The following is a 230,686-nucleotide window of genomic DNA, read 5'->3' as shown; positions in this document are numbered from 1 at the left end:
GTTTAACGATAATCAGCCAATCCTGCATCTCTCTCAGGAAGAGTTTGATGACATGCGCGTTTTTCGCCAAACCGTCGAGTTTAAATGTCTGGAGTTGGCCGTTCAGAATGCCAACGAGGAAGACGTAAAAACCCTCGAAAATGCACTGAATCGCATGTTAATCAGCAAAGATGACTACAAAAGATATTCGGTGGCAGACTACGATTTCCATCTTGCGATTGTGAAGGCGTCACACAACAAGGTATTCATTCACGTAATGGAATCTCTTAAAGGGATCTATATCCATTATCTTGAGGAATTAAACCGCGTACTGGGCATCACCCTCGAAAGTGTGGAAGCCCACATCAAAGTGTTTATGGCGGTGAAAAACCGCGATGCCACCCTGGCAGTTGAAACGCTAAATGGCGCCATGACCCATAACGTACATGCCATTGAGGATGTTCGTCACAAGTAATGATTTAACCAGCCCGCAAGGGCTTTTTAATTGATAGAACATGTAGGACATCATACAACAAAGTGGCTTGAAAAGAGCGAGGAGCACTATGAGTAACCTGAAGATAACTGACGTCAAGACTATCCTGACTGCACCTGGCGGTATCGATTTGGTCGTGGTGAAAATTGAAACCAACGAGCCGGGTTTATACGGGTTGGGATGTGCGACTTTTACCCAGCGAATTTATGCCGTCGCTTCGGCCATCGAGCATTACATGAAGCCGTTTCTTATCGGCAAGGACCCTGCCCGCATTGAAGATATCTGGCAATCCGCGGCAGTGAGCGGCTACTGGCGTAACGGGCCGGTGATGAATAACGCCCTGTCGGGCGTCGACATCGCATTGTGGGATCTCAAGGGCAAGGTGGCCAATTTACCCGTTTACGAACTTTTGGGTGGCCGGTGTCGTGACGGCATTCCGCTTTACCGCCATTGCGACGGGGCCGATGAATTCGAAGTAGAAGACAATATTCGCGCGCGTATGGAAGAAGGCTATCAATATGTGCGCTGCCAGATGGGGATGTACGGCGGAGCCGGAACAGATGATTTACGTCTGATTGCCGGTAAGCTTGCCAAGGCACGCAATATTCAGCCGAAGATCTCGCCCCGCAATCCTACGCAGGGCATTTACTTCGACCCCGATGCCTACGCGCGTGCGGTTCCGCAACTGTTTGATCATTTGCGTAATAAACTCGGCTTTGGTGTTGAATTCATTCATGACGTCCATGAGCGCATTACTCCCATTGCCGCGATTCAGATGGCGAAATCCCTCGAGCCTTATCAGCTGTTCTTCCTTGAAGATCCGGTCGCGCCAGAAAATATCGACTGGTTGAACAAAATGCGCAGTCAAAGCAGCACCCCTATTGCCATGGGGGAATTATTCACGCAAATCAATGAATGGAAGCCGCTCATTCAAAATCATCTCATTGATTATATTCGTTGCCATGTCAGCACAATTGGTGGAATTACACCTGCGAAGAAACTGGCGACGTTCGCCGAACTCTACGGCGTGCGCACCGCCTGGCATGGTCCGGGGGATATTTCACCGGTTGGCGTTGCAGCGAATCTGCACATTGATATGAGCATCACCAATCTGGGCATTCAAGAATATACCCCGGTCAATGAGGCGCTGCAGGAGGTGTTCCCCGGTTGTCCGGAAATTGATCGGGGTTATGCGTATCTCAGCGATCGTCCGGGGCTGGGCGTGGATATCAATCTCAAAGAAGCCGCAAAATATCCCGTATCCGGCGGCATTCCAGAATGGACTCGCGCGCGACTGCCAGACGGCACGGCGGCAAGGCCGTAACATTGCCCCGCTCAGGCTGCATCACAGTCCGGCTAAAGGGAAGACGCCTCCCGTCGCCCGCCGCAAGGCGGGTTGTAGTCGTGCAACATTAAGCTGCACCAAAATATTATGCGCTGTTCGGCCCTTCCCTGCAGGCGGACTCCGCATGGCGATTGCTACCTTGACTCGCCCGAAGAGTACGCCACTCTCATCGCCCTGCGGTCAGGCTTTTCGGGTTGAAAGAAGAATACTGGTTTCCGTATTGTATATCCCCTCAATGCGTCGAATGCGCCCCAGTATCTGATCGAAAGCCTCCAGATTATCTGCGCGCAATTCCACCATTAAATCCCATTTTCCGTTGGTGGTATGCAACGTGTGCACCGCCGGTTCGCCTCTTAACTGCTGAATGATCGTTGACGCCCTGGCCCCTTCCACCGCGACACTCATCCAGGCTCTGATGCGGTTCTTCTCTATGCCCGGTTTTATCTTGATGGTATACCCGGTAATGATCCCTTCCGCCTCCATTATCTCGATGCGTTTCTGCGCCGTAGTGCGAGAGATGCGCACTATTTTGGCAATATCTGTAACCGACATGCGGGAATTGTCTCTCAACAAGGCCAGGATCTGGCGATCTGTATCATTCATTTAATCAATTTGCTTATGTAAAGATTCGATATGCTAATTATCTATTCTTTTTGAACATTTTAGCAACTATCTCAAGTCATTTCGTTTTTCCATACTGTCTATCTTTATGACAATAGTGAGAAAAAACGATGACACGCTTTATTGACCTCGCGGATATGAGCCGACTGGTGAACTTGACCGGCATTGCCCCCTTCATCAAGCAGCTTGTTGATTATATTGAACATGATTTCAAACGCTGGTCAGCGTTCGACAAAACGCCACGGGTTGCCAGCCATTCCGCCGTGGGCGTTATTGAATTGATGCCTACCGCCGATGCCGAACTGTACGGATTCAAATACGTTAACGGGCATCCGCAAAATGCATTGAACAATCAGCTTACTGTCATGGCCTTTGGCGCACTGGCCGAGGTGAAAACCGGTTTCCCCCTGCTACTCTGTGAGTTCACGTTGGCGACCGCCCTACGCACAGCCGCGACGTCGGTGATGGCGGCGAAATATCTCGCCAATCAGGATGCCAAAAGCATGGCGGTTATTGGCAACGGTGCGCAAAGTGAGTTCCAGATTATCGGTTTTAACGAGGTTCTGGGCCTCACCGACTTCTATCTCTATGACATTGATCCCCAGGCTACCGAAAAATTGATGGGTAATCTGAATGCCTATCCAGGTATTACCCTGCATTTTTGTCGTTCTGTCGATGAGGCGGTAGCAAACGCCGACATCATTACCACTCTTACTGCCGATAAAGCCAACGCGACCATTATCACTGCGCAACAGGTTAAACCGGGCGTGCACGTCAACGCCGTAGGCGGCGATTGTCCGGGTAAAACCGAGCTGGATGCCGAATTATTGACGCTGGCTGACGTCTTCGTGGAGTTTCCGGAGCAGACTCGCATTGAAGGTGAAATTCAGCAGATGCCGCAAGACTTTGCGGTGACGGAGCTGTGGGAAGTTATCTGTGGTCATGAAATCGGCCGCCGCTCTCGCGACAGTATTACCGTGTTCGACTCCGTGGGTTTCGCCATCGAGGACTTCTCGGCACTGCGCTTGATGCATGATCTCGCGCAGCAACATCACATTGGCAAATCAATCGATCTCGTCCCGCAACCCGAAAATCCTCGTGATCTCTACCGCTTGCTGTGCAGGCAGGAGTAATTACGCATGCAAACCACCAATACTGTCCTCATGGTTCGCCCCGCAGCGTTTATGAGTAATCCTGAAACACGGGCGAGCAACGCGTTTCAGAAAAGTGCGGGAAACCTCCAGGATGTGCAAACCCGGGCGCAGGTTGCTTTCGACAGCTATGTTCAGGCGTTGAGAAATGTGGATATCGAGGTCCATGTTATTGATGACGCTGCCGAACACGGCACGCCTGATTCGCTCTTTCCGAATAACTGGATTGCGATGCTGGAAGACGGAACGCTGTATACGTTTCCGATGGAGGCACCGAATCGCCGTCGCGAAAGACGCGAAGATATTATTCTTCAGCTTGCCACCGACTTTGTCGTGAACAAGCGCATCGATTTATCCGCGCATGAACTTGAAGGGCGCTATCTCGAAGGAACAGGGTCACTCATTCTCGACCATGACAACCGTATTGCCTATTCCTGCCGATCATCGCGCAGTTCCACTCTGGTGGGACAGGAGTTCGAGCGGCTTTCAGGGTACCGTATTGTCTGGTTTGACGCGCATGACCAACATCGGCAACCGATTTATCACACCAACGTCATGCTCAGTGTGGGCAGTCGCTTTGCCATTGTCTGTCTGGATGCCCTGCCTTCGCTGCATGAGCGTCGGCAACTGATTGATGCGTTGCAAAGCACGGGGAAAACCCTTATTGCGGTCACCTTTGAACAGATGGCCTCTTTCACCTGCAACGTTCTTGAACTCAAAGATAAGTCTGGAAAACCCGTGTATGCCATGTCGACACGCGCATGGGAAGCTTTCACTACCGCACAACAATGCCAGATTTCGAGTTACGCCAGACTGGCTTTGGGGCCGCTGGATATCATCGAAGATCTCGGCGGAGGTGGCGCACGTTGCATGCTGTGTGAAGTGTTTCTCGAAAAGCGCATGGCCTATAGCTGATTATCCGTTGCTTTACGTCGCCCGACATCGCGTCGGGCTGAACATCTCACGTCACGGCTTCCCCTTATAAGCACATGAACTCGTTAATACCGGAGTGGTTTATGCACAATAACAATATTTCGGCAAGACATTGCCGGGCACCATCCGATACCCGAAAATTGAAACAACAACTCGACAACCGCCATATACAACTTATCGCCATTGGTGGCGCCATTGGTACCGGACTGTTTATGGGGTCGGGTAAAACCATTAGTCTTTCCGGCGTCTCCATTATATTCACCTACTCGATTATCGGTTTTTTCCTGTTTTTTGTTATGAGAGCCTTGGGCGAATTGCTGTTATCCAATCCTCGCTACCATACCTTTGCCGATTTCACCGGTGAATATTTAGGTCCCTGGGCGGGGTTTGTGATTGGCTGGACCTACTGGTTAAGCTGGGTGGTCGCCTGCGTGGGAGATGTCGTCGTGATCGGCGGCTATATGCAGTTCTGGTATCCCGACCTTCCCTTGTGGATCCCCGCCTTTGGCGCACTGATATTGCTGCTCTTTCTCAATATTCTGTCAGTCAAACTCTTTGGCGAGATGGAATTCTGGTTTGCTATCATCAAAGTGGTGGCCATCGTGGCACTTATTGCGGTTGGCTGCTGGATGGCGTTTACAGGTTATACCTCGCCCGATGGTGTGAAGGCCTCGTTTAGTCATCTGACGGAGCGGGACACGTTATTTCCTCATGGTTTTGGCGGATTTTTGGGCGGCTTTCAAATTGCCCTTTTCTCTTTTGTCGGAATAGAACTTATCGGCGTCACCGCCGCCGAAACCAAGGATCCTGAAAAGACCTTACCCAAGGCAATTAATTCGATTCCGGTACGCATCCTGCTTTTTTATGTGCTTTCGATGGCCTGTATTATCGCAGTCTCTTCATGGCATCATATTTCCGCTGATACCAGCCCCTTTGTTTCACTGTTTTCCAAGGCTGGCCTTCCTGCCGCCGCCGCGGTGATTAATTTCGTTGTGTTGACGTCGGCGCTTTCCTCCGCCAACAGCGGCGTCTTTTCAACCAGCCGGATGCTGTTCGGGCTTGCCAGAGACAATGCAGCACCTAAAGCGTTGAGTAAGCTCTCCGCATCCAACATTCCCCTAAGAGGATTATTACTTTCCGGCTTTTGCATGCTGTGTGGAGCGACAATTTTATTTGTCATGCCCGGCGTCATGGCGGCTTTCACTTTACTCTCGACGATGTCGGCCATTCTGCTTATCTGCATCTGGAGTATGATTATTGTTTCCTGGCTGGTGTATCGGAAAACTCGCCCGGATCTGCATCGACGCTCCAAGTTTAAAATGCCCTGTGGTAAAAGCCTGTCTTACGCCTGCCTGATATTCTTTGCCTGTATGCTGGTCGTGCTCTCGCTGCGACCCGATACCCGAATGGGGCTATTTATTTCGCCTCTGTGGTTTATCTGGTTGGCGATCGCCTATAAAAATAAGAAGGAGAAAACGCGTGTGCCCGTGGCCAGCAAATCATTTGATTGAAGCATCAGGTTCAAGGGTGGGAGGATTCACCCTAAAGAAAATCCTGCCGCCAGATTCGTACGGAGGCAGGAAATTTCAAGGCATCAAACACGTTTATTCGTGCGGAGGCAGGATCTCGAGACCATATTTAGGGGCCGTCTCGATCATCTTTTTAATCTGGTCTTCATCCATTGGCGGTGGATTGTCCTCCGAGAAGGTGCCTGCTGGCTGACTGACTTCAATGAAGTAATCATCAAGCCCTGCGGGCACGGCCATGATGAGCATGCGCGCCGGCGTTTCGCCGATATTTTTAAAATAGTGCAGTGATCCTCGGGGTAAGGTCACCCAGGTCCCGACACCGCCTACGCTGCGCACACCATCGGCAAAGAACCCAGTTCACCTTCCAGCACGAAGAAGGATTCTTCCTCGCGGGTGTGCCGGTGCGGAGGCGGGCCCTTCTGCGCAGGAATGATAGCTTCCATGACGGTATAAGCCCCGCCGGTCTCGCGACCGCTGGCCTTGATGGTGTAAATGTCGCCGGCGACACCGGTCAGCTGACCTTCTCCGGGTTTTAATATACGTGCGCTCATATTGGTTGACTCCCTCTCTGCCGTTGATGACCTGGGTGCGGCTTAATGGAAAAACTCGAGTAAGGCCGCCGTTAACTGCTCGGGTTGTTCTTCGGTCAGCCAGTGACCACTGCGTTTAATGACCACGCTTTGCACATCGTTAGCCAGCGGACGCATGATATGACCCATCTGAACGTTCATGCAGAACTCTCCGCCGACGGCGAGAACCGGCATAGACAATTTGGTCAGCGCATTTTGCCTGTTATTGACCGCATCAATATCGAATGCCCGATAATGTTCAAAGCTTGCACGAAGCGCGCCTGGTGCGCTCAATCGTTCGGCATACTCGTTGAGGTCGGCATCGGACAGCGCATAGGTATCGTAGGCAAGATGGCGAATAAAATGGGTAATGAACATTTTTTCGCGACCGGCTATCAGCGCTTCGGCAAGATTCGGTGCACGGAAGAAACCAAAATGCCAGAATTGTGGAAATGCGGCGCTGTCATGCAGTGCCTCAAGTCCCAACCCCGGCAGGCCCGCCTCCAGCACCGCCAGTTTCCGTACTTCATCCGGATGCGCACTGGCGTATTCGTAGGCGACCATCATACCGATGTCATGCCCGACCAGATTGATTTCATGGAAACCCAGATGGTGCACCAACTGGTGAATATCTTGCGCTACGGTGCGTTTATCATATCCACTGCCGGGTTTGTCGGAATCGCCAAAGCCCCGCATATCAGGAGCAATCACCGTAAACTGGCGGGCCAGCGCCGGGATCATGGAATGCCATTCACGCCAGGTTTGCGGCCAGCCGTGCAAAAGCACCAGAGGCTCGCCGGAACCGGCCATAACATAATGAAGACGTACGCCGTTCACCACAGCAGTATGGTGGGTTATGTCAATGTCTGATTGAGGTAAGGATTTTTCGTTGCTCATCGTTTTCGCTCTAATAAGATTAAGGGTCTTTGGACGGCGAAAAGGGTCTGAAAGTGGCCGCTTCACACGTCCTTCATTCATCTTAGATAAAGCCACAGCGGGATTATAGAGGGCTAATTGGAGAACACTGTTCCACCAATGGAGCAATATCCGCTCTATTTTGACGCATCATGACGTTTTGAAATCCCCGCGCCATGATTCGGCAATCATACTGTCGGGTTCGGGTGATAGTTAACGTGAGACAGGGCGCAAATAAATACCGTGCTGCTTAGTGACTTTTACGAAAAGGGTTAGGGTATGAATTAGTAATCTTAATTATACGCCATGAATTCATCTTATTAGGGTGTAAAACGGAATTGTAAATTCCACTCATGGCATAATATTGCCTGTTATTTTTCTCTTTGATTATTAATATTAAATAAGTCTGTACGAAATATTCGCCTGTTTGGCGGACCATTAGTCCCGATTTAAATACCAGCGTGCTTCGTCAACGCGCTACGCTTTATCAGTAAGATTTATTTTAAATAATATTATCAGCCAGACAGGAGTTACCATGTTTACTCTTTTGCGCGCCGATCCGGATGCCACCTTCGAAAAAGGCCCTTTCCATATTCGTCATGTGCGCCCTGGACATTCCTTGCCCGATAAAAACGATACCGCCTTTGGTCCGCTTGCCGGAATAGACCATGCAAATTTAGGGCTTGATACGCTTGTAAAAATGCACGAGCACAAAAATGACGAGATCCTGAGTTATATGTGGCGGGGTTCAATGGTACATGAAGATACCGGTGGCGAGAGGATCACGCTTTCTCCTCAAAGACTCATGATGATGAACGCCGGGCAAAGTTTTTGGCATGAGGAGTCGACGCCGAAAGAAGCCGCTGAAATGTTGCAGATTTTTATTCGTCCGCGCGCGGCAGATTTGGAAGGTCGGGTGCAATTTATGGAACGTCCTGACGGAGGACCGGAAAATATCTGGACCCTGCTGGCCGCGCCCGAAGGCGAAAATGCCCCGCTGCATATCCGCCAGCAGGTCTGCCTGTATGACATAAAACTGGAAGCCGACCAGGAGACCGTGATCCCCGAAAGAGCCGGGTTTTCGCCTTTCCTCTATGTGGTCGACGGCGAGATTGAGGTTGCCGGGCAGAGGTTGCATAAGGGCGATGGCCTCGGGGCAGAAGGCACAACGCTTGCGCCCATCACGGCGCAGACCACCACAACGCTGGTCTGCTTTCTGGTCGACCTTGAGGCCGACGCCGTGCTGGTGGGTTCCATCAGCGGTAAATAGTCAGTCTGACAGGTTCTGTGCGGTAGCCTGTCAACTCCCCTGTAATTTACTGCGGATAAATTCAATGAAGACCTGCACCTTGGCGGGCAACAGTCGCGTCTCCGTCAGGGCATAAATCGTTACACCATCGGCTTCGAACGGCGACAGAATCCGCACCAGTTCATTGCGTTTCACATCTTCTGCGACAATAGGTTCGGGAAGTATGGCGATGCCCATGCCTATCGCGGCAAGACGCCGCATCATGCCGATACTGTTCATCTGAAAACGTCCCGAAGCATTGATGCTGAACTTCTCTTTTTCGGAATGCAGATGCCATAGGGTGGTTTTTTCAGGCCGCATCACCAGGCATTCATGTGCCGAAAGTTCATCGGGATGCCCCGGTGTACCCTTGCTGGCAAGATAGTCCGGCGAGGCATAGAGATAACGCGGAAGCGATCCGAGTTTACGGGCTATGAGTCCCGAGTCGGGCAGCGTGCCCATTCGAATGGCCAAATCGAAGGGTTCGGACACCAGATCCACATTCCTTGGCGTCAGGTCGAAGTCAAAAGCGATGCCCGGGTAATGCTCGGCAAATTCGCGAATAAACGGCGCAAGCACTACGATGGCAAAATCGGCGGGCAAAGAAATTCGCAGCATTCCTTGAGGCTGCGCCAGCATCGACCCCAGCTGCTCATGCGCCAACCGCGCCTCGTCAACGATTCTTCGGCACCGCTCATAGTAAATCTGCCCCGCTTCGGTCAACTCGATTTTACGTGTCGTTCGATGCAGCAGTCTGAGACCGATGGTCTTTTCCAGCTCCCCGATTTTGCGCGACAAGGTGGAATTTGGCATACCCAACGCTTCGGCCGCGCCGCGAAAGGTTTTCGCTTTAACGACTTCCACAAAGTAAGACATATGGTTGAGAAGTTCCATCGCTATTGTTCCATGTGTGGAATGTTCAATTCTAATTTTAGCTATTTATTCCAGAATTCGGAAGCCTATACTTTAGTTATTCGCACCGAGTTCAACAAATCCTTGCGATGGTTGTTACATAAACCCCTTTGAATATTAACGATCAGTTATAGGAAAAATATCATGAGCTTTGAAAAATTTACCGCCGACAACGCCGCCATCCTGCTTATCGACCATCAGGTTGGCACCATGGGTTGGGCCAAATCTATGCCGTTTGAAGAACTCAAACGCAATGCCCTGATGATTGCCAAATCTGCCGCCATTTTGAATATGCCGGTGGTGCTAACCTCGAGCATGGAAGAGTATGCGCAGGGTCCTCTGCTCGACGAGCTGAAATCCATTTTGCCAAAGCAGTTCGATGCCCGCATTAAACGTATGGGTATCGTCAACGCCATGGACGACGAGCATTTTGCCGCGGCAGTTAAAGCCACCGGCAGAAAGAAACTGATCATCGCCGGGGTGACCAATGACGTATGTACGGTTTATCCCGCCCTTACGCTGGCAAGCGAAGGCTTTGATGTTCAGGTCGTTGCCGATGCCGGGGCTTCGCCAACCAAAATGGCTGACGATATTGCGCTGCGCCGCATGGAAAAAACGGCATTACCCTCACCTCGACCAACCAGCTGATTGCCGAACTGGCAGGAAGCTGGGCGACTCCCGAAGGGGGTCAGCTGGTTCAGGTGGTGATGGAAGCATTCCAGTAACAGCCCGTTTGACATGAAAAATCAGGTTCATTGACCGGGCCCCTTTCCGGTCAATGCCCTATCCTGGCCCATAACAGAAGACAGGCGTAGAAATGGACGCCTGCCTTGCAAGGATTGATGACAACTATGTTTAAAATTTTCCGTAGTCATAAACGTCGACACGGTTCTGGCGGCTTCGGGATTGAAATCCTGTGGCCGGGTACCGTACAGAAGTCGGACGACAGTGGTATCGGCGCGATTGGCCGCATTGACCATGCCAACGTGCTGCCGGGGACCGTTATCTCCATGCATCCGCATAAGGATGACGAGATTTTGACCTACATGCGCAAAGGTAAAATGCTGCATCTCGACACTGTCGGCAATGAAGAAGAGATAACCAATACCCGCCTGATGTTGATGAATGCGGGTCACACGTTCCAGCACGAGGAGCGGATTCTCGGGGGCAGCGACGACACCATGCAGTGTCTGCAAATCTTTGTTCGCCCTTCGCAGGCCGATTTGAAACCGCAGGTGCAGTTCCATGATTTTGGGCAACCCTACAGCGAAAATGCCTGGCGACTGATAGCCGGCCCCGACAACGCGCCGCTACTTTTCCGCGCGCAGGCATGGTTGCAGGATACCCGACTGGAGAGCGGCAGCGAGATAAGCCTCCCTCCCGTGCCTGTCAGCGGCGTCGCCCGTATTCTGTATGTTTTCGAGGGAAGCGCGCGTATCGGCGATATGCACCTTGAAACCGGCGAAAGTGTCATCATTCGTGATGACGAAGCCCACACTGTGACAGCCGATGCACAAACAGATTTGGTGCTGTTCACGACCGACCCGAACGCCAGCGTATTTCGTGGCGGCATGTTCAGCGGCAATATTCTCTCTCGCTAACGCAACGCGCAGCACGGCAAATGATTAGGCTAACCCACTCGGGGTTGGCCTTTTTATTATTTCCCCTTTCTTTTCCCCAGAAATTATTCCCCCGCCCAACCACAATTTATAGCCCCTCGCCACGTGCAGGACCGATTTATGCACGCTTGTTAAAGAGAAAGATTGAAAGGGAGTAAAAATACCGAAAGCCTACTAGATAGTCACAATTATGGCGTACAGATTGCATGACACTCGGGATGTCTTCGCTGATGCTACAGGATTGTGCAATGTCCGATATATTTCCGCCTTTGACCCCTAAAATCCGCCCGGAACAGCCGTGGTTTGTGCTGAGTGCGGCAAAGTATTATTCAGCCATGCCGTCGGCAGACCCGGCGATTTCGCACTTCTATAATTTTGAAGTGGCTGCATCGGTTAAACATACTTTTGCCATACCGGATGGCTGCGTGGATATTGTCTTTGATTGTGATGCACAAGTTCCGACAGCCAGAGTGTGCGGCACCACGCTTAAAGCGCGGGAGGTTGAGTTTATCAGTGGGCATCGCTATTTTGGCGTGCGATTTTCTCCGGGCGTTATCCCGGATTTTATCGATCTCGATGCCGAAGAGTTAACCGATCGGGAATTCAGTTTTCTGGACGCCATTCCCAACGCGCGGCTGGCTCAGGAACAGATTTCGGGTACGGCCTTATTAAGTGAAAAAATTAGCCTATTTAATCAGTATTTTACCTATAAGCTCATTCGCAAACCGACGACGGTAACTTCAATCAGCATTCAAAACATCATCGAAAAAAAGGCAATATCCGCATCGATCAACTTGAAAGCCTCACCGGCTATACCTGCCGAACTATTCAGCGACAGTTTCGGCAGGATACAGGCCTGTCTCCCAAGGCATTCAGCCGTATCATTCGCTGTCAGTCTGCGCTTAATGCGATTCATGAGGGCAAGGAGATGGCCATGATTGATTTAGCCTTCGATTTGGGTTTCAGCGATCAATCTCATTTTCTCAGAGAATTTAAACAGCTGGTCAGCACCACGCCTCAGCATTACCAAAGAACTCTTACTCAAAACGTCTATCACGAACGGATTATCTACCGTTAGTGGGTACGCGCGTAATCGTAGAATGGGCAGCGAAGGAGCCTCCGTCTTTCAAGCACCCGGTTTGAATGACAAAGGCCCCTTTCATTATGTATCAGCGTGTTAAAAGCGCTCGAAGCGGTAAGGCGCGGGATCGATAATAGGTCGAAAGCCGGAGACGATATCTGCGGCTAATTGACCGCCAGCGGGTGACGTGCCAAATCCGTGTCCCGAAAAGCCCGTCGCTATCGTGAGGCCCGGAATCTTTGCAACAGGGCCAATGACCGGGTTCGAATCTGGCGTCACATCAATAGTCCCCGCCCACGCCTCCGCGATTTCTGCCTGTTCAAAAACGGGCCACGCGGCTCTCAGGTTATTCATGGCTTCCTGATTGAGACCATGATTCACGTCAGGATCCAGCGTGCGCACCCGTTCAAAGGGAGAAGGTCCGGTCTTGCTCCAGCGGCGCGGCAGGGCCAAATCCTTGACAAAGGCTTTGCCGAGCGAAATACGCAAGAAATCTCGTTGCGTGCGAAGCTGGGGCAGATAACGCCTGCCGAGCAATAAATGGTCTACCGTCAGGCAGGCGTCCAATGCTCCGCGCTGGGTAATGATAAAACCGCCATCAATATGTTTTCTGAATGAAAAATCAGGCGCGCCCACCGCAATGTCGGTCGGGCCATCCATGGGTGTTGTGCGCAGCACCGAGCAGACAAGCGGCAGTGTCGGCAGCGACACCCCCTGATTTCCCAGGAGTCTTCGTGACCATTGCCCGCCCGCCAGCAGCACCTGCTCACAGCGAATTTCACCCTTCTCGGTAACGACACCGCTGATTTTTCCTCCGGCCTGAGACAAAGCCCGCACGGCACAATTTTCAAGAATGACGACACCCTTCGCGACGGCGGCATTCGCGATGGCGCTTGCCGCGAGCGAAGGTTCGGCACGTCCGTCGGAGGCGGTATAAATTCCCCCGAGCCAGTTGGCCTTTCCGCCCGGCACACTACGTGCAATCTGTGCGGGCGTCAGCATGCAGGAGTCCAGCTTCAGAGAGGAGACTGACTTGAGCCAGTTTTCATGCATCGCCATTTGCCCCGCGTTACGGGCAAGAAACAGGATACCTGCCTGACGATATCCTACGTCCCTGCCCACCCGCGCCGCCATCGCGGCCCATAACCCGTCGGCGGCCTGTGCCAGAGGAATGTCCTCGGCGTGGCGGCTGGTTTTGCGCACCCAGCCGAGATTACGTGAAGATTGCTCGCCAGCAATGCGCCCTTTCTCCAGCACGACGACGGGTATATTGCGCTCCGCCAACGTCAGGGCAGCCGTGAGTCCGACTATTCCTCCGCCCACCACCACGACCGTCGTTGCAGACGGCAACTGGGTCGAGGTAAATACAGGCGCGATTTTTGTAACCATAGTAATAACTTCCCGAAAGGAGATAAAAACGGCCGCCGCCAGCGGGTCACGTGTTCGCTAGGCTGACAGGCTGATTTCCTGAACGTCCGCCTTCGAGGCCCCTCGATAGGCCGTGACCTCGAGTTCGACTTTGTAAATTGTTGAACCCAGCGGAGGACAGGTCACGGTACTGGCCGGATTGATCCCGCGAAACTTCTCGCCAATCAACGCCATGACGGTAGGAACATCATCGGGTTCCTGAATAAATACCCGCGAGCAGACAACATCGGCGAGACAACAGTCGACGGCCTTCAACGCCGTTTCGATATTCTCGAAAACCTGCAAAGTCTGCGCCGACACTTCTGGGGCAATTTCTTTGGTGACAGGATGGCGTCCTGCGGTGTTCGAGACATAAACCCAGTTGTCCACGGCGACAATGCGCGAGTAACTGGCCTTTTCTTCGAAAATCGAACCCGTTTTTACTTTGATAATGGCAGTCATGTTGGTTTTCCTTGATAAAATAAAGGGTCAGCTTAGAACCGGGGTTTCCCATAGGTTCAGTTTTACGCCGATGTTGTTTTTAAGCGCGTTGCGGTAGACGACAGTGCCCCACGCCACGTCTTCTACGGGCATGCCTCCGACCGACATGATAATTATCTCTTCATCATTGATGCGTCCCGGCGCCTCTCCCGCAATAATCTTGCCGATATCTTCAATCTGTTCGGATTGAAGACGCCCCTCGGCCAGCATGTCCATAAAGCGCACGCCGATAACCGGAATGGTGTGATGCGCAGGCTTTGGCACTTCCTCGAACCAGGCATGATAAAGACCGGTATTGTCGAGAACCTTGCGCACGTCCGACTGCTCCATGCCGCTATCGATATTGCAGAGCGCAGGCATGGCGAGAAACGTGCCGGGCCTGACCCATTCACGTTTTACGAGGGGATAGGTTGTCGGGTCGCCCACTTCTCCCGAGCTGCAATAGGTCACGATGTCGGAATCGCGCACCACGTCTTCAAGGGTATCGACAACCTTGATGGTGGTGACTTGCGGATAGGTTTGCGTGAGCCAGGTAATAAAACTGTCGAGACTTTTCTGGCTGCGGCCTTTGATTTTGAGAGTGTCAATCTGCGGACACACAGCGAGGAAAGCGGCAACGGCCGTTTTCCCCATCACGCCCGGTCCGAGCAAACCGATCACTTTTGAGTCCTTGCGCGCCAGATGACGCGCCCCTACCCCCGGAACCGCGCCGGTGCGATAGGCAGACAATAAGTTGGCCGACATATGCGCCAGCGGCGCACCGGTGTCGGCATCGTTGAGAGTAAACATCAAAATCGAACGCGGCAGACCTTTTTGGCGATTGGCAATATTGGAGCCGTACCATTTCACTCCGGCGGTACAGAAATTGCCGCCCAGATAAGCTGGCATCGCCATCAGACGGCGATCGGCGGTCGGTTTGGGCATGGTTGGAAACGGCGAGTTTTCCGGAAAAGTGACCATGGCACCGTGCGAATCATTATTGGACCCCGCCATGCGGTAATCGCCCCGGTAAAGCAGGCCGAACATCTCTTCCATGGTATCGACACAGGCGGCCATATCGGTGACGCCAGCCCGGATCATGTCCTGCTCCGAAAGGTAGATAAAATCGATTCTGGTATTGTCGGACATAGCTTTACCCTCTGTTCAGTCGGTTAATACAAGCACCACAAGATAATCAGCACCGCCGCGAAGCGCGTGTCGGCAAATGGCGTGATGAAATAGTAATAACGCGGCAGAGATCCGCTGTATTGAAGATTTGCGACAGCAAGGGGCAGGAATGAAAGGGAAATGTCAGGGGAGGATATGCGTCAGACAGTGTGCCGGTCGCGAGCACTAAAACGGTGCGCGTGCTGCACCCGGACGTTGTCCGATTTTTTCTATCCCTCGTGTGGACACTGATAAATGATGAGGTGGATGAACTACCTCCAACGGTCGTCTTTTCACCCCTTCGATTTCACTGTCTATAAGGCGCTGGCGATGAGCAACTCTACCGGTTTGAGAAAAAACACTTTGGGCCTGTTTTCACTGATTTTCTTTGTTGTGGCGGCGGCTTCTCCCTTAACCGGCGTCGTCGGAGGATTACCGATTGCGATATTCTCCGGCAACGGCGGCGGTATCCCCGTCATTTACCTGCTGGCCTGCGTCATCCTGATTATTTTTTCCGTCGGCTTTATCACCATGAGCCGGTATGTCAGCAGCGCGGGCGCTTTCTATGCCTATATTTCAAAAGGTTTAGGAGAGAATTGGGGCGCATCGGCGTCGGTCATGGCGCTAATGGCCTATTTCTCGGTGCAAATGGCCGTCGTGGCCATGCTCGGATTCTTTACCCAGCTATTTTTTGAACAACATTTCGCCACCTCGATTCCGTGGTGGGCATTTAGCATGTTGTTTGCCGTCATTGCCTGGATATTGGGCATTAAGCGTGTCGAAGTGGGCGGAAAATTGCTGGGCGTGTTGATGTTGGGCGAAGTTGGCATCGTCGTGTTGATGGATGTCATGATTTTGTTAAAGAAAACCGGCCCAGTGACCTTCAGCTCCTTTGAGCCCTCTGTGTTTATGCAGGGAAATCTGGGCATCGCCTTTATTTTTGCCATCGCCTCCTTTGTAGGGTTTGAATCGACAGCCATCTATGCCGAAGAGTGTCGCGACCCGCACAAGACCGTTCCGCGCGCGACTCTTTGCGCATTGCTGCTCATCACCGCATTTTTCTGCTTTACCAGCTGGTCGCTTGTTCAGGCGTTTGGATTAGACAGAATTGTCGAGATGGCTCGCAAAGATCCCGGTAATTTTGTGTTCGCCATTACACGCCAATACGTGGGCCAATGGGCCGTTGAAACCATGTCGGTCTTGCTGATAACCAGCCTGTTTGCGGCAACGCTTGCCTTTCACAATAATATTTCACGCTATATTTTCAGCATCAGTCGAGATGGTTTAATCTGGAAAGAGCTATGCAAAACACATCCAACCAACGGTACGCCGCATAATGCCAGTCACTTGCACAGCGTTATTTTACTGCTGCTGCTGGCGGCGATGGGCAGCATCAATATCGACCCGATGGTACACATCTTTGCCTTTGGCACCGCCATTGCCACAATTTGCATTCTCGTGTTGCAGATAGGCGTTTCAGCGGCGGTGGTCATGTTCTTCCGACGCACGGGAAAACAAGGCAACACGGCCTGGCGCGTATTTTGGGCACCGCTGATTTCACTGGTCTTTATGGTGATTACACTGGTTATGGTGATAAACAATCTCCAGCTGATAAGCGGCAGCGATTCGAAACTGGTGCAATTTGTTCCGTGGTTGATTGCCGGTTGTGGAATCGGCGGCTATCTGCTGTCCATAAAATCCAGAAAACCGATAAAATCGCCCTCGGCGCTCTAATATTCCCGCTCACATCCTCGCCTTCTCGCCGAGAGACAAAAGCCTCTGAAACTTAGAGGCTTTGTTCATCGCGGGTTGGCGTTAGGCAAGGCTTGGATAATCGGTGTAGCCCGCTTCATTTCCGCCGAAGTAGGTCGTGTGATCGGCCGGATTCATCGGCGACTGGGTTTGCAGACGGGTGATAAAGTCCGGGTTTGCCAGCACCATTTGACCATAGGACTCCAACTCGGTCATGCCCGAGGCAATATCGCTGCCGATATCCTCGCGCGCCCGACCCGGACGGTTGACTATCAACGACTGTGACCAAAGACGGCGAATATCTTTAAGGAGCGACTCGTTACCCAGGTGCATGACGTGCACATAGGCCAGTCCGAGCTTATTCAATTCGGCGACCAGATAACGGTAAAGTTCCGGCCCCTGCTCGCCTTCGTCAATTCCCCACATTGCGGTACCCGGAGAAAGGCGAATCCCCGTTTTTTCAGCACCCACGGCTTCGGCAACGGCGGTGGCAACCTCAATGGCGAAACGCGCCCTATTTTCCACCGAGCCGCCATATTCATCGGTTCGGGTGTTTGAGCTTGGCGCGAGGAACTGCTGAATCAGATAGGCGTTGGCCCCGTGAATCTCCACGCCATCAGCACCGGCTTCAATCGCACAGCGGGCGGCCAGACGGAAATCGTTGACCGTCTGGCGGATATCTTCGGCCGTCATCTCGCGTGGGACGGGAATGTCCTGCATGCCGTGGGGTGTAAACATTTGCGTGCCCGGCGCAATCGCCGAAGGAGCCACGCCCTGACGATGGTGCGGCGTATTCTCGGGATGTGACATACGGCCGGCATGCATGAGCTGAATGAAGATCCGCCCGCCCTGACGGTGCACGGCATCGGTGACCTTTTTCCACCCGGCAATGTGTGCCTCGGTATAAATACCCGGCGTCATCAAATATCCCTGACCGTCCGCCGACGGCTGCGTACCCTCTGCAATGATAAGGCCCATGCTGGCGCGTTGAGCATAATAATCCCCCATCAAACTGCCCGGCGTGCCATCAAAGTTGGCGCGACTGCGTGTCATGGGCGCCATGACAAGGTGATTGGAAAGGATGTAGGGACCAAGTTTGACGGGGGTAAAAAGGCGACTCATTTCATTATCCTAACGTTGATGTGCAGAATAGGCCCTGCCGGATTGACAGTGAAATCAGCAGGACCTGGAAGCATGATGTGACGTATACCAGTCAATGGGTACTTGGGCCCATCATCAACGAATTCCCTCGTGGGATAAATGACTCATAATGGAAATCATTATTCCATTCATGGAGCAATTAACTGCTTTATCTCCCTTCAAACCCTTTTTTTGGTCAAAATGAAACAGGACGAAAGGTCGACGGCGTTATCTCCGTCAATCCAGCAATATTCTGTTTTACGCCTGCGCGATGTCTTGTTTTGTGGAACCGGTGAAGAGATGAAATGCGGTTTCGAAATCAGGGATTTAGCCCGTAACCTCGATAAATTTGGGGATTTTCGCACCCCGTCACGCAGAGGGTGCGACACATCATGAAGATGACTCATGTTCCAATGAAATTAAATCACTTTTACTCCCTCCGTGACTCTGGCATAAAAGAGACACGAAATTATTAGCTTAGTCACCTTGAAGACGACTGAATACAAAGCCTGAAAATAAATCAGGGAACCCCTGAAAAAAGCAATAAGTCCATTCAGGTCTTTATATCAGAAATTAGGATGCCGGAACGCCATGAAAAACGAATTTACCTTTAACATTAAAAGCATTCGCTTCGACGAGAATTATAATCCGTCGGAAAGTACGCGTATCACCACCAACTTTGCCAATTTGGCGAGAGGAGAGAAGCGTCAGGAAAACTTGCGCAATGCCTTGATGATGATCGACAATCGTTTCAATTCGCTGGCGCGTGAAGATAATCCTAACGGCGATCGTTATTCTGTGGAGCTGGACATCGTCTCCGTCGAAATGAATATTTCTGCGCAAGGCAATACCGACAGTTTCCCGGTGATTGAAATACTGAAAACCAATATTGTCGATAACAAAACCCACCAGCGTTTTGAAGGCATTGTCGGCAATAACTTCTCCTCCTACGTGCGTGATTATGATTTCAGCGTGTTGCTGTCAGAGCACAATAAAAATCAAACCACATTCAGCACGCCGGAAAATTTTGGCGAGTTACACGGTAACATCTTCAAATATTTCATCAATTCAGAGGCTTATAAAAGCAACTTTAAAAAGCCGCCGGTAATTTGCTTAAGCGTTTCCAGTAAAAACACTTACCATCGCACGGATTATCAGCATCCGGTGCTGGGCGTCGAATATCAGCAGAATGAACCTTCCCTGACCGATCACTATTTCGGCAAAATGGGATTACAGGCGCGTTACTTTATGCCTGCCAATAGCGTTGCGCCCCTGGCCTTTTATTTCCCCGGGGATTTAACGGCCGATTACACCGACCTCGAACTTATCGGCACCATTAGCACCATGGAGACTTTCCAGCGGATTTACCGCCCGGAAATCTACAATGCGAATTCTGCGGCTGGGCATTGCTATCAACCGAACTTGAATAACCAGGATCATACATTAACTGAAATTGTTTATGATCGAGAAGAACGTAGCCAGTTGGCTGTCGAGCAGGGAAAGTTTACTGAACAACACTTCATTAAACCTTATCAGGCTATTCTTGAAGAGTGGTCTGCCAATTACGTTCTTTGATTAACCAAAAAATAAAAGGTCATTTGTCATGAAAATTTTGTTACCTACTTCTACGGCGGGCAGTTTGCCTAAACCTTCATGGCTTGCGCAGCCTGAAACTCTGTGGTCACCGTGGAAACTGCAAGGCGATGAACTGATTGCCGGTAAACAGGATGCCCTGCGTCTGTGTCTGGAAGACCAACGTCAGGCCGGTATCGATATCGTCAGTGACGGCGAGCAGACCCGTCAACATTTTGTCACGACGTTCATTGAACACCTTGATGGCGTTGACTTCGAAAAACGTGAAACCGTCCGAATTCGTAATCGCTATGATGCGAGCGTACCGACCGTTGTCGGCGCAGTGTCACGCCAGAAACCCGTGTTCGTCGAAGATGCCAAATTCCTGCGTCAGCAAACCACAAAGCCGATTAAATGGGCATTGCCGGGTCCGATGACGATGATCGATACCCTCTATGATGCCCACTACAAGAGCCGCGAAAAACTCGCCTGGGAATTCGCCAAGATCCTGAACCAGGAAGCCAAAGAACTGGAAGCGGCAGGCGTGGACATTATTCAGTTTGACGAGCCGGCATTTAACGTTTTCTTCGATGAAGTCAATGACTGGGGTATTGCCGCGCTGGAAAGAGCGGTTGAAGGGCTTAAGTGTGAAACCGCGGTTCACATTTGCTACGGTTATGGCATCAAGGCCAACACAGACTGGAAAAAGACGCTGGGTAACGAATGGCGTCAATATGAAGAGATTTTCCCTAAGCTGCAAACCTCGAGCATCGATATCGTTTCGCTGGAATGTCAGAACTCGCACGTTCCGATGGATCTGATTGAGCTTATTCGCGGTAAAAAAGTCATGGTCGGTGCCATCGATGTGGCTACCAATGCTATCGAGACTCCTGAAGAGGTTGCGAATACGCTTCGCAAAGCCCTGCAGTTCGTCGATGCCGACAAGCTCTATCCGTCGACCAACTGTGGTATGACGCCGCTTGCTCGTCAGGTCGCAAACGGCAAGCTAAAAGCATTGAGCGCCGGTGCTGAAATCGTGCGTAAAGAGTTGCTCGGAAAATAACGCCGTCAGGTCGTTGATAATTTTCCGTTAACGTGGTCCGGGTCCGGCGTTTTCTTTTTCGCCCATGAGGTTTACCCTTTTGCCGGACCGCGTTACCACATCTCTCGCCCTAAATGCCTTAACATCAATAATACTTCTCTATGCGCGAAATCGAGTTATTCCCTTTCACGCCATAATATCATAGCACCCTATCTATAATTCCCACGTTAAACCTCACCCCCTCTACATTTAAAATTTTCTGCCACTCTTTCAACCTAGACTTTAATTGCCGCAACACCTCGCAAGAATAATCCTCCAAACTTACAGGCAACCTCAGAATTATCGAGAGGTGTAATGAAGTAGCACGGAGTTTACACAGTGTAGAATGCGCGGAAAGCCGCAATCTGGGTTTATTGATGATTTCGAGCCACGGGATTACGATAAAGATTCCAATAACTGCAATACTTAATAGGTATCTGTAAGACGAGTGTATCATTTCCCTCCTGATAGTAAGAATATTTAGCCCGTTTCATTACGGGCATTTTTTAATTAATGAGCATAACGCCCCCTTCTCGTTAATTCATTTGCATGGGTTTTATTTTCCCGATGCAGAAAGAGTATGCACCTCACCCAGCCAACAGATTATGCCATTCCTGTCAGATTTATTATTCATCGGGCTTTTATTCCCTAAAAGCCACTTATATCAACGTGGAGAAAGTTATGTTTCATCATTCATCGAAACTTCAATTCCCAGTGCGTGTCGATAAACCTGATCCGGAATTTGCCATGCTGCTGCAACAGGCCATCGGGGGCGTGGAAGGCGAGATTCGCGTCGCCATGCAGTATTTCTTTCAGGCAATGGGCGCGCGCGGCGATGTGCGCATCCGCGATTTGCTGATATCGACAGCAACGGAAGAGCTCAGCCATATCGAAATGCTGGGCCATGCCGTCGCGCTGAACCTCGAAGGTGCCCCCTTTCCTATCAGGAAGCTTCGGCCAAAGATCCGGTCGTCAATGCCATTCTGGGCGGCATGAATCCGCTGCATGTCTTGTCATCGGGACTGTCGGCCATGCCGGTCAATGCCAATGGCGTGCCTTTCGATATGAGCCATATTTATGCTTCCGGAAATATTGCCGCCGATATGCTGTCCAATATTGCCGCCGAAGCGACCGGGCGCGTGCTGGCAACCCGTCTTTATAATATGACGCAGGACAGCGGCATGAAGGAGTTTCTGTCATTCCTGATTGCGCGTGACACCATGCACCAGCAACAATGGATGGCGGTCATCGAGGAGTTGGGCGGACTCAAGGCCACCCTGCCTATTCCCAACAGTTTCCCGCGGGAAAACGAGGCACTGGAGCACGCATATTATTGCCTCAATACCTCGCTCGACAAACCGCTCCCCAAAGGACGCTGGAGCGAAGGTCAGGCGTATGACGGCGTGGGCCAGTTTACGGCCTTTGAACAGCCCGATATTCTGGGGCAGGAGCCTGATTTGGGAAATGCCCGCTCGGGTTCCGGTGCGCAAATCGAGCAAATTCAGGTGCCGCCTTCCGTTTGATAATAGTGTCGATGGGTCAGGCCGAGGCTTTAGCTCGACCCGCCCATCTTTCAAGCCCGTGACCGACGCGCACACTTCTTCGCCGGTAACGCATTCTTTACCGGGTTGATTGCTGCAATTTCATCTCGAGACGGGCAATCAATTCGCCCAGTTCGCGCATATCGTCGCCATCCAGCAGCGGGCCAGGCTGTCGCACCGCGGCGCTACGGATAATCCCGCGTCGACGCAGTGTCTCTTTTCGCAGAGCCAATCCGATACCAAACTGGAATTCATGGCGCAGCAGCGGCAGATAGATATCGAACAGATTTTCCGCCTCTTCCGGCTTGCCTGCCTCGAACAGCGCACAAACCTGTACCAGCATTTCAGGATAGGCAAAACCGGTCATCGCGCCATCCGCGCCACGGCGCATCTCCTGCGGGAGAAAGAGTCCGCCATTGCCCACCAGAATACTTATCCGGCGTAAATCCCGCGCCACACTCTGCTTTCTGACCTGAGTCAGCTTGCGCAACCCCGGCAAGTCTTCGTGTTTCAACATCACCAACTGCGGCAGGGCTTCGATTAGGCGCAGTATGACCGCCACCGAGGTATGGACGCCGGTAGATTGCGGGAAATCCTGTAGACAGAGAGGCACGTCCGCGCCCAGTTTCTCCGCCACCGACAGGTAATACTGGCTTATCTGGTCATCGGTCTTGAGATTGGCGACGGGTGCCAGCATGACACCGGCGGCACCCAGTTCCATGGCGGTATGGCTTAGCCGCTGAACGTGTTGATGCGACGCATGACTCACGCCGACCACCACAGGCACGCGTCCGTTGACCCGAGCCAGCACGCGGCGCATAAACTGCAGCGATTCGTCCTCGGTCAATTTCGGCGCTTCGCCCATCATGCCCAGAATAGTCATGCCGCTCACGCCCTGCTCCAGATAAAAATCGGTCAGGCTGTCGGCGCTTTCCAAATCCAGAGCACCGTCGTCGGTAAAAGGCGTGGCGGAAATGATGTAGACGCCATGCGCCTGCTCATCGAGTTTAGGGGTCATCTCTGTCTTCCTGAGTAAATGAATAAATGTCTGCGGTGCGAAAAACTGCCTCAGCGCAGGTTGTTAAAAGGTCATGGCGTCGGCTGGCTGGAATCCCCATTCGACGATGTTGCCGGGCGTGCGTTCAAACGGCGAAATATCGGGCGGAGCATAGGCAATCAGGGTCTGCCCCTGCGAGGCGATAAAGAGTTTCCAGTGCATGCCGCAAAAAGTCGCCACCTGAACTTCTCCGCGATGACGCTGCGCGGCCTGCTGACTGGAATGGCCGACCAGCAAATGCTCGGGGCGAATGCCCAGCATGCCGCCGTTCTCCTGCGCAATAAAATTGCACTCGCCCAGAAATCCCGCCACAAAAGGACTGCCCGGACGACGGTAGAGTGTTTCAGGTGCGCCCGACTCCACAATGCGGCCGTTTTCCATAATGACGATGGTGTCGGAAAGGTTCATGGCTTCCTCCTGGTCGTGAGTGACGAATACCACCGTCAGGCCCAACTCCTGATGCAGCTGCTTGATTTGCAATTGAATCGTCTGGCGCAGATTTTTGTCGAGCGCACCCAGCGGTTCATCCATCAGCAGGATATCCGGATTAAACACCAGCGCGCGCGCCAGTGCGGTACGCTGCTGCTGACCGCCGGACAACTCTCCCGGCATACGCGTGCGATACGCTTCCAGGCTCACCAGCGCCAACGCCTCCGTCACTTTCCGTTCGATATCCTGCTTCGCCATACGGCGCATCCGCAGGGGAAAGGCCACGTTTTCAAAGACCGACAAATGCGGAAACAGCGCGTAGTTCTGGAACACCATCCCGATATTGCGCTCGGCAATCGGCATTCGACTGACATTTTTTCCTGCGATATGCACACTGCCTCTATCCGGCATTTCAAAACCCGCGATAATCTTCAGCAGTGTCGTTTTGCCGGACCCCGATGCACCCAGCAAGGTGCAAAACTCGCCACGTTTTACCGCCAGGTTGACCTCCGGCAAGGCAATCACTTCGCCGTAAGTCTTGCGAATTCCCGTTAGGGTGACGTCTTTACCTTGTTGTTGTTGCATTTTTTCTCCTTGGCGACCTGGCAGACTGTGGGCAAGCAAGATAAGCGCGGTGGCGGCAATCAATACGCAGGAGGCGGAAATCACCGTCGGGTCGAAATCGAACGACAACCCCTCGTACATCAGTTTTGGCAGCGTGCGATTGCGCAGCGTAGTCAGGAACAGCGCCATGACCACATCGTCGAACGAGGTGATAAAGGCAAAGACCGCGCCCCCGACAAGGCCCGGCAACAGCGCAGGCAGCATGATCCGCCTGAACATCTGGGGCCAGCTCGCGCCAAGACTCAGCGCGGCCAGTTCAAGGCTGGGGTCAAACGCCTGTAGCGCGGCACGGAGGGTAATGTAGACATAGGGCGTGGCCAGCACCGTGTGACCAATGATGAGCGCGACCGAGTTATTGATAAGGCCGAGCGGCCCGCAGAGATAATAAAGTGCCACGGCGGTGATGATGGCCGGTACCGACATCGGGATGATATACAGCGTTTCGAGCCAGCTTCTGCGGCCCGGCCGCATTTTATAGACGCCTAGTGCGGCGGTGGCGCCCAATAGCATTGAAACCAGAGTCACCATCGCGCCAATCTTGAGGCTCTGCCACAGCGCCGCCAACCATTTGGGATCCCCAAGGAAATTGCGGTACCAGCGAATGCCGTACTCCGCAGGCGGAAAGGTGGGGAAACTCCCTGTGCCGAAACTCATCGGGATGACGATGACAATCGGCAGCAGCAGGAAGACGGCGCACAGAACACCGGCGAGTGCGCTGATACGGCCTCCACCGGTGCGACGGGCAGTCACTATCTGATTCCCCTTTCCGGATGGCCCGCTCATCAGCTTGTCCAGCCCGAACAGCCGATTGAACAGCCACAGCGCAAAGAGCGTGGTAACAAGCAGGACGCCAGCCAGCGCGGCCGCGATGCCCCAGTTCAACTCATCGCTGATGTTATGCGAGATGAGTTCGGCAATCATGCGCTGCGCCGGTCCTCCCATCAGCGATGGCGTAATGTAATACCCCACCGCATTCATGAAGACGATAATGGCCCCCGCCACCACGCCCGGACGGGTCAGCGGTAAAATCACCCGGATGAAAATGCCGATGGAATCCGCGCCCAGACTCTGCGCCGCTTGAATCAGGGATTTATCCATCGAGCGAAACGAGGAGTACAGCGGCAATACCACAAATGGCATCAATACGTGGGTCATGCCAATCAAGACGCCGGTAAAGTTATAGAGAAAGGCGACCGGTTGATCGATAAGGCGCGTGGTGACCAGTAACGTGTTGAGGGGACCATTTTGCTGCAATAGCGCAATCCAGGCGGAGGTGCGCACCAGTGCGCTGGACCAGAACGGCAGCAGCACGGCGAAAAACAGCAGTTTCGACAGCGCGGGTTTTACCGAGGCCATCAAATACGCCAGCGGATAACTCATGACGATGCAACTGACTGTCACCACGGCTGCGATCACAAACGTGTTTTGCAGCACAATTCGATAGATAGGCACGTCGAGCAGCCGCCGATAATTGTCCACCGAGAGCACGCCATGACTGTAGAAACCCTGTTTGAGCAGGCCAATGATAGGCCAGATAAAAAACAGCGCCAGAAACAGCAGAAGCGGCAGTGCCAGCAAGGTCAGGCGGGAAAAACGGCGCACTTTCTTTTCCCGTTCGACCGCGTCCAGTCCGGGTAGCGATGATGTTGTCACGTTGTCTCTCCGGTTTTGACATCACAGGATGTTCAGGCAGGCGGTGCGCAAACTTTCTGTCGCACCGCCTCATGCACTAACTGATAAACAGCTGACGTGGATACTGGGTGAGCCGCTCATAACCGTCTTCGGTAATCGCGATGGTTTCCGACATACCAAAACCGCGCGCCAGCACATAGGTATGGAACGTCATACCCGGTGCAAAGTGCCAGTCACACCCCGGTGCCGCTTCCAGCGGTTCGCCGCCGCTGGGGGCCAGCAGCAGGCCGACCGAATAAAAGGTTTTGTTGGTATAGGTGTCGCGCAAACCTGCCGTCATCACCCCGTCCCGATAGAGCGCATCCGGCAAGCTTGCCGCCACGCCCGGCCGAACTTCTGCCATTGCGGCATCCTGAATGGCAATCAGGCGCTCAACGATGCGGTAGTCCTCATCGCTGGCCTGTCCCACCCGAATCGGGCGCATAAAACGGGCGTGATAATGGCGAACGTTGGGCGTGGTTTCAATCTGCACAATATCGCCATGCGCGAGCACCCGGTCACTGTATCCGCCATGCAGATGGTAGGCACGCTCGCCCGATGACATCACGCCCGGCCCCGGTAAATCACTGCCGGCACGGATCATCGCGCTACAGATTTCCGCCGCCATTTCGCGCTCGCTCACCCCGACCTTGGCCGAGGCGATGGCCGCCGTCATCCCGGCCTCTGCCGCCTTGCCCGCACGGCGCTGATACGCTATCTCCGCCGCGGATTTAATAAAACGCATTTGGGTCAGCATCTGGCTTTCATCGAGCATCAGGGCATCGGGCAAGCCCGCCTTGATGCCGTTAAAGCGCGCCACCGACAGCGGCCAGGCCGCCATTTCAATCGCCAGTCGCGGCGACGCGCCAAGCCGTGAACGAATCGCCTGTACGGCAACGGCGGTTTTATCGTCACTGTCGCTCCACAGCACTCGATCGGCATAGAGACAGGTACTGTCGAGATAATAAGCCTCGACGTCGCGGCAAATTACCGTAGGCTCGCCGCTCGCCGGAATAAGGGCAAATTGAAACGACGAGTAGGCGCGGGTGAAGAATCCGGTAATCCAGGTCACGCTTTCCGGCATAAACGCCAGCATCGCGTCATAGCCCTTCTCCACCAGCTGTTGTTGAACCCGAGCCAGACGCTGGTCATATTCGGCTTTTTCAAACCAGTATTGAGTTTCCACCATGTGTCATCTCCTCGTTCGGTGTTATTGCTGCATGGCAGTGTTGTAGGCTTCGCCCGCCGAAAGGGAGTGCGCCGCCCACCAGTCGATATTCATGAACAGGGCATTGGAGAGGCGCTCCGGCGTCGAAGGCAGCCTGTTCTGCAACGATTTGTCGATAAGCGGAATGGATTTCGGCGTCACCGGGCCGTAGGCAACATATTGACTAAAGCGGGCCTGCACTTCGGGACGAACGATATAGTTGAGGAATTTCACTGCCTGCGCCTTATGCGGCGCGTCTTTCACTATCATGAAATACCCGACCTGCGCCACGGACTGATCCCAGGACATGGCAATCGGCAGACCGCCGTCGATACCGGCCTGAAAGCGCCCATTCCAGCCCAGCGCCATCACGACTTCCCCGCTGCCCAGCGCCTGAACCGGTTGCGCGCCGGCCGACCACCACATGGCGACATAAGGCTTGATCCGGCGGATTTTATTCAAGGCGCGTTCCATGCCCGCCGGGGTATTCAGGGTTTTGTAGACATCCGCAGCGGCGACGCCATCGGCCATCAAAGCGGCTTCCAGCACGGTATCCGGCTTGTTTGGCAGCGTGCGCTTGCCGGGGAATTTCTTCACGTCCCAGAAATCGGCAAAGGTTTTCGGGCCGCCGTTGGGGAATGCCTTGGTGGAATAGCCAATCACGGTCGAGAAGATTTCTGACGGCACGCCATAGTCGTTGCGCGCTTCGGGTAACACATTGCTTTCATCGACCATCTGTGGCGTGATTTTTTCGAACAGACCGCTTTTCGCCCCCTGCATCAGACTCGCGCCACCGGCGGTCACCACGTCCCACTCGACACTTTTGGTATCAACCATCGCCTTGATGCGGGCGATAACCGGATTGGTATCTTCGATAATCTTGATGCCGGTTTCCTGGGTGAAAGGTTTCATCCAGGCTTCGCGGATCCCGTCCTGATAGGCGCCTCCCCAGCTGGCAAACGTCATTTCATCCGCAGCGGCCGCGCCAAGCGGCAACGCCGCCGAGACAAGCACCGCTGCACCGGCAAGCAGGCCGAACAGTTTTACAGGCAATCTGGTCATCATTTTTTCCCTGGTTAAATGGATAAAAATCGTTTGCCGCGCAAAAGGCCTTTGCGCAGGACGATAAGCCGTTAGCTGGACTTATGCGCACTCGACAGGCCGCCTCCCCAAAACACCGGGATGTTGAGTAGCCGTGTCGAGATGCGGGTATCAGGAATGTCGTTTATTCAAAAATGCAGTGATTCGGAAAAGGTCATCAACCCGAAACCAGCCGCGCAAAGCGGGTCAGCAGGGTCTTGGCCGCCGCGGCTTCGTCGGCAGTGGCAATAAGCTCGGCAATATCGCCGCCGTCTTGCTCCATAGTGGCCCGATTTTGCTCGAACCAGTGCGGGGCCTGTTCAAGGGTAATTTCCGGATGGCCCTGAATACCCCAGATGGGTCGATCCTTGTAACGCCAGATCTGGTTGGGGCATAGATCGCTTGAGGCCAGAATAGTCATGTCGGGATGGCTCGCCCGCACCTCGTCGTTGTGCCAGACAAACATATACACCTGCGGCGCGATGCCGGAAGCGATAGGATCGTTGGCCGCGGCGGGCGTGGCCTGCAGCCATTTGTTGCCAATCTCGCATGACGCGCGGCGAAAGACCTGATCTCGACCGCAGAGGGCGGAAGCCAGTATCTGACTGCCAAAACAGACGCCGAGCATCGGAATCCCCTGCGCGGCGGCGTCGACGATAAGGCGATGTTCCCGTTCGATAAACGGAATGTCTTCGTATGCGCCGTGTGGGCTGCCGGAAAGAAAGATTCCGTCATAACCCTTTAAGTCGGCGGGAAATTCGTTCTGATAGGCCCAGAAATGCGCCACGTCCAGACCCCAAGATTCAAAACGCTCGTCCAATCGCGCAATTGTCTGCTGCGATCGGCCATTGTGTAGATAAAGCAGTCGCTTGCGACCCATTTCACCTCCTGACACGCGTTAAGGAACCGCCATTGGCGGCAGAATTTATCGTAAGTCGCGACCCGTCACCGATTGAAAAATGGCATTGCGGGCATTTTCAATGTGCTGCGCCATCGCTTTTGCCGCCCTGTCACCGTCGCCCGCCTCAATGGCATCGATAATCGTAAGGTGCTCAATGCGTCCGGGTTCAAAGCGCGAGGGCACGGTTTCTTTACCAAACATGCGGGTGCGGGTGCGTAACTCACCTAAAAGGCGCAGCAGCAATTTGTTGCCACTGGTTTCGGCGATGCTGAAATGCAGAAAATCGTCAACTTCCCAGTGGTGGCTTGGCGTGGTCTGCTCCGGGCTGCTCATTTTCTCCAGTTGTTGACGAATATCGGCCAGTTTTGTCGCCGACATTCTTCCGGCCGCCAGACGGGCCGCATCGGCTTCCAGCAAGATGCGCACCGACATGATTTCCAGAATTTCTTCAAGCTCCACGCCATTGACCAGCAACGTACGCCCCGAGCGTCGCAGGTAGTGACTGCCCTCCAGTCGTCCAAGCGCTTCGCGAATCGGCGTGCGCGACAACCCGAGCTGTTCCGCCAACCGGCGTTCGCTAACCACTTCGCCATTGGCGAGCGCACCGGACTGAATCATATGCAGCACGGCCTCGTAGGCATTTTTTGTCGACGAAGGTCCGTCAGCCAGCGTCATTTCCGTTGCTTTCATTTTCGCCACCTTGCTTATTTTTTACTCGGCGATCATTTTGTATTCTATTTGTATACCACTTGTCTATTTTAAATTTACGGTCAATCTGCTGCGAACGTCTGCAATCACGTCGCGATGAAGAATGAAATAAGAAAATCTTATTGCGAAGGGGGATTATATCAACACGCGGTTTTAACGAAGCTTTGCTGAACAAGCCCGTAGGTACGGCGCGTTGAGGAAAAAATCAGCAACCTGATGGCGGCGGTAAGCCAGAAGAGGAGCGGGGAATATCGAGGAAAATGGCGTAAACAAGAGATAGGTAATTCATATCGCAAAAGGATGAAAGCCATGGCCCACCCTCTTTTTGTGAATGAGGATGGGCCTTGTGCCACTTAAGCAGAGGGAAAACTAGCTGTCATCGTCAAGCTTGACCACCATCCAGGGCAGCAGGCTTTGCGTTAAAGGCCCGATAAAGAAGGCGAACAGCACGGTACCTATGCCGAAAACTTCTACACCGCCCAACAGCAGGCCCAACATCAGCACGGTGACTTCAATCCCGGTTCGCACCAGCCGCAGCGAAAGCCCCGTCACCCGAATCAGCCCCGTCATCAGGCCGTCGCGCGGGCCGCGCCCCAGTTGCGCGCCGATGTACATAGCAGAACCTAGCCCGCAGAGAAAGACGCCTCCGACGGTAAACGCCAACCGTTCGAGGAAAACGTTCGGTGTATCAAGATGTTGCAAGGTCATGGCCGCCACGGTGCCAATCATGAAGGCATTGGCAAGCGTGCCAAGACCGGGTTTCTCGCGTAACGGGATCCACAGAATAAGCACAATAAAAGACAGACCCACGACCACCCAGCCAAAACTTATCGGCAGATGCCGGGTCAATCCGATGTGCAGGGCATCCCAGGGCGCGAGACCCAGATTACCCCGGATCATCATCGCCATCGAGATGCCATACAGGGTAAGGCCCGCCATCAGCTGAATCAGCCGCCTAAGGAGCTTTCCGGCAATCAATTGTTCTATCGGCCCTAACTGGGCAAGTTGTGTCGTTGTTTTCATGTGACGATAGTACGTATAATTGGCCTACCTAAAAATAGCCAATTACAAAAAAGTGGACTGCATGAGCGACAGTATTTCTGCACGCAGAGTGCGTGAACTCGTGGGCACCTTGTCAGGAAAACCCGTTTACGCCAGCCTTGCCCATGCCCTTACCCTACTCATCGGCGATGGACAAATTCCCGTTGGCGTCCGTTTACCCAGTGAGCGGGAACTGATGCAGGCGCTTGATTTATCGCGAACGACGGTCAGTCGCGCCTATGCTTCACTGCGAGATCTGGGGTACGCCTATGCCCATACTGGTTCGGGAACCTTTACCTCGCTGCCGGGCGGTCGCGAGCGCGTGCGTGACCGCGTGCTGATGCCAAAAGGTGCCGCAGCGAATTCGATTGACCTCAACTGCGCCGCCGACTCGGCCGCATCGGATGTGATGATGGCCTACACGGCCGCCCTATCCGACCTGCCGGCCTATCTCGGCGGGCATGGCTATTTCCCTTCCGGCCTCCCTGTATTGCAGGAGGCGATTGCAAAAACCTATCAGGCTCGCGGACTTGCTACCGATCCGCAGCAAATCATCGTCACGCCGGGGGCATTGACCGCCTTTAGCGTCGTGGTTCGCGCACTTCTCTCTCGTCGTGGAACCGCACTGATTGAGTCGCCGACCTATCCCAATGCCGCCGAGATGCTGAGAGCATCAGGGATAACACTGCATGAAGCGGGCGTCGACAGCCACGGCTGGGATATCGAGGGCATCATGAAGTCCGTGAAGCAGCTTCGTCCCGACCTGGTGTATCTCATTCCGGATTTCCACAACCCTACGGGCGCGGTCATGAGCGCGGCGCAGCGCGAAAAGCTCGGGCGTGCTCTGCATTCACAGAAAACTCTCACCGTGGTGGATGAAACGCACCAGTCTCTGGCCCTCGACGGCCAGCCGATGCCTGACCCTTTTGCCGCGTCGAATCCCGACTGCATCACGCTCGGCAGCATGAGCAAGGCCTTTTGGGGAGGATTGCGAGTGGGCTGGATCCGCGCCCCGCATGCGCTGGTGGAGCGTCTGACCCATTCCAGAATGTCGCTCGACCTCGGCGTGCCGGTGGCCGAACAACTGGCCGCCACCTACCTGTTGAACAAAGGGCCTGTTTCCGCCAGCCATATCGAACGTCTGCGCGTGCAACGCGATGCGCTGATAGCCCTGGTGACGACTCATCTACCGGATTGGCAGTTCATCCGCCCGACCGGTGGATTGGCACTCTGGTGCCAACTGCCTCATCGCGGTGCCACCGCGCTCGCCGCCACACTGGAGGAGAGTCATGTGATTATCTCCCCCGGCCCCGTGTTTTCTCCGAGTGGCGGACTGGATACCTATGTGCGTCTCCCCTGGACTCGGCCGGTGGCAGAACTGGAGCAGGCCGTCATGCGGATTGCGGCAGCCTGGAATACAGGCTTGCACACGGTTTCTCTTGCATCCCCTGCCCGTCGGCGCGGACGTCATCCCGCCATTTAGGCGTGATGCATCGATAATCGGCCCTTCAAGGGGGCAGTACGGATGTGCTCGCTTTTCATAGCCCTTTGACAAGCGCGAGATGATTGTCCTTGAGCAGTTGCAGTAAATCGAGAAGATTGGCATCGGTATTGCCTTTCATCCAGGCCACGCTAAGCGGAAGCCCGGCGACGTTTTCCGGCACCTGAAGCGCGATATATTTCACGCCCGGAAAGCTTTGCCCCTTTAGATAGGCGGGAACAATCGCCAACCCCAGCCCCGCCGAAACCAGATTGACAATCGTGTGCTTTTCATCTGCATATTGCGATATTTTTGGCTGTAACCCTTCTGTTCTAAAGAGGGTCATGGTGAGGTCATGACTATGAGGGCGTAATCTTCTTTCGGGCAGAATCATCGCTTCTTCGGCAAAATCGTGTACAGAGACGCTATTTCTTTCGGCGAGACGATGATGGCAAGGCACGGCCAGCGCGCAATTTTCATGGGTAATCAAACTAAACTCGATAGCGGAATCATATTTTTCCGGCGGCCTGACAAATATGGCATCCAGCCAACCCGATTTAAGACGCGGAATAAGATTAATACTTTTATCTTCCTGTAAATGAATATCCACCTCGGGATGAGACTGGCGATAAATATTAAGAAGTTTGGGTAATAATCCGGAGGCTGCGCTGTCCATTGCACCAATGCGCAGCGGATGTTTTATTTTCTGACCCACCTTTTTGAATTTACTCGACAGCTGATCCGCCAGCGCCACTATTTTGACGGCGTCCTCCAAAAACAGCACGCCCTCCTGCGTCAGCGAGACATTGCGTGTGGAGCGGTTCAGCAGTCGCAAGCCGAATTCTTCCTCCAACAGCCTGATAAACCGGCCAAAAGACGCAGGCATCATCTCCATTTTTTGCGCGGCGTGACCAAAGTGCAACTCTTGCGCCACTGCGATAAAACACCTCAGCTGGTTTAACTCCATACGCCCTCGATTGTATCACTAATTTATATAAATCAGCCCTGATGATAACGCGGCTTTTCTCGGCATACTGAGACTGTGATTACAAAAAAATAACATACCCTACACCCCGAAGAGGATTACCTCCCATGACTAATCACCTGGAAAAAGGGTGATGCGTAAAGTCACATTACGTATCGTGCCCTTTATCATGCTCCTGTATTTCATCGCCTTTATCGATCGGGTCAATATCGGTTTCGCCGCATTGACCATGAATAAAGATCTCGGTTTTTCACCCACGGTATTTGGCCTCGGTGCCGGAATATTCTTTGTCGGCTATTTTCTTTTCGAAGTGCCCTCCAATCTGATTCTGCATAAAGTCGGGGCCAGAATATGGATTGCCCGCGTCATGATTACCTGGGGACTTGTCTCTGCGGGCATGGCTTTCGTACAGGGAACCACCAGCTTCTATGTACTGAGATTCCTGCTCGGCGTCGCCGAGGCGGGCTTCTTTCCGGGCATCATTCTCTATCTCAGCTACTGGTTCCCCGCCACTCGTCGTGCGCAGGTGACGGCGCTGTTTATGGCCGCCGCGCCGCTCTCGACCGTGCTCGGCTCTCCCTTGTCCGGCGCGCTGCTCGAGATGCACGGCATGCTCGGCTATGCAGGCTGGCAGTGGATGTTCCTTATCGAAGCCATTCCGGCGCTTATTCTCGGCGTTGTCGTCCTGTTCTATCTGACCGATCGTCCCGAGAAGGCCCGCTGGCTTGACGATGAAGAACCGGGAGTGGCTGCAAGACAGGATGCAGGCCGAGCAGACTGCCAAGTCCGGCAACGCACATCAGAGCGCCTGGCGTGGATTGGCAGACAAGCGCGTGCTGGCGCTGGCGCTGGTCTACTTCGGCACGTCAGCGGGACTCTACACGCTCGGCATCTGGTCACCGCAAATCATTCACACCCTCGGCGTCTCGTCTCTTGAAATCGGCTTCCTGAATGCAGTTCCGGCCGTCTTTGGCGTCATTGCCATGGTGCTGTGGGCGCGACATTCCGACCGCACGCATGAGCGAAGCTGGCACGTCATCGGCGCCTGCATTCTCGCCGCCGTCGGCCTGTTCTTTGCAGGTAACGCCAGCTCGATGCTGACAGTAATTCTTGCCCTGACGCTGGTCAATATCGGCATCAGCGCCTCGAAACCGCCGCTTTGGAGCATGCCGACGCTGTTCCTGAGCGGTCCGGCCGCGGCCGCCGGTATCGCCGCCATCAACTCTATCGGCAACCTCGGCGGCTTTGTCGGCCCGATGGTGATAGGCATTATCAAGGAGTACACCGGCTCCTTTACCTACGGACTCTATTTTGTCGGCGGGCTGCTGCTCATTTCGGCCCTCGTCGTCCTGTTACTCGCGGCAGGAACCAAAACGCCTCAGGACATCACGCTTCCTCACCCTAAATCACACTAACTATCTGGAGATAGAACATGACTCATTATTCGATTGCAGCCATTCCCGCCGACGGTATCGGTCCTGAAGTGATCTCGGCCGGCATCGAGGTGCTGCGCGCGCTGGAAAAACACAATCCTCAACTGAAATTGACCATCAACACCTTTGACTGGGGATCAGACTATTACAAGGCAAACGGCGTGATGATGCCGGAAGACGGCCTCGCGCAGCTGAAAAAATTCGATGCCATATTTTTCGGCGCGGTAGGCGCGCCCGATGTTCCCGACCACATCACCCTATGGGGCCTGCGTCTGCCGATTTGTCAGGGCTTTGACCAGTATGCCAACGTCCGGCCGACCAAAATCCTGCCGGGGATTACGCCGCCGCTGCGCAACTGCGGGCCGGGAGATCTGGATTGGGTGATCGTGCGTGAAAATTCCGAGGGCGAATATTCGGGCAACGGCGGCCGTGCGCATAAAGGTCTGCCGGAGGAAGTCGGTACCGAAGTGGCTATTTTCACCCGCGTCGGCGTCACGCGCATCATGCGCTATGCCTTCAAGCTTGCGCAGTCGCGTCCGCGCAAGTTCCTGACCGTAGTCACCAAGTCCAACGCCCAGCGTCATGGAATGGTGATGTGGGACGAAATCGCGGCCGAAGTGGCGCTGGAATTCCCGGACGTGAAATGGGACAAGATGCTGGTCGATGCCATGACGCACCGCATGACGCTGCATCCGCAAACGCTGGACACCATTGTCGCAACCAACCTGCATGCCGACATTCTCTCGGATCTGGCCGGCGCGCTGGCGGGGAGTCTGGGCGTGGCACCGACCGCCAACATCGACCCCGAGCGCCGTTTCCCGTCGATGTTTGAACCTATCCACGGTTCGGCTTTCGACATTACGGGCAAAGGCATCGCCAACCCGATTGCCACGTTCTGGACCGCCGCACAGATGCTTGAGCATTTGGGTGAGAAAGAGGCGGCGGATACCCTGATGCAGGGCATCGAACATGCCTGCTCACAGGGTGTGCTCACGCCGGATGTGGGCGGCAAGGCCACTACGGCCGATGTCACGCGCGCAGTGGTCGCCTTTATCGAAGCCCACTCGCCGGTTACCGAGACGGTATAATCATGAACGATAAAGACGCTGCAAAAATATTGCAGGATATCTTTCGCGCCGCCGTCGACAGCGCCCTCCCCGGGCCTGTCGTCCCGCCCGCTCTGCCGGAAAAACCACGGGGTCGCTGTGTGGTCATTGGCGCAGGCAAGGCGTCGGCGGCGATGGCGGCGGCGGTAGACGCGGCCTGGCCGGATGTTGCGTTATCGGGCGTGGTTGTCACACGTTATGGCCACGCGGTGCCTGCCGGACGTATCGAGATTCTTGAAGCGGCGCATCCCGTCGCCGACGCCATGAGCGAAACGGCGGCGACAAGAATCGCCGAAGCGGTACGGAATCTCGGACCCGACGACCTGGTGCTGGCGCTGATGTCGGGCGGAGGATCGGCGCTCATGGCGCTGCCCGTCGCCGGTCTGACGCTGGCCGATAAACAGCAGATTACTCAATCCCTGCTGCTTAGCGGCGCGAACATTCGCGAGATGAATCTGGTGCGTCGCCATCTTTCGGCCATCAAGGGAGGAAAACTGGCGTCTCTTGCCCATCCTGCTCGCGTCGTGTCACTGATTATCAGCGATGTGCCGGGCGATAACCCTTCCGACGTCGCCTCCGGCCCGACGGTCGCCGACAGCAGCACGCCCGCTCAGGCCCTGGCGATTCTGGCACGCTACGCTATTCCCGTGTCGCCGGGGGTCCGAAAAGCGCTGATGGAACAGCAGGAAGACCCTCTTCTGCGCGCGGTACATGCCGACACACGGCTTATCGCCACACCGTCTCTCGCGCTCGACGCCGCCGCCGAGGCGGCAAGAAAACACGGTATCACGCCGCTGATTCTGGGCGATGCGCTCGAGGGTGAAAGCCGTGAACTGGGCATCGTGATGGCGGGCATCGCCAAATCGGTTCAACAGTACGGACACCCCGTGAAAAAACCGGCGGTGCTGTTATCCGGCGGGGAAACCACGGTGACGGTCACAGGCAGCGCCGGTAAAGGCGGCAGAAACACCGAGTTTCTGCTGAGTCTGGCCTGCGCGCTGGATTCGCAGCAGGCTATCTGGGCTATTGCGGGTGACAGCGACGGCATTGACGGCACGGAAGACGCCGCAGGTGCCATTATCTTTCCCGATACGCTCTCTCGCGGCAGACTGGCGGGCCTTACGGCGAGTGATTATCTACGCCAGCACGACAGTTACAGTTTTTTCCATGCGACAGGCGATTTGCTGATGACCGGGCCTACCTTGACCAATGTGAATGATATTCGCGCCATATTAATCCTTTAATACAGTAATAACGGGTATCGCGCCGTAAACGTGCTGGGCGGTTATTACGCGATACCCGATTTAATGCCCTTGCCTCTCAACCTCCTTATCTTCCCCCCAATCCGCCAGCAAAATTCCTCTCTCTTAATTTATGAATCCCGCTCATGACAGTAATCAGGGAAATAAACCGGCACTCTGTCAAAGAGAGATTATCCTTATAAAAGGAGTGCCTTTAAAATAATTACGCCCACGGACTGGCTTCTTTTACCGCCCTCACTCAACACCCGCATCAATAAGCGTCGATAAAATAATTCCGACCTTTGGAGGCCATTAATGAGCAACCCAGACTCGAAACCCGATAAGCAGACAAAAATTGAACAGCAAAATCAGCAAAATAGCCAGAGTGGACATTTTACTTTGAGCCGGCGGGACCTTATCAAGACTGGTGCGGTGTCGGCCGCCGCGCTAACCGCCCCTACGGCCTTCGCCGTCTCCGAACCCGAGCCTGCCCCCACACCCCCACCCGATATTTCTCGCCTAACCCTGCGGGTCAACGGTCAGTCCCGGCAGCTTGAAATGGATACCCGCACCTCCCTGCTGGATGCCCTGCGAGAACACCTTCATCTTACCGGAACCAAAAAAGGCTGCGATCACGGCCAATGCGGTGCCTGTACGGTGATTGTCGATGGCCGCCGAATCAATTCGTGTCTCACGCTCGCGGTTATGCATCAGGATGCCGAGATAACCACCATCGAGGGTCTTGGCACACCCGAAGCCCTGCATCCGATGCAGGCCGCCTTTATCAGGCACGATGGTTTTCAGTGCGGGTATTGCACCTCTGGACAAATTTGCTCGTCGGTTGCCGTCCTGCAGGAGATAAAACAGGGCATTCCCAGCCACGTGAGCAGCAATCTCCTTGCGCCGACGCCCATTTCCGCCGAAGAGCTGCGCGAGCGAATGAGCGGCAACATCTGCCGCTGCGGTGCCTATTCCAACATTCTTGCCGCCATTACCGACGTCGCCGGGAGTCAGACATGAAATCCTTTACCTACGAACGCGCAGGCACCCCCGCAGAAGCCGCGGCCAGTGCGGCGCGTCATCCGGGTGCCAAATTTATTGCGGGCGGCACCAACTTGCTGGATCTGATGAAGCTCGAAATCGAAACGCCCGCGCATCTGATTGATCTCAACGGCCTGAATCTCGACAGCATTCAGCCGACGCCGGAAGGCGGTCTGCGCATTGGCGCGCTGGTGCGTAATACCGACCTGGCCGCCGACATGCGGGTGCGTAAAGAGTATGCGGTGTTGTCGCGAGCGCTGCTGGCGGGCGCATCCGGTCAGTTACGCAATCGCGCCACTACCGCCGGAAATCTACTGCAACGCACGCGTTGTCCCTATTTTTACGACACCAATCAGCCCTGCAACAAACGCCTGCCCGGCAGTGGCTGCGCCGCTATCGGCGGATTTAGCCGTCAGCATGCGGTGGTCGGCGTGAGTGAGGCCTGCATTGCCACCCACCCGAGTGATATGGCGGTCGCCATGCGCCTGCTTGATGCCGAGATAGAAACCGTGCGCCCCGACGGCACCGTGCGCACGTTGCCCATCGCCTCCTTTTACAAGGCACCCGGCAAGACACCGCACCTTGAAAATGCACTGACCCAGGGCGAACTCATTACTGCCGTCACGCTGCCACAACCGCTTGGCGGCGTTCAGCTGTATCGTAAAGTGCGTGATCGGGCCTCGTATGCCTTCGCTCTGGTTTCCGTGGCGGCCATCGTACAACCCGATGGCTCGGGCCGCGTGGCGCTGGGCGGTGTGGCGCATAAACCGTGGCGGATTGACGCCGCCGACGCGGCCGTCTCGCGCGGTTCAAAACCGGTGGCCGATGCGCTGTTTGCCGACACCAAAACCACCCACGAGAATGAATACAAACTGATTCTGGCACAGCGAACCGCTTGCCAGCACGCTGACGGAAGCGAGGGCCGCATCCCATGAAATTTGATACTCCCGCAGGTGACAACCCTATCGACCAGCAGAAGCTCGTCGGCAAACCCTTAAGTCGTATCGATGGCCCGCTGAAAACCACCGGCACCGCGCATTATGCCTATGAGTGGCACGATCAGGTGGAAAACGTCGCCTATGGCTACGCCGTGGGCGCGGGTGTCGGTAAAGGACGCATCGAATCGATGGATATCAGGGCGGCCCGCAGCGCGCCCGGCGTGCTGGCGGTGGTCACTGCCGAGACGGCCGGGCGGCTTGGCAAGGGCGAGATGAACATCGCCAAACTGTTTGGCGGTCCGCTCATCCAGCATTACCATCAGGCCGTCGCACTGGTGGTCGCCGAAACCTTCGAGCAGGCACGTGCTGCCGCCAATCTGGTCGATGTGCGCTATCGTCGCGATCAGGGTGCGTTTGATCTGGCGAAACTCAAGACCCAGATCAACAAGCCGCAAAAGACAAGCCCGACGAGACGCTCGGAAACTTTGCCGAGGCCTTCGCCGCAGCGCCCGTACAACTGGACGCCCTTTACACCACGCCGGATCAATCGCACGCCGCGATGGAACCTCACGCAACCCTCGCCGCCTGGGAAGGAGACAAACTTACCGTCTGGACCTCCAACCAGATGATTGACTGGTGCCGTACCGAACTGGCGACCACGCTGAATATGGATAAAAAAACGTGCGTGTGCTCTCGCCCTATCTCGGCGGCGGTTTTGGCGGCAAGTTGTTCCTGCGCAGCGATACGTTGCTGGCCGCACTGGGCGCTCGCGCGGCGGGCAGACCGGTCAAGCTGGCGCTGACGCGCCCGATGATTGCCAATAACACCACGCACAGACCGGCCACCGTACAGCACATTCGTATCGGTACGGACCGCGACGGCAAGATTCTGGCGATCGCCCATGAAAGCTGGTCGGGCAACCTGCCCGACGGCAAACCCGAAGATGCGGTGCAACAGACCAATTTGCTTTACGCAGGGGCCAATCGACTCACGGGTCTTCGACTGGGAGTGCTCGACCTGCCGGAAGGCAACGCCATGCGCGCGCCGGGCGAAGCGCCGGGCCTGATGGCGCTGGAAATCGCGATGGACGAAATGGCCGAAAAGGTCGGCCTCGACCCTGTCGAGTTCCGTATTCGCAACGATACCCAGGTTGATCCCGTGCATCCCGACCGGCCATTCTCAAAACGGCAGTTGATTGAATGCCTGCGCACAGGTGCCGAACGCTTTGGCTGGGACAAGCGCCACGCCAAACCCGGCGGTCAGCGCGACGGTCAGTGGCTTGTCGGAATGGGCGTCGCCGCAGGATTTCGCAACAACATGGTCATGAAATCAGGCGCGCGTGTGCATCTCGACGCGCAGGGCATAGTCACGGTTGAAACCGATATGACCGACATCGGCACCGGCAGTTACACCATCATCGCGCAAACTGCGGCGGAGATGATGGGATTGCCCATCGACCGTGTCGTGGTCAAGCTGGGCGATTCCGACTTCCCGGTTTCGGCAGGCTCGGGCGGCCAATGGGGTGCCAACAGTTCCACCGCAGGCGTTTACGCGGCCTGCATCAAACTGCGCGAAGCCGTGGCACAAAAGCTGGGCTTTGAGAGCGCCGAAGCCGTGTTCAGCGAGGGCAAGATTACGTCAGGGAGTAAAAGCGCCCCGCTGACCGATGCCAGCCGTGAGGGGACTCTTACTGCCGAAGACACAATGGAATATGGTGATCTGGCGAAAAAATATCAGCAATCCACCTTTGCGGCGCATTTCGTTGAAGTGGGGGTCGATATTGCGACGGGCGAGACGCGAATCCGGCGCATGCTGGCCGTATGTGCGGCGGGTCGGATTCTTAATCCCAAAACGGCGCGCAGCCAGGTCATCGGAGCGATGACGATGGGCATTGGCGCGGCATTGACGGAAGAATTGTCTGTCGACAAGCGGCTCGGATTCTTCGTCAATCACGACCTGGCCGGTTATGAGGTGCCGGTTCACGCCGATATTCCGCAGCAGGAGGTCATTTTCCTCGACGAAACCGATGCTGTCTCTTCGCCCATGAAGGCCAAGGGAGTCGGTGAGTTGGGGTTATGCGGCGTGAGCGCGGCCATTTCCAACGCCGTCTACAACGCCACGGGGGTGCGCGTGCGCGACTATCCGGTTACGCTCGACAAACTGCTCCGCCATCTGCCTGAACTGATTTAAGTCCCGGAATCAAAGCCCGCAAGGCACCTTTTCGGTGTTCCCTGCGGGCTTTTTGGGGCATCCATATTGCGTGACGCTGCCCAGAGCACGTCGCGTCGAAAGAACAGGCCGCAAAGTGCATTACGCCAGAGTGTCCGCCTCTACCATGCCCGTCTCAACGTCGAAGACGCGAGTTTCCCCGGTTCGAGGTTGATAAGCGTACCCGCCTGCTGCGCCGCAAGAAATCCTTCGGGGCGACAGGTCGCGGGCAACACAAAGGCGGCGACCTGCTGGTCGGCGTTGTGCAGCAGCCAGCGGGTCGCCGAGCCAAACTGGGCTGTTTTGAACGCGGTACTAAAGCCGTAACCCTGCGGCGACGTTACGCCAAACGTCACTGTCTCGCCGTACTGCGGCAGATTGTCGGCAAAGAATACGATTTCGGGGTCGCACATCTCGGGCCGGTCAAGGCCGTCGAAACCAGCCGGTGATACCTGAAGCTCACGGGTGTAGTCGAGCCATTTCGGTGTCGGGCTGACGTGGGCCGGAATCGAGGTTCTGAGCTTGAAGGCGTCGTCGGGAATACTCTGACTGAACACGCCCCGATCGACCCAGGCATAATTCATATGGCACATGTACTGCAACGGCATGCTTTTGCCGGCCAGATTTTTCACCGCCATTGCAATACGCATTCTAGGACGCGCCGCCAGCAGCGTGACCGAGGGCGAAGCGAGATAGTGATGGCCGAACCCCTTGATGTATTCCACCTCGCCCTTGAGCGCGATTTCGTGGTCATCAAGCTCCAGCCACGCGCTGTCCATTCGCTGACAGGCCATCTCGCCATGCAGCGGATGGGTGTCTTCCGGGGCCGGACAGCCATTGGCGAGCAGACCGGAATGAAAGGCAAAACAGCCGTAAGTGTCAATGATGTCCTTGCCCGGCAGCGGTTGTGTAAAGCCGCTGCTCATCGTGAGCGAGCGCCCGTCGAAGGTGGCATCCCAGATCATCTGCCCGTAAAAAGGCAAAACAATGATAGCGCCGCGACTGTTTTGCAGCTTCACCGCGTCTATCCCTGACGCGTAGCGAAACAACTCCACACTGAAGCGGTCGTTACTCAACAAGACCTGCGGCGTTTCGTGAAACATCGCCGGGGTCAGCGGCAATCGGGTTTTCATCGTGTCTCTCCTGCGAGTTGGCCTGCGGGTGCCGAATGCTTCTTATGGCGCAGTTCGCCCCAGAAGTAGAAACCGACCCAGGCAAAGCATAACAACGAAACGCCGAACGCCAGTTGCATTGAACCTACACGGTCGGAAACCAGTCCCTGAAGCGCCGGAATAAAGGCCGCGCCGACAATGGCCATGACGATAAACGCGCCCGCCACCTCGGTATATTTGTTGTCTACGGTCGACAGTGTGCCGGCATAAATCGTCGCCCAGCAAGGTCCAAACAGCACGCTGACGAACACTGCGGCGTAGACCGCCGTAAAGTTGGGCACCAGCATCACATAAAGCAGCGTGACCACGCCCACGAGCGAATAGGCAATCAGCACCTTTTCGGCGCGAAAGCGTGTCATCAGGAAGTTGGCGACGAACTTGCCGATAAAGAAGCCGATAAAGCTGTAAATCATAAAGTTGGAGGCGTGACGTTCATTGACCGCGCCCAGATTCAAGGCCAGACGAATGGTGAAGGACCAGACCGCCACCTGCATGCCGACATAAATAAACTGGGTGATAATGCCGCGCTTGAAATGACGGTTTTTCGCCAGATAGCCAAAGGTTTCGCCGAGGCTCGGCAGTTTCTTCTCTGCGCTTACAGGCTTGCAACGCGGATAACGGGTCAGAAGGAACAGTACCATCACGACGACCAGCACCATCACCAGATATTTATAAGGTTCGAGCGTGTGCTCGAGCATGGCAAGACGGAACTGATGCAACTGTTCGGGATTAAGCCCGGCCATCTGGCTGTGAAGGCTGTCGCCGTCCTGAAACACCAGATACTTTCCGAGCACGATGCCCATCAGCGCGCCGACGGGATAAAACGTCTGGCTGATGTTCAGGCGCAGTGTGGCGTAATCGCGGTGACCAATCATCGAGCTGTAGGTATTGGCCGCCGTTTCAAGAAAGCTTAAACCAATCGCAATGGCAAAAATGGCCGCCAGAAACATGGTGTAGGTCGCCATGTGCGAGGCAGGATAAAACATCACGCAACCTGCAATATACAGCGCCAGTCCAAGCAGAATGGCAATCTTGTAGCTGCTGCTGCGAATAACCAGCGAGGCCGGAATGGCAATCAGGAAGTAGCCGCCGTAAAAGGCGCTTTGCACCAGCGCGCTGGCAAAGTCACTCAATTCGAAAACGCTTTTGAATTGCGTAATCAAGATATCGTTTAAACTGGCGGCGCAACCCCAAAGCGGGAACAGACACGACAACAGGATAAACTGCAACAGCGGGGTCTTGTTTAAATAGCCGTCAGGCTGCTGGATGATGTTCGGCTGCATGATGAATCCTCAATTACGCGGTGAGAAAACGATGGAAGGTGTCGGCATCGGGATAGGAACGTTGCGTGCCTTTTTGCGTCACACTACAGGCGGCGTAAGCCGAAGCGGCTTGCATCGCTCTGGCTATGTCGCCCTGTTCAATCAGGGAATGGGCAAAGCAGCCGATGAAGGCATCACCGGCACCGCTGGTATCCACGGCCTGCACGGGCGTCGGCTTGACGCGGTAAACCTCGTCGCCCTGCATCCAGAGAGATCCGCGACTGCCCAGGGTAATCACGAGATTTTTCAAACCGTGGCCGAGCAGCACACGCCCGGCGCGCAAGACATCGTCTTCCGTAGCGACCGGCAGACCCGTCAGAATTTCGAGTTCGGTTTCATTGGGCATGAAGAAGTCACACTGGCAGGCATAGGCGATATCCAGCCCCGCGACCGCAGGCGCAGGATTAAGGATGACCTTGATCCCGTGTTTACGGGCAAAGTCGATGGCGTAATAGACGGTCGGCAGAGGAATCTCGAGTTGCAGCACGATGAGTCGACAGGCTTTCAACGACTCGGCGGCAGCATCGATATCGGCCGGGGCCAACATCGCATTCGCTCCCTTGATAATCAGAATGCGGTTTTGTGACTGATCATCGACGAAGATGGGTGCCACGCCGCTCGAGGTGCCGGGCGCGACGGTGACATGCTGGGTGTCGACGCCGTATTGACGAAGATTGTCGACGGTATTTTCGGCAAACAGGTCTTCGCCCACCTTGCTCACCATCATGACTTTTGCGCCAAGCTTCGCGGCGGCCACTGCCTGATTGGCTCCCTTCCCTCCACAACCCAGCGCGAACTCGGGCGCTTCAAGCGTTTCGCCCGCTTTCGGCATCACGTTGGTATAGGTTATTAAATCGACCATGTTTGAACCGATGACGGCAATATCCATCACTTTCCCCTGTAAAAAAGCCTTGTTAGAAATGTTGTTAAAATAACAATACCAAGCAAGCAATGTTAATTACGTGACATTCATCTCACTCTCAACATTCCGTTTGCTGCGCTTTAACGGGCGATTCAGCTAATCGTGATAAATGTTACTATTTTAACAATTTGGGGGTTTTGAGGGAGAGGGAATGAAGATCTACAACAAGATTGCGTCAGGCAGGTTTCAAAGAACTCCCATGAAGCATGGGAGTTTCTATCAAGAAGAGAGAGTAAAGCGAGCGGAACGCGATGTAGCGCAGCATCGCGCGCCTTAACAAGTGACCGGCCGCGAATAACCTCCGACCGGGCACAGTTTATTGTTCGATATTTTCTGGCTGTTCGGCCTTTTCGGCCAGCGCAATGCCCGCCGCGCCGGCCGACATTCTGGCAGCCTGAATCAGTCGGCGCTGCGACATGCCCAGATGCGCCGCCGAGGATAAACCGCGTAGCGTAATCATGATGAAATCGGCAAGGCTTTCCGCCGCCTCGGGATACACCGATTTCAGCCACGCGAGGATCATTTTATTGCCGGGTTGTGCCATATCACAGGCAATTTGCCGCGCCACGCTGTCATCCGCCCGCATCCCTTCCATCACCATGCAGCCACGCTGCTGCGCGTGACGACCATATTGACGAGCCGCAGCCACCAGCAAACTTTCTATCGACTCCGCCACCGACTTGTCGGGCGACAGAATCTTGTCCAGCGGCAACCTGTTTTCCAGCGAATACCGCTGCAAGGTACGTTCAAACAGTTTCGCCTTGCTCTCATAGGCGGCGTAAAAGCTCGGCGGTTTGATGTCCAGCGCCTGCGTCAAATCGGCAATGCTTACAGCGTCATAACCGCGTTGATGGAACAGCGATTGGGCAATCGCGACACCCGCCTCGCGGTCAAACGGCGGACGGCGAAGACGGCTCTTGTCACTCATACATTTTCTCCTTTGCAATCCTCATATAGTAGTCGCTAAAAAGAATGGCATCAATTGATAAATTTAACCTGTTGATAAACCGTTTCTTTTAAAATAACCACCTTCACTCCCTTGCTTACAGCGGCTTATTCATGTAGTGATCACTATATAAATTCATTCACTGTCTCAAGGAAATATCGTTATGACTCTCTCATTTGACAACAAAATCGCCCTCGTCACCGGCGGCTCTTCAGGTATCGGGCTTGGCATTGCCCAGACGCTTTCCGCACTTGGCGCAAAAGTCATCATTACCGGTCGAAATCCGCAAAAGCTTGAAACGGCATTGGCGTCGCTCGGCGCAGAGGCCAAGGCCTACCCGCTCGATGTCGCCAACCTTGAAGAGCTCGACACGCTGTTCGCGCATATTCAGGCCGATTTTGGCCGCCTTGACGTGCTGATTGCCAACGCGGGCGTCGGCGATATTCAACCTCTGGGACAGATTACTGTCGAAAAGTACGACCGCCAATTTACCACCAATGTCCGTGGCATTACGTTCACCGTGCAGAAAGCCCTGCCGCTGATGAAGGCAGGAAGCAGCATCGTGATTACCGGCTCGACCGCCTCGATAAATCCGGGAGCGGGAATGAGCGTTTATGGCGCGACCAAAGCCGCGCTGCGCGCGATGGTTCGCAGCTGGATTGTCGATATCAAGGGTTCCGGCATTCGCATCAACATTCTTAGTCCGGGGCCGGTAGATACAACGTCACTGCGCGAATTTCTGCCAGGCAATGTCGATGAGGTGATTCAGGCGTTAAGCGATCGAAGCCCTATCGGCCGAATTGGCAGCACTGCTGAAATTGCCAACGCCGTAGCGTTTCTGGCCAGTGACGCCGCCGCCTATATCAACGGAACAGAAATCTTTGCCGATGGCGGCGCTTCGCAGATTTAACCACGTCGTAATATAAGAGGCCGCTCATCAATTTCTGACGGCGTGCCTTTCAAAACGGGCAAAGGGTTCCATACTTGATCCTGTGAATAAAAATAACTCACTTGAGGATCTTGCATGAATTTGTCTTTGGAAAACCAGGTTGCTTTAGTCACCGGGGCCAGTTCGGGCCTCGGTTATGCCTGTGCCGACGCGCTGGCCGCGGCCGGTGCCTGCGTCGTTATCAATTACAACAGTCACGCCGAACCGGCCGAAGCGCTGGCCGAAAAATTCGCGCCCGAGGCGGCAAGGCCGTTGCCGTCGGGGCTGATGTGTCCAAAGAGGAAGACGTCGAGCGGCTGATTGCCACCGCTGTCGACAGCTTTGGTGCGCTGGATATTCTGGTCGCCAACTCCGGCATGCAGAAGGATGCGCCGATTGGCGAGATGACGCTGGCGGACTGGAACAAGGTGCTGGAAGTCAATCTCACCGGGCAGTTTCTCTGCGCGCGTGGCGCGTTGAAGCAGTTTCGTCAGCAGCAATCGCGGTCGGTGAGCCGGGCTAGCGGTAAAATCATCCACATGAGCTCGGTGCATCAGGTGATTCCCTGGGCCGGGCATGTGAACTATGCCGCTTCCAAAGGCGGCGTGGATTTATTGATGCGCAGCATCGCCCAGGAGGTGGGTGAAGAAAGGATTCGCGTCAACGCCGTGGCACCCGGTGCCATCGCCACGGCTATCAATGCCAAAAGCCGTGACGACGACGCGGGCAAAAAGATGCTGGAACTGATTCCCTATGGCCGCATCGGCGAACCGGAAGACGTCGCCAACGCGGTGGTTTGGCTGGCGAGCGACCTGTCCGACTACATTCACGGCACTACGCTGTTTATTGACGGCGGCATGAGCCTGTACGCGAGCTTCCGCGACAACGGCTAACGCCTCATTGACGGCATTGGCGACGTCGTAATGTTCGCCAGTGCCGGTTAACGAAACGCATTTATTTCACTGTCCAGCGCCTCTTGCTTCCCCTCTTTCACAGACCTTGCCGCCATCTGTTCGCCGAGATGAACAGCATCGTGACCCACGCCCTCAAAACGGCCCGATCCCCAGGTCCAGAGCCACGGCAAGCCGAGAAAATACAGGCCCTCGACGCAAGAAACGCCACGGCGATGCATGGGATATCCGCGCGCATTAAAGGCGGGGAGGTTTATCCAGCTGAAATCGGTGTGAAAGCCCACAGCCCAGATAATGACGGCAATGTTGTCGAGAGAGAGCCGGTTGTCGGTGATAGGCGGCCGCCAGACAGGCACATAACGGGATTCTTCGGGCGCGTCGATACCCTGTTCCGCTATCCAGACATCGATACTGTCCTTGATTTTTTCGGCGGTCGCATCGGCGGCGTTTAAATACTTTTCAAGCTCGCCATCCAGTTGCAGATAGCCGTCGCCGGTGGTTTGCGGCTGATAGCTCTGTAAACGACCATGCAGCTGCATTCCTTCAAGGGCAAAGGCGCGCAGGTCGATATCTCTGCCACCGTCGCGACCGGTGACGTAGTGGTTGGTCTTCTGACGGGCTTCTTCCCCAAGCGGATGGTTATCGACATTAAGCTGGTAATGTCCCATGTCGTCGAGCCAGGCCACCACGTCACGCCCGCGATAAAAGCGGGCCACGCGCGGCGCGTTGCCGACGCAGAGATGCACTTTGCGCCCGGACAGATGCAAATCTTCGGCAATTTGCGCCCCGGACTGCGCCGAACCGACCACCAGCACGTCGCCCTCGGGCAGACTCCCGGCGTTGCGGTATTGCGCGGAGTGCAGTTGATGAATGCGCGGCGGCAACTGGGCCGACAAAGGCGGAAAACGCTCGCGGTGATAATTTCCGACTGCGACCACCACCTGTTCGGCGGTAAATTCGCCCTGACGCGTGCTCACGCAAAATCGCCCCGCCTGATCAGCGCGGCAGTAATCGACGCCCGTCACCTCGACGCCCTCACGCAGAGGCGGCGAGAAATGCGCGGCGTAGCGTTCGAGGTAGTCGACTATTTCCTCCTTGACCATAAAGCCTTCGGGATCTTTTCCGGCGAAACTTTCACTGTCCGTATAACCAAATCCCGGCAAACGACATTGCCAGTTGGGCGTGACCAGACAAAAGCTGTCCCAGCGCTGTTCACGCCATGCCCAGCCCAGTCGATGACGTTCGAGGATCAAATGTTCGACGCCCTGCTGCTTGAGGACGTAGCTCATCGACAGTCCCGCCTGCCCGCCGCCGATAATCAGGGTGTGAACATGCTGCGGTTTTGCCTCGCCTGCAAGATGTGAATGCGTGTTCATAATGGCAGCCCCGCGCCGACCGGCTCAATCGCCGCTACACTGACCTGCGCCTGTTCGTCGTGTTGAAAATGCCGCGCCCTGTTCTGGATTCGCGCCAGCTGGTCGTTGGCGCTGGAGCAGGCAAAACCGTATTTTTGTTCGACGCGCAGGCTGGCTTCGTTCAGCGCCGCAGTGCAGCGGCGGACAAACTCCGCCAGACGGTAGGTTTCTCCGGCGGCGAGATGCTGGCTGATGACCGTCGAGGGAGAATAGCAGACCTCGGACTCACCGTCGGGCCAGCACACGTGAAAATGCATTGCGGGCATGATATGCCTCCTGAGATTAAAGATGATTACTCCGATCGGGCCGCCCGAAGCCGGTCAGGGCCGAATGGGCAAGATCCCAGAAACAGTATTGCCGATGGTCGGCCGTGACATTGAGCCGCCGCGTGTCGGTTACCTCGCCGATGCGCGCGGCGGCGATGCCGCAGGAGTGAAAGCGCGCCAGCAGCGCGTCAACGTTTTCGAATTCCGTGGTCAGCAGATAGCCAAAACTCGGAAAAGCGCACAGCCAGTCCTGCCAGCGTTCATTTTCGGGCTTTGGAATCGCCGTCAATGCTATGTCGGCCCCTACCTGCGAGCTTTCCAGCAGCATGGTCAGCGTGCCGAGCAATCCTGCCTGACTGATGTCTTTCGCCGCGACCGCCAGCCCGCTTTCGGCTATTTCGGGCAACAGCGCGATAAAACGCCGTAACTGTGCCGGGTCGGCGGCGGTCGCCGCATTCCAGTTGAGATGAGGCGCGCGCCATGCCCCGCGAAGATCGATGGCGGCGACAATCGCCTGACCGGGTTTGGCGGCGAAGCCACTCAGCAACGCTTTCGCCTGACCCAGGATAGACACCGCAAGCTGCGTCTGCTGGCTGCGCAGATTGGTGTGTCCGCCCACGATGGGCACGCCGAAGGCGCTGGAGGCGGCGGCCATACCGGCCAGAATCTGCGCCGCCTTGTCTTCTCCGGCGCTCCACAGGGCATTGACCACGGCCAGCGGGCGTCCGCCCATCGCCGCAATATCGCTGACGTTAACCATCACGCCGCACCAGCCTGCAAACCACGGGTCTTCTTCCACAAAGCGGTTGATAAACCCTTCGATTGCCAGCAGGTGGTAGCTGTCACCGTTGGGCAATACGGCGCAGTCGTCGCCGTTGGGATAAAAATCATGGGCACAGGCTTTGCCGAGCTGTGACGGAATCAGCTGAATATCACGCTTTTGCGCAATGCCGCTGTATTCGCGCACGGTGTCGAAAAGTTCGCGCCAGTCGATGCCGGTTTCACACGCAAGCATGGGCCACCTCCGGCGGGCGCGACGACGGCACGCCATGATAGTCAAGCGCATCCAGCCAGGCAGGAGCCAGTTCGCCCACCGAACGGAGTAGTCGCCCCCTTACCACGAATCCGCTCTGGGGATCGAAACACGGCGGATAATGTTCCAGCTCGGCACGCATAAAGACGTGCGCCCGGTTCCGCAGGATTTCCCGTTCCAGCGTGTGCCAATGCAGACGTTGAAACAGGCCCTCGTTCTGCTGCTGCACATGCGCATAAAAACGCTGACAACCCAGAGCGCAGGCGCTGGACACGGCGAGGCGTATCAATGTCGCGCCAAGCTGGCCCTGACGACGAAACGCAGGGTCGACCGCCAGACGCGAGCCGCACCATTCGCCGGGCTGATCCTGATGGATGCGCACCGTGCCCACCACCTGCTCATGCCAGCCGCCGTAACTGCCGACGACCACCAAAAGCTGTGCGTGGTCGTCAATGGCATCCAGATCGTCGCCCGTAAACAACGCCTGCTCCTGACAAAACACCCTTTGTCGCAGCGCGTAGGCCTGTTCGCGCTCCCACGGCAGCGTGACCCATTTCACCGTGTAATCGGAATATTGGGGTTGGCTCGTCATCGCAATTCTCCCTTATTCGCTTTCATAGGTGGCGAGTGAAGAGCAGGCGCCGCAGCGGCCGCAGCCTGCCTTGATATCACGGGAATGCAGCGTGTTGTCGCGCAGCATGTTGGCGAGCGGGCGCAGAATCCCCTCCATGAAATTGGCGTCCGGCGCGGGGTGATCTTCAAGCGGAGTGCCGCGAATCGGCACAAAGGGCACCACAAACGGATAGACGCCGAGAGTGACCAGTCGCTGACACACGTCGAGAATCGCCTGCTGGGTATCGCCCAGACCGGCAAGTATGTAGGTACTGACCTGCCCTTTGCCAAACACTTTGACCGCCTCGGCAAACGCTTCCATATAGTGCTCGACGGTAACCTGCGCCTTGCCCGGCATAATGTGTTCGCGCACGCTTTCCGTGACCACTTCGAGATGCATGCCGAGCGCGTCGATACCGGCGTCTTTCATACGCTGATACCACACCGGATCGGCGGGCGGCTCGCACTGCCCCTGAATCGGAATATCCACCGCCGCCTTGATGGCCAGCGCGCTCTCACACAGCACCCTGGCCCCGCGATCGCTGCCCGACGGCGTGCCGGTGGTCATGACCATATGTTTTACGCCGTCCAGTTCGACCGCGGCCTTCGCCACCTCCGCCAACTGCGCAGGCGTCTTGTGCGCCACGGTACGCCCTGCGGCCAGCGACTGACCTATCGAGCAGAACTTGCACGCCTTGCGGCGGTTTTCATAACGAATGCAAGTTTGCAGCACCGTGGTAGCGAGGACATCCGTGCTGTGCAGCGTGGCGATATAAGAGTACGGCACCCCGTCGGCCGTGTGGCGCTCGTAGAATCGCGGCTTGCTGGCGAAGGTGATATCTCGCAGCGGAATACTGTCGCGCATCAGCCGCGCAATGCCCTCCGGCGTATGCTGCACGCTAAAAGGCGAGAACTGCGCCGAATTGCTGTAAACCGGCACCATGACTGTACTGCCGTCGATAATCATGGCCTGATGATCCGAGGGTCCCGCGCCGCCTTTTCTCGACACATGGTCCGTCTGCGGGTTGAGTACGCGAATGCCCTGCGTCTGTAACTCAGTAATCAGACGCTGTTTGGATAGAGTCTGGGTAGTCATGTTCACCCCCTGCTGCGTGTTGATTGAACATCGGGTCGACCGCCTGATTGCCGGTGTTCCGGCTGTAATGCGCAGGCTGATTGTTGATGAGTAAACTAAGCAGTTCCGGACGCGCATAATGTCCGACGGAATCCATCATGCGTTTGCGTTTGGTGATGAGGTTCATGTCCATGTCGGCAATCAGAATGCCCTCGCCTTCCGTCAGCGGCGGCACCAGATGGCGACCTTCCGGCGACACGATGGCGGTGTTGCAACCGCCCCGTAGCCCCTTTTGCAATGCAGGGTCGGCGGTGAGCCGTTCAATCTGCGCCTCGGTGAGCCAGCCGGTGGCATTGATGACAAAGCAGCCCGACTCCAGCGCGTGATGGCGAATCGTGACGTCCATCTGCTCGGCAAAAATAGGGCCGACCAGCGAGCCGGGAAACTGGCTGCAATGGATTTCTTCGTGCTGCGTCATCAGGGCATAACGCGCCAGCGGGTTGTAATGCTCCCAGCAGGCCAGTGCGCCGACGCGGCCCACGCGTGTGTCGACCACCTGCAATCCGCTGGCGTCGCCTTGGCCCCAGATCATCCGCTCATGATAGGTCGGCGTGATTTTTCGCCGTTTCAGCGCCAGCTTGCCGCTGGCATCAAATACCAGCTGTGTGTTGTAGAGCGTGCCGTGATCGCGTTCATTGACGCCCAGCACCACCACGATTTCCCGAAGCCTCGCGCGTTCGGAAACGGCATAGGTGACGGGGCCTGGCACCTGAACGGCCTGCTCATAAAGTTTCAAATGGGCTGCGCCCGCCGTCATCGCGGGGGTGATAAATGAAAAGTACGGGTAGTAAGGCACAAAGGTTTCCGGAAAGACGACAATCTCGGCTCCCCTGCCCGCCGCTTCGTCGATGGCGTCCAAAACCCTGGCGAGCGTCTTGCCGGCCTCGTCAAGGTCTGGCGCGATCTGTACTGCCGCAGCACGTACCGTGCGTTGTTGAGTCATCTCGCGCCCTCCCTTACATGGTCCAGGTATCGATGATCACCGCACCTTCACGGGTGTGGATAAGCTTGAGGTCCAGCACGTCGAGCGGATTGATGGCGCGAATGCCCTCAATCAGCGACGGTTCGCCGTGCCCGTAAAGGGCCTGCAGGGCAAAGCGACAGGCATAGACCTTGCCGCCTTCGGCCATAAATTTCGCCAGTTGTTTGTTGTAATTTTGATGTCCCGGAAAGGCTTCGTCGCCGAGTGTCGGGAAGCCGCGCTGAACGCCGAGCGTGACGCCGGGTCCGTAGAGCAGAATCGAGGTTTCAAAGCCTTTGCGCTGCAATCGTGTGGCCTGCAACATATTGACGAACCCTATCGAACCCTCAAAGGCCACGGTATGAAAAGTGACGAGCGCTTTCTGTCCAGGTTCCGCTTTAACGTCTTCAAACACTTTTTCTTCGTAATCGACCAGAAAATCCCCGGTTTTATGAGTCGGCATAGTGACTTTAGGCATGGTTGGCTCCCGTTATCTATTAAGGTCTCAATCGGTCAATCGGCTTGCCCACTGGCTTCCCATGCACCCTGCAAGGTGCATGGGAAGCGGGCTCATGATAGAAATTGCAAAGCCTGTGCCAGTTAAAAAAATGCCCATGCAATCATTGATAAATCAACTGCTGCTTTTCTGAGCAAAATAATTTTTTTCGCCTTAAATAAGGGATAAAGCCGCAGCGGGAAAAGGGCTATTTGCCGTGAACCGCACCAAACTGATGCTTTTATGCACTAAAAATGCACACATAGAAAATCAATATGCAATCATTGATGCAATCAACTTCCTCCGTGATTGCAATTTCGGGATCTCTCGCGGTATAGTCGTTTTTTCATACAATTTGCGGGGAGCGGTGACGTCCGCTAACGGCTTATGGTGCAACGTATTTATGAACGCTGGTTACAGAGCCTTCGCAAACATCCTCAGCGACCGGCTTATTTGATGATTGCAGACTTGATTGGCGACGGGATCCAGTCAGGCGAATTTCAGGCGCGGGATAGATTGCCGCCGCTACGGGATTTAGCTGTAGCGTTGCAACTCAACTACACCACCGTTACACGAGGCTACGCCGAAGCCAAAAAACGCGGCTTGATTGATTCTCGTCCGGGAATGGGCAGTTTTATCCGGGGAAAAGTGCCTGCCATTCCGTTAAGCGGAGGCAGTAGCTACGAGATGACCATGAACTCGCCCATCGAGCCTGAGGGCGCTCAAATCGGGGAGATGATCCGTCTTGGCGCGCTTAATCTGTTTAGTCGACAAGACTTGTTTCCCCTGCTGCGGTATCAGGATTTTGGCGGAATTGCGGCCGACAAAGAGGCAGCCATGCTGTGGCTTGGCAAAAGACTGCCGCCGTTAATGGCCGAAGAAGTGCTGGTTTGTCCGGGGATTCACAGTGCACTGGTAGGATTGCTGACTTTGCTGGGGCGTAAAGGCGGCAGTATCTGTGTCGGCAATCTGGTGTATCCGGGATTAAAGGCGATCGCCGCACAACTCGCTGTGCCGCTGCATGCACTGGATTGCGACAACGATGGTCCTACCCCGCGCGCGTTCGAAAACCAGTGTCAGGGCGGACACGTCAGCGCACTGTACCTGAATCCGACGATTCATAATCCCACCACGCTGACCATGCCGCTGCGGCGGCGCGAATCGCTGGCAGATATCGCGCTGCGTTACAGTATTCCCATTATTGAGGATGATGCCTATGCCGCGCTGCCTCAGCCCGGTTCCCCGCACGCCACCCTCCCGACTTTTGCCGAATTGGTGCCGGAACTCACCTGGTATCTGACCGGACTGTCGAAATGTTTTGGCGCAGGGATGCGAATTGCCTATGTCAAGGGGCCGGGCAAGCGTTCGACCCAACTGCTCGCGGGTGCGCTGCGGGCGCTGACCGTCATGTCCAGCCCGATAACCAACGCATTGGCGACGCAATGGATAACCGAGGGCACGGCGGATAGCGTACTTTTGGCGATTCGCGGCGAGGCGCAGGCGCGTCAGCAGTTGGCCCGGCTACATTTGCAGAAATTCAATTACCGCGCCGATGCCGACGGTTTTCACCTATGGCTGTTCCTGCCGAAACAGCACGGCTGGAACCCGTCCGATGTGGCGGTGAAACTGCGCGAACAAGGCGTGAGCGCCGTATCAAGCGCCGCGTTCAGCACCGATAATAATCCGCCCGATGCGCTGAGAATCTGTCTCGGAGGGGCCAATACCCGACGGCTTTGCGAAGAAAATCTGAAAGTGATTGCAGATATGCTGGAATATCCGGGGCATTTTGCGAGCGTGGCGCTGTAACGATGCGCGAGTGCGCGTGAACGAAGAGCCCGTTCCCCGAGCATGACACTGGGGGAACGGGTTAAAAAATTACGCCTGCTCGAGCACCCCAGCGAGACGCTCAGCCAGCAGTTTTCCGCGCCAGCCACTGACAAGTTCCGGTTCCTGCTCTTTGATTTTGAGCTTCCAGTGCCAGTTCAACAGCTGGTTTATCTGGCGGCGCGACGCCAGCAGTTCCACGCTCAGTCCCGTCTCTTCACTGACCGTTTGAATCAGTGCCTTAATCTCTTTGAAGATTTTCTTGTAACCCGGTTGATCGATAAGATTCGGGATAGGTGCCGGCAAATCGGCCTCGTCAACCGCTTCGCCTTCAACCACCAGCGCCAGCAAGGTACGGCCGTGATAACGAATCTCGGGACCGCTCAGACCCAGCGCTTCCAGTTCGCCCAGTGAATGCGGCTGATAACGGGCAACCTGCCACAGATTCTCTTCGCGCACCACGAAGTTGACGGCCAGATCCCGCTGGCGCGCCTGGATAAGACGCCATGACGCCAGTTTCTGCAAAATGGCAAGCTGGCGGGGACGTAACTGCCAGGCATTGCCGATTTCGAGATAGGCGGATTCGGGTTGCAATACCTCCTGACGGCGGCGGCACAGCGCCAGACACTCGTCGAGCGCGGCGTCTATCCAGCCGGCTTCGCGTGTTTCCTGTTCAAGCTGGCGTGCCAGCGGCAGCAGATACAGCACGTCGGCGGCGGCATAGTCGCACTGTTTTTGCGTTAACGGGCGGGCCATCCAGTCGGTGCGCGACTCGCTTTTGTCCAGCTCTATCTGCGTCGTCTCGGCAACGAGACGGGCAAAGCCGCAGGACAGTGGACGGCCGCTGAAGGCCGCGAGAATCTGGCTGTCGATAAAGGGCGCAGGCAACACGCCAAAGGCATTGAGAAACACTTCGAGGTCTTCACTGCCGGCATGTAGAAACTTGACCACGTTTTTATCGGTCAGTAATTCGATAAACGGCTGCCAGGCAGTAATCGGCAAGGGATCAATCAGCGTGAGGGTTTCACCATCAAAGAGCTGGATCAAGCCCAACTGCGGATAGTAAGTGCGGGTTCTGACAAATTCGGTGTCCAGCGCAATCTGGCTAAACTGTTGCGCCTGCTGACAAACCTTTGCCAGTTCTTCATTGCTAACGATCAACTGATAATTCAAAGCTTTTTCTCTTTTCGCTGTTAAAAACCGGTTCGGCCTGCATCCTGCCGCCGGGCGTTGGAAAGGTTATTACTGATTCGCGTTACTTGCATTATAACGCGAAAACGCCGGACTTAATCCGGCGTTGAGTGAAGGCGGCCTTCGGTTGATGCAAATTGCAGCGTTATGGCATCATGCAGCGTTTCTGTCTTGCGGGTGAAGGGCTCTTTTTCACCTCGTCTCGTAGTTCTCGTCGAAGAATTTTTCCGACATTCGATTTCGGTAATTCATCCCGAAACTCGATAACTTTCGGAACCTTGTAGGCCGTAAGATTGTGACGGCAGTGGTCCAGCAACTCTTCGGCGGTCAGGCTGGGATCTCGTCTGACTACACAGACCTTGACCTTCTCGCCCGTCGACTGGCTCGGCACACCGATGGCCGCTACCTCAAGCACTTTAGGATGCTGCGACACAACTTCTTCGATTTCGTTGGGATAAACATTGAATCCGGAAACCAGAATCATATCTTTTTTGCGATCGACTATGCGCAAAAATCCCTGCTCGTCCACTGTAGCGATATCTCCGGTCGAGAGCCAGCCCTCTTTTAAGACTTCGTCCGTTGCCTCCGCCCGTTGCCAGTAACCCAGCATCACCTGCGGTCCCTTGACCAGCAATTCTCCGGCTTCGCCGGGAGCGACATCCTGACCCGCTTCGTCAACCAGGCGGACATCCGTTGACGGCACCGGTAATCCGATGCTGCCGCTGTAGCGCTTGAGATCATAAGGATTGCCGGTTACCAGCGGCGCGCATTCGGTCAGCCCATAGCCTTCAAGCAAATGCAGCCCCGTTAATTCCTGCCAGCGTTCGGCAACGCATTTCTGAACCGCCGCCCCGCCACCGACCGACAGACGAAGATTGGAGAAGTCGAGTTTCTTGAATTCGTCATTATTGAGCAGCGCATTGAACAGCGTATTTACGCCGCTGATGGCGGTGAAAGGATAACGCGCCATCTCTTTTACCATGCCGGGGATGTCGCGGGGATTGGTGATAAGCAGACTGCGCCCCCCAATTCCATAAAGAACATGCAGTTAATGGTCAATGCGAAGATGTGATAAAGCGGCAAGGCGGTGACGACCGTTTCGTGTCCCGGTTTAAGCAGCGGGCCATAGGCGGCTTTGCATTGTTCGAGATTGGCCTGCATGTTGCGGTGAGTCAGCATCGCGCCCTTCGCCAGTCCGGTGGTCCCGCCGGTATATTGCAAAAAGGCGATGTCGTCATTAATAACTTCGGGCTTGAGATAATTCAGCCGCAGACCTTTGGCGATCACCTTCGAGAAAGCGAGGGCATGAGGCAGATGGTAGCTCGGCACCAGTTTCTTGACGTATTTGACAGCAAAGTTGACAACCGCACCTTTAATCGGTGACAGCTCATCGCCCATCTGCGTGACAATGACATGGCGAATCTGGGTATTGGCAACAATTTTCTCCAATGTTCCGGCAAAATTGGACACGATGACGATCGCGCTTGAACCACTGTCTTTAAGCTGATGCTCGAGTTCACGGGGGTGTAAAGCGGATTGACATTGACGACAATCATGCCTGCCCGCAAAACGCCGAACAGCGCGATAGGATATTGCAACAGGTTGGGCATCATGAGGGCGACACGATCGCCTTTCTGCAATTTCAGCTCGTTTTGCAGGTACGCGGCAAAGGCACGACTCCGTTCGTCGAGTTTGCGGTAGGTCATGACCTCGCCCATGTTGATGAAGGCAGGACTGTCGGCATATTTCAACGCGGCATTCTCGAACATCTCAATCAATGAGCTGTAACGGTCGGGATCGATGTTCTCAGGAACATCCGCAGGGTAACGTTTTAGCCAGACTTTTTCCAAGGGATAGCTCCTGATATCTATTTCAATGCGCTCTATGGCACATTTCTACCATGCAATTAACAATATTTTAACTCATCTTACCAGCCGAGTTTCAAACAATGTTTAGGTTGAGAGGCGCGTCACTAATTTGTGGCGCGTTGAAGGCGACTTCGGTTAAACAGATAACCTTAACTTTTCTACGCAATTCCATGGCTTCGAAAGGGGTAAAAAATGCTGCAGCATGGATAATATTCCGAAGTATAGCGTTTTGGTTTATTCAATGCCAACGGCGGCAAATAGGGTGAACGAGAATGAAAAAAATGACATCATTTAGCGAGTTGAACAAGTTGCGACCTTAATACCTGCACGCCAAAACGTAAAATAACGATTTTAATATAATCACTCAGGTAAATCACAAGGAAGAAGTTACTCATTACAGGTTACCTCTATCGGTAATAGACTCTATTAATAGCAGAGCAATTTATTTCAATATATTTAACAAAGCTTTTTTTCACAGCTTAATCAATTAAAACCTGATACTGTCTTTGCGGGTGCTCGGATCTTTCTATTCCGAGCTTTTATAACTTATATAATTGACAGCGTAAGGAGTGATGCAAGGTTTAAAAAGAGAAAAGCCCCGAATCGTTTAATAAAACAATCCGAGGCGCTCTTTCATGCACAGAAACATAAAAGTAGCGCCTCACATGCTTAAATGCAAGCTAAAAGGGGCTAAAATGCCACATAAATTGATATTCGCTGTTGTAACCATTATCTGTTTAACTCTATTAATGTTCACTTTACTTACCCGCCCCTCGCTCTGCGAGGTTCAGTATAAAAGTGGTGTTACGGAGGTGGCGGCTTATCTAGCCTGTAATGTTGTGAGGTAAACCTTGCTGCGGGCGGTGCATGTTGCTGCCCGCAGCAGTTTGGCATGAAGAGAGAGCACCCATTTTTTCACCTTTGCCAGCCTTCGGGCTGGCTTTTTTTCAAACTTCTGGATTCATTCAAACAATAAATATAACGAGTTATTTTATTCGTACTGCACAGGACATTTCCTGGTGAAAAATAAAAAGGCGGCAAAATGCCGCCAATTAGGGAATCAACTAATACCTTTTGCTGAATGTGTCTCTAAAAGTGTGTTACTAAAGGAATACGTTATCGGTTATGGTGACTTACCCATTGAAGTCGGGTAGTTAATGACTCACCAACCCATAAGGTGCCGAAGCACCGCTTTGTATATAATCGACCCACGACTGAAGGTTCTCAATCATTATTCTTGCCGTATTAATATCCAGCGTCACGATAATATCTTTCGCCGAGGGAAGTGTTTCTCCCTCATCCAGTCGATATTCAAAATGAAGACCAAAAAAGTAGTCCGTTGAGTTTTGCGTATCTTCCGGAGAAATGCTGACCGTACTCCAGGAAACGGGGAGCATCATATCTTTATAAGGGTGTTTATTCATTTCACGTTCCTGTGATTGAGGATATTAACCTGCACGATTTTCCAAAAGTTTGCAGGTCCATTCACAGTATTACAGAAAATTGCCACGAAACGTGATGTGGCCGCCAGTAGTTAATTAAACCTTGATGAAGGTCAAAGATAACTGATGAAATGATAGGCGGGAGTATGCTCCCGCCTAAGAAATTATTTGAAGAACGAATGATTGGGCTTATGGGTCTTTTTTAAGCGCCAATGCGTAGCGAATCATCCTGTGATGGACTATTCGGCGACGACGGTTTCGACCCGCGCCGGACCGGTGTCATACCATCCGCCCCAGGACGGACCAAAGCCTCGGCCCCAACGGGGATCATAAGGACCGCCGTATCCCCAGCCCCACATTCCTACCGGCTGCGGCGGCATGACCACCTCTTTGACTTCACGCCAGCGCTTCATGCTGTTGATGTTCACCGTGACAAAACGATAATCCGAGTGACCTATTGCGCCGTTTTCAGAGCCGGTAATAGGCCCGACCACGGTAACCAGCTGATTTTTGAAATCGACCGGATCGAGGAAACCGTTGTAATAGGCGGCAAGGCGGCCTATCGACGGTGAGCCCAGCAGAGGTCGCGCGGCCGAATCCAGCGGCATCGCCGCGATTTCGAGTCGGGTACGGTTTTTATCATTGATAACGGCCACCACCCGGCCGCCAAAACGCGCCTCTTGATTGACATAAAGCTGCGGCGCACTCTGTACGGCAGCCAGATTCATTTGAGGCGTGGTGGTGGTGCCACGAATGCCTTCCGGCACGGTAGCACAACCTGACAACACTAAAACACTCAGACCAACGGCTAAGGCAACAAACTTCTTACTTGTGAAGATTTCACGCATGGTTACAACCCCTGGGAACATTAACTCTTCGACAGCGAATTCATGCACAAGTTGCCGATGCTTATCGGCCGGGAAGCTTTTTCCAGGTCACTTCATTACGCAAATAGGTCGGTTCGGCCTGATCGGCGCTGACCCTGATGCCGCGCTCCCACGCATCGAGCGCGAGAGGTAACATATCTTCCGCCTGTGGCAGCAATATTGTACCGTCGACAAGTTCAACGGAAGCTGAACCCACGAGCTGCGGATAGGTTTGCCACCCCGTGCCGACCGTGGCCCAGCGCCCGCCAAGCGCAGATTCCTGCAAGGCGAGCTGCTCAGGTTTAATGACGATTTCTGTGGTTTCACCGTGCCAGACGCCGTGAGATTCACGCGTGTACTCGCCCCAGTAAACCTCGCCCATACGCGCATCGATGGCCGCCAGCACGCGCTCTGCGCCCGTTTTGCGGTAGGCACCCTGCGCCATGGTTTGAAGCGTGGAGATAGGCAACACCGGCAACTCGGCCCCAAACGCCAGCCCCTGTGCGATGCTGATGCCGATGCGCACGCCCGTAAAGCTGCCGGGACCGCGTCCAAAGGCCAGCGCGTCGAGCTGGTTCAGCGTTAATCCGGCTTCTGCCAGAATCTGCTGCACCATCGGCAGAATACGTTGAGTGTGTTCGCGGGCGCAAAGCTCGAAATGAGCCAGCGTTTCGCCGTTTTCAGCCGACGTGGCCGAGTTGTACAATGCAACGGAACAGGCTTCGGTCGCCGTATCAATTGCTAGAATTCGCGTGGACATGCCAAACCTCAGGCGGGATAAAAATCAATAATGATAAGGCGCATCATAACATATCAGCGCGGGTGCAAAAACTTGATTGCCTCGTCGAGAGAGCGGGTGCGCGGTGTGGGCGGCAGGCTGTTTAAAAAGACTTCGCCATAAGGCCGCATGACCAGCCGATTGTCACAGATAACCATCACGCCGCGATCGTCGGTGTCGCGGATTAGTCGCCCCACGCCCTGCTTCAGCGTGATGACGGCGTCCGGCAGTTGAACTTCGTTAAACGGGTCGCCGCCGCGTAGACGGCAATCTTCAATACGCGCCTTGAGCAGCGGGTCGTCGGGCGAGGTAAACGGCAGTTTGTCGATGATGACCAGCGACAGGGTTTCGCCGCGCACGTCGACGCCTTCCCAGAAACTGCTGGTGGCGACCAGGAGCGCATTTCCGGCTTCGACAAACTGGGCCAGCAGCTGCCCTTTGCTGGTTTCGCCCTGCACCAACACGGGCAGTGTCATGCTCGCGCGAAACTCTTCTGCCAGTTCACGCATCATCTGGTGCGACGTGCACAGGAAGAAGCAGCGTCCCTGGTTGGCTTCAATGACCGGGCGCAACATTCGCGCCAGGTGGCGTGAACCGCCGCGCTCGTTGGGCGATGGCAGATAGCGTGGTACACACAGCAATGCCTGATTGGCGTAATCGAACGGACTGGCGAGCAGCAGCGTTTCGGCACCGTCCAGCCCGAGACGAGCGGTGAAATGCGCCAGCTTTTCGTTCACTGACAGCGTCGCCGAGGTAAAGACCCAGGCGCCCGGCTTGTCGTTCATCAATTCACGAAACTTGTCGGTGACCGACAGCGGCGTCAAGGCCAGCACGAAGTGACGCGAATTGCATTCATACCAGTAACTGAAACCCGGCACGCTGACGTCTTTGAGCCTTTTTAACCGGTTGCGGTAAAGCGTGGCGCGCTCGAAAGCGGCGTCGAGCAGAGCCGATCGGCCCAACGACAGCTTCATGACGTCGTAGCAGAGTTCCAGTGCGTCATCGAGCAGGACCAGCGCACGCTGAATGGAATTATCGGCCAGCACGTCGCGCAGATTGCCGCGAAAACCCGGCTCGCCCAGCGCCAGACGAAAGTCCATCGCGCTTTGACCCAACCGGTCGGCGCTTTTTTGCAGCTGCGCCGAATCGCGCACTTCGGTGCGATAGGCAATGGTGATGTCTTTAGACAGATCAAGGAGTTGGCGACTGGTTAACTGTTGCCCGAAATACTGGCTGGCGATATCCGGTATCTGGTGCGCTTCGTCGAAGATCATCACATCGGCGGTCGGAATCAGCTCGCCAAAGCCGCCTTCCTTGACCACCATATCCGCCATAAACAGATGATGGTTCACCACGATGACGTCGGCATCCATCGCCTTGCGACGGGCCTTGACCACGAAACACTCTTTGTACATCGGACAATCGCTGCCAAGACAGTTGTCATTGGTGCTGGTGACCAGCGGCCAGACATGGCTGTCTTCCGCCACCACGTTGCAGGTGCTGATATCGCCTTCTTCCGTCTTGGCGGACCAGCTGCGCAAATGCGCCAGGTCGCTGAGTGACTGGCTGGCCAGTTCGCCGCCGGTCATCGACTGCTGGTCGAGTCGTTCAAGGCAGAGGTAGTTGGAGCGCCCTTTCAACAGCGCCAGTTTGCCCTTGAATTTCAACGCACTGGCCACTTTAGGCAAATCGCGTGAATAGAGCTGATCCTGAAGGGCCTTGGAACCGGTCGAGATAATGACTTTTTTGCCGGAACGTAGAGCCGGAGCCAGATAGGCATAGGTTTTACCGGTACCGGTACCCGCTTCGACGACCAGACCCTGCTTGTTTTGTATCGCCAGAGCAACGGCATTCGCCATCAGACGCTGTGGTTCACGGGGTTTAAACCCCTCAATTTTTTGCGCTAATGCGCCGTCTGTTGCGAAATCGTCTATCACACTAAACCTGCGGTTGGAAATTCAGCGCTGATTATGCCCATCCTTGCCCTTGAGTACCACCATCATCTGTAGGTCCACTGTCCACCAATGATGTGCTACCCTGACCCCACTTCTTAAAACAACGACACTCAGGAGCAATCTTTATGTCTATTCAACGCATTAGACCTGAACACCGCATGTCAGACATCGTGGTTCATAATGAAACCGTGTACTACACCAGCGTCCCCGAAAATCTGGACGCCAACGCCCGCGAGCAAACCGCCGAAACGCTGGCAATCATTGATGCCGCGCTGCTCGAAGTCGGCTCCCATAAAAGCAAAATCCTCGATGCGACCATTTTTCTGGTCGACGGCAACGATTTTGCCGCAATGAACGAAGCCTGGGATGCCTGGGTGTCGCCGGGCAATGCACCTGTGCGCTGCACCGTGCAGGCCAATCTGATGAACCCGAAGTACAAGGTTGAAATCAAGGTCGTCGCTGCGCTGTAAGTTCTTTTCGCAGGGCATAAAAAAAGCCTCCACATTATCATGGGAGGCTTTTTATTTATGACGTCTACCGGCTTAATCAGCCTTTGACGCCCGCTACCGCTTCACGTGCAAGCTGCGTGATACGTGCATAGTCACCGCTTTCCAGCGCATCCGCCGGAACCAGCCACGACCCGCCGATACACAGCACGCTTTTCAGCGCCAGATAATCACGATAGTTGCCCGGCGTTATTCCGCCGGTCGGGCAGAAGCGCACTTGAGGAAACGGACCGGCAATCGCCTGCAACGCCTTGACGCCGCCATTGGCTTCCGCCGGGAAGAACTTGAACTCACGCAGACCCGCATCAAGACCCAGCATCAGTTCCGAGACGGTGCTGATACCAGGAATCAGGGGAATAGACCCTTCATTGGCCGCCTTTAACAGAGGCTCCGTCAGGCCGGGGCTGATGGCAAACTGCGCGCCCGCCGCCGTGACTTCGGCCAACTGCTGCGGATTCAGCACGGTTCCGGCACCAATAATGGCCTCGGGCACGTCGCGGGCAATCGCCTTGATGGCCTCAAGCGCGCAGTCGGTGCGCAGCGTGACTTCAAGAACACGAACGCCTCCGGCTACCAGCGCTTTCGCCATCGGCACCGCGTGCTCCAGCTTGTTGATAACAATGACCGGAACGACCGGACCCGAGGTCAGGATCTGTTCTGCGCTTGTTTTCCAGTTCTTCATCTTTGTCTCCATTTATGCCCGTTACGCGGTCCAGTAAACCTCTACGGGGGTCTGTTGCTGATTCAATACTGCCCTTACGGGCATATCATTTTGATCGGTGCCTTTTTCCGCACGCTCGTAAACTTCGCGTTTGGCTTCACCGGCCAACAGTAAATAGATCCGCCGACTGTCAAGGATAACCGGCAGCGTCAGCGTCATACGCTCGAGGGGCGCGGTAATGGGCGTGATGGCCACGCAGCGCCGCGTTGACTGCAAGTCCATCGCCTGCGGAAGATTGGCGCTGCCGGGAAACAGTGAGGCGATATGTCCGTCATCGCCCATTCCCAGCAAGGTCACATCGGCCGGCAAGAATAACGCGGCCAATGCCTCTTCGGTCTGCGCCTCGCCTTCTGCCGCCGTCGTGGCCGCATTCTTCAGCGCAATAAAGGTGGCCTTGGCCACCTCACCCTGCAAAAGACTGTTGCGCACCATCTTCTCGTTGCTGGAACCATGGTCGCGCGTTACCCAGCGCTCATCGGCAAGCGTGATAGTAACGCGACTCCAGTCCAGCTCCTGTCGAGACAGGTGTCTGAACAGCTCGAGCGGCGTTCTGCCGCCCGAAACAATCAATGTGGCCTGACCTCGTTCCGCAATGCCCTGGCGCAATGCGTCAGCCATTTTTCCGGAAAGGTTTTGGTTGAGCGCCGCCGCACCGGAAAACTCGACGAAATTGGCCATGTATTTGCCCCTTAGTCCTGACGTGCCTGAATACAACGGTGGATTAGCCGAACTCGTTCCATGAACGGCCATCACGGGTAATCATCGCCACCGAGGCAACAGGTCCCCACGTACCCGCCTGATAAGGCTTGGGCGCTTCGTTTTCTGCAGACCAGGCATTCATGATGCCATCCACCCATTTCCAGGCTTCTTCCACTTCGTCACGACGAACAAACAGCGCCTGAATGCCACGCATGGTTTCCAGAAGCAGACGCTCGTAGGCATCGGCAATGTGCTGCTCGTTGAAGGTTTCGGAGAAGCTCAGGTCAAGCTTGGTCGTTTGCAGGCGGTGCTTGTGCTCGAGTCCGGGAACCTTGTTCAATACTTCGATTTCGATACCTTCATCCGGCTGCAGACGAATAGTCAGCTTGTTTTGCGGCAACTGCTGATAAGAGTCGCTGAACAGGTTCAGGGCCGGCGTCTTGAAGTAGACCACCACTTCCGAACACTTGGTTGGCAAACGCTTGCCGGTACGCAGGTAGAACGGAACGCCTGCCCACTGCCAGTTATCGATATCGACACGAATGGACACGAAGCTTTCAGTGTTGCTGTTCTTGTTCGCGCCCTCTTCTTCGAGGTAACCCGGCACTTTCTTGCCCTGCACGAAGCCTGAGGTGTACTGACCGCGTACGGTGGTTTCACGCACGTTGGACTGGTCGATACGACGCAGTGACTTCAACACCTTCACCTTTTCGTTACGGATGCTGTCGGTGCTGAGATCGGCAGGCGGTGACATGGCGATCATGGTCAGAATCTGCAACAAGTGGTTCTGAATCATGTCGCGCATCTGGCCTGCCTGGTCGAAGTAACCCCAGCGACCTTCGATACCCACTTCTTCGGCAACGGTAATCTGCACGTGGTCGATAGTGCGGTTGTCCCAGTTGGAGACAAACAGGTTATTGGCAAAACGCAGCGCCAGCAGGTTAAGAACGGTCTCTTTACCCAGATAGTGGTCGATGCGGTAAACCTGACTTTCGTTAAAGTATTCAGCAACGCCGTCATTGATCTCCTGCGAGGATTTCAGGTCGGTGCCGAGCGGTTTTTCCATGACGACGCGAGCCGGTTCTTTATTCAGACCCGCCTCACCCAGACCTTTACAGATAGCGGCGAAGGTGCTCGGCGGCATGGCGAAATAGTTGATGGTTGTGCGTGTTTCGGTGTCGAGCATTTTGCCCAGACGATCGAAATGCTTGAGGTCATTGACATCAAGGTTACAGAATTCCAGACGACCGCTCAGCTTTTCCCACAGGGTCGGGTCCAGCTTTTCTTTCATAAAGGTGGTCAGCGCTTCTTTCACGATTTCGGTGTAAGCCGCCTTGTCCCACTCGGCACGGCCTACGCCGATGATTTTGGTGTCGTCGTGAATGTGTCCAGCCTTTTCCAGCTGATACAGGGAAGGCAACAGCTTACGGCGTGCAAGGTCGCCTTTAGCACCGAAAATTACCAGGTCGCACGCCTGGGCTGGTTGGTTTACCGCCATGTTCTTCTCCTTAGAGCAGGATATACCCTTTTTAAACCGTGATGCCGTGCCTGCGCAGAGAGCGTCACAATGTGTTGGGTAGATTGTAATTTTATTTCAACAGATTCCGAGTTTCAGCAACAATGTACTCTGATCGGGCAGAGGCAGTAAACCAAGATCTAAAGCATTAATAAATGATTAAAAAACCACAAAATTTGTCATGGTAGTCAAATCGGCTAACCTGTAATCAGCAGCTGATGTAATTTTATGACAAATTTGAGCATTAATTACCATATTGAAACTTAGACCTGAGTCAAACTCCTGGAAAAAAAGCTTGGATTTCACAAGATTGTCTCTGCCACCGCCTTCAGCGTCGTAGTATATTTTCATCAAACTGACATGATTTCTCCTTTTCGTTGAAATCGATGAAACCTATTGAGTGGTCGCCCATGAATACGCTGGAAAAAATCCTCAGCTTTTTGGACATCCTCAGCAAGTCTGAAAGAAAGGTTGCTGAAGTTATCCTTGCCGAACCCCAAACTGCCATTCACTCCAGTATCGCGACACTGGCGAAAATGGCCGATGTGAGTGAACCGACCGTTAACCGCTTTTGCCGACGTCTCGAAACGCGCGGGTTTCCGGACTTCAAACTGCAACTCGCACAGAGTCTGGCCAACGGCACACCTTACGTAAACCGCAACGTCGAAGAGTCGGACAGCGTGGAGGCCTACAGCACCAAAATCTTTGAATCCACCATGGCAAGCCTCGAGCAGGTGAAAAACACGCTGGATATCACCGCCGTCAACCGCGCGGTGGACTTGCTGACGCAGGCAAAGAAGATCTCTTTCTTTGGACTTGGCGCGTCTGCCGCCGTCGCCCACGACGCCATGAACAAGTTTTTTCGCTTCAACATCCCGGTTATCTATTTTGATGATATCGTAATGCAGCGAATGAGCTGTATGAATTCGGGCGAAGGTGACGTCGTTGTGCTGATTTCTCACACCGGCCGCACGAAAAACCTGGTCGAGCTTGCCCTGCTTGCACGGGAAAACGATGCCACGGTCATCGCCATCACCTCCCGCGATACGCCGCTGGCGCGCGAAGCCACGTTGTCGTTGCTGCTCGACGTGCCCGAAGATACCGACGTTTATATGCCGATGATTTCAAGATTGGCGCAGCTCACGCTGATAGACGTGCTGGCAACCGGCTTCACGTTGCGACGCGGTGCCAAGTTCAGGGACAACCTCAAACGGGTTAAAGAGTCGCTTCGTGATTCGCGCTTTGATAAAGGTGTATCAGCTCCGCCAAGATTTGAGTAATGCCATCCTGTAAACGGATGTTTTCTATTTCCTTATTTGTTACAATGTTGTTAACATTTCAGCCACACCCTGCTTCACAAGTCAACGGAGAAAGGCATGTCCAGACGGCTCAGAAGAACCAAGATAGTCACCACCCTCGGCCCCGCTACGGACCGCGATAATAATCTCGAAAAAGTTATTGCCGCCGGTGCTAACGTCGTCCGTCTTAATTTCTCCCACGGCACTGCCGAAGACCACCAGCTTCGTGCCGACAAAGTACGTGAAATCGCCGCAAAACTTGGCCGACACGTGGCTATCCTCGGCGATCTGCAAGGACCCAAGATTCGTGTTTCGACCTTCAAGGAGGGCAAAGTCTTCCTTAATATCGGCGATAAGTTCCTGCTTGACGCCAATATGGGCAAAGGCGAAGGCGACAAGGAAAAGGTCGGGATCGATTACAAGGGACTGCCGGCCGATGTGGTGCCTGGCGATATCCTGCTGCTCGACGATGGTCGCGTACAGTTGAAAGTACTTGAGGTCGTGGGTGTCAAAGTTTTTACCGAAGTCACGGTGGGCGGCCCGCTCTCCAACAATAAAGGCATCAACAAGCTGGGAGGAGGCCTGTCAGCGGAAGCGCTGACCGAGAAAGACAAGGCCGATATCATTACCGCCGCGAAAATTGGCGTCGATTTCCTGGCGGTTTCCTTCCCACGCACCGGCGAAGACCTGAATTATGCGCGCCGTCTGGCCCGCGATGCCGGTTGCCACGCCAAGATCGTTTCCAAGGTTGAACGTGCCGAAGCCGTTGCCAGCGACGCGGCCATGGATGACATTATTCTCGCCTCTGACGTGGTGATGGTTGCCCGTGGCGATCTAGGCGTCGAAATTGGTGATCCCGAACTGGTCGGCATCCAGAAAAAGCTTATCCGCCGCGCACGCACCCTGAACCGCGCGGTGATTACGGCAACGCAGATGATGGAATCGATGATTACCAATCCCATGCCGACCCGCGCCGAAGTAATGGACGTGGCGAACGCCGTGCTGGACGGTACGGATGCCGTGATGCTGTCTGCCGAAACCGCAGCGGGTCAGTATCCTGCAGAAACCGTGGCCGCAATGGCGCGCGTGTGTATCGGGGCAGAGAAAATCCCGAGCATCAACGTCTCCAAGCACCGTCTGGATGTCGAGTTCGACAACATCGAAGAGACGATTGCCATGTCTTCGATGTACGCCGCCAACCACCTCAAGGGCGTCAGCGCGATTATCTCGCTGACCGAATCCGGCCGCACGCCGCTGATTATGTCCCGTATCAGTTCCGGTCTGCCTATCTTTGCCATGTCTCGCCATGAGCACACCTTGAATCTCACCGCGCTTTACCGTGGCGTGACGCCGGTATTCTTCGACAGCAACAACGATGGCGTTGCCGCCGCCGTCGATGCCGTCAACCTGCTGCGTGACAAGGGTTATCTGCTGTCGGGCGACCTGGTTATCGTGACGCAGGGCGACGTGATGAGCACCACCGGCACCACCAATACAACCCGTGTGCTCACCGTCGAGTAACGCCCTTTTGCTCTGACGCGCACAAAAAACCGGCTTCGGCCGGTTCTTTATTCTCGCATTTATGACGAAATGTTCGCAAAACCTGTCAACGAGGATAGAGCTCGTCACGGGTATAGGGTTCTTTCTCGCCCGGCTTGCGGGTTTTGAGCAGTTTGAGTATCCACGTATACTGTTCAGGATTCGGCCCGACCAGCACTTCGACCTCTTCATTCATACGGCGTGCAATGGTTACGTCGTCGGCGGTCGCCAAATCATACATCGGCGGACGCACGAAAATATCCAGCCGATGCTCGCTGCCATTATAGGACGGGAACAGCGGCACGATATCGGCACGACATACTTTCATCAAACGCCCCAAAGCGGGCAGCGTGGCCTTATAGGTGGCGAAGAAATCCACGAATTCGCTGTGCTCCGCGCCGTGATCCTGATCAGGCAGGTAGTAACCCCAATAGCCCTGACGTACCGAGCTGATAAACGGCTTGATACCGTCGTTACGTGCGTGCATACGGCCACCGAAACGGCGGCGAACGGCGTTCCACAGGTAGTCGGTCAGCGGATTCTTCTGGTTGTGGAACATGGCGGCCATCTGACGGCCTTCCGCCGCCAGCAGCATGGCCGGAATATCGACCGCCCAGCCGTGCGGCACCAGAAAGATGATGTTTCTTCCCTGCGCCTGCAGGTCATCGATAATCTGGCGGTCGTGCCATTTCACGCGACTCAGCAGTTTTTGGGGATTGCCGCGACAGGCCAGTTCGGCCATCATCACCATCGACTGAGGTGCGGCGGCAAACATATCGTCAATGATCTCTTCCCGTCGCGCTTCCGGGAGTTCGGGCATGCAGTAGAACAGATTAATCTGCGCACGACGTCTGGCTCCCTTGGCAAATTTGCCCGCCAGTCGACCCAGGCCGCCGAGTATCGGGTCACGTACCGATGCAGGTACATAGGCCATCGCCGCCATGACGCCAACGCCCAGCCATACGCCCCAGTAGCGAGGATGGTAGAAGGCTTTCTGAAATTGCGGAATAAACTCGACGTTCGATTTTTTATCTGATGACATGCGTTAACTCATAACTTTTTTAGAGTAATTATAAAACCAATGTTTCAATGATAAGTGCAGTGAATTATTTTGCAATCAATGTTCTTCACAACCAAAGTTTTCGCCCGCAATGAAGCAGGCGATAACAATCAGTCACATAGCAACGCTACACGGCAAAACTAGATTTTCAGCTGCGGCATGACCTCACGAACGGTAGCCAGATAATCTTTAAGATCCTTGCCGCTCAGCCCTTCGGAGCGCGGCAGTTTGGCGGTCAGCGGATTTACGGCAATATTGTTTATCCACACTTCAAAGTGCAGATGCGGACCCGTGGAACGCCCGGTGTTGCCCGACATCGCGATGCGATCTCCGCGCTTGATCTTCTGGCCCGGTTTGACCAGCGCCTTGCGCAGGTGCATGTAGCGCGTCATGTACTGACGGCCGTGGCGCACGGCGACATAGTTGCCCGCCGCCCCGCCGTTTTTCACTACGACCACTTCACCATCACCCACGGCCAGCACCGGCGTATTCACCGGCACGGCAAAGTCTACGCCACGGTGTGGCGCAATGCGGCCCGTGACGGGATTAAGACGACGTGGATTGAAGTTGGAGGAGACGCGATACTGCTTGAGGGTCGGGAAACGCAGGAAACCGCGCGCCAGTCCGCTACCGGAGCGGTCATAGAATTTGCCGTCTTCGGCACGGATGGCGTAATAGTCTTTACCGCCGCTGCGCATGTGTACGCCGCTGAGCTCGCTCTGCTGACTCTTGCCGTCGAGCATTTCGCGCGACATGACCACAGAGAACTGGTCGCCTTTACGCAGCTTCTTGAAGTCCATCTGCCACTGTAATGCCTTGACGACGGCACTGATTTCGGCGCTGGACAGGCCTGCATCGCGGGCGCTGCTGACAAAACTGCCGTCGAGCGTGCCCTTGAGAATTTGATCCTGCCATTCGCCTTTGAGCGTTTCGGTGGAGGCTTTGAAACCGCTGCCGCTGCGGTCGTAGGTGACCGTTTCGCGCCGCGATTTTTCCCAGGTGACGCGCTGGAGTTCGCCGTCATCATTGACGGTCCAGGAGAGCTGCTGGCCAATCTTGAGATTGCGCAGGTCGCTGTTTTGCGCGGCGAGCGCGGAGATGTCCGACATATCGATGCCGTACTGATTCAAGATGCTGCTCAAGGTATCGCCGGTCGACACCACATATTCGTGCACGCCCTTTTCGTTCTCGGTTTTATCATCGAGTTCGTCCTGGGGTAAATCCGCGGCGGGCGGGGTGTCTTCGTCTATGGGTTCACTGGCTTCCGGCAGCAGGGATCGCACCTGCTGGGCATCGAGAATAATCTGTTTGGCGATGGGTTTTGGCTGATAGCCGTCTTGATCCGTTTGATAGACAAAGGGTTTCCAGACGGCTACGGCGAGTGTAACAACAGTGAGGGACCCCAGCATGACGCGATGAGGTCGAGGAAGGTTGTTAAACGCCAGAGCAATGGATCGAGCGAGTAGCTGCACGTGTTACGGTCCTTATGGCTTACTTCAGGCAGCTCACGTACTGCGAGATCAGATGTGACAGGAAGTTCACATAGCTGTCCCTGGTCAGTGCGATGCCACTCCCGAGAGGATCCAATGTGCCCATACGCACTGTTGTTCCCTGGGCAACGGCATTGATTACGGCCGGCCTGAACTGTGGCTCGGCAAAAACGCATTCCGCTTTCTGCAAAACCAGCTGTGTTCGAATTTGATGTAGTCGCTGTGCTCCAGGTTGGATTTCGGGATTGACGGTGAAGTGGCCTAATGGCGACAACCCGTAATGTTTCTCAAAATAGCCGTAGGCGTCATGAAAAACGAAATATCCCTTCCCCTGAACAGGTTGCAGCATCTTACCAAGCTTTGTGTCAGTTTTTGTCAATTCTTCCTCAAACTGACGCAAGTTGGCGTCTAATTGGTCTTTCTTTTGCGGCATAAGTTCCAATAATTTTCCGTGAATCGCGATTGCGGCCAATTTTGCAATCTCGGGCGATAACCACAGGTGCATATTGTACTGACCGTGATGATGTTTGTCGGCGCTTTCATGGGCAGGCTCGTCATCGTCGTCACCCGTCTGCAGCAAGGGCTGCACGCCAGGCAGCGACGAGAGGTCAACCACGCGATTTGGCGGCAGTTGCGCTACGGATTTGGTCATGAAGGTTTCCATATCCGGCCCCACCCAAATCAGCAGATCGGCGCTGCGCATACGCTGTAAATCGGAGGGACGCAGCGCATAATCATGCGGCGACGCGCCATCGGGCAACAGCACGTCGGTTGGCGTGACGTTATCGGCAATGGCGGCAGCGATGAAACCCAAAGGGCGCACCGAGGCCAGCACCGCCGCCTGCGCGCTGGACATCAGGCTGGCGGTAAGGAGTGTCGCCGCAGTCAAACCGCGCAGCAACGTCGTTTTGTTCACATTCATAAAAGGCTTACGCATTTTTTTCATTCTCAAGCCTGTGCTCAGACTACCGATAAAGGATTTGACCAAAACAAAGTTTTTAGACCGCTTTCATGGTTATTTTGGCAAAAACGCAATATTATAACATCCGATTTGTTCTGCAAGACGTAACTGACATGTCCACTCTCGCTACACTGAAAAATATTTCTGTCACCTACGGCGATCGCCGCGTGCTTTCCGATGTCTCGCTTTCGTTGCAGACCGGTAAAATTCTTACACTACTGGGGCCGAACGGTGCCGGAAAATCCACGCTCGTGCGGGTCGTGCTCGGACTGGTTGCGCCCGGCAGCGGGTCACGGTCGACTATTCCCGGCCTCAAAATTGGTTATGTGCCCCAGAAACTGCATCTCGATACCACGCTGCCGCTGACTGTAGCACGCTTTATGCGTCTCAAACCCGGTGTGAAAAATGATGACATTCTGCCCGCCTTGAAACGTGTACAGGCAGCGCACCTGATAGACCAACCGATGCAGAAACTTTCCGGCGGGGAAAACCAGCGTGTGCTGCTGGCGCGCGCCTTGCTTAACGCGCCGCAGTTGCTGGTGCTTGATGAACCCACTCAGGGCGTTGACGTCAACGGTCAGGTCGCGCTTTACGATCTGATTGACAAACTGCGCTGCGAACTCGGCTGCGCGGTGATGATGGTTTCCCACGATTTACATCTGGTGATGGCGAAAACCGACGAGGTGCTGTGTCTCAATCAGCACATCTGCTGCTCCGGCTCACCGGAAGTGGTTTCGACGCACCCGGAATTCATTGCCATGTTTGGCAATCGCGGGGCGGAACAGCTGGCGATTTATCGTCACCACCATAACCACCGTCATGATTTACAGGGAAGAATCGTTTTGCGTAATACCGGAGGTCGTGACGCATGATTGAATTGTTGTTGCCCGGCTGGCTGGCGGGCATTTTACTGGCGGGTGCAGCGGGTCCGCTGGGGTCATTCGTGGTCTGGCGGCGCATGTCCTATTTCGGCGACACCCTCGCCCACGCGTCGCTGCTTGGCGTGGCTTTTGGCCTGCTGCTTAACGTCAATCCGTTTTATGCCGTCATCGCCGTGACACTCATTCTGGCGCTGCTGCTGGTGGTTCTTGAACGCAAGCCGCATCTTGCCGTCGATACATTGCTCGGCATTATGGCGCACAGTGCGCTGTCGCTCGGTCTGGTGGTCGTCAGTTTGATGTCGGGGGTGCGGGTCGACCTTATGGCCTACCTGTTTGGCGATCTGCTGTCGGTGACGCTTGGCGATATCTGGATGATTGGCACCGGGGTTGCGCTTGTTATCGGCGTGCTGTGCTGGCAATGGCGCAATTTGCTGTCGATGACCATCAGCCCGGAACTGGCGCACGTCGATGGCGTCAACCTGCAGCGGTTCGCGCGTTATCCTGATGTTAGTGACGGCACTGACCATTGGTATGGCGATGAAATTCGTTGGCGCACTGATAATTACTTCACTGCTGATTATCCCTGCCGCCACCGCCCGTCGGTTCGCCAAAACGCCGGAACAGATGGCCTCGATTGCCGTCTTGCTCGGCATGATAGCCGTGACCGGCGGCCTTGCGCTCTCGGCTCTTTACGACACCCCCGCAGGCCCGTCGGTAGTGCTCTGCGCGGCCACGCTGTTTGTATTCAGCCTCTTTAAAAAGCAAATTGCCTAGTTCGGGTCTTCAATGGCCCCTTTGCTGTAAAGACCGGGCTTGACGGTTTTAGATAGACGCCTCTAAAAACCCGCGGCCCGGTCTCGCCCGATTCGACCCTACTCGGTTTTATCCAGCCCAAAGTGCCGATAAGCATGGTTTGTCGCCATTCTTCCACGCGGCGTGCGCTGAATGAATCCCTGCTGAATCAGGAAGGGTTCAATCACGTCTTCAATGGTTTCGCGCTCTTCGCCGATGGCCGCCGCCAGATTATCGAGCCCGACCGGCCCACCGGTGAATTTCTCGATAATTGCCAGCAACAGCTTGCGGTCCATGTAGTCAAAACCTTCGGCATCGACATCGAGCATGTCCAGCGCGCCATTGGCGACCTCGCCGCTAATGGTGCCGTCCCCTTTGACTTCGGCGAAGTCACGCACGCGGCGCAACAGGCGGTTGGCGATACGCGGCGTGCCACGCGAGCGGCGGGCGATTTGATGCGCGCCCTCTTCCGACAGCTCAAGCCCGAGGCAGGACGCGCTGCGGCCGACAATGTGCTGCAGGTCGGCAACCTGATAGAACTCGAGACGCTGCACAATACCAAAACGGTCGCGCAAGGGAGAGGTGAGTGACCCTGCGCGGGTCGTGGCACCGACCAGCGTAAAAGGCGGCAGGTCGAGCTTGATGGAGCGTGCAGCCGGACCTTCGCCGATCATGATATCCAGCTGATAGTCTTCCATCGCCGGATACAGCACTTCTTCGACCACCGGCGAGAGACGGTGAATTTCATCGATAAACAGTACGTCGTGCGGTTCGAGATTGGTCAGCATTGCCGCCAGATCCCCTGCCTTTTCAAGCACCGGACCCGACGTAGTACGCAGATTCACGCCCATTTCGTTGGCAACGATGTTCGCGAGCGTGGTTTTACCCAGACCGGGAGGGCCAAAAATCAGCAGGTGATCCAGCGCGTCGCCGCGCTGCTTTGCCGCCTGAATGAAGATCTCCATCTGCGAGCGCACGTGAGGCTGACCGACATATTCGGACAGCAATTTCGGGCGGATCGCTCTGTCGATTACTTCTTCTTCGCTTATTACGCCAGCAGAAATAAGACGGTCAGCTTCTATCATCTGTTACCTCACAGAGCCGCGCGAAGCGCTTCTCTAATCAATGTTTCGCACTCTGCGCCCGGTTTGGCAACCTTGCTTATCATGCGGCTCGCCTCTGGCGGTTTGTATCCAAGCGAGATAAGCGCCGCCACGGCCTCGCCCTCTGCATCGGACTCTTTGGCTTTGGACGCCGACGCCGGCAGCGAAATATCGGTAGGATTGTTGAATAGATCGCCGTTAAGCCCTTTGAAGCGGTCCTTCATCTCGACCACCAGACGTTCTGCCGTTTTCTTGCCGACACCCGGCAGTTTGACAAGCGTGGTGACTTCTTCTTTCTCGACGGCGGAAACAAACTGCTGCGCGGACATGCCTGACAAGATAGCCAGCGCCAGCTTGGGCCCGACGCCGTTGACCTTGATAAGCTCGCGGAACAGCGCCCGCTCCTGCTTGTCATTGAAACCGTACAGCAACTGCGCGTCTTCGCGAACAATAAACTGTGTAAACACCACGGCTTCCTGACCCAGTTCCGGCAGTTCGTAGAAACAGGTCATCGGCATATGCACTTCATAACCTACACCGTTGGTTTCCAGCAGCACCAGCGGGGGCTGTTTTTCGAGAATAACGCCTCTGAGACGACCTATCACATTTACCTTCCTTTGCGGATTAACCCCGCGAGGCATGCCGGCGAGGTCTCTGAAATTTTATCGTTTATATCATAAAAAAGAGCTGGATAGATATCCAGCCTTAATTAACGCATCCGCCCACGTGCCAACTGGAGCTTGTCCGTGCTCAGGCGGATGGCATTCTGGCTCACATGACAGTGGGTAATGGCTATTGCCAAGGCGTCGGCGGCGTCGGCCTGCGGGTTGGCGGGCAGTTTCAAAAGAGAGCGCACCATGTGCTGCACCTGGCTTTTTCTGCCGCACCAGTACCGACCACCGTCTGCTTTACCTGTCGCGCCGCGTACTCGAACACCGGTAAGTCCTGATTGACCGCCGCCACAATCGCTGCGCCGCGAGCCTGTCCGAGCTTTAATGCCGAGTCGGGGTTCTTGGCCATAAACACCGATTCTATGGCGAAGAAATCAGGATGAAACTGGGTAATAATTTCGCTTACACCCGCGTAAATAAGCTTGAGTCGCCCCGGCATGTCATCCACTACCGTGCGAATACAGCCACTGCCGAGATAGGTAAGCTGTCGACCCTGCTGACGGATAATGCCATAGCCGGTGATGCGTGAACCGGGGTCGATCCCCAGAATAATAGCCATAGCGTAATTGCACCTTTTCTTTGTCGGGCCGTCTTTGTCAGACTGAAGCGTTGCGGGTAATGCCGGCAAGTTTGTCCTGATTTGAACCAAAAGACAAACCGGACTGAGGGAGTCCGTAAAGCCAGCCGAAGAACGCGAGCCTGTCGCGCCTCCGGCTGAGAGGAGAATTACAGCGTTTCTGCAATCTCGTCGGAGATTTCACCGTTGTGGTAAACCTCCTGCACATCGTCACAATCTTCCAGCATGTCGATAAGACGCAGCAGTTTCGGCGCAGTCTCGGCATCCATATCGGCCTTGGTCGACGGGATCATGGTCACTTCGGCCTGATCGGCCTTGAAGCCGGCGGCTTCCAGCGCATCTTTCACATCGCCCAGGCTTTCCCATGCGGTGTAAACGTCGATTGCGCCGTCATCGAAGGTCTGCACGTCGTCGGCACCCGCTTCCAGCGCCGCTTCCATGATAACGTCTTCATCCTGACCCGGGGCAAAGGAGATAACGCCGGTTTTGGTGAACAGGTAAGCCACGGAACCGTCAGTGCCGAGATTGCCACCGGTCTTGGTGAAGGCATGACGCACTTCGGCAACGGTACGATTGCGGTTGTCGCTCAGGCATTCGACCATCACGGCCGTGCCGCCCGGACCGTAACCTTCATAGATGATGGTTTCCATGTTGGTATCATCATCCCCACCCACGCCACGTGCAATCGCACGGTTCAGGGTGTCACGGGTCATGTTGTTGCTCAGTGCCTTGTCGATAGCTGCGCGCAGGCGCGGGTTGGCACCCGGATCGCCACCGCCCAGTTTCGCCGCCGTGACCAGCTCGCGAATAATCTTGGTGAAAATTTTACCGCGTTTAGAGTCTTGTGCTGCTTTGCGGTGTTTGGTGTTGGCCCACTTACTGTGACCTGCCATAAAAGATCTCCATAAGCCTTACTCAGGCTGAACTCATATTTAGATAATCAACGGTCTGACCTTGAGCTGCAAAGGCTCCGATGCCGACCTAATAAAGAACAAACTCTTCTATTGCCTGCTGATTGCTCGGTGACTTGGTGAACGCGGCAGCGGCCGGTTTGTCCAGCCAGCGATACGCCAGATGTTCAGTCAGGATAATCTCTCGCTCCTCCGGCAGCGCCAGGCAGAACCAGTGCTCTTTGTTCCACGAGACGCCGGGGGCATAGCGATAGCGCAGGTGCGCAAACAGTTCAAACTCGACGCAGCGTAGGCAGTCCTGCAAATGCAGGTGTTCGCCGGCAATATCGATACCGACTTCTTCCATGACTTCACGCTGCGCGGTTTGCGCGGGTGACTCACCGTCTTCCAGACTGCCGGTAACAGACTGCCAGAAGTCGGTGTCGTCACGTCGCTGGAGCATCAGCACCCTGCCGCTGTTTCTGGCATAGATGACAACCAGTACCGACTCGGGACGCTTATAGCTCATTACTCGTTCTCTGAATTGATATCTGACGCCGCTTTTCTGGCCGTCACGCTGATACCCAACTCGACAAGCGAAGCCGGATTGGCGAAGCTTGGGGCTTCGGTCATCAGGCAGGCGGCGGCGGTCGTTTTCGGGAACGCGATAACGTCACGGATGTTATCGGTGCCGGTCAACAGCATCACCAGACGGTCAAGGCCGAACGCCAGACCCGCATGCGGTGGTGCGCCAAATTTTAGAGCGTCGAGCAGGAAGCCGAACTTCTCGCGCTGCTCGTGTTCGGTAATGCCCAGAATGCTGAACACGGCCTGCTGCATCTCACCGCGGTGGATACGCACGGAACCGCCGCCCACTTCATAACCGTTGATAACCATGTCATAGGCATTGGCGATAGCGGAAGTCGGGTTGGCCGCCAGTTCCTGCGCGGTCATTTCTTTCGGCGCGGTGAACGGGTGGTGCATGGCGGACAGGCCGCCTTCGTCGGTGTCTTCGAACATCGGGAAGTCGACAACCCACAGCGGAGCCCAGGCTTTCTCGTCGGTGATTTTCAGATCGCGACCCAGTTTCAGACGCAGTGCGCCCATTGCATCGGTGACAATTTTGGCACTTGCTGCGCCGAAGAAGATCATGTCGCCGTCCTGCGCCTGCGTGCGCTCAATCAGCGCGCTCAGCAGTTCGCCATCAAGGAACTTCGCAACCGGACTCTGAATGCCTTCCAGACCCTTGGCCACTTCGTTGACCTTGATGTAAGCCAGACCCTTGGCGCCGTAAATCTCGATAAACTTGGCGTATTCGTCGATCTGCTTGCGGCTCAGTTGAGCGGCACCCGGCACGCGCAGGGCAGCCACGCGGCCTTTCGGGTCATTGGCAGGGTCGGCGAACACTTTGAAGTCGATGCTTTTGAACAGATCGGCAACGTCGACAAGCTCAATCGGGTTACGCAAGTCTGGCTTGTCGGAACCAAAACGGCGCATCGCGTCGGCAAAGGTCATGATAGGGAAGTCGCCCAGATCCACGCCTTTGATATCAAGCCAGAGATCACGCGCCAGCTTCTCCATGATTTCACGCACTTGTTCGGCGGTCATGAATGAGGTTTCGACGTCAATCTGGGTGAATTCAGGCTGACGGTCGGCGCGCAGGTCTTCGTCGCGGAAACATTTTACAATCTGATAGTAGCGGTCAAAACCGGACATCATCAGCAGCTGCTTGAACAGCTGCGGCGACTGTGGCAGTGCATAGAACTTGCCTTTATGCACACGGCTCGGCACGAGATAGTCACGCGCGCCTTCCGGTGTGGCCTTGGTCAGCATTGGCGTTTCGATGTCAAGGAAGTCGTGGCTGTCCATGAAACGACGCACGAAGCTTGTAATGCGCGCGCGGGTTTTCAGGCGGTTGGCCATGTCAGGGCGACGCAGGTCCAGATAGCGGTATTTAAGACGCGCTTCTTCGGTATTGACCTGATTGGAGTCCAGCGGCAGCGGTTCGGAACGGTTGATGATGTTCAGCGAGCTGGCGAACACTTCCACTTCACCGGTCGCCATGTCTTTATTAAACTGGCTTTCAGGACGTGCACGGACGGTACCGGTCAACTGCACGCAAAACTCATTACGCAGTTCTGATGCCAATTCGTACGCAGCGCTTTGATCCGGATCGAAAAATACCTGCACGATGCCTTCACGGTCACGCAGATCGATGAAAATCAAACCACCCAGATCGCGACGGCGGTTAATCCAACCGCACAAAGTCACTTCCTGGCCAACGTTGGACGAATTCAGCTTGCCACAATATTCAGTACGCATAACGGTATCCCTTTGATCTCACTGCCTGTGAGTATCGGATTAATATGGGTCGAAAAAAGGCGGTCATTATAAAGGAATTTCGCGCACAGGATAAGTGCGAACATACCATTGATACGCCTGAAATTCGTCTGACGCCCTTCTCACACATAATTTAACAAATTTCTCGACTCCGGAGCCGACGGCTTGACATAAACTGCGTCGACACTCTTAGTGACCTAAGTAATTGCCATCGAAAGGACGCAGCGCAAGTACGAGGTTAAATTCTCATCCATTTGATAGGTCTATTACCATGTCTCTGAACAATACATCACTGAAAATTGATCCTGCAACGACTGCGCTGGTGCTTATCGATCTGCAAAAGGGCATCCTGCCGTTTGCCGGCGGCCCGCATACCGCGCAGCAGGTACTGGATAAAGCCTCCGAACTGAAATCCCGCTTCAACGCGCTGGGTGCGCCGGTGTTTATGGTCCGCGTGGGCTGGTCCGAAACCTTCGACGAAGCGCTGAAACAGCCGACCGATATCTCCATGGGTGGAGCCAGCCTGCCTGAAGACTGGTGGGAATTCCCTGCGCAACTTAACGTTACCGATAAAGATTTGCTGGTAATCAAACGTCAGTGGGGCGCGTTTTACGGCACCGACCTCGAGCTGCAACTGCGTCGTCGCGGCATCAAGACCATTGTGCTGGCCGGGATCTCGACCAACATCGGCGTCGAATCTACCGCTCGCAACGCCTGGGAACTGGGCTTTGAACTGGTGGTGGCCGAAGATGCATGCAGCGCGCACAACGCCGAACATCATGGTTCAAGCATCAACGTTATTTTCCCGCGCATTGGCCGTGTGCGTTCGACAGAAGAGGTGCTGGCAGCGATTGCCTAAACGACGTCGCCCTGCCTCGCATTCACGCCGCCTTCGGGCGGCGTTTTCGTTTAAAAAGACTATACTTTTTAAAGAGCTATTAAGTATTTTTTGATAAAAATCGAAAAGACAGGAAACGGCGTCATGTATATCGGACTTCCCCAGTGGCATCACAGCGCATGGAACAGCATTGGCTTGCAGGATCTCGCTGATTACGCACGCTATTTTAACTGCGTTGAAGGCAATACCACGTTTTACGCCCTGCCTAAACCCGAAATCGTGCAGCGCTGGCGCGACATGACGCACGACGACTTTCGTTTCTGCTTTAAATTTCCTTCGGCTATCAGCCACAAGGCCGCCCTGCTTGATTGCCAGCGAGAGGTCGACGCCTTTTACCAGTGCCTCGCGCCGTTGGAAAATCGGCTGGGTCAGCTGTGGCTTCAGCTCCCCGCCGCCTTTTCGCCAGAGGATTTGGACCGGCTGTGGCAGTTTCTGGATGGCCTGCCCAAAGGTTTCGATTATGGCGTGGAAGTCAGGCATCCACTGTTCTTCGACAAAGGCGAGGAAGAGCGCGCGCTGAATCGGGGATTGCACGAGCGCGGCATCAATCGCACGCTGCTGGACAGCCGTCCGGTGCATCATGCCACCAGCAAGACCGCTGCCGTGCTGGATGCCCAGCGCAAAAAGCCGCAGGTTCCGGTGCACGCCATTGTCACCGCCGACAGGCCGATGGTGCGATTCATTGGCGGAGATGATTTGGCCGCCAATCAAAAATGGTTTGCTCAATGGATAGGCAAGCTTGTCGACTGGCAAAAACAGGGCCACGCGCCCTATCTGTTTATCCATTCGCCAGACTGTAGCGATGCGCCGCAGCAGGCACAGGCCCTGTGGCATACGCTGCGTACCCGCATGCCCGACCTGCCGCCCGAGCCTGACTGGCCGCAGCAAAACAGCCTTTTTTAAGGTCTGAATACCCTGCCCCTGCCCGCGGGGCATTTTTTGGGCCACCCTAAAGGGAATCTGCTAAACTCCGCCCCCATAATGGCAAATCCGCTGTATTTTGCTCCCCTATTTACTATTTTTGGTCTGATTCAGCACTATGACTAACCAGGATAAACTGTTTTCCGCCCCGATAGACAAACTCGGCGACTGGACGTTTGATGAACGCGTCGCCGAAGTTTTTCCCGATATGATCCAGCGCTCGATACCGGGCTATTCCAACATCATTTCGATGATTGGCATGCTGGCAGAGCGCTTCGTCAAACAAGACACTCAGGTCTATGATCTTGGCTGTTCGCTCGGCGCCGCAACGCTCTCCATGCGCCGCAACATCAAGGTGTCCGGTTGTGAAATCATCGCCGTAGACAACTCGCCTGCCATGGTCGAGCGCTGTCGTCGACATATCGACGCCTTCCGCGCCGATACTCCGGTGACCGTTATCGAGGCCGATATTCTGGATGTCGAGCTGAAAAACGCTTCTATGGTCGTGCTGAACTTTACGCTGCAATTCCTGCAACCCGCCGACCGCCAGCGTTTGCTGAATCAGGTTTATCAGGGAATGCGTCCGGGTGCGGCGCTGGTGTTGTCCGAGAAATTCAGTTTCAACGATCCCGACGTGGGTGAACTGCTGTTCAGCATGCATCATGATTTCAAACGCGCCAACGGTTACAGCGAACTGGAAATCAGCCAGAAACGCAGCATGCTCGAAAATGTCATGCTGACCGATTCGGTGGAAACTCATAAGGCACGGCTGCATCAGGCCGGTTTCGAACATGCGGAAGTCTGGTTCCAGTGCTTCAACTTTGGTTCATTGATTGCCCTCAAAGCGGGAGACGCGGCGTGATTGAATTTGGTGATTTTTATCGTGCGATTGCCAAAGGGCCGCTGAGTCCGTGGTTGAATACTCTGCCTTCACAATTGACCGCGTGGCAGAAAGAGTCGCTGCACGGCAAGTTCAAGATGTGGTTCAACGCCGTTGACCGTCTACCGCTGCTGCAACCCGAAAAGCTGGATCTGCTGCACGGCGTGACCGCCAACATGCTGTCGCCGCTGCCAAAAGGTCAGCGTGAAGGCATGGAAAATCTGCTGCGTAATCTGATGCCGTGGCGTAAAGGGCCTTTCTCGCTTTACGACATCGAGATTGAAACGGAGTGGCGTTCGGACTGGAAATGGGACCGCGTGCTGCCGCATATTGCCTCCCTCGCAGGCCGCACTATTCTTGATGTCGGCTGCGGCAGCGGTTATCACATGTGGCGCATGATTGGCGCAGGCGCGCATTTTGCCGTGGGTATCGACCCGATGCAGCTGTTCCTGTGTCAGTTTGAAGCCGTGCGCAAACTGCTTGGCGGCGATCAGCGTGCACATCTTCTGCCGCTGGGTATCGAGCAGCTTCCCGAGTTGAACGCATTCGATACCGTATTTTCCATGGGCGTGCTCTATCATCGCCGTTCGCCGCTAGATCATTTGCTGCAGCTGAAAAACCAGCTGGTCAGCGGCGGTGAACTGGTGCTGGAGACGATTGTTATCGAAGGCGACAGCCAGCAGGTTCTGGTCCCGGGCGATCGTTATGCGCAGATGAACAACATCTACTTTATCCCGTCGGCCGAGGCGCTCAGGGGATGGTTGATCAAATGCGGCTTCGTCAATGTGCGTATTGCCGATGTGAGTCTGACCACCACCGATGAACAGCACCGCACCTCGTGGATGACCAGCGAATCGCTGGCAGAATTCCTTGACCCGCAGGACAGCAGCAAAACCGTTGAAGGGTATCCTGCGCCACGCCGCGCATTGCTTATTGCCAACAAGCCTTGATTGCCAATAATCGCTGACCTTTATTCGCTCCCTATTAATAACCTGGGGAGCGAGTTATTACGAGTGTGCGTCTGTTTTCTCGAACTATTAACCCGTGGCGCGAGAGGTTATTCCATACAAATTAACGGTTACATTTTCTTCATTGCCTGAAAATGAACAAACGATTAAGGTACGCGCGGTTTAAAATTTGATCTGCAAACAAACGTGTTTTTTTATTTATAGCGCTCCAAAATTTTAAAACGAATCGGTTATTCGAAACGTCTTTTCAATTAATGCGCATAAAGACAAAAGCACGTTTTTTTGCATCATATTCGTTACAACAAATCGTATAAATCTTAATAATAACCATCGTAATAATCTGATTTTCAGGACGCTGACAAAGAATGGCGCAAAATCGGCTAATATGTCCACACCAGAGAAAGATGATTGACGTCGTGCAGTTCAGTAATGAAGCATTAAGCGTTAACTCTAACAATAAAAACCCATTCATTAGACCAGGGTGAATAATGAAAAAGCTTAACTTGGTGATTTTGTCACTAATTTTTATATCCGGCGGAATATTCGCACAAACCACACCGGTTGATAACGCCTGTAAAGGTAACGGTGAAAACAATTCTTCGAATGTCATTACCTGTTATCGGCAAGAGCTGGCCGCCCAGCCTCTTAAATACTGGTTTATGAGCAACCAGGTTTATGGTGACGTCGAGGTCAACCGCTATCAGATGATCTCGCAATCCTGGTCTCCTGCCGGACTGGTTTCTCCGTCCCAGTGGCTCGAGAATGTGGATATCGCCATCCCTAAAAACCCTAAGTCGACGCGGGCGTTAATCGCCGTTGATATCAGTGACCAGATCCTGCTGGAAGTAGCACGCGCAACGCAGACTATCGTTATTTCACTGCACACTATTCCAACCCGTGATCTGGTTTACCAGAATGACGGTAAACCGCGTGAAGAAGATGACAGTATTGCTCGTACCTGGCGCTTATATATGGATGAACCGGTACAGCGTCAGCAATTACCTTTGCATGTTCCAATGGCGGCTACAATATCGCAAACCATCCGTCTTTCTAAGAAAGAGCTTAGAAAGTATGACATCAATAAATTTATTGTTACAGGTGCATCCAAACGCGGATGGGCGTCGTGGTTATCGGGTATTTCAGATCCCTCGGTCGAAGCCATTGTGCCTTTCGTCATTGACGTATTGGACACCAAACAGGTGATGCAAAATATATATCGCTCCTACGGCGGTAATTGGCCTGTTGCCTTTACCCCTTATTATGATCAGGGTATTGATAAAACGGTGAAGTCGGCCGATTTCGATCAGCTGATGAAAATCGAAGACCCGCTGCAATATATGAATACGCCGCTGCAATCCAGACTGGAAATTCCAAAATATATTGTTAATGCCAGCGGCGATGATTTCTTTGTGCCGGATAATACCCGTTACTACTTTGACAAATTACCGGGCGTTAAATCGCTGCGTATCGCGCCAAATACCGGCCATATCGGGATTATCGACTTTACCCAGCAGTCGCTTATCTCCTTTATCAACCGTATTCAGGCCAACAAGCCACTACCTCAGGTTCAGGTTGCGCCTTATCCTCAGCTTGATAACGGCAATCTGGACGTGAAGTTCTCGGAGAAACCGGCCAAGGTTGTACGCTGGACGGCAACCAATCCGGCGGCACGCGATTTCCGCTTTGCCTGCGGCGTTAAATATATTCCGACAGAGGTGACGGTTTCATCTGCCAACAGCGTGGCCGTTCCGCTGGATTATCATGGACCGGGTTGGCAGGCCACCTTTGTTGAAGCAACCTTCAACGACGGCTACGTCGCGACCTCACAGGTGTATATCACGCCGGATGCCAAATATCCGACCACTGCTCCGCCTGCGCCCGAGGGCAATCCGGCGTGCAGCACCCTGCCGGGTCGGGGTTTATAGGATCTGTCTGATAAGCCGTGTGTTTTCGTGCAAGGGCGAGCAAAGCTGTTTTTCTCTGCTAGTCTTAAGAAACTATCAACAAGGAGAGCGCATATGTTTAACCAAGCACAAGACAAAGTGAAAGAAGTTGCGGGTACTGCACAAGAAGCTTTTGGTGATGCCACTAATTCACCAGAGCATTCTGCCAAAGGCGCTGCAAAAAAATATGCATCTCAAGCAAGCTATGCCGCTAAAGATGCTGTTGCCACCGTGGGCGATCAGGTTAAAGAAAATCCGTATGCAGGCGTTGCCGTAGCCGGTGCCGTAGGTATCCTGATTGGTTATTTGATTGGCAGAAAGTAAAGCCCGATTGAATTAACGATCGGCAGCCCCTCGTCGACGCTCATTCTCAGCGAATGACCTTCACGACTTGAAGTACGAGCCATCGGCGAAAGCCGGTGGCTTTTTTTATGGCTGTCTCAGGGCAAAACGTCTAACCCTGTCCTATCCCCATGAAATCAAGGAGAACTTTATGAAAGCCATTACCCTGCGTGCACCCGGTGGTCTGGACAATCTGCACCTGGTCGACCTTGCCGATCCGGGTCAGCCCGGCCAAGGCGAAATACGGGTCGCGATACACGCCACCTCACTGAATTTTCATGACTTACTCGTGGCCGACGGCTCGATTCCGACCGCCGATCAACGGATTATGATGGCCGACGGCGCGGGCGTTGTCGAAGCCGTGGGTGAAGGCGTAACCGAATTCAATGTCGGCGACGCCGTTGTCTCGACGTTCTTCCCACACTGGGCGGATGGACTGCCCTTCGACAGCGTCGGTGACTTCAAAAAGACGCCAGGCGACGGCGCACACGGGCTTGCCGCACAATACGTCGTGCGTCCGGCCTCACACTTCACGCTGGCCCCCGAAGGCTGGAGTCATGCCGAAGCCGCAACCATTACCACTTCCGGACTGACCGCATGGCGCGCGCTGGTCGGCAATGCCCATCTCAAGGCCGGTGATACCGTTCTGACTCTGGGTACGGGCGGGGTGTCCATCACGGCGCTTCAGATTGCCAAGAGCATGGGCGCGAAAGTGATTATCACCTCGTCATCCGATGAAAAGCTGGCACAGGCGAAAGCGCTGGGAGCCGATCACGGCATTAATTACCGCACGCAGCCCGATTGGGGCGACGCCGTCTTGCAACTGACCGGCGGCAAGGGCGTGGATGTAGTTATCGAACTCGGCGGAACGGGCACGCTGGCGCAGTCCATCAAGGCGGTACGCATTGGCGGCCATATCGCGCTGATTGGCGTCCTGACCGGCAGCGAAGGGGTTGTCCCTACCGCTGCGCTGATGGCCAAACAGGCGCGGATACAGGGCCTGATTGTCGGTAGCCGCAGGCAGCAGCAGGATTTTGTACGCGCGTTGAATCAGACCGGTATACGTCCCGTTATCAGTGACACTTACTCGGCGCTCGGCGAACTGCCCGAGGCTTTCCGCCGCCAGCAAAGCGGCGCGCATTTCGGCAAGATTACCGTAACCTGGTAACCCGTGAAAAAAGGCGGCCCGCCCTGTCCCGTCGCCGTCAAGGTGGCGGGAACAAAGCGGGAACTTAGGGTGAATTGTCTACTTATTGTTCAATAAGTCTTAAGCGCCGCGCAGCCCCCACTGGCGACAAGACCACCCAACTTATCCCCTAAGTTGTCCACAGATAACTTGGATAAGCCTCGGCGTTTTTTGCCACTTCTCGCGTCCTGTCGCTAAGCCGATGAAAGCGGACACATCCCGATGAAACGTACATTTCATCCGCGTGCCAGCCTATCTGGGGCGGGATGCCTCGATACTGCACGTTGATTCGCCGTCTCCTTGTCTCGATTCATTAGCCAAATTTGTCGAACCCTGCGCGCCTGCCCTTGCCTGTGGATATCGTGCAGCGTTCTGCGGCCATAAAAAAACCGGCCTCGAAGAGAAGCCGGTTTTATCGTCAACGTTCAGGAAGAACTATTGCGTAACGAGAATCAGCGGTTTTCCGTCGGCCAACGCCTGCAAACTGAGGGTCGCCTCCACCTCATAGCTTTTTCCGTCGAGCAGATTGCGATAACGGCGATGGGCGAGATTGTCCGGCAATGGCACTTGCGTCTGCCCCCACTCTGCCGTATTCGCCTGCGCGGAATCCTCGACAAACGCCAGTCGCGGCAGGATAACCAGCAGGGCATGGTCGTTTTCCGTTCTGGCAAAGGCGATGACGTGGTTTTCGCGCTGCCCTTTGGCCGTTAGCGGCAGATAGTTTCCGTATCGAAACAGCGTCGGCTTCTCCAGACGTAAATGCAGCACCCTGGCAATCACATTCTGTTTCAGCACGCCGGATACGGCATGTTGCGGCAGGAAGAATACGGCGGGGGCGGTTTCCTCCAGCGTCTGTTCAAGTTCGGTGAAATCCGGTTCCCGGCGGTTATCCGGGTCCACCAGACTGAAGTTCAACCCTTCGCTACCCTGATAGATATCGGGTACGCCCGGCGCCGTCAGCTTGATAACCGTCTGGGTCAGACTGTTCACCAGACCCGCGTGAATAAAGGGCTGTAACGATGCCGTGAAATCTTCGAGGAATGTCTGATTCTCGGGTGACAGCAGATGACGGGTATAGTCGAACATCGCATCTTCGAAGGTGTCGTTGGTATCGGCCCAGTCGGTGCGCAGTTTTGCCTCGCGCAGCGCCTTTTCCACAAACGCCAGAAAGCGCGTTTCCAGTTCCTTTAGCCCCTGCGTGTCCTGCGGCTGCAAGGTGGTCGGCCAGACACCGGCCAGCGCCTGATAGATCATCCATTCTCCGGCGGGCTTTGGCGCAGGACCATCATCGAGCATCGTGACCTGATCGTGGTTCATTTCACGCCAGCGTGCAATGCACTGCGCCCACTTCTGCGGGGCTTCGGTCAGGGTGTAGAGTCTGGCGCGGGCGTCTTCGCCACGTTTGGTGTCGTGGGTCGAGGTGGTCGACAGCGCATCTGGCTGATGTTCCAGCCGTGTCTGCATCTCTTCATGGAACCGCGCCAGCGAGAACGCACGCGGCAGCGGTTCTGCCCCGACTTCATTCAAGGCAAGCTCCATGTTCTGCCGGAAAAACAGCGTATCTTCGACCGATTTTGCCATCAGCGGGCCTGTTAACTGCTGGAAACGCGTGCGGAAAGTGGCAACGTCGGCGGCAGAGGCATTGTCACAGACGTCCCCTATCATAATGGCGAGAATAAAATTCAGCGCCTTGAGATCGGGCGCGTGCTCGCTGTCTTTAACGGCCGTCGCGACCTCATGCAGCAGCGCTTCGCTCTCGGAGGGCAGCGCCTCATGCGTGCCATAGGTTCGATAAACAGGGAACGCCACCAGCAGTTCGCGCAGCGCCGCGCGGACGGCGGCTTCCTCGAGCATCTTGTGGTCCTTTGCCGCGATATCCATGGCTATCGACAGCAAGCGTGTAAACTCCCCTTCAAAGTTACGATTAACCATCAACAGCTTCGCGGCGCGCAGTTCGGCTTCCATATCGACCCGTTTGCCGACCACCTCATGATACGCCTTTCGCAACGTGCCAAGCTGACTGCCGTCGACCAGCGCATCCGACAGCGCTGCAATGAACTCATACCCGGTCGTGCCTGAAATCGGCCAGTCGCCCGGTAGCTGTTCGCCCTCGCCCAGAATTTTTTCGACCGTGATATAGCAATCTTCACCCGCCTCCCGGCGCAGCTGCTCGAGATACCCTTTGGGATCGGCAAGCCCGTCGACGTGATCGACACGCAGTCCGTCGACCGCGCCAGCATGCACGAGTTCGAGGATCAGTCGATGGGTATCCTCGAACACGGTTTTGTCTTCGACTCTGACACCCGCCAATCCCGTGATTTCAAAGAATCGCCGATAGGACAGGTCGCGCGGCGCCTCTCGCCACGACATCAAGCGCCACGGCTGGCGCTGATGCAACTCGGCGATATCGGCTTTATCATGGGCGTTCAACACCTCGTCTTCGCGCCCCTGCCAACTTTCGGCGACCAGCGGGTAGTAGTTTTCAAAATAGGCGAAAGCAGGTTTACCGGTCTCTGGATGTGCCTCGACCGCAATCTCTCCGGCTTCCAGTGCCGCTTCGAAGGTGTCGCCGAGGACGGCAAGGTGAGTGGACGCGACCAGTCGATGTCGAAATGCCGCGCATAGGCGCTGTTTTCGCCCTTTTCAATCACGTCGCGCCACCAGCGGTTTTCAAGCGAAGCGGCCATGTGATTCGGCACGATATCCAGAATCAGTCCCAGCCCTGCGCTTTTCAGCGCCTTGACCATGCGGTCGAAGCCTTCCCGCCCACCCAGCGAAGGCTCGATTTCGTTGGCATCCGTCACGTCATAACCATGTGTGGATTCGGCGGTCGCCGTAAAAATCGGCGAGGCATAGAGGTGACTGATCCCCAGCCTTTTTAAATAGGGCACCAGACTGGCGGCGCGATCGAATGTCATGCCGTTGCGAAACTGAATGCGGTACGTTGCGGTTGGAATATTCATTTTGCATCTCTCGGAGCAAGGCGGACGATAACGGAATTTTGCGGCAACGCCTGAGTCGCGTTTGGGGACGCGAAAATTACCTCACCCGGCAGATCGGGAAGGGCCTGCGGTTCATCGTTGATATTGAGCGCCATCGACAGCGTACCCTGCGGGAAGGTCCAACTGACCGCAAAGAAGCCTTCGGCGGTGTCCACGATATGGCCGCTGTTGCAGCCCGCGTCTGCCAACAGGGGCACGATGTGTTGATGACGCAGCGCCAGCAGCGTTTTGGTCAGCGCCAGCCAGCGCTTACCGGCTTCGCTTTCTGGCTTGTTCCAGTCGAGTTTTGACATCGTGAAGGTGGTTTCGGCGTTGGGATCCGGCACGCTTTCGCCGTCATATCCCGAGTGGCCCTCGAACTCTTTGGCGCGGCCGTCGCGCACCGCCTTGGCAAGTGAGCCGTGGAAATCGGTGAAAAACAGGAATGGATGGGTTTCGCCATACTCTTCGCCCATAAACAGCAGCGGAATATGTGGCGAAAGCAGCAGCGTGGCGAGCAGCGCCTGTGTGCGTTCCACACCGGCCAGCGAGACAAGCCTTTCCCCGTGAGCACGATTCCCGACCTGGTCATGGTTCTGAATAAAGTCCACAAAGGCCACCGGCGGCTGGCCGCGACTCCCTACACCGCGTTTCTCGCCCGACTGGGGCGACACTTCGCCCTGATAGGCAAAACCCTCGGCCAGCACGCGGGCAATCAGCTTTTCGGGCTGTCTGGCAAAATCCTGATAATAGGCATGCGTTTCGCCCGTGGCGAACACGTGTATGGCGTTATGGAAATCATCGTTCCATTCCCCGGTAAACAGCGGTGTCGAGCCGTCCTCTTCGCGTGGATGCAGGAAGATGACATTACGGCTGTCTTCGGTGGTCAAATGCAGCGGTCTGGAGGTTATTTCGGCACGAATTCGCTCCGCAATTTCAATAAGCGCATGCTTTTCGGAAACATCTTCAATCTGGTCGATGGCATCAAACCTCAATCCATCAAGGTTGAACTCCTTGAGCCAGTAAAGGGGCGCTTCAATGATGTAGCGCCGCGCCGCATCGACATCATAGGCAATGCCCGCCCCCAGGGCGTTAACCGCGCCTCGTGGAAGAAATCCGGCGACAGCAGCGGCAGGTAGTTACCCTCGGGACCAAAGTGGTTGAGCACGATGTCGAGCACCACGGAAAGCCCCAGCCCGTGTGCCGCATCGATAAAGGCCTTGAAATCATCCGGCGTGCCATAGGCGGAATGCGGCGCGTAAAGCAGCACCCCGTCATAGCCCCAGCCACGTTGACCGCCGAACTGGGAAACCGGCAGCACTTCCAGCATGGTAACGCCAAGGTCGGCCAGATAAGGCAGCTTCTCAATCGCGGAACGGAATGTGCCTTCGGGCGTAAAAGTGCCGAAATGCATTTCATACACCACCGTTTCTCGCCACGGACGTCCTCGCCACTGCGGATGCTGCCACTGATAGCTTTGCGGGTCGCAGACTCGAGAAGGCCCGTCGACACCAGCGGTCTGGGCGCGCGAGGCCGGATCCGGCACTACCGTGCCATCGGCCAGCACATAGTTGTACTCTGCGCCGGGCAACACCTGCGGCACACGCAGTTCGAACCAGCCGTCGCCGCTGGCCTGCATTGCCCGGTCTTCGCCGCCAATCCGCAGCGCGACCGTTTCCTGCCCTGTCGCCCACATACGAAAGCGCACCGCGCCATCGTCAAGATATTCCGCACCCCAGCTTTTCAGAAATGATCTGGATTCCATTCAATTGCCTCGATTTGGTCAAAGTAAGCAAAAGACGACATCACGCGGTACTGGTTCCAGCCGCAGGCAGTCTATGAAAATCAAGCATAGTTCATGATTTTGAGGTTAAAGTAGAAGTCGCACGGTTGCGGGTGGAAAAGGGGTATTCTGAAAAGCGGCGTCTGTCGAAGAATTTCACGACAATAGGCAAGTATCCATTAAAAATTTGACCGACAATAACGGATTGGCATCTGGCACCGAAAAGTTAATGATAATTATTTTCAAGCGGGCCTACTGACGTTACTATGTCGCAACATATTGAAATATGAGAACAACTAGAGATGTCATTGGATTTCAGTTTTACGACGAGAACCCAGATGAATCGCATAGTGTATTTAGTTGACGATGACATTGCCGTCACCGGCGCACTCGGCAACCTGCTCGCTTCGGTAGGTTATAGCGTCATGCCCTTTTCTTCTTCCGAGGCCTTTCTTGCCCACGCCTTCGCCCCCGTGCCAAGCTGTCTGATTCTGGACATCAATATGCCCGATGCCGACGGATTCGACGTGGTTCAGACGCTCAATGCCCGTGGTCATTCTATTCCCACCATTTTTCTCACCGGTTTTGGCACGATTCCCGCCACGGTAAAAGCGATGAAAACCGGTGCGCACGAGTTTTTCACCAAACCCGTCGATCCCGATTGCATCTTGCAGGCCGTCGATGAAGCCCTGAAAATCTCCGAGCAAAACCAGCACGTCTTTCTTGAAAAAATGGAGATGACGGCCCGCTATCAAACGTTGACGCCACGGGAAAGCGAGGTCATGAATCTGGCGATCGGCGGCCTTTTGAATAAACAGATCGCCGCAGAGTTGGGGATTAGCGAAATCACCGCCAAAGTGCATAAACGGCGTGTGATGGAGAAAATGCATGCCCGTTCGCTTTCCGATTTGGTCAGAAACGGCAGAAAGGCTGAACATCGTCTGCGGTCGTCAGCGCTAGTTAAAGGTGGCAGAGAGGTCGGCACGCCTGCCCTCTCTGCAACGTTGCCGCTTACGGACCTAACGGCTCGGTCGGCAAGATAAACCAGAATCGACAGCCTCTTTCAGGCCGGTTTTCGGCACTGAGTTCACCCAGATGCTTCTTGATAATCCCCTGACTAATCGCAAGCCCCATGCCCATGCCGTCTTTTTTGGTGGTATAGAAGGAGTCGAAAATATGCTTTTCGACCTCGGGCGTCAGACCTGTGCCGGTATCCAGCACCTCGAAACGGATGCTTTCCGGCGTAGGATTAAACGAACACAGCGTCAGTTTGCGAATGCCGCTTTCCGACGCCGACATGGCATCGATAGCGTTGATAACCAGATTCAGCAGCACCTGCTGAAGCTGAACGCGGTCACAGAACACCTCCGCGTTGTCCGCCCTAAGAACCAGTTCCAGAGAAATGCTTCGTCTTTCCAGCTCGATGCGCGACAACATTAAAATATCCCGCGCGATGAAATGCAGATTGGCCGGGGCAAAGACGGAATCATGATTACGCGTCAGGCTTTGCAAGCCACGAATAATTTCCCCCGCGCGTTTACCCTCGCTGATGATTTCATTGAGGCTGTGGCTGGCATTTTCCAGATGCATCGGCTCCCGCTTCAACCATCTCAGGCTTGCCCCGGCATTGGCGACAATTGACATCAGCGGCTGGTTAATCTCGTGGGCAATCGATGCCGTGAGTTGCCCCACCGTGGTTGCCCGCGACACGCGCGCGAGATCCGCCTGGGCAATGCGCGCAGCATCTTCGGCCTGACGTTGCAGCGTAATGTCGGAAATGGTGCCGAAATACTCTTTCAGTTCAGGCCAGTTGCTGGCCGGATCGCCGATACCTTTGATATAGCGGCACGCGCCGGCCTGCGTGATAACGCGGAAATCGGCCTGCATACTGACGCCCTTGTGCACGCTTTCGTAAATCAGCTCGTGAATGCAGTGATAATCGTCGGGATGCACGCGGTTGAGGAAATCGGCCATCGACAGGCTTTTCTGGTCTTCCGGCAGCCCCAGAATACGGCCATATTCGTCCGAAACATACATCATGTCGTGCTCGATTTCCCAGCGCCAGGTGCCGGTATGACTGATTTTTTCCCCCAACATCAGCGAGGTCTGGCTGGATCGCAGCTGTTTCTCGATGCGTCGGCGATGAATGTTCTCCTCGAGCAACTCGGCATACAGCCGCGCGGTTTCAAGCGAAACGGCCGCCTGCGCGCTCAAGGTCTTGACAATATGGGAGTGTTCAACGGTAAACACATCGGGCATCAGCCGATTTTCGAGATACAGCACCCCCACCATATTGGCCTGCTTGAACATCGGCACACACATTACGGCCGCGCCGGACGCCACCAGATAGGCGTCCTGACTGAAGGGGCTGAACTCCTCCGGCTTGCCCGTACGAATTTCCTGCCCCGTGCGGATAACGGCTGACAACACGGAAAGCGGCAAATCGGTGGCGGCAGGTTTCTCCCGCACAATCCTGACGTTGATGCCATCTGCCGTCGCTTCGGCGCGGGCCTCGATTTCCGGAATATTGCCATCGAGCACGCGAATCAGCATGCAGCGCTGAGCGCCGGAACGTTCCAGCAGCATGCGCATCAGGATATGGATCAAACGGTCGAGATTGATCTCTTCCGTCAATGCACGCACGGCGGTGACAACACTTTCCAGATCCCGAATCGCCTCGCCCTGCATAAAGGAGACGGTTTTGAAGGCATTGCCGGGCGCAGGCGCGACGAGCTGGGGGTTATCGTGCTCCAGTTGACGCACTTTTGCCCCCGCGCCGAGACTGTCCCAGCCGCCAATCGCGCCCCGGTAATAGGCATCGGAGGCAACATGCATGGTAAATGCTTCGGCGCACTGCCCCGCCAGTTCGTGCGCCAGCGCGTTGATGTGAATAAAATTGGCGGCGCGGGACAGACTGATGGCGGATTCATATAGCGTCAATGCGCCCGCGATATTGCCGTCGAGTCGCGCCATCTCGGCACGAATCAGCGCCGCCTTGTCGGCGAACAGCGTCGGATTAAGCGTGGCCCAGAAAGCGATTTTCTCCAGTCGCCACTGCGCTTCATGTCGTGCGTGGGCCGTGCAGTTCTCGTGGCTCAACGGCACCGTATAGGCAAGTGCGCTGTAAAAATAGAGATCCAGCAGATAAATGTATCCGGGGACCGTGTCGACCAGACTATCGCCCAACGCAAAGCAGCGCAGCGCGTCTCGATATTCCCGGGCATAAAAATGCGCCATGCCCTGATAGAGAAAGGACCAGAACTGTACCATCGCTTTCGGGCCGGATTTAATGCCAGGCTCGATACACACCAGATGTACCGGGAAAAGATTGACGGCGGTAAAAGGTTGCCCGGAAGTGTCGCGCAGATGCATCACAAACTGTTTCTGCATCAACAACACGTTTTCGACATCGGGATAATAAGATTTTCGAGTGAACGCCAATCCGCGCTCGATGGCGGTCAGCACGACATCCAGATGATCGCCCCGGGTCAGGTAATTCATTACCTGATGGCGCAGGGCGAGGCAGGCAAAGGATCGATCGCCGTGTGCGGCCGCGACGTTGAAGCTCTCCTTGACGCACTCGGTAACAAAAGTCAGCGGCTGGGTCCAGATAGCCACCTGATCCAGCGGCAGCAAGGTGCGCGCCTTGAAGCGGGTAAAGTCGTGCTGCTCGGCAAGTCTGGTCGCCAGCACGCCGCACTTGAAGCCGAGATGATACTCCTGATAGCGGTCGATAATCAGGACGCTAAACCACGCCAGCCCAAACGCCGACGCCCCCGTGACGCCATAATCGAGCGTCATCTCGAGAATCTTGCACACCAGCAGCAGGTGCAGTTGCGGGCAGTCATACGACGAGGCAAAAATGGTGCTGGCCATCAAATTCAGCACCGACTCTTTATCGCTGTCCTGTATCAGCGGCAGCGCCGTAAACAGCGCCTGCGGGTCGTCGCCAAGCCGGGCTTTCAAGGCAAAATAGGCCGCATTGCACTCTGCGGCATCCGGCTCGCGATTGAATTGCAGCCCGAAAACCGCAAGCCAACCCAGCGCCGTTTCCAATGCCAGATAGTTATCGGACTGGCGCATGTGAATCTCGGCCGACAGACAGGCCGCGACCGATTTTTCGGCTAATGTCGCGGGCACAGCCAGCAGCTGGGTACAAAGCCGCTGCGCATCGGTGAGATTACCCTGTAAAAACTCACATTCCGCCTGCTCAAGCCCCAGCGTAAAGGCGTTGCGGTGACTGTCGTCCGTTAAGAGCGCACGCGCGGTGTCCAGATAGCGCAAGGCCGACACATAATCCCCCGCGCGTTTTGCCCGCTGCGCCGCCAGTAGACTGAGCCGATAATATTCTTCACTCTGCGCTCGCGTTAACGCCTCACGGGCAATCATCGCGATGTGATAAACGGCGCGAAACAGCCCCACGTTGCTGTCGTTTTGCTGGGTGGCAAGAGACAGTAAGTGCGCCGCCTGCTGATGAATATGCTGCTTGTGCCTGTAACCAACCAGCGAGAAGGCGGCATCGTGTACACGGTCGTGGGTAAAGACATACTCGTCGAGTGACACTGTCACGAATTGGGCAATCACGGCGGGATCAATCTGGCGCTGGATCTCTGCGGGATCGATGCCCAGAATCTTGCTTAGCAGCGACAGACTGCCGCTGCCGCCGAGACAGGCCAGGCTGCCGACCAGTTGTCGCGTCGCGTCCGGCATTCTTTCGAGTTGCCTTATCATCAGGCTCGCGACGTTGTCCGTATATTGCCGTGCGCTCAACGCAGTACGATCGTAACGCCATTTCGGGGGATTTTGCGTGTGGAAAATCAGGCCGTCATCAACGGCATGACGGAAAAATTCCTGGATAAACAGCGGATTGCCGCGCGTTTTCTCATGAATTAACTGAGCCAGCTCGACTGCGCCGCGGGTTCGGGTGTGCAGCAGATGACGCAGCCAGCGGGCAATGGCCTTGACCGACAGCGCCACCGGTGTGATTTCCGAGCCGTGTGCCGCCGAATTTCTGATGCGGTTTAACGAGCCGTTCATCAGAGGACACGGCATCGACTCGGCATCACGATGCGCGAGGATGAGCAGAAATGGCAGATTTTCATTGCGCAGGACCAGATTTTCCAGCAGATGCAGGCTGGCATAATCGGCCCAGTGAACGTCATCGATGATCATCACCAGCGGCCGGCCGGGTGTTGCGAAAGCTTTGACAAGCCCGCAGGCCATTTGGTTGAAGCGTTCCTGAGCATCCAGCGCATTGACCGCTGATACACCTGGAGACTCAATACCCAACAGCTGTTTCAGTTCGGGAACCAAGTCGACGGCGAGTGCGGCATAATCGCCGAGGCAGTTCATCAGGTGCGCCCGCCATTGGCTGACATCGGCCGTTGACAGCCCCAGCAAATAAAGAATAACGGTGCGAAACGCCGACGTAAGCACCGAATAAGGCACCACCGGCGTATGCTGTTCTGCCTTGCCGACCGCCAGCAGAATCTGACGATGCCGAAACTCTTTCAGCGCCGTGGCAATCAGGGAAGATTTTCCGGTGCCGGGCGCGCCGCTAATCATCACCAGATTCTGCGTTCCGCTGCGGCGCACATCATCCAGCGCATCGACCAGCGCCCTGCCCTGCGGATGGCGGGTGAACAGGGTTTCGCTGCGATAACGACGCGTAAACCTTTCCTGAAGTCCGGGCGTAAACGCGGCAATCTGGTTATCTTCTGTCAACGTCGCCTGACAGCGGCGAAGATCGGCCATCAGACCTTCGATGGTCTGATAACCGTCGAGCGGAGATTTTGCCAGCAGACGAAGCAGAATCCGTGACAGCATCTTCGGCACGTCGCCCCTCACCTCTTCCGGCGGACGCGGCGCGGTTGCAATATGATGATGGATCCATTCCGCCTGCCCGGCTTTTGTCGAGCCGAACGGCAATTTGCCCGTCAGCATTTCATACAGCACCATGCCAAGACTGTAGAGATCACTCAGGCTGTTGACCGGATGCGGCGTGCGACCGGTGTGTTCGGGCGAGATATAGGCCAGCGAGGTGCCTGCGGTGGGCAAGGTATTTCTCGAGGTAGATTCCCCCGCCAGCGAGGATACGCCAAAGCCGCCCAGCCGAAATGTGCCATCGTCGTTGATAAAAAAATGGGCGGGGGTGATATCGCCATGCACAATGCCCTGCCGATGCGCCTGACCCAGCGGAAAACACAGTTGGAGGGCGTTGCGAAGATAATCGGCGATAAGAACCGGCGGTGTGGCTATCAGGCTATGCAGCGTGCGGAAGGTAAAGGCGGGATAAATCAGGGTGTAATGACCGTGGTAGCGCGTGTTGCCGGAGGGTTTTATCGCCCAGAGCTCGGCGAGCCTGGAAGACAGTGCATATTCGTTTTTCAGTAACTGGGTGCTTTGAAAGGTCACTTCGCCGCTGGCGGCGCTGGCGATGATAAAGGTTTCGCCGTTCGGACGACGACCCAGCCACCAGGCAATACACCCTTCCTGCGCCAGCGGCGTGAAAGTCGCGTCCTCAGGCAAGGGCGACGCGTCGTCGCCACTTTCTACCGGTGTCACAGAAATTATGCTCATCCTTGCACCCCTCCGTTGAACAACTCGCTGCGTATTAGTGTCAGCAGCGTATCAACATCGATGGGTTTGCGCAAAAAGGTAATGGCGCCAAGGGCGATCGCCTGCTGCTGAACCGCCTCCTCCTGCTCGGCCGAGATAAAGATGACCGGCGGCAGAGCGCACTTTCTTTTCAGCGAGGCAAAGAGTTCGAATCCGCTCATGCCCGTGAGCCGGACATCGATAATCAGCATGTCGGCATCCGTCAGCGCGTTTTCATCGTCAAGCACATCCTCGCCGCATTCATAGTCGGCCGTGGTGTAACCGTCGGAGTGCAGTAAATTGCTCAGGCCACTGCGGACCGAGCGTTCATCGTCAACAATGACAATACGCGGTGACAGCCTCATGCTGAAATCCTCTGTAATTCCCCCATGCCGACACGAGGATTCCCTAAGGGGCTTTTTCTTGACCGGGGGCGGCGTGCCGCTGATTTTGGGCACACATTCGTGGCGGAACCAGGCCATCGTCACCGGTTGACGTTTGATTATTCGTTTCAACAGCGGGATTATCTGTTCCCCGACCAGCATGCCGAACAGTCCCAGCAGGGCAATAATCGGCGGTGCAGGAGAATTGATCGCCATGCAGCCATAAATCACGCCCGCCAGAATGCCGACGACGAGCGAGATAACATAAGATTTCAACATGATTAGCCTGCCTCGCCGCGACGTAACGGCAATGAAACGGGTTGCGCGGCGACAGAAAGCGGTGCGGCTGCCTGTATCGAGACAGAGACGGTACCTGTTTTCCCGACAACCTGCGCCATCAACTGACCGCCAATAATCATGCCCAGCAATCCTACCAGCGCTACGGCAGGCGGTGCCGGGGATCGCACATTCAACAGCGCATAGAACAGGCCGATAACCACGCCTGCCCCCAGCGAGATAACCCATGGACTCATGAAAAGGCTCCTTTCAGCGTCGATGCCGGTCGGCACAGCGCGTCGACCGGCAACGTGAAATTAGCGGGCCGGAACCGGCGCCAGTGTGCGGTGCTCGCTCTTCTGACGGGAAGGCGCCTTGTGAACCATGGTATAGGCGTAGTCGACACCCATGCCGTAGGCACCGGAGTGATCCTTGACGATGTTCATCACGGCATCATAGGTCTCCTTGTGCGCCCAGTCGCGCTGCCATTCCAGCATCACCTGCTGCCAGGTCACCGGAATCACGCCCGCCTGAATCATGCGCTGCATGGCGAAGTCATGGGCCTCCTTGCTGGTACCGCCGGACGCATCGGCCACCATGTAGATCTCGTAATCGCCTTCCAGCATCGCGCACAGCGCAAAGCTGTTGTTGCACACTTCCGTCCACAGGCCGGAAACCACCACTTTCTTCCTGCCGTTTTTCGCCAGTGCATCGCGCACTTTCTGGTCATCCCACGAGTTCATCGAGGAGCGTTCGAGAATGTCCTGCCCCGGAAACACGTCGAGCAGTTCAGGATAGGTGTGGCCCGAAAAGCTTTCAGTTTCAACGGTTGTCAGGATAGTTGGAATGGCAAATACCTTGGCCGCTTTCGCCAGGGCAACCACGTTGTTCTTCAGGACCTGACGGTCGATTGACTGTACGCCGAAGGCCATCTGCGGCTGCTGGTCGATAAAGATAATCTGGCAGTTCTGAGGCGTCAGGACTTCAAGTTTTGAATTGGACATGAATTTACCCATTGAGGTTGATGAAACTGAATTTCCGTCTCTTCGGACACGGAGAAAATGACAGCAACCGGTCGCCACACCTCGTCAAGACCCGCAATACGTTTACCTGATCGAAAAGCGCTTCGGGATAGAACCGGCGGCCACTGTCGGAAGTCAGTGTAGGAGGCCTGCCCCCGGCGAACTATTATCTCTGCGTATAACTATACGTTCGTATAGGTATCCTTTCGTATAACTAGACGCCACGCGTTTTCGCTCACCATAATCCGGCTATTCATTCGCTGCCTGTCCTTCGGCAGCACACTTCTCGTCTCGCGGCACAGGCCGCGGCAATCAATCAGATAGCCAGTTCAGGAGAGTCTATGGTTTCGCTTGGAAAAGCATCGCTGATTTTAACCAACGGCAAATTTCACACGGTCGACAGGGCCAATCCGCTGGCCGACGCTGTGGCGATTCAGGATGGCAAGTTTCTTGCCGTTGGCACTCTGGCCGAGGTAATGGAATATCATGATGACGCGACAAAGGTCATCGACCTCAAGGGCCACACCGCCGTGCCGGGCCTTAACGATTCCCATCTGCATCTGATTCGCGGCGGACTGAATTACAACCTTGAACTGCGCTGGGAAGGCGTGCCTTCCGTGGCGGATGCTCTGAGAATGCTGAAAGCGCAGGCCCTGCGCACGCCGTCGCCCCAGTGGGTTCGCGTGGTGGGTGGCTGGACCGAGTTCCAGTTTGCCGAACGCCGAATGCCCACGCTTGATGAAATCAACGAGGCGGCCCCCGATACGCCGGTGTTTGTGCTGCATCTTTACGACCGCGCCCTGCTCAATCGCGCCGCTCTCAAGGTCGTCGGCTATACCAAAGACACGCCGAACCCGCCGGGCGGCGAAATTCAGCGCGACGGCAACGGCAATCCGACCGGCATGCTGATTGCCCGTCCAAATGCCATGATCCTCTACGCTACACTCGCCAAAGGCCCGACCTTGCCGCTGGAACAGCAGGTCAATTCGACCCGCCAGTTTATGCGCGAACTCAACCGTCTCGGCCTGACCAGCGCTATCGATGCGGGAGGCGGTTTCCAGAACTATCCCGAAGATTATCAAGTCATTGCCCAGCTTCACGAAAACAAGCAAATGACGCTGCGCATCGCCTATAACCTCTTTACCCAGCGCCCCGGCCACGAGCTGGAAGATTTCGAAAAGTGGACCGACATGCTGTCGCCGGGTCAGGGCAGCGACTATTTTCGCCACAATGGCGCGGGCGAAATGCTGGTGTTTTCGGCGGCAGACTTCGAAGACTTCCTCGAACCTCGCCCTGATCTTGCGCCGGGCATGGAAGACGAGCTCGAGCGCGTGGTGCGCCATCTGGTCGAGCACCGCTGGCCGTTTCGTCTGCACGCCACCTATGATGAATCGATTGGCCGCATGCTGGACGTGTTCGAAAAGGTCAACCGCGACATTCCCTTCAACGGCCTGCACTGGTTCTTCGACCATGCCGAAACCGTTACGCAGAAAAACATCGATCGCATCAAAGAGCTGGGCGGCGGCATTGCCGTACAGCACCGCATGGCGTTTCAGGGCGAATATTTTGCCGAGCGCTACGGCATCGAGGCAACCCGCCATACGCCGCCGGTGACCCGTATGCTGGAAACCGGCGTGCCGGTGGGGCTGGGCACGGACGCCACCCGCGTCGCCAGCTACAACCCGTGGACCGCGCTGTACTGGCTGGTGTCGGGCCGCACCGTCGGCGGCATGCAGATGTATGACGTCAATTCGCGTCTCGACCGCGATACGGCACTGATGCTGTGGACGCAAGGCAGCGCCTGGTTCTCCAGCGAACAGGGCAAGAAAGGCCAGATAATCGTCGGCCAGCTCGCTGATTTGGCGGTGCTGAGCAAAGACTATTTCTCTGTGCCGGAAGAAGAGATCAAAGGGATTGAATCGGTGCTGACCGTGGTCGACGGCAACGTGGTCTATGCCGCAGGCGCGCTCGGCAGCGAAGCGCTCCCCGCCATCCCTGTTCTGCCGGACTGGTCGCCGGTGGTCAAGGTGCCGGGTCACTATCGCAGCGCCCCGCCGTCGTCGGCAAGCCGTGTCGGCATGATGCCCATGGCGCATCAGTGCAGCGGTCCTTGTGGCGTGCATACCCACAACCATGACGTTGCCCGCGGAGCCAACCTGCCGGTTTCCGAGGAAAACGCATTCTGGGGCGCGCTCGGCTGTAGCTGCTTCGCCTTTTAATGTTGATAAAGAGACGCAGCAATGACCCAAGTCAATGATATTCAGCAGGTCACGCCCGACGTGCCCGCAGAGGTGCCGGTAACCGGTACCTCGCCCTGGCAACCCTTGCGGCAGCCGGTTTTTCGCATGATCTGGATTGCCACGGTCGTGTCCAACATCGGGTCGTGGATGAACGATGTCGGCGTGAACTGGACCATGCTGACGTTAAGCGCGGACCCGCTGTCGGTTGCGCTGGTTCAGGCCGCCAGCAGCCTGCCGATGTTCCTGTTTGCGCTGCCGTCCGGCGTTATGGCAGACATCGTCGACCGCCGTAAATACCTGCTGTTTTCGCAGCTGTGGGTGTTTGTTGCGGCCACGGGGCTGACGGTGCTGTCGTTTACCGGGCATGTTACGCCGCTGGTGCTGCTGGTCGCCGCCTTCCTGTTGAGTACCGGGGCGGCGATGAGTTCCCCGCCGTTTCAGGCCATCGTGCCTGATCTAGTGAAAAAACAGGAGCTGGGCCCCGCGATTGCATTGAACTCGCTTGGCATCAACATCAGCCGCGCCATTGGCCCTGCACTGGGCGGGCTTATCCTGTCGTTTGCCGGGCCGTGGGTCGTGTTTATGCTCAATGCGCTGTCCGTGGTGGGTGTGGCCTGGGTGCTGTATCGCTGGAAAGCCGAACCTAGTGTGCAACGTCTGCCGCCGGAGCACTTCTTCTCGGCGGTTCGCGCCGGGCTTCGCTATGTGCATGCTGCGCCGGTACTGCGCAATGTGCTGGCGCGCACGGTGGCTTTCTTTCTGTTTGGCAGCGCAGGCTGGGCCTTGTTGCCGCTGGTGGCACGCCGCGAGCTGGGACTCGGCCCCGGCGGCTACGGCATCCTGCTTGCCTTTATCGGCGTCGGGGCCATCTTCGGGGCCGTTCTGCTGCCCCGCCTGCGCAAGCGTTTCAACGCCGACAGCCTGATGGTGCTTGCCAGCCTGATGTTCGCCCTGACCATGCTGGCACTGGCGTTTGTCAGAAATGTCTGGCTGCTCAATGCCTTTGAATTTTTTACCGGTTTCTCGTGGATTGCGGCGCTCTCCACCCTGAATCTCGGCGCACAGCGCAGCGCCGCCAAATGGGTGAAAGCGCGGGCGCTGGCGGTTTATCTCACCGTGTTCTTTGGTGCGATGACGGTGGGCAGCGCGGTTTGGGGTCAGTTGGCCTCGCACTTCAGCATTCCGATTTCACTGTGTATCGCGACGGTCGGTATGGTGCTTGGCAGCACCACCGTGTTGCGCTGGCGTCTGGATAAAGACCCGGACCTCAATCTCGACAGCGCCACCGAAGTCGGGAACAGCACGATGCCGACTATTCATCACGACCGCGGTCCGGTCATGGTGAGCTACGAATATCGTATTAAGGATGAAGATGCGCGCCGCTTTACTGTCTGCATGCAGGATATGCGGCGTGTCAGACGTCGCGGAGGCGCGATCAACTGGTCCGTGTATGAAGATATCCTGCAGCCGGGCATCTTTGTCGAAACCTTTGTGGTCGGTTCATGGATGGAACATCTGCGGCAGAAAGAGCGCTACACCATTAACGATCGCAAGATTCAAAGCCGGGTTTATGCATTTCATCAGGGAGAAAACCTTCCTGAAGTGCGGTATCTGGTCGCGCCGGTCTAACCGGTACGCCCGTTACCTTTTGTACTTTCATTCACTATAGGGCCACATCCAATGAGCACAATAACCACGACCGACGGAACTAAAATCTATTTTAAAGATTGGGGCACAGGCAAACCAGTGCTGTTCAGCCACGGCTGGCCGCTGGATGCCGATATGTGGGACAGCCAGATGAATTATCTGGCCGAGCGCGGCTATCGGGTTATCGCCTTCGACCGCCGCGGCTTCGGCCGCTCGGATCAACCCTGGACCGGCAATGACTACAACACCTTTGCCTCCGATATTGACGCGTTGATAAACCATCTGGATCTTCAGGACGTCACTCTGGTGGGCTTTTCAATGGGCGGCGGGGATGTGGCGCGCTATATCGGCCATTACGGCACGGCTCGCGTAGCCAATCTGGTGCTGCTGGGGGCCGTTACCCCTATCTTTGGTCAGGCCGATGATTATCCGCAGGGCGTGGATCTCTCCGTGTTCGCAGGTATTCGAGACGGGCTGTTAAAAGACCGCGCGCAGTTTATCAGCGATTTCGCGACGCCGTTCTATGGCCTCAATGCCGGTCAAACCGTGTCGGAGGGCGTGTTGACGCAGACGCTGAATATCGCCCTGCTGGCTTCGCTGAAAAGCACCGTCGACTGTGTTACCGCGTTTTCCGAAACCGATTTCCGCGACGACATGGCCAAAATCGATGTGCCGACGCTGGTCATTCACGGCAGCAACGACCAGGTTGTGCCGTTCGAAACCACCGGCAAAGTGGCGGCCGAGATGATTCGCGGTGCCGAATTGAAGGTGTACGACAATGCGCCGCACGGCTTTGCCGCAACACATCAGGACCAGCTTAATCAGGATCTGCTGGCCTTTTTGCAGGCGCATTAAGGAATGAAGACAAGTCGTTGAGATGAAGTATTGAACCCGCCTTCACTGCCCGGATATCGCCGGGCAGTGAAGATGATTTATCTTTGCGACAAGTCTTTGCGGTTGTCGAGCGTCTGGCGATGCTCATCCAGGAAAGGCTTCTCGGCAGGGTCTATCCTGTCCATTCCCGCCGTAAAGCGGTGCCAGTAAGGATACTGCGGCGCCTGCCGCGTCACCTGTTCGATTCTCTGCCGCTGCTCGTCACTCAATGTCAGGCTCATCGCCTCGAGATTTTCGCGAAGATGCGCTTCGGTGCGGTTGCCCACAATCAGCGAGGTCACGCCGGGCCGTGTCGCCAGCCATGCCAGACACACCTGTGCGACCGAGGCATCGAGCTGCGCCCCAACCTCCGCGAGCACCTCAATCACATCAAAGGCGCGGTCCATGTCATGCACATAGGGTTCGGGCCAGCCGCTGCCCTGACGATGCGAGGCTGGCGTCTTGTTGCCTCTGCGTACGACACCGGTAAGCAGCCCCTCCCCCAGCGGTCCCCACACCAGCGTACCGATGTCTTGATCCAGCGCCATCGGCAACAATTCATACTCCGCCTCCCGCGATTCCGGCGTGTAGTAGATTTGCTGACTCACCGGCTTTTGCAGCCGATTCACCTCGGCGCTGCCAAGCGTTTTCATCATCTGCCAGGCCGTATAGTTTGAAGTGCCGAAGTAGCGGATTTTGCCGCTCTTGGTCAGGTCCTCAAGCGCACGCAGTGTCTCTTCGACCGGTCGTCACGCCGTCCCAGTTATGGATCTGATAAAGATCGATATGATCGGTTTTCAGGCGGCGCAGACTGGCTTCGCAGGCCTTGATCAGATGATGGCGGCTCGCCCCGCTGTCATTGGGATCGTCACTTAGCGGACTGCGCGCCTTGGATGTCAGAATGATTTGGTTGCGCTTTTCGCCGAGCGCTTCGCCAAGCACCTCTTCCGCCCCGCCGCTTGAGTACAGGTCGGCGGTATCGACGGTATTGACGCCGTAATCCAGCGCGATATCGATAAATCGCCGCGCTTCGGCCGCGTTGACGTTACCGGTTTTTTCAAACCCTGCCTTGCCCGCAAAAGGGACCGTTCCCAATGCAAATTGTGAAACGAGTAGCCCTGAATGACCCAATTTTTTGTACTGCATTTCCTACCTCCTTCTCGGATTGATGGGGATGTCGGTGCCGCAGTGAAAGTAATTTCTTTTACGACCACTTTTATTTTTAAAAACAGCAAGACCCTAAAAGGGTAGAAGCCGATGTGGCGATGCGCAATCTTGACACCGCCTTCAGGTTCGGGAAAAAAGAGAAATCACCCGCAGGAAAAAGGAAAAAAACTGGCCGATTTCCCGGCCAGAGGTCGCTATTTAACCACAGGATTTTTTTGCAGTGACAGGGCCTTCATGAAGGTGTCGTCAAGCTTGAGATGCTGTCTCACAAGCTCTGGCGGCGTGCTGGCCAACCATTGATTCAACGAAATATCGGCATAGTAATCGCTCTTGAACAGCTCAAGAAACCGCAGCGGACCTTTTCCGGTATTTTCGATGTAATGGCCCATCGCAAAAGGCACATATCCCACATCGCCTGCGCGATAATCGAACGTTCTCGCCTGACCGGACGAGGCAAAGACCCCCATACGCCCTTCGCCTTCCAGATAATATTGCCATTCGTCATTGTTGGGATGCCAGTGCAGTTCACGCAGTCCGCCTGGCTCGATTTCGACAAGCGCGGCGGCAATGGTTTTGGAAATAGGGAAAGTAGAGGAGTCCGTTATCCTTACCGTGCCGCCCGGTGCCTTGATAGGCTCCTGCGCAAGCATGCGGTGGGTAAACTGCAATCTGGATTTTTTGGCGTTTTGAGTCGCGTCCGAGGCCAGACTGCCGGGAACCGTACCGGCAAAGATGTATTCGTCACTTGGTGACGGCAGGTTGGTGAAGGTCGAAACGGGCACCTTGAAGTTCTTGGCAAGGATCTCGGGGGGAATATGCTTGAACCAGTCGGACAGTAAAAAGGTGCTGTCTTCGTCGAAACTTCCATCGTCAAACGCCAGCAGGAATTCACAGCCGTCCGGTCCGATTCCCTGAATCGAATGCGGCATGCCCGGCGGGAAATACCACAGATCGCCAACCCCGATGTCGTCGACAAACCATCCACCTTCGGTATCGAACGCGGTGACCCGCGCGTTTCCGTAGGTCATGTAGGCCCATTCGCCCTCTTTGTGCCAGTGCAGTTCGCGGATCCCGCCTGCGTTGAGGCGCATATCCACGCCCGCGATGGTGGTGGAAATCCCCAGTTCGCGCTGAGTAACCTGACGGGTCCAGCCGCCGCTTCCTTTACGCACGTGCGAATCGCTGAAGGAGAAGCGCAGATTCGGGACGGTGCCGCTGTCGGTGGACGGCGGGTCGACGATGTCAGGATTCTCGGCTTCGCGGATAGGGTCATGAGGGCCGGGATCGCGACCGCCGCCAGGTGGATTGCTGCCTGCCGGATACACCTTGATATTGTTGTCGTGGGCGTGAACCTGTCCGGCGACCAGTGCGACCGTTCCGCCCGCGGCGAACGCCATAAAATGTCTTCTCGACATCTTTTCCATTTTAACCTCTCCTTAATAATTGGATGACATGCTTGGTGAGTGCAGCACAAGGTTATAGCGGGATTTGCAATTAGGCGTGTAACAAAATAGCAACATCGACAAAGGAGGGTTTACGGCCTAAGCGGTTGAGCCGTTTAAAAACGTAAGAACTTAATACGGCTTGTTTAAATTCCATTTATGTTGCGAACAAAGGTTACCGTTTTTAACGCACACAAAGCTTACAATGCCGTTTCCTGTTTAAACTTTGTTAAATTAGTAGAACCCGTGTCATTGACATATTCACTTACGGATTGCCGATAAATTTAACGTTAATTGACCGATTCCTGTCACCGAGGCATGCCATTTTCTCTTTGCACTGTGTTTGTCATGTTGGCCACAACCCGCACGAGATTGGCTTGAAGGTATTTCTAATAATTATCCTATTTCATTCGCCCTCTGCGTTAAATTATCATCTTGTTTATTATTTGTTGAGGTTGGAATGAATAAATAATTATTTTCCGCCCCTTGAATAAAGAGAGGAAGTCGACCGGTAATGTGTTCTAAATATCTCTATTGTCACTGTTTAATAAAATAGCGATGCGTCGAGAGGTCGATTATTTTCGTTAACCCGATGCTTTACGGGTGGTTTAAAATTATTATGAATGATACGTTGGAAGGCGATAAACGCCCCAATTAACAGAGCGAGTTAATGATAACCATGAATGATAATGAATTGTTGTTACTTGCAGGGATTGCGGTAAAAAATAAAGGCAAGGTTGCGCCCGGCGACAACTGGGACCCTCTCAACAATGAGACTGAGGCCACGCGGCTCAAGGAGTTGCTGGATATCTCGCTACGTATTCGTGAAGAGGAACTGATAGCCCCGCGCTACGCCAGCGCCTGTTATATTGACAATGACGGGTTCTCTCACTGGTTCCACGAACCTAATCCTAGAACCGAAGGCGAAATTGACGCGCTGGTGCGCCGCGTTATTGTCAAGGCCGCCGCCGATATCGGTAAAAATGTCGCGCCGTGATTTTCTTCACTTATTAATATCGAAACGTCAATGACGGAATCTTCTCTATTTATTGAGCAGGATTATTACATTTAAAAAGAACGGCTTGATACTCTTGTAAGCCGTTCTTTTTCTGTCTGTTGTGTTAAAGAAGATTAATACCAAAGCGGCGTAACAACAGCGCGTATCCCCAGAATATAACAAGGGTCATGAGGCAGGATGCCAATAACGCCATCCAGAATCCCCACCGTTGATACATTAACGGGAAACACAGAAACATGGGCAATGTCGGTACAACATACCAGAATGTGTACCAGGCGTGACTGGCGATTTTTTGCTGCGTCTGCCCTTCTATTTTCATCCAGATCAAGACCAGCACAGTGACCAGAGGCAACGCCGCCAGCAGGCCGCCGAGGCGATCGCTGCGTTTTGCGACTTCAGATACCAAGACAATGATCCCCGCCGTCACCGCATATTTTACAATGAGCCACATCATGTTCCTGAATCCTCGCCAGCCTTAAAAAGCCCGACGGTCGTCAGGCAGGTTATCGTCTCGTTAATCGAGCCGTGCATTCATCAACGTCCGACAGGTGTCGGCGGTGCTGAATACCGACTGTTTCTCGTTGGCGGAAAGTCGGTTCCAGGTGTCGAACACCTTGCTTCCGAGTGCGGCATTGTAGTTTATCTTTTGCAGCGCATAGTCCGAGTTGCCGCCATCGATCACCGTCTGCATATCCTTTTCGAACCGACTGCTGTCGTCATGATGAATCGCGCAGAACACCGAGACGTAATAGGCCTTGTCTTCTTTCGAGTAATGGGGAGTAAGCCACCAGCCAAGCAGCGCGGCGCAAACGGCCAGCGGAATAATAAAACGCGGTTTAAGGTATGACATTTTTTACCCGTTAAAGAATGAAAATTGACCGCAGACCGGCTGCGGAGCCGCAAGAATAAGGCAAGCCGACGACCGGCACAAGTTAAGCGGGGTTGACGTTACAGAAAGGTTTAGGCATCGCGTCTGCCTGATTTCTATTGCAGCGCCTGAGGCGCATGGTCCGCTACCCAGTTTACAAAGCTTTGATGTTTCGCCGTAATGTGACGATCCTGATTCCATAACAGGTGTACAGGTCGTGGCGGCGGTAACGCGTCGTTCAGCACCGTCACGAGTTTTCCATCGGCGATATCTTCCGCCAGCAGCAAATGCGGTTGCAGCACCAACCCTGCGCCTGCAAGCGCCGCCTGCCGCAGTGCCTGCCCATCGTTGCAGAGGAAAGTGGCATTCTCGGGCCAAATAAGATGGTCGCCACTACGCCAGGCATTGCGCTTGTTCCAGTGGCTGTAACGCAGGCAGCGATGTTCGGCGAGCTGGGCAAGCGACGTGGGCACCCCGAATTGTTCAAGGTAGGCCGGTGACGCCGCAATCACCATGCGATATTCGCCAATGCGTCTGGCGACCCACGGCGTATCCGCCGCCAACTCGCCTACGCGAAAGGCAAAGTCATACCCCTCCGCGATGACATCCACGAAGCGATCGCTGAGTTCAAGTTCAATCAACACGTCGGGAAAGGCCTGCTGAAACGCCGTGCACAGCTCGGCAATAATGCAGCTGCCAAGCGTGGTGGAAGACGAGATACGCAGACTCCCGGCCGGAAAACGGCGCAGACTCTCTATTCGCTGCTCGGCCCCGCGCAGTGCGCCGAGCACCTGCAAACTCTCCTGATACCAGGCGCTGCCCGCTTCGGTCAGCGTTTGCCGACGCGTATTGCGCTGCAGCAGCCGCGCCTGCAACCGGGTTTCCATCTGGGCGACCACCTTGCCGACACTCACCGAAGAGATGTCCAGTCGCTTGGCCGCTTCGCTGAAACTGCCTGCCTCGACCACCGCAACAAACACTTCCATTCCGCGCAGTGTATTCATGATTACTCACTTTTAGTTTCGAATGATTAAATTTTTCACTCATTTTTCCCGTGATTGCAATCTGTCAGGATGAAATTCGACTTTATGAGGAGCAAAAAGATGAAGATTATGATTCTGGGTGCCAGCGGCATCATTGGGCGCGCGGTCGCCGACAATCTGCACACCGATCACCAGATTATCCGTGTCGGCAGAACGCACGGCGAGGTGCAGGCCGATTTGACGGACGAGGCCAGCGTCAAGGCGCTGTTTGCCCAAACCGGCAAGGTAGACGCGATTGTCGCCGCCACGGGCAGTGTACATTTTGGCCCGCTGGACGAGATGACCCCACAACAGTTCGACGTCGGTCTGCAAAATAAGCTGATGGGTCAGGTACGGCTTGTGCTGCTAGGCAAGGAGTATCTTAATCCGGGCGGCTCTTTTACCCTGACCAGCGGCATATTAACGCATCATCCCGTTCGCACCGGCGTCAATGCCACGGCGGTGAACGCAGCGCTTGAAGGTTTTGTGCTTGCCGCCGCCAATGAGCTTGGGGGATTGCGGATAAACGCCGTGAGCCCGACGGTGGTGACCGAAGCGCTCGGAAAATACGCACCGTTCTTTCCGGGATTTGAAAGCGCCTCGGCAAGCCGCGTCGCGTTGGCCTATCGCCGCAGCATTGAAGGCATCGACAACGGCAAAATTTACCGGGTGTGGTGATTGGCCGGGCCCTTCCGGGGCTGTCAGATTTTGAAGACGGAAACGTAGACGCTGTCCATAGGGTAGTGACGCGGCATCCAAAGCATAGACAGCAGAATCAGCCGCGCCGGAAGATAAAGATAGCAGGCTTTAATAATCCACTGAATCTGCCTGCATCGTCATGCACACCGTGGCGCGTTGCTCTGCACCTATCGACAGGGTAAACGCGCCCACCAGCAAGCCCGCCGCGCCGTCACCGGCCAGCAGCATGAAAGGCATACCCGGCAGACTTATCGCCCCTGCCCGTAAAACACCCGCAGCCGGTTGAAATACTGCACCAGACAAGGCACGGCCAAGGAGGCTATAAGCGGCACAAAGGTTGCGCACGACAGAGAGGCTCCGGACATCGACGGTAGCTTCACCAGAGGTATTTGATGCCCAGCATGGCGTCGGTATTGCTGTACCCTGCGTCACCGATTTGCTGCCCCACATTGCCCCAGGCGGTAAGATTTTGACTCAGTTGGCCTTCAACGCCGGTTCTGACTTCCCCGATATTGCGTGCACCGTCCTGACTCAAGGCCAACCCATTGAGCCGGGTACTGAACGCTCGGGAATTGTGCAGCCAGTTCACCTCGACAAAGGGTTGGAAGTCGCGATTTTTGCCGTCATCCCCCTTGCTGTGTCCTTTCATGAAAAGGCGAGTACCAAGACGGGTCTGCACATTGGCGTTATTGTCGCGGGTTACCTGCGTGCCGTTGCTTTCCGTGTGGTCATCCGCTTTGACGCCCATCCACACTATCTGCGCCTGCGGCTGGACATACACCGTTTCAAGGCTTTGCTGACGGGTAAAGAATTGGCCGATTTTCCAGGTGTAGCCGCTTTCCAGCGAGGCGCTGACGCCGCGTGAATGATACTGTTCTTCGGGTAAACCTTCTCCGCTGACCGTATTTTTAAACCCGCTATATTGGGCCCAGCTATCGACATAAACGCCGGTCTTCTGCGCGTTGTTGGCAAACCAGGTGCCATAAATGCCCACACTGTAGCCGTTGACCTGACCTTTCGACGTCGTCCCTGTGTTCTGCGAACGCGTATGGCTCTGGTTATTGCCGTAGCCTGCCATCAGCCCGAGATGGCCCCTGTCCTGCCCGTCGCCGCTCCACTGCGCGACGTCGCCGCCCAGCATGACAACATATTGATTACTTTGGGTGTTGAGCGAACCCACCGTCGAGCGCCCGTTATGATGCGTGCCCACCTGCCGAAGCCACAGGCTTGTGACCTGTTTCTCGCCGGTCAGCGCATCGGTGTACTGCGTTTCGCCCAGCCTATCGTGCAGGCGAGTGTTGAACATCGTGTTCGCCGCCGCCAGATTCTCGAGATAACTTCCGGCTTCGGGGCGCAGCATAATGTCGCTATCGCCGCCGGCAAGCGCTGGCGACGCCGGATTCTCCGGTACAGGTAACAGGGGATCGAGAGGGGGCAAGGAGGGATCGGCGGGCGGCGAGAGAGGATCCTCGGGTGTCGGTGGCAGATTTGGGCTGTCCGGCGGGGTTGGAGGAATCTGCCCCGGCGGCGTGCTGGCGCTGTTGGTGAGATACCAGTTGGCCTGATTGCTGCCCGCTCCGCGCGTGAGCCGATAGTCATAGGCACCCGCGACGATTCGCCCCTCCTGCAGGAATTGCCCGTTGGAGTTGCCGCCGACTTCGATAAGTTCGATGCCGTTTAGGGTTCTCGCCCCGCTGCCGCCTGCATTGAGCACGCTCACGTAACTGGTACCGCCGGTATCGCCCAATATCGACAGCCGATCGGTCGCCGAATTATCGTCGCCCAGCGCCGTATTGAATAAAATCCTGCCGTTATTGCCCTGATAATTGCCGTTGACCGTCAGAGCATTGCCCGGGCGAAGCGCACTGCCCGTTTGCCCAAGCTGAACCACCCCGCTATTGACCAGATTTCCGCCGACAGTCAGGGCATCGTTATTTGCCGAGACAACGAGGGGCGACACCGCCCGCAGAGTAGCAAGGGCGGTAACCGGAAAGAGAGCGTCGGCCGCAGACGCGGGTTCACTGCCAACACGCAGCAGACTGCGGTTATTCACATCCCCTGCCACCGCGCCGTTGGCGGCCAGAAAACCCTGATCGATATTGACCTCGGAGGTGGCGAGCGTCAGAGGTTGACGGCGATTCCCCAAGACGAGTCCACCCTGATTAATTTGGGTTTTACCGATATAGGCCGCGCTCGCTGCGGTCAGTGTGACTACGCCGATGCCCTGCTTGGCGAGATTGCCCGACCCCGTGACGGTGTTATTTAACGTCCAGTCGGTGTCGGTCGCGAGATTCAGACTGCCTTTGTCGTAGACGGTCGCGCTGCCAAGCTGGCCTGCTTCCGCCGCCGTGAGCAGGCTGGTTTCATCGATACTAAAACTGCCGCCGAACGCGCGGTTATCGGCCGCCAATACCATCTGGCTGTCATTGAGTGCCACGTCGCCATTATTGCCAAGCCGGTTGATTAACTGACCTCGTGCACCGTTGAACGCGAGTCGCCCCGCATTATCGATATCTCCACGTCCCAGTCCTGCGGCATTGTCGAGATTGACCGTGGCACCGTTCTGTATGTGTGTGGTGGCCATCAACGCGCTGTTGTCGCCATTAATGTCTAAAATGCCATTGTTCAATGTCAGCATGCCTTCGCCAAGCAGTCGCCCCGCTATTCGTCCGCCCTGATTGATAACCAGACTGCCGCCGTTGAGATCCACCTGTGAGCTTTCCGCAGTGGCGATGCGCCCAACGCCTTGCGAGTAACCGTTCATGTCCAGCGTGGTCGCGGCCGCCATTTGCAGCAGCGCCGTATTGCCGAGCACACGGTCGTTGTTCATCAACAATCGTCCCGTGCGCAGGTAAGTGGTGCCCGTATAGTCGTTATCGCGATTTGAAAGAGAAACCGTGCCGTTAGCGGCATTCTCGATTGCCACAACGCCACTGCCGGTCACCTTTGCCCCAAGGTCGGCGGCATTGCCCGTAGCGCCTTCGCTGTTCAGCACCAGAGCGGTGTCACCCGTACCCTCGAGATTCACCTGCTTCAAGGCATAGGCGATATACAATCCGTCCTGCGCTACTCCCGTAGATAACCGCCAGTCCCATATCCCCTGCGCCACGCTTGCGCCGTCTTGCAAAATGCCGACGGTAAGGGCGTCAGTAACCAGGCTGCCGTCGGCCCGGGTCAGAACCAGGCCCGAGGCATTGCCGGTCACCGTGCCGTTCGATGCCGCCAGTTTAACCTGCGTAGAACCGTCGTCCTGCGCCAGTAACGGAACATTGTCGGCATTGACCGACGGCGTATTAAGCATGCCATCGACGCCGACCCTTACCGTTCCGCTGCCGCCAAGATTGAGCTCGCGCCTTGTTTGCAGGGTATTGGCCGCCATGCGGTCACCGGGAGCGAGCCGACCAAAATCGAGAGTGCCGCCGTCAAAAGCCAGTCCGCCAATCGTCTGAGTTCCGCTGCCGACAGTGGTAATACTTCCGGCCGCCGCTTTCAGCGTCGCCTGACTCATCGCCAGCGTATTCACGCCGCTCAGATCAAAGCGGCTGTTACGCAGTTCAACGGTGCCCGCGAAATTATCTGCGGCGTTGTTGTCATCAAAGCGAAAGGCATTGCCTCCGGTGTCGGCGACAACCGTGCCGCTGCCGCCTAGATGGCTTCGCAACGTGGTGTCACTGCGGCCAACAATGGCCAATGTACTGCCGGTATCGAGGGTATACCCCGTATTGAAGCCGTCATTACCGGCGTCGCCCAACGGCAGAAGTTTGTTGTCCAGCGTCAATAGCGAGCCGTCAACGAGGTCGATGTGCTCAATGCCGCGCAGAACGTGGGCCTCGCTGTAAACATATTGACTTTTAGTCATGACTAACCTGTCATCGCCCGTTCCACCGTCGATCAATGGCGATGTGGCGGCGGTGGCGGCATCGAGTCGGGTAAATTCAATGCGGTCATTGTCCGCCTCCATCAGCACGTTGCCGAAAATGCTGCCGCCTTCCCAATGAAAGAGATCGTTTCCAGTGCTCATCCTGATTTCGCCGCGAAGCGTTCCGCCTGTCATCGTGACGCTATCCGTGCCGCCGCTGACACTGATACTGCCGCCAATCACGCTGGTGCCGCTGACGATGATGAGATCATTACCCAATCCGGTGACCAGATTGCCGGCAATTTCGCCGCCGGACATCCTGAAGATATTATTGTCCAGCCGCATATTGACGCGGCCAATCCTGCCGCCGGTCATGGTGGCCACATCGCCGTCTTCAAAGGCGTTGACGATATTGCCGCCACTCAGCGTGAAGGTATCGCGATTGTCGCCTTGAAACAGCGATCCTAGCGTGCCGCCTGTCATCACAAAATCGTCGATGCCGTTTCCTTGCAACAGCGACTCGGTTATTGTTCCGCCGCTTATCAGGGTCTTGTCTGCGCCATTGCCCTGATCTACGTTGCCGGTGAGCGTTCCACCGGTCATATTCAGTGTGTCATTGCCATTTCCAAATACCACCGCATTGCCGCCCGCCACGCCACGAACCGTACCGCTGTTGATGAGTGTGTTATTGCCGTTGCCATTAAACTGAACGCCCGCGCCTGATGTGCCCACGATAGCGCCGCGATTATCGACCACGCTGCTGCCTTCGCGCAGCAATATGCCCGTGGTGCCCGTCAACTGACCGCCATTGATGAGGGTGCTCCCTGCGCCGAGCGAAACGGCTGCGGCATTGCCCACATTCAGCACGCTACCCGCCGCATTGTTTAGCGATACGCCCGAACTTCCGGTTGCGCCGACAACGGGCGTCGTGCCCGGATTGGGCGCAGCCGTATCACATATTACGGATTGACCGGTCGTGGGTTGCGAGATATTACAGGCGGCAGACGTCTCATTGGCCGACGAAAGTGCAAGATAGAGGCAGGTCGAAATAAACGAAGCCTTGAAAGGTGATTTCATTTTCAGCTCATCTTATTTATCGACGGCACCCGGTGACAGGCCATTGACCCGAGAAAAAATAACTGTAGGTAAAATTGTCGCATATAACTCAGACCAGCACCGCAAATCTGTTAATTTCATCGCACAATTAAACATAAGAAAAACTTTAGTTTTTTTGCACTTCACTGCGCGGTAAATAACAAATGTTGTCTGTGAGGCATATGGACGTTAATTAATAAGAGTAAAACTACAGTAATGCGCAAAACGTTATAGCGGTATTATCAGGCGGAAGTCTTCCGCTTTAATCTGACAAAACGCAAATACGCCAAAATTTCTTTCAGACGCTTATCGAGATTATCAAGATGCACGATGACATTAACGCTCATCGCTTATTCATTGAGATAGTCAGTCTGGCTACTCTTTTTATCAGGCAAGGAGAGATTTTTATCTGCCACCGTTAAATCTCTCTTGCACATTCAGGGTGATGCTGCATAAGAGGACTTCTACCCTCGTGCTCCACTTTTTTAGTGGATTACCCTCATCAAAACCGGTTGCCGATTTTCTCGGCCTTCGACATAAACACCACTTTATTTAGTAGCCACTACAATAAATGGCATTTTACAAACTTTCATCTCTTTGATTAAAAACAAATAACCATAATACCTAAAAATACCTCCTTGCATTCACCCTCGCTACTATGTAGTAATCACTACATAAAGATATTGGCCTTGTGCCTGTTCTTCCCGTCATGGACGGGATTTATCCACTCCAGTGAGGTGTTACCCAATGACGACGGAAAATCGTTACGACCCTATTCAGCAATACATCGATGAATCTAGAATTCAGCGCCTGCTTTCTCTCTATGCCCACAATCTGGACGACGGAAAGTTCACCGAAAATGCCCTGCTTTTCGAACACGCTGATTTTATCGTGATCAATGACTTCGCCCACGGCAGTCAGGAAGTTAAACAATTCTTCGAGAACGGCGTGCAGCGTCATGAAGACGGCACGCCCCGAACCTGGCATAGCGTCTCCAACGTGTTGATTGAGCTTTCTGCCACCGGTGAGACGGCCCGTTCAGTCTGCTATTTTACCGTTCATCAGGCTCTGGACGCCTTTCCGTTACAGCCGATTTGCGCAGGGCGATATGAAGACAGCTTTGAAAAATATCAAGGAGAGTGGCGATTTACCTCGCGTAAGGTAGTGCCGCGTTTGATGGGCGATGTCCATCTGCACGTAGGCCAGCCTCTCGACAGCCACTAATTTTAGGAGAGGATATGGAACGCACCAAAACGGCGCTCGTCACGGGCGCAAACAAAGGTATCGGCCTTGCCATTGTCCGGGGATTGGCGAAAACCGGCATGTCGGTCTGGCTGGGCGCTCGCGACAGGTCACGCGGCGAAGAGGCGGTTGCCAGTCTGCGCGATGAGGGACTGGACGTCAGGCTGCTGGAAATCGACGTGGCGGATGACGCGAGTGTCGCGCGCGCGGCCAAGGCGCTGGCCGGTGAAATCGATGCCCTCGATGTGCTCGTCAACAATGCAGGGATTATTCTGGACTCTACCTCCCCGCCCAGTCAGATTAAGCTGTCGGTCATGAAAACCGTGTTCGAGGTCAATGTGTTCGGGCCGGTAAGAGTGACGCAAGCCCTGTTACCCTTGATGAAGGCGGCCGAGGGCGCACGCGTGGTCATGATGGGCAGCGGCGTGGGATCGCTGACGTTGATTACGGACCCGACCTCACTTTATTCAACGGTAAATCTGCTGGATTACACTTCATCGAAGGTGGCTTTGAATGCGATTGCCGTCTCCTTTGCCAAAGAGTTGGCGACTTTCGGCATCAAGGTCAATGTTGTCGAACCGGGGCATGTACGCACCGACCTCAACGGCAACAGCGGGTTGCTGACACCTGACCAGGGCGCGGAAACGGCAATCAAGATGGCATTACTCAGCGCAGACGGCCCCACGGGCGGATTTTTTGGCAGCCACGGCCGACAACCCTGGTAAAGCGGGGCGACCTTGACTCTCGAAGGGAGATTCCCGCTTGACCGGAAACCTCCCTTTCCGCAGATAAAGGGCTAGGATTACGGCACGTCAATAACGGCGGCAATATTAGCGCCCATAGGATTTTGCCGTATTTTCCTGTGATTTACGTGGAAACTCCGTAACGGAATCATGGTTCCTTCTGACATAGACACTTTGGGTCGGTATCGCGAGATAGATGTCGTTTTCTTCCAGTTCTTCCATCAGGCGGATATTAATCTCCTGCTGCATATCCATATATTTATTGTAATCGGCGCTGGCAACAATATAGACCACTTCAAAGGTTAATCTGAAGTCGTCAAATGACAGAAAATGACCGCGGTCGAAATTGGCATCTTCGATATCTTCAACGATATCTTTAAGAATACCGCCGACCAGCCGCAATTTTTCAGGTGGCGTGGAATAAGCCAGACCAAACTGAAATACGATTCTGCGTGTTTGCATACGTTTATAGTTATGAATGGTCTGCTGGAGCAATATGGCATTCGCACAGACGATTTGCTCACCGCTGAGGCTGCGAATACGCGTGGTTTTTAAACCAATATGTTCGATAGTACCGGAAATGTCTTTGAATACGACAAAATCACCAATCACAAAGGGTTTGTCGAAGCCGATGGCAAGCGAGGCCAAAACATCGCTGAGAACCGCTTGCACGGCCAGAGCGATAGCAATACCGCCGACACCTAGACTGGCAACCAGTGCCGTGATATTGACGCCCATATTGCCCAGAATCGACAGCAGCATCAGGGTCCAGACCAGAATTCTGGCCATGACGCCGAGTATCACCAACGTAACTGTATTTCGCATCGCGCCCGGATTACCGGACATTTTCTGCGACCAGGTATGAATGGCACTGTCAATCCACAGCGCTATCTGGATGGTCAACACTAAAAACCACGCGTGCGACAACGTATTTTGCCATTTGTCGGGTAAATCGATAAACCGGAGACTAATCAGCAGAGATATAAAAAAGATCAGCAACCTTTTGGTGTTCTTGAGCATATTTACCCCGATAAGGTAAAATGCGCTGTGTTGAGTGGTGCTCAAGCTCTTGACGCGTCGTCCCAAAAACGCGATGCATTGCGAAATCAACCAGTATAATAATGCCGTAGCCACAAACACTACGGTTATGTTTAACCAGAAGGTCGTGGAGGTGACGACACGAAATACATCCAGATTTTTAATAATATCCACGTAACCCATCCTAAAATCCATGACGAAAGTCAATTTATAAAAAACATCAACATTAACCATGGCATAGGAAAGCGGGTTTATCAAACTCGGGGAAGGTAAAGGCTAATTTCAACAGGCGCGATTAATAGGAAAACTCCGTAAAATAAAGATAAAGCTTTTCATTCCTATTTTTTATTATTCTTCGAGACGAGTAAAACCAGAAATTAAGCGCCGACACTCTTTTTGATGAAGAAAATTTTTATCGGCTTGAGGCGATTTCATTGAATGATGCCCGATAACGCGGCGCGGATGTTTTTTTATCGCAATTAAATTTTTAAATTCCTTATTGCGGTTGAATTGGCGAGTTTATTTAGTGCCTCACTCCACAAATTCGCATTTTTTATAAATTATATTTCCCTCTTAACGTGTAAGCTTTTGGTAAAGCCCTGATCGTTAGCTAGGTTATCACTTACAATCATTAATATTTATGATGTTTTTTAGATTCGCACAGCTAAAGTTGGAAATAAATAAAATGTTGATATCTATAACTTATACGGCTTCGCAGAATGGCGTGCTCAGGCACAAGAATACGGTTCCCTGGGAAAATACCGAGGAGTTGCGCTGTGACGATTTTATAAAAGCTTCCCGCACGCGGCTTTTGGTGCTGGGACGTTTTAGCTTTGAAGCATTGAAAATCAATCTGGATTGTGACTTTCTCGTGCTGAGTACCACCCAAACCGGAATCGGTGTGGGGGGCGTGCGCTATGTGGCGACGCTGGCGCAGGCCATCGAAATTGGCAGAGCGGGAGGTTATAAGGAAATGATCATCAGCGGGGGACGGCCGTTGATTGCCGAGGCGATGCTCATTGCAGATATTATCTATAAAAGTACCATTCTGGTTGAACCCCAGGGAACCGTGTATGCGCCGGCCATTCCTGTACATTTCCATCTCGTCTGGGGAAAAAACATCAAGGGAAACCCCTCACACTCATACCAGACGTACACCCTTGCCGAGCATCGAAAGTTAAAATTCGATCTCGTAGGATTGTTATTACCCTGATCCCGCCTCGCCTGTTTTTTTCTGCTTCTCATCCCACAGAAAAAAGGAGAGTGCGGGATGCACTCTCCTGCCGAGTTACTCTTTCAGGTGCTTCGGCACGGGCGGCGTACCGTGCGTGTGGAAAGTCTCAATGGTTTTCAATCCCCATGCCTGCCCCTTCTTGCGCTCCGTTTCTGTCCAGACCACCGTTTCCCAGTCGGGTGCCAGAATCAGCCGCGCACCGGAGTTTGCCAACTCGACACGGTTGCCCGCGGGTTCCCAGACATAGAGGAAGAAGGTTCCCTGAATCGCATGTTTATGCGGGCCGGTTTCAATATGCACGCCGTTTTCCAGAAAAATGTCGGCGGCGCGAAGAATGTCTTCACGGGAGTCTGTCGCATAGGTCACGTGATGCAACCGCCCCATGCCGCCACCGTGTTCTTCGGTGCAGGCCAAATCATAGGTTTTATTGTTAATGGTAAACCAGCAGCCCCCGATACGGCCGTTATCGAGCTGAATCATCTCCGTTACGCGCGAGCCTAGACAGGTTTCCATAAACTTTTTGAATTCACTGACGTCAGAGGCCAGCAGGTTAAGATGATCCAGACGGCGAGGCGACGCCCCACGGCCATGATACCGCTGGGCAAGATTCTTGAGCGAAGGACGTTCACCGTCTGCGGCCTGATAACGCACCGTGTCGTAATAAATCTCGAAGATATGACCAAACGGATCGGCAAAGCGGAAGGCTCGACCGTGTCCCTTTTCGTCATCGACCCACCCGATAACCTCGTAGTCGCTGGCTTCAATTACCGCGACACGGCGCATGAGTGCAGCCTCGGACGACGCGCGATAGGCAATATGTCCTACGCCGGTGGTGTGATGACGGGTCAGTTTCAGGGTATGAAATTCATAATCGTCCCAGGCGCGTAACCACGCGTGGTTCTCATCCTGAGCGGAGACAGTAAGGCCATACACGTTCACGAAGAAATCGAGACTCTCATCGAATTTGTCAGTGTAAATCTCTACATGGGCCAGATGGGCAATATCAAAACAAGGTTCTGGACGTTGATGGGTCATGAGGGTCTTCCTATTCGTGTAGCCATACAAAAATGTCGAGTGTTCTGAAAGCAGGTTAACCGCCCAGGCTATGCAGGTCAGCTGGTTTAAACTTATAAGGGCATGAGTTTCATTTATATTGTGATTGAAGTAGCAAATTCATGATGACTCTCAAACTTATTGAAATCAGCCCGTTCCACGCCTATCCATTTCCGGGCTGATTATGCTTTTTCAAAAATGACCCGACCACACCGAACCCGGAATGGCGACACGCCCGTCAAACAGCAGCCGTGCCGTGCGGATCAAACCACTTTTGCTCACGTTGCCCTGCTCGTCACGGGTCAGCATGACGCCAAACTCACCGGTCGGATGCTCAACCGCCAACCGCTGCTCGCGGTTTTCGCCTACCTCGGCAAGCCCTTCGGTGACAGACCCCGGTACCAGACAGGCCGTGGCAACGCTAACGGCCCCCAGCACGCCTATCGACGCGTGACAGCGATGCGGAATGAAGGTGCGCGTCGTGAGGGTTCCGCCCTGAGTCGGCGCGGCAACCAGCGTCATTTTCGGTACGGTGCGCTGCGCCACATCGCCGAGATTCATCAAGGGCCCGGCCTGCAGGCGAATAGACTCCAGCCGCGCTTTCAACTCAGTGTCGTTATCAAGCTGCTCTCGCGTTTCCAGACCGGTACGTTGCAAATCGGCAGCGCGTACAAGCACCACGGGCATGCCGTTATCGATGCAGGTCACGTCAATGCCGTCGAAAGAATCAAGGGCGCGGCCTGTCGGCAAGAGAGCACCGCAGCTGGACCCGGCGATGTCCTCAAAGTTGAGGATCTGCTCGGCGGCGCAGCCTGGCACGCCATCAATCTGCGTGTCGCCTTCATATTCCACCGCCCCGTCGGGGGTGGCAATCTGCGCTTCGGCGATTTGTCCGGTGTTCACCATAAAGATGCGCACCCGAGTCACCGGGCCCTGTACCGCCACCAGCCCTTTTTCTATCGCGAACGGCCCGACCGCGGCCAGAATATTGCCGCAGTTCTGCCCATAGTCGACGCTTGGCCTGTCGACATTCACCTGTGCAAACAGATAGTCCACATCGGCATCGTCACGCGTCGAGGGTGAGATAATCGCGACTTTACTGGTCAGGGGATCGGCACCGCCGACCCCGTCAATCTGCCGCGCATCGGGCGACCCCATAACCGCCAGCAGAACACGGTCGCGCGTGGCGGTATCGGCGGGCAAATCCGCGGCCAGAAAGCAGGCCGCTTTCGAGGTGCCGCCGCGCATCAGCACACACGGCAGAAGTGTCTGTTTCATTGCGTTTTCAGCTCTTCAAGAGAATCCACATAGCGCAGCCCCTTTTCGGCAAGCTGGCCGCGCATCTGGTAAATATCCAGTCCGAGTTCACCGGAGGCCAGACGGCGTCGCTTGCCCTCTTCGGCCTCCTCGCGCTTCTGCGCGGCCGCCGCCACGTCTGCTGCGCGTTCACGCGGCACGATAACCACGCCATCATCGTCGGCAATCACGATATCGCCGGGATTGACCAGTTGCCCGGCACAGGTGACCGGCACATTGACCGAACCCAGCGTTTCCTTTACCGTTCCCTGCGCATAAACGGCGCGGGACCAGACCGGGAAGTTCATTTCGCGCAGCGTCTGGCTGTCGCGGATCCCGATGTCGCCGACCAGAGCCACCACGCCGCGCGCCTGCAACGAGGTCGCGAGAAGATCGCCGAAGAAGCCATCATGGCAGTCGGAGGTGGGCGCAACCAGCAACACATCTCCCGGCTGGCACTGCTCGACTGCAACATGAAACATCCAGTTATCACCGGGCGACACCAGCACCGTTACGGCACTGCCCGCGACAGCGCGATTCTGCTGAATGGGGCGAATACGCGCATCCAGCAATCCGCTGCGCCCCTGCGCCTCGTGAGTCGTTGCCACGCCATAGCGGGCGAACTGTGCGAGCAGACGGGCATCCGCGCGTTCGATATTTCTCACGACAACGCCCTTGCGATTGACCAGACTCATGATAAATCCTCCGTCACGCGCGGGAACAGGCTCTGATAACCTTCGCCGTGGCTAATCACATTCGGTGACGTGATGCCCACATTGCGTTTCGCCTGCACGCCTCGTTGTTGCGCCACGCGGGTGTAGTATTCCCACAGATGCTCCTGACCGGCCATGCATTGAATCGCCGCGTATTTTTTATCCCATACGGAGGTGATATCCAGCAGGACGTCGGGTTTCCAGTTGCACTGCTCCGGTTGATGAGGCTCGAAACAGTAAACCGGCGGCGCGCCAATGATAGGTTCACCCGGACGATAACCTTCGGCCTGCGCGATGATGCGCGCTTCCTGAGTCAGATTCGCGGCCAGCGGGTGGTCATAGTTGTAGGGATCCTGAATTGAATGCGTCAGCACAAAGTGCGGCTGAATCTTGCGAAAGACATCGGCAAGGCGGAACAGCGTCTCTTTGTCGGCGCGCAGGGGATAATCCCCCAGATCAAAGAATTCGATACTGGCACCCAGAATTTCCGCCGCGGCTTCGGCTTCTTTCTGACGATGCTGCTTGACCAGCGCTTCCGTCATATTGCCCTTTCGCCACAGCTTGGCCGATTCGCCACGCTCGCCAAAGGAGAGGCACACTACGTGCACGTCATATCCCCGCGAGGCATGAAGGGCAATGGCACCACCCGCACGCCAGACAAAATCAGCGGAATGGGCACTGACTACAAGGGCACTCTTTTTTACTGTCGTTTCCATCGTATTTACCTGCATTTGCTGTTTTTTCATCCTGCCATGCACGCGGTGACGCGGATAATGCCTTTCATTGCCTGAGCTATGATTTTTGTTTATGTTGTGATGATTGCCTCATAACGCGAGATACCCGCATGAAAAATACAGAAGAAGATACCTCCTTGAAAATCATGCAAATAAGAGCATTTTGCATGATTGCCGAGCGCGGAACGGTATCGGAAGCAGCGGAAAATTTATTTCGCACCCAGTCTGCGGTAACGCGATCAATCCGTGATCTCGAACACACTTTGGCGACGCCGCTGTTTGAGAGACATGCCAGCGGCATGATGCTGACCGAGATGGGTAAAGGCGTGTTACCGCGTGCAAGACGCGCCATCGACGAGCTTCACGTGATCCCGTCACTACTGCACAAAATCAAGCTGCGCGACACGGGCCGTGAAGAGGCCGAACCTATCTGGCTGTTCAACCTCCGACGCTTGCAGATTTTTCTGGCGCTATTTCGGCTTCATCACACGCAAAGCGTGGCGAATTTGCTGGGGATTAGCCAACCCGCCGTCAGCGCGGCGCTGAAAGTGCTGGAAAGAGGCGCCGGGATGATGCTGTTTCAACGCACGCCCAAAGGCATGATGCCGACCCCCGCCGGACGTGAAATTGCGCCGTTTATCAGCCGCGCATTGAATGAAATCCGCCATATCCCCGAAGATCTGGCGGCTCAAAAGGCGTGCTGACCGGAACGGTCCACGTGGGCGCATTGCCGCTGTGCCGCAGCAGTTTGCTGCCGCGTGCGATTACTCATCTGGTCTCGCGCTACCCCGGCATCAAGGTGGTTACCAACGAAAGCGCCTTCAGTGCGCTGGTGACGGAAATGCGGGCGGGCGATATCGATTTCATTCTCGGCGCACTGCGTCAGAACGATGCGGTGCTGGATATTCACAATCAGGTCTTGTTCGATGAAGAACTCATCTTGCTGGTACGTCCCGAGCATCCGCTAGCCGGACGCCCGCTCGCACCCGATGATTTGGCGCTAGCGCAATGGATCCTGCCGCGTGAGAACTCGCCCGCGCGCCACCTTTTGGGCAGTGCCTTTCAGGCGCTGGGGATGAATGAACCGCAGCCCGTGGTGGAAAGCGGGGATTTGGCAATAGTACGCGGGCTTTTGCTGCAATCGGACATGGTGGCGGCGGTGTCGTCTCATCAACTCGATTATGAACTGCGTGCCGGAATTCTGATTCCACTCAGGCTCAATTTGCCGAATACTCGTCGCGAAATAGGATTGACGTTTCGTCAGGGCGCGCTGCACTCTCCGGCGGCGAAAGCTTTACTGCAAAGTATCAGTGAAATACTCAAACCTTTACCCTAAACAAAATTCATAGGACGCTTTAAGGTGACGAGCCTTGAAGCGCCGCCCGCATGGACTTTTGCCGGATTTATTGCCCACATCGACAATGTTAAATGCATCACAATATAAACGCTACTCATACCCCTAAAAGCCTTTTTTGACAGACACTGTCCTCTCTCCCGCTTAACGTGATGATGAATTGATAACTTTCTCTCACCACAACGAGAGCCGCCGCCGGCGGTATAATAGAGAGCGTACCCGATGACAGCAAACAACCTGGTCAATGTGAAGGCATGGATTGATGCACGCCCCGTCTCGCCGTTTCAGTGGCGTGTTCTGGTGCTGTGCCTGATTATTATTATGTGTGATGGCTACGACGCCGCCGTCATGGGCTTTATTGCCCCGGCCCTGATTGAGCATTGGGGCATCAGCCGCTCGGCGATGGGGCCGATTCTGGGTGCCGCCATGTTTGGTGTTGCGCTGGGAGCGCTCATCGCCGGACCGATGTCCGACCGTTATGGCCGCAAGCGGGTGATTCTGCTATCAGTGCTGATGTTCGCCGTATTCAGCCTTGCCTGTGCCTTTGCCGCCACGCCGATGCAGATGGCCATGCTGCGTTTCATTGCCGGACTGGGATTGGGCGCGGTCATGCCAAACTGCGTAACCCTGTTGTCGGAATATATGCCCGAGCGCCGCAAAGGGGTCATGATCACCTTGATGTTCAGCGGCTTTAATATCGGCTCGGGTCTGGGCGGATTTATCGCCGCCGGATTGCTGGCCCACTACAACTGGTCTTCCGCGCTGATTTTCGGTGGCGCATTGCCGTTGATTCTGCTGCCGTTTATCGCCTGGCTTTTGCCCGAATCAGCGTTGAATCTGGTTGTTCGCAAGGCACCGCGCGCCCAAATCGCCGCGCTGCTCAACCGCATGGGTGGACATTTCACCGCCGAACATGCCTTTATTCTCAACTCCCCCGGCATTAAACGTAACAGCACCATTGCCGAACTGTTTCGCCACGGGTTTGCGCGCGGCACGATAATCCTCTGGCTGACCTACTTCATGGGCCTGTTCGTGATTTATCTGCTTAACGGCTGGCTTCCGACCATTATGCGTTCCGGCGGTATCTCGCTCGAGCAGGCCGCGATTATTGCGGGTTTGTTCCAGCTTGGGGGTCCGGTGGGCGGCATTATCGTCGGGGCGCTCATGGATAAACTTCGCGCCAAATGGGTTATCGGCATCGTGTATTTGATTGGTTGTGGCTGTCTGATTGCGCAAGGTCTGTTTGGCCTCGACGGTATGGCGCTCGGCATTATCATTTTTATTACGGGCATGTGCATCAATGGCGCGCAAAACGGTTTGCAGGTTTACTCCCCCGCCTATTATCCGACCGAGATTCGCGCGACCGGCGTCAGCTGGATGCACGGTATCGGCCGAATTGGCGCTATCCTCAGTTCATCGCTGGGCGGTCTGTTGATGGGCGCTTTCCCTAGTCAGTCGGCTATCTTCTTTATTCTGGCACTGCCTGCGCTTCTGGCAGCCATTAGCATCGTATTGCATCGTAACGTCAAGCTGGACATGAAAATCAAGGGCGCGGGACTCGGCGACATTCCGGCGCTGTCTCGCACTCTAAACAATCGTTGAAGTTTAAAACAATGGGGTGATGATTGAAGCCGCACGTACCGGCCACAACATGGGTCATTTTCATGTTGTGGCCGGTAAAACCTGTGGCCGGACGGGGCCAGTCTGATTAAGAAAGAGTACCGAGCTTTTTACAGGCAACGTTTCACGCATTAACCGATAGAGAGAGGCGCGCTGGATGCCTCCCGTTTCCGCTTTACCGCGTACATCGCACTGCGCAATTTCTGCTTCTTTGTTTCTCTCCTTTCCGCCGTCTCTCATTGATGAACTTAACTTAAACTGCCGTCTCACATTGTGGGTCCACTATACTGATTATTGCCGTTGTTTTTACCTACGAGGCTGCACGCGGTTAATAACCGCCGCCAACCTTACCCATGATCCTCAGGAGTACAACATGCAAAAAAGTAAAATAATAAAAGGGCTGCTCGTTGTATCGGCAGTGGCCGCGATGTTCGGCACAGTCAATGTGCAGGCCCAGATGCCGACGAATGGCGCCGCCAGCCAGACCGGTTCGAGCAGCAAGCTAAGCGCCGGTGACGAAAAGGCCTTGAAGGATATGGCGCAGGCGAATATCAATGAAATCGCTGCGGGCAAGCTCGCGTTGAGCAAGGCCCAAAACAGTGAAGTCAAAGCCTTCGCGCAGCAGATGGTCGACGATCATGGCGATGCCTTGAGCAAAGTCCAGGCGGTTGCTCAGCAAAAAGGTGTCGCACTGCCGACTGAACCGGATGCCAAGCACAAGGCCATGGCCGCCATGCTTGAAAAGCAGAGCGGCAGCGCATTTGACAAGATGTATATGGAAAATGCCGGCACCAAGGACCACAAGATGGTGCTGTCGACGTTGAAGAGTGACACCAGTAAAATTAAGGATCCGGATGTGAAGGCTCTGGCCAACGCGCATACGCCAGTCGTCGAGAAGCATCTGAAATCTGCCGAGCAGATATCAATGCAGGCAGGTAAGTAAGTAGGCCGTTTAACGAGAACAGATTGCTGCGATTTTTATGCCCTTTCGTTTAAAGGGACCGCTCCTGGCACAAAAGCGCCCGTAAAATCATCACCCGCCGCTTTCGGCGAGGAGCGGAAGTCGTGCCGTTTAATCATTCAGAGATATATTCGCGCAGTGTTAACGGCGAAAAGCCGGGCCTTCTCCAAGCACGTTGTAGATTTCGGCCACCACCTGCCGCGTGGCGTCTTCGATACTGCCTTCATTTCGGCACAAAACCCAGCCGTGGTTTGCACTTTCTCGCTCGAACGCCTCGGTGCAAGCTACATGCTCTTCCAGCCTGTGAATAACCGTACTGCCAAGCCCCCGCAGCACGGGCCGCCGCCCTTGCCCATGAAATTTCCGGCGCAGTTACCACCCCGACATGCAGGTCCGGCATTCGCACGTTTCGTTCGATATTCAGCTGTAAAATCTCTGCAAACGGCACCTTGCGGCGAAACGCGGCGTCGGACGGGTACCAGCGATCCATCAGGATAATGCTGTCCGGCGGCTGTTGGGTCAGCACCTGGCGGGAAATCCAGGCACGGCTCTCTGCGAGGCGCTCGCAAACCTCCCACTCCAGATCCCGCGCCGGATTTCTGGCAAGCCTGTTGACCAGAGCCATTGTCTCTGCCCGATAGGGATCGCTCTTTTTCTCGCACAGTCGGATAACCTTCCTGTTGTCAGCCCTGAGGACTTTTGTCATGGCCTCCAACAGCGTGGTTTTACCGGCCCCCTTTGGCCCATCCAGAGTAACAAACAGGGGATGACTCATTGTTGACATGACATAGGGCATGCGGGTTTTATAAAGCTTAAATCTGTCAACAGCATCTCACTTCTCAGGTATTCACCGCTGACCCGCTCTTCGCTGATTGAAGCGGCAGGGCGCGTCATACATCGAGGGGTTGATAAACAGGCAATGTTTGTCATAGACGGGCATAAAATACCGGCATTCCCCCCTTTTGTGGGTCTTGCTCAACGGTGATGTCCGGTGGGTGTAGTGTAAGGGAACCGCCTGAAACGGCAAACTCCCTTTTAACGTTTTTATGAAGACAGGTAACCTTCCAAGCCTCTTTTTCGGGGTCCAGACCTGAAACCTAACGCCCGAATCAGGCTTTTTATCGCGGTTTACACGTCAAGTTTTCGTCTGGTCAGCCACTCGACCATGGCGGGATCTCGATGCGAGAAGAAGGCGCTGGTCGCGGTGTCAAGCGCGGCAATCTGCTGAATATCTCTAGAATCGAGTTCAAAATCCAGGACGTTGATGTTCTCTTCCATACGTTCTTTGCGCACTGATTTGGCAAGCGATACGATACCGCGTTGGAATAGCCACCGCAGAACAACCTGCCCAACACTTTTACCGTATTTCTGACCGATAGCCGTTAAAACCGGATGCTGGAAAAGACCATTGCGACCTTCTGCAAAAGGCGCCCAGGCTTCAGGCTGAATGCCCCGGCTTTGCAGCCACGGAACGGCATGCAGTTGCTGATTGAAAGGATTGACTTCAATCTGGTTTACCGCAGGGGCAATTTTATTGAAGGCCATAAGGTCGGCCAGCCTGTCAGGATGAAAGTTGCTTACGCCAATGGCGCGAATTTTGCCGGCCTGTTGCAGTTCTTCCATTGCCCGCCATGCGCCATGAACATCCCCATACGGCTGGTGAATCAGGTACAGGTCAACATAGTCAAGCTGCAAACGGTTCAACGAACGTTCAAACTGCGCTTTCGCACCTTCGTAATGGGTATCCTGCAACCAAAGTTTGGTGGTGACAAAGAGTTCATCACGGGCAATACCGGTCTGTTTCAGCGCATTTCCGACCTGGGTTTCGTTCTGATAGGAGGCCGCCGTATCAATCAGGCGATACCCCGTATCGATGGCATCAATCACAGCCCTTTCGCACTCGGCGGCGTCGGACATTTGAAATACCCCAAAGCCCAGCAGGGGCATTTCAATACCGTTGTTAAGCTTTACAGTTTGCATGACTTATCCTTTATCTGTTGTGTCATAAAAGGATAACGCAAAGTAATTTATACGATTAGGGGGGACAATCCGCTAGGGTTAATTAGCGGGATTCATTAATGCCTGCCGAATCCCGCCTCACCCTCACTGCATTACTGTAAATTATTTTCTTTCAGGAATTGGCTGACCAAATCCGCAATCTGGACGTTATTCAAATCAGAAAACGCGAAGTGTGTATTACCAGTGATCCCTCTCTCTGGCAGATGTATAACGGTCACCTTGCCGCCATATTTGTTGACGACTTTGCCCCACTCGCGCGCCATGGCCAATCGCACTCGCCAACTGTCCTGTGCGGGCATGGCGACAGGTTTATCCGGTATGTTGTCACCGTAGAGAATCAGAATCGGGATTTTGGTGAGCGCCATAAACTGTTTCATCGGCACAGATTCCCCCTTCAGCGTGTCGAACGCGCTCGGCATGGGAGCGGGTAATTGCTGGTCAGGAAAGACAAAGCCACTCCCCGGCTCGAAGGCGACGATGGCTTTGACCTTGTTGTTTTTCATCGCCGTGTACCAGCCGGGTCCGCCGCCCTGAGAGTGGGTAAAGAGGATAGCCGGACCCGATTTATCAACCACAGCGGACATGGCATCCGAAATCACCTCAACATCGAAAGGGCCTGTGTTCGGGGTCATCTGACGGAAATACTGATTTAATGCTTCTTTATCATGAGAGAACTGGACACCGCTGAAATAGTCCGGCCAGACGCCAATCCGAAACTGGTTAAACCACATCTGCTCATCGGGTTTCGGCATTACCGTACCTTCAACCGTCGAGCGCCCTGCACTGCCTCGACGAGGTTGATCCACCAGATAAGTGGAAAATCCGCGACGCAGGAAAAGGTTCTGGAATCCTTCTCGACCGTCCGGTGTGCTTTCCCAGGTACGCGAAAACTGGCCTGCACCATGCAGCATGATAATGGGGTATTTATGGGGGTTTTCCGGAATTTGGTAAAACACTGACGCATGATCGCCATGGTACGTTTGACCGGCGGAATCCAGCGGCTTTTTCGCGTCGAACTTCCCTGACGCTGTAATGACAGTGCCTCCAGCGGAAAAGCTTCCCTGATCCTGAATGACCAGGGGCTCGGCAGAAACGGAAGGAGCGACCAGGCCGCCTGCGACCATAATGACGGCCAGCTTTTTAAGCATTGTCTTCAAGTTTACGTCCTCTGTTGTGTTTGCAGTCCAGTCAACGGTGAGTTGTCACCTAACAAGCAGACCTTGATTGCCCGATTTTGCAAGGCATGAAAAGTAGGCTCACCCGCGTACTGTCTCTAACCAGTCGGTGACTGTTTCTGTGGTTCTCCGCTCCTGATCGCATTCAATGACCAGCGGTTTTTCAAGGCGCGCATTTGGGGCAAGCCTGGCAAGGATATCGTCGCTGTCACCTTTGCCGTAACCGCCGTGGGTAATAAAGGGAATGAGCAACTTCCCTGCAAAGTTGTGCGTTTTCAGAAATGCCTGCACTACAGGTGGCACGCTGGTTCCCCAGACCGGAAACCCTAGATATACCGTCTCATAACGTGCGATATCTGCGAGGCTGTTTTTCAGTTTCGGCGTTGTCCCCTGCTCGCGCTGCTTTTTCGCCAAGTCAACCGTCTGAAAATAGTCTTCGGGATAAGGTGTGGCCGGTTCGATTTCATATAAATCTGTTTTCAGGCTGCGATGAATGACGCCCGCAATCACTCGTGTATTTCCGCTGCGGGAAAAGTACGCCACAAGAATACGGCTGTTAGGCTGTGCGTTTGCGATACCGGTCGCCGCTGACCCCAGAGAAACTGTCGCCAACGTGAGTCCGGCAAGGGCTGTAATCAACATTCTGCGGGAAGGATAATGTTCCATAAAAAGTCCTCTAGCGAGCCGCCAACGCCTGTTGTAGCGCGTGCTCCATTCGCATCGCGGCCTCAATTTCCGCCTGTGCACGCAAAACCTCCGCCAGCTGGCGCAACTGCGCTGCCGTAAGACCGACTCGCATACTGGCGCGGGTATGTGATAACAGTTGCGCTTCAACACCCGGAGTGGCCGCCAATGCGCCGAGCGTGGCCAGCTCGCGGCTTTGCCAGTCGAGATTATCACGGGCAAAAATGTCCCCGAAAAGATGGGTTTGCAGGAATTGATTTATGACCGGCGCAAAATCAAAGAGAGGCCCCTGAACCGGTACACCCGAGATTTTGGTCTGATTTTCGATACCCACGCGACGAAGTTCGTCGCCAATAGGCACCGGCGATACGGGTTCATTACCCTCGACGTCTTTTATGCCCCGCTGTTTACGTGCTTCGACCACCTTCATCAGCTCGTTAAGCGCATTTAGGCTGCGAGGAAAACCCGTATAGGCATAGAGTTGAACGAGGATTTCTTTAACTTCATTGATGGTGAGTCCGGCGTCCAACCCCTGATTCAGCGCAGTATTCAGTTTATTCATTTGACTGCCCGCCATAAACGCCGCAATCAATGGAATAGCCTGCTGACCCGCAGACAACGACTCTGAAACACCTTGTTGTTGATTCATTCCGATAGCCCCTTTCGTCAATTTTGCCGCACTTCCCTCAAGATCCCCATTCGAAGTCAGCGGCGTCTTTGCCACGAAAGCCTTGTTGGTCGGGTGAGCCTCTGACGCAAAGATTGCGGTCTGACTTCCTGCGGGGGCGTTATTCACGACAGATGAGTGTTCCTCGGCCCAGGAAGTTAACGTAACAAGTGGCAGTAACAACCCGAGACAACGTAAATGTCGAATCATGCATAACGTCCTTATCTGGGGAGCGGACAAACAGGTTGAACCGCTTTAACGTTAAGCGGTAGGAGCATACTAGCGGATTTGATTTTTCAGATAATGGCAAGCAGGAGGATAGGCGCTATGAGTGGTATTCATTAATAGCGTGAATGGCGATAGGCGTGAAAGTCTACGTTGCGACCTGCCCTTCCCAATAAATCAGGCAGGGCACGGTTAATAACTTCTGCTGTTGCGCGAAGCGGACGTTTTATTCTTTAGCCTGTTTTCAAGTGAGGCGCGGGCGTCACGTGGCAGTGTTCAACGGCAATGCCGTGCATTCCACTCGTCACGGGTGATTTCCCATAATTCTGCATCCAGAACACCACTGACATACTCTTTGGGTTCCGTTCGAATAAGCCGCATGCCGCTACGGGTAGAAATACGTTGTGATCGGCTGTTCAGGGCTGCTTTGGGCGTACGCAGAACCGTCTTATTTAATGTATTGAACCAGTAATTCGTCGCAGCGATACTGGCTTCACGCATATAACCCTGTCTCTGATATTCGGGTGCCAGCCAGAAGCCGCGATTATTATCTTCAACGTCGTACAGGCAGATTAAGCCCATGAGTGAGTCAGGTGTTTCACGGTTTCTGATAGTCCAGAACCAGGCAATGCCTTTTGCCATATCAGGCAGTGCAATCTGGTTAACGTAATTCTCGGCGCCATTATCCGGATAAGGCCAGGAAACGGATGCAACCATATAACGAACGATTTCCCAGCGTGGGTAGAGTTGCTGAATTTGCACAGCATCTTCGGCAACTAGGGGTTTTAGTAATAGGCGCTCAGTCGAAAGAATGGGTATTTGCATTTGTCATTGTCCTTTATGATGAATATTCCCTGATTTTTATCTTTAATTTGGGCTGCTTTGGGAATTCTGGTAGCCCTTAATGATGCACTAATCCGCCATCTGCTGCGTACTGGCTTCCGGTCACGAAGGAAACCAGAAGCGGGCCGACCCTCAATGGGTGGCCCTTAGTGGCATGCTGAATAGCTTAATGACCGTGAACGGTCAGTCCTACGAGTCGGAGAACAACAGGACGGACAATCAGTATACAAAAGAAAGCCGCTGGCATGGCGATTTGGTAAGCATTCATCACATTTGTCATGTAATGTGGTCCCATTCCAAATTCGGCTAAAGTGATGACCAGACTCATCAGGAACGCCATGATGGTCGCCATATAAAGAGCGAATATATAGGGTGCCATGCGCGTGGGAAGCCGGGTTCGTGCGGTGTTTTTTGTAGTAGCATCAGTCATCGGAATATCCTTTTTATCAAAGATAGAAAAACTGCGGCTAACTTAACAAGCTTACAAGATGGGTTGTAGAGCGGTTATGCTTTAATCATTATTAAGCAAAAGTGACGAATTAAGGGTTAAGGAGAATATGGACGTTTTAGGGCTGATTAGCACGTTTATCCGCGTGGTGGAGAACGGCAGTATTGCAGCGGCGGCACGCGCTAAAGGTATGAGTCCGGCAGCCGTCAGCCAAAGCCTTTCCCGTCTTGAAGCGCATCTGGGCGTGCGACTGCTATCGCGCACTACCCGCAGCATGACCTTAACTGAAAATGGAAAACGGTATTTCGAGAAAGTCCGTCACATTCCAAATGATATCGATCTTGCCTCGCAGGCTGCAGCGAATGAAACCAAACCGCAGGGACCCCTTTGTATCGCTACGACAGCCGCATTTGGTCGGTACGTTCTGGCTCCACTGATGCCCGCTTTCAAAGCGTCTTTCCCCGATATAGAAATTGAACTGATCAGTACCGATCGCAACGTCGATCACCGTCTGGAAGGCGTCGATGTCAGTATCCGTATCGAGGCACAACTCAACTATCAACTGATCGCCAAAAAAATCATCTCGTTACCCTTCATATTCTGCGCATCTCCCGCTTACCTGGACCGCGCTGGTACCCCTCAGACACTAGAAGAACTGAGCCAGCATGCCTGCCTGGTTTTCCGCTATCCCACAGACCGACGATTCCTGCCCTGGACTTTTATGGTCGACGGACAAGCGGTCAATGCGAAACTCAACCCTAGCTTCATCAGCGATGATATTGATATTATTGCAAAAATAGCCGTAAGCGGGGGCGGAATTGCCCGTCTGGCAAGCTTTGTCGCCCAGCCATTGATAGATAGTGGTCTGTTAAGGCCTTTATACGGGTCAGGCCACGGTGGTGAGAGCAGCATCGAGTCTTTGCCGATGAATATTTATGCCTGTGTCTCTGAACGTTCGGCACTTAATTCAAAGGTCAGAGCATTTATTGAATTTTTAGAAGGTGCGATTTGAGCAAAAATCGAGCATTTTGGCTTAACGTATAAAAGATTCGTGATTCAAAATCATGCTCATAAGTTTCTACCCGAAAGTAAATCATCTTTGGCACCAGGACTTGCCTTGGACAGGTCCTGGTGCCAGGAGAATGTTTTTTATATCAACCACTACGCCGAAAAATCAGGCGCCCTCCACCAGCACAAAAGTTCCTGTCGCAGCATTTGAACGTATTGCTTTGGCTGCCTGATATTGAGGACTCTCATAAAAACGCCTGGCTTCGGCATAAGAATCAAATTCGAAAATGACGTGCCGTTCATGAGACTCCCCCTCAAGGTTTTCATACTCTCCTGACCAGGCAATGATTTTAGGGTTGAACGCCTGCATTGCCTTGCCGGCTTCTTGCGCATATTCGGCGAAGGCGACAGCATCTGATACGGTAACGTGTGCGATTAAATAGCCTTTTTTCATTTCTTTATCTCTTTTATTTAAAGGGGATTATTCCACCACGATGCCTTTTAGCTGGTACATAGGCAGGCGGCGGGAAATGGGTTGTTAAAATGTTCCAGTCTCGTTTGTTTTCTAAAGGCCAAAAAATGCTTGGGGGCGAACCCAATTTTACGCGCAATCATCCATTCTGGAGAAAAAAGACGGGGCTTTAACCGCCTTGGTTCTATCCGTTCGACACGCCAACATCGTGGCCTACCTTTTGTCGCGTCTGATTTTAAAAGCTCGACATGTTTGCTCCACTGCCATCACCGGATGACTCGCGTGAATCTGGACCCTATTCCTTGAGCCTCGGGACACTGTGATGACGCGGCATGAAGACAGTCTATTGAGTATCAAATGAGATATAAATAAGGTAAAAATTAACGCACTGTTATCCAGGTGATGAACAATGAAAAATCTTGAGGCATTAAATATTTTTGCACGCGTGGCTGAAATGAAGAGTTTTACCCTGGCGGCTGAAAGCCTCGGTATTCAGAAAGGACGCGCCTCTATGGTCGTGCGCGAGCTCGAGAAGGATGTAGGCGCGACGCTCTTGCACAGAACGACGCGGACCGTGCAGCTAACTGAAGATGGCCGTGTTTTTTATACGCGCGCACGCGACCTGCTGGCCGAAGCAGAGGAGCTTCAGTCAATGTTTTCTCCCGGCGACAGGTCACTTCGAGGGCGTTTACGTGTCGACATGCCCGCTATTTTGGCACAAAGCGTCGTGATTCCTGCACTGCCGCAACTGCTGGATGCTTACCCGGAATTCGAACTTGAGCTTTCAAGCACTGACCGCCGTGTTGACCTGGTTCTGGAAGGATTTGATTGCGTAGTTCGGCTCGGTCCGCTTGTCGATGAGACACTGATTGCCCGACCGCTTGGGCAATTACGGATGATCAATGCGGCAAGTCCCCTCTATCTCGCGCGCTTTGGGGTACCACAGACGATTGATGACCTTCTTGTTCAGGGACACAAGATGGTTCATTACATGCGAAATTTTGGTGCGAAACCTGACGGATGGGAATATCCATCAGGTGAAGATTATAAATCTCTGATGCTACCGGGCACGATGAGCGTCAATAGCGTACCCGCCTACCATGAAGCGGGACTGGCAGGTTTGGGGTTAATTCAGGGAGGTTACTCCGCACTCGTCCCATATATTAATCAAGGAACCTTGGTTGAGGTGCTTCCTAATCTAAGGCCCAAGCCGCTCGAGGCATTTTTCGTTGTCGCGCATCGGCGCAATCTTTCGCAACGCGTGAGAGCATTTATGAGCTGGACTGAAGAGGTGTTGAAACCTTACTTTGATTAACGTCTGGAATTCGTAGGGGGTTAACGCCGTTTTAGTGCATGTTGGCGGTCAAAAAGCAAAGCGGAGATAAGATTGGAGTAAAGATTGTCTCATGCTGTAAATATTGAGATTTGCATGACGTCGATTTCGAAAACTCCCCTTGCCCTGCTTTCCAATGTTAATGTTATCGTTTTAATCCTTAAAGAGGTGAAGCGAATGATTGTAAGAACTTGGCACGGCTGTGTACCGCTTAAATACGCAGAAGGTTTTGCGCAGCATCTTGAAAAGACAGGCGTGGAACATTCTACCTCCATACAAGGCAATAACGGTGCATTTGTGCGCAGGCAAACCCAGGGCGAGTGGGAACATTTCTTTCTGGCAACGTACTGGCAAGATCTGGCGTCGATAAAAGCATTTGCCGGAGAAAGCTATCAGGTTGCGGTGACGTACCCTGACGACGAAGAATTTGAGTTACTCTCCGATCCTTACGTTTTTCATCATGTGGTCGAAGCCGTTTCGCCTCTATAGCGTAATCTATAGGCCAACGTGTGGATCACCCAGATTGACAATATCTTTTTATGGGTGTGAAGCAAACGGGCAAGCGGGAATGAACCCTAAAGAACCTAAGTGCGCTTTTATTAGTCATGGAGTTGGCACGGACGAATAAACACTCCCCCGACACGTGTGAAATATCGCTTAATTCCAATGGGGTTAATCAAGCGTACGGCTGTACATTAACCAAACGCTGCCATGATTAAAGGTAGAGGTCTTATCTCCTTTCAATTAACAGGATTTTCTATGAGTGATTCTGCATGTACAACGATCGGACTGCTTCTTTTCCCTGCCCTTACCCAGCTTGATCTGACAGGCCCGTATGAAGTTTTCGCACGAGCGCCAAACACTAAGGTTTATCTCATCTGGAAAAGCCTGGACCTGGTCATTTCTGATAGGGGTATGGCCATACAGCCAACGACTACGTTCGAAGCCTGTCCCGAGCTGGATATAATTTGTGTCCCGGGCGGGCCAGGTCAGATAAATCTAATGGAAGATGAAGAGGTTCTTTCATTTATCAGAACACAAAGTCAACAGGCAAAATTGGTCACCTCGGTATGCACCGGATCGCTTGTTCTAGGTGCAGCGGGTCTTCTGAATGGATATAGAGCCACCACGCACTGGGCTTCTCTGGAGCAACTCGCGTTGCTGGGTGCAGAGCCCGTCAACGAGCGTGTAGTACGTGACCGCAACCGTATCACCGGCGCAGGTGTCACTTCCGGTATAGATTTTGCTCTCACCGTTGTCTCAGAGATGTACGGATGTGATATTGCCCAAAATATCCAATTGCATATGGAATATGACCCCGCCCCACCCTTTCATTGTGGTTCTCCCCGCACAGCCTCCAAGGAACAACTAAAAGAAGCACAGGAACAAGTTGCGCCATTTATTGAAAAGAGACGGCAAGCTACTTTAAAAGCAGCCGCAAAACTTAAGATATAAAGGCATTACACAAGAGAGAAAGTGCCCGCTTCTCATTTACCCTCTGCAACTGGCATGAAGCGGCCTCTATTAACACAGAGGGTTAAGCGAGGCGCTGACCCATCCCTATGAGATGACGCATCAGGACTCCATTCACTGTGGCCAGTTTTAATTAACCACTTCAAACAAAGCATGGCTACACCAATTTCTCGAGTATCTGCTGTGCGTTAATATAATCGTAAGACGTGACTTCTATTTTGTTATTACTGAGATCGTTAAAGTAAACGGACATTGATACTTGATGGTCACTGACGGTAAAAGGAATTTCGTTGTTCCTGAGGATGGGTATTAGCTCGATGAAAGATGCGGACTCCACTCCAAAAGCCATGGTATGACCGGGATGCTGGGATTCTCTAAGAAAAAGGGAAAGTGAGACGCCGTTATTACTTATGACCAGCGGTCCACCCTGTTCAAACCAAAAATACAGTGACGTGTCGCGTGAGAAACCAAGAACCTTTGTATACCAGTTTTCAGCCCGCTCAATATCTTCAACATAGACATGAATATGATCAATCTTAGCTATTTTCATAACGCCACCTCCGGTTTCCCCTACTCGAAATACTCGCTAAAGCTTTTGATAAACACCCACTAAAGCACATGATAACAAGAAAGCAACCATGATTTCTTATGGCCCATATTGGGTAGTTGACGTGGGCTTCTACCACAAAGCGGACTTGCGAGCAGTAATAGTCCGCCCTAGGCGAATAGCAGATATGATATCTGCAAGTATTATTTATAATTCAGTGTTGGGGCGGGTAAATCCCATTCCTACTTTTATTCTTTCAACATTGGCTTTAGACGTCAATTTTTCTATCAATGTAAAGGCAACATCCATAGCTGTTGCAGGGCTTTGAGAAGTTATAATATTTCCATCGACTACAATAGAGCGTTGAACAACGTTGACACCCATCTCTGATAATTGCTTTTGGCGGTCACTGCTTAGATGATAAGTCGTACCAGTCCGTTCTTGAAGAACTCCGCTCTTTGCTATTGGCAAAGCGCCAACACAAACAGAAGCGATAATCTTGTTTTGGGCATTAAATTTTCGAATTAGGCAAAGAAGCCGCTCATCAAATGCATCTTCATAAAAACCTGCTCTGCTCATCCCCCTGGAATTGCAACGGCGTCAAAACTATTTTCGTCAATTTCATTCAGTTGATATTCGGGTTCAATAGTAAAGTTCCAGGCACATTTTACTTTTTTACGTAAGCCAACAGTTACCAACTCTATAGGTTCCAATCCGTAAGTGGTCGTCCAACCTATCGCATCTGTAAACACACTAGCTTCATACTCTTCTAAACCTTGGCAGAGAAATAAGATAACCTTTTTCATCTCGAAAAACTCACGAAGGCTGTATATAAAAACAGTGTAGGCAAGCGAACACCTTAATACAATCAGTATCAGGATTTTGTTGGAAGCAGATTATTTCCAGACGATTTACACATCGCGAAAGGGTTGCCGCTCATAACGACAAACGGGCCGCATTTCAGGAATAACTTGCTTCAAAGTGCAGCAAGGATGGCGGATTCCATTTTTTGCGGAGTTGAAACCGGTGCAAAACGCTTGAGCGGTATGCCGTCACGTCCGATAAGAAACTTGGTAAAATTCCATTTGATTCGCCCGCCCAGTACGCCGGGCAATTCATCCTTCAAAAGACGAAACACGGGATGCGTTGCGGGACCGTTAACTTCCACTTTCTCGAACATCGGGAAACTTACCCCGTAATTGATGTGACAGGTCTGTGCGATTTCGTTGGCATCGCCGGGTTCCTGCTTCCCGAACTGATTGCAGGGAAAACCAAGAACCATCAACCCCTCGGCGGCGTATTTCTTATATAGCGCTTCGAGGCCTGCGTATTGCGGCGTGAAACCACAATGGCTCGCGGTATTAACCACAAGAACCAGTTTTCCGGCATAGTCGGCCATAGAAATAAGCTGACCACTCAGGCTGATGGCATCAAGTTGATGAAAGGGGGTCATGGCACAGTTCCTCTGCGGTTTACTCGGTTTCAATCTTCAGAAATAATGTTTTAAATAATGTGGTCTGGAATGATCTCGTCTTTACGCAGCGTCAAGACTTCAAAACCCTGCGCGGTCACGGCGATGGTGTGTTCCCACTGGGCCGAGAGTTTTTATCACGGGTCACCACTGTCCAGCCGTCTTTTTTGGTTTTTATTTTGCTGTCGCCCTGATTGACCATGGGTTCGAGGGTAAAAACCATTCCCTCCTTTAACACCACGCCCGTATCGGCTTTGCCGTAGTGCAATACCTGCGGTTCTTCATGCATTTCCTTGCCGATGCCGTGCCCGCAATATTCCCTGACTACACTGTACCCGTTTTTTTCGACGTAACTCTGAATGGCGTGTCCGATATCCCCCAGTTTAACACCCGGTTTGACCGCTTTAATGCCCAGCCACATGGCTTCCCAGCTTTTTTGACCAATCGCCGAGCCTGAGGCGAAACGTCGCCTATCAAATACATTTTGCTGGAATCAGCAATCAGCCCCTCTTTCTCGAGGGTGATGTCTACATTAACGATAGCGCCCGATTTCAGGTGCTCGTTTGCTTTGGGGACGCCGTGGCAGACCACTTCATTGACGGACGTGTTCAGCACATAAGGATAACCATATTGCCCTTTACTGGCAGGACGCGCCTGCAAGTTTTCGACAATAAATGCTTCTGCGCGATTATTTATGTCAAGGGTAGTTACTCCCGGCACAATAAACGTGTCCAACATCTCGAATACGCGAGCAAGCAATGCCCCGGCATGACGCTGACGAGCAAGTTCATCGGCGGTTTTAATGGGAATTGATGGCATTGATCATCTCCATTAAACGGTCGGAGCCTGATTTCAGCATCATCAATTTGATTTGCTGATAATTAAGCTCCGGATACAGCTCGCTCATCATACCCAGGCGGATCCAGTATTCTGCTTGCGCGTTGACTGAACGCGACATGGCCTTGCTGGCATCACGAACGTCTTCATGCAGCAAATCCGAAATTTTTACGATTCCCATAGATATACAATCCGTTACGTTACATATATAAATCGTATAGCCTTTACGGGCTAATGTCATGATGATTTTGTCATAACCGTTCAGGTCGCTATTGATACAAGGCGGATGTGTTGACGGGAAGGGTCTGCGTGCAGCGATAAGCGGACGTTACATTGAAAAGCATGGATTTCAGCAACCTGCTTTCATCCCTATGAGGCTCATTCCATGTGCAATTGGTTGTGATTTAAAATAAAAATTCCGCAAAAAATTGATTGGATTTTATTAAATGGTTAAAATTCACACTTTCGGATAAAGAAAATGTCTGTTACGGATTCACTTCTTGCTTTCTCCTTCGCGGCGCTATTACTTACGCTCACTCCCGGTCTTGATACAGCACTCATCCTTCGCACAGCTTGTGCCGAGGGCGGAAAAAAAGCGTTTCAGGCAGCACTCGGAATTGATACTGGCTGCTTAATCTGGGGTGCGCTCGTCGCATTGGGTCTGGGGGCCTTACTGTCAGTTTCTGAGCTAGCCTACACCACGCTTAAAATTTTTGGCGCAATCTATCTTGGCTGGCTGGGTATTCAGTTGCTGATACGCCCACGGTTGTCATTCAGTCAGGGCATCAATGCAGCGCCAGCTGGAAACTGGTTCATCAAAGGAATGCTCGGGAATGTCCTCAACCCCAAGATAGGCATTTTCTATGTCTCGTTTTTACCCCAATTCATCCCTGTCGGGCACTCCCCCTTCATCTGGACGTTTTTACTGGTTGGCATTCATGTCCTTATAGGCACGCTCTGGTCACTAATACTTATTATGTCCACGCATTTTGCGTCCGGCATGCTGACAAAAAGCAATGTGATTAAATGGATGGATCGGGTCACGGGTGGTCTGTTTTTATGCTTTGCGGCAAAACTTGCTTTCAGCTCAAGGTAGGCTGATAGCGCCCGTCCTTGGCGGTGAGTGCAACCGATCGATGCAATACCCTTATTAAACCGACCTGAAAAAGACTCCGTGGGGATCGGTTAATTTTGGCACAAGAAAGAGTGGCAAAGAGAAGCCCAAGTTTCTTGAAACGAATGAATTCGTCCTTAAAGTTCCAATCTGTCACCCGGCATCTGAAAACTTGAACTAACTCATTATTTTACATAAAAAAAGCCCCGACAAGATGACGGGGCCTGGTACTTGCGCAGGGCGACGCAAAAGGGTCGTGAGACCCAAAAATCGGGGAGAGATGCGGTGTGCCCTGCTGGTTTATGCCAGTTGGCTCACCGGATCGTCAAAATTCAATGCGTTTTTCATGGCGGCTACAATATCGCCATCGACGCAATAGCGGCTGAATTCATCGAAATCCGTATCGGAACTCATGGTTACACCGGCTTTGCGGTAACGCATGGCGGAAAGTACCTGACGTCCGGCCGAACTGTGCAGTTCGGTAATGCCGATATCAACGAACTTTTGCAGGTTGGTTAAACGAACGCCCGCACCCGCCATAATGATTGGACCGCGCGTTAGATTGTTTAGTTCCCGTAACATTGAAATTCCGACTTCGGCATTCTGCTGCTGCCCGGAGGTAAGAATGCGTGCCACGCCAAGCTGGGTCAGTTGCTCCAGCGCAATCTTGGGGTTGACGCACATGTCGAAAGCGCGATGGAACGTCACCTGCATCTCGCCACACAGCGCCATGACCTCCCACATTCGCGTGACGTCGATGTGTCCTTCGGCGTCCAGCATGCCGACGACTACCCCCGGAAAACCCAGGTCGCGGATACAGGCGATGTCGCTTTTCAGCACGTCGAATTCACTCTGGCTGTAGCAGAAATCGCCGCCGCGCGGCCTGACGATGGGATGCACGGGAATACCGACCTCTTCTCGCGCCAGCTTCAAGGTGCCATAACTGGGTGTGATGCCGCCATCGGCCTGGCTTGCGCAAAGTTCCACGCGATCCGCCCCGGCAAGCTCGGCAGTTAACGCACAGTCCACGCTGTAACAACAGACTTCTAACTTTGTCATGCTTTCTCCTGAGTATCCGCCCATGCTACAACACTTGTTTGTAAGGGGCCATGTCGCGTAGGCTCATGTATGAGCACCCTGTCCATTCGCCTGCCTGGAAAATCTCACTATGACATTCAATTTTGATGATTGGGTCGACCGCAGTCACACCGATAGCGTTAAGTGGAACAAATATCGAGATAAAGAGGTGATCCCTTTATGGGTGGCCGATACCGATTTCATCGCTCCCCAGAGGGTTGTCGATGCGCTGCATAGACGAGTATCCGAAGGCGTTTTTGGCTACGGTTTTACCCCGCCCGCACTTGTCGAACATGTCGTCGCGCGTATGCAGGCGCGCTATGACTGGGAAATCAAACCTGAATGGATTGTCTGGCTGCCGGGCCTGGTCTGCGGCCTGAATCTTGCGGTGCGCACCTGCACAACGCAGCAGCAGAGCAGTATTCTGCCCTCGCCGCTGTATCCGCCTTTTATGGAGGCGGCGCAGTCAGAGGGGCGACAATATCGCGCCGTGTCCGCCAGAGCGGTGAATCATCGCTGGGTTACGGATTTTAACGATGTCGAGGCGCAACTCGACGGCAGTGAAAAATTGTTGATGCTCTGCAATCCCTACAATCCCGGCGGCACGGTGTATCGTCGAGACGAATTGCTCGCGCAACTCGATTTTGCAACGCGTCATGATTTAACAGTGTGTTCCGACGAGATTCACTGCGATTTGCTGCTTGAGCGGCAGTGTCGGCATATACCCTTTGCGTCGTTGAACGAAGAGGCGGCCCAGCGCAGCATTACGCTGATGTCGCCGTCCAAAACCTTTAATCTCGCGGGGTTGGGTGCGTCGATGGCGATTATTCCCAACGAGGCACTGCGGCGTAAATTTGCCCACACGGCGCGCGGCATCGTGCCTCACGTCAATGTGCTGGCCTATGTGGCGGCGCAGGCGGCCTACGCAGAAGATGAAAGTTGGCTGACGGCGCAACTGGAGTATCTGCGCGGTAATCATGAATTGGCGTTGCGCCGTATCAACGCGATGCCCGGCCTGAAAATGCTGCCCATCGAGGGCACTTATCTCGGATGGATCGATGCCTCCGCCGCAGGTCTCGACTCCCCTTACCGCTTCTTCCTGCAGGCGGGCGTCGGGTTGTCGGACGGCAGAGATTTTGGTGCTCCGGATTTCGTCAGAATCAATCTGGGTTGCCGACGCGCGCTGCTTGAGAAAGCACTGGACCGCATGGAAGCCGCGCTGGCCGCCCGTTAATCCGCGTCGCGTTCGCTGGCGACTATCTCGCGCAGGCTGTGCGGGTGAAACTTGATGGTCAGAGTGCCGTCGGTGATGGCCAGCGTCGGATTCGGCAGGCGTTCATTCTCGCCCTTGGGCGCGCTCTGTTTAAGCTTGATGCCCGGCGCTACCAGCGCGTCGTCTGCCAGACACGCCAAGGCCCGGGCATAAAATCCCTCTGCGCCGCCGCCCAAAACCAGTTCGACGTGTTCCCAACCTTCGTGCGGATAGCGCTTGTCGCCCGGATAAGGCAGTTCAATCAAGTCAATGTCCCACGGGCCGACTTTCAAAGGCTCGGGCAGGTCAAACAGGCAAATCGGGCGGCCATTGATTTCGGTTTCATTCAAAAGCGTACCGCACTGTGCAAAGCCCGTGCGCCAGCGATCGGCCGTCGTGTTTTGATGGCAGCGCACGGAGATGTGATCGGCATGAAAATCGGCCAGATTCAGCTGCAATTTTTGTGCAAAAGCGTTTAAAAGCTGATTAAAACGCGGCAAGTCTGCCACCAGGTCTGCTAATTCCGCCACGGCGGTTATGTTTGTCATGATTTTTCCTCTCTGGATGGCCGGGCGCTTAATTTACACAAGCCCCTGCCGAGTTGCCAGTTTCGCGCGCCGATTCAGGCGCTAATAGCAGCCGGATGAAGGGGATAATGCCGCGCCTGTTACTGACTCAACGGGGCGAATATGTTATAAAAGCCCATCAATTTAGTCAGGGGCGAACAATGGGCCAATTCGTGTGCAATGTACGTCGCTGCCAGTCAATCAGTTGGCACCCCTGCGGTGTTCTATGTTTAGTCATTTAAGGTACTCCGGTGAATATACAGGCCCTTCTCTCAGAAAAAGTTTGCCAGGCACTCGTTGCTGCTGGTGCCCCTTCGGACTGTGAACCTCAGGTTCGCCAGTCTGCAAAAGCACAGTTTGGTGACTATCAAGCCAATGGCGTGATGTCCGTAGCGAAAACGTTGAAAATGCCTCCGCGACAACTGGCAGAAAAAGTAGTGGAACTGTTGGATCTTTCCGGTATCGCCTCCAAAATCGAGATAGCCGGTCCGGGCTTTATCAATATCTTCCTGGATAACGGATTCGTAGCCGCCAACGCCGACGCCGCGCTCGCCGACCCGAAACTGGGTATCTCCCCGGTTGAACAGCAGACCATCGTCATCGACTATTCCGCACCGAACGTCGCCAAAGAGATGCACGTCGGCCATATTCGTTCGACCATCATCGGTGACGCCGCGGCCCGTACCAACGAACTGCTGGGTCATAAAGTGATCCGCGCCAACCACGTCGGCGACTGGGGTACGCAGTTTGGTATGCTCATCGCCTATCTCGAGAAAGTGCAGAACGAAAGTGCCGCCGAGATGAAGCTGTCCGACCTCGAAGAGTTCTATCGCGCAGCCAAGAAAAATTACGATGAAGACGAGGCCTTTGCGCTACGTGCACGTAACTATGTGGTGAAACTTCAGGGCGGCGACGAGTATTGCCTGCAAATGTGGCGCAAGCTGGTTGACGTTACCATGAAGCAGAACCAGATTACCTACGACCGCATGAACGTGACGCTGACGCGCGATGATGTTATGGGTGAAAGCCTCTATAACAGCATGCTGCCGGGCATCGTTTCCGATTTGCAGGACAAGGGTCTGGCGGTCGACAGCGAAGGTGCCGTCGTGGTTTATCTCGACGAGTACAAGAACAAGGACGGCGACCCGATGGGCGTTATCATCCGTAAAAAGGATGGCGGCTATCTGTATACCACGACCGATATTGCCTGCGCCAAGTATCGCTACGAGACGCTGGGTGCCGATCGTGTGCTGTATTACATCGACTCCCGTCAGCATCAGCACCTGATGCAGGCGTGGACCATCGTGCGCAAGGCCGGTTATGTTCCGGATTCCGTTGCGCTGGAACATCACGCATTCGGCATGATGCTGGGCAAAGACGGCAAACCGTTCAAGACCCGCGCGGGCGGCACCATCAAGCTTTCCGATTTGCTGGATGAAGCCATTGTTCGCGCGCGTGAACTTATTCTGTCCAAGAACCCGAATCTGCCTGACGAAGAACTGGAACAGTTGGTGAATGCCGTCGGTATCGGCGCGATTAAATACGCCGACCTTTCCAAAAGCCGTACCACCGACTACATCTTTGACTGGGACAACATGCTGGCGTTTGAGGGCAATACCGCGCCTTACATGCAGTATGCCTACACCCGCGTCGCGTCTATCTTCAAACGTGCCGATATCGATGTAGACAGCCTGACGCAGCCAATGGTGCTGACCGAAGACCGCGAAACCGCGCTGGCAACCCGTCTGCTGCAGTTCGAAGAAGTGCTGACCACCGTAGCCCGCGAAGGGACTCCGCACATGATGTGCGCCTATCTCTATGACGTGGCCGGTCTGTTCTCGGGCTTCTATGAAGACTGTCCGATTCTGAACGTGGAAGATCAAACCGTTCGCAACAGCCGCCTGAAACTGGCGCTGCTGACCCAGAGAACGCTGAAAACCGGTCTGGATACACTGGGCATCGACACCGTCGAGCGCATGTAATCAGCCACAAAAACGAAAAAGGCCGCGCAATGCGGCCTTTTTTATTGCTGCAAATTCAGCTTCGGGCGTAATCCTTCACCTTGAAGCCGAGCAGTCCGAGCGCGCCGAAGTAGACTATCACCCCGACAACCACGACGCCCGCAAGACGCAGCAGGCGCATCGTCATGCCGCCTACCGACCAGTCCGGCATCACATACATCATGCCTATCAATGCCGCAGACATCGCCAGCACGGCAATAATCAGGCGCACAAGGAAACTGGCCCAACCCGGCTGCGGCTGGAAGATATCCTGTTTACGCAGTTGCCAGTAGAGCAGCGAAGCGTTCAGGCAGGCCGCCAGACCAATCGACAGTGAAAGGCCGGCATGTTTCAACGGACCGATAAACGCCAGGTTCATAAGCTGCGTCATGATTAAGGTGATGATTGCGATTTTAACCGGCGTCTTGATGTCCTGACGCGAGTAAAAACCCGGTGCCAGCACCTTGACCACGATAAGGCCCATCAGACCGACCGAATAGGCCACCAGCGCACGCTGCGTCATCGAGGCATCGAATGCGCTGAATTTGCCGTACTGGAACAGCGCGACAGTGAGCGGTTTCGCCAGAATCCCCAGCGCCACCGAGCTTGGCAGCGCCAGCAGGAAGCACAGACGCAGACCCCAGTCCATCAGGCGGTTGTACTCTTTATGGTTGCCGCTGGAGAAACTGCGCGCAAGCGAAGGCAGCAGAATGGTGCCTAGCGCCACACCCAGCACGCCCGACGGAAACTCCATCAAACGGTCGGCGTAATACATCCACGAGACAGAGCCGGACACCAGAAACGAGGCGAAAATGGTGTTGATAATCAACGAAATCTGACTAACCGACACGCCCAGAATGGCAGGCCCCATCTGGCGCATGACACGCCAAACGCCCGCATCTTTCAAGTTGAGGCGCGGCAGCACCAGCATGCCTATCTTCTTTAGATGGGGAAGCTGATAGCCCAGTTGCAGCACACCGCCCGCCACCACCGCCCACGCCAGCGCCATCACCGGCGGATGAAAATACGGCGCGGCAAACAGCGCGAACAGGATCATGCTGACGTTAAGCAACGTCGGCGCAAAGGCCGGTATCGAGAAACGGTTCCAGGTATTGAGAATCGCCCCCGCCAAAGACGCGAGAGAGATAAGCAGAATATACGGGAAAGTCACGCGCAGCAGCGCCGAGGTCAAGGCGAACTTGTCCGGCGTATCGGCAAATCCGGGGGCAGTGACATAAATGACCCACGGCGCGGCAAACATCCCGGCAAGGGTGACCAGCGCCAGCACCAGCGTTAACAGACCAGAGACGAAGGCGATAAAGGTTCGTGTCGCTTCCTCCCCCTTCTGGCTTTTATATTCGGCCAGAATAGGCACAAAGGCCTGTGAAAATGCGCCTTCGGCAAAGATACGGCGCAGAAGATTGGGGAGCTTGAAGGCAACGAAAAAGGCATCGGTTACCATGCCTGCCCCAAAAACGCGGGCAACAATGGCATCGCGGGCAAAGCCGAGTACCCTGGAAAACATCGTCATTGAACTGACGGCGGCTAGAGACTTCAATAGATTCATGAGACTTTTTCTTGTGGCCGGGAAACCGTTTTGCGGCGCCGGCAAGGTTCGAAAGTGCGTATAGTCTACGTATCAAAAATACAATAGCTACAGGCAGTTGTTATATATTGTGTCCCCTGCGGAATTCTCGGACTTATCGCTGGTTCGTTATTAAATTTTCAATCACCCGTTGCGCCCTCAGCGCCTGCTCGCCGCTGGTTTGCGGCACGATCTGATTATGAATGCAGTCGATAAAATGCCGAACCGCGCCCTCGAATCCGCGCTGGGCAAGCGTAGTCTGCCATCCGGCGATCGGCTGTTCGCTTATTCCCGAGGCCTGTTCCTGTTTCCAGTGGCGCATGTCATCAACCTGATACCACGCCCCGTCGCACACCGCCTGCACCGATTCGCGCTGCGTTCCGGCGCGGCGATGCATCGAGGTGGTAATTCGGGTGTTACCTGACAGAAACTGATGCTCGGCATAAAGGAGCTGCTGCTGCGAATTGACATCGACCTGCCCCGCAATCGGCTCGCCTTGTGCATCGGCCAGCCACAGCGCGGTGTCGACGACATGCAGATAGTCATCAAGCAACGTAAAGGCAAAGTCCTGCGGCCCTACGCTGTCGGCGCGATGCTTGTCGAAACGAAGGGAGGCAGACTGATGCGCGTTCTGCGCCAGTTTAGTTTTCAACTGGATATACAGCGGCGCAAAGCGGCGATTAAACCCCACCATCAGGGTTTTACCGCAGCGCGCCGCCATCTCCACCAGCTGTTCGGCCTCGGAAAGCGTGGCCGCCAGCGGTTTGTCGACATAAACGTGAACGCCCGCCTTTAACAACTCGGCGACGACGGCAAAATGGGACGCGGTGCTGCTGTGTACAAACACGGCATCGCAATCGCGGGCGAGTGCATCAAGCGTTGAATAACACGGGAAACGGTAACTCTCGCAGACCGTCTGTGCCTTGGCCGGACTGGGAGAGAATCCGCCCTGCAAGGTCCAGTCGGTGGCCTGCGACAGAATGGGCAAATAGGCTTTCTGCGCGATACCGCCCAACCCGACGACGCCGATACGCGGTTTGTTCATGCTTGGCTCCTTAGTCGGCCAGTCTTTCCAGCAGATGTTCCAGTCGCTCTTTGAGTTCGGCGACCTCGGTTTCCAGCATGGCGACGCGCTCGGACAGGGCATCGCGGGATTCAACGGAAAGCGCGACAGCGCCAGACGTCTCGTCTTCGGCAGCATCACTGACTGCGCCGCTAAAAAGATGCATAACGCGGCTTTCCCGTTTGCCTGCCTCGCGCGACAGACGCACGCAGAACGGGCCATCTTCGCGACTGGCCAATGCGTCGAGCGTCTCTTCGACTTCGCCCACATCGGCAAAATCATGCAGCCGCTGGGTGCGGGTGCGCAACTCGCCCGCCGTCTGCGGGCCACGCAGCAGCAAGGTGCTGACCAACGCCACCTCGGCGGGGGAAAATTTAAGATTGCCAAACTCGGAGTTGCAGAAACGGTGTTCGTATTTCATCGTCCGACTGCCGCTGACGGAGCGAATGAGATGCTTGCGCAGCAGGATGTCCAGCGTCTGCTGCACGTCGGATTCGGAAAGCTCCATCACGGGGTCACGATTGGTTTTCTGATTGCAGGCCGTGGTGAGACTGTTCAGGCTCAGCGGATACTGCTCGGGCGTCGTGACCTGTTTTTCCAGCATACAGCCGATAACCCGCGCCTCTTTGGCGCTGAATTCTATTTTCATGATTGATGTCCTTATCGCGGCGGTTGCCATTGCGGGTCGGTAAGCGCCATAAGCACGTGGTCCTGCCATTTGCCGTCAATAAGCAGATAATCTTTGGCATACCCTTCCCGCTCGAAGCCGAGGCGCGTCAGCAGGTCGCCACTGCGATGATTGTGCGGCATATAGTTGGCCATGATGCGGTGGATCCGTTGCTGGCGCTGCATATAGCGAATGAGTGACTGGAGCGCCTCATGCATCAACCCTTGCCCCTGCCACTGTTCGCCCAGCGAATAGCCGAGGAAACAGGCATGGAAAGAGCCACGCAGCACGTTGCTGAAATTCGCCACGCCGCGAACATGATTCTCGTCGGGGTCCAGCAGAAGAAAGTAATAGGCCGTCCCCTGCTTTTGCATGTCGTTTATCAGGCCAAGACGAGCCTGCCAGCCGGAAGGGTAACAGTGGCTTTCATCCCTGATAGGCTCCCAGGGTTTCAGAAAGGCGCGGTTTTCCGTGTAATAATCTGCCAAACGATGCGCGTCGCGCTCATACACCAGCCGCAACACCATCCTGTCTGTTGTGAGCCGCACCTTAGGTGCCGCCGATCGATAGCCAAACATCCCTTTCCTCCACATTTTGTACGGCTTGATAAGAACAATTTATTGGAAACAGAGACCTTTTTTATTCCTGAACTTATCGATTCCGCACCGCCTCTCTCTGCATCATAGCCGAGGCCAAGGTGCCATGCTGAATCCAACCTTGAATTATTTATTTCCTTCGGCAATTCGCCTCTGATTTTGCCAGTCCAAACGGTTATTGACGATAAAAAAATATTATTAATAGCACACTATCTAAATAAATTTTTCCGGTTCAGACTAAAGCTGATTATTTAACCCCTCTGCATCTTTCGCAACGGATGCCTTAATGGCTCAGGGTGACGCATGACTCTGGTATCGCAAGCGCGTAGCTTGGGAAAGTTTTTTCTGTTATTTGATAACGCTGTCGTCATTCTGGGTTTTTTTGTGGTCTTTCCGCTGATTTCGATTCGCTTTGTGGATCAACTCGGCTGGGCGGCGATGGCCGTGGGAATGGCGCTCGGCGTACGGCAACTCACTCAGCAGGGCCTCGGCATTTTCGGCGGCGCCATTGCCGACCGATTTGGTGCCAAGCCGATGATAATCACCGGCCTGCTGCTGCGCGCGGCCGGTTTTGCCACCATGGCGCTGGCCGACGCGCCCTGGATCCTGCTCTGCTCCTGCTTTCTCTCCGGCCTGGGCGGCACCTTGTTCGACCCGCCTCGCACCGCGCTGGTCATCAAGCTTATCCGCCCGCATGAGCGCAGCCGCTTTTTCTCGCTGCTGATGATGCAAGACAGCGCCGGTGCGGTACTGGGCGCGCTTATCGGCAGCTGGTTGCTGCAATACGATTTCCACTACGTCTGCTGGACCGGTTCCGGGCTATTTATTCTGGCGGCCGCGTTCAATGCCCTGTTTCTTCCGGCCTATCGCCTCTCCGCCGGTCGCGCGCCCATGCGTGAAGGCATGCTGCGAGTGCTGCGGGACAAACGTTTTCTGAGTTACGTGCTGACGTTAACCGGTTATTACATGCTGACCGTACAGGTGATGCTGATGCTGCCGATTGCGGTCAACGATATGGCCGGCACGCCCACCGCCGTGAAATGGATGTACGCCATCGAAGCCGTGCTGTCACTGACCCTGCTTTATCCGCTCGCCCGCTGGAGTGAAAAACATTTCAGTCTGGAAAAGCGCCTGATGTGCGGATTACTCATCATGACGCTCAGCCTGCTGCCCGTCGGCATGGTCAGCGGCCTCAACCCGCTGCTGCTGCTGATTGGCCTGTTTTATATCGGCAATATTATTGCCGAACCGGCACGCGAAACCCTTGGCGCCTCGCTAGCCGATGCACGCGCACGCGGCAGTTACATGGGGTTCAGCCGACTGGGTCTGGCGCTCGGCGGCGCTCTCGGCTACACCGGCGGCGGCTGGATGTATGACACCGGTCGCGCATTGCAGCTTCCGCAACTGCCGTGGCTGCTGCTCGCCCTCATAGGCCTTGTCACGCTACTCGGCCTGTACTGGCAATTTCAACGGCGGCGTATCGAACCGGCGATGCTCGGCGAACGCGGACTCTAGGAGCAATCCTTATTAAGGACGGTGCGTTTGATCTCATGGAAAACTTCACCATACTTAATGATTGAGACATCTCTGGTGATTGAAGAGACAACGGCCAAGCGACCTTCCCTACACCCCTTGGCCGGGATAAAAAGGAGCAACGTATCATGAAGTTATTTGTTTACGAACACTGCCCATACTGTGTGAAAGCCCGCATGATCTTCGGCCTGAAAAATCTTCCTGTTCAGGTCAACACCCTGCTCAACGATGACGAAGCCACGCCCACCAAAATGATTGGCAAAAAAGCCGTGCCTATCCTGCAAAAAGAGGATGGCAGCTTTATGCCCGAGAGCATGGACATCGTTCAGTACATTGATAAATCCGATCGCCAGCCGCTGCTGACCGGCCCATTGAGCGCCCAGGTCGCCGCCTGGATACGCCATGTTTCCGAATATACGCAGAGACTGCTGTTGCCACGTTTTGCTGCGGCACCTTTTGAAGAGTTCGCCACGCCAGAGGCGCGCCACTATTTCACCGATAAAAAACAGGCCACCATCGGAGATTTCAAAGAGCATCTACAGCATTCACCGGGGCTTGTGAAGAAGATCAATCAGGATCTGCGCGATCTCGACAAGCTAATCAAAGAGCCGAATGCCGTTAACGGCGAGCTGTCCGAGGATGATATTCATCTGTTCCCGGTGCTGCGCTCGCTGTCGATTGTAAAAGGTATCGAGCTGCCGACCCGCGTGCTGGCTTACCGCGACAACATGGCTAAACAGACGCAAATCAATCTGTTAACCAGTATCGCCAGCTAAACGTCCTGCCTGGGGTTGCACTTTCGGTGCGACCCTTACTTTTCTATACCTTGATATCCTTCCCTCCTCTTTTGCAAACAGGGCATACTAGGCGCCTTGAAATTGTCATTGAGGATGTCATGAGAAAGTTACTTTTAGGGGCCTTTGCCCTGATCATTGCCGGCCTGCTTGCCGGATGCAACCAGCTCACCCAATACACGGTCAGTGAGCAGGAAGTGAATAATTATCTGCAAAAACACAATAACTTTCAGAAACAGCTTGGCGTGCCCGGCCTGGTTGAGGCGCGCATTAATTTAAGCGACCTCAGCAGTCAGATTGGCCGTGCCGAACCGGGCAAAGTCACGCTTTCCGGCAACGCCGATCTCGATGTCAATTCGCTGTTTGGCTCGCAGAAGGCCGACATGACGCTAACGTTAAAGGCAACACCGGTATTCAATAAAGAGGAAGGGGCTATCTATTTGAAAGATATGGAAGTCACTGACTACACGGTCAAGCCGGAGAAGATGGCGTCCGTGATGCAGAATCTCATGCCGTATCTGAACCAGTCGCTGAAATCCTATTTTGATCAGCGTCCCGCCTATGTGCTGAGCGGCGATCACAGTAAATCGGAGGCGATGGCAAAACGTCTGGCGAAGGGGCTGGAAGTCAAACCGGGTGAACTGGTCATCCCGTTTACCGAATAGACAGGGATAGCGCCTGAGTCATGCCCGTCGTTGGGCTTTGGCTCAGGCGTTTTTTGTTACTGCTCGTCTTCTTCGCTGTCTTCGATATCTTCAGGCAGCGCTTCTTCCAGTTCATCGCGCATCGCGGTGATGGCTTCACGGCTGATTTCAGACAGCGTACGATAGAATCCGCTGGTGGCGTGCGCTTCGACCTTGCCGAGGAATTTGCCGCACCACGGCAACATAAACTCGTCAAAAAGGGCGATTTGCGCGGCGGCTTCATCTTCCTGCGACTGATCTTCAAGCCAGGAAGCGGCCAGCAGCATCGAGCCGAAGTGGTCGGCCGGTGCATCGCCAAGCGGCATGCCGCGCTGTTGCAGGAAAGTACGCACCTCAAGTTCGGAGTCTGCGCCCTCTTCCACATAGTCGCTGCGATAAGGCGACACGGCACATTCTGTACCGACAAACAGATGGTTGAATTCGGAAGACAGGGCCTGCGGATCGGCGCTCTGCTGCAAACGAATCAGCAGCGCATCCTGCTCCAGCGGCCAATGCTCACGCAGCTTGCCCTGTTGAATCAGACCAAACAGCGGAACCAGCAAGGGATCCTGCGGCTGACGGTAAAACAGAGTGCCGAGTACGCGGCAAACGATAGAAAATTCATTCATGATAAGAACCTGACTCAGGTTGGCAAAACAATAATTTGCGAGACGATGTCACAGTTCCGGCATTTCTGCAATTGCCATGCGCCCTCGCCTTGACAGAAACGCCGCAAACCGGCGAGAAAGACGCGAATGCCTTGGTTACGTCGCGGTTCACGCCGTGTTTATTATAGATTCATTTCGTTGTTAAATGATGGACGGAAACGTCTCGCTGCCTTGCCTGAACGTGGCGACGCATTTTGGAGTGAACATGAAGAGCTCATCAAGCAACGACTGGTTAAACCTGCATCGGGATAACGAAACGGGTATCGAAAGTGTCCATGCGCATTTTCGGGGCCATGCCTACGACCCTCACGACCATAACGAAATGCTGGTCGGCGTTACCCATCAAGGTTTGCAGCAATTCAGTTGTCATCGAAAACTGCACACCAGCAGTCCCGGAAAAGTCATTCTTATCGAGCCGGAGGTCATTCATGACGGCCACGCGCCGACGCCCGAAGGCTTCACCTATTCCATGCTTTATCTGCCGCAGGCGTGGCTTAACGAGATGTTGCAGCGTCGAAATCTGGGGGATGCATCGAATTTACAGTCTGCCTTTCGTGCAACGCTCACCGACGATCTCCAGTTGAATACCGCCATACAGCAGGCTTTTGCCGCCATCCATCATGATGAAGGTCGGCTGGCCCGCGATCAGTGTCTCGACAGGCTGCTCGATTTGCTGGCCCGGCATATTGCGCCGCAACCGGCCCTGCCATCGAATAAAGATTATGTTCAGATGAGTCGTATAAAAGATTATCTGCATGACTGCATGCATCAGGATATGGGGCTTGACGATATTGCCCGTTATGCCGGGATCAGCCGTTTTCGCCTGACACGACAGTTTCAAAAATTTTTTGGCCAATCGCCTCACGCCTATCTTGTAAGATTACGACTGCGCACGGCGCGCCTATTATTGTCGCAGGGCAACAGTCCGGCACGGGTTGCCGCGCAGGTCGGCTTTTCCGACCAGAGTCATTTGGGCCGCTGGTTTCAGCGCGCCTACAGAATTACGCCGATGGCCTATCAGCAACAGTGCTCAAATCTTCTATACCGCCGCCCTTCCCTTGCCGAAAATAGCTTCTCGAATTGACGAGAGGAGTGCATTTTCAATGTTTGATACAAAAGTGGCGCTGATTATCCGTGATGATTTGGCCGTCTGGCAGCGACTGAACGTTGCCGCCTTTCTGGCAACGGGCATTGCTTCCGCTGCCCCTGAAATGATGGGCGAACCTTATATCGATGCCAGAGGCAATCATTACGGGAAGATGCTGGGACAGCCCATGCTGGCTTTCGAAGCCGACCTGGATGCCCTTCAAACCGCGCACCGCAAGGGCCTTGAGCGGGAACTGACGCTAATTCCCTATGTCCACGCGATGTTTTCAACCGGCCATGACGAAGCCAATCGGCAGGCCTTTCTCGCCGAAAATGCAGACGCGATGAATCTGGTCGGTCTGGCTGTCAGGGGACCCAAAAAAGCCGTCGATAAAGTGATTAAAGGTTTGGCGCTGCACAAATAAGCGGCCCGCTGATATCAGGACTTTTATAAATTCGCGATTCTTTTTTTCGCGGCATACTTTTTATTCGCCGATGAAATATGACCACGACCAGAGGTCGCCACATGTTTCACCGGCGCATTCACTTTATTCCCGACGCGCTGATTACGCCGCGGGGTCTACTTCGGAAATTTCATACTCACGAGTGATTGCGCGCGTCTCGATGCCCCAGACGGCGTTTTGCGTTCTTGTCTGATGCGCGGCAAAGGTCTGCTTGCTGCTAAATAACTCCTCGACCTGCCAGACAAGCGGATCGGCCGTTAGCGTGACCTCGAAGGCGATGCATCCTGATTCCTGATGCGTAAGCCGCGTATGTTCCGCCAGCAGGCGCTGCACAAGATCCGATTCTTCCTGCGTTTTACAGCGCAATATTCCACTTAATTTGATCATGCTGTTCCTGATTTTTCAAAAAATACCGACTTTCCGGGGGCAAACGGGTGTTTAAAGCCGCCTGCGTGCAAAGGCTGGCGGCCGGATTGACACGCGTTAAACGGGGTATCGCGAAATTCAACTAGTAGCCGCGCGTGCGGTCGACCACACCACTGGGTTCACGCCCCGCCTCGATAGCCTGAATATTGGCGACAATGCTGTCCATCGCCTCGTCGGGCAGTGTATCGGCACCAATGTGCGGCGTAACGGTCACACGCGGGTGAGACCAGAAGGGATGCATGCGTTGCAGCGGTTCATCGTTGAATACATCGAGGGTTGCCGCAGCGATTTGTCCGCTGTCGAGCGCGCGTAACAGGTCGCCATCGACCAGATGCATGCCGCGTCCGAGGTTAATGAGATAAGCGTGCTGGCTCAGCCGGGCAAACAGGTTCCTATTGAGAATCCCGGCGGTCTGCGGCGTATTGGGCAGAAGATTAATCAACAGCTTGCAGCCGCCTGCAAAATCATGAAGTTGATCGTTGCCGTGAAAACTGTCGACGCCCTCGCGAGATTTCGGGCTGCGGCTCCAGCTGCGCACCTTGAACTTGAGGTCGATAAGTTTATCCGCCACGGCATTGCCCAGCACCCCTGCGCCAAGAAGCCCGACGGTGAACTGGCTATGTTGATGCGCCGCCAGCGGCCGCCACTGTTTCTGCTGCTGGAACAATTGATATTCGTCCAGCCGACGGAAATAGCGCAGCACGCTTGCCAGCGCGTATTCCTGCATTTGCAGGGCCATTCCGGTGTCTTCAAGACGAATCAACGGCACACCCGCAGGCAGCGTGCCCGGATTGCGCTGTTCCTGCGTCAAAATGGCATCCACACCCGCGCCAAGCACGAAAATGCCCTTCAGAGTATGGCGGGGAGCCAGCATCTCCTGAGGCGGATGCCATACCAGCGCGTAGTCGGCGGGTTGCGTGTCGCCGCGATGCCAGGCGCGCACGTTGGCTTGGGGAAGTCGGCGATGAATGCCATCAATCCATTGTTTTGAATCAAATGTAGGATGAAAGAATAAGATGTTCATGATGTTGCCTCCTTTGCTCTGCTAGATTCCCTCTAAAATCCCTGTGGATGCAACCTTTGTTTGCGAAAAATTGATTAAAAAAAGGCCCTGATCAACAGGGCCTTAATGAAGAGGAAGTTTTCGAAAACGATTAGCCGGGAACGCGCTGAATCAGTCGGCGCAGCGTGGGGATAAGCAGGACCAGCACGACACCGGTCGCGACCGAGCCCCAGCCCAGCATGCCAAAGACCTGACTGTAACCCGGATTGGTCAACGCAGGCGTACTGCCGCTGTTGGTGGGCATCAGGCCGGAGACATAGCTTGCCAGCACGGACGCGACGCCCGTGACCATCATCCAGCAGCCCATCATCACGCCCTGATAGCGCGTCGGGGCCAGCTTGCCAATCATGGCGTAGCCAATAGGCGAGATCATCAGTTCGCCGACGCTTTGCAACACATAGCTGATGACTATCCATTTCAGGGCCATCAGCCCGTCGCCGCCCGCTAAATGGATGCCAACCGGCAGCACCAGCATGCCCAGACCAATACAGAACAGCGCACCGGCAAACTGCAACGGCACGTCGATGTTCCATCCGCGCTGACGCAGACGCGTGAACCCTAGCGCCATCAGCGGGCCGCCAACCACAATCACGACGGTATTGATGTTCTGAATCCACTGGGGGCAACCCGCACGCCATAGACGGTCAGATTGATGTTGTGCTCAACGAACCAGCATCAGTCCCATAGGCGCAAGCTGATAGAGGGTCCAGAATACCAGCGACCCGGCGGCGAGCAGCAGATAGGCAACCATGCGCCCTTTTTCGTCCTGCGGGCGATGGCGCGACGTAACCAGACCCATTATCAGGAAAATCACTATGCCGAGACTCACCACAAAATAGCTGCTGAAGGCCGCGTGCGTCAGCAAGATACGAATAATCGGCACCAGCACCACAAGAATCGCGATGCCCACCAGCATGCGCTGAATAAACTGTCGCGTAGTGACCTGTTTAAGCGGCGTGTTGATATCCTTGAGGATTTTCCAGCGCGACAGGGTCACGGCAATGGCCAGCGCGTTGCCGAGCGTGGCGAACAGGAACAGCGCGCGATAGTTCTCGCTCAGCTGAAAATAGCCCGCTACCGCGAAACCGATGAAGAAGCCGAGATTCATGCCCGCATAGTTCCACAGGAATGCAGACTCGCGGCGGTCGTCGTCCGGGGCAAAGCGCTGGGTCAGCATCATGTTCAGACAGGTCACGTTAAGCCCGCTGCCGGTCAGGAACATGGCCAGCCCCCAGTAAAGTCCGGTGACGCCCGCTTCGGCAATCAGCGCGCAGCCGATGACCTGCAACACCATGCCCAATACAAACAGGTTACGGTTACTGAGATAGCGCCCGCCAAGATAGCCGCCAAACATGTGCAGCCCATAGTTGAACGCACCGAACACGCCCATGATGGCGTTGGCCTGATTTTCGCTAAACCCGAGACGTTTGGTTGCGTACAGCACCAGCGTGGAATACAGCACGGCGAAACCCAGCGTGGAGAAGGTCTGGATAAAGAACAGCGCACCGGACCCCGCCGGTACCGCCGCGCGTGGCGATAATGTTTTTTCTGAAAGACTCACGTAAAACCCCTGTACTGCCTTGTTGTGAAGCCCTGAAAGCCGGCTTGATAAGATGAATATCAATGGTGAAAAATGATGAAAAAGGCGGCGGATTTTGGTGCTCTCCCTTTTTGACCGGCTCCTGTTATACCGTTGCTTAATGCCAAATTCCCAGCATTAATTCCTTTCAAAACATAAATCGCCTTACTTTGCCGTTTTAGCCGCCAAAACGGGCATGGCGGCGAGTGACTGATATAAACGTCGACGGCCTTTACGCATCCTGCGCTGAATAAATGCCGAAATTTGCGCTATAAATCAGCAAATTGCTTTAATTTTCGCTAAACGCATCGATTAATGAAAAAGAGGGTTGACGCTGGGCCGGTATTTCCTTACATTAGCGCCGATTCCGCAGCACAGCGTGTTGACGGAATCTACGGTGAGGTGTCTGAGTGGCTGAAGGAGCACGCCTGGAAAGTGTGTATACGCGAAAGCGTATCGAGGGTTCGAACCCCTCTCTCACCGCCATATTATGCGAAAGGGTCCAGATGAAAATCTGGGCCCTTTTTCGTTATGGGACAAAAATCATTGCCTGCCGTTTTCCAATATTTCTTCCTGAATTTCCCCTGCCCACCGCATTTATGAACAATAAATCAGCACATTGATGAAGTCCTGGTCATCCAGTTTGCTCGCGCTAAATAATCCTTGACCCAACAGGCTTGTCTCCCTATAGTAGCGCCCCGTTGCACTGCTAAGCAGTGTGACGCCACGGTGAGGTGTCTGAGTGGCTGAAGGAGCACGCCTGGAAAGTGTGTATACGCGAAAGCGTATCGAGGGTTCGAACCCCTCTCTCACCGCCATATTAAACGAGAAGGCCCTGATGAAAATCAGGGCCTTTTTGTATGGATGTCTGCCTACTCCCCTGCGCTGTTCCTGCCGAGCGGGACAAATTTCAGTCCGGTAAAGTCTTCGATGATTTTCTCTCCGGCGCGCCATTCTCCAAAACCGGCAGCGGTATGAAAATGCCCCGCGCCGGGTAACATCATGATGTCACTTCCCCATTCAGCAGCCAATGCCTCGGCCCTGGCGAGTGAAAGATGCTCGTCGTTGTCACTGCAAAGCAGCAAGGTCGGCAAAGGCAGTCGGCCTGTGGGCAACGGCCTTTGCGGGCGGATGTCGTTCAGTGCCGTGGCAGCATCGACATCGGCGGGTGCCACCAGCACAGCCGCGATCACTCTCTCCTGCGCATGGCGACTTGCCCACTGCGCCACCGCGACCGCTCCGCAACTGTGGCCGACCAACACAATTTCGCCCGGCGTATGGTCGATAACGTCATTGAGGCGCGCTACCCATTTTTCTGTATGCGGGGTGTTCCAGTCATCCTGCACTACGCGCTTGACGTTGGCGTATTTTTTTCGATGTAAGACTGCCAGTGATCGGGTCCGGAATTGGTATAACCGGGAACAAGGAGATAGGTGATTTCCATTTCTGTCTCAAAAGTTGCTTGATGAGGGCGTGTGAAAGCCAATAAAAAAGGCGACCCGATGGCCGCCTTGGTCTTGATTCGTTTTATCAGACTTACTTGCTGGTATCCAGCGCCGGGAAGCTTTTCACCAGGTCGTCGATGGCTTTCATCTGCACCAGGAAAGGTTCCAGCTTGTCCAGCGGCAGCGCGGAAGGACCGTCGCACTTGGCGTGAGCCGGATCTTCGTGCGCTTCGATAAACAGGCCAGCGATGCCCACCGCCATGCCGGCACGTGCCAGTTCGGCAACCTGGGCACGACGACCGCCCGATGCCGCACCAAACGGGTCACGGGTTTGCAGCGCGTGGGTCACGTCGAAGATGACAGGATGACCGCCTGTGGCGTTAATCATCACATTCATGCCCAGCATGTCGACCACAAGGTTGTCATAGCCAAAGTTGCTGCCGCGATCGCACAGAATAACCTGATCGTTACCGCCTTCCTTGAACTTGTCGACGATGTTACCCATCTGGCCCGGGCTTACAAACTGGGGTTTCTTGACGTTGATGACCGCGCCGGTTTTGGCCATCGCTTCAACCAGGTCGGTTTGACGCGCCAGGAAGGCAGGCAGCTGAATCACATCGACCACGTCGGCAACAGGCTGTGCCTGCCAGCTTTCGTGAACGTCGGTGATGATTTTCACGCCGAACGCCGCTTTCAGGTCCTGGAAAATCTTCATGCCTTCGTCCAGACCCGGTCCACGGTAGGAGTGGATGGAAGAACGGTTGGCTTTGTCAAAAGAGGCTTTAAACACATAAGGAATGCCCAGTTTGTCAGTCACTTTCACATAGTGCTCACAAACGCGCATCGCCATGTCACGTGATTCGAGCACGTTCATGCCGCCAAACAACACAAACGGCAAATCATTTGCTACGTCGATGTCCTTAATGCTAACCACTTTATGTTTCATGCTTTGGCCTTAATCGATAATAAATCAATGGTACAGATGTTGGATAGACAGCCCGCTCGGGGCTGATTAATGTAATGTAACGCTTTTTTGTTCAATCGAATGAATCTGCATCTTGATAACTTCCGAAATCGGATCTTCGGGGCACTGTTCGACAAAGTAGTTCAGGTCGGAAATCGCGACATGATTACAGTCGAGTTGTGCGTAGATAAGCCCGCGATCGCGAATTTCGTAAGGATCGTCCGGATCGAATTCCAGCACGGCTTCGCTGGTGCTAAGTGCCAGCTCCATCTGTTTTTCTTCCATCAGTGCGGCTTTGAGCGTATCCAGCATCTTGCGGATGATCATGGTGTGATCCGCCTCTTCGAGGTCGTCATCTTCAATGACGGCGCTGACGCCAAGATTGCCTTTAAGCCATACCTGTAAAATATGCTCGCTGAGCGTTTCGCCGTTAAGCGGATTCACCAGCCACATCTCTTCGTCGAGCCAGTCGGCGCGGACGATAAGCTGAGTCGGGAAAATCACCGGCATCAGCGGCAGATCCAGCGCGTGTGCAATGTGCAGAAAAATCACCCCGAGCGACACCGGTGTACCCTGGCGCGAGGCCAGCACCTTGTCTATCCAGATAGCATCGGACAGGCGATAGACACCGCCCGCGCCGCCGAAACCCCAGGTGCGATAAAAAAGTTCGATCAAAACTTCAAGCTGCTGATCCTGATTCAGTTCTTCAGGTACCTTGCTTCTGGCTTCTTCCACCAGAGCCTGCAACTGACGATTCACATCGTCGGCTTTAAAATCAAAGCGAATTGCCTGCGTTACCAGGATGACGCCGGTGCTTAACGGCGCGGCGTTAAATTCAAAATCAGCAATGGAGCTCATAGTTATCCCATTAGCAGCGGTATTTTTGTTATGGCTAGCTTAACAATCAAATACAAACAACCCAAGGCAAGAATAAAAGCCACCCAGCGCGTTTTCTGGCTGCGTACTTTTTCCTGCCTTCTCCCAACGCCACAAATCCAAGGGCTATGTAGATGATAACGCCAAAAAGCTTTTCGGTCAGCCATGAACCTTGTGGGGAAAAGGGATAAAAATGGGTGATGACCACAAGCCAGATACCGCTAATTAGCATAAAGGTATCAATGATATGCGGCGCGATTTTTACCCAGCGCTGCTGCATGATACCCGCGTTGGCCCATTTCCAGAAAAAGCGCAGTACAAACAGAACGATACTGGCAGTAATAAACAGAATATGGAAATCTTTTACCCAAATATATGACGACATTGCTCACCCTTTTTTATCAAGGGCGCGTTAACCGCGCCTCTTTTATTGCATCATTACGGCAATTCAGGCCATCGGCCCAGCGTTACACGGTCGTTGTCGCCGTAATCCTTCAGCGTTTCCACGGCGATAAATCCGGCCGAAACCAGGATCTCCCGAACCGCTTCGCCCTGCTGCCAGCCGTGTTCGAACAATAACCAGCCATCGGCACTGAGGTGTTCCGGTGCCTGCTGCGTAATCAGCTGAATGTCTGCAAGCCCATTATTGGCGGCCACGAGGGCGCTCGCAGGCTCGAAACGCACATCGCCCTGCGCCAGATGAGGATCGGCGGCGTCGATATACGGCGGATTGCTGACAATCAGCGAGAACCGCTGCCCTTGTACCGGCGTAAACCAGCTTCCCTGCAAAAACTGCGCATTGCCCAGGCCCAGTTTGGTGCCATTGAACTGCGCAAGCGCCACGGCATCGGGATGCAGATCGACGCCAATTACCTCGCAGTCGGGGCGTCTCACTGGCGATAGCCAGCGCAATCGCGCCGGTGCCGGTGCCTAAATCCAGCACGCGTGCAGGTGCTTCGCCAAGACGTTGCAGCGCATGTTCAACCAGACATTCGGTATCGGGACGAGGGATCAGTGTGGCGGGAGAGACGGAAAGCGGTAGCGACCAGAATTCGCGCTCACCAACGAGATAGGCGACGGGTTCGCCCTTCTCGCGTCGGCCAAGCAGCGCATCAAGTCGAGCCAATGTCTGTGCATCAAGCTCGGTTTCGCCAAACGCCATAATAAAGGTGCGCGAACGGCCAGTGACGTGACCGAGCAAGATTTCTGCATCTCGCTTCGGACTTTCACTGGCCGCCAAACGCCCCACAGCCTGTTTCAGCCAGCGGGTAAAATCCATTATTCCTGCTCGGACAGCGCGGCGAGCTGGTCTGCCTGATACTCCTGCACAATCGGCTGGATAAGCATATCAAGCTTGCCTTCCATCACTTCGTCCAGACGGTAGATAGTCAGGTTGATGCGGTGGTCGGTCACCCTTCCCTGCGGGAAGTTGTAGGTCCGGTTGCGGTCGGAACGGTCGCCGGTGCCGAGCAGGTTACGGCGCGTAGAGGCCTCTTCCTGCTGACGTTTCGCCACTTCGGCGGCACGAATTCGCGCGCCGAGCACGGACAACGCCTTGGCCTTGTTCTTGTGCTGCGAACGTTCGTCCTGACACTCGACCACGATACCGGTCGGCAGGTGGGTAATACGGATAGCGGAATCCGTGGTGTTGACGTGCTGACCGCCCGCGCCGGAGGAGCGGAAGGTGTCGATGCGCAGGTCACCGGCGTTGATTTCCGGCAGTTCGGCCTCCGGTACTTCGGGCATTACCGCGACCGTACAGGCCGATGTGTGGATACGGCCCTGAGATTCGGTTTCAGGCACGCGCTGCACGCGGTGGCCGCCGGATTCGAACTTGAACTGTCCATACACGCCCTCGCCTGAAACCTTGGCGATCACTTCTTTATAGCCGCCATGCTCGCCTTCGTTGGCGCTCATGACTTCGACCCGCCAGCGGCGCGCTTCGGCGTAGCGGCTGTACATGCGGAACAGATCACCGGCAAAGATGGCCGCCTCGTCACCGCCGGTTCCGGCGCGCACTTCAATAAAGCAGCTGCGCTCGTCATCGGGATCTTTGGGCAGCAACAGGAATTGCAGCTGTTGCTCAAGCTCTTCGAGCGTGGTCTGACACTGCTTGATTTCATCCTGAGCCATCTCGCGCATTTCAGGGTCTTCAAGCATCTCTTCGGCGGCAGCCAGGTCTTCCTGCGCCTGTCGCCAGGTCAAAAAGCAGGCGGAAACATCGCTCAACTGAGCATATTCGCGGGAAAGATTGCGGAATTTTTCCTGATCGGCAATCACGGCGGCGTCGCCGAGCATCGCCTGAACTTCTTCATGGCGCTCTTGTAACACTTCCAGTTTGGCAACAATAGAAGGCTTCATGCGTAGTGTTTAACCCTGTGATAATAAAAACTATACCCGACATCCGATGGACGCAGGTGTGTTGGCCGCCTTCAGGTAACGACCTTTGGGATATCTTACTGATCTAGCCCGAGACTATCGCGTAAAATCTGCAAACGTTCAACGTCGCCATCGCTGGCAGCCTGTTGAAGTGAACGGGTAGGGGCATGAATAAGGCGGTTGGTGAGTTTATGGGCCAGGTCGTGGATAACGCTTTGTACATCGGCACCCTGTGCTATCGCCGCCATGGCTTTGGCTTCCATGTCGGCGCGAACGGTGTCGGCGCGCGTACGGTAGTCGCGAATAATTTCCACGGCGCCCTGCGAACGCAGCCAGGCCATAAAGTTGGAGCTTTCCTGCTCGACGATGGTTTCGGCCTGAATGGCCGCCGCCTTGCGTTGGGCAAGATTTTTTGAATGATGCTGTGCAGGTCGTCAACGCTGTACAGGTAGGCGTTGGCGAGTTTACCGACTTCCGGCTCGATATCACGCGGAACGGCGATATCGACCATCAGCATCGGCTGATTGCGTCGCGCCTTGAGCGCACGTTCGACCATCCCCTTGCCGATGATAGGCAGCGGACTGGCGGTGGAGCTGATAATGATGTCGGCATCGGCCAGGCGGGCGTCGATATCCTGAAGGGAAACGACTTCGGCACCGACTTCGTCGGCCAGAACCTGCGCACGTTCACGGGTTCGGTTGGCAATCATCATATGACGGACGTTGTGCTCGCGAAGATGACGCGCCACAAGCTCGATAGTCTCGCCCGCGCCGACCAGCAGCACGTTGACTTCAGAGAGGGATTCGAAGATCTGGCGGGCCAGCGTACAGGCGGCAAAGGCCACCGACACGGCGCTGGCACCGATATCCGTTTCGGTACGCACGCGTTTGGCAACCGAAAAGGACTTTTGAAACAAACGTTCAAGCTCACCCGACACCGCCTGACCATGCTGGGATTCGGCAAAGGCTTTCTTCACCTGACCCAGAATCTGCGGCTCGCCCAGCACCAGAGAGTCAAGACCGCTGGCGACGCGCATCAAATGGCTGACTGCGTCGTTGTCCTGATGCCAGTAGAGACTCTTTTTTACATCTTCGGCGCTTAACTTGTGGTAATCACACAGCCATGCCACCAGTTGATCCTGCACATCACCCTTGCCTTTCAACTGCTCCTGCTGCTCGACGCTCAGATAGAGCTCGGTACGATTACAGGTAGACAGCACGACGCCTCCCTGCACCAGCGGTTGCTGAAGCAGACTCGAGAGCGCCTGTTCGATAGTGTCTGGCGAGAACGTGACCTTTTCACGCAGAGATACCGGGGCGGTTTTGTGATTAATGCCTAATGCAAGTAGGGTCATGGGAGCGATAGTCGAATGAGACTTTTCTTTGTATGGGTTTACGTCTGGAGCGCATTCTACAAGATGCGCGAGATCAATAAAAGCCACACCGCACTATCTGTCCGGTTTTTATAAAAAGCTGTGATTTGGCACACTTGGCGCGATTTGAGTGATTATCATTTACCGATATTTCCGAATTGCCGCAGGGCGTAAAGTTCAACGGGGTTATGCTAGTATTCGCTTTAAAGCGTACAGAAGCGCTATGCTAAACTGCGTTTTAAAACGAATTCCAACGAAAGGACCCGACTCGTTATGTCTATGCATAAAGCCCATCTGCTCCGCCTGCTTCCCCTTGCCAGCCTGGTGCTGACCGCCTGTACGACGTTTTCGCCGACCACAGGCCCGTCAACCAGCCCGACTGCGCCGCAGTGGCGTCAGCACGAACAACAGGTCAGGCAGTTGCAGCATTATCAGACCCGTGGGGCCTTTGCCTATATTTCCGACAAACAGAAAGTCTACGCCCGCTTCTTCTGGCAGCAGTATTCGCCGCAAAGCTACCGCCTGCTGCTGACCAATCCATTGGGCAGCACGGAGATGGAACTCAAGGTTCAGGACGGCAATGCACAGTTGACCAACAACGAGGGTAAACAGTTTACCAGCGACAATCCTGATGAAATGATTCAAAAACTGACCGGCATGTCGATTCCGCTGGCCAATCTGCGTCAGTGGATGCTGGGCCTGCCGGGCGACAGCACCGATTTCAGCCTCGACAGCCAATATCGTCTCCGTCAGGTCAATTACAAGCAGAAAGGGTTGAACGGCAGCGTGAGCTATCAGAGCTACGACACGACCGTGACCCCGCCGCTGCCTAATCGTCTGGAAATGACCCAGGGCGATCAGCGCATCAAACTGAAAATGGACAGCTGGACACTAAACTGAGATGACGCAATTCTGGCCATCTCCGGCTAAACTCAATCTGTTCCTGTACATCACCGGTCAGCGCGCCAACGGTTATCACGATCTGCAAACGCTGTTTCAGTTCGTCGATTACGGCGATCGTCTGGCCTTTTCGCTGCGCGAAGATGACGCCATTACTCTTTCGCCGTCCATTGAAGGTGTCCCGGACGAGCAGAATCTTGTCGTGCGCGCGGCGCGTCTTTTGCAGACGCGTCTGGCACAGCAAGGCCATGTTGCGCCGTGCGGTGTCGATATCCAGCTCGAAAAAGTGCTGCCGATGGGCGGCGGGCTTGGCGGCGGTTCCTCCAATGCCGCCACGACGCTGGTGGCGCTGAATTATCTGTGGAACGGCGGCCTTCGCGATGAAGAACTCGCCGAACTGGGTGTGCGTCTCGGCGCGGATGTGCCGGTGTTCGTGATGGGCCATGCGGCGTTTGCCGAAGGGATCGGCGAGGTTTTACATCCGGTTTCACCGCTGGAAAAGTGGTATCTTGTGGCGCATCCGGGGGTGAGCATTCCGACGCCCGCCATCTTCGGTGACCCCGAACTGATTCGCGACACGCCAAAACGGCGGATTGATGAGCTATTACAGGCCCGTTTCAGCAATGATTGCGAGCCTATTGCAAGAAAACGTTTTTGCGAGGTTGAACAGCTTGTTTCATGGCTGCTAGAATACGCGCCGTCGCGCCTCACTGGAACAGGTGCCTGTGTGTTTGCCGAATTCGACACAGAGGAAGCCGCTCGCGAGGTGTTGAGTAAGGCTCCGGCATGGATTAACGGTTTTGTCGCCCGAGGCGTAAATGTCTCGCCGCTGCATAAAACCCGTGCCGAGCTGATGAGAGCCGCAGCCAAAGTATAGAGCGTCACAGTTTCCCGTTATTGTGTCTGTTCTTTGCCAGCCTCTCGGAATTTTTGTTTTAAATCTGTATACCCGTCCGATGTCGGCGCGTTTTGGCGCGCAGAGAGACGAAGGGTAAGATGTACGTATGTATATTGCTGTGGTTTCGCTCACCGCCCGGTGAAGCCATGAGCCGTATCTTCTCTGGACGCAAGCCTGAGGTTCTTCTCGTGCCTGATATGAAGCTTTTTGCTGGTAACGCCATCCCGGAACTAGCACAACGTATTGCCAACCGTTTATACACCAGCCTAGGTGACGCCGCCGTTAATCGTTTTAGTGACGGCGAAGTAAGTGTGCAAATTAACGAAAATGTACGTGGCGGAGATATTTTCATTATCCAATCCACCTGCGCGCCTACTAACGACAACCTGATGGAACTCGTGGTAATGGTCGATGCACTCCGGCGCGCCTCTGCCGGTCGCATCACGGCAGTTATCCCCTACTTCGGTTATGCACGTCAGGATCGCCGCGTGCGTTCAGCGCGTGTACCGATCACCGCCAAAGTCGTTGCCGACTTCCTCTCCAGCGTTGGCGTTGACCGCGTATTGACCGTTGACCTGCACGCAGAGCAAATTCAGGGCTTCTTCGATGTCCCGGTTGATAACGTGTTCGGCAGCCCGATCCTGCTTGAAGACATGATGCAGCAGAACCTGGAAAACCCGATTGTGGTTTCTCCGGACATCGGCGGTGTGGTTCGTGCCCGTGCCGTTGCCAAACTGCTGAACGACACCGACATGGCCATCATCGATAAACGTCGTCCTCGCGCAAACGTTTCGCAGGTGATGCACATTATCGGTGACGTGACCGGTCGCGACTGTATTCTGGTCGATGACATGATTGATACCGGCGGCACTCTGTGCAAGGCGGCCGAAGCGCTGAAAGAACGCGGCGCCAAGCGTGTATTCGCCTATGCAACTCACCCAATCTTCTCCGGCAATGCGGTTGAAAACATCAAGCACTCCGTGCTCGATGAAGTGATTGTCTGCGATACCATTCCGCTGTCTCCAGAAATTCGCGCCCTGAAAAACGTTCGTACTCTGACCCTGTCCGGCATGCTGGCTGAAGCCATCCGTCGTATCAGCAACGAAGAATCGATCTCAGCGATGTTCGAGCACTAATCCACGGCGCCTGTCGTGTTGATTAACGAAAAAAGCCCCGGCCGGGAAATCGGTCGGGGCTTTTTGTTGTGTCAAGACAGAAATCTTGTAGCGTTATGACAGAAATCATTGATTAGGGATGACGATGGTTTTTGCGACAGCGCGCGTCGTAATGACGCACCCAGTAATAGCGGTCGGCGACGGCTTCACGTCCGCCGACGCGTGCGCCTACCAGCCACAACAGCGCGCCGATGAAGATAGCCATGATGGCGCCCTGCGTCATGTTGGCCGGCAGACCCAGCTCGGGTAACTGACTGAGTATCGAGAATGCGATACCGCCTACCATCGTCACTAATCCGACGCCCATCAACACGTTACCGCAAACCGCTGCATTTTTACGTCTCATACGTCACCTCCGGTAATCCTTTAATGAAATCCCTGCGAAAAGCCGATTGCCCTTCTGCATCCTGATTAAATTATAGTCTGCGGGTCACGCGTGGGTTGCGGGGAGGATCACAGAGTGGAGAGAGATAATGACAAATCTTTACTTAAAATTTGTATATCTGGTTGAATTTTGAATAGTTAATATTTGTAACTATTCAATACTGAACGAAACCCGGTTTATTTGGCTTGTGGTTTGGCACAGCGGCAAAGCGCGGGTAAACTAGCGGCCAGATTATTTCCTCGAGAAGCGAAGAGAACCGTGAGCAGCATAAAATTAATCGTTGGCCTGGCGAATCCAGGCGCTGAATATGCCCAGACCCGCCACAACGCCGGTGCCTGGTATGTTGATTTACTGGCGCGTCAGCATAACCAACAGTTAAAGGAAGAGCCTAAATTCTTCGGCTACACCGCACGTTTGTCGTTGAATGGCAACGACGTTCGCCTGCTGGTGCCGACAACCTTTATGAATCTCAGCGGCAAGGCGGTCAGTGCGATGGCCAACTTTTATCGTATCGAACCTGAAGAAATACTGGTTGCCCATGACGAACTGGACTTTCTTCCGGGCACCGCGAAAATTAAGCTTGGCGGCGGAAACGGCGGTCATAACGGGCTGAAAGATATCCAAAGCAAACTCGGCAACAATCCGAACTTCTACCGTCTGCGCATCGGCATCGGTCATCCCGGCGATCGCAACAAAGTGGTCGGTTTCGTGCTGGGCAAACCGCCAGCCAGCGAGCAGCGTCTAATTGACGATGCCATCGACGAATCGCTGCGCTGTACCGATATCCTGATGAAAGACGGAATACTGAAGGCGATGAACCGATTGCACAGCTTCCGTGCCGAGGCTAGATAGCGCCTCTGGCAAGGCGAGGTGCGGCCTGAAAAGCGATGCGGATCGAGTTCATCAGCCAAACTGTGTATAATGAGCGGAATTATGGTCATTACATTAGGCAGAATATGTTAACTGCCTGATTATCAAGAAATTAAGGTGATATAAAACATGGGATTCAAATGCGGTATCGTCGGCCTGCCGAACGTCGGTAAATCAACTCTGTTCAATGCGCTGACCAAAGCGGGTATCGAGGCGGCCAATTTCCCGTTCTGTACCATCGAGCCAAATACCGGTGTCGTACCTATGCCTGACCCACGTCTCGACAAACTGTCCGAGATAGTCAAGCCTCAACGCGTTGTACCAACCACGATGGAATTCGTTGATATCGCCGGTCTGGTCAAAGGCGCGTCAAAAGGCGAAGGTCTGGGTAACCAGTTCCTGACCAACATCCGTGAAACCGAAGCTATCGGCCACGTTGTGCGTTGTTTCGAAAACGACAATATCATTCACGTGAACAACAAGGTTGACCCTGCCGACGACATCGACGTCATCAACACCGAACTGGCGTTGTCCGACCTCGATACCTGCGAGCGCGCCATTCACCGTGTGCAGAAGAAAGCCAAAGGCGGCGACAAAGACGCAAAAGCCGAACTGGCTGCGCTGGAAAAATGCCTGCCGCATCTCGAGCAGGCCGGTATGCTGCGCGCGTTGAACCTGAGCGATGAAGACAAGGCGGCCATCCGCTACCTGAGCTTCCTGACGCTGAAGCCAACCATGTATATCGCCAACGTCAACGAAGACGGTTTCGAAAACAACCCGTATCTCGATAAAGTTCGTGCAATTGCCGATGCCGAAGGTTCTGTGGTGGTTGCCGTGTGTGCCGCCGTCGAGTCCGACATCGCCGAGCTTGAAGATGAAGACCGCGCCGAGTTCATGGCCGAACTGGGTCTGGAAGAGCCGGGCCTTAACCGCGTGATCCGCGCGGGTTACGAGTTGCTGAACCTGCAAACCTACTTCACCGCTGGCGTGAAAGAAGTTCGCGCCTGGACCATCCCTGTTGGCGCGACCGCGCCACAAGCTGCCGGCAAGATCCACACCGACTTCGAGAAAGGCTTTATCCGTGCGCAAACCATCGGTTTCGACGACTTTGTTGCCTTCAAGGGCGAGCAAGGCGCGAAAGAAGCCGGCAAGATGCGTTCAGAAGGTAAAGACTATATCGTGAAAGACGGCGACGTAATGAACTTCCTGTTCAACGTCTAACTTGCAGGTTGCGTGTTGAGGCATGTATTCGTCAATGCCCCATCTAGAACCTCTCGTAAATCCACGTTTCGGCGTGGATTTTTATATTGACCAAACCCCACGTTTATCTCGACTCTGCACACCTCGACAAACCTCTCACTCTGCAAGAAATATTGCGATCGCGCTCACTTTTTATATAAATTTTTCCCAGACAATATTCTTTGATTGCGTCTCCCTGTCTTTCCCTTCCCTTGCGTTATTTCACTCTTTAGTCATTCTTGACTATTCGCAGAATATGTAACGATTCAGCTAATGTTTATTTGCCAACCTATTATGTATTTTTGTGATGTATAAGCGAAATTTAAACATTAAGAATTGAATAGTGACGTAATGAAAATTAATCCAGCGGCGGGAAATATATTTTTTATTGGGCGGAAATGAGTGAGTGATTAATCCATCACTTTCATTGCTCCCATTGAACTAATGAAGATTTATATATAAAAATCAAATACTTCTAATTTTTAAATTTTGTCAAGTCGGTGAAATCGCAAGTTCTTATTATTTCTAGGTGATAATTCTCCTTCGAAATATAAGGACAAGTGATTAATCCAATGATTGCTTTTAGCAATCAATCCACAGACAACCAATTGCTGTAGCCTATTTTTCAAATTGTAAGTTATACGTTAATCTCTTTTTCAATGTGTAAGCTTTCTAACCAGCTAACGTTAATGTATTAAGCGCAATCGATGTATTCCCACTTTTGTACGAGAAAAGACGTCTCTTATCTCTATCAAAGACATAAGGAATTACGCGATGAGCGGGTCAATCTGTCTTCTGATTATTCATGAGCGGAAACAGATATCCGCCGGTAGATTTCAACAATGAATAGCGGATTTCGAACGACGCAGTTATCTATAAAAATGCTTTCCTAACAACATGTTAGTTTTTCTGTCGGTGTAATGTCGACGAAATGGCAGTCATTCCTCACCAGACCAAAATTATTCAGCTAGACCAGAAAGGGTTTTATCGGAGCATGAATAACAATGTTTGCAGGAGTTCAGGCCCGCTTTCCAGGAGACCGTCAACAATAAAGACGGCTCATTTGAACGCAGGCTCGAAGATTCCACCATTGTCCGGCGTGTGTTTACCGCCTCTCTCCGAGGATTTTCAAGGCGCTGCATGTCGAGCGCTTCCCTTTACTGACTTGATACCCTTTGCGCGCTGGCGATAGCGCCCATCGGGTATCTGCGTGGCGGTTTAAAAAGGCTCGTAGCGATTTCATAGGTCAATTCTATGGGGTCGAGCAAGAGAGGAAGTGGATAGTCGTGACGACTATTTACTGTCAAAACAGTGTCTACGGATGCTAAGCGTTTTATGGATTTTAATAACTGCGCGGGATCTCGATAACATGAATAATATCTCTGTAACGCCTAAAGGTGGTTCAATTGCTTCTGAACTGAGTGGCAATCAGGTTAATTTGACCGCTCCCAGTTTGGTAAAGCTTAATCTTAACCAATCTGATATTAAGTCTTTCACACGCAATGGCAATGATTTGGTCGTCACCACAAAATCTGGTGAAACCCTTGTAATTCATGGTTTTTATGGTCCGAATGGCGAAAGCTCCCTGGTCTTGCAAGACGAACACGGTGCATTATGGTGGGTCCAGGATCCCGGCACTGAAGGTTTCCACTACGTTTCCATTGACAGTACCGATGCCCTGCTGGCGGAAGATGGCCTGAGTGACAACGCCATTATCGGTCTAGCTGCGGCGGGCGTCGGGCTGGCAGGACTGGCTGCACTGATTGGCAGTTCAAATGGTGGTCATGATTCCAATAACGACAATAACAACGGGGACGGTGACAACGGCGGTGGCAACAACGGCGGCGGTAATAACGGCGGCGGTAACAACGGCGGCGGTGACAACGGCGGTGGCGACAACGGCGGCGGTAACAACGGCGGTGGTGACAACGGCGGTGGCGACAACGGCGGTGGCGATAACGGCGGTGGTGACAACGGCGGCGGTGATAACGGCGGTGGTGACAATGGCGGTGGCGATGACACTACCCCGCCAAGTCCGGTTGCAGACCTGCTGATTACCGATGATGTCGGTGCCGTGCAAGGGGCTATCACCAATGGCACGACTACTGACGATAATACACCAACCTTGAGCGGTACCGCTGAAGCAGGCAGTACAGTCAGCATCTACGATGGTACGACATTGCTCGGTACGGTAACCGTGGGCGCTGACGGAACCTGGAGCTTTACGACCGCGGCCTTGACCGACGGACAGCACAGCCTCACAGTGACCGTGACCGACCCTGCGGGCAATACCAGCACCGCGACCGATCCTGTCGAGTTCACCGTCGATACGCTGGCACCCGATGCCATTGGTGACCTTTCCGTTATCAATAATGACGGTGCGGTGGCCCTGCCCATTACTCAAAACGGTGTGACCAATGACAGTACACCTATTCTGTCAGGTACAGCCGAAGCCGGAAGTACGGTAACCATTTCCGACGGCACAACCGTTCTCGGCACCGTTCTCGTCGGCGCTGACGGAACCTGGAATTTCACCAGCCCTGCACTGGGCGAAGGCAGCCATACTCTCAGCATTACGGCAACCGATATTGCAGGCAACGTCAGCCCTGCCACCACGCTGACCTTCACGGTCGATACCCTCGCACCTGACGCAGTCACCGGTTTGCTGGTCAGCGATGATGCCGGCGAGATTCAACCAGGTGCCGAAACCAATGACAGCACGCTGACCTTCAGCGGTCAGGCGGAAGCGGGGACCACCGTCAGCGTTTACGATGGCGACACCCTACTCGGCAGTGCGGTAGTCGATGCCGAGGGCAACTGGACCTTCACGACGCCGGAACTGACCAACGGTCCTCACAGCATTACCACTACCGTGACCGATGCCGCAGGCAATGTCAGCGTGGAATCCGATGCCTTTACGGTCAACATTGATGCCGCCCTGCCTCCTGCCACAACGTCACTGGAAATCACCGATGACACCGGCAGCACACTGGTACAGCTGAACGATGGCGACTACACACGCGACAACACCCCGACACTGAGCGGTCTGGCAGCCGCCAACGCAACGGTCGTTATCTATAACGGCGATGTCGAATTGGGCACTGTGACGGCGGATGCCGATGGACAGTGGCAGTTTGATACAACCGACCTCCCCGATGGCACCTACGTCTTCCATGCTACCGCTACGGATACCGATGGAAATATTGTCGACTCCGGCAATATCACCATCATCATCGATACGCTGGTGCCGGAACCTGCCGCCGATCTGCAACTGAGCAATGACGAAGGCAGCACAGCCGTCCCTGTTACCCCGGGCGGGGCAACCAATGACACCACGCCGGTACTGAGCGGCACCGCCGAGCCTGGCACAGTCGTTACCATCAGTGACGGCGATACCCAGCTGGGTACCGTCACCGTCGGCGACGATGGCAACTGGAGCTTTACCTCCCCTACCCTCACCGAGGGCGATCACAGCATTACCACGACCGTGACCGACCCGGCAGGCAATGTCAGTACGCCTTCAGACCCGATTACCTTCACCGTTGATACCCAGCCACCTGCGGCCGTTACCGGTCTTATCGTCACTGATGATGTCGGCGATAGCACAGGTCCACTGGCTTCCGGCGCCATCACTGATGACAATACGCCAACGCTAAGTGGTCAGGCCGAAGCCAACTCGACAGTGAATGTCTATGATGGCACCACGCTGCTTGGCACCGTTACCGTCGACGCGGACGGCAACTGGAGCTATACCCCGCCTGCGCTGAGCAATGGCGACCACAGTCTGACACTGACCGTGACCGATCCGGCGGGCAATGTCAGTACGGCCACCCCGGCGTTCGACCTGACCGTGGATGCCGATTTACCTCCGGCGACCAGTTCCCTGCAAATCACCGATGACTCCGGCAGTACGCTGGTCCTGCTGGCCGACGGCGCCTTTACCAAGGACACCACGCCAACGTTGAGCGGGCTGGCTACGCCGAACAGCACAGTGGTTATCTTTAACGGCGATGTCGAGCTGGGCACAGTCACCGCCGATGCCAGCGGACAATGGCAGTTCGATACCACCACGCTCGCCGACGGCGTTTATGTCTTCCATGCCACCGCCACGGACGCCGCGGGTAACGTTGCCGACTCCGGCAATATCACCATCACCATCGACTCGCTGGTGCCGGATGCGGCGGCGGATGTGGTGCTGAGCAATGACCAAAGCGGCACGCCTGTGCCTGTTACCGGCGGCGCAACCAATGATACTACGCCGGTATTGAGCGGTACCGCAGAGCCAGGTTCGACGGTCACCATTCTGGATGGCACCACAACACTCGGTACGGTGCCGGTGGATGCAGACGGCAACTGGAGTTTCACCACGCCGGTGCTGACCGAAGGCGACCACAGTCTGACCACCACGGTTAGCGATGCCGCCGGGAATACCAGTCCGGCATCCGACGCCATCAGTTTCTCCGTGGACACCCAGCCGCCGGCGGCGGCAGTCAGTCTTGTCTTCAACAATGATACCACCGGCACGCTGGTGCCTATCACCACGGGCGCGACCAACGATACGACGCCGGTGCTGACCGGCTGGGCAGAAACGGGCAGTACCGTAACGCTGGTTCTCGATGGCGGTACACCGGTCACAGTTCCGGTAGATGCCGAGGGTAACTGGAGCTACACCCTGCCAGAACTGGCCGAAGGCGATCACACCCTGACCACGACTGTAACGGATGCGGCGGGCAATACCAGTCCGGCGGCCGACCCACTGACCATCACCATTGACCTGACTTCCGCCGGAGGCCGCAACAGACGTTGTGCTGACCAACGATGACGGGGTGGTGATTAGCGCAGATGCGGTCATCAACGATGTCGCACCTGTGCTGAGCGGTACCGCAGAGCCAGGCAGCACCGTCACCGTTTCTGATGGCGATACCCCGCTCGGTACCGCTATCGTCGGCGATGACGGCACCTGGACTTTCAACACGCCAGAGCTTGGCGAAGGTGCGCACAGCATTACCGCCACGGTAACGGATCCTGCCGGTAACAGCAGCCCTGCCACCGACCCCATCACCTTCACCGTCGATATCACCTCTCCGGAGACGGCGACCAATATCGTTATCAGCAACGATGAAGGCGCGACCCCGACACCGGTCACAACGGGAGCCACCAACGACACGACACCGGTATTGAGCGGCACTGCGGAAGTCGGCAGCACGGTTACCGTGTCCGAAAATGGCAACGTGATTGGGACTGCCCTCGTCGATGCGGACGGCAACTGGACCTTTACCGTTACCGACCCGCTTGACGACGGTGTGCACACCTTTACTACCACGGTGACCGATCCGGCTGGCAACGTCAGTCCGGTATCCGCGCCTCTTGATCTGATCATCGATACCGTCGCGCCAACCGAAGCGACCGCCGTCTTGCTCAGCAACAATGAAGGCAACACGCTGGTGCCGATTCTCGACGGTGATTTCACCAATGACAGTACCCCGGTTTATAGCGGAGGGGCCAACAGCGCAGAAACGGGCAGTACCGTCAATGTGCTGGACAACGGCGTGGTGATAGGTACCGCCACGGTTGCCGCCGACGGCAGCTGGAGCTTTACCCTGCCGCAACTGGATGACGGCCCTCACAGCCTGACCGCCGTTGTGGTTGACCCTGCGGGCAATGAAAGTCCTGCCTCACCGGCCATTGGTTTCCAAATCGATACTATCGCGCCTGATGTCGCGCAGGATCTGGTCTTCAGCAACGACAGCGGCGCAACGCCGGTTGCGATTGCCGAAGGCGGCGTCACCAACGACAACACGCCGGTTCTGAGCGGTACGGCCGAGGCCAACAGCACCATTACCATTCTGGAAGACAATGTCGTGCTGGCAACGACAACGGCGGATGCAGACGGTAACTGGAGCTACACGCCAACGCTGAGCGATGGTACCTACGCGTTCACCGTTACCGTAACGGACCCGGTCGGTAACGTCAGTGCCGCAAGCGATCCGGTTACGCTCACCATTGATACCGTAGCGCCTACCGTCGCAGACCTTGCCCTTAGCAATAATCAGGCCGCCGATCCGGTTGCCATTGTCGATGGCGGTCTGACCAACGACAACACGCCAGTCCTCACCGGTACGGCCGAGGCGGGCAGCATCATCAATATTTATGACGGTGACGATCTCACCGCCGCGCCTCTCGGGACCATCACCGTTGATGATACCGGAATCTGGAGTTTCACCGTTCCGGACGGCACGCCACTGACCGACGGTCTGCATGCGCTGAATGTAACGGCTACAGATCCTGCCGGCAATGTCAGTGCGCCTGCGGTCATCAATGTGGAAATAGACACCGTACAGCCTGATGCCGCGGCGGACCTGACGCTCGCCAACGACAATGGCTCGGCGGTCGTCGTCATCGACGGCGTGACCTACACCAATGACAGCACGCCACTGATTTCCGGTACGGCTGCGGCGGGTAGCGTGGTCAATGTATCCAATGGCGATACCTTGCTCGGCACAGCCACCGTAGGCACCGATGGAACCTGGACGGTAACGCTGACAGAGCCTCTCGACGATGTGGCCTATACGCTGACTGTGGAGGTTGTCGATGCCGCCGGTAACGTCAGCGCACCGCAAACCCTCACCTTTACCGTCGATACCGTGGCGCCGGATGCCACGACGTTGACTCTGACCAATGACAACGTGGCACCGGGTGTACCCGTTGAAGAAAACACCACCACCAATGACAACACGCCGCTGCTGAGCGGTGCGGCGGAAGCCGGAAGCGTAGTCACCGTCTATGACGAAAATCAGCAGGTGGTCGGCACGACGGTCGCGCTGGAGGATGGCACCTGGAGTCTGGTCTCACCGGCCTTGACGGACGGCACTCATACGTTTTACGCCACGGTCACCGACGAAGTGGGCAACGTCAGCGAGAATTCGCCGACCTTCACGCTGACTGTCGATGCCACCGCGCCGGAACCTGTCACCGATCTGCTGCTGCAAAATGACGAAGGCGACGCGCCGGTGGATATCGCCAATGGCGGCATTACCAACGATGCAACGCCGGTTATCAGCGGCACGGCCGAACCTGGCAGCACCATTACACTGGTAAATACCGCCGATGGCTCGACCTTCGGTACAGTCACCGCCGATGCCACAACCGGTGTGTGGACCTTTACGCCGGATGCCCTGGCAGACGGCACGACCTATAACCTGGCGATAACGGTGACCGATGAGGCGGGCAACAGCAGTGCAGCGACCAATGTGAGCTTCACGGTCGATCTGACGCCGCCTGAACCTATCGATGTGGCTGATTTCGCCATTTACAACAACGACGGCACCTCGCTGGTGCTGATTGCCAATGGCGGTCTGACCAATGATGCCACGCCGGAACTGCTCGGCACGGGCACGCCGGGAACGACGGTCAATATTTATCAGGATGCCGTGCTGGTAGGTACGGCCGCCGTCTCGGATGCTGGCGAGTGGCGTTTCGATGTTGCAGCACTGACTGACAATACGCCGCATGTCTTCACCGTGGCCGCCGTGGATGCCGCCGGTAATCTCAGCGATCAGTCGGCCGGTTACACCATTACTGTCGATGCCGTTGTCCCTGATGCGGTAGGCAGCCTGGTGGTCACCGACAATGTGGGCGACGCGCAAGGCCCGCTGCTGACAGGCGCTGTAACCGACGACAACACGCCAACCTTCTCGGGTACGGCGGAAGCCGGTACGACGGTCAGTGTCTATGAAGGGGCGACGCTGCTGGGCACCGCAGTGGTCGGCGAGGATACCACTTGGACCATTACCCCGATTGCGCTGGGTAACGGCACTCATAACTTCAGCATTATCGTTACGGATATCGCCGGAAACGTCAGTACGGCCACGCCGTTTGTTCTGGATGTCGAAGCCGGAATTCCGCCGGCCACCTCGACGCTGGAAATCACCGACGACGCGGGCACTACGCTGGTTGCCCTGCTGGACGGCGCTTCTACCAATGACAGCACGCCGGTCTTCAGCGGTCTGTCGACGGCGGGCAGCACCATTGCCATCTATGATGGCGTGAATGCCGCACCGCTCGCAACGGTTGCCGTAGGCGCCGACGGTCAATGGAGTTTCACTCCGGCCGCTGCGATTGCCGAAGGCACCTATGGGTTCTTTATCACGACTACCGATGGCGTGGGCAACGTTACCACCTCCGATACCATCACTATCACCATTGATGTTACGGTACCGGATGCGGCCATCGACCTTCTGGTCAGCAATGATGACGTAGCGACACCTGTTCCTATCGCGGATGGCACGTCCACCAATGACAACACGCCGCTGGTAAGTGGTACCGCAGAAGCGGGTTCACTGGTTACGCTTTATGATGGCACCACCGTCATCGGTACTGTGACTGCCGATGCGGTGACCGGCGCATGGAGCCTGAATACCCCGCAACTGTCCAACGGCGACCATGCGCTGAGCGTAACGGTAACCGATGCGGCAGGCAATGTGAGCGACCCATCGCCAACATTGACCTTCACCGTGGATACCGCAGCACCAGCGGCCGTCACACTGGTGGTAACCAATGACGAAACGGGCGTTCCGGTTGCAAACGGCGGCTCGACCAATGACGCGACACCAACGCTGAGCGGTACGGCAGAAGACGGTGCGCTGGTGACCATCTTCGACGGTACGGATGCCATCGGAACGGTGACCGCCGTTGGAGGTGTCTGGGAATTTACCCCGGCCGCCGATCTCGAGCCGGGCACCCACAACTTCTCTGCCAGTGCGACCGATGCTGCGGGTAACGTGAGTGTGGCCTCCGCCACGGCTACCGTTATCATCGACATCGAAGCACCGATTGCGGCCACGATTACGGCCAGCAACGACAACGGAGCGGTAGCCATTCCAATTGCCGACAACGGCAGCACCAATGACAGCACACCGGCGCTGAGCGGTACCGCAGAAGCGGGCAGTACCGTCACCATCCTGCAGGATGGCGCACCGCTCGCCACTGTTACGGCCTCTGCCGCCGGAACCTGGAACTACAGTCCGGCAGCGTTGGCGGATGGCGCGCATACCTTCACGGTGACGGCAACGGATGCCGCAGGTAACGTCAGTCCTGCTGCCACCTTGACCTTGAACGTCGTCACTACAGGACCGGTGCCTGTGACCGATCTCGTGGTGACCGACAACGTGGGAACCCTTACCGGCGCGCTGGCAAGTGGTGCGACAACCGATGACACGACACCAACCCTGAGCGGTACGGCGGGTGCACTCGGTAATATCGTCACCGTTTATGACGGCACGGCCATTTTGGGCACCGTAACTGCCGGTGCAGGCGGCGCGTGGGAATTCACCACGGCGGCGCTCTCCAACGGCCCGCATGCATTGAGCGTGACGGTAACCGACCCGGCAGGCAACACCAGTACGGCGACCGCATTCCCAATCACGGTCGATACCATAGCCCCGACGGCGTCTACGCTGGTTATCACCAATGATGTCGCCAATACGGTGATACCAAACGGCGGCGTCACCAACGATACAACGCCAACCCTCAGCGGTGTTGCCGAAGCAAACAGCACCGTCAATATCTTTGAAGGCGCGGCGCTGCTCGGTACGGTACTGGCCGATGCCAACGGGGCCTGGAACTTCACCACTGGCGTTCTCGGGACCGGTGCCCATACGCTGACCGTATCAGTGACCGATGCGGCCGGTAACGTGAGCGGCAGCACGGCAGCGACGGTCAATATCGATACCACCGCGCCGGGCGCAGTGACCTTCACTACCAGCAACAACAATGGCACTGTCGCGACGCCAATCCTCAACAACGGTACGACCAATGACAACACACCGTTGCTCACAGGTACGGCAGAGGCGGGCAGCCGTGTCACCATTCTGGACGGCACCACGCCTCTCGGCACGGTTACGGCGGGCGCGACGGGGGCATGGAGCTTTACCTCGACCACACTGGCGGACGGGGTTCACACCCTCAACGTGACGGCGACCGATACGGCGGGTAACGTCGGCCCTGCGACCGCCATCACCTTTACGGTAGATTCGGTGGCACCGCTGGCTGTGACCGGCCTTACCGTATCCGATAACGTGGGAACCACTACCGGTACCCTGACGTCGGGTGCCTTCACCGATGACAACACCCCGACGCTTGCCGGGACGGCGGAAGCCAACGCGCTGGTCACCATTTATGACGGTGCGACCATTCTCGGGACCGTCGCGGCAGATGCGGCTGGTGCATGGACCTATACGACCACTGCACTGACCGATGGCGCACACCAGTTGAGTGTGACGGCAACCGATGCCGCAGGCAACGTGAGTCCGGCAACCACGCCTGTCGCTATCACCGTTGATACCGTGGCACCGGCGGCCGTTACGGCGCTTGCTGTCGACAACACAGGCAATACGTTGACCGGTACGGGTGAAGCCAACTCCACCGTGACGGTGAGAGATGCCGGTGGGGCCATCATTGGTACGGCAACCACCGACAGCGCAGGGGCCTTCACGGTAGCGCTGACCACAGCGCAAACCACGGGTGCCCTGCTCTCGGTTACCCAGACCGACCGTGCAGGCAATGTCTCGCCAACGGCGTCGGTAGGCAGTGCGATTCGTATCGCGGCGGTCAACGACACCAACGAGGTGGATTACACAAGCCAGGTCGTCCAGCAATCCAATGCGCTGAGCAGCATCTCCGGTACGGCTCTGCTTTCCGTCGGTGTGGGTACTATTCTGTCGGCAACGGTCATTGGCGGCAGTAATCCTCTCCTGTTGACAGTCGGCGCGGATGATTCACGTCAGGTATCGGTAAACGCGACGCTGAACGGCATCAACCTGCTCGTCAACTACTCTCTGAACGTGTATCAGGAACAGCCGAATGGCAGCTGGTCGCTCGTCCAGAGTATCCCCAACTATATTGCCGGGCTTATCGGAATTGGCCCTTACACCGGTGGCACCGTGGCCCTGAATACCTTGACCACGGGGACCTATGCGGTTGTGCTGGCCTCAAACCTGAACGTCAGCGTGTTGCCGACCACGACTATCAGAACTACCAATGACGTTACCACGCTGGCCGTGACGGTGGCTGCCACCGTGACCGGCAATCTGCTCACCAACGATACCAGTTCCGTAGATGGCGTGGTGCCTGTCGGTACCGCCGTAACCTCGGTCGGCGCGGTGGCCGTGAACGAAACAGGCAGCACGTCGATAAGTTCTGCATACGGCACGCTGAATATCGACTCGCACGGTCAATATACCTACACGCTGAAAGGCGGACTGGATATCGACACGCTTCCGGCGACCGACAGCTTCACCTACTCGGTGAGAGATGCGGCGGGCGCGGTGACGTCGGCAACATTGACCGTCACGCTGAACGAGGGTGCCGCGGCCACGCTGCTTTCGACCAACAGTCTGGTGGCCGAGTCAACCGGTACGGAGAGCGATGCCAGCGGCAGTATCTATGGGGATTCCACCGACAGTCATACTGGAACCTTGAGCATTATTAATGAAGCAGGAGATGTCACTACCGTAAATACAGCGGGTACCACGTCAATTGCGGGTGATTACGGGGTGCTGAATGTCGATGCCAGCGGTCACTATACCTATACCCTGAATGCAGAGGTCAGTGCACAAAGCCTGCTGCATAAAGAGGTGTTTAGCTACAGTCTGGCGGCAACGGACGGCACCATTACCCAGAACACCTTCACCATCGATCTGCACCCAACCATCACAGGTACTGCGGGGGCTGACACACTGACGGGAGGTGCCTACGACGACACCATTACCGCCGGTGCCGGTGCCGATACCCTGGTTTATCATCTGCTGGCCACCGCAGATGCAACCGGCGGCAACGGTCACGATACCTGGACGGACTTCAATGTCGCCCAGGGTGATAAAATCGATGTAAGCGATTTGTTAATCGGATGGAATGATTCCACAAGTAATGTTAATGATTTTGTAAAAGTGGACCATACTTCAGATGGCAATACCGTGCTTTCGATAGACCGTGATGGGACGGGTACGGCGTTCAGCAGTGCTCAACTGGTTACGCTTGAAGGCGTGAACGTTTCACTGGAGGAGTTGCTGCAACAGCCGCATCAAAACACCACGGCGTAAAGGTAGTAATAGGGCGCAGGGATGCATTACGGGCACAGGGATGTGCCCCTTTCTCTTATTGACTGGTGGATTATCGATGGATTTGATGCAATCAGGCGCAATATATCGCCGTTTTTCCAAGCTCAGCGTCTTTTGTGCGGGCATCGCTTTGTTACATAGTTCTCAACTTTTGGCCGCCAGTGATTCTCTTGTTACGGCCAGTCACATCTCTTCTTCCGGTCTGGCGCAACAGCAGGATCTTCCGTCATTAACCGGTGAAGTCACCGAACCCGCCCTCGCCCACGTTCCTGATACTCTCACCATTAATCAGGCGGTGCAGCGGGCCATTCAGTGGCATCCCGATATTGCCGAAGCCATCGGCAACATGCTCGAACAGAACAACCAGGTTGACGTGGCCAAAGCCAAATATTATCCCCAGGTCAGCGCCGGTATGAACAACGGCTACAGCAACGCCTATGTCGAAAAAGGCTTCAGCCCCTCTTTTGTCCTCTCTGTTTCCCAGATGCTCTATGACTTCGGCAAGGTCAGCAGTTCCGTGCGTTCCGCCGAAGCCGGGGTGGCAGAGGGACAGGCCAACATTCTGGTCAGCATAGACACCGTCGCGCACGACACGGCGGCAGCGCTGGTTGAAGTTCAGGGTTATCAGGAGTTGGTGAAAATAGCCCAGCAGCAGTTGACCGCGTTGAGCAAGATTGGCGATCTGGCGCGGCAGCGTAACGACGAAGGCGCGGCCTCCCTTTCCGACGCGACGCAAACCGATGCGCGTATCGAAGGCGCGCGCAGCACGTTAATACAGTATCAGGCCAGTCTGGACCGCTGGCGCGCAACGCTCGCCACCTACCTCGGCTGGCCGAATGTGAACAATGTCAGCGAGAATTTCCCCGTCAATCTGACGCGCTCCTGTCAGGTCGGCAAAGCCGATGACACCCTCAACCCGTCGGTGCTGGCAGCCTGGGCACAGGCAAATCAGGCGCGGGCCAAGCTGGATAACGCCAATGCGCAGATGCTGCCGACCGTCTCGCTCGAACCGCAGGTCACGCACTATCTCAACGACAACTATTCCGGCAGTCAGCAGCTTGACCGCACCCAGTATTCCGCCTTTGTAAAAGTCGAAATGCCGCTGTATCAGGGGGCGCGACCACCGCCACCCGCGATGCCGCAGCCAATGCCCTGAACGCCGCCAATGCGGCAGTGAATTCGGCGCGTCTCAAGGCCAGACAGCAGCTGAGCGAATCGCAGACCGAGGCGCAGAGTCTCTCACGCAGCCTCGCCATTCAGTCGCGGCAACAGCAGTTGGGCGAGAAGACCCAGCAGCTGTATCAGGATCAATACCTGCAACTCGGCACCCGTCCTCTACTGGACGTGCTGAACGCCGAGCAGGAAGTGTTCCAGACCCGATTTACTCTCCAGCAAACCATCAGCCAGTTACGCTCACTTCAGCTCGATTGCCTGTATAGCTCCGGGCAAATCAGGTCTGCGTTTGCTCTGAACAATCAGCGGATTCAATCCGTGGAGATCCAGCCATGACTCAATTGCAGATTCCCGACGAACCCAACGGTCAGCCCGATGCGGCCGAAGGGGAACATGTCCCGTTACACGGATGGGCCACGGCGATAATCCTGATTGCCACCCATTATCGCCTGCCCTGTTCACCGGGCATGATCATGGCCACCAGCGAATGGCAAGGCAACCAGCCGCGCGACAAGGCACTGCGACATCTGGCGCGGCAGGCCGGGTTATCCTTGCAACTGTTCGAAGATGACCAGTGGGAGATTACCAGCTGGCGTCTGCCGCTGGCGATTGAACTGGCCGATGGACAGGTCGGCGTGATAACAAGCTTTGATGGTCAGGACGACGTGCGGGTGCATTTTACCGGTGAAGAACAGCCCGCGCCGATTGCGCTGGCCACCCTGTTGCCGGAAATCAGCTTTGCCGCCGCGCTGCGTCCGCTGACCGCCGCCAAAGACAGCCGTGTCGACAAGTATCTGACCGCCGTCAAACCCAACTGGCTGCGTCGTCTGGTCCTGCATGACTTGCGCCCTTACAGCTATGTGATGCTCGGATCCTTCCTCATCAACCTGCTCGCGCTGGTCGGTATTATTTTCTCGATGCAGGTCTATGACAGGGTTATCCCCGCGCAATCCTATCCGACATTATATGTCCTCTATATCGGGGTCATTATTTCGGTGGTCTTTACCTATATCCTGCGCGTCGGGCGCGACCACGTGACCGACCTGCTCGGCAAACGCGCCGACATGCGGGTCTCCGACCGGGTCTTTGGTCACGCGCTGCGGCTGCGAAACAGCGCCGTGCCGCGCTCGACCGGGACATTCATCTCGCAGTTGCGCGAGCTGGAAGCCATTCGCGAGATGGTGACCTCGACGACGGTGACGGCGATTGTCGATATGCCGTTCTTCCTGCTGTTCCTGCTGGTGATGGCGATTATCGCGCCGCAGCTGGCGTGGATTGCGCCGGTCGCCGTGCTGCTGATGGTGCTGCCCGGCCTGTTTAGCCAGAAGAAGCTGGCAAAACTGGCGCAGCAGGCGCTCAAGGAGTCCACGCTGCGCAACGCAGTGTTGGTCGAGAGTGTGCAGGGGCTTGAAGACATCAAGCTGATGCAGGCGGAAGACCGTTTCCTCCAGCAGTGGAACAGCTATATTCGCATCACCGCGCAGTCCGGCGTCGAGATGCGCAAGGTGATGCATTCTCTTATCAGCTGGGGCGTCACGATTCAGGGACTGGTGTATGCCAGCGTGATCGTGGTCGGTGCGCCGATGGTTATCAACGGCGATATCACTACGGGGGCCATCGTTGCGGCCTCCCTGCTCTCTTCGCGCATGATTGCCCCGATGGCAACCCTGTGCGGCGTGCTGGCGCGCTGGCAGCAGGTCAAGGCGGCCAAAACCAGCCTCGATGCGCTGATGAATCTGCCGGTGGAAAACAGCAGGGACGAAACCCGTATTCACAGTCCGGTCCTGTTCGGACACTACCAGTTTACCGACGCGATGTTCCGCTACAACACCGACTCGCTGACCGTCGCGCTGCGCATCAAAAGCCTGACCATCAAACCGGGCGAACGTGTGGCGGTGCTGGGTCGTAACGGGTCCGGGAAATCGACGCTGCTTCAGGCGATGATTGGCGGCGTGGATTTAATGGGCGGCGAACTGCGTCTGGACAATCTCTCGCTGCCGCATATTGACCTCGCCGATGTACGGCGCAATGTCGGCCTGTTGACGCAAAACGCCCGACTGTTTCACGGCACACTGCGTGAAAATCTGACCATGGGCGCGGCACACGCGACCGATGATGCGATTTTTGCCGCACTGACTGTCAGCGGCGGTGCCGAGTTTATCCGCCGATTGCCGCTCGGCCTCGACCATCCGGTAATGGAAGGCGGCGTCGGATTGTCCGGCGGACAGCGCCAGTCGCTGCTGCTGGCGCGCATGCTGTTGCGTGATCCCAATATCGTGCTGCTGGATGAACCCACGGCGTCGCTCGACGATCACACCGAGAAAGAGTTTATCGAGCGCCTTGGCCAATGGCTGAATGGCCGCACGCTGATTGTCGCCACTCACCGCGCGGCCATCCTCGCGCTGGTCGACAGGGTATTGGTGCTCAAGGAGGGTCAGTTGGTGATGGACAGCCCGAAAGAGAACGCGTTGCCGCCTGCGCGGGCAAACGGAATTCAGCCGGAGGCAAAATCATGATGAAGCAACTCCCTGCCAAACTGCGGCTGGTGACGGCCGCAGAAGTGGACTCCTCCGACGATCTACTCGGCGAACTGCGTTCCGAAACCCACTATTCCGGTGCGGTGCGCCTGATAGTGATAAGCAGTTTGCTGATTTTCGTGGCCCTTGTCTGGGCCTGGTTCGGCATGCTGGATGAAGTCTCGACCGGCACCGGCAAAGTTATCCCAAGCTCGCGCGATCAAGTACTGCAATCTCTTGAAGGCGGCATTCTGACCGAACTGAAAGTGCATGAGGGCGATCAGGTTCAGGCCGGACAAATCGTCGCAAGGCTCGATGCCACGCGATCGGAGTCCAATGTCGGTGAAAGTGCGGCGCGTTACCGTGCGGCGCTGGCGGCAGCGTCGCGCCTCAATGCCGAGGTCAATGACCAACCACTGAGCTTCCCGGCGGAGCTGGACAAGTTTCCGGCTCTGGTCGCGTCAGAAACCCGGCTGTACAAGACCCGCCGCGCGCAGCTCAACGACGCCACGGCGCAGTTCAAACAGTCGCTGGAACTGGCAAACCGCGAGCTGGCCATCACCCAGCGGCTGGCAAAAACCGGCGCGGCGAGCAGCGTTGAGGTCCTGAGATTGCAGCGCGACAAGTCGGATCTGGAACTGAAGCTGACCGATATGCGCTCGCAGTATTATGTGCAGGCGCGGGAAGAACTGGCGAAAGCCAACGCCGAGGCCGACAGCATGTCGCAGGTGGTCAAGGGCCGCGAAGACACGGTAACCCGTTCGACCATCCGCTCGCCGATGCGCGGCATTGTGAAAAATATCAAGGTTTCGACCGTCGGCGGGGTGATTCCTCCCAATGGCGAGCTAATGAACATCGTGCCCATGAACGATCGGCTGCTGATTGAAGCCCGCCTGTCACCGCGTGACATCGCCTTTATTCATCCAGGGCAGCACGCCGTGGTGAAAATTTCGGCCTATGATTATGCGATTTACGGCGGTCTAAATGGCGTGGTGGAAGGTATTTCACCGGACACCATTCAGGACGAGGTCAAACCCGAGATTTTCTACTACCGCGTGTTTATCCGCACCGACAATGATTACGTGCAGAACAAGGCCGGCAAGCGCTTCTCGATAAGCCCGGGCATGGTCTCCACCGTGGATATCAAAACCGGCGAGAAGACGGTGATGGACTACTTGATCAAGCCGTTCAACCGGGCCAGAGAGGCACTGCGCGAACGCTAGTCCCTGTTACGGGTCAACCTGATGCAAAGCCTCCTGTCGGAGGCTTTTTTTGCCCTGTCAGGCGCTTTTCGGCCCATAAAAAAACCACGCCGGAGCGTGGTTTTCAAAAGTCCTGCTAGAGGCTCAGTTCATGACCGGAACCGGACTCTCGCTGCGCTCGCGAACGATGCGCAGAACACTTTGGCACATCTCTTCAGGCGTGGCCGCGCGTGAACAGAGTTCGCCCTCTTCCAGGCTTTCCTTGTTGAAGTACTCGGCAATAATGCACCAGCGCACGGCACCGCGGCTCCATACGTCTCTGTCCGCCGTGCCGTCGCCGATAATCAGGGCCGGACTGTTGATCTTCTTCTTTTTGCGCAACGCATCGACGATGAAGGTTTTGCTCTTTTTGGAAGACCACAGAGGCGAAGGACGCAGACCGATGACATTGTTGCGCCACCAGACAAAGCGGTTGCCAATCACATTGTCGGGCGAGATGCCCCATTCCGCCGCGAGCGGTTTAATCCACTCTTCATAACCGCCCGAGATGATGTGAATATTCACATCGGCTTTTCTGAGATCGTCGAACAATCCATGAAAAACGGGCAACAGACGACTCTTGTTACGTTCGACATATTCGCCTACGTGGGCTTTTCTGACGCGTCTTGCCATTTGGAGCATAAACAGGTTTTCTGCAAAACTTGCCTTGCCTGCCAACGCTTTCGGCGCGATATCCGCCAGTCTCTGCATCAGAATGTCGCGATCCGGCTCGGCCGCCAGCGCGAGTTTCAGAACTTCAACGGTGCTTTCTTCGGGCAGCAGCGTGAAGTCGAAATCGAAGATGACATCCATTATTTTTTACTCTCTCTACGCAGCTCGTATTTGTCTTCACGCGTCACCCGCGTGGCGGGAATCGCCAGACGATGGGCAATGCTTTGCTGGACCCGATCGGCATATTCCTGTCCTGTGCCCGATTCGGCTTCGGAAACATAGGCGGGGATCTTCTCCAGATAGTCCAGTCTGAAATGGATGCTGGGACAGGTCAATAAACGGATGAATTTAATCACGCCGGAAGAGTTCAGCGGATTGGGCGAGAGACCAAAAGGCAACTCGATAGTCAGCGCCAGCGGCACGACCGGACGGCCTCTGACCAGAAAGTCGGGGCGGAAACGAAACAGCCCGCGACCGTTGTTGATGGTGGCCTCGGGGGTAATATAAAGCGCCGTGCCGTCAGGCGACTTTTTCCAGTCACGGAAACTTTTGACCATCTGCTTGATGTCGGTAACCTGCCAGTAGGAGGAGCCGGACCCCTTGAACAGCAGCAATCCGATGATTCTGCCCGCAAAACTGTCGGTATGGTGAACCATCAGTGTGCTCAAAGGCATGGCCAGAGCGGGAAAATGGTCGAAGATGCTGACGTGGTTAGCCGCCACAATACAACCATTGGTATGAGTTTTGACTGTGTCGTAATCCAGGTTACAGCTAACCCTGATGCCGAATAAGCGAAGCAATAGACGATAGGTTTTTTTCTTTGTATTAACTGAGCACGCCTGTACCAAAACGGTATAAATAATTAGCAGAAGTATCCTGCAGAGTGCGACTAAAATACCAAAGGGAAACCAAAGAGCCCATAATACCGGATTACGTTTTTCATCCGGGAAAAGGGCTTGGTCGCAAAGAAGGATAACATCCTCATTTTTCATGTTCGAGAGCCTTTAAATGATCTTGTTATCGGCAAAGCGTTTACAGTCCACTAATTTTATGATCTTACCTTCGTTTGCTTTACGAACTTCCTGAAAGCGCTCTCGTGTATAGATAATACGTTGGTGAGGACCAAATTTCGTGTCGAAAATATCATCTTCAAGATGATCAAGCTGAAGATATTTCATATTCATATTGATGGCTTTGACATTCTTGATATTGGTCAAGGTATAGACTTCTGCCAAATTCAATACATCAAATGCGTGGGTCAATGCCAGATGTCCGGCAATAAACGGCCACGGCGTTCCCCACCAGGGATGGTCATAGCGCATGCCGAAATTGATACCGTACTCTTTCTTCTCGAAACCGGCAAAGCCCAGAAAACGGTTTTCGTCGCCAAGCGTAGCCGACCAGCGCGAGAAGCCATACTGCTCCTGAGAGGCGCGGAATCGTGCGATCTCCTGGTCGATAACCTCCTGACTGCGGGGCTGACCGGAAGATATATACTTCATGACCTCCTGATTTGCCGCCATTGCAGAATAGCCTGCAACATCTTCAGGCTCCCACATTCTTAAAGTGACATTATAATCTTTGATAATGTTCATACTTACTCCTTCATTGTGGTAACTTTAAGTAATAATAACTGTCTTAATTAAAGTGTTTATCCGAGCATCACTGACCCGTAAATAACCGGCCAGTTCAGGATAGTGACTAATCCGTATCAATTGTTTCCACAGTGCTGGAAAAAATAATGACGACCCTTTTTCTCGATAATAGAGATACGTTATCTGTACATTGTTGCAGAATGAATAAAACCCGAAAAAATTATTGCGGGTCCTTCAATTTTAATCCTCGTGATATATCATCCTCACGTCAAGTGATATTGTGGCTAAGGATAGATACTTTTCGGCATAAGAAATAGATTATCCGAAATAATATCCTGCACTTTCCCAGGGATAATATTTACGTTTTTAGTCATATTCGACAAAAAGAGTGGTAAAGAAAAATTTTTCCGAGTAAAGGATTCAGGATTAACGTTTGGGTTTGGGGTAGAATTTCCAGAATGGAAATCTGATATTTTTCTGAACGGGTCAGGCATGTTGCTGCTTACCAGGTTGCTGCTGTACCGCTTGCCATTTGAGGAGTCTTCGCGCGTCGCCTTGATAGGTGGACGAGCGAGGCGAACTGGCCCTATTTCCGCCAGCATCGAGACGTTTTAGATGCATGACGGCGGCTAGATCAAACCCGACCTGCAAAGCAACAGGAATAGGGTCAGGATTTAGCGTTGGGTTAACTTTAGCGTCCAGTAGCAGGTTGTTCATGGTATTGACCCTAATCGTCTAATATTCAAACATTAATACGTCCAAATCCTGCGGCGGCGATATTTGCACAATGCTTGCTCACTACGCTTTACTGGCAGCTAACTCAGCTATCACATAAGTTTTGTTAAACTAATACTAGATGAAATGTTGCTTTTATTCACATACTAAAAGTTGTTACCAAATCGGATTAGTTGTAAATTATTGTAAAATTATCGCTAAATAACTATATAAATCAGATTATTACACCTTTTTAATTTATGAAATTTATTTTGGCAATTCAGTTTAGATGTTCCAAAACAGTAATTTTATTTCATTTAGGCCGTTATCTTTAGGATTAAATTCTAAAAATTCACATTCACTTCATTTTCGTTAATGTTTTCTCGGCCGATTCTTAATTTACTCCCCCTTTTCCCCTTTCATACCCCAATCCCTACAGAAGTTTCTACCAAACCCACAGGCATTCCCACGCGGATGTGTTTATTAATGGCCTAAAAATCCGCCAAAGTTTTCAGTGCATCTCATAAGCTTTCCAGGTATCGCGCACAAAAGCCTGGAAGAACAGCAGGCTAGAGGCGTATTTCGATTTCTATTGCAGAGGAAAAGTTGAATGAAAGTCCAAAAGATAGCTCAGCCTGCGTCGCTCAAGACACTGGAAGCCTGGGGAAGTGTCGAAGGATTACCCGAAACCTCGCCGGTCACCCTTTCCGGAATACAGAAAGTGATCCCCGGCAAGGAAGATATCGATACCGGGATTTTTGAATGTAGCGCGGGGAGCTATCGTCGTTCGGTGAAACAGGCGGAAATCATGCATTTCCTGAATGGCAGCGGGTCATTCACGCCGGATGGAGAAGAAACGCTGACTTTCACCGCCGGGGATGCTTTCTTCTTCGAGGCGAATACCGAAGGGACCTGGGTCATTGAATCGCAGATGCGCAAACTGTACGTCATTTTCGACGCGAGCTGATGGCCCTGCGGCGCGGCCCGTGGTTTTATCGCTGAAACCTTTCAATAAGTGACATTGACGGTGACGGTGTCCGCGTAACTGCCGGGCGTATAATTCGCGCTTGGCACCGTGGCATACACATTGTAGCTGGTCGCTGTACCGATTCCGGTCCCTGCGACATAGTTAAGCGCGGTATTGCCCCACGGCGTGCCGTTCGGACCCGGCGTCGAGCTGAGCTGATAACCGACTTTGTCATTGTTCGGCGCAGTGCTGCTCATGACGCCGGCTCCCGTCGTGCTGCCGTTCGAAGGCACAAGCCCCACGGTATAGGGCGTTCTGTTTGAACAGGTCACACTGAGGCTATTGCTCGAGGTCGTGTTCAATGCCGTTGAATTCACCGATCCCAGATTGATATTGCCGCTCGCCGTCACGGTGCACTGCTTGACCACCGTCGCCGTCACGTTGAACGGGTAATTCGCCGCCACCGTACTGCCACAGGTGCCGGGCGGAATAAGCGCCGCCGTGTTGGTGGTCATGCTCGCGGTAAGCCCCGCATAAATATCCTGATAGGTGCCCGGCGCAGCGCTGGTTTGCGGCGTCACCAGCGATCCATAAACGGTCACGCTGCCGGTCGATGGGAACAGCGAGCTGAGCGATCCCAGATTGACGATGACGGGCGACGTGCCTGCCTGATACTGGCTGCCCCAGACCACACCATTGGGCGCCTGATAGAGCTGGTAGCTCAGGGTGCTGGTCGGCGGTCCGGCAAAGCTCATGCTGCGCGTCGTCACCTGGCTTGTCACCGACGACGGCCCGATGTTAAAACACAGCGTCACCGCAGAGAGCAATTCGCCGAGCGTTTTGGTGCAGCTGTAACTGAGAGTGGTCGAGGCCGAGGCTGTTCCGCTCGCCAGCGGATTAACGGTGCCGAAGTTGACGGGTTGCACACTGGTTACCGTGCAGTTAATCGCCGCAAGGCTGACGCCCGGACATAATGCCAGTCCCGCCATTATCGTCAAATATCTCAAACGCATGTTCATGACTCCTTTCCGCCTTGCCTTATCTACAGGTTAACGGGCCGATTTGCGGGATCCCTTCCACCTGCACGGGATACTCAAATTGCGCGGAGCAGACTCCGGCATCGGTGGTCACCCAAATCTGGTTATGCTGTTCCAGCGCATCGAAATAGACTACGCCATCAAAGCCCATCGGCCTACTCGCGCCCTCCCGGGTGTTGAGCTGAACCGCACTGCCCTCCGGAATAAATCGTCCCTGCGCGTCTTTCAGAATGACCTGCGCCGCACGCACGGCCTTGATACCAAAGTTCACCAGCGTGCCGGAACGGTCACTCGGCGTGGCGTTGGCCTCGATGCGATCGATACGCATATTGGCAGGTAAATCCATAGGATCGATACTGAGCAGGTTTTTCTGATAACTGTTCAACTGCGTGACCAGCAGCAGCCCGTTGTCATCACTGACCCCTATCGGATTGTTTTGCAGTTTGATCGGCACGCCGGTTATGCCATCGGTCGACACCACGGCAAATCCATTATTGATTTCACGCGCGGCGAAGACGCCTCCGCCCATCATCACAAGCGATCCGCTCGCCCCCGCATAGCCGTATTGATTCTCCGGCTGACTGTTGACCCCGCCATACACCCGGCCGTGGTCGCCAAGATAACCCACCTCGCCCTGTCCGCTCTGGCGCGATGCCTGCTGACTGGCTGCCACGTTCCAGCCCCAGCCGCCGTCGGAGGGTTGCGACTGACTGGCGTTAAGCAGATAACCGGTGCTGTCATTGTTGCGCTGCACCGAGGTGCTGGCCGTAATGCGGTTATCCAGCGTGACCGTTACCATAAAATAGACGCTGCGATCGCTGTTGGTATCGATATTCTGATTGTAACCGGCATTGAGGTAGACCCAGTCATTCAGCGATTTCGACCAGTTGGCGTTGCCGTAGCGGGTGGCACGTTCCTGCGGATAGCGAAATTGTAGATAACTCAGACTGACGTTGCCGAAATAGCCCGTGTCATAACCGATGACCGCATTACTGTTGAGCGCCGGCGGCGGCGGTCCGTAATGCGTTGCGACATCGTGATACTCGCCGACCGTGGCGGTCATGTTGGCACCAAAGCTGAATCGGGAGTCCGACCAGCGATAACCCAGACTGTAAAGCGAACCGCCCTCGCCGCGATCATTACTTAACGCCACCGAGGTCGAGATAGTGCCGCCTCGCCCGCCCGGCACCCAGTCACTGCTCACTCCCGCGTTTGCCAGCTGTTCCGTAGCTTCGGAGTGTACGCCCGCCGTAAAACCGTTGCTGACGCCATAGCGCCATGTGCCGCTCAGCGCCGGAGAGCTGCCATAATCATTGGAGACGTACCCGTAGTTTTTACGCACAACGCCAAGCTCCGCCGACCAGCTGGTCAATCCCTGACGCAGCAGCATCTGATCGTTGTAAAAAGAGAAGTTCTGCGTGGTGGTTCTTCCAAGGGCATCGGTCATCAGGATTTGCGCATTACCGGCCCCGCTGACATTCGGCATCGAGTTGATTTCGAAATTGCCCGAAGGCACGCGACCGTTGTAATACTTCATGCCATTGACAAAAAGTTCGACGTCGGAGGGCAACGTGGCGGAGCCGAGAAAGGTCGGCAGCGGCGTCGTGTGCATATAAGGCTGGAGACTGAAATCGGTGCCAATCTGCAACCCGGCAATGCGGGTCGGACGCGACCACGACAGCGCGCTGGTCAGCGTATCCCCGACGGTAACCGCCAGCATGCTGTCGGGAAACGAAGAGCGCCAGCTGGTATCCAGACGATTCACCTGATTGCGCCTTTCGTTATCGCGACTCTGTTCGGAATATTGAGTGAGCTGGGTGGAACTGAACACGCCTGCGGAATTGAAGGCGCGAAATTCGGTGAAGCTATTGGCAAGGGTGCCATTGTCCTGCGCCGCATAGATATCATAGTTGAGCAGCATGCCGGGCGAACTGTTGACCGGCGGGCGCTCTTCGGTGAAGCGGTTGACGTTGTTGGTCGCCAGATCCAGCACGCTGAGCGGTGCCGTCAGTTTCAGGGTCTGCTGGTGCGCATCGTAATCGAGTTGCAGCTGCGCGATATCATGCAGACTGACGGCGTCCCTGGCATCTTGCGGCAGGCGAATCCCTATCTTGCGAAGCGTATTGGCGCTGGCATAAAGTTTCTGATCGGCAAAACCGAAATGGGCAAGCCCCACGTGATTGCCGTTCAACGTGACATCGAGATAGAGGTCCAGCCCCGGCACGTGCCCCTCCTCCGTGATAATCCCGTCCATCGCCTGGCTGGAATCATTTACGTCTGCGCTTGCAAGGCCGGATAATAACAGTCCGTTGAGTAACAAAACTTGTGCCAGGCAGCGAGGGGTATTACAAATCCTGAAGCGTTTTTTGGCCATTTATCGTTACTTCAAGTTTGCTGCCACGAGAAATGTTGTTATCGGAAAGGGGTAATATCCAGCGCATGGTCGACCCGGGAAGCACGTAGCCCAACAACCCCGGCGTAATCACCTTTCGCGCGCCTTTCGGGCTGATATAGGTCATGGCCGAAATTTGGGCATGGCTGTTTCCCTGATTGCTGACATCGACAAAGGTATCTCTGCCGATACTTTTCAGCGACCACTGCAGTTTCAGGGAAGTCGGCGGCATGCTGGCCGGTTGAATAAAGATAGGCACGGAGTAGTGCAACACGAACTGCAATTTGTTTGACTGTAAACGGGAGGGCGGTAATTCATCGATAGACAGGCGGTAAGCGTCTTCCACACTTTTCGAAGCGGGTCCGACACGAATAATACGGATCAACTGCCTTTCGCCCGGTGCAAGCGCCAGCATGGGAGGACTCACCACCAGCCCCTGTGACGCGTTTAGCCGGTCGGCAAAATTACTCTGCTCCCAATGATAGACCCGCACCTGTGCATTGACCGGATTATCACCCTGATTGCTCAACCATAATCCACCCGCATTCTCGTTACCCGGTAGCGTCAGGGTGACAGGCGAGACCTGCAAACCAGAAGCAACAGCCTGGGAAGCCCACACCGTTGCTCCTATAACACATGCAAAAACCCACTGCCTGACAAGCAATTTCAACCTGACCTCCTTTTCGGGTTCAACATTACACCGCGTTAAATCAATAATTGACGTTAACGGTCACTGTATCTGCATAACTGTCAGGAGCAAAGTTGGTATTGGTCGCGTTGGCATAGACGTTGTAGGTTTGCGCCGCACCCGTGCCTGTTCCCGCAACCCCGTTACCGACTGCGGTGGCCGTAGCGGTATTGCCCCAGACGGGTCCGGTAGCAGAGGTCTGATATAACTGATACGGCACTTTATCGGTGTTGGTTGCGGCGTTACCCACCGAAGACATCGAACCGGCACCCGTGGTGTTGCCGCCGTTGGCGGTCGAAGGCGCCAGGCCGATATAATACGGCGTGGTCCTTGAACAGTTCACGGTAATCGTATTGTTTGCCGCCGTGCTTGCCGCACCGGCATCCACTGACCCCAGATTGATATTTGCAGCCGCACCGGCGGTTACCGCACAGGATTTCAGGATGGTAATCAATACCTGAAAGTTCGCCGTAGTCGTTACTGCATTAGCCGAGGGGATGATGGCGAATGCCATACAAGACGCAAGAGCACCGCAAGCCAGTTTCAATTTCATATCAAACCCTCGTGAAAGAAGTATTTTTTTACAAAGCGCAGCGAATGAACACATTAATGAATATAAAGTAAGCAAAGTTAATATGCTAGATTGAATTTGGCTTAAATTTATCGACCGTGGCGTTTATTGGATGGCTCTGGGATCAAAACCACATTTTTAGGTTTTCCGGTAAATGCTACTGTTCAGTTTTGCTGATTAAACGACTTGCCGTTCTGCGCATAAGCAAAGTCGTTATTGCGCAATAGATGTAGTCGGCCTCGAGATAAAATACGCCATGCAGAGGCCAGTATTGCCACGCGGGAAACGCCCTCGTCGCCCCTGTGGACTGCGAGGTTTTTGTCACTCTTTTGAATTGATTGGGGAACTATGTCCAGGAAAAAGATAGCGGTAATCGGTGCGGGAATATTGGGATTATCCGTCGCGCGTCAACTCGCCCTCAAAGGCGCAGAGGTCACGGTATTCGAGCGTGATCATATCGGGGCCGGAACCAGCACCACCACGTTTGCGTGGGTCAACTCCAACGGAAAAACGCCGGATACCTATCACAAACTGAATGCCACCGCGATAGACGAACACGTTGAACTCCAGCGGCACGCGCAAATCGGCGCGCCGTGGCTTATCCAGTCGGGCACCTACGAATGGGCGGTAGGAGAGACGCTGGAACAGCGACTTGCCGAACGTACCGACCGGCTGATCAGGCTGGCATACCCTGCCGAGCAGGTTTCACGTCAGGAAATTCAGCATCGGCTGCCCGAAATCCGTCTGGATCCGCAGGCCGGAAAACTGTGGTTTTTCCCGAGCGAATGCATTCTTTATCCGGCGATTCTGCTTGGCAAACTGTGGACCGAGGCGAAACAGCACGGCGCCGTGCTGCGTACTCACAGCGACATTGTCGCGCTTGAAGAAAGCGAACGCGGCGTCAGCCTGACCCTCGCCGACGGGGAAAACTGGCAGGGCGACGAAGTGGTGCTCGCCACCGGCCGCTGGTCGCGCGAGCTTATGGCCGAACTGGGTCTTGATCTGGCAATGCTTGATGCCAACAAGGCCGACAGGATCTCCTGCGGTTTTCTTGCCTATACCGCGCCCCTGCCGATTCAGCTCGAAGCCAACCTCATTACCCCGAGTTTGAATATCCGCCCCGATGGCGGCGGGCGTCTGCTGTTGCAGGCTCCTGATCTCGATAACTATGTCAATCCCTCGGTCCTTCCGCCCACGGACGGATTCATCGCCAAAGAGATGCTGCGCCGTCTGCGCAAAACCTTCTCGAATGTGGATCACGCCAAAATCGAGCGCATTGCCATCGGCCAGCGCGCGCGTCCGGCAGACGGCCTGCCCGCTATGGGTTACGTCACCCCGGCCAAACGGGTCTATTTAATGGTGACGCACAGCGGCATGACATTGGGTCCGTTGTTGGGACGTCTGGTTGCCGAAGAGATGGTGGAGGGGACGCGATCCGACCTGCTGCAAGATTTTGCGCCGCAGAGGCTGCTCGGCAAAAACGTCGAAGAGTTCCCGACCCTCAGTACCCTTCATTACCCTGCCGCGCAGTAATGCCTCACGCTTCTGGCCGAGCCTATTTCATCGGCCAGATATTCAGTCACTCACTTCATTTCGCGTAAAGCTATTTAGCCTCAATATTTAGCGAATATTATGATTTTACATCGTTAAAACCCTCCATCAATAATCGTGAGCCTTAAAAACTATTTCGCATGCGCCGAAATAAATCTTTCGCAGTTATTTTTCTTTCAAGAATGATTAATTGATGGATATTTTATGAAGCCACGTTTATTACAAATTACCCTCTCGGCGACCTCGCTGTTAATGCTGAGTCAGGTGCAGCCGCTCCTTGCCGCTGAAACGCCGCAGCAGGGCGGCGATTTTATCTGGGGAATTGAAACCAATCCGACCACCCTCAACCCGCAATTCAACGGGCAAACCAAGGTCGAACTGGTGCAGCGGGCGGCATTCGAGTCGCTATTGGCGCGCAAAGCCGACGGCAGCTATATTCCGTGGCTCGCGACCGGCTATGAAATTAGCAAGGATAATAAAACCTACACCTTCAAATTACGCCACGACGTCAAATTCTCCAACGGCGAGAAATTCAATGCCGAGGCGGTCGCCGAAAACTTTCGCAACCTGAAGAATCTGACCTATTGCGCAGGCTCGACGCTGTGCGTGATTGGTTCGCGTATTGCGGCGGTCACAACGCCCGATGAATATACCGTCGCCATTACTCTCAATGAGGTGTATAGCCCGTTTCTGTCTTACGCAAGCTGGCTTAAATTAATTTCGCCCTCTTCCTTCCATGCCGCAGATTTAAAATCGGGCGGAACGGATATTGCGGGAACCGGCCCCTTTATTCTCAAGCGCTGGGATAAAAATCAGCAGATTGTTTTTGTGCGCAATCCCGATTACCACTGGGCGTCGGCCAATGCGTCACATCAGGGTCCGGCCTATCTGAACAGTATTACTTACCGCATTCTGCCGGAATCTTCCGTGCGCACCGGGGCCTTGCTGTCTGGTCAGGTCGATGCCATCGAAGGGATTTCGGGTAACGACGCCGGTGAGTTTATCGACAACGAAGACTTTACCTACAAGAGCGCACCCAACACCGGTACGCCCTACTCGCTGTTTTTAAACGTCAAGCAGGGACCCACGCAGGAGCGCAATGTCCGTCTGGCGCTGCTGCAGGGACTGGATGTCTCGGGGATCCTGAAATCAATCTATCGGGGTCATCGCATTCGCAGCTGGGGGATTACCTCGCCTATCGATCCGCTGTACGACAACCGTCTCGAAGGCAAATATGGCAACAATCCCGATCTGGCCAATAAACTGCTCGATGAAGCAGGCTGGACCGCCAGAGGAGCAGACGGGATCCGCACCAAAGACGGCAACCGCCTGAGTATTCTGGTTATCCAGTCGCAGGTCACAGTCCGCGATCAGCGCGATGTGCTGCTTGAAGCGCTACAGGCGCAGGCACGTCAACGGCTGGGCATTGAACTCAAGATTCGCTATGTCGATCCGGGCACCTATTTCCAGTTTATCAAGAACGGAAACTACGGCTCGATTGCCAACTCTCACGACGACACCGACGGATTGGATCTGGAAAATCACTACCTGCCGATTTCGAACGGCGGCGCTATCAACTACAGCCGTACCGATGCGCCGGAGGTGAGCCGCTGGTTGAAACAGGCCTCCGAAACGCTGGACGAGAGCAAACGCAAGGCGCTTTATGGCGAGCTGCAAGATTACGCCATCCTGCAACAGGCGCTGGCTCTTCCGCTTTATCAACCCGATGACGAAATCGCCGCCGCGTCCTACGTTCACGGCATTGGATTCCGCGCATTCAGGCAGATCCCCGAAAATGCCTACGATATTTGGGTAAGCAAACACTAACTTTGACGATGCGCGGCGGAAATCTACTCCGCCGCCTCGGAAAGATCCTGCCCCTCGACACCGGCATAAGTAATGAGCAATTCAACCGGTTCGTCCGTGGTATAACCCCGATGCACCTCGTCCATCGATTCGTTGAATGCTTCCCCCGCCTTGACCACATGGGTTCTGCCCGTCTCTTTGTCTTCCACCGTCAAGGTGCCGGAAAGCACATACGAGCTGCTCGGCATCGGATGCGTGTGCCACGGCAGCGTAGTGTGCGGTTCGAAGCTGAGTTTCATGGTGGTGATAAGCGGTTTGCCCTCGGGATAACGCCCGTAGCCTTTTCCGTTCCACGCACTGCCGCTTTGATTAAGTACCGTCGCCTTGACGCCGTCTGTTTCAAATTCCGAATCCTGGGCCATTCAGTGTTCCTGTATTTTTGAGAAAAGTTATCGCGTAAAAAATGAGGGTGCAAACAACACCAAAAAAACGCGCTCAGTCTGTGAGTCTAGCAGCGGATAACCCGTTTTTTCTCACGGCGTGCGCGTTCGAACACAAGTTAACCCTTTTCCTCTCTCGATATCAGTCGCTTGGCTGGGTAAATACCCACAGATAAGCTAGCCTGAAAACATCTTGAATGGCTGGAGGGAGAAAGGCATGTCGGTGCGTCCGCTTGTATTGTTGACGGGATTATTGCTCGCCTGGGGGCTTCGGCCCATGACTTTGTGGTCGGCCAACCGGTGCCGGTGGTCAGCGTGATGAACAGGGGCGAACTGCTGATTGAACAGGGCAACGCGGTGTATCAGCCGTGGAGCAGCGTCCGACTCGGCGGCAAGGTGCGCGTGCTGCTGCATCTGGCCGGACGCATGGCTGCCAAAAAGGAGAATGCGCCGCTGACCGACGCGCTGCAAGCCGCCCACCTGCCCCGCGAGGGTTATCAAACCACCCTGATTGTCAACACCGACGACGCCATTCCGGGCAGCGCGATGTTTGTGCGTGCCAGCCTGCAGTCCAGCAAGGCGGAATCCCCGTGGTCGCAGTTTATCGTCGACGATGACGGCGCGGCCGCCAAAGCCTGGCACCTGCGCAAGGAAGGCTCGGCAGTAGTGGTGCTCGACCGGCAGGGTCACGTGCAGTTCGCCAAAGACGGCGCATTGACGCCCGCGGAGATTCGCCACGTCACAGACCTGCTGCATAGGCTTCTTCAGTGAGTGCGGCAAGCCTTCAGGAGAAATTTTGTTCTGCCAGTTAACGTTTTAGTGATAAATACCTATTTTTTGGCGGGGTAACAGGCAAATTTTCCATATTAATCTAGCCTTATCAATAAGGAACAAACGCTTTTCGGCCTGATGACCTGCGGATTGCAGGCTGAAATCCCCTTAATATTGCCATTAAGAGTGACCATGACAGTCTTTGCAGAAAAATCCCTTAATCAGGAAACCGAGCTGCTGGCACTGCGCGAGGCAGTGAATACTCGCCTTGACCAGCTGCTGCCGGCCGGAAGTGAGCGGGATCGAGTGAGCGCGGCGATGCGTGAAGGTACGCTGACCCCCGGTAAACGCATTCGTCCGCTTCTGCTGTTGTTGGCTGCCCAGGATCTCGGCTGTGACAAAAATCACGCCGGGCTGCTCGACCTCGCCTGCGCGGTCGAGATGATCCATGCCGCCTCGTTGATGCTCGACGATATGCCCTGCATGGATGACGCCTTGCTCCGCCGCGGCAGGCCGACCATTCACCGTCAGTTTGGCGAAGACGTGGCTATCTTGTCCTCCGTTGCGCTATTGAGCAGTGCATTCGGGATTGTCGCCTCGGCGGAAGGGCTTTCCGGTGCCAATCGGGCACAGGCCGTGGTTGAACTTTCCACCGCCGTGGGCTTGCAGGGACTGGTGAAAGGCCAGTATCAGGATTTGAGTGAAGGCCCGGCCTGTCGCAGCACCGAAGCCATTGCCAGAACCAATGATCTCAAAACCAGCATGCTGTTCGATGCCACACTGCAAATGGCCGCGCTGGCAGCCGACGCCTCGCCCGCCGTGCGTGAAAAATTGCGCTGTTTTGCGCAAGATTTAGGTCAGGCCTTTCAGCTACTGGATGATCTTGCCGACTGCCACAGCGGCACCGGCAAAGACATGAATCAGGACGACGGTAAATCAACGCTGGTTGCCTTGCTCGGCAGCGAAGAAGTTCATCAACGTCTGCGCCAGCATTTGCACAGCGCCGACCAGCATTTCGCTTTTGTCTGCAAGCAGGGTCTGGCCACCCGCCGCTTTATGCACACCTGGTTCAATCAGCAACTCGCCGCGTTCGGTTAACTGCTGCTTAAACCGACAGGATTTTTTCAACGGAGAGTCAATGAAGGACGCGGAACTGGTTCAACGCAAGAATGATCATCTGGATATCGTACTCAATCCCGATCGCGCCAGAAGCAAGGTTGCCACGGGATTTGAACGCTGGCGTTTCGAACACTGCGCCCTGCCCGAGCTGGACTTCGACAGCATCGATTTACGTACTTCCCTCTTTGGTCGCCCTCTGAATGCCCCGATCCTCATCAGCTCGATGACGGGCGGTGCACGTCGGGCCCAGGCCATCAACCGGCATCTCGCGACTGCCGCCCAGACATTGGGGCTGGCGATGGGCGTAGGATCACAGCGCGTGGCGCTGGAAAGCGACGTCAATTACGGCCTTAACGGCTCGCTGCGCGAGATTGCCCCCGATATTCCGCTGCTTGCCAATCTTGGCGCGGCGCAGATTGTGGGCCGCAATGGGCTGGACTACGCCCGCCGGGCAGTCGAGATGATTGACGCGGATGCCCTGATCGTTCATCTCAACCCTCTTCAGGAAGTGGTGCAGATAGGCGGTGATCGCGATTGGCGCGGCATTCTCGCGGCGCTGGGTCAGTTGGCGACAACGCTCGCGGTGCCTATCGTTATCAAGGAAGTGGGCGCAGGGATTTCGCCGAGCGTAGCGCGACATCTTGCCGACGCGGGCGTGGCGATGATTGACGTCGCAGGCGCAGGTGGCACCAGCTGGGCCGCTGTAGAGGGAGAGCGCGCACGCAATCCACAACAGCGCGCCGTGGCGATGGCCTTTGCCGACTGGGGCATTCCCACGGCCGAAGCCCTGAGCGGCATTCACGAAGCACTGCCGACGATGCCGCTGATTGCCTCCGGCGGCATTCGCGACGGCATCGATATCGCCAAGGCCATTGCGCTCGGCGCAGATCTGGTGGGCCTTGCCGCCGCCATTCTTCCGAGCGCGAATGCCTCGGACGACGCAGCCATCGACTATTTCCAGACCCTAATCATGCAGTTGAAAGTCGCGTGCTTCTGCACCGGCAGCGCCGACCTGCACGCGCTTCGCCGCGCTCCGCTTTATCCGGTCGGAGGCACATCATGAGCCATTTCGCCGTGATTGCCCCGCCTCTTTTCAGCCACCTGCGGGCGCTCGAAGCCCTGTCGCGCGAACTGATTGCCCGAGGTCACACGATAACCTTTATCCAGCAGGCCGAGGCGCTAGATCTGCTGCGCGAGCCTGACATTGCCAGATTCGCGGTCGGCGAAACCACGCATCCTGCGGGGTCGCTCGCCCACACTCTCAAACTGGCGTCCAGACCGGGCGGGTTATCGATTCTCGGCCTGATTGACGACATGGCGCGCACCACGGATATGCTGTGCAACGAACTGCCCGCCGCGCTCGAACACCTCGCGGTTGACGGGCTGATTGTCGACCAGATGGAACCGGCCGGTGGACTGGTTGCCGAGGCGCTCGGCATTCCGTTTGTCTCGGTGGCCTGCGCGCTGCCGGTCAATCGCGAGCCGGGCCTGCCGTTGCCCGTTATGCCCTTCGAGTATGCCGACGACGAGCGCGCCCACAAACTTTATAGCTCGAGCCAGCAGGTTTACGACTGGATGATGCGCCGCCATAACCGCGTGATTGCCCGCCACGCGCAAGCGTTTGGCCTCTCGCCGCGTCACGGCTTGCACGAATGTCTTTCACCTCTGGCCCAGATTAGCCAGACTATTCCGTCACTGGATTTCCCGCGTCATGACGTTCAGGACCGCTTTTATTCCGTCGGGCCGCTGCGCAATCCTGTGCAATCCTCTGCCGAGCGCTGGTCCGTGAACCCCGACAAGCCGTTTATTTTCGCCTCGCTGGGCACGCTGCAAGGCCACAGATTCAAGAACTTTAAAACCATCGCGCGCGCCTGCCAGAGTCTCGACCTGCAACTGCTGATTGCCCACTGCGGCGGGCTGGATGAGACGCAAGCCGAGCAACTGCGTGGCGCAGGGGCGCAGTGGGTCACCGACTTCGCCGACCAGAATGCCGTGCTGCAACAGGCGCAGGCGGTCATTACCCACGGCGGACTCAATACCGTTGCCGACGCCATCACTCACGCCACGCCGATTCTCGCGATGCCACTCGCCTTCGACCAGCCCGGCGTCGCCTCGCGCGTAGTGTGGAGCGGAATCGGTCGCAAAGTCTCGCGCTTTTGCAGCAGCGACACGCTGGCGCAAAACCTGGATCTTCTGCTTAATGAACCCAGCTATCGACAGCGCCTTGTCGGCATGCAACAGACTCTGCTTCAGGCGGGCGGCGTCACGCGTGCTGCCAGCATTGTCGAGCAGACGCTGGGCCACGAGAAATCCGACCCTGTTCGAGCCGCGTCGTGAAGTCGTTCGACCTGATTCTTCTCGGCGGCGGACTGGCCAACGGGCTTATCGCCCGACGGCTCAAGTTGCTGCGTCCTGACCTGCAGATTCTGATGCTTGAAAGCGAGGCACAGCCCGGCGGCAATCACACCTGGTCTTTTCATCAGGGTGATCTCACCGCCGAACAACACGACTGGATAGCCCCTTTCGTTGCCCACCGCTGGGACGGCTACGATGTGCAGTTCCCCGACCTGTCGCGCACCTTGCCAGGCGGTTACCTGACCGTAACTTCCGAACGTTTCGCCGAAGTGATGTACCAGACGCTCGGTGACAATCTTCTCACCCACTGCCCCGTTACCCGTTTCACGGAGCACAGCGTGCAACTCGCCGATGGGCGAAGCTTTGACGCCCCGGCGGTGATTGACGGCCGTGGCTATCAGTCTGGCGATAATCTGAAAATCGGCAGTCAGGCTTTTGTCGGCCAGCAGTGGCAACTAAAATCACCGCATGGCTTGACGCGTCCGATTCTGATGGATGCCACGGTCGATCAGCTGGCTGGCTACCGCTTCGTCTATACCCTGCCGCTCACGCCCGATGTCTTGCTGATTGAGGATACCCATTATATTGATGGCGACGCGCTGGACGCCGAAGCAGCACGGGCGCGTATCGCCGAGTATGCGCAGGCGAAAGGCTGGCAGCTCGACGTCCTGCAGCGCGAGGAACAGGGTAATCTACCCATCACCCTTGCGGGCGACAACGCGGCCTTCTGGCGGCAGAGGGGCGACCAGCCGTGCAGCGGGTTACGCGCCGGGCTGTTTCATCCGACCACGGGCTATTCCCTGCCGCTGGCGGTTCGACTGGCCGATCGGCTTGCACGCCAGCCCTCGCTCGACAGCGCCGAGCTTTCCGGGGTGATTCGCCGCTTCGCCCGGAAAGCCTGGCGGCAACAGCGATTTTTCAGAATGCTCAACCGCATGCTGTTTCTGGCCGGACCACCGGACAGGCGCTGGCGGGTGATGCAACGTTTTTACCGGCTGAGTGACGGGCTGATAGCGCGTTTCTATGCCGGACAACCTACCGTGATTGATATGGCGCGGATCCTCACGGGAAAACCGCCGGTTCCGGTCGGTGAAGCCGTGCAGGCCGTGCTGAAAAAACTCCCAGACTGCGAGACTTTTAATGGACAGAACGATTGTAATTGGTGCCGGTTTTGGCGGTCTGGCGTTGGCGATTCGCCTGCAGTCGGCAGGGATCCCGACGCTGTTGCTCGAAGGCCGCGACAAGCCCGGCGGTCGCGCTTATGTGTACCAGGAACAAGGATTTACTTTCGATGCGGGTCCCACGGTTATCACCGATCCTTCGGCTATCGAGGAGCTGTTCGCCTTGAGTGGTAAACGCCTTGAGGACTATGTCGAGCTGATGCCCGTCACGCCGTTTTATCGGTTGTGCTGGGAAGACGGAAAAGTGCTGGATTACGACAACGATCAGGCCAGACTCGAGGCGCAGATTACCCGCTTTAATCCGCGTGACGTCGAAGGGTATCGCAAATTCCTGCGCTATTCGCAGGCGGTGTTCAAAGAGGGTTATCTCAAACTCGGCACCGTGCCGTTTCTCTCCTTTCGCGACATGCTCAAAGCCGGTCCGCAACTGGCCCGTTTGCAGGCTTGGCGCAGCGTTTACAGCATGGTGGCTTCCTTTATAGAAGAAGATCATCTGCGTCAGGCATTCTCCTTCCACTCGCTGCTGGTCGGCGGCAATCCGTTTGCCACCTCGTCGATTTATACGTTGATTCATGCCCTTGAGCGCGAATGGGGCGTGTGGTTCCCACGCGGCGGCACCGGTGCGCTGGTGCAGGGCATGGTAAAACTGTTTGAAGATCTGGGCGGCAAGATTGAGCTGAATGCCAAAGTCGGCAAACTCGAAACGGCGGGTGATAAAATCATCGCCGTGCAGCTTGAAGACGGACGCCGGTTGCCGACGCCCGCCGTGGCGTCCAATGGCGACGTGGTCAATACCTATCAAAAATTGCTGGCCGATCACCCCGTCGGCAAGGCGCGCTCGACTTCGCTCAAACGTAAACGGATGAGTAACTCGCTGTTTGTGCTGTATTTCGGGCTTAACCATCATCACAGTCAGCTGGCGCACCATACCGTCTGCTTCGGACCACGCTATCAGGCGCTGATCAATGAAATTTTCAACAGCGACAAACTGGCCGACGACTTCTCCCTGTATCTGCATGCGCCCTGTGTCACCGACCCTTCGCTCGCGCCGGAAGGCGGCGGCAGCTATTACGTGCTGGCCCCCGTCCCGCATCTCGGCACGGCCGATATCGACTGGAACGTCGAAGGACCGCGACTGCGCGACCGCATTTTTGCCTATCTCGAAGAGCGCTACATGCCGGGGCTTCGCGAGCAGCTCGTGACGCACCGCATGTTTACGCCGTTTGATTTTCGCGACGAGCTGGACGCGCATCTCGGCTCTGCGTTTTCCGTCGAACCCATTTTGACCCAAAGCGCCTGGTTCAGGCCGCACAACCGCGACGACCAGATTGACAATCTCTATCTGGTCGGCGCTGGCACCCATCCCGGAGCAGGCGTGCCGGGCGTGATAGGCTCGGCGAAAGCCACAGCGGGCCTGATGCTTGAGGATTTGACCCCATGAATCAACCCTTGTTGAATCACGCCACGGAAACGATGGCGGTCGGCTCGAAGAGTTTTGCTACCGCATCAAAATTGTTTGATACCCACACGCGACGCAGCGCGTTGATGCTTTATGCCTGGTGTCGTCATTGTGACGATGTCATCGACGGACAAACGCTCGGCTTTAGCGCGCCCGCGCCTGTCGACACCCCCGAGCAACGGCTGGCGCAACTGCGTGAATCGACGCGCCGCGCCTTTGCCGGGGAGAAAATGGAAGATCCCGCCTTTGCCGCTTTTCAGGAGGTCGCGCTGACGCAGGGAATCAGCGAACGGCTGGCGTTTGATCATCTCGAAGGCTACGCGATGGACGTGCGCGAAGAGACTTACCAGACGCTCAACGACACGTTGCGTTACTGTTACCACGTGGCCGGGGTTGTGGGATTGATGATGGCGCAGGTCATGGGCGTGCGCGACGAGGCGGTGCTGGACCGCGCCTGCGATTTGGGTCTGGCGTTCCAGCTGACCAATATTGCCCGCGATATCGTCGAAGATGCGCAGGTTCATCGCTGCTACGTGCCGCTGCAATGGCTGGCCGACGAGGGGCTGGACAGAAGCAATTATGCCCTGCCTTCCCATCGGCGGCAGTTGGCGCGCATCGCCGGTCGCCTGATAGAAGAAGCCGAGCCGTATTATCAGTCTGCCAGAGCGGGATTGCAGGATTTACCGCTGCGCTCGGCCTGGGCGATTGCCACCGCGCGCGGCGTTTATCGGGAAATTGGCGTGAAGGTGCAAAAGGCCGGCATGTCAGCGTGGGATAATCGTCAGGGCACCAGCAAGGCTGAAAAATTAGCCCTGCTGGCGGCAGGTGCAGGCGTGGCGCTTACTTCTCGGATGGCGAGTTCGACGCCACGTCCGCCCGATCTGTGGCAGCGTCCTCGTTAAAGGATTTTTATGCCGCTGACGCAGCGTCTTTTGCAGCTTCGACAGCGGTGGCGCATACAGGAAACCAAAGGACACGCAGTCTTCCTTGCCCCGCACCGCGTGGTGCAGCTTATGGGCCATATACAGCCGTTTTAGATAACCTTTGCGCGGAATATAACGAAACGGCCAGCGCTGATGCACCAGCCCATCGTGAACGATAAAATACAGTGCGCCGTAGGTCGTCATACCCGCGCCTATCCACTGTAAGGGCCAGTAACCCACGCTTCCAAGATAAATCAGCAAGATTGCCAAGCCGGCAAACACCACGGCATAGAGATCATTCAACTCCAGCCCGCCCTCGTGCGGTTCGTGGTGCGAGTGGTGCCAGCCCCAGCCCCAACTGTGCATAATATATTTGTGCGCCAACGCTGCGATCACTTCCATCGCGATAACCGTCAACAGGATAATAAAAGCATTGATTAACAGCAGCATAATTATTCGCTTATCGTTTACCCGTGGGAAATTCTCTCTGTGGACAAAGCTTAATAGAAATTCTCCTTTTTAAAAGGCATCACCCGGAAAAAGCCGTGCCGGAGGCCGTAAGTTTTTCATTAAGCAGGTCCAGCAGCGCACGAACCTTAGGCTGGGCTTCACGACTTTTGAGCCACACCACGTTCATGGGCAGGCCATCCATTGCCAGTTCGGGCAGCACTTCCACCAGTTCGCCGCTATCCAGTTTTTCCTTTACCAGCCACAACGGCAACTGCGCGATGCCGTAATCCTGCAACACCGCCTGCATCTCCCCTTCGCCATCGCCGACCGAAATGCGCGAGCGCATCGTTCTCCGCTCGATGTCCGCCTTCTGCCGACCGGTAAAATACCACGGACTGATACGCCCGTCGGTGTCGCCATAACTGACGCAATGATGTTGCAGAAGATCCTCCGCCCGCTGCGGCGCACCGTGTTTGGCAAGGTAGTTTGGCGAGGCGCAGAAGATAAGCCGCTGCGCGCCAAAGAAGCGGTGGCCCAGCATTGCCGACCATGCATCGGATCCTCCGATACGCACCACGATATCGATGCCCTCCTGAATCGGGTCAACAAAGCGATCCGAAAAGGAGATGTGCGGTTCGAGCAGCGGATAGCGTTTGGCGAATTCCAGAATCAGCGGCAAGACATGCAGTCGACCATAAGAGGCCGGTAGATCGATACGCACTCTGCCGTGCGGCTCCTTGTCTTCGGTCAGCAGCGCCAGCTCGGTTTCTTCCAGCTCGGCGAGCACGGCGGCGCAGGTACGATAATAGCGCTCGCCTGCTTCGGTCAGTGCCAGTGTGCGCGTGGTGCGGGTGAACAGTTTTTTGCCCAGTCGCGCCTCAAGCCGGGCGACGTTTTTACTGACTGCCGAATTGGTCAGTTTGAGCTTGTCGGCCGCCGCCGAGAAACTGCCTGCATCCGCTACGCTGACAAAAACGCTGATGCCCTTAAGACTGTCCGCAGAAAACATTGCCTCTCCATTTGTGAATTAATTTCCAGCCATTCGGTACTGAATAGAAATTATATGCGCAAAATTCTCTAATACACTTAATGGAAGCAAAAACGATTCATCCCAACATAAAAGGACGACAGTTATGACTGACTTATTTGGCAAATTTACGCTGGGCGACATTGAACTGGCCAACCGTATTGTGATGGCTCCGATGACCCGCTCCCGCGCGCCGGACGATATCGCCAACGAACAGATTGCGCTGTATTACACGCAGCGTGCCACCGCAGGCCTTATTGTTTCAGAAGGTACACCGGTGTCCCGCGAAGGTCAGGGTTATTTATTCAACCCAGGTATTTTCGGCAAGAAGCAGATAGCTGGCTGGAAACTCACTACCGATTCCGTACACAGCGTCGGCGGCAAGATTTTTGCCCAGCTGTGGCACGTGGGCCGCGTTTCTCATACGTCGCTGCAAATCGACGGCGCGGCGCCTGTGAGTTCTTCCGATAAACCGGCCGCCAAAGCCACCGCATTTGCCTATAAAGAAGATGGCGAACCGGGCTTCGTTGAAACATCCAAACCTCGTCCGCTCTCTACCGAAGAAGTCGGACGCGTGGTCAATGATTTTGCCCAGGCGGCGGAAAACGCCATCACTGCGGGCTTCGACGGCGTGGAAATCCACGGTGCCAACGGCTACCTCTTCGAGCAGTTTATTAATCCGAAGGTCAACGATCGCAGTGACAAATACGGCGCGCAAAACATTGAAGATCGTCTGCGTTTTGTGTTTGAGGTCGTCGATGCCGTCTGTGCTCGAATCGGCAAGGGGCGTGTCGGCATCCGCATCTCGCCTTACGGCCAACTGTTTGATATGCCGCTCTATGACGACATTGACGAAACCTACTCCGCACTATGCAAAGGTTTGGGTGAACGCGGCATTGCCTATGTGCATGTCATGGACCAGACCAACTTCTTCTTTAGCGCAGATGATGCGCAATCAAAAGACGAGGCCATCAAGAATCTGTTGAAAATCTGTCGTGACGGGCTGAAAGAGACGGCGCTGATTCTGGCAGGCGACTTGACCCGCGAGCGGGCGCAGGATTACCTCGACTCCGGTCTGATTGACCTGGCCGCCTTTGGTCAGCCGTTTATTGCCAATCCTGACCTGGTTTATCGGCTGGAGAATGCGTTGCCGCTGAACAAGCCCGACCGCGATACCTATTACGGCGGTTCTGCCGAGGGTTATATTGACTATCCTCCTTACGAATCCGCCTAACGCATTGAGAAGGGATGCCCCCGTGTCGGGCACTCGACGCAAGGCGGGAATGGCCGATATCTACACTATGCAATACGGCTGAAAGCGGGATAACTTTCTCTTTGCATAAAAAAAGCCCCGAGATTTATACTCGGGGCTTTGCGACATTTGTCGGATTAGATATTAACGCCGTGCTGGGAAGCCAGCGCAGACAGGCCGCCTGCAAAGCCCTGACCTACGGCCTTGAATTTCCATTCGGTGATGTGACGATACAGCTCGCCGAATACCATCGCCGTTTCGGTAGAGGCATCTTCGGACAGATCAAAACGGGCGATTTCAGTGCCGTTGTCATTGTTGAACACGCGCATGAAGCTGTTGCTCACCATACCGAAGTTCTGCTTGCGCGTTTCGGCATCATAGATGGTAACGGCAAACACCAGTTTTTTGACGTCGGCAGGGACTTTTGCCAGATCAATCTTGACCTGCTCATCATCGCCGTCGCCTTCGCCGGTGCGGTTGTCACCCATGTGATTCACCGAACCGCAGGCGCTGGTTTTGTTGTTAAAGAAAATAAAACCGGCATCGGAAAGCACTTTGCCGTTTTCGCCTACCATGAAGACGGAAGCATCGAGGTCGAACTCTGCGCCGTCGGTGACGCGCGAATCCCAGCCCAGACCGACCATCGCGATATTCATCGTAGGTGCTTCTTTCGTTAACGAGACGTTGCCGCCTTTAGTCAGAGAAACTGCCATTTATTACTCCTGTCGTATTCGCAATTTATGGGGCAGACGGACAACCCGCCTGCCGATTAGCCAAGGTAGGACTCAAGACGCGTTGATGCCGTACTGCGCGCATACCGAATTCAGACCGCCTGCATAACCCTGACCTACCGCACGGAATTTCCATTCCGCATTGTGGCGGTAAAGCTCGCCGAACAGCATCGCCGTTTCCGTCGAGGCATCTTCAGTTAGGTCGTAACGCGCCACTTCCTGCTGGTTCTCATCATTGACCAGACGGATAAACGCGCCGGAAACCTGCCCAAAACTCTGACGACGGGTTGCGCCATCGTGGATAGTGACCACAAAAACGATTTTATCGACGTCGGCAGGAATGGCGTCGAGCTTGATTTTCAATGCTTCGTCATCGCCATCGCCCGCGCCGGTGCGGTTGTCGCCGGTATGTTGTACGGAGCCTTCCGCCGATTTCAGGTTGTTGTAGAAAATGAAGTCGGCATCGCTGCGCACCTTGCCATTGCTGGCCAGCAGGAATGCGGAGGCATCAAGGTCAAAGTCCTGCCCATCGGTAGAGCGGGCATCCCACCCCAGACCAACCAGCACATTTTTCATGGTCGGTGCTTCTTTGCTTAAAGAAACATTGCCGCCTTTAGAAAGAGAAACGCCCATAGTGATATCCTTAATTGTGTCGTTGAATTGAAAATCTCAGGCAAGGGCCTTAGCCCTGTTTACCTTGTTCGGCATCGCCTTTACCCGGGAACATCACGCTGATGATGGTTCCCACAGCCAGCACACCCAGTACGACCAGCAGGCTGGCGTTGGCCGAAATATTGTATCCGTGGTGCCACAGGTGATCGGTCGCGTTCAGACCCAGTTTTACCGCGATGAAGAACAGCAGCACGATGACCGCTTTCTCGAGATGAACCAGATATTGCTTCAAGGCTTCGAGCACAAAATACATGGTACGCAGGCCAAGAATCGCAAACATCATGGCGCTGTAGACGATAAGCGGTTCACGGCTAACCGCGATGACCGCCGGTACGGAGTCAAATGCGAACATGACGTCAGACAGTTCGACCACCGCCAGGCACAGCATCAGCGGCGTGGCGTAGCGTGCTGCCTTGCCGACACGGCCGATAGTGACATCTTTGTTTTCGGGCTTGGCCAGTTCCACGTCGACCTCTTTCTGGCTCAGCAGGAACGAATGTCCGCGCAGTTTCGGCCAGATAGGGAAGAAACGTTTCACCATGCGATAGGCGATATGTTGCGAATAGTCTTCGATTTCATCGTCGTCATCGCCGCTTTTGAGCATCATCACGGCGGTCCAGCCGACAATCAGCGCAAAGACAATCTCCACCCACGGCCCGAGCATCAGCAGGCTGGCACCGATAGCCACGAAGATGCCGCGGAACACGATGGCGCCGATAACGCCCCAATACAGCACGCGGTGGCGATAGTTGTCGGGCACGGCGAACCACGAGAAAATGGCCATCATGACAAACAGGTTATCGACCGACAGCACCTTCTCAAGCGCATAACCGGTAATAAACAGGCTGGCCACTTCGGCACCGTGATGAATATAAAGGAAGCCCGCAAAGGCCATCGCGACGACTATCCAGAACACGGTCCAGAGCGAGGCACTTTTCAGCGAGATAGCTTCGTCGTGACGGTGCATGAACAGGTCAATCAGAATGGCCCCGACGGCCAGTACCACAAACACGATAACGGTTTCGATAGGAAAGCCGATATGAGTAGATTCCATAGTTGACCCTTAAGCCAGAGTGATGCTGTTAATGTGACGAATCCTAAAGACCAAATTCGGCAGGCGTGAAGCCCAGCGCTAGCGCGATTTCACGCACGGCGTTTTGCTCGTCCTGATCGAAATCTCCGTCGCTTTTCGCCACGGCAATCCCGACGCGTACAGCAAGCTGCGCCGCCTCTGGCTGGTCTTTCAGTGCCAGAATGTATTTCATGGTTTCGCCTTTACCGATTTCGTAATCGAAAGCGAAATTGCCCACCAGCTGATTGAAGAAATCGATAACTTCTTGTGTATCGAATACTTTCAGCTCGGGCGAAGACTGAAGAAAACCAATCATCTTCTGCTTTTCTTCGCTGCTCACGCCGTTGCTGGAAACCGCAATCCGCGCGCAGACCGCGACGGTGCCGTGCATGAACTTCTTGTTCTTGAAGCGCCCGACCTGTTTAGTCAGTTCGCTTCGGCCCGAGGTAATGGCGTCTTTGACTCTGTCGAAAATACTCATGTTATGCCCCTGATTTTTAGTATTATTTAGATCCAGCTGTCCATCGAAAGCCCCATCCCAGCGCGTTGTCCATCTCCTTATGGCCGGTGAAGAACTGGTTGATGCGCTCAACCTTGATGGCACCGTTTTCATTGACCAGACGGGCAATGGCGCACATGTTGTGGCGGTTGGAGCCTTCCGTTAAACGCGTTTCAATTGGCGGCTGGTCGGGCACGTGCAGCGTGACGACGCCGTCGGTTTTATCCCAGCTTGCAGCCCCTTCATAAATAAAGGCGAAGATCAGTACCTGACGAAGGTTTTTCCATTCGCGACCGTTGATGTGCATCCATTCGCCGCCGCTGACCTGCCCCGTGCGGTCATCGCCTTTCAGTTCGACGAAGGGTTCACGGTTATAGTTGCCAAAGCGATTGCCCAGCGCCTGAATTACGTCCTTGACGCCGTCCTGCTGCTCGACAAACGCGCCTAAATCGAGGTCGATGCCCCTGGATTTTCCGAACATACCGAGCATGCCCGTCGACCCGCTGCTGTTCTGATTCCAGTTGAGATTGATGCGGATTTCGCCGAAGTTGTCTCGCTTGGTCAGGCTGATGGCCGGTTTATCCTTGGTCAGCGTCACTTTGCTCAGATTGATTTTGGCAGGCGGCGGTGTCGGCGGCGCGGCGGGTGGCGGCGCTGGAGAAGTCGTCGGCGTCGGCGCTGGAGAGTCGGAAATATCCACCCCGAAATGTTCCGCCAGCGGTTTAAGTCCGCCGTTGAAACCCTGCGCAATAAAGCGGAATTTCCACTCGGCGTTGCGGCGATAGATTTCTCCGAGGATAAGCGCGGCTTCCTGACGGCCCGTGATGTCCACGTTGCCGGTCAGCAGCACGCTGCCGTTTTGCTCCACCTGAATCGCCAGCCGCTGCAACCCGGCAAGGGTTCCGCTGCCGTCGCAGGTTGCGGTAAATGCCAGCTTTTGCACGTCGGCACCCAGGCGAGCGACGTCGACCGTAAACGCCGTATCGGTGCCCGCACCAACCAGCTTGATGGATGCATCGTCGTTAACCGGCTGGCCGTAAAACACCATATCGGCATCGCCCTGCACTTTGCCGGAGGCATAAAGACGAAAGGCGGAAGCATCGACCGGAACGCCCGACAGCACGCGCACCGTCAGGGTCTGAGCAGGAATGGCAGCATTGCTGCCCGGCGTCATGGTCATTAGCGCACCACCGTAGCGACAATGTCGCTATTCATGTCATCAATGGTTCGGCCGCTTGAAGCCTTGCCGTGCGCCGTGAAATCCCAGCTGCCGCCGTTGCGGGCCAGAGAGGCGATGATGATGCCGGTATGCGAACCCTGCTCGGTCAGCTTGTAGCGGGCAAGCTCGGAATGACTAGCTTGATCGACCACGCGGCAAAAGGCGTTGTCGACTTCGTTAAACGTCTGGCCACGGAAGCTGTTTACCGTGAAAGCCAGGTATTCGACCTGCGTAGGCAGACGCGCCAGATCGACGGTAATGACCTCGTCATCGCCCTCGCCTTCACCGGTTAAATTATCACCCAGATGCACAACGGAGCCGCAATTTGACTTTAATTTGCGAAACCAGATGGTGTCGATTGTTTTACCGTTTTTATCCAGCAAAACACAACCCGCATCCAGATCAATGGAATCTTTACCGCCGCCGAACAGGCCACCAAATAATCCTTTCTTTTTTAACGGGTCCCATCCCAATCCAAATTGAAGATGGTTTAAAGAAGAAGTTTGCTTGCTAAGTGAAACGGTTTGGTTTTTGGTTAAAGAAACCATTTTTAAATTCCCTCAGAGATGATGTCGGGTTATTTTTATGAAATATAATCCATGTTTAAAAAATCATATCATGAGGTAGTATTCTCACAACCTGAATTTTTTCGTAATAGTCGGAAATATACTTAACTTGCTGTTTTAAAAGAACTGTTATGCAAATACTTTACATCAGCTGACAATACTATACATTTAAAAAGCCAGCTTTACCTTTCCTCGAAACTTGCATTTTTTTAAATCATAATATGATTGACATGCACAAAGCGCCCACCTAGACTCGATTTAATCCCTCCTTCGCTTGTCATTATTGGAAAATTAAAACAATGAGTCTAACCATTTGGCTAATGGAAGGTTTGTCATCGCAACGTGACATTATTTTGAGCATTAAAACTTTTTCTGAAAAAATAAACAAACCTTTAACTTTAATTGCCTCTCACCGTAATAAAAGAAATGAAATTCTTTCTCTGGCCGATATTTCCCTGATCGAACCAAAAGAAAATGAACAGCGTTTTCAATTTATTGCCGAGACAATTGAAGAATATGCCGTCAAGGTGATTCACGCCGGACGTCACCCGTTGTGGTATGAAGCCCACCGCACAGAAATAGAGGCGCTGGGGGTGAAACTGGTGACGGGCGCACTGTCCGCGAACCCTTTCTCTCTGGCCGACGACAAGGTCGCATTCGCAACCGCCATGCAGCAGCTGGGTTTGCCGGTGGTGCCTTCTGTCCGGGTGAATAACGCCGAGGCCCTGCGGGAACTTGTGGCGCAAAATCGCCTTTCCGCACATCCGAAGACGCTGTGCGTCAAACCGGTTGTCGGTATTTATGGCATGGGTTTTTGGCGTTTTGATGACAACGCACCGCCGATGGCGGCTTTTACTCATCCTGACAATCGCAAGGTTCACCCCGAACTTTACCTGCACGCGCTTGCGCAGCAGGCGGAGTTCGAGCCGCTGGTCTTGATGCCCTATTTGCCGGGGCCGGAATACTCCGTGGACATGCTGGTCAGTCAAGGCAAGGTGCTGGCTGCCGTGGCGCGTCGCAAGGAGGGGTCATTGCAGTATCTGGAGCAGTCCGGCGAAGCCTACGAGCTTGCCCTGCGCTGCGCCGAACTGATGCAGGCCGATGGTCTGGTCAACGTCCAGACTCGCCATAACGACGAAGGTCGGCCCGTGCTGCTCGAGATCAATATGCGTCCTTCCGGCGGCATAGGGTATACCCGTCACAGCGGCGTCAATCTGCCCGGGCTGTTTGCGATGTTTGCGCTGGGCGTCATGACTGCATCCGAGGTCACAACGTTGGCGCGCAGTGCCTTTACGCCTGCCATCGTGCGCCCGCTTACCGAAGCCGTGCTCTATGACCTGACGCTGCAAACTATGCCTTCCGCCGAGGTGAAAGCATGATTACGCCCACTGCCGCCATTTATCGTCGCGAACTCGCGGGCGGCACCCTGACGGTCACGCCCACCGGCGGCACGCTGGCGCTCGATGCGCTGTTTGATATCGCCGAGCGGCAAAACCCCAAGCGCGCCTTCCTGTTTGTCAGCAAAGTGCTGGGCCGCCATATTCCCGTGTCACCCGCGATTATGCGCGCCGCCTATCGACAGCTGGCTCAACAAATCCCCGCCGATTTACCGCAACCGGTGGTGTTTGTCGGCATGGCCGAAACTGCCGTCGGGCTGGGAGCGGGCGTGTATGACGAGGCAAAGTCACTTTTTCAGGACGCCGTTTATCTGACCTCGACCCGCCATCCGGTTGAAGGGCAGTTGCTGTGCGAGTTCAAGGAAAACCACAGCCACGCCACCGATCACCTGCTGTATCTGCCAAACGACGCCACGTTACGGGCGCGGGTGCTCAATGCGCGAAGCATCGTGATGGTCGATGATGAAGCCACCACCGGCAATACCTTTGTCAATCTGCTGGAGGCGCTGCGGGTCGAGGGCAATCTCGGGCATCTCGAGCGCGTGGTGGCCGTGACGCTGACCGACTGGAGCGGCAAGGCAATTGCAACTCACTGCCCGCTTCCCGTTACCGCCGTTTCACTGATTCAGGGCAATTGGCACTGGGAGAAAAACCCGCGCGCCCCCGTGCCCGTGATGCCCCATGTCAATGTCACCGGCAGCGGCAATGTGAAAATCATCGGCAAACAGAGCTGGGGCCGCCTCGGCATGGCAAATTCGGCCGCCGATTTGGGCAAACTGGTCACCGCCTCACCCGACGAAAAGATTCTGGTGCTGGGTTCCGGCGAGTTTGTCTGGGAACCCCTGCTGCTCGCCGAACGGCTCGAATTGCTGGGGGCCGAGGTCAAATTCAGCTGCACCACCCGCTCTCCTATCGCCACCGGCTTTGCCATCGAATCGGCGCTGGCCTTCAAGGACAACTACGGGCTGGGCATTCCGAATTTCGTCTATAACGTCGCGCATCAGAAGTTCGACCGCATTCTTCTTTGCATCGAAACGGAAGCCAGCAGCGTCGATCCTTTATTCATCGAGGCGCTTGAGTGCGTGGCGCCGGTTGTCGAGGTCATTTGCTATGAATAATCCCGTGGTTTTTCCGATCTCGACGACACGCTATTTCAGACCCGTCGCAAAATGGTCGACGAACTGGCGCTTGAGCCTTTTCGCACCGGCGCGTTTGACCGCTCGCTGTCGCCGCGCAGTTTCATGACGGAAGAACAGTCAATGCTGGTCGACTGGCTGCTGCAACACGCTGATTTAATTCCGGTCACGGCGCGCGGTACGGAAGAGATATCGCGCGTGGTCATTCCTTTCACTTCCTGGGCGGTGACGACGCACGGCGCGGTCATCCTTACGCCGCAGGGGCAGCCCGATGCCGTGTGGCAGGCGCAGATGCTCGACCGGCTCGCGCCTTATCGCGAACGTTTGCTTCAGTTGCAGCAAGACATCACTGAATTAATGCGCGAACGCGACATCAACGCCTGGGCGCGCATCAATTATGAATACGGCGATACGCCGATTTATCTGGTGATGAAGCACACCGACAGCACGCGGCTCGACGAACTCAACGCCATTGGCGACGAAATCGAAGCCCGGTTTTCAACGGACGGATTCTATATCCACCGTAACAGCAACAATATTGCCTGGTTGCCCGACCCCGTGGAAAAAGGCCTCGCTACGCGCTATCTGCTGGATAAACTGCGGGCCGAACGCGGCGTCTTTCCGGTCATCGGCCTCGGCGACAGCCTGAGCGATTACCGGTTCATGAAGTTATGCACCTGGTATGGCATCCCGCAGCAAAGCCAGTTTGCGCAGCACATCGGCGCACGCCTGTTCGGAGAAAAATAATATGACCGCGTTTGTGCCTTTTTCCGGTTCCTATCTGCCAGATGACGTGCATTTCCTGCTGCAACCCGTCGAACTCGAGATGACGCCCGTGGCGGTGAAAGAGCAGTTGATTCAATCCGGCGCGCGACATTATTCCGAGATGCTGAGTCAGGAGCCGGAACCGACGGCGTGGCATCTTGATCTTTTTGCCCGCGCGCTCGAAAGTGGCGCAACCCGTCTGGCACGAGAAGGCGTCATGCTCGCGAAAGCGCTGGCGGCGCGGTTTGGCGACACGCCTATCGTGCTGGTGAGTCTGGTGCGCGCTGGCGTGCCGCTCGGGGTCATGCTCCAGCAAACGCTGCGCGAAATGGGCGTGGCCTCTTCACATTACGGCATCAGTATTATTCGCGATCGCGGCATCGACGAAACGGCACTGGCATGGATTGAAGCGCGCCACGGCACGGCGGGCATCGTGTTTGTCGATGGCTGGACCGGAAAAGGCGCCATCACCGGCCAGCTGCAGCGCTCGCTCGCCGGACGTGCGGGTTATCCCGCCCAGCCACGGCTGGTAGTGCTTGCCGACCCCTGCGGATGTTCCTGGCTTGCCGCCAGTGACGACGACTGGCTTATCCCCTTCGGCATCATGGGCGCACCGGTATCCGGGCTGATTTCGCGCTCGATCTGGTCCGCCGACGGCTTGCACGGCTGTGTGCAGTGCGATCATCTGCGTGAATTCGAATGCAGCCGCCTGCTGGTCGATACGGTCGGAGAATGCCGTCAACAACTTGACCTCGACGCCATCGAAGCCAGTGCATGGCAGCCTGCGCAGCACGCCTCTCTCAAGGCGCTGAGCGAAAAGGTCATCACGTCTCTGGCCGAACATTACGACGTTTCCAGCATTAATCGAATCAAACCGGGCATTGCCGAAGCGACCCGCGCCGTTTTGCGCCGTGTGCCGGAACATATTCTGGTGCGATCAAGACAGGACCCCGATGTGGCGCTGCTGGTTTATCTGGCGCAGGAAAAGGGCATCGCCATTGCCGAAGTCGGCGATAGGCTGGGGCAATATCGCGCCGTCACCATTATTAAAAAGGTGCATTGATGACAAAGAGACTTTCGCCATACCGGCTGGGCGCTACCCTCTATATGCCGGCCACGCGTCATGACATCGCCGACATCGTGCTGAAAAACCGCATCGAAGGCCTGCGCTCTATCGTTATCGATCTCGAAGACGCCATTGCCGATGCCGAGGTACCCATCGCCCTGACCCATCTGCGAAGAGTGCTGCAAAATCTTTCTGCCGCGAGACTGCTGGAAACCGGCAACGAACGACCGCTGGTTTTTATCCGCCCCCGTCATCTGGCGATGTGCAAAAAACTGGTCGAGCGCGAAGATCTGGCGTCGATTGACGGCCTCGTACTGCCCAAGTTTACGCTCGCCTCGCTGCCGGAATGGTGGGCTATCCTCGAAAATACCCATCTTGGCATCATGCCGACGCTCGAAACCGAAGAGGTGTTCGACGTCGCGAAAATGCGCGAGCTGGCCGTGGCACTGGCGGAGCATCCCTGCCATGAGCGCGTCGTGGCGCTGCGCATCGGCGGCAATGACCTGATGAACGTTATTTCGCTAAGACGCCCGCGTAATCTGACGCTGTATGACAGCCCCATGGGTTACGTTATCAAGATGCTGGTGGCGGTATTTGGATCCCGTGATTTTGCGCTGACATCCCCCGTGTGTGAACACATCGACGAGCAGGGTGTGCTGGAGAAGGAACTGGCGCTGGACATGGCGCATGGGCTGGTCGGCAAAACGGCCATCCACCCCAGTCAGATAGCCAAAATCGAGCAGGCACTCCGCGTCTCGTCGGCAGACCATGAAGATGCCCTGCGCATTCTCAATTCACGTCAGGCGGTGTTTAAATCGCAGGGCGCGATGTGCGAACCCGCGACCCATCGTCGCTGGGCATTGAGAATTCTTGAACAGGCACAGATTTACGGAATTTCGCCTGACGGTGGGCAAGATGGCGTCCGGCTTGTCACGCTGACAGGTCAAAGTTGATTTAGATAAGGTTGAAGTTAACTTTGTTAGAATTTTGCGCGTTATTGGAAAAGTTAAGTCTCAAATGCAGAAATCATCATGAAAGCGGTGAGCTTTATCTTTTCCAACCTCTGTTTCCGTGCAAAAGCGCCATTCACCTTTTTTCGGGCCATGATTAACTATGCAAATCAGTACAAGACAAGCCCGAATATTTCGCCTGGCGCTTTTGCTGTCTTCCGGACAGCCGGTTTCTTCGGAAAAGATCATCTCGCAGCTTGCCTGCTCCGAGCCGACGTTGACGCGCGCCTTGAAAGAACTTCGAGACAGTTATAGCGCCGAAATAAAATACAGCAAGGCGGCGCATACCTATCAACTGGTGGAGAATGGTCAACTGGATAAAAAGGCGCTGCGCTGGATGACCGAAGCGCTCAACGCCAGCGTCTCGCCCATCTCGCCCGCCGAGAAAGGCGTTTCCCTGAGCAAAGTCAGAAAGAAAGCCGTTTCCCTTTCCCTTAGAACCTCTGTTTTGAGAAAAATCGATCAACTCGCCCAGCTTGCCAATACCACACGCAGCGACGCCGTTGAACTGCTCGCCGACCGCTATATCGCGGAACTGGCCGAGGCAATAAAAGCCCAGTCAGGCACCGCACGAAAGTAGCTCTGCCGATAACGCGCCCGCTACCGTCATTTCCGGTTGTCATCCATTAACGCACGGTGACATCCTGCTTTTAATCCCTGCCTTTCAGGAATACACTCTCGCAACACCCTCAGATTCTTACACATTTCGTTGTTTCATCGGAGACAGCGAACCAGCGTTTACGGCGAGGCAAGGGAATGATGACGTCTAGGAAAGCCACACTGATTGGTCTTGTGGCGATTGTTTTGTGGAGCGCCATTGTCGGCCTGATAAGAGTCGTGAGCGAAGGATTGGGGCCGGTTGGCGGCGCGGCGGCAATCTACTCCCTAAGTTCACTGCTGTTGTTGTTCACCGTCGGTTTTCCAAAGATAAAAACCTTCCCAAAAGCCTATCTGCTGTGCGCAAGCCTGCTGTTTGTCTGCTACGAACTCTGCCTGTCTCTTTCGCTCGGATTTGCCACGACCCGTTCGCAGGCCATAGAGGTGGGCATGGTCAATTATCTCTGGCCGAGCATGACCATTGTCCTTACCGTGCTGGTTTATCGGCAGAAAGCCCGCTGGCTGATTGTGCCGGGCATCATTCTTGCCCTCGCCGGAATCAGCCGGGTGCTGGGCGGCAGTCAGGGCTTTTCATTGACGCAGATAGGCAACAATCTGCTCTCCAACCCGCTCAGTTACGGGCTTGCTTTCGGCGGGGCGATCATCTGGTCGGTTTACTGTGTCATCACTAAAAAAATGGCGCGGGGCAGCAACGGCATTACGCTGGTTCTTTATGCTGACGGCCCTAACGCTCTGGATTAAATATCTTGCCGGTCCACAGCCTGCCTTTCATGTTGACCTGCACGTTATTCTCTACCTTGCGCTGGCCGCCGCCGCGATGGGCTTTGGCTATGCCGCCTGGAACGTCGGCATTCTGCACGGCAATGTGACCTTGCTTGCCACGGCGTCCTATTTTATTCCGGTCATCTCGGCCATGCTTGCCGCCTTCATTCTTGATTCGTCTCTAACGCTGTTTTTCTGGCAAGGGGCCGCCATGGTCAGCGCCGGTTCGCTACTGTGCTGGTGGTCAACGCGGACCTAAGGCTTTTCCTGATGGCAAACGCCTCACGCTCACTCAACTACACTGAATGCATAAGGTGTACAGGCCGAGGGAAAGCATGAGAGAGGGAGCACTATGAAGGAATTTGATTACGAGCAGGATTTCGACACCATCGATTTTCGCAAGCATCCAGAGTTGTATCAGGTGGGACGCGGGGAACAGGGGGTGCTGATGGTAGAGCCCTACAAGTCCGAAATTTTGCCGCATTGGCGTTTCAAAACGCCCGCCATCGCGGAGGTGTCGGCCAAGGCTATCATGGCGCTTTTTGAAGAGTACCGCAAAAAAGACGATTTTGTCGGCATGGATATGGCAAGAAAGTTCATTCAGATGGGCTATACCCGTGCACGTCGCTATGCCAATTATCCCGGCGGACGAAAATACGCCGAAGACCGCAGCCTGCACCCGCGCAATATCAATGAAGAGAAAGCCGCCTCCGCCGCTATCTTCAAAGAATACTGGGACCGCCTGCGCGCCGATGATGATTATCTGAAACGCAAAAAAGCGCACCAGAAAGCCTATGGTTGAAAAAAACCCCGCAAACGCGGGGTTTTGGTGTGGGTTAACCCCTAAGTTTACGGCAGTGCGTAGGCGATGACATAGTCGCCGCGATTGTCATTGGTGCCGGTGCGCGTTGCGCCGCCTGCAACGACAACGATGTACTGCTTGCCATCTTTGTCGAGGTACGACATCGGTGCGCCCTGCCCGCCGACCGGCAGGCGACCACGCCACAGCTCTTCACCAGTGGTGTTGTCCAATGCGCGGACATAGTAGTCCAGCGTGCCGTGGAAGAAGGTCAGATTGCCCTTGGTGACCAGCGGACCGCCCATTGTCGGCATGCCGAGAGGAATGCGCATGCCCGGGACAATGCCGGCTACCGGTGCATCCTGAATGCTGCCCATCGGCACCTGCCAGCGGGTTTTCCCGGTCGTCAGGTCAATGGCGGTCAGTGATCCAAACGGAGGCTTGAAGCAAGGGACGCCCATCGGCGAGACAAACATCGAGCGCTCAACGCCCCACGGCGTGCCGTTCTGGGTCGAGTATTCGCCTTCGGTGCTCGGCTTCAGTCCTACACGCACCGCTTCTTCACGTTTGATGAAGCGGCCCCACTGCGCCATACGAATATCGTTGACGATAAGCGTGCCGGTAGAGGCATCGATTGCGCCGCCGCCCCAGTTAAAGCCACCGTAATACCCCGGATAAATCAGGGTGCGTTTCTTGTCTGAAAGCGGCGTGAATTCGCCTTCCCAGCGCATTTCCTTGAACTGGATGCGGCAGTAAAGCTGATCGAAAATCGATGCGCCCCACATATCCGACTCTTTCAACGCCGTGGTTCCCACGGAAAGTGAAGAATACGGCTGTGTCGGAGAAACCTTCATGCCCGGCATCGCATCGGTGGAGACCTTGCGATTTTCGACCGGGAACACAGGTTGACCCGTGCGGCGATCCAGCACGAAAATCTGCCCGCGTTTGGTCAACTGAATAAGCACCGGCGTGATGGTTCCGTCTTTGCCCGGCAAATCGTAGAGGATAGGCTGGGAAGAGACGTCATAGTCGAACTGATCCTGATTGGCGGTACGGAAATGCCACCGCTCTTTACCGGTTTTCAATTCGATAGCGACAACGGAATCATTGTATTCATCGGAATACGCATGGCGGTTGCCGGTCCAGAAGTCAGGCGTCTGGTTGCCGGTAGGGAAATAGGCCAGACCGAGTTTGCTGTCATAGGCCGCCGTTCCCCAGAAGTTTGGCGACTCGATGGCATAGGTTTCACCGTCCGGCAGCGGCGAGCTGTCGCGTGGGCCACGTGAAGGATCCCATGCCCACAGCAGTTTGCCTGTACGGACATCAAAACCGCGCACCACGCCGGACGCTTCACCGGTAGTCAGGTTGTCATTGAGTTTGCCGCCGACCATGATGACGCCATCGGCCACCAGCGGTGCCGAAGTCAGATAGTAGGAGTCCGGAGCCGTTGGACCCAGGCCCTTGAGCAAATCGACATAGCCGTTGTCGCCAAAATCGCTACAGACTTTGCCGGTCTCGGCATCCAGCGCAAACAGACGGGCATCGATGGTGGTGCTGATGATGCGTTTGCGGCAGGAAGCCGCGGCCGTGTCAACCGCAGCGGTATTCTGCTCGACAGGAAGCGTGTCCAGATTCGCATAACTCACGCCGCGACAGCGCTTCCAGTTTTTATTGGCCGGTGTCTGTTTAACGTTGGGATCGTATTTCCACTTCTCTTTACCGGTGGTCGGGTCGAGCGCGATAACCTTGTTGATTGGCGTACAGAGATACATCGTGTCGTCGATTTTCAACGGCGTCACCTGATATTCCGCGCCGTTGGTCGCGAGATCGCCGGTGCGATAGGTCCACGCAACTTTCAATCCCTTCACGTTGGAAGTATTGATCTGGCTGAACTGCGCGAAACGTTGCCCCATGGCATTACGCCCCCAGGCGGGCCAATCACTGCCGCTGTCCTCGCCTGCCGATTTTTCGATAACCGGTGCCGCGTGGGTATCGGTCGCCTCGACCTCAGCATGCGGACGGAACATATTGGCGAAAATCGCAACGATGGCGGCCACCAGCACGACCGAAAGCGCCGCAGAAGGCTTGCAGCCCAGCGCTTTTCCACCCGCGGCTTTTCGCAGCAGCGGTGCGCACAGCGTCACGACAAGCGCAACGACCAAAAAGGCCACGGTGCGCGGCACTAATTGCCAGAAATCGGTGCCCACTTCATAAAAGGCCCACAGCAAACTGAAGATTAGCAAGCCCCATGCCAGCGGCAATGCCCAGGCACGCTTCTTGATTAATCCTGCGCCGCAGCCTGCCATTGCCAAACCGGCAATAAGATAAAACCAGGAACCGCCCAATGTTATTAAATAAAGTCCTCCTCCCGCTAATATTAACCCCAGCAAGATTAAGACTACCCCGATTATATTAACCACAATACTTGTACTTCTTTTCATTATTGAAAAATATCCTTAGCGCATTTTTCGCCATTAAACGAAATAGCCTTGCGGAAATAACGCTCATTTGCGCTCTTCCCTCATTCGTTTATGAGAAAAATTGAGGAAAACAGAAAATAACAGTTAACAATTCGGCACAATAGCAGATACATTTAGACAACAATAGAAACAGACAACCTCAAAAAAACCTCAAATGAAATTCTCCATCAAGCAGATCGCCCAGCAGGCAGGGGTCAGCAAGGCGACGGTAGACAGAGCGCTGCACAGTCGTGGCGCGGTTCATGCGCAGACACAGCGCCGTATCGAACAGGCGATAAAAGATTTGGAAACGCAGCAACGCAATGCCCTTGCCAGCGGCCGAACGATTACGGTGGATGTCATCATGCACACCCCTGCCCGATTTAGTCAGATGGTTACCGACGCCCTGCTCGCCGAGATGGGCAATTTCGCGCCGTTCAGGATTGCCCTGCGGCTGCATATTTTCGAGGAAATCGACGTCAAAGAGATAAAAAAACTGCTGTTGCGCTGCGCCAGCGACAGTTACGGCATTGTGCTCAAGGCGTTGGATAGCCCCGAATTAAAGCAGGTTATCGACCTTCTTCATCAACAGCGTGTCCCGGTCATTACGCTCGTCAGCGACCAGTATCAAAGCGAACGTTTTCGCTATATCGGCATTGAAAATCGCTCGGCGGGCAGCACGGCGGCCTACATGATGGCGCGCTGGCTGAAAGACGAAAACGTGTCGATTGCGGCCGTCATCGGCGCGGAAAATTTTCACGGTGAAGAGGAACGCGTGGTCGGATTTTGTGAAACGTTGAGTCATATGGCGCCCCGGCTTGAAACCGTGCGTCTTTATGGCGGCTATGGCATTGATGCCATGACCTATAACGTTGTTAAAAATGCGTTAAAAAATAATTCGGCATTAAACGCCGTTTACAGTGTCGGCGGTGCCAACAACGCTATTTTAAGAGCTTTCAGCGATATGGATCGACCGGTGAAAATGTTTATTGGTCACGATTTAGATAGCGATAACCGTATTTTACTTGAGCAGGGAAAACTGGATTTAATAATCCAGCACGATTTACGGCAGGATGCGCGAAATATATTCAAAAGCATTCTTGAATATCACGCCTTTATTCCCGCCGTTAATCCTGATCTCCCTGTGGTATTTTCCAGCGTGAGTGTCGTTACGCCGTTTAATATGTCGCCAGCGTCCTGATAGGCGCAAAAATATCAGCAGGTGACATCAATCCACCGAGCACCGGTAATGGTCGCGAGTTTGTCGGGCGCGATTCTGACGCCGGAATTCACGCTGCCTCCGGCGGGAAGCACCTCTTCGTAACGGGTCAGGCTGTGGTCACAGAAGATTTTAACGGTTTCGGCAGGCGCGAAGGGACACACGCCGCCCGGCGGATACCCGGTCAAGGCTTCGACCTCTTCGAAAGGCAACATGCGCGCTTTAACGCCGAAACCAGCTGCTTGTATTTCTTGTTGTCGATCCTTGCGGTCCCGGCCATGACCAGCAAAACCACATCATCATTCACTCGAAACGACAGCGTTTTGGCAATCTGCCCGCTTTCGACCTCAAAGGCTTCTGCGGCTTCGGCGACGGTTGCGGTACTTTTCTCAAGTACCGTCACGGTCGTTTCAGGCGCATGCTCGGCCAGAAATTGCTGGACGCGTTCAACGCTCATACATTCTCCTCAGATAGATTTGATAAATACCTTATCTTTCCATCATATACATAAGGTATTCGCCGAGGAAAACGTTTTTGCAGGTTTTAACGCGCGCAGGGTCTGCTGCGCGAAACGCCGCAGACGGGGGTTAGCCCTGCACTCTTTGGCGTAGATAATGGAGATATTTGGCCATTCCTTCGCGCAAGGTGGTGAAGTTATGGGTATAACCCGCCGCACGTATTTTGGTGATATCGGCCTGGGTAAAATCTTGAGTGCTGTTTTTGAAAATATCGGGAGTAGGGGCGAAATTAATTTTCTGGCTTTTACGAGAGAGTTCAAAAGCGGTCTGGGCAATGGTCAGAAAGGTCGTCGATTCACCGGTGCCCACATTATATAATCCCGACTTGGGTTTATGGGTTAATAACCACTTGATCACTTCTGTGACGTCATCGATATAAATAAAATCTCGCGACTGCTCGCCGTCATCATATTCCGGTGAGGCTGACTTAAACAGAGTCACGGGTTTATCCTGCAAGACGGAATAACAAATTTTGCCGACTGAACTCTTCAATGTCCCGGCACGAAATTCACCCGGCCCGTAGACATTAAATAGTTTTAAGCCATACCAGTGAGGCGGGGTCTTGACCTCGGGATTTTCGACGTCGCGCGCCACCCGCAGATCAAAGATATTCTTGCTCCAGCTATAAAGATTCTGCGGGTTGAGCTGGTTGAGAAAGCGCGGGGACTGATGGTCTTTGAAGCCGCGGGATCCATCGCCATAAGTTGACGAAGAGGAGGCGTAAATAAAAGTGACGCCCTGTCTGGCGCAAAATTGCCACAGTTTGAGCGAACGCGAGACATTATTGACCAGAACTTCATCGGCATCGACGGCGGTCGTGGAGGATTTCGCGCCAAGATGAATAACGGCATCGAGTTCGGGGCTTTTTTCCAGCCAAGCTTCAAGGTTATCGAGAGGAATAAAATCGCTGAATTCACAGTCGATAATATTTCGCCATTTTTCACCGCGCCCCAGCGTGTCGCAAATTACCACATCATTTATGCCGGCTTTATTCAACGCCAATAATACATTAGAGCCGATAAATCCTGCCGCACCGGTTAATAAAATCATGCTAATTCCACTTCACTGATAATGTTATATCAGGCATAGACGTCTTAATAATGGCGCAGAAGATAACATGGCACGTCAGGGGAAAAAATCAGCTATTTCTTAGAGTCAGTCATAAATTATGCTATCTCCTGATGTCATTGACCTAGATCAATGTTTAGCGCGTTACTCTCATGGGTCGGCAGGCCACCAACGTCACGGCCTCACGCTCGCGTGTTCCGGGGCTGGCAGCGCCTTCCACTTTTCTCACGCACTGCAAGAAACAGACAGAAATTTCCTTATCC

At 54.8% G+C, this 230,686-nt stretch carries 183 protein-coding genes, 2 tRNA genes and 26 pseudogenes (1 of these 211 only partly in view); 93 read left to right on the top strand and 118 right to left on the bottom strand.

The window, feature by feature from the left end:
• Positions 1-454: pseudogene (locus O1V66_RS04915) on the top strand (FadR/GntR family transcriptional regulator); it begins 247 nt to the left of the window's first position.
• 88 nt (positions 455-542) lie between these two features.
• Positions 543-1,796, top strand: coding sequence for an enolase C-terminal domain-like protein (locus O1V66_RS04910; RefSeq protein WP_045046913.1), 1,254 nt, complete (start codon positions 543-545; stop codon positions 1,794-1,796).
• A 201-nt stretch (positions 1,797-1,997) separates the two neighbouring features.
• On the opposite strand, the gene O1V66_RS04905 is transcribed toward O1V66_RS04910, so the two are convergent.
• Positions 1,998-2,420 carry an Lrp/AsnC family transcriptional regulator gene (locus O1V66_RS04905; RefSeq protein WP_045046914.1) on the bottom strand — a complete coding sequence of 141 codons (423 nt, stop codon included), beginning with the start codon at positions 2,418-2,420 and terminating at the stop codon, positions 1,998-2,000.
• A gap of 128 nt (positions 2,421-2,548) precedes the next feature.
• On the opposite strand from O1V66_RS04905, the gene O1V66_RS04900 reads away from it, so the two are divergent.
• From O1V66_RS04900 to O1V66_RS04890, 3 genes are all read left to right on the top strand, one after another.
• Positions 2,549-3,571, top strand: coding sequence for an ornithine cyclodeaminase (locus O1V66_RS04900; protein ID WP_045046915.1), 1,023 nt, complete (start codon positions 2,549-2,551; stop codon positions 3,569-3,571).
• 6 nt (positions 3,572-3,577) lie between these two features.
• The gene (ctlX, locus tag O1V66_RS04895) at positions 3,578-4,504 is read left to right on the top strand and encodes a citrulline utilization hydrolase CtlX (protein ID WP_045046916.1); all 927 of its coding nucleotides are present in this window, start codon (positions 3,578-3,580) and stop codon (positions 4,502-4,504) included.
• A 101-nt stretch (positions 4,505-4,605) separates the two neighbouring features.
• Positions 4,606-6,033: an amino acid permease gene (locus O1V66_RS04890; protein ID WP_045046917.1), complete on the top strand. Its 1,428-nt coding sequence runs from the start codon at positions 4,606-4,608 to the stop codon at positions 6,031-6,033.
• A 93-nt stretch (positions 6,034-6,126) separates the two neighbouring features.
• On the opposite strand, the gene O1V66_RS04885 is transcribed toward O1V66_RS04890, so the two are convergent.
• The 3 genes from O1V66_RS04885 to O1V66_RS04875 are packed head-to-tail and all read right to left on the bottom strand — an operon-like array spanning position 6,127 to position 7,517.
• On the bottom strand, positions 6,127-6,357 hold the full coding sequence (locus O1V66_RS04885; RefSeq protein WP_269128156.1) for a cupin domain-containing protein: 231 nt from the start codon (positions 6,355-6,357) through the stop codon (positions 6,127-6,129).
• A gap of 17 nt (positions 6,358-6,374) precedes the next feature.
• The gene (locus O1V66_RS04880; protein WP_269128155.1) at positions 6,375-6,602 is read right to left on the bottom strand and encodes a cupin domain-containing protein; all 228 of its coding nucleotides are present in this window, start codon (positions 6,600-6,602) and stop codon (positions 6,375-6,377) included.
• A gap of 42 nt (positions 6,603-6,644) precedes the next feature.
• A complete protein-coding gene (locus O1V66_RS04875; RefSeq protein ID WP_045046919.1) occupies positions 6,645-7,517 on the bottom strand; it encodes an alpha/beta fold hydrolase in 873 nt (290 codons plus the stop codon).
• Between the two features lie 553 nt (positions 7,518-8,070).
• On the opposite strand from O1V66_RS04875, the gene O1V66_RS04870 reads away from it, so the two are divergent.
• On the top strand, positions 8,071-8,805 hold the full coding sequence (locus tag O1V66_RS04870; protein ID WP_045046920.1) for a pirin family protein: 735 nt from the start codon (positions 8,071-8,073) through the stop codon (positions 8,803-8,805).
• Between the two features lie 30 nt (positions 8,806-8,835).
• Here the strand turns inward: O1V66_RS04870 and O1V66_RS04865 are convergent, their stop codons facing one another.
• On the bottom strand, positions 8,836-9,717 hold the full coding sequence (locus O1V66_RS04865; protein ID WP_045046921.1) for a LysR family transcriptional regulator: 882 nt from the start codon (positions 9,715-9,717) through the stop codon (positions 8,836-8,838).
• A 162-nt stretch (positions 9,718-9,879) separates the two neighbouring features.
• Here O1V66_RS04865 and O1V66_RS04860 point away from each other — a divergent pair, with 162 nt between their 5' ends.
• The 3 genes and pseudogenes from O1V66_RS04860 (at position 9,880) to O1V66_RS04850 (ending at position 12,432) form a co-directional block, all read left to right on the top strand.
• The gene (locus O1V66_RS04860; RefSeq protein WP_269128154.1) at positions 9,880-10,383 is read left to right on the top strand and encodes an isochorismatase family protein; all 504 of its coding nucleotides are present in this window, start codon (positions 9,880-9,882) and stop codon (positions 10,381-10,383) included.
• A 203-nt stretch (positions 10,384-10,586) separates the two neighbouring features.
• On the top strand, positions 10,587-11,336 hold the full coding sequence (locus tag O1V66_RS04855) for a pirin family protein (protein ID WP_045046923.1): 750 nt from the start codon (positions 10,587-10,589) through the stop codon (positions 11,334-11,336).
• Between the two features lie 266 nt (positions 11,337-11,602).
• Positions 11,603-12,432: pseudogene (locus O1V66_RS04850) on the top strand (AraC family transcriptional regulator).
• A gap of 99 nt (positions 12,433-12,531) precedes the next feature.
• Here O1V66_RS04850 and O1V66_RS04845 read toward each other — a convergent pair.
• The 3 genes from O1V66_RS04845 to O1V66_RS04835 are packed head-to-tail and all read right to left on the bottom strand — an operon-like array spanning position 12,532 to position 15,471.
• Positions 12,532-13,824, bottom strand: a complete 1,293-nt coding sequence (locus O1V66_RS04845) for an NAD(P)/FAD-dependent oxidoreductase (protein ID WP_045046925.1) — start codon at positions 13,822-13,824, stop codon at positions 12,532-12,534.
• 57 nt (positions 13,825-13,881) lie between these two features.
• The gene (locus O1V66_RS04840) at positions 13,882-14,304 is read right to left on the bottom strand and encodes a RidA family protein (protein WP_045046926.1); all 423 of its coding nucleotides are present in this window, start codon (positions 14,302-14,304) and stop codon (positions 13,882-13,884) included.
• Between the two features lie 27 nt (positions 14,305-14,331).
• Positions 14,332-15,471, bottom strand: a complete 1,140-nt coding sequence (locus O1V66_RS04835) for a tyramine oxidase subunit B (protein WP_045046927.1) — start codon at positions 15,469-15,471, stop codon at positions 14,332-14,334.
• 348 nt (positions 15,472-15,819) lie between these two features.
• On the opposite strand from O1V66_RS04835, the gene O1V66_RS04830 reads away from it, so the two are divergent.
• A complete protein-coding gene (locus tag O1V66_RS04830) occupies positions 15,820-17,223 on the top strand; it encodes an APC family permease (RefSeq protein ID WP_045046928.1) in 1,404 nt (467 codons plus the stop codon).
• Positions 17,224-17,304: 81 nt separating this feature from the next.
• On the opposite strand, the gene O1V66_RS04825 is transcribed toward O1V66_RS04830, so the two are convergent.
• Positions 17,305-18,363 carry an alkene reductase gene (locus O1V66_RS04825; protein WP_045046929.1) on the bottom strand — a complete coding sequence of 353 codons (1,059 nt, stop codon included), beginning with the start codon at positions 18,361-18,363 and terminating at the stop codon, positions 17,305-17,307.
• A 609-nt stretch (positions 18,364-18,972) separates the two neighbouring features.
• Here O1V66_RS04825 and O1V66_RS04820 point away from each other — a divergent pair.
• The 3 genes and pseudogenes from O1V66_RS04820 (at position 18,973) to O1V66_RS21845 (ending at position 22,557) form a co-directional block, all read left to right on the top strand.
• Entirely contained in the window at positions 18,973-19,956 is a 984-nt protein-coding gene (locus O1V66_RS04820; RefSeq protein WP_045046930.1) for a DUF1852 domain-containing protein, read from the top strand.
• 28 nt (positions 19,957-19,984) lie between these two features.
• Positions 19,985-21,016, top strand: a complete 1,032-nt coding sequence (locus O1V66_RS04815) for a methionine synthase (protein WP_045046931.1) — start codon at positions 19,985-19,987, stop codon at positions 21,014-21,016.
• 567 nt (positions 21,017-21,583) lie between these two features.
• A pseudogene (locus O1V66_RS21845) lies at positions 21,584-22,557 on the top strand (manganese catalase family protein).
• 97 nt (positions 22,558-22,654) lie between these two features.
• Here the strand turns inward: O1V66_RS21845 and O1V66_RS04800 are convergent.
• The 7 genes from O1V66_RS04800 to yczE form a co-directional block, all read right to left on the bottom strand.
• Positions 22,655-23,593: a dihydrodipicolinate synthase family protein gene (locus tag O1V66_RS04800; protein WP_045046934.1), complete on the bottom strand. Its 939-nt coding sequence runs from the start codon at positions 23,591-23,593 to the stop codon at positions 22,655-22,657.
• A gap of 63 nt (positions 23,594-23,656) precedes the next feature.
• Positions 23,657-26,338 carry an ATP-binding cassette domain-containing protein gene (locus O1V66_RS04795; RefSeq protein WP_269128151.1) on the bottom strand — a complete coding sequence of 894 codons (2,682 nt, stop codon included), beginning with the start codon at positions 26,336-26,338 and terminating at the stop codon, positions 23,657-23,659.
• A 76-nt stretch (positions 26,339-26,414) separates the two neighbouring features.
• Entirely contained in the window at positions 26,415-27,545 is a 1,131-nt protein-coding gene (locus O1V66_RS04790) for a M24 family metallopeptidase (protein ID WP_045046937.1), read from the bottom strand.
• 21 nt (positions 27,546-27,566) lie between these two features.
• Positions 27,567-28,628 carry an ABC transporter substrate-binding protein gene (locus tag O1V66_RS04785; RefSeq protein WP_241481371.1) on the bottom strand — a complete coding sequence of 354 codons (1,062 nt, stop codon included), beginning with the start codon at positions 28,626-28,628 and terminating at the stop codon, positions 27,567-27,569.
• 193 nt (positions 28,629-28,821) lie between these two features.
• Positions 28,822-29,523 (bottom strand): type 1 glutamine amidotransferase, encoded by a 702-nt coding sequence (locus O1V66_RS04780; RefSeq protein WP_045046939.1) that lies wholly within the window; start codon positions 29,521-29,523, stop codon positions 28,822-28,824.
• Positions 29,524-29,568: 45 nt separating this feature from the next.
• Positions 29,569-30,234: a GntR family transcriptional regulator gene (locus tag O1V66_RS04775; RefSeq protein ID WP_045046940.1), complete on the bottom strand. Its 666-nt coding sequence runs from the start codon at positions 30,232-30,234 to the stop codon at positions 29,569-29,571.
• Positions 30,235-30,621: 387 nt separating this feature from the next.
• Entirely contained in the window at positions 30,622-31,275 is a 654-nt protein-coding gene (gene yczE / locus O1V66_RS04770; protein WP_045046941.1) for a membrane protein YczE, read from the bottom strand.
• A 61-nt stretch (positions 31,276-31,336) separates the two neighbouring features.
• Here yczE and yczR point away from each other — a divergent pair, with 61 nt between their 5' ends.
• Positions 31,337-32,776: a MocR-like transcription factor YczR gene (gene yczR, locus O1V66_RS04765; RefSeq protein WP_045046942.1), complete on the top strand. Its 1,440-nt coding sequence runs from the start codon at positions 31,337-31,339 to the stop codon at positions 32,774-32,776.
• 55 nt (positions 32,777-32,831) lie between these two features.
• Here the strand turns inward: yczR and O1V66_RS04760 are convergent, their stop codons facing one another.
• Positions 32,832-33,740 (bottom strand): LysR family transcriptional regulator, encoded by a 909-nt coding sequence (locus tag O1V66_RS04760; protein WP_045046943.1) that lies wholly within the window; start codon positions 33,738-33,740, stop codon positions 32,832-32,834.
• A 151-nt stretch (positions 33,741-33,891) separates the two neighbouring features.
• On the opposite strand from O1V66_RS04760, the pseudogene O1V66_RS04755 reads away from it, so the two are divergent.
• The 6 genes and pseudogenes from O1V66_RS04755 to paoC all read left to right on the top strand — a co-directional run bounded on the left by O1V66_RS04755 (position 33,892) and on the right by paoC (position 41,707).
• A pseudogene (locus tag O1V66_RS04755) lies at positions 33,892-35,173 on the top strand (MFS transporter).
• 17 nt (positions 35,174-35,190) lie between these two features.
• Positions 35,191-36,279 (top strand): tartrate dehydrogenase, encoded by a 1,089-nt coding sequence (locus O1V66_RS04750; protein WP_045046945.1) that lies wholly within the window; start codon positions 35,191-35,193, stop codon positions 36,277-36,279.
• A gap of 2 nt (positions 36,280-36,281) precedes the next feature.
• A complete protein-coding gene (locus O1V66_RS04745) occupies positions 36,282-37,541 on the top strand; it encodes a glycerate kinase type-2 family protein (protein WP_045046946.1) in 1,260 nt (419 codons plus the stop codon).
• A 312-nt stretch (positions 37,542-37,853) separates the two neighbouring features.
• Positions 37,854-38,558, top strand: coding sequence for an aldehyde dehydrogenase iron-sulfur subunit PaoA (gene paoA / locus O1V66_RS04740; RefSeq protein ID WP_082050963.1), 705 nt, complete (start codon positions 37,854-37,856; stop codon positions 38,556-38,558).
• Positions 38,555-39,521 (top strand): annotated as a pseudogene (locus tag O1V66_RS04735) (FAD binding domain-containing protein). The gene paoA and the pseudogene O1V66_RS04735 overlap by 4 nt, the downstream one beginning before the upstream one ends.
• A pseudogene (gene paoC, locus O1V66_RS04730) lies at positions 39,511-41,707 on the top strand (aldehyde oxidoreductase molybdenum-binding subunit PaoC). Before O1V66_RS04735 ends, paoC begins: the two co-directional pseudogenes overlap by 11 nt.
• Before the next feature lie 120 nt (positions 41,708-41,827).
• Here paoC and O1V66_RS04725 read toward each other — a convergent pair.
• The 4 genes and pseudogenes from O1V66_RS04725 to O1V66_RS04710 all read right to left on the bottom strand — a co-directional run bounded on the left by O1V66_RS04725 (position 41,828) and on the right by O1V66_RS04710 (position 46,069).
• Positions 41,828-42,858 (bottom strand): annotated as a pseudogene (locus tag O1V66_RS04725) (aldose 1-epimerase family protein).
• Positions 42,855-44,180 carry an L-fucose:H+ symporter permease gene (fucP, locus tag O1V66_RS04720; protein ID WP_045046950.1) on the bottom strand — a complete coding sequence of 442 codons (1,326 nt, stop codon included), beginning with the start codon at positions 44,178-44,180 and terminating at the stop codon, positions 42,855-42,857. Before fucP ends, O1V66_RS04725 begins: the two are co-directional and overlap by 4 nt.
• 13 nt (positions 44,181-44,193) lie before the next feature.
• Complete coding sequence (gene rbsK / locus O1V66_RS04715) at positions 44,194-45,108, bottom strand: ribokinase (RefSeq protein WP_045046951.1); 915 nt, start codon at positions 45,106-45,108, stop codon at positions 44,194-44,196.
• A gap of 349 nt (positions 45,109-45,457) precedes the next feature.
• A complete protein-coding gene (locus tag O1V66_RS04710; RefSeq protein WP_045046952.1) occupies positions 45,458-46,069 on the bottom strand; it encodes a TetR/AcrR family transcriptional regulator in 612 nt (203 codons plus the stop codon).
• A 181-nt stretch (positions 46,070-46,250) separates the two neighbouring features.
• Here O1V66_RS04710 and O1V66_RS04705 point away from each other — a divergent pair, with 181 nt between their 5' ends.
• From O1V66_RS04705 to O1V66_RS04695, 3 genes are all read left to right on the top strand, one after another.
• Positions 46,251-46,997 carry an SDR family NAD(P)-dependent oxidoreductase gene (locus O1V66_RS04705; RefSeq protein WP_045046953.1) on the top strand — a complete coding sequence of 249 codons (747 nt, stop codon included), beginning with the start codon at positions 46,251-46,253 and terminating at the stop codon, positions 46,995-46,997.
• A gap of 114 nt (positions 46,998-47,111) precedes the next feature.
• A complete protein-coding gene (locus O1V66_RS04700) occupies positions 47,112-47,336 on the top strand; it encodes an SDR family NAD(P)-dependent oxidoreductase (protein ID WP_269128332.1) in 225 nt (74 codons plus the stop codon).
• Positions 47,264-47,908: an SDR family oxidoreductase gene (locus O1V66_RS04695; protein WP_269128331.1), complete on the top strand. Its 645-nt coding sequence runs from the start codon at positions 47,264-47,266 to the stop codon at positions 47,906-47,908. Before O1V66_RS04700 ends, O1V66_RS04695 begins: the two co-directional genes overlap by 73 nt.
• Positions 47,909-47,955: 47 nt before the next feature.
• On the opposite strand, the gene O1V66_RS04690 is transcribed toward O1V66_RS04695, so the two are convergent.
• Genes O1V66_RS04690 through O1V66_RS04660 form a run of 7 tightly spaced genes read right to left on the bottom strand, consistent with a single transcriptional unit; the run spans position 47,956 to position 53,826 of the window.
• Complete coding sequence (locus O1V66_RS04690) at positions 47,956-49,302, bottom strand: MSMEG_0569 family flavin-dependent oxidoreductase (RefSeq protein WP_045046955.1); 1,347 nt, start codon at positions 49,300-49,302, stop codon at positions 47,956-47,958.
• Complete coding sequence (locus O1V66_RS04685; protein WP_045046956.1) at positions 49,299-49,607, bottom strand: MSMEG_0570 family nitrogen starvation response protein; 309 nt, start codon at positions 49,605-49,607, stop codon at positions 49,299-49,301. The genes O1V66_RS04690 and O1V66_RS04685 overlap by 4 nt, the downstream gene beginning before the upstream one ends.
• Before the next feature lie 16 nt (positions 49,608-49,623).
• Positions 49,624-50,622 carry a sll0787 family AIR synthase-like protein gene (locus tag O1V66_RS04680; RefSeq protein ID WP_045046957.1) on the bottom strand — a complete coding sequence of 333 codons (999 nt, stop codon included), beginning with the start codon at positions 50,620-50,622 and terminating at the stop codon, positions 49,624-49,626.
• The gene (locus O1V66_RS04675) at positions 50,609-51,232 is read right to left on the bottom strand and encodes an MSMEG_0567/Sll0786 family nitrogen starvation N-acetyltransferase (protein ID WP_269128150.1); all 624 of its coding nucleotides are present in this window, start codon (positions 51,230-51,232) and stop codon (positions 50,609-50,611) included. The genes O1V66_RS04680 and O1V66_RS04675 overlap by 14 nt, the downstream gene beginning before the upstream one ends.
• 12 nt (positions 51,233-51,244) lie before the next feature.
• Positions 51,245-52,348: an MSMEG_0568 family radical SAM protein gene (locus tag O1V66_RS04670; RefSeq protein ID WP_187329788.1), complete on the bottom strand. Its 1,104-nt coding sequence runs from the start codon at positions 52,346-52,348 to the stop codon at positions 51,245-51,247.
• The gene (locus O1V66_RS04665; RefSeq protein ID WP_045046959.1) at positions 52,308-53,330 is read right to left on the bottom strand and encodes a Nit6803 family nitrilase; all 1,023 of its coding nucleotides are present in this window, start codon (positions 53,328-53,330) and stop codon (positions 52,308-52,310) included. Before O1V66_RS04665 ends, O1V66_RS04670 begins: the two co-directional genes overlap by 41 nt.
• Positions 53,331-53,343: 13 nt before the next feature.
• Positions 53,344-53,826: an MSMEG_0572/Sll0783 family nitrogen starvation response protein gene (locus O1V66_RS04660; protein ID WP_045046960.1), complete on the bottom strand. Its 483-nt coding sequence runs from the start codon at positions 53,824-53,826 to the stop codon at positions 53,344-53,346.
• 474 nt (positions 53,827-54,300) lie between these two features.
• Here O1V66_RS04660 and O1V66_RS04655 point away from each other — a divergent pair, with 474 nt between their 5' ends.
• A complete protein-coding gene (locus O1V66_RS04655) occupies positions 54,301-55,650 on the top strand; it encodes an aminotransferase-like domain-containing protein (protein ID WP_241481372.1) in 1,350 nt (449 codons plus the stop codon).
• 69 nt (positions 55,651-55,719) lie between these two features.
• Here O1V66_RS04655 and rnd read toward each other — a convergent pair whose 3' ends face one another.
• Both rnd and fadD read right to left on the bottom strand, forming a co-directional pair.
• Positions 55,720-56,841, bottom strand: a complete 1,122-nt coding sequence (gene rnd, locus O1V66_RS04650) for a ribonuclease D (RefSeq protein WP_045046962.1) — start codon at positions 56,839-56,841, stop codon at positions 55,720-55,722.
• A 163-nt stretch (positions 56,842-57,004) separates the two neighbouring features.
• Positions 57,005-58,709: pseudogene (gene fadD, locus O1V66_RS04645) on the bottom strand (long-chain-fatty-acid--CoA ligase FadD).
• Positions 58,710-59,362: 653 nt separating this feature from the next.
• Here fadD and O1V66_RS04640 point away from each other — a divergent pair.
• Entirely contained in the window at positions 59,363-59,575 is a 213-nt protein-coding gene (locus tag O1V66_RS04640; RefSeq protein WP_072045056.1) for a Hok/Gef family protein, read from the top strand.
• A 306-nt stretch (positions 59,576-59,881) separates the two neighbouring features.
• Here O1V66_RS04640 and O1V66_RS04635 read toward each other — a convergent pair whose 3' ends face one another.
• The 4 genes from O1V66_RS04635 to O1V66_RS04620 all read right to left on the bottom strand — a co-directional run bounded on the left by O1V66_RS04635 (position 59,882) and on the right by O1V66_RS04620 (position 63,750).
• Positions 59,882-60,151 (bottom strand): hypothetical protein, encoded by a 270-nt coding sequence (locus tag O1V66_RS04635; protein WP_045046964.1) that lies wholly within the window; start codon positions 60,149-60,151, stop codon positions 59,882-59,884.
• Positions 60,152-60,408: 257 nt separating this feature from the next.
• The gene (locus O1V66_RS04630; RefSeq protein WP_045046965.1) at positions 60,409-61,017 is read right to left on the bottom strand and encodes a Slp family lipoprotein; all 609 of its coding nucleotides are present in this window, start codon (positions 61,015-61,017) and stop codon (positions 60,409-60,411) included.
• 61 nt (positions 61,018-61,078) lie between these two features.
• Positions 61,079-61,795, bottom strand: a complete 717-nt coding sequence (gene tsaB, locus O1V66_RS04625; RefSeq protein WP_045046966.1) for a tRNA (adenosine(37)-N6)-threonylcarbamoyltransferase complex dimerization subunit type 1 TsaB — start codon at positions 61,793-61,795, stop codon at positions 61,079-61,081.
• Between the two features lie 53 nt (positions 61,796-61,848).
• On the bottom strand, positions 61,849-63,750 hold the full coding sequence (locus tag O1V66_RS04620; protein WP_045046967.1) for an ATP-dependent DNA helicase: 1,902 nt from the start codon (positions 63,748-63,750) through the stop codon (positions 61,849-61,851).
• A gap of 143 nt (positions 63,751-63,893) precedes the next feature.
• On the opposite strand from O1V66_RS04620, the gene O1V66_RS04615 reads away from it, so the two are divergent.
• Entirely contained in the window at positions 63,894-64,238 is a 345-nt protein-coding gene (locus tag O1V66_RS04615) for a RidA family protein (RefSeq protein ID WP_045046968.1), read from the top strand.
• Between the two features lie 76 nt (positions 64,239-64,314).
• On the opposite strand, the gene O1V66_RS04610 is transcribed toward O1V66_RS04615, so the two are convergent.
• The 3 genes from O1V66_RS04610 to zwf are packed head-to-tail and all read right to left on the bottom strand — an operon-like array spanning position 64,315 to position 67,192.
• The gene (locus tag O1V66_RS04610) at positions 64,315-64,956 is read right to left on the bottom strand and encodes a bifunctional 4-hydroxy-2-oxoglutarate aldolase/2-dehydro-3-deoxy-phosphogluconate aldolase (RefSeq protein WP_045046969.1); all 642 of its coding nucleotides are present in this window, start codon (positions 64,954-64,956) and stop codon (positions 64,315-64,317) included.
• A 21-nt stretch (positions 64,957-64,977) separates the two neighbouring features.
• Positions 64,978-65,673, bottom strand: a complete 696-nt coding sequence (pgl, locus tag O1V66_RS04605) for a 6-phosphogluconolactonase (protein ID WP_045046970.1) — start codon at positions 65,671-65,673, stop codon at positions 64,978-64,980.
• Positions 65,674-65,716: 43 nt separating this feature from the next.
• Positions 65,717-67,192, bottom strand: a complete 1,476-nt coding sequence (zwf, locus tag O1V66_RS04600; protein WP_045046971.1) for a glucose-6-phosphate dehydrogenase — start codon at positions 67,190-67,192, stop codon at positions 65,717-65,719.
• 428 nt (positions 67,193-67,620) lie between these two features.
• Between zwf and O1V66_RS04595 the strand changes: the two genes are divergently transcribed.
• A complete protein-coding gene (locus tag O1V66_RS04595) occupies positions 67,621-68,490 on the top strand; it encodes a MurR/RpiR family transcriptional regulator (protein ID WP_045046973.1) in 870 nt (289 codons plus the stop codon).
• A gap of 96 nt (positions 68,491-68,586) precedes the next feature.
• A complete protein-coding gene (gene pyk, locus O1V66_RS04590; RefSeq protein WP_045046974.1) occupies positions 68,587-70,029 on the top strand; it encodes a pyruvate kinase in 1,443 nt (480 codons plus the stop codon).
• A gap of 85 nt (positions 70,030-70,114) precedes the next feature.
• Here pyk and lpxM read toward each other — a convergent pair whose 3' ends face one another.
• The 3 genes from lpxM to znuA all read right to left on the bottom strand — a co-directional run bounded on the left by lpxM (position 70,115) and on the right by znuA (position 73,534).
• A complete protein-coding gene (gene lpxM / locus O1V66_RS04585; protein WP_045046975.1) occupies positions 70,115-71,089 on the bottom strand; it encodes a lauroyl-Kdo(2)-lipid IV(A) myristoyltransferase in 975 nt (324 codons plus the stop codon).
• 158 nt (positions 71,090-71,247) lie between these two features.
• Positions 71,248-72,579: a murein DD-endopeptidase MepM gene (gene mepM, locus O1V66_RS04580; protein ID WP_045046976.1), complete on the bottom strand. Its 1,332-nt coding sequence runs from the start codon at positions 72,577-72,579 to the stop codon at positions 71,248-71,250.
• Positions 72,580-72,598: 19 nt separating this feature from the next.
• A complete protein-coding gene (gene znuA, locus O1V66_RS04575) occupies positions 72,599-73,534 on the bottom strand; it encodes a zinc ABC transporter substrate-binding protein ZnuA (protein WP_241481385.1) in 936 nt (311 codons plus the stop codon).
• 137 nt (positions 73,535-73,671) lie between these two features.
• Here znuA and znuC point away from each other — a divergent pair, with 137 nt between their 5' ends.
• On the top strand, positions 73,672-74,430 hold the full coding sequence (gene znuC, locus O1V66_RS04570; RefSeq protein WP_045047556.1) for a zinc ABC transporter ATP-binding protein ZnuC: 759 nt from the start codon (positions 73,672-73,674) through the stop codon (positions 74,428-74,430).
• Positions 74,427-75,213: pseudogene (gene znuB, locus O1V66_RS04565) on the top strand (zinc ABC transporter permease subunit ZnuB). Before znuC ends, znuB begins: the two are co-directional and overlap by 4 nt.
• A gap of 98 nt (positions 75,214-75,311) precedes the next feature.
• Here the strand turns inward: znuB and ruvB are convergent.
• The 6 genes and pseudogenes from ruvB to aspS form a co-directional block, all read right to left on the bottom strand.
• Positions 75,312-76,316, bottom strand: a complete 1,005-nt coding sequence (gene ruvB, locus O1V66_RS04560; protein WP_045046978.1) for a Holliday junction branch migration DNA helicase RuvB — start codon at positions 76,314-76,316, stop codon at positions 75,312-75,314.
• Between the two features lie 8 nt (positions 76,317-76,324).
• Positions 76,325-76,939, bottom strand: a complete 615-nt coding sequence (gene ruvA, locus O1V66_RS04555) for a Holliday junction branch migration protein RuvA (RefSeq protein ID WP_045046979.1) — start codon at positions 76,937-76,939, stop codon at positions 76,325-76,327.
• Between the two features lie 104 nt (positions 76,940-77,043).
• Positions 77,044-77,564, bottom strand: a pseudogene (gene ruvC, locus O1V66_RS04550) (crossover junction endodeoxyribonuclease RuvC).
• Positions 77,565-77,731: 167 nt separating this feature from the next.
• Entirely contained in the window at positions 77,732-78,475 is a 744-nt protein-coding gene (locus tag O1V66_RS04545) for a YebC/PmpR family DNA-binding transcriptional regulator (RefSeq protein WP_045046981.1), read from the bottom strand.
• A gap of 88 nt (positions 78,476-78,563) precedes the next feature.
• On the bottom strand, positions 78,564-79,001 hold the full coding sequence (nudB, locus tag O1V66_RS04540) for a dihydroneopterin triphosphate diphosphatase (RefSeq protein ID WP_045046982.1): 438 nt from the start codon (positions 78,999-79,001) through the stop codon (positions 78,564-78,566).
• On the bottom strand, positions 79,001-80,794 hold the full coding sequence (aspS, locus tag O1V66_RS04535) for an aspartate--tRNA ligase (RefSeq protein ID WP_045046983.1): 1,794 nt from the start codon (positions 80,792-80,794) through the stop codon (positions 79,001-79,003). The genes nudB and aspS overlap by 1 nt, the downstream gene beginning before the upstream one ends.
• A 289-nt stretch (positions 80,795-81,083) precedes the next feature.
• Between aspS and O1V66_RS04530 the strand changes: the two genes are divergently transcribed.
• The 7 genes from O1V66_RS04530 to O1V66_RS04500 all read left to right on the top strand — a co-directional run bounded on the left by O1V66_RS04530 (position 81,084) and on the right by O1V66_RS04500 (position 87,932).
• Complete coding sequence (locus O1V66_RS04530; RefSeq protein WP_187329790.1) at positions 81,084-81,671, top strand: hydrolase; 588 nt, start codon at positions 81,084-81,086, stop codon at positions 81,669-81,671.
• A 123-nt stretch (positions 81,672-81,794) separates the two neighbouring features.
• A complete protein-coding gene (locus O1V66_RS04525; RefSeq protein WP_045046984.1) occupies positions 81,795-82,613 on the top strand; it encodes a DUF72 domain-containing protein in 819 nt (272 codons plus the stop codon).
• 136 nt (positions 82,614-82,749) lie between these two features.
• On the top strand, positions 82,750-83,493 hold the full coding sequence (cmoA, locus tag O1V66_RS04520) for a carboxy-S-adenosyl-L-methionine synthase CmoA (RefSeq protein ID WP_045046985.1): 744 nt from the start codon (positions 82,750-82,752) through the stop codon (positions 83,491-83,493).
• The gene (gene cmoB, locus O1V66_RS04515) at positions 83,490-84,461 is read left to right on the top strand and encodes a tRNA 5-methoxyuridine(34)/uridine 5-oxyacetic acid(34) synthase CmoB (RefSeq protein ID WP_045046986.1); all 972 of its coding nucleotides are present in this window, start codon (positions 83,490-83,492) and stop codon (positions 84,459-84,461) included. The genes cmoA and cmoB overlap by 4 nt, the downstream gene beginning before the upstream one ends.
• A gap of 506 nt (positions 84,462-84,967) precedes the next feature.
• Entirely contained in the window at positions 84,968-86,404 is a 1,437-nt protein-coding gene (locus O1V66_RS04510) for a PhoPQ-activated protein PqaA family protein (protein WP_045046987.1), read from the top strand.
• A 93-nt stretch (positions 86,405-86,497) separates the two neighbouring features.
• Positions 86,498-86,746 carry a glycine zipper domain-containing protein gene (locus tag O1V66_RS04505; protein WP_045046988.1) on the top strand — a complete coding sequence of 83 codons (249 nt, stop codon included), beginning with the start codon at positions 86,498-86,500 and terminating at the stop codon, positions 86,744-86,746.
• 169 nt (positions 86,747-86,915) lie between these two features.
• Complete coding sequence (locus O1V66_RS04500) at positions 86,916-87,932, top strand: zinc-dependent alcohol dehydrogenase family protein (RefSeq protein WP_045046989.1); 1,017 nt, start codon at positions 86,916-86,918, stop codon at positions 87,930-87,932.
• A 453-nt stretch (positions 87,933-88,385) separates the two neighbouring features.
• Here the strand turns inward: O1V66_RS04500 and treY are convergent.
• Both treY and treZ read right to left on the bottom strand, forming a co-directional pair.
• Positions 88,386-90,913 (bottom strand): annotated as a pseudogene (gene treY, locus O1V66_RS04495) (malto-oligosyltrehalose synthase).
• A pseudogene (gene treZ, locus O1V66_RS04490) lies at positions 90,910-92,696 on the bottom strand (malto-oligosyltrehalose trehalohydrolase). Before treZ ends, treY begins: the two co-directional pseudogenes overlap by 4 nt.
• Before the next feature lie 356 nt (positions 92,697-93,052).
• Here treZ and O1V66_RS04485 point away from each other — a divergent pair.
• Positions 93,053-93,674 (top strand): annotated as a pseudogene (locus O1V66_RS04485) (response regulator transcription factor).
• Positions 93,675-93,725: 51 nt separating this feature from the next.
• Here O1V66_RS04485 and O1V66_RS04480 read toward each other — a convergent pair.
• From O1V66_RS04480 to O1V66_RS04460, 5 genes and pseudogenes are all read right to left on the bottom strand, one after another.
• The gene (locus O1V66_RS04480) at positions 93,726-99,293 is read right to left on the bottom strand and encodes an ATP-binding sensor histidine kinase (protein WP_045046993.1); all 5,568 of its coding nucleotides are present in this window, start codon (positions 99,291-99,293) and stop codon (positions 93,726-93,728) included.
• A complete protein-coding gene (locus tag O1V66_RS04475) occupies positions 99,290-99,676 on the bottom strand; it encodes a response regulator (RefSeq protein WP_045046994.1) in 387 nt (128 codons plus the stop codon). Before O1V66_RS04475 ends, O1V66_RS04480 begins: the two co-directional genes overlap by 4 nt.
• Before the next feature lie 63 nt (positions 99,677-99,739).
• A pseudogene (locus O1V66_RS04470) lies at positions 99,740-99,973 on the bottom strand (XapX domain-containing protein); the annotation flags it as partial.
• 2 nt (positions 99,974-99,975) lie between these two features.
• Complete coding sequence (locus tag O1V66_RS04465) at positions 99,976-100,227, bottom strand: DUF1427 family protein (RefSeq protein ID WP_045046996.1); 252 nt, start codon at positions 100,225-100,227, stop codon at positions 99,976-99,978.
• Positions 100,228-100,287: 60 nt separating this feature from the next.
• A complete protein-coding gene (locus O1V66_RS04460; protein WP_045047558.1) occupies positions 100,288-100,974 on the bottom strand; it encodes a hydrolase in 687 nt (228 codons plus the stop codon).
• 359 nt (positions 100,975-101,333) lie between these two features.
• Here O1V66_RS04460 and O1V66_RS04455 point away from each other — a divergent pair, with 359 nt between their 5' ends.
• From O1V66_RS04455 to O1V66_RS04445, 3 genes are read left to right on the top strand one after another with little or no spacing between them, the layout of a single operon-like run.
• Positions 101,334-103,211, top strand: a complete 1,878-nt coding sequence (locus O1V66_RS04455; protein ID WP_045046997.1) for an amidohydrolase — start codon at positions 101,334-101,336, stop codon at positions 103,209-103,211.
• A gap of 21 nt (positions 103,212-103,232) precedes the next feature.
• Positions 103,233-104,861: an MFS transporter gene (locus O1V66_RS04450; RefSeq protein ID WP_045046998.1), complete on the top strand. Its 1,629-nt coding sequence runs from the start codon at positions 103,233-103,235 to the stop codon at positions 104,859-104,861.
• A gap of 51 nt (positions 104,862-104,912) precedes the next feature.
• Positions 104,913-105,734, top strand: a complete 822-nt coding sequence (locus O1V66_RS04445; protein WP_045046999.1) for an alpha/beta fold hydrolase — start codon at positions 104,913-104,915, stop codon at positions 105,732-105,734.
• Positions 105,735-105,811: 77 nt separating this feature from the next.
• On the opposite strand, the gene O1V66_RS04440 is transcribed toward O1V66_RS04445, so the two are convergent.
• From O1V66_RS04440 to O1V66_RS04430, 3 genes are all read right to left on the bottom strand, one after another.
• Positions 105,812-106,447 (bottom strand): aldo/keto reductase, encoded by a 636-nt coding sequence (locus O1V66_RS04440; protein ID WP_269128330.1) that lies wholly within the window; start codon positions 106,445-106,447, stop codon positions 105,812-105,814.
• 22 nt (positions 106,448-106,469) lie between these two features.
• Positions 106,470-106,898, bottom strand: a complete 429-nt coding sequence (locus O1V66_RS04435; protein ID WP_206540481.1) for an aldo/keto reductase — start codon at positions 106,896-106,898, stop codon at positions 106,470-106,472.
• A 215-nt stretch (positions 106,899-107,113) separates the two neighbouring features.
• Positions 107,114-108,343, bottom strand: coding sequence for a cupin domain-containing protein (locus O1V66_RS04430; RefSeq protein WP_045047000.1), 1,230 nt, complete (start codon positions 108,341-108,343; stop codon positions 107,114-107,116).
• 697 nt (positions 108,344-109,040) lie between these two features.
• Between O1V66_RS04430 and O1V66_RS04425 the strand changes: the two genes are divergently transcribed.
• The gene (locus O1V66_RS04425) at positions 109,041-109,358 is read left to right on the top strand and encodes a hypothetical protein (RefSeq protein ID WP_152623586.1); all 318 of its coding nucleotides are present in this window, start codon (positions 109,041-109,043) and stop codon (positions 109,356-109,358) included.
• A gap of 124 nt (positions 109,359-109,482) precedes the next feature.
• Here O1V66_RS04425 and O1V66_RS04420 read toward each other — a convergent pair whose 3' ends face one another.
• From O1V66_RS04420 to O1V66_RS04410, 3 genes are all read right to left on the bottom strand, one after another.
• On the bottom strand, positions 109,483-109,833 hold the full coding sequence (locus tag O1V66_RS04420; RefSeq protein WP_045047002.1) for a DUF3147 family protein: 351 nt from the start codon (positions 109,831-109,833) through the stop codon (positions 109,483-109,485).
• Between the two features lie 60 nt (positions 109,834-109,893).
• Positions 109,894-110,229 carry a hypothetical protein gene (locus tag O1V66_RS04415; protein ID WP_269128148.1) on the bottom strand — a complete coding sequence of 112 codons (336 nt, stop codon included), beginning with the start codon at positions 110,227-110,229 and terminating at the stop codon, positions 109,894-109,896.
• 134 nt (positions 110,230-110,363) lie between these two features.
• Entirely contained in the window at positions 110,364-111,251 is an 888-nt protein-coding gene (locus O1V66_RS04410; protein WP_045047004.1) for a LysR family transcriptional regulator, read from the bottom strand.
• 99 nt (positions 111,252-111,350) lie between these two features.
• Here O1V66_RS04410 and O1V66_RS04405 point away from each other — a divergent pair, with 99 nt between their 5' ends.
• Positions 111,351-111,947, top strand: a complete 597-nt coding sequence (locus tag O1V66_RS04405; protein WP_045047005.1) for a short chain dehydrogenase — start codon at positions 111,351-111,353, stop codon at positions 111,945-111,947.
• Positions 111,948-112,076: 129 nt separating this feature from the next.
• Here the strand turns inward: O1V66_RS04405 and O1V66_RS04400 are convergent, their stop codons facing one another.
• Both O1V66_RS04400 and O1V66_RS04395 read right to left on the bottom strand, forming a co-directional pair.
• Complete coding sequence (locus O1V66_RS04400; RefSeq protein WP_152623587.1) at positions 112,077-112,313, bottom strand: hypothetical protein; 237 nt, start codon at positions 112,311-112,313, stop codon at positions 112,077-112,079.
• A 31-nt stretch (positions 112,314-112,344) separates the two neighbouring features.
• Positions 112,345-116,904: an autotransporter outer membrane beta-barrel domain-containing protein gene (locus tag O1V66_RS04395; protein ID WP_052673381.1), complete on the bottom strand. Its 4,560-nt coding sequence runs from the start codon at positions 116,902-116,904 to the stop codon at positions 112,345-112,347.
• Positions 116,905-117,669: 765 nt separating this feature from the next.
• On the opposite strand from O1V66_RS04395, the gene O1V66_RS04390 reads away from it, so the two are divergent.
• Together O1V66_RS04390 and O1V66_RS04385 are read left to right on the top strand one after the other, a co-directional pair.
• A complete protein-coding gene (locus O1V66_RS04390; RefSeq protein WP_045047006.1) occupies positions 117,670-118,146 on the top strand; it encodes a nuclear transport factor 2 family protein in 477 nt (158 codons plus the stop codon).
• A gap of 14 nt (positions 118,147-118,160) precedes the next feature.
• Positions 118,161-118,889, top strand: a complete 729-nt coding sequence (locus tag O1V66_RS04385) for an SDR family oxidoreductase (RefSeq protein ID WP_045047007.1) — start codon at positions 118,161-118,163, stop codon at positions 118,887-118,889.
• Between the two features lie 105 nt (positions 118,890-118,994).
• On the opposite strand, the gene O1V66_RS04380 is transcribed toward O1V66_RS04385, so the two are convergent.
• Entirely contained in the window at positions 118,995-120,119 is a 1,125-nt protein-coding gene (locus O1V66_RS04380; RefSeq protein WP_082050993.1) for a mechanosensitive ion channel family protein, read from the bottom strand.
• Positions 120,120-120,630: 511 nt separating this feature from the next.
• Between O1V66_RS04380 and O1V66_RS04375 the strand changes: the two genes are divergently transcribed.
• Positions 120,631-121,158: a dihydrofolate reductase gene (locus tag O1V66_RS04375; protein ID WP_045047008.1), complete on the top strand. Its 528-nt coding sequence runs from the start codon at positions 120,631-120,633 to the stop codon at positions 121,156-121,158.
• A gap of 75 nt (positions 121,159-121,233) precedes the next feature.
• Here O1V66_RS04375 and O1V66_RS04370 read toward each other — a convergent pair whose 3' ends face one another.
• The 4 genes from O1V66_RS04370 to galB form a co-directional block, all read right to left on the bottom strand.
• Positions 121,234-122,214, bottom strand: coding sequence for a VOC family protein (locus O1V66_RS04370; RefSeq protein ID WP_045047009.1), 981 nt, complete (start codon positions 122,212-122,214; stop codon positions 121,234-121,236).
• Positions 122,215-122,424: 210 nt separating this feature from the next.
• Positions 122,425-123,510, bottom strand: coding sequence for a 4-oxalomesaconate tautomerase (locus O1V66_RS04365; protein ID WP_045047010.1), 1,086 nt, complete (start codon positions 123,508-123,510; stop codon positions 122,425-122,427).
• On the bottom strand, positions 123,507-124,223 hold the full coding sequence (locus O1V66_RS04360) for a 4-carboxy-4-hydroxy-2-oxoadipate aldolase/oxaloacetate decarboxylase (protein ID WP_045047011.1): 717 nt from the start codon (positions 124,221-124,223) through the stop codon (positions 123,507-123,509). The genes O1V66_RS04365 and O1V66_RS04360 overlap by 4 nt, the downstream gene beginning before the upstream one ends.
• Positions 124,220-124,957 (bottom strand): 4-oxalmesaconate hydratase, encoded by a 738-nt coding sequence (galB, locus tag O1V66_RS04355; protein WP_045047561.1) that lies wholly within the window; start codon positions 124,955-124,957, stop codon positions 124,220-124,222. The genes O1V66_RS04360 and galB overlap by 4 nt, the downstream gene beginning before the upstream one ends.
• 128 nt (positions 124,958-125,085) lie before the next feature.
• Between galB and O1V66_RS04350 the strand changes: the two are divergent.
• The 3 genes and pseudogenes from O1V66_RS04350 to O1V66_RS04340 all read left to right on the top strand — a co-directional run bounded on the left by O1V66_RS04350 (position 125,086) and on the right by O1V66_RS04340 (position 128,892).
• Positions 125,086-126,311 (top strand): annotated as a pseudogene (locus O1V66_RS04350) (LysR family transcriptional regulator).
• A gap of 240 nt (positions 126,312-126,551) precedes the next feature.
• Entirely contained in the window at positions 126,552-127,931 is a 1,380-nt protein-coding gene (locus tag O1V66_RS04345) for an MFS transporter (RefSeq protein ID WP_045047013.1), read from the top strand.
• Positions 127,932-128,322: 391 nt separating this feature from the next.
• Entirely contained in the window at positions 128,323-128,892 is a 570-nt protein-coding gene (locus O1V66_RS04340; RefSeq protein ID WP_045047014.1) for a DUF4142 domain-containing protein, read from the top strand.
• 159 nt (positions 128,893-129,051) lie between these two features.
• Here O1V66_RS04340 and O1V66_RS04335 read toward each other — a convergent pair.
• The 7 genes and pseudogenes from O1V66_RS04335 to O1V66_RS04305 all read right to left on the bottom strand — a co-directional run bounded on the left by O1V66_RS04335 (position 129,052) and on the right by O1V66_RS04305 (position 134,953).
• Positions 129,052-129,685 (bottom strand): annotated as a pseudogene (locus O1V66_RS04335) (dTMP kinase).
• A gap of 353 nt (positions 129,686-130,038) precedes the next feature.
• The gene (locus tag O1V66_RS04330; protein ID WP_045047015.1) at positions 130,039-130,890 is read right to left on the bottom strand and encodes an aldo/keto reductase; all 852 of its coding nucleotides are present in this window, start codon (positions 130,888-130,890) and stop codon (positions 130,039-130,041) included.
• A 131-nt stretch (positions 130,891-131,021) separates the two neighbouring features.
• Positions 131,022-132,086, bottom strand: coding sequence for an alpha/beta hydrolase (locus O1V66_RS04325; protein WP_045047016.1), 1,065 nt, complete (start codon positions 132,084-132,086; stop codon positions 131,022-131,024).
• 99 nt (positions 132,087-132,185) lie between these two features.
• The gene (locus O1V66_RS04320) at positions 132,186-132,770 is read right to left on the bottom strand and encodes a flavodoxin (RefSeq protein WP_045047017.1); all 585 of its coding nucleotides are present in this window, start codon (positions 132,768-132,770) and stop codon (positions 132,186-132,188) included.
• 10 nt (positions 132,771-132,780) lie between these two features.
• Positions 132,781-133,437 (bottom strand): carboxymuconolactone decarboxylase family protein, encoded by a 657-nt coding sequence (locus tag O1V66_RS04315; RefSeq protein ID WP_082050966.1) that lies wholly within the window; start codon positions 133,435-133,437, stop codon positions 132,781-132,783.
• A 519-nt stretch (positions 133,438-133,956) separates the two neighbouring features.
• Positions 133,957-134,505, bottom strand: coding sequence for a GNAT family N-acetyltransferase (locus O1V66_RS04310; protein WP_269128137.1), 549 nt, complete (start codon positions 134,503-134,505; stop codon positions 133,957-133,959).
• 184 nt (positions 134,506-134,689) lie between these two features.
• A complete protein-coding gene (locus tag O1V66_RS04305; protein ID WP_045047019.1) occupies positions 134,690-134,953 on the bottom strand; it encodes a DUF2798 domain-containing protein in 264 nt (87 codons plus the stop codon).
• Positions 134,954-135,080: 127 nt separating this feature from the next.
• On the opposite strand from O1V66_RS04305, the gene O1V66_RS04300 reads away from it, so the two are divergent.
• Positions 135,081-135,983 (top strand): LysR family transcriptional regulator, encoded by a 903-nt coding sequence (locus tag O1V66_RS04300; protein ID WP_045047020.1) that lies wholly within the window; start codon positions 135,081-135,083, stop codon positions 135,981-135,983.
• A 162-nt stretch (positions 135,984-136,145) separates the two neighbouring features.
• On the opposite strand, the gene O1V66_RS04295 is transcribed toward O1V66_RS04300, so the two are convergent.
• Entirely contained in the window at positions 136,146-136,433 is a 288-nt protein-coding gene (locus O1V66_RS04295) for a DUF1330 domain-containing protein (protein WP_045047021.1), read from the bottom strand.
• 427 nt (positions 136,434-136,860) lie between these two features.
• On the opposite strand from O1V66_RS04295, the gene O1V66_RS04290 reads away from it, so the two are divergent.
• The 3 genes from O1V66_RS04290 to O1V66_RS04280 all read left to right on the top strand — a co-directional run bounded on the left by O1V66_RS04290 (position 136,861) and on the right by O1V66_RS04280 (position 139,239).
• Positions 136,861-137,766: a LysR family transcriptional regulator gene (locus tag O1V66_RS04290; RefSeq protein ID WP_045047022.1), complete on the top strand. Its 906-nt coding sequence runs from the start codon at positions 136,861-136,863 to the stop codon at positions 137,764-137,766.
• Between the two features lie 195 nt (positions 137,767-137,961).
• The gene (locus tag O1V66_RS04285) at positions 137,962-138,273 is read left to right on the top strand and encodes a hypothetical protein (protein ID WP_045047023.1); all 312 of its coding nucleotides are present in this window, start codon (positions 137,962-137,964) and stop codon (positions 138,271-138,273) included.
• A 270-nt stretch (positions 138,274-138,543) separates the two neighbouring features.
• A complete protein-coding gene (locus tag O1V66_RS04280) occupies positions 138,544-139,239 on the top strand; it encodes a DJ-1/PfpI family protein (protein WP_045047024.1) in 696 nt (231 codons plus the stop codon).
• Positions 139,240-139,414: 175 nt separating this feature from the next.
• Here the strand turns inward: O1V66_RS04280 and O1V66_RS04275 are convergent, their stop codons facing one another.
• From O1V66_RS04275 to O1V66_RS04250, 6 genes and pseudogenes are all read right to left on the bottom strand, one after another.
• Positions 139,415-139,807 (bottom strand): VOC family protein, encoded by a 393-nt coding sequence (locus O1V66_RS04275; protein ID WP_045047025.1) that lies wholly within the window; start codon positions 139,805-139,807, stop codon positions 139,415-139,417.
• 204 nt (positions 139,808-140,011) lie between these two features.
• Positions 140,012-140,383 (bottom strand): DJ-1/PfpI family protein, encoded by a 372-nt coding sequence (locus O1V66_RS04270; RefSeq protein WP_269128134.1) that lies wholly within the window; start codon positions 140,381-140,383, stop codon positions 140,012-140,014.
• Positions 140,380-140,610 carry a DJ-1/PfpI family protein gene (locus O1V66_RS04265; protein ID WP_269128132.1) on the bottom strand — a complete coding sequence of 77 codons (231 nt, stop codon included), beginning with the start codon at positions 140,608-140,610 and terminating at the stop codon, positions 140,380-140,382. Before O1V66_RS04265 ends, O1V66_RS04270 begins: the two co-directional genes overlap by 4 nt.
• Positions 140,611-140,780: 170 nt before the next feature.
• On the bottom strand, positions 140,781-141,257 hold the full coding sequence (locus O1V66_RS04260) for a glutathione peroxidase (protein WP_045047027.1): 477 nt from the start codon (positions 141,255-141,257) through the stop codon (positions 140,781-140,783).
• Positions 141,258-141,307: 50 nt separating this feature from the next.
• Positions 141,308-142,094, bottom strand: a pseudogene (gene map, locus O1V66_RS04255) (type I methionyl aminopeptidase).
• Positions 142,075-142,293 carry a ParD-like family protein gene (locus O1V66_RS04250; RefSeq protein ID WP_045047029.1) on the bottom strand — a complete coding sequence of 73 codons (219 nt, stop codon included), beginning with the start codon at positions 142,291-142,293 and terminating at the stop codon, positions 142,075-142,077. The pseudogene map and the gene O1V66_RS04250 overlap by 20 nt, the downstream one beginning before the upstream one ends.
• 297 nt (positions 142,294-142,590) lie before the next feature.
• Between O1V66_RS04250 and O1V66_RS04245 the strand changes: the two genes are divergently transcribed.
• Positions 142,591-143,208 carry a LysE family translocator gene (locus tag O1V66_RS04245; RefSeq protein ID WP_045047030.1) on the top strand — a complete coding sequence of 206 codons (618 nt, stop codon included), beginning with the start codon at positions 142,591-142,593 and terminating at the stop codon, positions 143,206-143,208.
• Between the two features lie 318 nt (positions 143,209-143,526).
• Here O1V66_RS04245 and cutC read toward each other — a convergent pair whose 3' ends face one another.
• Positions 143,527-144,285 carry a copper homeostasis protein CutC gene (cutC, locus tag O1V66_RS04240; RefSeq protein ID WP_045047031.1) on the bottom strand — a complete coding sequence of 253 codons (759 nt, stop codon included), beginning with the start codon at positions 144,283-144,285 and terminating at the stop codon, positions 143,527-143,529.
• Positions 144,286-144,394: 109 nt separating this feature from the next.
• Between cutC and O1V66_RS04235 the strand changes: the two genes are divergently transcribed.
• Positions 144,395-145,537 carry a MalY/PatB family protein gene (locus O1V66_RS04235; protein WP_269128128.1) on the top strand — a complete coding sequence of 381 codons (1,143 nt, stop codon included), beginning with the start codon at positions 144,395-144,397 and terminating at the stop codon, positions 145,535-145,537.
• On the opposite strand, the gene O1V66_RS04230 is transcribed toward O1V66_RS04235, so the two are convergent.
• Positions 145,534-146,103, bottom strand: a complete 570-nt coding sequence (locus O1V66_RS04230) for a VOC family protein (RefSeq protein ID WP_045047033.1) — start codon at positions 146,101-146,103, stop codon at positions 145,534-145,536. The two genes, O1V66_RS04235 and O1V66_RS04230, sit on opposite strands and share 4 nt — an antisense overlap.
• 269 nt (positions 146,104-146,372) lie before the next feature.
• On the opposite strand from O1V66_RS04230, the gene argS reads away from it, so the two are divergent.
• Positions 146,373-148,103 carry an arginine--tRNA ligase gene (gene argS / locus O1V66_RS04225; RefSeq protein WP_045047034.1) on the top strand — a complete coding sequence of 577 codons (1,731 nt, stop codon included), beginning with the start codon at positions 146,373-146,375 and terminating at the stop codon, positions 148,101-148,103.
• A gap of 55 nt (positions 148,104-148,158) precedes the next feature.
• Here argS and murJ read toward each other — a convergent pair whose 3' ends face one another.
• From murJ to rimJ, 4 genes are all read right to left on the bottom strand, one after another.
• Entirely contained in the window at positions 148,159-149,688 is a 1,530-nt protein-coding gene (murJ, locus tag O1V66_RS04220; RefSeq protein WP_045047035.1) for a murein biosynthesis integral membrane protein MurJ, read from the bottom strand.
• Between the two features lie 133 nt (positions 149,689-149,821).
• Positions 149,822-150,751, bottom strand: coding sequence for a Gfo/Idh/MocA family protein (locus O1V66_RS04215; RefSeq protein WP_045047036.1), 930 nt, complete (start codon positions 150,749-150,751; stop codon positions 149,822-149,824).
• Positions 150,752-150,761: 10 nt separating this feature from the next.
• The gene (locus tag O1V66_RS04210; RefSeq protein ID WP_045047037.1) at positions 150,762-151,418 is read right to left on the bottom strand and encodes a DUF480 domain-containing protein; all 657 of its coding nucleotides are present in this window, start codon (positions 151,416-151,418) and stop codon (positions 150,762-150,764) included.
• 11 nt (positions 151,419-151,429) lie between these two features.
• The gene (rimJ, locus tag O1V66_RS04205; protein ID WP_045047038.1) at positions 151,430-152,014 is read right to left on the bottom strand and encodes a ribosomal protein S5-alanine N-acetyltransferase; all 585 of its coding nucleotides are present in this window, start codon (positions 152,012-152,014) and stop codon (positions 151,430-151,432) included.
• Positions 152,015-152,335: 321 nt separating this feature from the next.
• Here rimJ and mdtH point away from each other — a divergent pair, with 321 nt between their 5' ends.
• From mdtH to O1V66_RS04190, 3 genes are all read left to right on the top strand, one after another.
• A complete protein-coding gene (gene mdtH, locus O1V66_RS04200; RefSeq protein ID WP_045047039.1) occupies positions 152,336-153,547 on the top strand; it encodes a multidrug efflux MFS transporter MdtH in 1,212 nt (403 codons plus the stop codon).
• Between the two features lie 146 nt (positions 153,548-153,693).
• The gene (gene grxB, locus O1V66_RS04195) at positions 153,694-154,341 is read left to right on the top strand and encodes a glutaredoxin 2 (RefSeq protein ID WP_045047040.1); all 648 of its coding nucleotides are present in this window, start codon (positions 153,694-153,696) and stop codon (positions 154,339-154,341) included.
• Between the two features lie 119 nt (positions 154,342-154,460).
• The gene (locus tag O1V66_RS04190) at positions 154,461-155,024 is read left to right on the top strand and encodes a lipoprotein (RefSeq protein WP_045047041.1); all 564 of its coding nucleotides are present in this window, start codon (positions 154,461-154,463) and stop codon (positions 155,022-155,024) included.
• Between the two features lie 56 nt (positions 155,025-155,080).
• Here O1V66_RS04190 and O1V66_RS04185 read toward each other — a convergent pair whose 3' ends face one another.
• Positions 155,081-155,671 carry a TorD/DmsD family molecular chaperone gene (locus tag O1V66_RS04185; RefSeq protein ID WP_045047042.1) on the bottom strand — a complete coding sequence of 197 codons (591 nt, stop codon included), beginning with the start codon at positions 155,669-155,671 and terminating at the stop codon, positions 155,081-155,083.
• Positions 155,672-155,915: 244 nt separating this feature from the next.
• On the opposite strand from O1V66_RS04185, the gene O1V66_RS04180 reads away from it, so the two are divergent.
• Together O1V66_RS04180 and O1V66_RS04175 are read left to right on the top strand one after the other, a co-directional pair.
• A complete protein-coding gene (locus O1V66_RS04180; protein WP_045047043.1) occupies positions 155,916-156,794 on the top strand; it encodes an AraC family transcriptional regulator in 879 nt (292 codons plus the stop codon).
• A 19-nt stretch (positions 156,795-156,813) separates the two neighbouring features.
• The gene (locus tag O1V66_RS04175) at positions 156,814-157,221 is read left to right on the top strand and encodes a DUF2000 domain-containing protein (protein ID WP_045047044.1); all 408 of its coding nucleotides are present in this window, start codon (positions 156,814-156,816) and stop codon (positions 157,219-157,221) included.
• 141 nt (positions 157,222-157,362) lie between these two features.
• Here O1V66_RS04175 and O1V66_RS04170 read toward each other — a convergent pair whose 3' ends face one another.
• The 3 genes and pseudogenes from O1V66_RS04170 to O1V66_RS04160 form a co-directional block, all read right to left on the bottom strand.
• On the bottom strand, positions 157,363-157,647 hold the full coding sequence (locus O1V66_RS04170) for a putative quinol monooxygenase (protein WP_045047045.1): 285 nt from the start codon (positions 157,645-157,647) through the stop codon (positions 157,363-157,365).
• 121 nt (positions 157,648-157,768) lie between these two features.
• Positions 157,769-158,710 carry a glyoxylate/hydroxypyruvate reductase GhrA gene (gene ghrA / locus O1V66_RS04165; RefSeq protein ID WP_045047046.1) on the bottom strand — a complete coding sequence of 314 codons (942 nt, stop codon included), beginning with the start codon at positions 158,708-158,710 and terminating at the stop codon, positions 157,769-157,771.
• A 130-nt stretch (positions 158,711-158,840) separates the two neighbouring features.
• A pseudogene (locus O1V66_RS04160) lies at positions 158,841-160,310 on the bottom strand (peptide MFS transporter).
• 414 nt (positions 160,311-160,724) lie between these two features.
• Here O1V66_RS04160 and O1V66_RS04155 point away from each other — a divergent pair.
• A tRNA-Ser gene (locus O1V66_RS04155) sits at positions 160,725-160,814 on the top strand.
• Between the two features lie 242 nt (positions 160,815-161,056).
• A tRNA-Ser gene (locus tag O1V66_RS04150) sits at positions 161,057-161,146 on the top strand.
• 54 nt (positions 161,147-161,200) lie between these two features.
• Here the strand turns inward: O1V66_RS04150 and O1V66_RS04145 are convergent.
• The 7 genes and pseudogenes from O1V66_RS04145 to hemA all read right to left on the bottom strand — a co-directional run bounded on the left by O1V66_RS04145 (position 161,201) and on the right by hemA (position 167,346).
• Positions 161,201-161,719, bottom strand: a complete 519-nt coding sequence (locus tag O1V66_RS04145) for an RBBP9/YdeN family alpha/beta hydrolase (RefSeq protein ID WP_269128329.1) — start codon at positions 161,717-161,719, stop codon at positions 161,201-161,203.
• A 145-nt stretch (positions 161,720-161,864) separates the two neighbouring features.
• Positions 161,865-162,719 carry a 3-deoxy-8-phosphooctulonate synthase gene (gene kdsA / locus O1V66_RS04140; protein ID WP_045047049.1) on the bottom strand — a complete coding sequence of 285 codons (855 nt, stop codon included), beginning with the start codon at positions 162,717-162,719 and terminating at the stop codon, positions 161,865-161,867.
• A 66-nt stretch (positions 162,720-162,785) separates the two neighbouring features.
• Positions 162,786-163,595: an invasion regulator SirB1 gene (gene sirB1 / locus O1V66_RS04135; RefSeq protein WP_045047050.1), complete on the bottom strand. Its 810-nt coding sequence runs from the start codon at positions 163,593-163,595 to the stop codon at positions 162,786-162,788.
• 2 nt (positions 163,596-163,597) lie between these two features.
• Positions 163,598-163,998 (bottom strand): annotated as a pseudogene (locus O1V66_RS04130) (SirB2 family protein).
• Between the two features lie 53 nt (positions 163,999-164,051).
• A pseudogene (prmC, locus tag O1V66_RS04125) lies at positions 164,052-164,892 on the bottom strand (peptide chain release factor N(5)-glutamine methyltransferase).
• On the bottom strand, positions 164,892-165,974 hold the full coding sequence (gene prfA / locus O1V66_RS04120; protein ID WP_045047053.1) for a peptide chain release factor 1: 1,083 nt from the start codon (positions 165,972-165,974) through the stop codon (positions 164,892-164,894). The pseudogene prmC and the gene prfA overlap by 1 nt, the downstream one beginning before the upstream one ends.
• A gap of 95 nt (positions 165,975-166,069) precedes the next feature.
• Positions 166,070-167,346: pseudogene (hemA, locus tag O1V66_RS04115) on the bottom strand (glutamyl-tRNA reductase).
• 291 nt (positions 167,347-167,637) lie between these two features.
• Here hemA and lolB point away from each other — a divergent pair.
• The 3 genes from lolB to O1V66_RS04100 all read left to right on the top strand — a co-directional run bounded on the left by lolB (position 167,638) and on the right by O1V66_RS04100 (position 170,298).
• Positions 167,638-168,264, top strand: coding sequence for a lipoprotein insertase outer membrane protein LolB (lolB, locus tag O1V66_RS04110; protein ID WP_045047055.1), 627 nt, complete (start codon positions 167,638-167,640; stop codon positions 168,262-168,264).
• A 1-nt stretch (position 168,265) separates the two neighbouring features.
• The gene (gene ispE / locus O1V66_RS04105; protein ID WP_045047056.1) at positions 168,266-169,141 is read left to right on the top strand and encodes a 4-(cytidine 5'-diphospho)-2-C-methyl-D-erythritol kinase; all 876 of its coding nucleotides are present in this window, start codon (positions 168,266-168,268) and stop codon (positions 169,139-169,141) included.
• A 209-nt stretch (positions 169,142-169,350) separates the two neighbouring features.
• The gene (locus O1V66_RS04100) at positions 169,351-170,298 is read left to right on the top strand and encodes a ribose-phosphate pyrophosphokinase (protein ID WP_152623588.1); all 948 of its coding nucleotides are present in this window, start codon (positions 169,351-169,353) and stop codon (positions 170,296-170,298) included.
• A gap of 112 nt (positions 170,299-170,410) precedes the next feature.
• Here O1V66_RS04100 and ychH read toward each other — a convergent pair whose 3' ends face one another.
• Positions 170,411-170,683: a stress-induced protein YchH gene (ychH, locus tag O1V66_RS04095; RefSeq protein ID WP_045047057.1), complete on the bottom strand. Its 273-nt coding sequence runs from the start codon at positions 170,681-170,683 to the stop codon at positions 170,411-170,413.
• Positions 170,684-170,980: 297 nt separating this feature from the next.
• Here ychH and pth point away from each other — a divergent pair, with 297 nt between their 5' ends.
• The 7 genes and pseudogenes from pth to O1V66_RS04055 all read left to right on the top strand — a co-directional run bounded on the left by pth (position 170,981) and on the right by O1V66_RS04055 (position 189,859).
• Positions 170,981-171,574, top strand: a complete 594-nt coding sequence (gene pth, locus O1V66_RS04090; RefSeq protein ID WP_045047058.1) for an aminoacyl-tRNA hydrolase — start codon at positions 170,981-170,983, stop codon at positions 171,572-171,574.
• Positions 171,575-171,721: 147 nt separating this feature from the next.
• A complete protein-coding gene (ychF, locus tag O1V66_RS04085) occupies positions 171,722-172,813 on the top strand; it encodes a redox-regulated ATPase YchF (RefSeq protein ID WP_045047059.1) in 1,092 nt (363 codons plus the stop codon).
• A 1,339-nt stretch (positions 172,814-174,152) separates the two neighbouring features.
• Positions 174,153-177,653: an Ig-like domain-containing protein gene (locus O1V66_RS04075; protein ID WP_414058471.1), complete on the top strand. Its 3,501-nt coding sequence runs from the start codon at positions 174,153-174,155 to the stop codon at positions 177,651-177,653.
• Positions 177,637-184,929 (top strand): Ig-like domain-containing protein, encoded by a 7,293-nt coding sequence (locus O1V66_RS04070; protein WP_269128121.1) that lies wholly within the window; start codon positions 177,637-177,639, stop codon positions 184,927-184,929. Before O1V66_RS04075 ends, O1V66_RS04070 begins: the two co-directional genes overlap by 17 nt.
• A gap of 76 nt (positions 184,930-185,005) precedes the next feature.
• A pseudogene (locus tag O1V66_RS04065) lies at positions 185,006-186,456 on the top strand (TolC family outer membrane protein).
• A complete protein-coding gene (locus O1V66_RS04060) occupies positions 186,453-188,636 on the top strand; it encodes a type I secretion system permease/ATPase (protein ID WP_045047062.1) in 2,184 nt (727 codons plus the stop codon). The pseudogene O1V66_RS04065 and the gene O1V66_RS04060 overlap by 4 nt, the downstream one beginning before the upstream one ends.
• A complete protein-coding gene (locus O1V66_RS04055) occupies positions 188,636-189,859 on the top strand; it encodes an HlyD family type I secretion periplasmic adaptor subunit (RefSeq protein ID WP_414058469.1) in 1,224 nt (407 codons plus the stop codon). Before O1V66_RS04060 ends, O1V66_RS04055 begins: the two co-directional genes overlap by 1 nt.
• A 123-nt stretch (positions 189,860-189,982) precedes the next feature.
• On the opposite strand, the gene O1V66_RS04050 is transcribed toward O1V66_RS04055, so the two are convergent.
• The 4 genes from O1V66_RS04050 to O1V66_RS04035 all read right to left on the bottom strand — a co-directional run bounded on the left by O1V66_RS04050 (position 189,983) and on the right by O1V66_RS04035 (position 192,861).
• The gene (locus tag O1V66_RS04050) at positions 189,983-190,690 is read right to left on the bottom strand and encodes an HAD family hydrolase (RefSeq protein WP_045047064.1); all 708 of its coding nucleotides are present in this window, start codon (positions 190,688-190,690) and stop codon (positions 189,983-189,985) included.
• Positions 190,690-191,271 carry a lysophospholipid acyltransferase family protein gene (locus O1V66_RS04045; protein ID WP_241481373.1) on the bottom strand — a complete coding sequence of 194 codons (582 nt, stop codon included), beginning with the start codon at positions 191,269-191,271 and terminating at the stop codon, positions 190,690-190,692. Before O1V66_RS04045 ends, O1V66_RS04050 begins: the two co-directional genes overlap by 1 nt.
• Positions 191,272-191,553: 282 nt before the next feature.
• A complete protein-coding gene (locus O1V66_RS04040; protein WP_045047066.1) occupies positions 191,554-192,144 on the bottom strand; it encodes a GNAT family N-acetyltransferase in 591 nt (196 codons plus the stop codon).
• 486 nt (positions 192,145-192,630) lie between these two features.
• Positions 192,631-192,861, bottom strand: coding sequence for a hypothetical protein (locus O1V66_RS04035; protein WP_269128117.1), 231 nt, complete (start codon positions 192,859-192,861; stop codon positions 192,631-192,633).
• 607 nt (positions 192,862-193,468) lie between these two features.
• Between O1V66_RS04035 and O1V66_RS04030 the strand changes: the two genes are divergently transcribed.
• Positions 193,469-193,825: a cupin domain-containing protein gene (locus tag O1V66_RS04030; protein ID WP_045047068.1), complete on the top strand. Its 357-nt coding sequence runs from the start codon at positions 193,469-193,471 to the stop codon at positions 193,823-193,825.
• 41 nt (positions 193,826-193,866) lie between these two features.
• Here the strand turns inward: O1V66_RS04030 and O1V66_RS04025 are convergent, their stop codons facing one another.
• The 4 genes from O1V66_RS04025 to O1V66_RS04010 form a co-directional block, all read right to left on the bottom strand.
• Positions 193,867-194,838 (bottom strand): Csu type fimbrial protein, encoded by a 972-nt coding sequence (locus O1V66_RS04025; RefSeq protein ID WP_045047069.1) that lies wholly within the window; start codon positions 194,836-194,838, stop codon positions 193,867-193,869.
• 25 nt (positions 194,839-194,863) lie between these two features.
• Positions 194,864-197,116 (bottom strand): fimbria/pilus outer membrane usher protein, encoded by a 2,253-nt coding sequence (locus tag O1V66_RS04020; protein ID WP_045047565.1) that lies wholly within the window; start codon positions 197,114-197,116, stop codon positions 194,864-194,866.
• Positions 197,117-197,207: 91 nt separating this feature from the next.
• Positions 197,208-197,873, bottom strand: a complete 666-nt coding sequence (locus tag O1V66_RS04015; RefSeq protein WP_241481374.1) for a fimbrial biogenesis chaperone — start codon at positions 197,871-197,873, stop codon at positions 197,208-197,210.
• A gap of 91 nt (positions 197,874-197,964) precedes the next feature.
• The gene (locus tag O1V66_RS04010; protein WP_045047071.1) at positions 197,965-198,495 is read right to left on the bottom strand and encodes a Csu type fimbrial protein; all 531 of its coding nucleotides are present in this window, start codon (positions 198,493-198,495) and stop codon (positions 197,965-197,967) included.
• 366 nt (positions 198,496-198,861) lie between these two features.
• Here O1V66_RS04010 and O1V66_RS04005 point away from each other — a divergent pair, with 366 nt between their 5' ends.
• On the top strand, positions 198,862-200,046 hold the full coding sequence (locus O1V66_RS04005) for an NAD(P)/FAD-dependent oxidoreductase (protein WP_045047072.1): 1,185 nt from the start codon (positions 198,862-198,864) through the stop codon (positions 200,044-200,046).
• Between the two features lie 222 nt (positions 200,047-200,268).
• Positions 200,269-201,891 carry an ABC transporter substrate-binding protein gene (locus tag O1V66_RS04000; RefSeq protein ID WP_045047073.1) on the top strand — a complete coding sequence of 541 codons (1,623 nt, stop codon included), beginning with the start codon at positions 200,269-200,271 and terminating at the stop codon, positions 201,889-201,891.
• A 23-nt stretch (positions 201,892-201,914) separates the two neighbouring features.
• Here O1V66_RS04000 and O1V66_RS03995 read toward each other — a convergent pair whose 3' ends face one another.
• A complete protein-coding gene (locus tag O1V66_RS03995; RefSeq protein WP_045047074.1) occupies positions 201,915-202,292 on the bottom strand; it encodes a cupin domain-containing protein in 378 nt (125 codons plus the stop codon).
• 255 nt (positions 202,293-202,547) lie between these two features.
• Here O1V66_RS03995 and O1V66_RS03990 point away from each other — a divergent pair, with 255 nt between their 5' ends.
• From O1V66_RS03990 to crtB, 7 genes and pseudogenes are all read left to right on the top strand, one after another.
• Positions 202,548-203,081, top strand: a complete 534-nt coding sequence (locus tag O1V66_RS03990; protein WP_269128327.1) for a YtfJ family protein — start codon at positions 202,548-202,550, stop codon at positions 203,079-203,081.
• Positions 203,082-203,273: 192 nt separating this feature from the next.
• The gene (locus O1V66_RS03985) at positions 203,274-204,179 is read left to right on the top strand and encodes a polyprenyl synthetase family protein (RefSeq protein WP_045047076.1); all 906 of its coding nucleotides are present in this window, start codon (positions 203,274-203,276) and stop codon (positions 204,177-204,179) included.
• Positions 204,180-204,219: 40 nt separating this feature from the next.
• A complete protein-coding gene (gene fni, locus O1V66_RS03980) occupies positions 204,220-205,263 on the top strand; it encodes a type 2 isopentenyl-diphosphate Delta-isomerase (protein WP_045047077.1) in 1,044 nt (347 codons plus the stop codon).
• A complete protein-coding gene (locus O1V66_RS03975; RefSeq protein WP_045047078.1) occupies positions 205,260-206,537 on the top strand; it encodes a glycosyltransferase in 1,278 nt (425 codons plus the stop codon). The genes fni and O1V66_RS03975 overlap by 4 nt, the downstream gene beginning before the upstream one ends.
• Positions 206,534-207,667: pseudogene (crtY, locus tag O1V66_RS03970) on the top strand (lycopene beta-cyclase CrtY); the annotation flags it as partial. The gene O1V66_RS03975 and the pseudogene crtY, both read left to right, overlap by 4 nt.
• 28 nt (positions 207,668-207,695) lie before the next feature.
• A complete protein-coding gene (locus tag O1V66_RS03965) occupies positions 207,696-209,177 on the top strand; it encodes a phytoene desaturase (protein WP_045047080.1) in 1,482 nt (493 codons plus the stop codon).
• Positions 209,174-210,097: a 15-cis-phytoene synthase CrtB gene (gene crtB, locus O1V66_RS03960; protein WP_045047081.1), complete on the top strand. Its 924-nt coding sequence runs from the start codon at positions 209,174-209,176 to the stop codon at positions 210,095-210,097. The genes O1V66_RS03965 and crtB overlap by 4 nt, the downstream gene beginning before the upstream one ends.
• Here crtB and O1V66_RS03955 read toward each other — a convergent pair.
• Both O1V66_RS03955 and O1V66_RS03950 read right to left on the bottom strand, forming a co-directional pair.
• A complete protein-coding gene (locus O1V66_RS03955) occupies positions 210,002-210,568 on the bottom strand; it encodes a sterol desaturase family protein (RefSeq protein ID WP_269128114.1) in 567 nt (188 codons plus the stop codon). The genes crtB and O1V66_RS03955 overlap by 96 nt on opposite strands.
• 79 nt (positions 210,569-210,647) lie before the next feature.
• Positions 210,648-211,577, bottom strand: coding sequence for a LysR family transcriptional regulator (locus O1V66_RS03950; RefSeq protein ID WP_045047083.1), 930 nt, complete (start codon positions 211,575-211,577; stop codon positions 210,648-210,650).
• Between the two features lie 124 nt (positions 211,578-211,701).
• Between O1V66_RS03950 and O1V66_RS03945 the strand changes: the two genes are divergently transcribed.
• On the top strand, positions 211,702-212,829 hold the full coding sequence (locus O1V66_RS03945; protein WP_045047084.1) for an alkene reductase: 1,128 nt from the start codon (positions 211,702-211,704) through the stop codon (positions 212,827-212,829).
• A 155-nt stretch (positions 212,830-212,984) separates the two neighbouring features.
• Here O1V66_RS03945 and O1V66_RS03940 read toward each other — a convergent pair whose 3' ends face one another.
• The 6 genes from O1V66_RS03940 to O1V66_RS03915 all read right to left on the bottom strand — a co-directional run bounded on the left by O1V66_RS03940 (position 212,985) and on the right by O1V66_RS03915 (position 217,588).
• Positions 212,985-213,560 carry a TerD family protein gene (locus tag O1V66_RS03940; protein WP_045047085.1) on the bottom strand — a complete coding sequence of 192 codons (576 nt, stop codon included), beginning with the start codon at positions 213,558-213,560 and terminating at the stop codon, positions 212,985-212,987.
• A 72-nt stretch (positions 213,561-213,632) separates the two neighbouring features.
• A complete protein-coding gene (locus tag O1V66_RS03935) occupies positions 213,633-214,211 on the bottom strand; it encodes a TerD family protein (RefSeq protein WP_045047086.1) in 579 nt (192 codons plus the stop codon).
• 49 nt (positions 214,212-214,260) lie between these two features.
• Complete coding sequence (locus O1V66_RS03930; protein WP_045047087.1) at positions 214,261-215,304, bottom strand: TerC/Alx family metal homeostasis membrane protein; 1,044 nt, start codon at positions 215,302-215,304, stop codon at positions 214,261-214,263.
• 43 nt (positions 215,305-215,347) lie between these two features.
• Entirely contained in the window at positions 215,348-215,803 is a 456-nt protein-coding gene (locus O1V66_RS03925) for a tellurite resistance TerB family protein (protein ID WP_045047088.1), read from the bottom strand.
• Between the two features lie 22 nt (positions 215,804-215,825).
• Positions 215,826-217,001, bottom strand: coding sequence for a TerD family protein (locus O1V66_RS03920; RefSeq protein WP_045047089.1), 1,176 nt, complete (start codon positions 216,999-217,001; stop codon positions 215,826-215,828).
• On the bottom strand, positions 217,001-217,588 hold the full coding sequence (locus O1V66_RS03915) for a TerD family protein (protein WP_045047090.1): 588 nt from the start codon (positions 217,586-217,588) through the stop codon (positions 217,001-217,003). Before O1V66_RS03915 ends, O1V66_RS03920 begins: the two co-directional genes overlap by 1 nt.
• Before the next feature lie 317 nt (positions 217,589-217,905).
• On the opposite strand from O1V66_RS03915, the gene O1V66_RS03910 reads away from it, so the two are divergent.
• The 8 genes and pseudogenes from O1V66_RS03910 (at position 217,906) to O1V66_RS03875 (ending at position 225,162) form a co-directional block, all read left to right on the top strand.
• A complete protein-coding gene (locus O1V66_RS03910) occupies positions 217,906-218,985 on the top strand; it encodes an ATP-grasp domain-containing protein (RefSeq protein ID WP_045047091.1) in 1,080 nt (359 codons plus the stop codon).
• Positions 218,982-220,121 (top strand): phosphoribosyltransferase domain-containing protein, encoded by a 1,140-nt coding sequence (locus O1V66_RS03905; RefSeq protein WP_045047092.1) that lies wholly within the window; start codon positions 218,982-218,984, stop codon positions 220,119-220,121. The genes O1V66_RS03910 and O1V66_RS03905 overlap by 4 nt, the downstream gene beginning before the upstream one ends.
• Positions 220,114-220,886: pseudogene (locus O1V66_RS03900) on the top strand (HAD family hydrolase). The gene O1V66_RS03905 and the pseudogene O1V66_RS03900 overlap by 8 nt, the downstream one beginning before the upstream one ends.
• A 1-nt stretch (position 220,887) precedes the next feature.
• On the top strand, positions 220,888-221,967 hold the full coding sequence (locus tag O1V66_RS03895; RefSeq protein WP_045047094.1) for a cysteine protease StiP family protein: 1,080 nt from the start codon (positions 220,888-220,890) through the stop codon (positions 221,965-221,967).
• Complete coding sequence (locus O1V66_RS03890; protein ID WP_045047095.1) at positions 221,967-222,923, top strand: HpcH/HpaI aldolase/citrate lyase family protein; 957 nt, start codon at positions 221,967-221,969, stop codon at positions 222,921-222,923. The genes O1V66_RS03895 and O1V66_RS03890 overlap by 1 nt, the downstream gene beginning before the upstream one ends.
• A 160-nt stretch (positions 222,924-223,083) precedes the next feature.
• Positions 223,084-223,560 carry a tellurium resistance protein TerW gene (locus O1V66_RS03885; protein ID WP_045047096.1) on the top strand — a complete coding sequence of 159 codons (477 nt, stop codon included), beginning with the start codon at positions 223,084-223,086 and terminating at the stop codon, positions 223,558-223,560.
• Positions 223,561-223,739: 179 nt separating this feature from the next.
• A pseudogene (yddG, locus tag O1V66_RS03880) lies at positions 223,740-224,619 on the top strand (aromatic amino acid DMT transporter YddG).
• A gap of 93 nt (positions 224,620-224,712) precedes the next feature.
• On the top strand, positions 224,713-225,162 hold the full coding sequence (locus O1V66_RS03875; RefSeq protein ID WP_045047097.1) for a DUF4385 domain-containing protein: 450 nt from the start codon (positions 224,713-224,715) through the stop codon (positions 225,160-225,162).
• 47 nt (positions 225,163-225,209) lie between these two features.
• Here the strand turns inward: O1V66_RS03875 and O1V66_RS03870 are convergent, their stop codons facing one another.
• On the bottom strand, positions 225,210-227,600 hold the full coding sequence (locus O1V66_RS03870; RefSeq protein ID WP_045047098.1) for a membrane-bound PQQ-dependent dehydrogenase, glucose/quinate/shikimate family: 2,391 nt from the start codon (positions 227,598-227,600) through the stop codon (positions 225,210-225,212).
• A 193-nt stretch (positions 227,601-227,793) separates the two neighbouring features.
• On the opposite strand from O1V66_RS03870, the gene O1V66_RS03865 reads away from it, so the two are divergent.
• Entirely contained in the window at positions 227,794-228,819 is a 1,026-nt protein-coding gene (locus O1V66_RS03865; RefSeq protein WP_045047099.1) for a LacI family DNA-binding transcriptional regulator, read from the top strand.
• A gap of 14 nt (positions 228,820-228,833) precedes the next feature.
• Here the strand turns inward: O1V66_RS03865 and O1V66_RS03860 are convergent.
• A pseudogene (locus O1V66_RS03860) lies at positions 228,834-229,294 on the bottom strand (YbaK/EbsC family protein).
• A gap of 130 nt (positions 229,295-229,424) precedes the next feature.
• Entirely contained in the window at positions 229,425-230,405 is a 981-nt protein-coding gene (gene rfaD, locus O1V66_RS03855; RefSeq protein ID WP_045047101.1) for an ADP-glyceromanno-heptose 6-epimerase, read from the bottom strand.
• Positions 230,406-230,686: the final 281 nt, after the last annotated feature.

This window comes from Rouxiella chamberiensis (assembly GCF_026967475.1).
Classification (GTDB): Bacteria; Pseudomonadota; Gammaproteobacteria; order Enterobacterales; family Enterobacteriaceae; genus Rouxiella; species Rouxiella chamberiensis.
Note: the sequence above shows the minus strand (reverse complement) of the source record. Positions and strands in the feature narration are given on the sequence as shown.

Bases quoted from the DNA above. Each gene is read 5' to 3' on its own strand.
- O1V66_RS04910 (WP_045046913.1), top strand. From the start codon at position 543: ATGAGTAACCTGAAGATAACTGACGTCAAGACTATCCTGACTGCACCT.
- O1V66_RS04905 (WP_045046914.1), bottom strand. From the start codon at position 2,420: ATGAATGATACAGATCGCCAGATCCTGGCCTTGTTGAGAGACAATTCC.
- O1V66_RS04900 (WP_045046915.1), top strand. From the start codon at position 2,549: ATGACACGCTTTATTGACCTCGCGGATATGAGCCGACTGGTGAACTTG.
- ctlX (WP_045046916.1), top strand. From the start codon at position 3,578: ATGCAAACCACCAATACTGTCCTCATGGTTCGCCCCGCAGCGTTTATG.
- O1V66_RS04890 (WP_045046917.1), top strand. From the start codon at position 4,606: ATGCACAATAACAATATTTCGGCAAGACATTGCCGGGCACCATCCGAT.
- O1V66_RS04880 (WP_269128155.1), bottom strand. From the start codon at position 6,602: ATGAGCGCACGTATATTAAAACCCGGAGAAGGTCAGCTGACCGGTGTC.
- O1V66_RS04875 (WP_045046919.1), bottom strand. From the start codon at position 7,517: ATGAGCAACGAAAAATCCTTACCTCAATCAGACATTGACATAACCCAC.
- O1V66_RS04870 (WP_045046920.1), top strand. From the start codon at position 8,071: ATGTTTACTCTTTTGCGCGCCGATCCGGATGCCACCTTCGAAAAAGGC.
- O1V66_RS04865 (WP_045046921.1), bottom strand. From the start codon at position 9,717: ATGGAACTTCTCAACCATATGTCTTACTTTGTGGAAGTCGTTAAAGCG.
- O1V66_RS04860 (WP_269128154.1), top strand. From the start codon at position 9,880: ATGAGCTTTGAAAAATTTACCGCCGACAACGCCGCCATCCTGCTTATC.
- O1V66_RS04855 (WP_045046923.1), top strand. From the start codon at position 10,587: ATGTTTAAAATTTTCCGTAGTCATAAACGTCGACACGGTTCTGGCGGC.
- O1V66_RS04845 (WP_045046925.1), bottom strand. From the start codon at position 13,824: ATGGTTACAAAAATCGCGCCTGTATTTACCTCGACCCAGTTGCCGTCT.
- O1V66_RS04840 (WP_045046926.1), bottom strand. From the start codon at position 14,304: ATGACTGCCATTATCAAAGTAAAAACGGGTTCGATTTTCGAAGAAAAG.
- O1V66_RS04835 (WP_045046927.1), bottom strand. From the start codon at position 15,471: ATGTCCGACAATACCAGAATCGATTTTATCTACCTTTCGGAGCAGGAC.
- O1V66_RS04830 (WP_045046928.1), top strand. From the start codon at position 15,820: ATGAGCAACTCTACCGGTTTGAGAAAAAACACTTTGGGCCTGTTTTCA.
- O1V66_RS04825 (WP_045046929.1), bottom strand. From the start codon at position 18,363: ATGAGTCGCCTTTTTACCCCCGTCAAACTTGGTCCCTACATCCTTTCC.
- O1V66_RS04820 (WP_045046930.1), top strand. From the start codon at position 18,973: ATGAAAAACGAATTTACCTTTAACATTAAAAGCATTCGCTTCGACGAG.
- O1V66_RS04815 (WP_045046931.1), top strand. From the start codon at position 19,985: ATGAAAATTTTGTTACCTACTTCTACGGCGGGCAGTTTGCCTAAACCT.
- O1V66_RS04800 (WP_045046934.1), bottom strand. From the start codon at position 23,593: ATGACCCCTAAACTCGATGAGCAGGCGCATGGCGTCTACATCATTTCC.
- O1V66_RS04790 (WP_045046937.1), bottom strand. From the start codon at position 27,545: ATGGTGGAAACTCAATACTGGTTTGAAAAAGCCGAATATGACCAGCGT.
- O1V66_RS04785 (WP_241481371.1), bottom strand. From the start codon at position 28,628: ATGATGACCAGATTGCCTGTAAAACTGTTCGGCCTGCTTGCCGGTGCA.
- O1V66_RS04780 (WP_045046939.1), bottom strand. From the start codon at position 29,523: ATGGGTCGCAAGCGACTGCTTTATCTACACAATGGCCGATCGCAGCAG.
- O1V66_RS04775 (WP_045046940.1), bottom strand. From the start codon at position 30,234: ATGAAAGCAACGGAAATGACGCTGGCTGACGGACCTTCGTCGACAAAA.
- yczE (WP_045046941.1), bottom strand. From the start codon at position 31,275: ATGAAAACAACGACACAACTTGCCCAGTTAGGGCCGATAGAACAATTG.
- yczR (WP_045046942.1), top strand. From the start codon at position 31,337: ATGAGCGACAGTATTTCTGCACGCAGAGTGCGTGAACTCGTGGGCACC.
- O1V66_RS04760 (WP_045046943.1), bottom strand. From the start codon at position 33,740: ATGGAGTTAAACCAGCTGAGGTGTTTTATCGCAGTGGCGCAAGAGTTG.
- O1V66_RS04750 (WP_045046945.1), top strand. From the start codon at position 35,191: ATGACTCATTATTCGATTGCAGCCATTCCCGCCGACGGTATCGGTCCT.
- O1V66_RS04745 (WP_045046946.1), top strand. From the start codon at position 36,282: ATGAACGATAAAGACGCTGCAAAAATATTGCAGGATATCTTTCGCGCC.
- paoA (WP_082050963.1), top strand. From the start codon at position 37,854: ATGAGCAACCCAGACTCGAAACCCGATAAGCAGACAAAAATTGAACAG.
- fucP (WP_045046950.1), bottom strand. From the start codon at position 44,180: ATGCAGCCGAACATCATCCAGCAGCCTGACGGCTATTTAAACAAGACC.
- rbsK (WP_045046951.1), bottom strand. From the start codon at position 45,108: ATGGATATTGCCGTCATCGGTTCAAACATGGTCGATTTAATAACCTAT.
- O1V66_RS04710 (WP_045046952.1), bottom strand. From the start codon at position 46,069: ATGAGTGACAAGAGCCGTCTTCGCCGTCCGCCGTTTGACCGCGAGGCG.
- O1V66_RS04705 (WP_045046953.1), top strand. From the start codon at position 46,251: ATGACTCTCTCATTTGACAACAAAATCGCCCTCGTCACCGGCGGCTCT.
- O1V66_RS04700 (WP_269128332.1), top strand. From the start codon at position 47,112: ATGAATTTGTCTTTGGAAAACCAGGTTGCTTTAGTCACCGGGGCCAGT.
- O1V66_RS04690 (WP_045046955.1), bottom strand. From the start codon at position 49,302: ATGAACACGCATTCACATCTTGCAGGCGAGGCAAAACCGCAGCATGTT.
- O1V66_RS04685 (WP_045046956.1), bottom strand. From the start codon at position 49,607: ATGCCCGCAATGCATTTTCACGTGTGCTGGCCCGACGGTGAGTCCGAG.
- O1V66_RS04680 (WP_045046957.1), bottom strand. From the start codon at position 50,622: ATGCTTGCGTGTGAAACCGGCATCGACTGGCGCGAACTTTTCGACACC.
- O1V66_RS04675 (WP_269128150.1), bottom strand. From the start codon at position 51,232: ATGACGAGCCAACCCCAATATTCCGATTACACGGTGAAATGGGTCACG.
- O1V66_RS04670 (WP_187329788.1), bottom strand. From the start codon at position 52,348: ATGACTACCCAGACTCTATCCAAACAGCGTCTGATTACTGAGTTACAG.
- O1V66_RS04665 (WP_045046959.1), bottom strand. From the start codon at position 53,330: ATGACTCAACAACGCACGGTACGTGCTGCGGCAGTACAGATCGCGCCA.
- O1V66_RS04660 (WP_045046960.1), bottom strand. From the start codon at position 53,826: ATGCCTAAAGTCACTATGCCGACTCATAAAACCGGGGATTTTCTGGTC.
- O1V66_RS04655 (WP_241481372.1), top strand. From the start codon at position 54,301: ATGATTGCAGACTTGATTGGCGACGGGATCCAGTCAGGCGAATTTCAG.
- O1V66_RS04640 (WP_072045056.1), top strand. From the start codon at position 59,363: ATGCACAGAAACATAAAAGTAGCGCCTCACATGCTTAAATGCAAGCTA.
- O1V66_RS04635 (WP_045046964.1), bottom strand. From the start codon at position 60,151: ATGAATAAACACCCTTATAAAGATATGATGCTCCCCGTTTCCTGGAGT.
- O1V66_RS04630 (WP_045046965.1), bottom strand. From the start codon at position 61,017: ATGCGTGAAATCTTCACAAGTAAGAAGTTTGTTGCCTTAGCCGTTGGT.
- tsaB (WP_045046966.1), bottom strand. From the start codon at position 61,795: ATGTCCACGCGAATTCTAGCAATTGATACGGCGACCGAAGCCTGTTCC.
- O1V66_RS04615 (WP_045046968.1), top strand. From the start codon at position 63,894: ATGTCTATTCAACGCATTAGACCTGAACACCGCATGTCAGACATCGTG.
- O1V66_RS04610 (WP_045046969.1), bottom strand. From the start codon at position 64,956: ATGAAGAACTGGAAAACAAGCGCAGAACAGATCCTGACCTCGGGTCCG.
- pgl (WP_045046970.1), bottom strand. From the start codon at position 65,673: ATGGCCAATTTCGTCGAGTTTTCCGGTGCGGCGGCGCTCAACCAAAAC.
- zwf (WP_045046971.1), bottom strand. From the start codon at position 67,192: ATGGCGGTAAACCAACCAGCCCAGGCGTGCGACCTGGTAATTTTCGGT.
- O1V66_RS04595 (WP_045046973.1), top strand. From the start codon at position 67,621: ATGAATACGCTGGAAAAAATCCTCAGCTTTTTGGACATCCTCAGCAAG.
- pyk (WP_045046974.1), top strand. From the start codon at position 68,587: ATGTCCAGACGGCTCAGAAGAACCAAGATAGTCACCACCCTCGGCCCC.
- lpxM (WP_045046975.1), bottom strand. From the start codon at position 71,089: ATGTCATCAGATAAAAAATCGAACGTCGAGTTTATTCCGCAATTTCAG.
- znuA (WP_241481385.1), bottom strand. From the start codon at position 73,534: ATGCGTAAGCCTTTTATGAATGTGAACAAAACGACGTTGCTGCGCGGT.
- znuC (WP_045047556.1), top strand. From the start codon at position 73,672: ATGTCCACTCTCGCTACACTGAAAAATATTTCTGTCACCTACGGCGAT.
- ruvB (WP_045046978.1), bottom strand. From the start codon at position 76,316: ATGATAGAAGCTGACCGTCTTATTTCTGCTGGCGTAATAAGCGAAGAA.
- O1V66_RS04545 (WP_045046981.1), bottom strand. From the start codon at position 78,475: ATGGCAGGTCACAGTAAGTGGGCCAACACCAAACACCGCAAAGCAGCA.
- nudB (WP_045046982.1), bottom strand. From the start codon at position 79,001: ATGAGCTATAAGCGTCCCGAGTCGGTACTGGTTGTCATCTATGCCAGA.
- aspS (WP_045046983.1), bottom strand. From the start codon at position 80,794: ATGCGTACTGAATATTGTGGCAAGCTGAATTCGTCCAACGTTGGCCAG.
- O1V66_RS04530 (WP_187329790.1), top strand. From the start codon at position 81,084: ATGTCTCTGAACAATACATCACTGAAAATTGATCCTGCAACGACTGCG.
- O1V66_RS04525 (WP_045046984.1), top strand. From the start codon at position 81,795: ATGTATATCGGACTTCCCCAGTGGCATCACAGCGCATGGAACAGCATT.
- cmoA (WP_045046985.1), top strand. From the start codon at position 82,750: ATGACTAACCAGGATAAACTGTTTTCCGCCCCGATAGACAAACTCGGC.
- O1V66_RS04510 (WP_045046987.1), top strand. From the start codon at position 84,968: ATGAAAAAGCTTAACTTGGTGATTTTGTCACTAATTTTTATATCCGGC.
- O1V66_RS04505 (WP_045046988.1), top strand. From the start codon at position 86,498: ATGTTTAACCAAGCACAAGACAAAGTGAAAGAAGTTGCGGGTACTGCA.
- O1V66_RS04500 (WP_045046989.1), top strand. From the start codon at position 86,916: ATGAAAGCCATTACCCTGCGTGCACCCGGTGGTCTGGACAATCTGCAC.
- O1V66_RS04480 (WP_045046993.1), bottom strand. From the start codon at position 99,293: ATGAGCATAATTTCTGTGACACCGGTAGAAAGTGGCGACGACGCGTCG.
- O1V66_RS04475 (WP_045046994.1), bottom strand. From the start codon at position 99,676: ATGAGGCTGTCACCGCGTATTGTCATTGTTGACGATGAACGCTCGGTC.
- O1V66_RS04465 (WP_045046996.1), bottom strand. From the start codon at position 100,227: ATGAGTCCATGGGTTATCTCGCTGGGGGCAGGCGTGGTTATCGGCCTG.
- O1V66_RS04460 (WP_045047558.1), bottom strand. From the start codon at position 100,974: ATGTCCAATTCAAAACTTGAAGTCCTGACGCCTCAGAACTGCCAGATT.
- O1V66_RS04455 (WP_045046997.1), top strand. From the start codon at position 101,334: ATGGTTTCGCTTGGAAAAGCATCGCTGATTTTAACCAACGGCAAATTT.
- O1V66_RS04450 (WP_045046998.1), top strand. From the start codon at position 103,233: ATGACCCAAGTCAATGATATTCAGCAGGTCACGCCCGACGTGCCCGCA.
- O1V66_RS04445 (WP_045046999.1), top strand. From the start codon at position 104,913: ATGAGCACAATAACCACGACCGACGGAACTAAAATCTATTTTAAAGAT.
- O1V66_RS04435 (WP_206540481.1), bottom strand. From the start codon at position 106,898: ATGCAGTACAAAAAATTGGGTCATTCAGGGCTACTCGTTTCACAATTT.
- O1V66_RS04430 (WP_045047000.1), bottom strand. From the start codon at position 108,343: ATGGAAAAGATGTCGAGAAGACATTTTATGGCGTTCGCCGCGGGCGGA.
- O1V66_RS04425 (WP_152623586.1), top strand. From the start codon at position 109,041: ATGAATGATAATGAATTGTTGTTACTTGCAGGGATTGCGGTAAAAAAT.
- O1V66_RS04420 (WP_045047002.1), bottom strand. From the start codon at position 109,833: ATGATGTGGCTCATTGTAAAATATGCGGTGACGGCGGGGATCATTGTC.
- O1V66_RS04415 (WP_269128148.1), bottom strand. From the start codon at position 110,229: ATGTCATACCTTAAACCGCGTTTTATTATTCCGCTGGCCGTTTGCGCC.
- O1V66_RS04410 (WP_045047004.1), bottom strand. From the start codon at position 111,251: ATGAATACACTGCGCGGAATGGAAGTGTTTGTTGCGGTGGTCGAGGCA.
- O1V66_RS04405 (WP_045047005.1), top strand. From the start codon at position 111,351: ATGAAGATTATGATTCTGGGTGCCAGCGGCATCATTGGGCGCGCGGTC.
- O1V66_RS04395 (WP_052673381.1), bottom strand. From the start codon at position 116,904: ATGAAATCACCTTTCAAGGCTTCGTTTATTTCGACCTGCCTCTATCTT.
- O1V66_RS04390 (WP_045047006.1), top strand. From the start codon at position 117,670: ATGACGACGGAAAATCGTTACGACCCTATTCAGCAATACATCGATGAA.
- O1V66_RS04385 (WP_045047007.1), top strand. From the start codon at position 118,161: ATGGAACGCACCAAAACGGCGCTCGTCACGGGCGCAAACAAAGGTATC.
- O1V66_RS04375 (WP_045047008.1), top strand. From the start codon at position 120,631: ATGTTGATATCTATAACTTATACGGCTTCGCAGAATGGCGTGCTCAGG.
- O1V66_RS04370 (WP_045047009.1), bottom strand. From the start codon at position 122,214: ATGACCCATCAACGTCCAGAACCTTGTTTTGATATTGCCCATCTGGCC.
- O1V66_RS04365 (WP_045047010.1), bottom strand. From the start codon at position 123,510: ATGAAACAGACACTTCTGCCGTGTGTGCTGATGCGCGGCGGCACCTCG.
- O1V66_RS04360 (WP_045047011.1), bottom strand. From the start codon at position 124,223: ATGAGTCTGGTCAATCGCAAGGGCGTTGTCGTGAGAAATATCGAACGC.
- galB (WP_045047561.1), bottom strand. From the start codon at position 124,957: ATGGAAACGACAGTAAAAAAGAGTGCCCTTGTAGTCAGTGCCCATTCC.
- O1V66_RS04345 (WP_045047013.1), top strand. From the start codon at position 126,552: ATGACAGCAAACAACCTGGTCAATGTGAAGGCATGGATTGATGCACGC.
- O1V66_RS04340 (WP_045047014.1), top strand. From the start codon at position 128,323: ATGCAAAAAAGTAAAATAATAAAAGGGCTGCTCGTTGTATCGGCAGTG.
- O1V66_RS04330 (WP_045047015.1), bottom strand. From the start codon at position 130,890: ATGCAAACTGTAAAGCTTAACAACGGTATTGAAATGCCCCTGCTGGGC.
- O1V66_RS04320 (WP_045047017.1), bottom strand. From the start codon at position 132,770: ATGGAACATTATCCTTCCCGCAGAATGTTGATTACAGCCCTTGCCGGA.
- O1V66_RS04315 (WP_082050966.1), bottom strand. From the start codon at position 133,437: ATGAATCAACAACAAGGTGTTTCAGAGTCGTTGTCTGCGGGTCAGCAG.
- O1V66_RS04310 (WP_269128137.1), bottom strand. From the start codon at position 134,505: ATGCAAATACCCATTCTTTCGACTGAGCGCCTATTACTAAAACCCCTA.
- O1V66_RS04305 (WP_045047019.1), bottom strand. From the start codon at position 134,953: ATGACTGATGCTACTACAAAAAACACCGCACGAACCCGGCTTCCCACG.
- O1V66_RS04300 (WP_045047020.1), top strand. From the start codon at position 135,081: ATGGACGTTTTAGGGCTGATTAGCACGTTTATCCGCGTGGTGGAGAAC.
- O1V66_RS04295 (WP_045047021.1), bottom strand. From the start codon at position 136,433: ATGAAAAAAGGCTATTTAATCGCACACGTTACCGTATCAGATGCTGTC.
- O1V66_RS04290 (WP_045047022.1), top strand. From the start codon at position 136,861: ATGAAAAATCTTGAGGCATTAAATATTTTTGCACGCGTGGCTGAAATG.
- O1V66_RS04285 (WP_045047023.1), top strand. From the start codon at position 137,962: ATGATTGTAAGAACTTGGCACGGCTGTGTACCGCTTAAATACGCAGAA.
- O1V66_RS04280 (WP_045047024.1), top strand. From the start codon at position 138,544: ATGAGTGATTCTGCATGTACAACGATCGGACTGCTTCTTTTCCCTGCC.
- O1V66_RS04275 (WP_045047025.1), bottom strand. From the start codon at position 139,807: ATGAAAATAGCTAAGATTGATCATATTCATGTCTATGTTGAAGATATT.
- O1V66_RS04270 (WP_269128134.1), bottom strand. From the start codon at position 140,383: ATGAGCAGAGCAGGTTTTTATGAAGATGCATTTGATGAGCGGCTTCTT.
- O1V66_RS04265 (WP_269128132.1), bottom strand. From the start codon at position 140,610: ATGAAAAAGGTTATCTTATTTCTCTGCCAAGGTTTAGAAGAGTATGAA.
- O1V66_RS04260 (WP_045047027.1), bottom strand. From the start codon at position 141,257: ATGACCCCCTTTCATCAACTTGATGCCATCAGCCTGAGTGGTCAGCTT.
- O1V66_RS04250 (WP_045047029.1), bottom strand. From the start codon at position 142,293: ATGGGAATCGTAAAAATTTCGGATTTGCTGCATGAAGACGTTCGTGAT.
- O1V66_RS04245 (WP_045047030.1), top strand. From the start codon at position 142,591: ATGTCTGTTACGGATTCACTTCTTGCTTTCTCCTTCGCGGCGCTATTA.
- cutC (WP_045047031.1), bottom strand. From the start codon at position 144,285: ATGACAAAGTTAGAAGTCTGTTGTTACAGCGTGGACTGTGCGTTAACT.
- O1V66_RS04235 (WP_269128128.1), top strand. From the start codon at position 144,395: ATGACATTCAATTTTGATGATTGGGTCGACCGCAGTCACACCGATAGC.
- O1V66_RS04230 (WP_045047033.1), bottom strand. From the start codon at position 146,103: ATGACAAACATAACCGCCGTGGCGGAATTAGCAGACCTGGTGGCAGAC.
- murJ (WP_045047035.1), bottom strand. From the start codon at position 149,688: ATGAATCTATTGAAGTCTCTAGCCGCCGTCAGTTCAATGACGATGTTT.
- O1V66_RS04215 (WP_045047036.1), bottom strand. From the start codon at position 150,751: ATGAACAAACCGCGTATCGGCGTCGTCGGGTTGGGCGGTATCGCGCAG.
- O1V66_RS04210 (WP_045047037.1), bottom strand. From the start codon at position 151,418: ATGAAAATAGAATTCAGCGCCAAAGAGGCGCGGGTTATCGGCTGTATG.
- rimJ (WP_045047038.1), bottom strand. From the start codon at position 152,014: ATGTTTGGCTATCGATCGGCGGCACCTAAGGTGCGGCTCACAACAGAC.
- mdtH (WP_045047039.1), top strand. From the start codon at position 152,336: ATGACTCTGGTATCGCAAGCGCGTAGCTTGGGAAAGTTTTTTCTGTTA.
- grxB (WP_045047040.1), top strand. From the start codon at position 153,694: ATGAAGTTATTTGTTTACGAACACTGCCCATACTGTGTGAAAGCCCGC.
- O1V66_RS04190 (WP_045047041.1), top strand. From the start codon at position 154,461: ATGAGAAAGTTACTTTTAGGGGCCTTTGCCCTGATCATTGCCGGCCTG.
- O1V66_RS04185 (WP_045047042.1), bottom strand. From the start codon at position 155,671: ATGAATGAATTTTCTATCGTTTGCCGCGTACTCGGCACTCTGTTTTAC.
- O1V66_RS04180 (WP_045047043.1), top strand. From the start codon at position 155,916: ATGAAGAGCTCATCAAGCAACGACTGGTTAAACCTGCATCGGGATAAC.
- O1V66_RS04175 (WP_045047044.1), top strand. From the start codon at position 156,814: ATGTTTGATACAAAAGTGGCGCTGATTATCCGTGATGATTTGGCCGTC.
- O1V66_RS04170 (WP_045047045.1), bottom strand. From the start codon at position 157,647: ATGATCAAATTAAGTGGAATATTGCGCTGTAAAACGCAGGAAGAATCG.
- ghrA (WP_045047046.1), bottom strand. From the start codon at position 158,710: ATGAACATCTTATTCTTTCATCCTACATTTGATTCAAAACAATGGATT.
- kdsA (WP_045047049.1), bottom strand. From the start codon at position 162,719: ATGAAACATAAAGTGGTTAGCATTAAGGACATCGACGTAGCAAATGAT.
- sirB1 (WP_045047050.1), bottom strand. From the start codon at position 163,595: ATGAGCTCCATTGCTGATTTTGAATTTAACGCCGCGCCGTTAAGCACC.
- prfA (WP_045047053.1), bottom strand. From the start codon at position 165,974: ATGAAGCCTTCTATTGTTGCCAAACTGGAAGTGTTACAAGAGCGCCAT.
- lolB (WP_045047055.1), top strand. From the start codon at position 167,638: ATGTCTATGCATAAAGCCCATCTGCTCCGCCTGCTTCCCCTTGCCAGC.
- ispE (WP_045047056.1), top strand. From the start codon at position 168,266: ATGACGCAATTCTGGCCATCTCCGGCTAAACTCAATCTGTTCCTGTAC.
- ychH (WP_045047057.1), bottom strand. From the start codon at position 170,683: ATGAGACGTAAAAATGCAGCGGTTTGCGGTAACGTGTTGATGGGCGTC.
- ychF (WP_045047059.1), top strand. From the start codon at position 171,722: ATGGGATTCAAATGCGGTATCGTCGGCCTGCCGAACGTCGGTAAATCA.
- O1V66_RS04075 (WP_414058471.1), top strand. From the start codon at position 174,153: ATGCTAAGCGTTTTATGGATTTTAATAACTGCGCGGGATCTCGATAAC.
- O1V66_RS04060 (WP_045047062.1), top strand. From the start codon at position 186,453: ATGACTCAATTGCAGATTCCCGACGAACCCAACGGTCAGCCCGATGCG.
- O1V66_RS04055 (WP_414058469.1), top strand. From the start codon at position 188,636: ATGAAGCAACTCCCTGCCAAACTGCGGCTGGTGACGGCCGCAGAAGTG.
- O1V66_RS04050 (WP_045047064.1), bottom strand. From the start codon at position 190,690: ATGGATGTCATCTTCGATTTCGACTTCACGCTGCTGCCCGAAGAAAGC.
- O1V66_RS04040 (WP_045047066.1), bottom strand. From the start codon at position 192,144: ATGAACATTATCAAAGATTATAATGTCACTTTAAGAATGTGGGAGCCT.
- O1V66_RS04035 (WP_269128117.1), bottom strand. From the start codon at position 192,861: ATGAACAACCTGCTACTGGACGCTAAAGTTAACCCAACGCTAAATCCT.
- O1V66_RS04030 (WP_045047068.1), top strand. From the start codon at position 193,469: ATGAAAGTCCAAAAGATAGCTCAGCCTGCGTCGCTCAAGACACTGGAA.
- O1V66_RS04025 (WP_045047069.1), bottom strand. From the start codon at position 194,838: ATGCGTTTGAGATATTTGACGATAATGGCGGGACTGGCATTATGTCCG.
- O1V66_RS04020 (WP_045047565.1), bottom strand. From the start codon at position 197,116: ATGGACGGGATTATCACGGAGGAGGGGCACGTGCCGGGGCTGGACCTC.
- O1V66_RS04010 (WP_045047071.1), bottom strand. From the start codon at position 198,495: ATGAAATTGAAACTGGCTTGCGGTGCTCTTGCGTCTTGTATGGCATTC.
- O1V66_RS04005 (WP_045047072.1), top strand. From the start codon at position 198,862: ATGTCCAGGAAAAAGATAGCGGTAATCGGTGCGGGAATATTGGGATTA.
- O1V66_RS04000 (WP_045047073.1), top strand. From the start codon at position 200,269: ATGAAGCCACGTTTATTACAAATTACCCTCTCGGCGACCTCGCTGTTA.
- O1V66_RS03995 (WP_045047074.1), bottom strand. From the start codon at position 202,292: ATGGCCCAGGATTCGGAATTTGAAACAGACGGCGTCAAGGCGACGGTA.
- O1V66_RS03985 (WP_045047076.1), top strand. From the start codon at position 203,274: ATGACAGTCTTTGCAGAAAAATCCCTTAATCAGGAAACCGAGCTGCTG.
- fni (WP_045047077.1), top strand. From the start codon at position 204,220: ATGAAGGACGCGGAACTGGTTCAACGCAAGAATGATCATCTGGATATC.
- O1V66_RS03975 (WP_045047078.1), top strand. From the start codon at position 205,260: ATGAGCCATTTCGCCGTGATTGCCCCGCCTCTTTTCAGCCACCTGCGG.
- O1V66_RS03965 (WP_045047080.1), top strand. From the start codon at position 207,696: ATGGACAGAACGATTGTAATTGGTGCCGGTTTTGGCGGTCTGGCGTTG.
- crtB (WP_045047081.1), top strand. From the start codon at position 209,174: ATGAATCAACCCTTGTTGAATCACGCCACGGAAACGATGGCGGTCGGC.
- O1V66_RS03955 (WP_269128114.1), bottom strand. From the start codon at position 210,568: ATGCTGCTGTTAATCAATGCTTTTATTATCCTGTTGACGGTTATCGCG.
- O1V66_RS03950 (WP_045047083.1), bottom strand. From the start codon at position 211,577: ATGTTTTCTGCGGACAGTCTTAAGGGCATCAGCGTTTTTGTCAGCGTA.
- O1V66_RS03945 (WP_045047084.1), top strand. From the start codon at position 211,702: ATGACTGACTTATTTGGCAAATTTACGCTGGGCGACATTGAACTGGCC.
- O1V66_RS03940 (WP_045047085.1), bottom strand. From the start codon at position 213,560: ATGGCAGTTTCTCTGACTAAAGGCGGCAACGTCTCGTTAACGAAAGAA.
- O1V66_RS03935 (WP_045047086.1), bottom strand. From the start codon at position 214,211: ATGGGCGTTTCTCTTTCTAAAGGCGGCAATGTTTCTTTAAGCAAAGAA.
- O1V66_RS03930 (WP_045047087.1), bottom strand. From the start codon at position 215,304: ATGGAATCTACTCATATCGGCTTTCCTATCGAAACCGTTATCGTGTTT.
- O1V66_RS03925 (WP_045047088.1), bottom strand. From the start codon at position 215,803: ATGAGTATTTTCGACAGAGTCAAAGACGCCATTACCTCGGGCCGAAGC.
- O1V66_RS03920 (WP_045047089.1), bottom strand. From the start codon at position 217,001: ATGACCATGACGCCGGGCAGCAATGCTGCCATTCCTGCTCAGACCCTG.
- O1V66_RS03915 (WP_045047090.1), bottom strand. From the start codon at position 217,588: ATGGTTTCTTTAACCAAAAACCAAACCGTTTCACTTAGCAAGCAAACT.
- O1V66_RS03910 (WP_045047091.1), top strand. From the start codon at position 217,906: ATGAGTCTAACCATTTGGCTAATGGAAGGTTTGTCATCGCAACGTGAC.
- O1V66_RS03905 (WP_045047092.1), top strand. From the start codon at position 218,982: ATGATTACGCCCACTGCCGCCATTTATCGTCGCGAACTCGCGGGCGGC.
- O1V66_RS03895 (WP_045047094.1), top strand. From the start codon at position 220,888: ATGACCGCGTTTGTGCCTTTTTCCGGTTCCTATCTGCCAGATGACGTG.
- O1V66_RS03890 (WP_045047095.1), top strand. From the start codon at position 221,967: ATGACAAAGAGACTTTCGCCATACCGGCTGGGCGCTACCCTCTATATG.
- O1V66_RS03885 (WP_045047096.1), top strand. From the start codon at position 223,084: ATGCAAATCAGTACAAGACAAGCCCGAATATTTCGCCTGGCGCTTTTG.
- O1V66_RS03875 (WP_045047097.1), top strand. From the start codon at position 224,713: ATGAAGGAATTTGATTACGAGCAGGATTTCGACACCATCGATTTTCGC.
- O1V66_RS03870 (WP_045047098.1), bottom strand. From the start codon at position 227,600: ATGAAAAGAAGTACAAGTATTGTGGTTAATATAATCGGGGTAGTCTTA.
- O1V66_RS03865 (WP_045047099.1), top strand. From the start codon at position 227,794: ATGAAATTCTCCATCAAGCAGATCGCCCAGCAGGCAGGGGTCAGCAAG.
- rfaD (WP_045047101.1), bottom strand. From the start codon at position 230,405: ATGATTTTATTAACCGGTGCGGCAGGATTTATCGGCTCTAATGTATTA.